The 211,707-nt window shown below is 71.0% G+C and carries 191 protein-coding genes, 1 tRNA gene, 11 pseudogenes and 1 riboswitch (1 of these 204 cut by a window edge); of the genes and pseudogenes, 127 read left to right on the forward strand and 76 right to left on the reverse strand.

The features are described from left to right. The 3 genes in view from ACFYPS_RS02630 to ACFYPS_RS02640 are tightly spaced (at most 30 nt apart) and all read left to right on the forward strand, a layout consistent with a single transcriptional unit that may run on beyond the window. Nucleotides 1–1,031: the 3' portion of a histidine kinase gene (locus ACFYPS_RS02630; protein ID WP_354962207.1), read on the forward strand. The gene continues 124 nt to the left of window position 1, outside the view; only the last 1,031 of its 1,155 coding nucleotides appear in the window; its start codon lies off the left edge, out of view; it ends in the stop codon at nucleotides 1,029–1,031. Beyond that, nucleotides 1,028–1,633 carry a response regulator transcription factor gene (locus ACFYPS_RS02635; RefSeq protein ID WP_354962206.1) on the forward strand — a complete coding sequence of 202 codons (606 nt, stop codon included), beginning with the start codon at nucleotides 1,028–1,030 and terminating at the stop codon, nucleotides 1,631–1,633. The genes ACFYPS_RS02630 and ACFYPS_RS02635 overlap by 4 nt, the downstream gene beginning before the upstream one ends. A gap of 30 nt (nucleotides 1,634–1,663) precedes the next feature. Further along, nucleotides 1,664–2,185, forward strand: coding sequence for a 2'-5' RNA ligase family protein (locus ACFYPS_RS02640; protein WP_354962205.1), 522 nt, complete (start codon nucleotides 1,664–1,666; stop codon nucleotides 2,183–2,185). Nucleotides 2,186–2,288: 103 nt separating this feature from the next. On the opposite strand, the gene ACFYPS_RS02645 is transcribed toward ACFYPS_RS02640, so the two are convergent. Next, nucleotides 2,289–4,514, reverse strand: a complete 2,226-nt coding sequence (locus ACFYPS_RS02645; RefSeq protein WP_387322361.1) for a family 43 glycosylhydrolase — start codon at nucleotides 4,512–4,514, stop codon at nucleotides 2,289–2,291. A gap of 146 nt (nucleotides 4,515–4,660) precedes the next feature. On the opposite strand from ACFYPS_RS02645, the gene ACFYPS_RS02650 reads away from it, so the two are divergent. The 6 genes from ACFYPS_RS02650 to ACFYPS_RS02675 all read left to right on the forward strand — a co-directional run bounded on the left by ACFYPS_RS02650 (nucleotide 4,661) and on the right by ACFYPS_RS02675 (nucleotide 10,784). After that, nucleotides 4,661–5,404, forward strand: a complete 744-nt coding sequence (locus tag ACFYPS_RS02650; RefSeq protein ID WP_354962203.1) for a winged helix-turn-helix domain-containing protein — start codon at nucleotides 4,661–4,663, stop codon at nucleotides 5,402–5,404. A 182-nt stretch (nucleotides 5,405–5,586) separates the two neighbouring features. Beyond that, entirely contained in the window at nucleotides 5,587–6,660 is a 1,074-nt protein-coding gene (locus tag ACFYPS_RS02655) for a cytochrome P450 (RefSeq protein WP_354962202.1), read from the forward strand. Beyond that, on the forward strand, nucleotides 6,657–7,454 hold the full coding sequence (locus tag ACFYPS_RS02660; protein ID WP_354962201.1) for an isocitrate lyase/phosphoenolpyruvate mutase family protein: 798 nt from the start codon (nucleotides 6,657–6,659) through the stop codon (nucleotides 7,452–7,454). Before ACFYPS_RS02655 ends, ACFYPS_RS02660 begins: the two co-directional genes overlap by 4 nt. Nucleotides 7,455–7,628: 174 nt before the next feature. After that, the gene (locus ACFYPS_RS02665; protein ID WP_354962200.1) at nucleotides 7,629–8,597 is read left to right on the forward strand and encodes a DUF5715 family protein; all 969 of its coding nucleotides are present in this window, start codon (nucleotides 7,629–7,631) and stop codon (nucleotides 8,595–8,597) included. Between the two features lie 4 nt (nucleotides 8,598–8,601). Then, nucleotides 8,602–10,203, forward strand: coding sequence for an asparagine synthase-related protein (locus ACFYPS_RS02670; protein ID WP_354962199.1), 1,602 nt, complete (start codon nucleotides 8,602–8,604; stop codon nucleotides 10,201–10,203). 104 nt (nucleotides 10,204–10,307) lie between these two features. Beyond that, nucleotides 10,308–10,784 carry a DUF1203 domain-containing protein gene (locus tag ACFYPS_RS02675; RefSeq protein ID WP_387322364.1) on the forward strand — a complete coding sequence of 159 codons (477 nt, stop codon included), beginning with the start codon at nucleotides 10,308–10,310 and terminating at the stop codon, nucleotides 10,782–10,784. Nucleotides 10,785–10,828: 44 nt separating this feature from the next. On the opposite strand, the gene ACFYPS_RS02680 is transcribed toward ACFYPS_RS02675, so the two are convergent. Further along, nucleotides 10,829–12,049, reverse strand: coding sequence for an SLC13 family permease (locus tag ACFYPS_RS02680; protein WP_387322366.1), 1,221 nt, complete (start codon nucleotides 12,047–12,049; stop codon nucleotides 10,829–10,831). 191 nt (nucleotides 12,050–12,240) lie between these two features. On the opposite strand from ACFYPS_RS02680, the gene ACFYPS_RS02685 reads away from it, so the two are divergent. Beyond that, a complete protein-coding gene (locus tag ACFYPS_RS02685) occupies nucleotides 12,241–13,248 on the forward strand; it encodes a linear amide C-N hydrolase (RefSeq protein ID WP_354962196.1) in 1,008 nt (335 codons plus the stop codon). Nucleotides 13,249–13,354: 106 nt separating this feature from the next. Here the strand turns inward: ACFYPS_RS02685 and ACFYPS_RS02690 are convergent, their stop codons facing one another. Then, the gene (locus tag ACFYPS_RS02690; RefSeq protein ID WP_354962195.1) at nucleotides 13,355–14,800 is read right to left on the reverse strand and encodes a hypothetical protein; all 1,446 of its coding nucleotides are present in this window, start codon (nucleotides 14,798–14,800) and stop codon (nucleotides 13,355–13,357) included. 138 nt (nucleotides 14,801–14,938) lie between these two features. Between ACFYPS_RS02690 and ACFYPS_RS02695 the strand changes: the two genes are divergently transcribed. The 5 genes from ACFYPS_RS02695 (at nucleotide 14,939) to ACFYPS_RS02715 (ending at nucleotide 21,026) form a co-directional block, all read left to right on the forward strand. Further along, on the forward strand, nucleotides 14,939–15,640 hold the full coding sequence (locus ACFYPS_RS02695; protein WP_354962194.1) for a DUF305 domain-containing protein: 702 nt from the start codon (nucleotides 14,939–14,941) through the stop codon (nucleotides 15,638–15,640). A 94-nt stretch (nucleotides 15,641–15,734) separates the two neighbouring features. Continuing rightward, nucleotides 15,735–16,955, forward strand: coding sequence for a histidine kinase (locus tag ACFYPS_RS02700; RefSeq protein WP_354962193.1), 1,221 nt, complete (start codon nucleotides 15,735–15,737; stop codon nucleotides 16,953–16,955). Further along, nucleotides 16,952–17,617: a response regulator transcription factor gene (locus ACFYPS_RS02705; RefSeq protein ID WP_354962192.1), complete on the forward strand. Its 666-nt coding sequence runs from the start codon at nucleotides 16,952–16,954 to the stop codon at nucleotides 17,615–17,617. Before ACFYPS_RS02700 ends, ACFYPS_RS02705 begins: the two co-directional genes overlap by 4 nt. Nucleotides 17,618–17,763: 146 nt before the next feature. Further along, complete coding sequence (locus ACFYPS_RS02710) at nucleotides 17,764–18,555, forward strand: ABC transporter ATP-binding protein (RefSeq protein ID WP_354962191.1); 792 nt, start codon at nucleotides 17,764–17,766, stop codon at nucleotides 18,553–18,555. Then, nucleotides 18,552–21,026 (forward strand): ABC transporter permease, encoded by a 2,475-nt coding sequence (locus tag ACFYPS_RS02715; RefSeq protein ID WP_354962190.1) that lies wholly within the window; start codon nucleotides 18,552–18,554, stop codon nucleotides 21,024–21,026. Before ACFYPS_RS02710 ends, ACFYPS_RS02715 begins: the two co-directional genes overlap by 4 nt. A 79-nt stretch (nucleotides 21,027–21,105) precedes the next feature. On the opposite strand, the pseudogene ACFYPS_RS02720 reads toward ACFYPS_RS02715, so the two are convergent. Together ACFYPS_RS02720 and ACFYPS_RS02725 are read right to left on the reverse strand one after the other, a co-directional pair. After that, nucleotides 21,106–22,318 (reverse strand): annotated as a pseudogene (locus ACFYPS_RS02720) (nucleotide sugar dehydrogenase). Between the two features lie 124 nt (nucleotides 22,319–22,442). Beyond that, nucleotides 22,443–23,801 carry a protein kinase gene (locus tag ACFYPS_RS02725; protein ID WP_354962189.1) on the reverse strand — a complete coding sequence of 453 codons (1,359 nt, stop codon included), beginning with the start codon at nucleotides 23,799–23,801 and terminating at the stop codon, nucleotides 22,443–22,445. 535 nt (nucleotides 23,802–24,336) lie between these two features. Between ACFYPS_RS02725 and ACFYPS_RS02730 the strand changes: the two genes are divergently transcribed. From ACFYPS_RS02730 to ACFYPS_RS02775, 10 genes are all read left to right on the forward strand, one after another. Next, nucleotides 24,337–25,074: an RNA polymerase sigma factor gene (locus ACFYPS_RS02730; protein WP_387322370.1), complete on the forward strand. Its 738-nt coding sequence runs from the start codon at nucleotides 24,337–24,339 to the stop codon at nucleotides 25,072–25,074. A 16-nt stretch (nucleotides 25,075–25,090) separates the two neighbouring features. Continuing rightward, complete coding sequence (locus ACFYPS_RS02735; RefSeq protein ID WP_354962188.1) at nucleotides 25,091–25,909, forward strand: hypothetical protein; 819 nt, start codon at nucleotides 25,091–25,093, stop codon at nucleotides 25,907–25,909. Nucleotides 25,910–26,066: 157 nt separating this feature from the next. Further along, a complete protein-coding gene (gene egtA / locus ACFYPS_RS02740; protein ID WP_354962187.1) occupies nucleotides 26,067–27,302 on the forward strand; it encodes an ergothioneine biosynthesis glutamate--cysteine ligase EgtA in 1,236 nt (411 codons plus the stop codon). Nucleotides 27,303–27,382: 80 nt separating this feature from the next. Next, the gene (egtB, locus tag ACFYPS_RS02745) at nucleotides 27,383–28,723 is read left to right on the forward strand and encodes an ergothioneine biosynthesis protein EgtB (protein ID WP_354962186.1); all 1,341 of its coding nucleotides are present in this window, start codon (nucleotides 27,383–27,385) and stop codon (nucleotides 28,721–28,723) included. A 40-nt stretch (nucleotides 28,724–28,763) separates the two neighbouring features. Further along, on the forward strand, nucleotides 28,764–29,510 hold the full coding sequence (egtC, locus tag ACFYPS_RS02750; protein WP_354962185.1) for an ergothioneine biosynthesis protein EgtC: 747 nt from the start codon (nucleotides 28,764–28,766) through the stop codon (nucleotides 29,508–29,510). A 51-nt stretch (nucleotides 29,511–29,561) separates the two neighbouring features. Continuing rightward, nucleotides 29,562–30,527, forward strand: a complete 966-nt coding sequence (gene egtD / locus ACFYPS_RS02755) for an L-histidine N(alpha)-methyltransferase (RefSeq protein ID WP_354962184.1) — start codon at nucleotides 29,562–29,564, stop codon at nucleotides 30,525–30,527. Between the two features lie 215 nt (nucleotides 30,528–30,742). Then, on the forward strand, nucleotides 30,743–31,330 hold the full coding sequence (locus tag ACFYPS_RS02760) for a TMEM165/GDT1 family protein (RefSeq protein WP_354962183.1): 588 nt from the start codon (nucleotides 30,743–30,745) through the stop codon (nucleotides 31,328–31,330). A 39-nt stretch (nucleotides 31,331–31,369) separates the two neighbouring features. Beyond that, the gene (locus ACFYPS_RS02765; protein ID WP_354962182.1) at nucleotides 31,370–31,732 is read left to right on the forward strand and encodes a DUF1622 domain-containing protein; all 363 of its coding nucleotides are present in this window, start codon (nucleotides 31,370–31,372) and stop codon (nucleotides 31,730–31,732) included. Further along, complete coding sequence (locus ACFYPS_RS02770) at nucleotides 31,729–32,061, forward strand: hypothetical protein (RefSeq protein ID WP_387322374.1); 333 nt, start codon at nucleotides 31,729–31,731, stop codon at nucleotides 32,059–32,061. Before ACFYPS_RS02765 ends, ACFYPS_RS02770 begins: the two co-directional genes overlap by 4 nt. Beyond that, entirely contained in the window at nucleotides 32,058–32,255 is a 198-nt protein-coding gene (locus ACFYPS_RS02775) for a hypothetical protein (RefSeq protein ID WP_354962179.1), read from the forward strand. Before ACFYPS_RS02770 ends, ACFYPS_RS02775 begins: the two co-directional genes overlap by 4 nt. Nucleotides 32,256–32,334: 79 nt before the next feature. Here ACFYPS_RS02775 and nhaA read toward each other — a convergent pair whose 3' ends face one another. Next, on the reverse strand, nucleotides 32,335–33,705 hold the full coding sequence (gene nhaA, locus ACFYPS_RS02780; protein WP_354962178.1) for a Na+/H+ antiporter NhaA: 1,371 nt from the start codon (nucleotides 33,703–33,705) through the stop codon (nucleotides 32,335–32,337). A 337-nt stretch (nucleotides 33,706–34,042) separates the two neighbouring features. Here nhaA and ACFYPS_RS02785 point away from each other — a divergent pair, with 337 nt between their 5' ends. Continuing rightward, on the forward strand, nucleotides 34,043–35,503 hold the full coding sequence (locus ACFYPS_RS02785; protein WP_354962177.1) for a polysaccharide biosynthesis tyrosine autokinase: 1,461 nt from the start codon (nucleotides 34,043–34,045) through the stop codon (nucleotides 35,501–35,503). Here ACFYPS_RS02785 and ACFYPS_RS02790 read toward each other — a convergent pair. Beyond that, nucleotides 35,484–36,038: a low molecular weight phosphatase family protein gene (locus ACFYPS_RS02790; RefSeq protein WP_354962176.1), complete on the reverse strand. Its 555-nt coding sequence runs from the start codon at nucleotides 36,036–36,038 to the stop codon at nucleotides 35,484–35,486. The genes ACFYPS_RS02785 and ACFYPS_RS02790 overlap by 20 nt on opposite strands. 168 nt (nucleotides 36,039–36,206) lie before the next feature. Here ACFYPS_RS02790 and ACFYPS_RS02795 point away from each other — a divergent pair, with 168 nt between their 5' ends. The 4 genes from ACFYPS_RS02795 to ACFYPS_RS02810 all read left to right on the forward strand — a co-directional run bounded on the left by ACFYPS_RS02795 (nucleotide 36,207) and on the right by ACFYPS_RS02810 (nucleotide 41,935). After that, nucleotides 36,207–37,451: a glycosyltransferase family 4 protein gene (locus tag ACFYPS_RS02795; RefSeq protein ID WP_354962175.1), complete on the forward strand. Its 1,245-nt coding sequence runs from the start codon at nucleotides 36,207–36,209 to the stop codon at nucleotides 37,449–37,451. Between the two features lie 193 nt (nucleotides 37,452–37,644). Beyond that, nucleotides 37,645–39,339 (forward strand): DUF4012 domain-containing protein, encoded by a 1,695-nt coding sequence (locus ACFYPS_RS02800; protein ID WP_354962174.1) that lies wholly within the window; start codon nucleotides 37,645–37,647, stop codon nucleotides 39,337–39,339. A gap of 13 nt (nucleotides 39,340–39,352) precedes the next feature. Further along, on the forward strand, nucleotides 39,353–39,982 hold the full coding sequence (locus ACFYPS_RS02805; protein ID WP_354962173.1) for a hypothetical protein: 630 nt from the start codon (nucleotides 39,353–39,355) through the stop codon (nucleotides 39,980–39,982). 1,395 nt (nucleotides 39,983–41,377) lie between these two features. After that, the gene (locus ACFYPS_RS02810; RefSeq protein WP_387322377.1) at nucleotides 41,378–41,935 is read left to right on the forward strand and encodes a hypothetical protein; all 558 of its coding nucleotides are present in this window, start codon (nucleotides 41,378–41,380) and stop codon (nucleotides 41,933–41,935) included. 104 nt (nucleotides 41,936–42,039) lie between these two features. On the opposite strand, the gene ACFYPS_RS02815 is transcribed toward ACFYPS_RS02810, so the two are convergent. Together ACFYPS_RS02815 and ACFYPS_RS02820 are read right to left on the reverse strand one after the other, a co-directional pair. Continuing rightward, nucleotides 42,040–43,482 carry an MFS transporter gene (locus ACFYPS_RS02815; protein WP_354968793.1) on the reverse strand — a complete coding sequence of 481 codons (1,443 nt, stop codon included), beginning with the start codon at nucleotides 43,480–43,482 and terminating at the stop codon, nucleotides 42,040–42,042. Between the two features lie 84 nt (nucleotides 43,483–43,566). Continuing rightward, complete coding sequence (locus tag ACFYPS_RS02820) at nucleotides 43,567–43,803, reverse strand: hypothetical protein (protein ID WP_354968794.1); 237 nt, start codon at nucleotides 43,801–43,803, stop codon at nucleotides 43,567–43,569. 156 nt (nucleotides 43,804–43,959) lie between these two features. Here ACFYPS_RS02820 and ACFYPS_RS02825 point away from each other — a divergent pair, with 156 nt between their 5' ends. Both ACFYPS_RS02825 and ACFYPS_RS02830 read left to right on the forward strand, forming a co-directional pair. Further along, complete coding sequence (locus ACFYPS_RS02825) at nucleotides 43,960–45,117, forward strand: geranylgeranyl reductase family protein (protein ID WP_354968795.1); 1,158 nt, start codon at nucleotides 43,960–43,962, stop codon at nucleotides 45,115–45,117. 117 nt (nucleotides 45,118–45,234) lie between these two features. Further along, nucleotides 45,235–45,408 carry a hypothetical protein gene (locus ACFYPS_RS02830; RefSeq protein ID WP_354968796.1) on the forward strand — a complete coding sequence of 58 codons (174 nt, stop codon included), beginning with the start codon at nucleotides 45,235–45,237 and terminating at the stop codon, nucleotides 45,406–45,408. A 79-nt stretch (nucleotides 45,409–45,487) separates the two neighbouring features. Here ACFYPS_RS02830 and ACFYPS_RS02835 read toward each other — a convergent pair whose 3' ends face one another. The 3 genes from ACFYPS_RS02835 to ACFYPS_RS02845 form a co-directional block, all read right to left on the reverse strand. Beyond that, on the reverse strand, nucleotides 45,488–47,278 hold the full coding sequence (locus ACFYPS_RS02835) for a 5'-nucleotidase C-terminal domain-containing protein (RefSeq protein ID WP_354968797.1): 1,791 nt from the start codon (nucleotides 47,276–47,278) through the stop codon (nucleotides 45,488–45,490). Between the two features lie 139 nt (nucleotides 47,279–47,417). Continuing rightward, nucleotides 47,418–48,077, reverse strand: coding sequence for a nucleotidyl transferase AbiEii/AbiGii toxin family protein (locus ACFYPS_RS02840; protein WP_354968798.1), 660 nt, complete (start codon nucleotides 48,075–48,077; stop codon nucleotides 47,418–47,420). Further along, nucleotides 48,074–48,415 (reverse strand): hypothetical protein, encoded by a 342-nt coding sequence (locus ACFYPS_RS02845; RefSeq protein ID WP_354968799.1) that lies wholly within the window; start codon nucleotides 48,413–48,415, stop codon nucleotides 48,074–48,076. The genes ACFYPS_RS02840 and ACFYPS_RS02845 overlap by 4 nt, the downstream gene beginning before the upstream one ends. A 1,201-nt stretch (nucleotides 48,416–49,616) precedes the next feature. Between ACFYPS_RS02845 and ACFYPS_RS02850 the strand changes: the two genes are divergently transcribed. The 10 genes from ACFYPS_RS02850 (at nucleotide 49,617) to ACFYPS_RS02895 (ending at nucleotide 61,449) form a co-directional block, all read left to right on the forward strand. Continuing rightward, on the forward strand, nucleotides 49,617–50,174 hold the full coding sequence (locus ACFYPS_RS02850; RefSeq protein ID WP_387322381.1) for a hypothetical protein: 558 nt from the start codon (nucleotides 49,617–49,619) through the stop codon (nucleotides 50,172–50,174). Nucleotides 50,175–50,602: 428 nt separating this feature from the next. Beyond that, nucleotides 50,603–53,875, forward strand: coding sequence for a formate dehydrogenase (gene fdh / locus ACFYPS_RS02855; protein ID WP_354968273.1), 3,273 nt, complete (start codon nucleotides 50,603–50,605; stop codon nucleotides 53,873–53,875). Then, nucleotides 53,868–54,827 (forward strand): 4Fe-4S dicluster domain-containing protein, encoded by a 960-nt coding sequence (locus ACFYPS_RS02860; protein ID WP_354968311.1) that lies wholly within the window; start codon nucleotides 53,868–53,870, stop codon nucleotides 54,825–54,827. The genes fdh and ACFYPS_RS02860 overlap by 8 nt, the downstream gene beginning before the upstream one ends. Continuing rightward, nucleotides 54,824–55,957 carry an NrfD/PsrC family molybdoenzyme membrane anchor subunit gene (gene nrfD, locus ACFYPS_RS02865; RefSeq protein WP_354968274.1) on the forward strand — a complete coding sequence of 378 codons (1,134 nt, stop codon included), beginning with the start codon at nucleotides 54,824–54,826 and terminating at the stop codon, nucleotides 55,955–55,957. Before ACFYPS_RS02860 ends, nrfD begins: the two co-directional genes overlap by 4 nt. 38 nt (nucleotides 55,958–55,995) lie before the next feature. Beyond that, nucleotides 55,996–56,091 (forward strand) — tRNA-Sec (locus tag ACFYPS_RS02870). Nucleotides 56,092–56,113: 22 nt separating this feature from the next. Next, the gene (gene selA, locus ACFYPS_RS02875) at nucleotides 56,114–57,418 is read left to right on the forward strand and encodes an L-seryl-tRNA(Sec) selenium transferase (RefSeq protein ID WP_354968275.1); all 1,305 of its coding nucleotides are present in this window, start codon (nucleotides 56,114–56,116) and stop codon (nucleotides 57,416–57,418) included. Between the two features lie 2 nt (nucleotides 57,419–57,420). Then, the gene (gene selB, locus ACFYPS_RS02880) at nucleotides 57,421–59,175 is read left to right on the forward strand and encodes a selenocysteine-specific translation elongation factor (protein WP_354968276.1); all 1,755 of its coding nucleotides are present in this window, start codon (nucleotides 57,421–57,423) and stop codon (nucleotides 59,173–59,175) included. Between the two features lie 437 nt (nucleotides 59,176–59,612). Then, nucleotides 59,613–59,810 carry a hypothetical protein gene (locus ACFYPS_RS02885; protein WP_354968277.1) on the forward strand — a complete coding sequence of 66 codons (198 nt, stop codon included), beginning with the start codon at nucleotides 59,613–59,615 and terminating at the stop codon, nucleotides 59,808–59,810. Nucleotides 59,811–59,893: 83 nt separating this feature from the next. Further along, the gene (locus tag ACFYPS_RS02890; RefSeq protein WP_354968278.1) at nucleotides 59,894–61,171 is read left to right on the forward strand and encodes a hemolysin family protein; all 1,278 of its coding nucleotides are present in this window, start codon (nucleotides 59,894–59,896) and stop codon (nucleotides 61,169–61,171) included. Between the two features lie 92 nt (nucleotides 61,172–61,263). Further along, nucleotides 61,264–61,449 carry a hypothetical protein gene (locus ACFYPS_RS02895; protein ID WP_089022156.1) on the forward strand — a complete coding sequence of 62 codons (186 nt, stop codon included), beginning with the start codon at nucleotides 61,264–61,266 and terminating at the stop codon, nucleotides 61,447–61,449. Between the two features lie 3 nt (nucleotides 61,450–61,452). On the opposite strand, the gene ACFYPS_RS02900 is transcribed toward ACFYPS_RS02895, so the two are convergent. Further along, nucleotides 61,453–62,103, reverse strand: coding sequence for a hypothetical protein (locus ACFYPS_RS02900; RefSeq protein WP_354968279.1), 651 nt, complete (start codon nucleotides 62,101–62,103; stop codon nucleotides 61,453–61,455). Between the two features lie 133 nt (nucleotides 62,104–62,236). Here ACFYPS_RS02900 and ACFYPS_RS02905 point away from each other — a divergent pair, with 133 nt between their 5' ends. After that, nucleotides 62,237–62,443, forward strand: coding sequence for a hypothetical protein (locus ACFYPS_RS02905; protein WP_354968280.1), 207 nt, complete (start codon nucleotides 62,237–62,239; stop codon nucleotides 62,441–62,443). Here the strand turns inward: ACFYPS_RS02905 and ACFYPS_RS02910 are convergent. The 3 genes from ACFYPS_RS02910 to ACFYPS_RS02920 form a co-directional block, all read right to left on the reverse strand. Next, nucleotides 62,440–62,916 carry a hypothetical protein gene (locus tag ACFYPS_RS02910; RefSeq protein WP_354968281.1) on the reverse strand — a complete coding sequence of 159 codons (477 nt, stop codon included), beginning with the start codon at nucleotides 62,914–62,916 and terminating at the stop codon, nucleotides 62,440–62,442. The genes ACFYPS_RS02905 and ACFYPS_RS02910 overlap by 4 nt on opposite strands. After that, nucleotides 62,913–63,125 (reverse strand): hypothetical protein, encoded by a 213-nt coding sequence (locus ACFYPS_RS02915; protein WP_007460364.1) that lies wholly within the window; start codon nucleotides 63,123–63,125, stop codon nucleotides 62,913–62,915. Before ACFYPS_RS02915 ends, ACFYPS_RS02910 begins: the two co-directional genes overlap by 4 nt. A gap of 71 nt (nucleotides 63,126–63,196) precedes the next feature. Continuing rightward, complete coding sequence (locus tag ACFYPS_RS02920) at nucleotides 63,197–64,078, reverse strand: universal stress protein (protein WP_354968283.1); 882 nt, start codon at nucleotides 64,076–64,078, stop codon at nucleotides 63,197–63,199. 114 nt (nucleotides 64,079–64,192) lie between these two features. Here ACFYPS_RS02920 and ACFYPS_RS02925 point away from each other — a divergent pair, with 114 nt between their 5' ends. The 15 genes from ACFYPS_RS02925 (at nucleotide 64,193) to ACFYPS_RS02995 (ending at nucleotide 75,855) form a co-directional block, all read left to right on the forward strand. Beyond that, entirely contained in the window at nucleotides 64,193–64,939 is a 747-nt protein-coding gene (locus ACFYPS_RS02925) for an SAM-dependent methyltransferase (RefSeq protein WP_354968284.1), read from the forward strand. Nucleotides 64,940–65,020: 81 nt separating this feature from the next. Beyond that, a complete protein-coding gene (locus ACFYPS_RS02930; protein ID WP_354968285.1) occupies nucleotides 65,021–66,199 on the forward strand; it encodes a PP2C family protein-serine/threonine phosphatase in 1,179 nt (392 codons plus the stop codon). Between the two features lie 56 nt (nucleotides 66,200–66,255). Then, nucleotides 66,256–66,720 (forward strand): MarR family transcriptional regulator, encoded by a 465-nt coding sequence (locus ACFYPS_RS02935; RefSeq protein WP_354968286.1) that lies wholly within the window; start codon nucleotides 66,256–66,258, stop codon nucleotides 66,718–66,720. A 296-nt stretch (nucleotides 66,721–67,016) separates the two neighbouring features. Further along, nucleotides 67,017–67,649: a CDP-alcohol phosphatidyltransferase family protein gene (locus ACFYPS_RS02940; RefSeq protein ID WP_354968287.1), complete on the forward strand. Its 633-nt coding sequence runs from the start codon at nucleotides 67,017–67,019 to the stop codon at nucleotides 67,647–67,649. Next, nucleotides 67,646–68,587 (forward strand): DUF881 domain-containing protein, encoded by a 942-nt coding sequence (locus tag ACFYPS_RS02945; RefSeq protein ID WP_354968288.1) that lies wholly within the window; start codon nucleotides 67,646–67,648, stop codon nucleotides 68,585–68,587. The genes ACFYPS_RS02940 and ACFYPS_RS02945 overlap by 4 nt, the downstream gene beginning before the upstream one ends. Further along, the gene (locus tag ACFYPS_RS02950) at nucleotides 68,584–68,916 is read left to right on the forward strand and encodes a small basic family protein (protein WP_007460356.1); all 333 of its coding nucleotides are present in this window, start codon (nucleotides 68,584–68,586) and stop codon (nucleotides 68,914–68,916) included. The genes ACFYPS_RS02945 and ACFYPS_RS02950 overlap by 4 nt, the downstream gene beginning before the upstream one ends. Before the next feature lie 8 nt (nucleotides 68,917–68,924). Then, nucleotides 68,925–69,932, forward strand: coding sequence for a DUF881 domain-containing protein (locus tag ACFYPS_RS02955; protein ID WP_354968289.1), 1,008 nt, complete (start codon nucleotides 68,925–68,927; stop codon nucleotides 69,930–69,932). A 60-nt stretch (nucleotides 69,933–69,992) separates the two neighbouring features. Further along, nucleotides 69,993–70,373 carry a glycine cleavage system protein GcvH gene (gene gcvH, locus ACFYPS_RS02960; protein WP_089020879.1) on the forward strand — a complete coding sequence of 127 codons (381 nt, stop codon included), beginning with the start codon at nucleotides 69,993–69,995 and terminating at the stop codon, nucleotides 70,371–70,373. Nucleotides 70,374–70,590: 217 nt separating this feature from the next. Beyond that, the gene (locus tag ACFYPS_RS02965) at nucleotides 70,591–71,043 is read left to right on the forward strand and encodes an FHA domain-containing protein (protein WP_007071101.1); all 453 of its coding nucleotides are present in this window, start codon (nucleotides 70,591–70,593) and stop codon (nucleotides 71,041–71,043) included. A 50-nt stretch (nucleotides 71,044–71,093) separates the two neighbouring features. Next, a complete protein-coding gene (locus ACFYPS_RS02970; protein ID WP_354968312.1) occupies nucleotides 71,094–71,795 on the forward strand; it encodes a MerR family transcriptional regulator in 702 nt (233 codons plus the stop codon). 185 nt (nucleotides 71,796–71,980) lie between these two features. After that, nucleotides 71,981–72,445: a bifunctional nuclease family protein gene (locus ACFYPS_RS02975; protein WP_007460347.1), complete on the forward strand. Its 465-nt coding sequence runs from the start codon at nucleotides 71,981–71,983 to the stop codon at nucleotides 72,443–72,445. 195 nt (nucleotides 72,446–72,640) lie between these two features. Continuing rightward, nucleotides 72,641–73,222 carry a MerR family transcriptional regulator gene (locus tag ACFYPS_RS02980; RefSeq protein WP_354968290.1) on the forward strand — a complete coding sequence of 194 codons (582 nt, stop codon included), beginning with the start codon at nucleotides 72,641–72,643 and terminating at the stop codon, nucleotides 73,220–73,222. A gap of 355 nt (nucleotides 73,223–73,577) precedes the next feature. Then, nucleotides 73,578–73,976 carry a group 1 truncated hemoglobin gene (locus ACFYPS_RS02985; RefSeq protein WP_354968291.1) on the forward strand — a complete coding sequence of 133 codons (399 nt, stop codon included), beginning with the start codon at nucleotides 73,578–73,580 and terminating at the stop codon, nucleotides 73,974–73,976. Between the two features lie 2 nt (nucleotides 73,977–73,978). Next, nucleotides 73,979–75,160, forward strand: coding sequence for a globin domain-containing protein (locus ACFYPS_RS02990; protein ID WP_354968292.1), 1,182 nt, complete (start codon nucleotides 73,979–73,981; stop codon nucleotides 75,158–75,160). Next, nucleotides 75,157–75,855: a DivIVA domain-containing protein gene (locus tag ACFYPS_RS02995; RefSeq protein WP_354968293.1), complete on the forward strand. Its 699-nt coding sequence runs from the start codon at nucleotides 75,157–75,159 to the stop codon at nucleotides 75,853–75,855. The genes ACFYPS_RS02990 and ACFYPS_RS02995 overlap by 4 nt, the downstream gene beginning before the upstream one ends. 57 nt (nucleotides 75,856–75,912) lie before the next feature. Here the strand turns inward: ACFYPS_RS02995 and ACFYPS_RS03000 are convergent, their stop codons facing one another. After that, the gene (locus ACFYPS_RS03000; RefSeq protein WP_354968294.1) at nucleotides 75,913–76,839 is read right to left on the reverse strand and encodes a LysR family transcriptional regulator; all 927 of its coding nucleotides are present in this window, start codon (nucleotides 76,837–76,839) and stop codon (nucleotides 75,913–75,915) included. Between the two features lie 73 nt (nucleotides 76,840–76,912). Here ACFYPS_RS03000 and ACFYPS_RS03005 point away from each other — a divergent pair, with 73 nt between their 5' ends. Next, nucleotides 76,913–77,908: a DMT family transporter gene (locus ACFYPS_RS03005; RefSeq protein ID WP_387322387.1), complete on the forward strand. Its 996-nt coding sequence runs from the start codon at nucleotides 76,913–76,915 to the stop codon at nucleotides 77,906–77,908. Here the strand turns inward: ACFYPS_RS03005 and ACFYPS_RS03010 are convergent. Together ACFYPS_RS03010 and ACFYPS_RS03015 are read right to left on the reverse strand one after the other, a co-directional pair. Further along, nucleotides 77,901–78,179: a DUF1905 domain-containing protein gene (locus ACFYPS_RS03010; RefSeq protein WP_354968296.1), complete on the reverse strand. Its 279-nt coding sequence runs from the start codon at nucleotides 78,177–78,179 to the stop codon at nucleotides 77,901–77,903. The two genes, ACFYPS_RS03005 and ACFYPS_RS03010, sit on opposite strands and share 8 nt — an antisense overlap. A gap of 8 nt (nucleotides 78,180–78,187) precedes the next feature. Then, on the reverse strand, nucleotides 78,188–78,853 hold the full coding sequence (locus ACFYPS_RS03015) for an SDR family oxidoreductase (RefSeq protein ID WP_354968297.1): 666 nt from the start codon (nucleotides 78,851–78,853) through the stop codon (nucleotides 78,188–78,190). Nucleotides 78,854–78,965: 112 nt separating this feature from the next. Between ACFYPS_RS03015 and ACFYPS_RS03020 the strand changes: the two genes are divergently transcribed. The 3 genes from ACFYPS_RS03020 (at nucleotide 78,966) to gcvP (ending at nucleotide 84,008) form a co-directional block, all read left to right on the forward strand. After that, a complete protein-coding gene (locus ACFYPS_RS03020) occupies nucleotides 78,966–80,033 on the forward strand; it encodes a MerR family transcriptional regulator (protein ID WP_354968298.1) in 1,068 nt (355 codons plus the stop codon). 63 nt (nucleotides 80,034–80,096) lie between these two features. Next, a complete protein-coding gene (locus ACFYPS_RS03025; protein WP_354968299.1) occupies nucleotides 80,097–80,951 on the forward strand; it encodes an NAD-dependent protein deacetylase in 855 nt (284 codons plus the stop codon). Nucleotides 80,952–81,015: 64 nt separating this feature from the next. Then, nucleotides 81,016–81,114, forward strand: a riboswitch (glycine riboswitch). A 71-nt stretch (nucleotides 81,115–81,185) separates the two neighbouring features. Continuing rightward, nucleotides 81,186–84,008: an aminomethyl-transferring glycine dehydrogenase gene (gene gcvP, locus ACFYPS_RS03030; protein WP_387322388.1), complete on the forward strand. Its 2,823-nt coding sequence runs from the start codon at nucleotides 81,186–81,188 to the stop codon at nucleotides 84,006–84,008. 122 nt (nucleotides 84,009–84,130) lie between these two features. Here gcvP and ACFYPS_RS03035 read toward each other — a convergent pair whose 3' ends face one another. Beyond that, a complete protein-coding gene (locus tag ACFYPS_RS03035; protein ID WP_074310192.1) occupies nucleotides 84,131–84,331 on the reverse strand; it encodes a DUF5999 family protein in 201 nt (66 codons plus the stop codon). A 123-nt stretch (nucleotides 84,332–84,454) separates the two neighbouring features. On the opposite strand from ACFYPS_RS03035, the gene ACFYPS_RS03040 reads away from it, so the two are divergent. Together ACFYPS_RS03040 and def are read left to right on the forward strand one after the other, a co-directional pair. Continuing rightward, the gene (locus ACFYPS_RS03040) at nucleotides 84,455–85,648 is read left to right on the forward strand and encodes a chorismate-binding protein (RefSeq protein ID WP_387322390.1); all 1,194 of its coding nucleotides are present in this window, start codon (nucleotides 84,455–84,457) and stop codon (nucleotides 85,646–85,648) included. Between the two features lie 31 nt (nucleotides 85,649–85,679). Further along, nucleotides 85,680–86,189, forward strand: coding sequence for a peptide deformylase (gene def, locus ACFYPS_RS03045; protein WP_354968301.1), 510 nt, complete (start codon nucleotides 85,680–85,682; stop codon nucleotides 86,187–86,189). Here the strand turns inward: def and ACFYPS_RS03050 are convergent. Both ACFYPS_RS03050 and ACFYPS_RS03055 read right to left on the reverse strand, forming a co-directional pair. Next, nucleotides 86,186–86,956 carry a GNAT family N-acetyltransferase gene (locus tag ACFYPS_RS03050; protein ID WP_354968302.1) on the reverse strand — a complete coding sequence of 257 codons (771 nt, stop codon included), beginning with the start codon at nucleotides 86,954–86,956 and terminating at the stop codon, nucleotides 86,186–86,188. The genes def and ACFYPS_RS03050 overlap by 4 nt on opposite strands. A gap of 10 nt (nucleotides 86,957–86,966) precedes the next feature. Next, a complete protein-coding gene (locus tag ACFYPS_RS03055; protein ID WP_354968303.1) occupies nucleotides 86,967–87,740 on the reverse strand; it encodes a TSUP family transporter in 774 nt (257 codons plus the stop codon). Nucleotides 87,741–87,935: 195 nt separating this feature from the next. Between ACFYPS_RS03055 and ACFYPS_RS03060 the strand changes: the two genes are divergently transcribed. From ACFYPS_RS03060 to ACFYPS_RS03080, 5 genes are all read left to right on the forward strand, one after another. Further along, entirely contained in the window at nucleotides 87,936–88,715 is a 780-nt protein-coding gene (locus ACFYPS_RS03060; RefSeq protein ID WP_354968304.1) for an endonuclease/exonuclease/phosphatase family protein, read from the forward strand. Between the two features lie 98 nt (nucleotides 88,716–88,813). Then, nucleotides 88,814–89,614 (forward strand): alpha/beta hydrolase, encoded by an 801-nt coding sequence (locus tag ACFYPS_RS03065; protein WP_354968305.1) that lies wholly within the window; start codon nucleotides 88,814–88,816, stop codon nucleotides 89,612–89,614. Then, nucleotides 89,611–90,408 (forward strand): MBL fold metallo-hydrolase, encoded by a 798-nt coding sequence (locus ACFYPS_RS03070; RefSeq protein ID WP_387322393.1) that lies wholly within the window; start codon nucleotides 89,611–89,613, stop codon nucleotides 90,406–90,408. The genes ACFYPS_RS03065 and ACFYPS_RS03070 overlap by 4 nt, the downstream gene beginning before the upstream one ends. Before the next feature lie 117 nt (nucleotides 90,409–90,525). Continuing rightward, nucleotides 90,526–92,634, forward strand: a complete 2,109-nt coding sequence (locus tag ACFYPS_RS03075) for a M14 family zinc carboxypeptidase (RefSeq protein ID WP_387322395.1) — start codon at nucleotides 90,526–90,528, stop codon at nucleotides 92,632–92,634. Between the two features lie 97 nt (nucleotides 92,635–92,731). Then, entirely contained in the window at nucleotides 92,732–93,367 is a 636-nt protein-coding gene (locus tag ACFYPS_RS03080) for a fasciclin domain-containing protein (RefSeq protein ID WP_387322397.1), read from the forward strand. Nucleotides 93,368–93,373: 6 nt separating this feature from the next. Here the strand turns inward: ACFYPS_RS03080 and ACFYPS_RS03085 are convergent, their stop codons facing one another. Further along, complete coding sequence (locus ACFYPS_RS03085; RefSeq protein WP_387322399.1) at nucleotides 93,374–94,378, reverse strand: tyrosine-type recombinase/integrase; 1,005 nt, start codon at nucleotides 94,376–94,378, stop codon at nucleotides 93,374–93,376. Between the two features lie 53 nt (nucleotides 94,379–94,431). Here ACFYPS_RS03085 and ACFYPS_RS03090 point away from each other — a divergent pair, with 53 nt between their 5' ends. Together ACFYPS_RS03090 and ACFYPS_RS03095 are read left to right on the forward strand one after the other, a co-directional pair. Beyond that, complete coding sequence (locus ACFYPS_RS03090) at nucleotides 94,432–94,977, forward strand: AAA family ATPase (protein WP_387322401.1); 546 nt, start codon at nucleotides 94,432–94,434, stop codon at nucleotides 94,975–94,977. A gap of 203 nt (nucleotides 94,978–95,180) precedes the next feature. Further along, nucleotides 95,181–95,735 carry a hypothetical protein gene (locus tag ACFYPS_RS03095; RefSeq protein ID WP_387322403.1) on the forward strand — a complete coding sequence of 185 codons (555 nt, stop codon included), beginning with the start codon at nucleotides 95,181–95,183 and terminating at the stop codon, nucleotides 95,733–95,735. Between the two features lie 416 nt (nucleotides 95,736–96,151). Here ACFYPS_RS03095 and ACFYPS_RS03100 read toward each other — a convergent pair whose 3' ends face one another. The 3 genes from ACFYPS_RS03100 to ACFYPS_RS03110 form a co-directional block, all read right to left on the reverse strand. Beyond that, nucleotides 96,152–96,313, reverse strand: coding sequence for a hypothetical protein (locus ACFYPS_RS03100; RefSeq protein WP_387322405.1), 162 nt, complete (start codon nucleotides 96,311–96,313; stop codon nucleotides 96,152–96,154). Between the two features lie 201 nt (nucleotides 96,314–96,514). Further along, entirely contained in the window at nucleotides 96,515–97,543 is a 1,029-nt protein-coding gene (locus tag ACFYPS_RS03105) for a site-specific integrase (RefSeq protein WP_387322407.1), read from the reverse strand. Beyond that, nucleotides 97,536–97,778, reverse strand: a complete 243-nt coding sequence (locus tag ACFYPS_RS03110) for a hypothetical protein (RefSeq protein WP_387322409.1) — start codon at nucleotides 97,776–97,778, stop codon at nucleotides 97,536–97,538. The genes ACFYPS_RS03105 and ACFYPS_RS03110 overlap by 8 nt, the downstream gene beginning before the upstream one ends. Before the next feature lie 124 nt (nucleotides 97,779–97,902). Between ACFYPS_RS03110 and ACFYPS_RS03115 the strand changes: the two genes are divergently transcribed. Continuing rightward, a complete protein-coding gene (locus ACFYPS_RS03115) occupies nucleotides 97,903–98,970 on the forward strand; it encodes an ATP-dependent DNA ligase (protein ID WP_387322411.1) in 1,068 nt (355 codons plus the stop codon). A 70-nt stretch (nucleotides 98,971–99,040) separates the two neighbouring features. Then, complete coding sequence (locus ACFYPS_RS03120; protein WP_387322413.1) at nucleotides 99,041–99,619, forward strand: hypothetical protein; 579 nt, start codon at nucleotides 99,041–99,043, stop codon at nucleotides 99,617–99,619. 336 nt (nucleotides 99,620–99,955) lie between these two features. Here the strand turns inward: ACFYPS_RS03120 and ACFYPS_RS03125 are convergent, their stop codons facing one another. After that, on the reverse strand, nucleotides 99,956–101,449 hold the full coding sequence (locus tag ACFYPS_RS03125; RefSeq protein ID WP_387322415.1) for a DUF4041 domain-containing protein: 1,494 nt from the start codon (nucleotides 101,447–101,449) through the stop codon (nucleotides 99,956–99,958). 543 nt (nucleotides 101,450–101,992) lie between these two features. Here ACFYPS_RS03125 and dcd point away from each other — a divergent pair. The 5 genes and pseudogenes from dcd to ACFYPS_RS03150 form a co-directional block, all read left to right on the forward strand. Beyond that, a pseudogene (gene dcd / locus ACFYPS_RS03130) lies at nucleotides 101,993–102,508 on the forward strand (dCTP deaminase); the annotation flags it as partial. A gap of 207 nt (nucleotides 102,509–102,715) precedes the next feature. Further along, nucleotides 102,716–103,570, forward strand: a pseudogene (locus tag ACFYPS_RS03135) (DUF6042 family protein). A 379-nt stretch (nucleotides 103,571–103,949) separates the two neighbouring features. Further along, nucleotides 103,950–104,198, forward strand: a complete 249-nt coding sequence (locus ACFYPS_RS03140; RefSeq protein ID WP_387322417.1) for a hypothetical protein — start codon at nucleotides 103,950–103,952, stop codon at nucleotides 104,196–104,198. 34 nt (nucleotides 104,199–104,232) lie between these two features. Further along, a complete protein-coding gene (locus ACFYPS_RS03145) occupies nucleotides 104,233–104,925 on the forward strand; it encodes a hypothetical protein (protein ID WP_387322419.1) in 693 nt (230 codons plus the stop codon). Nucleotides 104,926–105,348: 423 nt separating this feature from the next. Beyond that, nucleotides 105,349–108,381: pseudogene (locus ACFYPS_RS03150) on the forward strand (Tn3 family transposase). 4 nt (nucleotides 108,382–108,385) lie between these two features. Here the strand turns inward: ACFYPS_RS03150 and ACFYPS_RS03155 are convergent. The 3 genes and pseudogenes from ACFYPS_RS03155 to ACFYPS_RS03165 all read right to left on the reverse strand — a co-directional run bounded on the left by ACFYPS_RS03155 (nucleotide 108,386) and on the right by ACFYPS_RS03165 (nucleotide 111,637). Continuing rightward, nucleotides 108,386–109,951: an MFS transporter gene (locus ACFYPS_RS03155; RefSeq protein WP_387322421.1), complete on the reverse strand. Its 1,566-nt coding sequence runs from the start codon at nucleotides 109,949–109,951 to the stop codon at nucleotides 108,386–108,388. A 95-nt stretch (nucleotides 109,952–110,046) separates the two neighbouring features. Further along, nucleotides 110,047–110,682, reverse strand: a complete 636-nt coding sequence (locus tag ACFYPS_RS03160) for a class I SAM-dependent methyltransferase (RefSeq protein ID WP_387322423.1) — start codon at nucleotides 110,680–110,682, stop codon at nucleotides 110,047–110,049. Then, a pseudogene (locus tag ACFYPS_RS03165) lies at nucleotides 110,679–111,637 on the reverse strand (NAD(P)/FAD-dependent oxidoreductase). The gene ACFYPS_RS03160 and the pseudogene ACFYPS_RS03165 overlap by 4 nt, the downstream one beginning before the upstream one ends. Before the next feature lie 97 nt (nucleotides 111,638–111,734). Here ACFYPS_RS03165 and ACFYPS_RS03170 point away from each other — a divergent pair. From ACFYPS_RS03170 to ACFYPS_RS03180, 3 genes are all read left to right on the forward strand, one after another. After that, nucleotides 111,735–112,331, forward strand: coding sequence for a helix-turn-helix domain-containing protein (locus tag ACFYPS_RS03170; RefSeq protein ID WP_387322425.1), 597 nt, complete (start codon nucleotides 111,735–111,737; stop codon nucleotides 112,329–112,331). Nucleotides 112,332–112,609: 278 nt separating this feature from the next. Further along, nucleotides 112,610–113,227, forward strand: a complete 618-nt coding sequence (locus tag ACFYPS_RS03175) for a recombinase family protein (RefSeq protein WP_387322427.1) — start codon at nucleotides 112,610–112,612, stop codon at nucleotides 113,225–113,227. After that, nucleotides 113,224–113,424, forward strand: a complete 201-nt coding sequence (locus ACFYPS_RS03180) for a hypothetical protein (protein WP_387322429.1) — start codon at nucleotides 113,224–113,226, stop codon at nucleotides 113,422–113,424. The genes ACFYPS_RS03175 and ACFYPS_RS03180 overlap by 4 nt, the downstream gene beginning before the upstream one ends. 163 nt (nucleotides 113,425–113,587) lie before the next feature. Here the strand turns inward: ACFYPS_RS03180 and ACFYPS_RS03185 are convergent, their stop codons facing one another. Next, on the reverse strand, nucleotides 113,588–114,901 hold the full coding sequence (locus ACFYPS_RS03185; protein WP_387322431.1) for a zinc-ribbon domain-containing protein: 1,314 nt from the start codon (nucleotides 114,899–114,901) through the stop codon (nucleotides 113,588–113,590). A gap of 227 nt (nucleotides 114,902–115,128) precedes the next feature. Between ACFYPS_RS03185 and ACFYPS_RS03190 the strand changes: the two genes are divergently transcribed. Continuing rightward, nucleotides 115,129–115,395, forward strand: coding sequence for a DUF3800 domain-containing protein (locus ACFYPS_RS03190; protein WP_387322433.1), 267 nt, complete (start codon nucleotides 115,129–115,131; stop codon nucleotides 115,393–115,395). Between the two features lie 527 nt (nucleotides 115,396–115,922). Next, the gene (locus ACFYPS_RS03195; RefSeq protein WP_387322435.1) at nucleotides 115,923–116,483 is read left to right on the forward strand and encodes a hypothetical protein; all 561 of its coding nucleotides are present in this window, start codon (nucleotides 115,923–115,925) and stop codon (nucleotides 116,481–116,483) included. A gap of 398 nt (nucleotides 116,484–116,881) precedes the next feature. Here ACFYPS_RS03195 and ACFYPS_RS03200 read toward each other — a convergent pair whose 3' ends face one another. Then, nucleotides 116,882–117,877, reverse strand: coding sequence for an AAA family ATPase (locus ACFYPS_RS03200; protein ID WP_387322437.1), 996 nt, complete (start codon nucleotides 117,875–117,877; stop codon nucleotides 116,882–116,884). Nucleotides 117,878–118,488: 611 nt separating this feature from the next. Between ACFYPS_RS03200 and lexA the strand changes: the two genes are divergently transcribed. Continuing rightward, nucleotides 118,489–119,139, forward strand: a complete 651-nt coding sequence (lexA, locus tag ACFYPS_RS03205; protein WP_387322439.1) for a transcriptional repressor LexA — start codon at nucleotides 118,489–118,491, stop codon at nucleotides 119,137–119,139. Nucleotides 119,140–119,197: 58 nt separating this feature from the next. On the opposite strand, the gene ACFYPS_RS03210 is transcribed toward lexA, so the two are convergent. Then, nucleotides 119,198–119,446, reverse strand: coding sequence for a helix-turn-helix domain-containing protein (locus ACFYPS_RS03210; RefSeq protein ID WP_387322441.1), 249 nt, complete (start codon nucleotides 119,444–119,446; stop codon nucleotides 119,198–119,200). Between the two features lie 186 nt (nucleotides 119,447–119,632). Between ACFYPS_RS03210 and ACFYPS_RS03215 the strand changes: the two genes are divergently transcribed. Together ACFYPS_RS03215 and ACFYPS_RS03220 are read left to right on the forward strand one after the other, a co-directional pair. Continuing rightward, nucleotides 119,633–120,295 carry a hypothetical protein gene (locus tag ACFYPS_RS03215; RefSeq protein WP_387322443.1) on the forward strand — a complete coding sequence of 221 codons (663 nt, stop codon included), beginning with the start codon at nucleotides 119,633–119,635 and terminating at the stop codon, nucleotides 120,293–120,295. A 44-nt stretch (nucleotides 120,296–120,339) separates the two neighbouring features. Next, nucleotides 120,340–120,558, forward strand: coding sequence for a hypothetical protein (locus ACFYPS_RS03220; RefSeq protein WP_387322445.1), 219 nt, complete (start codon nucleotides 120,340–120,342; stop codon nucleotides 120,556–120,558). Nucleotides 120,559–120,712: 154 nt separating this feature from the next. On the opposite strand, the gene ACFYPS_RS03225 is transcribed toward ACFYPS_RS03220, so the two are convergent. From ACFYPS_RS03225 to ACFYPS_RS03245, 5 genes are all read right to left on the reverse strand, one after another. Further along, complete coding sequence (locus tag ACFYPS_RS03225) at nucleotides 120,713–121,015, reverse strand: hypothetical protein (RefSeq protein WP_387322447.1); 303 nt, start codon at nucleotides 121,013–121,015, stop codon at nucleotides 120,713–120,715. 505 nt (nucleotides 121,016–121,520) lie between these two features. Beyond that, entirely contained in the window at nucleotides 121,521–122,447 is a 927-nt protein-coding gene (locus ACFYPS_RS03230) for a hypothetical protein (RefSeq protein WP_387322449.1), read from the reverse strand. Then, the gene (locus tag ACFYPS_RS03235) at nucleotides 122,438–122,650 is read right to left on the reverse strand and encodes a hypothetical protein (protein ID WP_387322451.1); all 213 of its coding nucleotides are present in this window, start codon (nucleotides 122,648–122,650) and stop codon (nucleotides 122,438–122,440) included. Before ACFYPS_RS03235 ends, ACFYPS_RS03230 begins: the two co-directional genes overlap by 10 nt. Before the next feature lie 959 nt (nucleotides 122,651–123,609). Further along, a complete protein-coding gene (locus ACFYPS_RS03240) occupies nucleotides 123,610–124,893 on the reverse strand; it encodes an N-6 DNA methylase (protein ID WP_387322453.1) in 1,284 nt (427 codons plus the stop codon). Between the two features lie 281 nt (nucleotides 124,894–125,174). After that, nucleotides 125,175–126,680, reverse strand: coding sequence for a hypothetical protein (locus tag ACFYPS_RS03245; RefSeq protein WP_387322455.1), 1,506 nt, complete (start codon nucleotides 126,678–126,680; stop codon nucleotides 125,175–125,177). Between the two features lie 429 nt (nucleotides 126,681–127,109). Between ACFYPS_RS03245 and ACFYPS_RS03250 the strand changes: the two genes are divergently transcribed. After that, nucleotides 127,110–127,877 carry a hypothetical protein gene (locus ACFYPS_RS03250; RefSeq protein WP_387322457.1) on the forward strand — a complete coding sequence of 256 codons (768 nt, stop codon included), beginning with the start codon at nucleotides 127,110–127,112 and terminating at the stop codon, nucleotides 127,875–127,877. A 140-nt stretch (nucleotides 127,878–128,017) separates the two neighbouring features. Here the strand turns inward: ACFYPS_RS03250 and ACFYPS_RS03255 are convergent, their stop codons facing one another. The 8 genes from ACFYPS_RS03255 to ACFYPS_RS03290 all read right to left on the reverse strand — a co-directional run bounded on the left by ACFYPS_RS03255 (nucleotide 128,018) and on the right by ACFYPS_RS03290 (nucleotide 138,287). Then, complete coding sequence (locus ACFYPS_RS03255; protein WP_387322459.1) at nucleotides 128,018–129,337, reverse strand: hypothetical protein; 1,320 nt, start codon at nucleotides 129,335–129,337, stop codon at nucleotides 128,018–128,020. A 452-nt stretch (nucleotides 129,338–129,789) separates the two neighbouring features. Further along, entirely contained in the window at nucleotides 129,790–130,305 is a 516-nt protein-coding gene (locus ACFYPS_RS03260) for a trypco2 family protein (RefSeq protein WP_387322461.1), read from the reverse strand. 11 nt (nucleotides 130,306–130,316) lie between these two features. Next, complete coding sequence (locus ACFYPS_RS03265) at nucleotides 130,317–132,962, reverse strand: CHAT domain-containing protein (RefSeq protein ID WP_387322463.1); 2,646 nt, start codon at nucleotides 132,960–132,962, stop codon at nucleotides 130,317–130,319. 619 nt (nucleotides 132,963–133,581) lie between these two features. After that, nucleotides 133,582–134,448, reverse strand: coding sequence for a PIN domain-containing protein (locus ACFYPS_RS03270; protein WP_387322465.1), 867 nt, complete (start codon nucleotides 134,446–134,448; stop codon nucleotides 133,582–133,584). 76 nt (nucleotides 134,449–134,524) lie between these two features. Next, nucleotides 134,525–135,880 carry an RNA polymerase sigma factor gene (locus ACFYPS_RS03275; RefSeq protein ID WP_387322467.1) on the reverse strand — a complete coding sequence of 452 codons (1,356 nt, stop codon included), beginning with the start codon at nucleotides 135,878–135,880 and terminating at the stop codon, nucleotides 134,525–134,527. Between the two features lie 54 nt (nucleotides 135,881–135,934). Continuing rightward, on the reverse strand, nucleotides 135,935–136,174 hold the full coding sequence (locus ACFYPS_RS03280; RefSeq protein ID WP_146231164.1) for a hypothetical protein: 240 nt from the start codon (nucleotides 136,172–136,174) through the stop codon (nucleotides 135,935–135,937). A gap of 217 nt (nucleotides 136,175–136,391) precedes the next feature. Next, nucleotides 136,392–136,712 carry a hypothetical protein gene (locus ACFYPS_RS03285; RefSeq protein ID WP_387322470.1) on the reverse strand — a complete coding sequence of 107 codons (321 nt, stop codon included), beginning with the start codon at nucleotides 136,710–136,712 and terminating at the stop codon, nucleotides 136,392–136,394. 132 nt (nucleotides 136,713–136,844) lie between these two features. Then, nucleotides 136,845–138,287: a hypothetical protein gene (locus ACFYPS_RS03290; RefSeq protein ID WP_387322472.1), complete on the reverse strand. Its 1,443-nt coding sequence runs from the start codon at nucleotides 138,285–138,287 to the stop codon at nucleotides 136,845–136,847. Nucleotides 138,288–138,553: 266 nt separating this feature from the next. On the opposite strand from ACFYPS_RS03290, the gene ACFYPS_RS03295 reads away from it, so the two are divergent. Continuing rightward, nucleotides 138,554–138,832, forward strand: a complete 279-nt coding sequence (locus tag ACFYPS_RS03295) for a hypothetical protein (RefSeq protein ID WP_387322474.1) — start codon at nucleotides 138,554–138,556, stop codon at nucleotides 138,830–138,832. Nucleotides 138,833–139,005: 173 nt separating this feature from the next. Here the strand turns inward: ACFYPS_RS03295 and ACFYPS_RS03300 are convergent, their stop codons facing one another. Together ACFYPS_RS03300 and ACFYPS_RS03305 are read right to left on the reverse strand one after the other, a co-directional pair. Further along, nucleotides 139,006–140,289 carry a hypothetical protein gene (locus tag ACFYPS_RS03300; protein ID WP_387322476.1) on the reverse strand — a complete coding sequence of 428 codons (1,284 nt, stop codon included), beginning with the start codon at nucleotides 140,287–140,289 and terminating at the stop codon, nucleotides 139,006–139,008. A 71-nt stretch (nucleotides 140,290–140,360) separates the two neighbouring features. Further along, nucleotides 140,361–141,494, reverse strand: coding sequence for a hypothetical protein (locus tag ACFYPS_RS03305; RefSeq protein ID WP_387322478.1), 1,134 nt, complete (start codon nucleotides 141,492–141,494; stop codon nucleotides 140,361–140,363). Between the two features lie 257 nt (nucleotides 141,495–141,751). On the opposite strand from ACFYPS_RS03305, the gene ACFYPS_RS03310 reads away from it, so the two are divergent. Beyond that, nucleotides 141,752–142,588 (forward strand): abortive infection family protein, encoded by an 837-nt coding sequence (locus ACFYPS_RS03310; RefSeq protein WP_387322480.1) that lies wholly within the window; start codon nucleotides 141,752–141,754, stop codon nucleotides 142,586–142,588. Nucleotides 142,589–142,876: 288 nt separating this feature from the next. Here ACFYPS_RS03310 and ACFYPS_RS03315 read toward each other — a convergent pair whose 3' ends face one another. Then, nucleotides 142,877–143,905, reverse strand: coding sequence for a hypothetical protein (locus ACFYPS_RS03315; protein WP_387322482.1), 1,029 nt, complete (start codon nucleotides 143,903–143,905; stop codon nucleotides 142,877–142,879). A gap of 339 nt (nucleotides 143,906–144,244) precedes the next feature. On the opposite strand from ACFYPS_RS03315, the gene ACFYPS_RS03320 reads away from it, so the two are divergent. Then, nucleotides 144,245–144,454, forward strand: a complete 210-nt coding sequence (locus tag ACFYPS_RS03320) for a hypothetical protein (RefSeq protein WP_109804744.1) — start codon at nucleotides 144,245–144,247, stop codon at nucleotides 144,452–144,454. Nucleotides 144,455–144,737: 283 nt separating this feature from the next. Beyond that, nucleotides 144,738–144,899 carry a hypothetical protein gene (locus ACFYPS_RS03325; protein WP_387322485.1) on the forward strand — a complete coding sequence of 54 codons (162 nt, stop codon included), beginning with the start codon at nucleotides 144,738–144,740 and terminating at the stop codon, nucleotides 144,897–144,899. Between the two features lie 86 nt (nucleotides 144,900–144,985). On the opposite strand, the gene ACFYPS_RS03330 is transcribed toward ACFYPS_RS03325, so the two are convergent. Together ACFYPS_RS03330 and ACFYPS_RS03335 are read right to left on the reverse strand one after the other, a co-directional pair. Then, on the reverse strand, nucleotides 144,986–145,594 hold the full coding sequence (locus ACFYPS_RS03330) for a GNAT family N-acetyltransferase (protein WP_161557979.1): 609 nt from the start codon (nucleotides 145,592–145,594) through the stop codon (nucleotides 144,986–144,988). Between the two features lie 113 nt (nucleotides 145,595–145,707). Then, nucleotides 145,708–146,613, reverse strand: coding sequence for a hypothetical protein (locus tag ACFYPS_RS03335; RefSeq protein ID WP_109804742.1), 906 nt, complete (start codon nucleotides 146,611–146,613; stop codon nucleotides 145,708–145,710). A 132-nt stretch (nucleotides 146,614–146,745) separates the two neighbouring features. On the opposite strand from ACFYPS_RS03335, the gene ACFYPS_RS03340 reads away from it, so the two are divergent. From ACFYPS_RS03340 to cas6e, 3 genes and pseudogenes are all read left to right on the forward strand, one after another. Continuing rightward, the gene (locus ACFYPS_RS03340) at nucleotides 146,746–147,015 is read left to right on the forward strand and encodes a hypothetical protein (RefSeq protein WP_109804741.1); all 270 of its coding nucleotides are present in this window, start codon (nucleotides 146,746–146,748) and stop codon (nucleotides 147,013–147,015) included. Between the two features lie 90 nt (nucleotides 147,016–147,105). After that, nucleotides 147,106–147,303: a PIN domain-containing protein gene (locus tag ACFYPS_RS03345; protein ID WP_387322488.1), complete on the forward strand. Its 198-nt coding sequence runs from the start codon at nucleotides 147,106–147,108 to the stop codon at nucleotides 147,301–147,303. Between the two features lie 97 nt (nucleotides 147,304–147,400). Further along, nucleotides 147,401–147,901: pseudogene (gene cas6e, locus ACFYPS_RS03350) on the forward strand (type I-E CRISPR-associated protein Cas6/Cse3/CasE); the annotation flags it as partial. A gap of 105 nt (nucleotides 147,902–148,006) precedes the next feature. On the opposite strand, the gene ACFYPS_RS03355 reads toward cas6e, so the two are convergent. Genes ACFYPS_RS03355 through ACFYPS_RS03385 form a run of 7 tightly spaced genes read right to left on the reverse strand, consistent with a single transcriptional unit; the run spans nucleotide 148,007 to nucleotide 154,790 of the window. Next, nucleotides 148,007–149,041, reverse strand: a complete 1,035-nt coding sequence (locus ACFYPS_RS03355; RefSeq protein WP_387322490.1) for a phosphotransferase family protein — start codon at nucleotides 149,039–149,041, stop codon at nucleotides 148,007–148,009. Next, nucleotides 149,038–150,201, reverse strand: coding sequence for an acyl-CoA dehydrogenase family protein (locus ACFYPS_RS03360; RefSeq protein WP_387322492.1), 1,164 nt, complete (start codon nucleotides 150,199–150,201; stop codon nucleotides 149,038–149,040). The genes ACFYPS_RS03355 and ACFYPS_RS03360 overlap by 4 nt, the downstream gene beginning before the upstream one ends. 40 nt (nucleotides 150,202–150,241) lie before the next feature. Beyond that, nucleotides 150,242–150,916: an SDR family oxidoreductase gene (locus tag ACFYPS_RS03365; RefSeq protein ID WP_387322494.1), complete on the reverse strand. Its 675-nt coding sequence runs from the start codon at nucleotides 150,914–150,916 to the stop codon at nucleotides 150,242–150,244. 12 nt (nucleotides 150,917–150,928) lie between these two features. Continuing rightward, complete coding sequence (locus tag ACFYPS_RS03370) at nucleotides 150,929–151,729, reverse strand: enoyl-CoA hydratase/isomerase family protein (protein ID WP_387322496.1); 801 nt, start codon at nucleotides 151,727–151,729, stop codon at nucleotides 150,929–150,931. Next, nucleotides 151,726–153,312, reverse strand: coding sequence for an AMP-binding protein (locus ACFYPS_RS03375; RefSeq protein ID WP_387322498.1), 1,587 nt, complete (start codon nucleotides 153,310–153,312; stop codon nucleotides 151,726–151,728). The genes ACFYPS_RS03370 and ACFYPS_RS03375 overlap by 4 nt, the downstream gene beginning before the upstream one ends. Before the next feature lie 9 nt (nucleotides 153,313–153,321). Next, the gene (locus ACFYPS_RS03380; RefSeq protein WP_387322500.1) at nucleotides 153,322–154,068 is read right to left on the reverse strand and encodes an SDR family NAD(P)-dependent oxidoreductase; all 747 of its coding nucleotides are present in this window, start codon (nucleotides 154,066–154,068) and stop codon (nucleotides 153,322–153,324) included. 8 nt (nucleotides 154,069–154,076) lie between these two features. Next, nucleotides 154,077–154,790 (reverse strand): TetR family transcriptional regulator, encoded by a 714-nt coding sequence (locus ACFYPS_RS03385; protein WP_387322502.1) that lies wholly within the window; start codon nucleotides 154,788–154,790, stop codon nucleotides 154,077–154,079. A gap of 309 nt (nucleotides 154,791–155,099) precedes the next feature. On the opposite strand from ACFYPS_RS03385, the gene ACFYPS_RS03390 reads away from it, so the two are divergent. The 15 genes and pseudogenes from ACFYPS_RS03390 to ACFYPS_RS03460 all read left to right on the forward strand — a co-directional run. Continuing rightward, complete coding sequence (locus ACFYPS_RS03390; RefSeq protein WP_387322504.1) at nucleotides 155,100–156,317, forward strand: ABC transporter substrate-binding protein; 1,218 nt, start codon at nucleotides 155,100–155,102, stop codon at nucleotides 156,315–156,317. A gap of 54 nt (nucleotides 156,318–156,371) precedes the next feature. After that, nucleotides 156,372–157,238 (forward strand): branched-chain amino acid ABC transporter permease, encoded by an 867-nt coding sequence (locus tag ACFYPS_RS03395; RefSeq protein WP_387322506.1) that lies wholly within the window; start codon nucleotides 156,372–156,374, stop codon nucleotides 157,236–157,238. Continuing rightward, complete coding sequence (locus tag ACFYPS_RS03400) at nucleotides 157,238–159,049, forward strand: ATP-binding cassette domain-containing protein (protein ID WP_387322508.1); 1,812 nt, start codon at nucleotides 157,238–157,240, stop codon at nucleotides 159,047–159,049. The genes ACFYPS_RS03395 and ACFYPS_RS03400 overlap by 1 nt, the downstream gene beginning before the upstream one ends. Next, nucleotides 159,046–159,792 (forward strand): ABC transporter ATP-binding protein, encoded by a 747-nt coding sequence (locus ACFYPS_RS03405; RefSeq protein ID WP_387322510.1) that lies wholly within the window; start codon nucleotides 159,046–159,048, stop codon nucleotides 159,790–159,792. Before ACFYPS_RS03400 ends, ACFYPS_RS03405 begins: the two co-directional genes overlap by 4 nt. Further along, nucleotides 159,789–160,517, forward strand: a complete 729-nt coding sequence (locus ACFYPS_RS03410; protein ID WP_387322512.1) for an SDR family NAD(P)-dependent oxidoreductase — start codon at nucleotides 159,789–159,791, stop codon at nucleotides 160,515–160,517. The genes ACFYPS_RS03405 and ACFYPS_RS03410 overlap by 4 nt, the downstream gene beginning before the upstream one ends. An 11-nt stretch (nucleotides 160,518–160,528) precedes the next feature. Continuing rightward, complete coding sequence (locus ACFYPS_RS03415; RefSeq protein WP_387322514.1) at nucleotides 160,529–161,674, forward strand: acyl-CoA dehydrogenase family protein; 1,146 nt, start codon at nucleotides 160,529–160,531, stop codon at nucleotides 161,672–161,674. Between the two features lie 4 nt (nucleotides 161,675–161,678). Continuing rightward, nucleotides 161,679–162,743 carry an acyl-CoA dehydrogenase family protein gene (locus tag ACFYPS_RS03420; RefSeq protein ID WP_387322516.1) on the forward strand — a complete coding sequence of 355 codons (1,065 nt, stop codon included), beginning with the start codon at nucleotides 161,679–161,681 and terminating at the stop codon, nucleotides 162,741–162,743. Beyond that, nucleotides 162,740–163,507 (forward strand): enoyl-CoA hydratase/isomerase family protein, encoded by a 768-nt coding sequence (locus tag ACFYPS_RS03425; RefSeq protein WP_387322518.1) that lies wholly within the window; start codon nucleotides 162,740–162,742, stop codon nucleotides 163,505–163,507. Before ACFYPS_RS03420 ends, ACFYPS_RS03425 begins: the two co-directional genes overlap by 4 nt. 13 nt (nucleotides 163,508–163,520) lie before the next feature. Further along, nucleotides 163,521–164,696: an iron-containing alcohol dehydrogenase family protein gene (locus ACFYPS_RS03430; RefSeq protein ID WP_387322520.1), complete on the forward strand. Its 1,176-nt coding sequence runs from the start codon at nucleotides 163,521–163,523 to the stop codon at nucleotides 164,694–164,696. Nucleotides 164,697–164,706: 10 nt separating this feature from the next. Beyond that, entirely contained in the window at nucleotides 164,707–166,164 is a 1,458-nt protein-coding gene (locus ACFYPS_RS03435) for an aldehyde dehydrogenase family protein (RefSeq protein WP_387322522.1), read from the forward strand. Beyond that, nucleotides 166,143–166,883: an SDR family NAD(P)-dependent oxidoreductase gene (locus ACFYPS_RS03440; protein WP_387322524.1), complete on the forward strand. Its 741-nt coding sequence runs from the start codon at nucleotides 166,143–166,145 to the stop codon at nucleotides 166,881–166,883. Before ACFYPS_RS03435 ends, ACFYPS_RS03440 begins: the two co-directional genes overlap by 22 nt. Further along, a complete protein-coding gene (gene lhgO / locus ACFYPS_RS03445; protein WP_387322526.1) occupies nucleotides 166,880–168,070 on the forward strand; it encodes an L-2-hydroxyglutarate oxidase in 1,191 nt (396 codons plus the stop codon). The genes ACFYPS_RS03440 and lhgO overlap by 4 nt, the downstream gene beginning before the upstream one ends. After that, complete coding sequence (locus ACFYPS_RS03450) at nucleotides 168,067–168,483, forward strand: acyl-CoA thioesterase (RefSeq protein WP_387322528.1); 417 nt, start codon at nucleotides 168,067–168,069, stop codon at nucleotides 168,481–168,483. The genes lhgO and ACFYPS_RS03450 overlap by 4 nt, the downstream gene beginning before the upstream one ends. After that, complete coding sequence (locus ACFYPS_RS03455; protein ID WP_387322530.1) at nucleotides 168,480–170,027, forward strand: AMP-binding protein; 1,548 nt, start codon at nucleotides 168,480–168,482, stop codon at nucleotides 170,025–170,027. The genes ACFYPS_RS03450 and ACFYPS_RS03455 overlap by 4 nt, the downstream gene beginning before the upstream one ends. Before the next feature lie 23 nt (nucleotides 170,028–170,050). Then, nucleotides 170,051–170,410, forward strand: a pseudogene (locus ACFYPS_RS03460) (transposase); the annotation flags it as partial. A gap of 189 nt (nucleotides 170,411–170,599) precedes the next feature. On the opposite strand, the pseudogene ACFYPS_RS03465 reads toward ACFYPS_RS03460, so the two are convergent. The 5 genes and pseudogenes from ACFYPS_RS03465 to ACFYPS_RS03485 form a co-directional block, all read right to left on the reverse strand. Then, nucleotides 170,600–172,780: pseudogene (locus tag ACFYPS_RS03465) on the reverse strand (RelA/SpoT family protein); the annotation flags it as partial. Between the two features lie 2,319 nt (nucleotides 172,781–175,099). Next, nucleotides 175,100–175,648 (reverse strand): annotated as a pseudogene (locus tag ACFYPS_RS03470) (serine protease); the annotation flags it as partial. Beyond that, nucleotides 175,627–175,962, reverse strand: coding sequence for a CU044_2847 family protein (locus ACFYPS_RS03475; protein WP_387322532.1), 336 nt, complete (start codon nucleotides 175,960–175,962; stop codon nucleotides 175,627–175,629). The gene ACFYPS_RS03475 and the pseudogene ACFYPS_RS03470, both read right to left, overlap by 22 nt. Nucleotides 175,963–176,153: 191 nt before the next feature. After that, nucleotides 176,154–176,354: pseudogene (locus ACFYPS_RS03480) on the reverse strand (transposase); the annotation flags it as partial. A gap of 177 nt (nucleotides 176,355–176,531) precedes the next feature. After that, the gene (locus ACFYPS_RS03485) at nucleotides 176,532–176,741 is read right to left on the reverse strand and encodes a hypothetical protein (protein WP_387322534.1); all 210 of its coding nucleotides are present in this window, start codon (nucleotides 176,739–176,741) and stop codon (nucleotides 176,532–176,534) included. A 97-nt stretch (nucleotides 176,742–176,838) separates the two neighbouring features. Between ACFYPS_RS03485 and ACFYPS_RS03490 the strand changes: the two genes are divergently transcribed. The 6 genes from ACFYPS_RS03490 (at nucleotide 176,839) to ACFYPS_RS03515 (ending at nucleotide 183,494) form a co-directional block, all read left to right on the forward strand. Next, a complete protein-coding gene (locus tag ACFYPS_RS03490; RefSeq protein WP_387322535.1) occupies nucleotides 176,839–177,270 on the forward strand; it encodes a hypothetical protein in 432 nt (143 codons plus the stop codon). A 285-nt stretch (nucleotides 177,271–177,555) separates the two neighbouring features. Further along, nucleotides 177,556–178,269 carry a TnsA-like heteromeric transposase endonuclease subunit gene (locus ACFYPS_RS03495; protein WP_387322537.1) on the forward strand — a complete coding sequence of 238 codons (714 nt, stop codon included), beginning with the start codon at nucleotides 177,556–177,558 and terminating at the stop codon, nucleotides 178,267–178,269. 80 nt (nucleotides 178,270–178,349) lie between these two features. Beyond that, complete coding sequence (locus ACFYPS_RS03500; RefSeq protein WP_387322539.1) at nucleotides 178,350–180,356, forward strand: Mu transposase C-terminal domain-containing protein; 2,007 nt, start codon at nucleotides 178,350–178,352, stop codon at nucleotides 180,354–180,356. Next, on the forward strand, nucleotides 180,344–181,366 hold the full coding sequence (locus ACFYPS_RS03505) for a TniB family NTP-binding protein (RefSeq protein ID WP_387322541.1): 1,023 nt from the start codon (nucleotides 180,344–180,346) through the stop codon (nucleotides 181,364–181,366). Before ACFYPS_RS03500 ends, ACFYPS_RS03505 begins: the two co-directional genes overlap by 13 nt. After that, complete coding sequence (locus ACFYPS_RS03510) at nucleotides 181,363–182,355, forward strand: TniQ family protein (protein ID WP_387322543.1); 993 nt, start codon at nucleotides 181,363–181,365, stop codon at nucleotides 182,353–182,355. The genes ACFYPS_RS03505 and ACFYPS_RS03510 overlap by 4 nt, the downstream gene beginning before the upstream one ends. Beyond that, nucleotides 182,352–183,494, forward strand: coding sequence for a tyrosine-type recombinase/integrase (locus ACFYPS_RS03515; protein WP_387322545.1), 1,143 nt, complete (start codon nucleotides 182,352–182,354; stop codon nucleotides 183,492–183,494). Before ACFYPS_RS03510 ends, ACFYPS_RS03515 begins: the two co-directional genes overlap by 4 nt. A gap of 374 nt (nucleotides 183,495–183,868) precedes the next feature. Here the strand turns inward: ACFYPS_RS03515 and ACFYPS_RS03520 are convergent, their stop codons facing one another. Continuing rightward, nucleotides 183,869–187,192, reverse strand: coding sequence for a S8 family serine peptidase (locus tag ACFYPS_RS03520; protein ID WP_387322547.1), 3,324 nt, complete (start codon nucleotides 187,190–187,192; stop codon nucleotides 183,869–183,871). 188 nt (nucleotides 187,193–187,380) lie between these two features. Beyond that, complete coding sequence (locus tag ACFYPS_RS03525; protein ID WP_387322549.1) at nucleotides 187,381–190,422, reverse strand: S8 family serine peptidase; 3,042 nt, start codon at nucleotides 190,420–190,422, stop codon at nucleotides 187,381–187,383. Between the two features lie 509 nt (nucleotides 190,423–190,931). On the opposite strand from ACFYPS_RS03525, the gene ACFYPS_RS03530 reads away from it, so the two are divergent. From ACFYPS_RS03530 to ACFYPS_RS03540, 3 genes and pseudogenes are all read left to right on the forward strand, one after another. Continuing rightward, nucleotides 190,932–191,906: a helix-turn-helix domain-containing protein gene (locus ACFYPS_RS03530; protein WP_354965146.1), complete on the forward strand. Its 975-nt coding sequence runs from the start codon at nucleotides 190,932–190,934 to the stop codon at nucleotides 191,904–191,906. A gap of 83 nt (nucleotides 191,907–191,989) precedes the next feature. Beyond that, on the forward strand, nucleotides 191,990–192,349 hold the full coding sequence (locus tag ACFYPS_RS03535) for a YciI family protein (RefSeq protein WP_354965147.1): 360 nt from the start codon (nucleotides 191,990–191,992) through the stop codon (nucleotides 192,347–192,349). Continuing rightward, a pseudogene (locus ACFYPS_RS03540) lies at nucleotides 192,346–193,513 on the forward strand (RNA polymerase sigma factor). The gene ACFYPS_RS03535 and the pseudogene ACFYPS_RS03540 overlap by 4 nt, the downstream one beginning before the upstream one ends. A gap of 138 nt (nucleotides 193,514–193,651) precedes the next feature. On the opposite strand, the gene ACFYPS_RS03545 reads toward ACFYPS_RS03540, so the two are convergent. The 3 genes from ACFYPS_RS03545 to ACFYPS_RS03555 are packed head-to-tail and all read right to left on the reverse strand — an operon-like array spanning nucleotide 193,652 to nucleotide 196,080. After that, nucleotides 193,652–194,443 (reverse strand): ABC transporter permease, encoded by a 792-nt coding sequence (locus ACFYPS_RS03545; RefSeq protein WP_354965148.1) that lies wholly within the window; start codon nucleotides 194,441–194,443, stop codon nucleotides 193,652–193,654. Continuing rightward, complete coding sequence (locus ACFYPS_RS03550) at nucleotides 194,440–195,402, reverse strand: ATP-binding cassette domain-containing protein (RefSeq protein ID WP_354965149.1); 963 nt, start codon at nucleotides 195,400–195,402, stop codon at nucleotides 194,440–194,442. Before ACFYPS_RS03550 ends, ACFYPS_RS03545 begins: the two co-directional genes overlap by 4 nt. 12 nt (nucleotides 195,403–195,414) lie before the next feature. Further along, nucleotides 195,415–196,080 carry a DUF4097 family beta strand repeat-containing protein gene (locus ACFYPS_RS03555; protein WP_387322552.1) on the reverse strand — a complete coding sequence of 222 codons (666 nt, stop codon included), beginning with the start codon at nucleotides 196,078–196,080 and terminating at the stop codon, nucleotides 195,415–195,417. A 223-nt stretch (nucleotides 196,081–196,303) separates the two neighbouring features. On the opposite strand from ACFYPS_RS03555, the gene ACFYPS_RS03560 reads away from it, so the two are divergent. Further along, nucleotides 196,304–197,059 carry a helix-turn-helix domain-containing protein gene (locus ACFYPS_RS03560; protein WP_387322554.1) on the forward strand — a complete coding sequence of 252 codons (756 nt, stop codon included), beginning with the start codon at nucleotides 196,304–196,306 and terminating at the stop codon, nucleotides 197,057–197,059. 55 nt (nucleotides 197,060–197,114) lie between these two features. Here ACFYPS_RS03560 and ACFYPS_RS03565 read toward each other — a convergent pair whose 3' ends face one another. The 5 genes from ACFYPS_RS03565 to ACFYPS_RS03585 all read right to left on the reverse strand — a co-directional run bounded on the left by ACFYPS_RS03565 (nucleotide 197,115) and on the right by ACFYPS_RS03585 (nucleotide 202,727). Beyond that, a complete protein-coding gene (locus ACFYPS_RS03565) occupies nucleotides 197,115–199,508 on the reverse strand; it encodes an excinuclease ABC subunit UvrA (RefSeq protein WP_354965152.1) in 2,394 nt (797 codons plus the stop codon). Between the two features lie 125 nt (nucleotides 199,509–199,633). Continuing rightward, the gene (locus ACFYPS_RS03570; protein ID WP_387322556.1) at nucleotides 199,634–200,137 is read right to left on the reverse strand and encodes a pyridoxamine 5'-phosphate oxidase family protein; all 504 of its coding nucleotides are present in this window, start codon (nucleotides 200,135–200,137) and stop codon (nucleotides 199,634–199,636) included. A gap of 3 nt (nucleotides 200,138–200,140) precedes the next feature. Further along, entirely contained in the window at nucleotides 200,141–200,551 is a 411-nt protein-coding gene (locus tag ACFYPS_RS03575) for a VOC family protein (RefSeq protein ID WP_387322558.1), read from the reverse strand. A gap of 6 nt (nucleotides 200,552–200,557) precedes the next feature. Then, on the reverse strand, nucleotides 200,558–201,007 hold the full coding sequence (locus tag ACFYPS_RS03580) for a helix-turn-helix transcriptional regulator (RefSeq protein ID WP_354965155.1): 450 nt from the start codon (nucleotides 201,005–201,007) through the stop codon (nucleotides 200,558–200,560). A gap of 88 nt (nucleotides 201,008–201,095) precedes the next feature. Next, nucleotides 201,096–202,727 carry a beta-N-acetylhexosaminidase gene (locus ACFYPS_RS03585; RefSeq protein WP_387322560.1) on the reverse strand — a complete coding sequence of 544 codons (1,632 nt, stop codon included), beginning with the start codon at nucleotides 202,725–202,727 and terminating at the stop codon, nucleotides 201,096–201,098. A 189-nt stretch (nucleotides 202,728–202,916) separates the two neighbouring features. Between ACFYPS_RS03585 and zwf the strand changes: the two genes are divergently transcribed. Together zwf and ACFYPS_RS03595 are read left to right on the forward strand one after the other, a co-directional pair. Continuing rightward, nucleotides 202,917–204,296 (forward strand): glucose-6-phosphate dehydrogenase, encoded by a 1,380-nt coding sequence (zwf, locus tag ACFYPS_RS03590; protein WP_354965157.1) that lies wholly within the window; start codon nucleotides 202,917–202,919, stop codon nucleotides 204,294–204,296. Then, entirely contained in the window at nucleotides 204,296–204,496 is a 201-nt protein-coding gene (locus tag ACFYPS_RS03595) for a hypothetical protein (protein ID WP_354965158.1), read from the forward strand. Before zwf ends, ACFYPS_RS03595 begins: the two co-directional genes overlap by 1 nt. A gap of 27 nt (nucleotides 204,497–204,523) precedes the next feature. Here ACFYPS_RS03595 and ACFYPS_RS03600 read toward each other — a convergent pair whose 3' ends face one another. Beyond that, on the reverse strand, nucleotides 204,524–205,243 hold the full coding sequence (locus tag ACFYPS_RS03600; RefSeq protein ID WP_387322563.1) for a VOC family protein: 720 nt from the start codon (nucleotides 205,241–205,243) through the stop codon (nucleotides 204,524–204,526). Nucleotides 205,244–205,559: 316 nt separating this feature from the next. On the opposite strand from ACFYPS_RS03600, the gene ACFYPS_RS03605 reads away from it, so the two are divergent. Together ACFYPS_RS03605 and ACFYPS_RS03610 are read left to right on the forward strand one after the other, a co-directional pair. After that, nucleotides 205,560–206,981 (forward strand): OFA family MFS transporter, encoded by a 1,422-nt coding sequence (locus ACFYPS_RS03605; protein WP_354965160.1) that lies wholly within the window; start codon nucleotides 205,560–205,562, stop codon nucleotides 206,979–206,981. Then, nucleotides 206,978–207,103 (forward strand): hypothetical protein, encoded by a 126-nt coding sequence (locus ACFYPS_RS03610; RefSeq protein ID WP_269458402.1) that lies wholly within the window; start codon nucleotides 206,978–206,980, stop codon nucleotides 207,101–207,103. The genes ACFYPS_RS03605 and ACFYPS_RS03610 overlap by 4 nt, the downstream gene beginning before the upstream one ends. 44 nt (nucleotides 207,104–207,147) lie before the next feature. Here ACFYPS_RS03610 and ACFYPS_RS03615 read toward each other — a convergent pair whose 3' ends face one another. Then, the gene (locus ACFYPS_RS03615; protein WP_354965161.1) at nucleotides 207,148–207,876 is read right to left on the reverse strand and encodes an SDR family oxidoreductase; all 729 of its coding nucleotides are present in this window, start codon (nucleotides 207,874–207,876) and stop codon (nucleotides 207,148–207,150) included. An 86-nt stretch (nucleotides 207,877–207,962) separates the two neighbouring features. Here ACFYPS_RS03615 and ACFYPS_RS03620 point away from each other — a divergent pair, with 86 nt between their 5' ends. The 4 genes from ACFYPS_RS03620 to ACFYPS_RS03635 all read left to right on the forward strand — a co-directional run bounded on the left by ACFYPS_RS03620 (nucleotide 207,963) and on the right by ACFYPS_RS03635 (nucleotide 210,361). Then, complete coding sequence (locus ACFYPS_RS03620) at nucleotides 207,963–208,796, forward strand: patatin-like phospholipase family protein (protein ID WP_387322565.1); 834 nt, start codon at nucleotides 207,963–207,965, stop codon at nucleotides 208,794–208,796. Nucleotides 208,797–208,841: 45 nt separating this feature from the next. Further along, nucleotides 208,842–209,303: a peroxiredoxin gene (locus ACFYPS_RS03625; RefSeq protein ID WP_354965163.1), complete on the forward strand. Its 462-nt coding sequence runs from the start codon at nucleotides 208,842–208,844 to the stop codon at nucleotides 209,301–209,303. A gap of 83 nt (nucleotides 209,304–209,386) precedes the next feature. Beyond that, entirely contained in the window at nucleotides 209,387–210,076 is a 690-nt protein-coding gene (locus ACFYPS_RS03630; RefSeq protein ID WP_354965164.1) for a hypothetical protein, read from the forward strand. An 87-nt stretch (nucleotides 210,077–210,163) separates the two neighbouring features. Then, nucleotides 210,164–210,361, forward strand: a complete 198-nt coding sequence (locus ACFYPS_RS03635) for a hypothetical protein (RefSeq protein WP_354965165.1) — start codon at nucleotides 210,164–210,166, stop codon at nucleotides 210,359–210,361. Here the strand turns inward: ACFYPS_RS03635 and eis are convergent. Then, nucleotides 210,352–211,542 carry an enhanced intracellular survival protein Eis gene (eis, locus tag ACFYPS_RS03640; RefSeq protein WP_387322568.1) on the reverse strand — a complete coding sequence of 397 codons (1,191 nt, stop codon included), beginning with the start codon at nucleotides 211,540–211,542 and terminating at the stop codon, nucleotides 210,352–210,354. The genes ACFYPS_RS03635 and eis overlap by 10 nt on opposite strands. Nucleotides 211,543–211,707: the final 165 nt, after the last annotated feature.

Raw genomic sequence — 211,707 nt, forward strand, 5'->3', positions numbered from 1 at the left:
GCGATCCCGATCCCGGCCGCGTCTCCTTCGGCGCGGCCGGCATCCTCGCCTTCGCGGCCGCTCAGACCGCCGTGCTGTACGCCGCCGTGACGCCGTGGCTCGACCACCGCTGGCGGCGTCGGGCACAGCTCAGCCTGGCCGGGGTGGCGGTGCTGACCGTCCCGCTGGTGGGGCCGGTGGCGGCCGGTGCCTGGCCGACCTGGGCCTGGCTCGGCGCGTCCCTGATCGGCATGGCCCCGCTGCTGGTCCGGCTCCCGGCCGCGGTGGCGGTGGCGGTCGGCGCCCTGCTGGCGTCGGCGGGAGTGGCCTGGTGGACCGACGGCTCCGTCGGGCGCCACCTGGCTGTCACCGGCGGGATCGGGCTGTCCGTCGCCGCGGTCAACTGGTTCCAGGTCTGGTTCTGGGACCTGCTCGTGGAGGCTCGACAGGGGCAGGCCGCCCGCGCCCGGCTGGCCGCCGCCGAGGAGCGTCTGCGCTTCGCCCGCGACGTGCACGACGTGCTGGGCCACAACCTCACCGTGATCGCGTTGAAGGCCGAACTCGCCGCCCGGCTGGCCCCGATCGACCCCGAACGGGCCGGCCAGGAGGCCACCGACGTCCAGCGGCTCGCGGCATCCGCGCTGACCAAGGTACGGGAGACCGTGCACGGCTACCGGACCGTCGACCTCGGCGAACAGCTGGCCGCCGTGGCGGGCGTCCTGCGCTCCTGTGGGGTGCGCTGCACGGTGCCTCAGCCACCGGCCAACCTGCCGCAGGCCGCCGCCACCGAGCTGGCCGCCGTGCTGCGCGAGGCGGGGACGAACGTGCTGCGGCACAGTCGCGCCGGCTGGTGCCGGATCAGCATCGACCGGGAGGACGACGTGGCCAGGATGACGGTGGCCAACGACGGCGCCGACGACCGTGGTCCGGACGCGCACAGCCACGGCCTGCGAGGGCTCGCCGAACGGCTCGCGGCCGCCGGAGGGGAGCTGCGGGTGCGCCGCGAGGACGCGGTGTTCACCCTGGAAGCCACCCTGCCGGTGGTCCCGTGATCCGCGTCCTGCTCGCCGACGACGAGGAGCTGATGCGGGTGGCCGTCGCCGCGCTGCTCGGGCTGGAACCGGACATCGAGGTCGTGGCCCAGGCCGCCGAGGGCCGGGCCGCGGTCGACGCAGCGCTCGCGCATCGTCCCGACGTGGCCGTGGTGGACCTGGAGATGCCCGGCCTGAACGGCATCGAGGTGGCCGCCGAGCTGACCCGGGCACTGCCGGCCTGCGCGGTGGTGGTGTTGACGGGGCACGGCCGGCCGGGGCACCTGCGGCAGGCGTTGACGGCGGGCGCGCGGGGATTCCTGCCCAAGGGCTCGCCGGGCGGGGCGCTCGCCGACGTGATCCGCCGGGTGCACGGCGGCGGCCGGTACGTCGACCCGTCGCTCGCCGCCGACGCGCTGACCCTGCCCACCTGCCCGCTGACCCCCCGCGAGCTGGAGACCCTGCGGCTGGCCGAGTTCGGCGCCCCGGTGGCGGTGATCGCCCGCCGGGTGCACCTGTCCACCGGCACGGTGCGCAACCACCTCTCCGCCGCCGTGCAGAAGCTCGGGGCGGCCGACCGGTCGGAGGCGGTGCGCACCGCCCGGGACAACGGCTGGCTCTGACCGCGTCGCCGGCACGGTTACGGTGGCCTGGTGCGTACGGTGGAACTGGTCTGCTCGGCCGGGTTGGACGCGGCGGTCCGGTCCGCCTGGGACCGGTTGGCCGCGGCCGGGCTGCCCAGCCTGGCCCGCAACACCCACCCGACCAACCGGCCGCACCTGACCCTCGCCGCGGTGGACGAGTTCCCGCCCGGGGCCGAGCACCGCCTGACCGACCTGTTCGACGCCGCGCTGCCGGTGCCGGTCACGCTCGACCGCATCGTCGTTCTCGACGGCAGTGCGCCGTTGGTCTGGCTCGTGCGACCCACGCCGGCGCTGACCGCACTGCACGCCGCCGTCTGGGACGTGCTCGCCGACGCCGCCGGACATCGTCCGTGGCACGCGCCGGGTGGGTGGGTGCCGCACCTGAGCGTGGCGCTGCGGTTCCGCAACGCGGACCTGCGGCTGGCCCGCGCCGTCGCCGGCGGTCAGCGGCCGACGGGCGCGTTCGTCGGGGCCCGTAGCTACGACGGCACCGACCGGTCGGTGGCACCGCTGACGCGCCGGCAGATCTGATCCCGCGCGACCGTCCTGTTCGGATGTGTCCACCGCGCCGCCATCTTCGTCGGCACCGGCCTCGGGGGGCCTCCGTCCTCGGGACGGAGGCCCCCCGACTGCGTCAGCGATAGAAGCGCAGGTAGTCGAACTCGGCGGTGACCGGCGGCACGGCGCCGCCATGCGCGACCAGCCCGATGCGCGGGGTGGTGTCGGCCGGGAAGGTCCACACCGCACCCCAGGTCCAGCTCCGCCCGTCCCGGCTGGAGCCGGCCCGGAACTCGTGCTCTCCGGTGGCCGGGTCGACGTGGTGCGCCAGCCGCAGCCAGGTGGTGGTGGCCGGGGTGCCGACGATGCTGCCGCCGTACACCGGCTGGCCGGCGAAGGGCAACTCGTAGCCGTACTCGACCTGCCGGGTGTTCCAGATCGCCACCTGGGCCAGCCGGGCGAACCGGTCGTCGTCCACGTACGCGACCAGCCCGGCCTGCTGGTAGTTGCGGACCGTCTCCTCGCCCAGGTCCAGCGTCACCTTCGTCTCCGCCACGTAGTCGCCGCGCGGCGCGTCACGCAGCAGCACCCCTGCGGTGTTGCCGGTGCCGGTCAGGTCGGCGTTCTGCACCGGCCAGCGCAGCGCGCCGCCGGCGACGGTGGCCGCCGAGTCCTCGCGCACCCACCGCCAGCCGCCGTCCAGCCCGTCGCCGAACTCGTCGGAGTACGCCCGCAGCGGCGCGCCGACCCGGGGCTCCGGCACCGCCCGCTTCGCCGGCTGGTACAGCCGGGCCACGCTGACGTTGTCGAACACGGCCGTGCCGCCCGTGGCGGCCAGTCCGGGGCGACCGGCGACCGGACGGTCCAGTCGCAGCGACACCACGGCGAGCTGATCACCGAGGCGGGCCGGGCTCAGCTCGGCGACCAGCTGCTGGCCGCGTACCTCGATGGCCAGGTTGTGCCGGGCGGCCAGGTCGAGCCCGGCGGGCAGCGGCGCGGTAGCACGCCGGTCGCCGTCGCTGGCCACCAGCCGGCCGCCGGCCGCGTCCACCCGGACCTCGACCCGGCCGCCGAGGGTGATCCCGGCGGTGGCCGCGCCGGTCAACCGCAGGTCGGCCTCCGCCCGCACGTCGCCGCCGACAGTGGTACGGCTGGACAGCGCGCCGCTGCCGGTGAGCTGACCGTCGGTGACCCGCCACTCGCCGGCGCCACGTCGCCAGCCGGACAGCCCGGCGGCGTCGAACCGGTCGTCGACCCGGCCGGTGGTCACCGGTGCGGGTCGGTTGCCCTCGGACGGGCCGGCGCCGGCGTTCACCGTCGGCCAGCCGTCGATCCAGTCGAGCCGGTCCAGCAGCATCGGGCGTTCGTTGATGCCGAACGGCTCGTCCAGGTACGGGTCGGCGCGGTCGATCGCGTGGTAGACGATCCAGTCCTGTCCGGACAGGTCCGTGAGGAACCCGTTGTGCCCGGTGCCGATCCACCGGTTGCCGTTCTGGGTGAGCACCGGCGTGCCGCCGGCCCGGGACGCGGTCAGCGCGACCCCGTCGCGGTCGGTGAACGGGCCGCGCGGGCTGCGCGCGCGTCCGACCTGGACGGAGTAGCCGGTGGCGGGGCCGGCGCAGCAGTTCGCGGTGGAGGCGAACAGGTAGTACCAGCCGTCGTGGCGCAGCACGTAGCTGCCCTCGAACTTGTTGTCGATGGCCACCAGGGTCGGTGTGCCGACCGCGGTGAGCCCGTCCGGGCTGAGCTCGGTGACCGAGATGCCGCCGTAGTAGCTGCCGTGGTAGAGGTAGCTGCGGCCGTCGACGTCGGTGAACTGGCTGGGGTCGATGGTCCACAGGTAGCCGCCACCACCACCGGGATGCGGGGCGACGACGGGTTCGGCGGCGAAGGTCCACGGCCCGGTCGGGGTGGGCGCGGTCGCCGCACCGATGGCGTAGTCGCTGCCCTCGGTGGAGACGGTGGTGTCGGTGACTGTCACGTACATGACCCACCGGTCGCCGAGGCGGCGCACGTCCGGCGCCCAGAATGCCGCGCCGGGCGCCGCGTACGGCGGGCGCTGGTCGGGGCCGAACGCGTCGCCGACGTACGTCCAGTCGACCAGGTCGGCCGAGCGGGCGGTGGGCACCCGGTGGAACTCGCGCTCGCCCTCGCGGAGCGGGTCGGTGGTGCCGTAGGCGTACCAGAAGCCGTCGTCGCCGCGGACGATGACCGGGTCGGCGAAGGTGTCGCCGACGGCGGTCGAGATCGGGTTGCGGTAGCGGGACGGGCCGTCGGAGCCGGCGGCGGGAGCGGGTGCGGTCGCGGTCAGGATCAGACCGAGCGCGGCGGCGAGCGCGCCGCCACGGCGGAGATGTCGCATGTGGACCTGCCTCGGGGGGAGGTTGGCGGTGCATCGACAGGAGCGGTGTGTCCACCGTTTCTATAACGATGGATACAACGTTGTAAAGACCGCCGATGCCGGACCCTGCTGGCTGGTACGCCCCTGGGCAGGACCATGATGGGGAGATGAGCGCTGTCACCGAGGGCCGGGGGATGGCCGATCTGGCCGCCCTGCTGGCCGACGGCACCCGGGCCGGCATCTGCCTCGCGCTGCTCGACGGCCGCGCGTGGACCGCCGGGGAGCTGGCCCGCCGGACCGGGGTCGCGCCGTCGACCGCCAGCGACCACCTCACCCGGCTGGTCCGGGGTGGGCTGCTGGTCGAGGAGCGGCAGGGCCGGCACCGCTACCTGCGGCTGGCCGGGCCGTCGGTGGCCCAGCTGATCGAGGGCCTGGCCGGGCACGCCCCGACCCCACCCGCGCCGACCGGTTCGCTGCGGGCGTCCACCGCTGGTGCCGCGATGGCGTACGCCCGCACCTGCTACGACCACCTCGCCGGGCGGCTGGGCGTGTTGATGTACGACGCGCTGCTGGCCGACGGGCGGCTGGACCGGGCCAGCGGGCTGACGCTGACGCCCGACGGGTGGGCGTGGGCGGCCGGGCTGGGCGTACCCGTGGACGTGCTGCGCACCGCGCGGCGCCCGGTGGTGCGCGACTGCCTGGACTGGACCGAGCGCCGGCCGCACCTGGCAGGGGCGCTCGGCGCGGCGCTCTGCCGTCGCTTTGGCGAGCGGGGCTGGACGACCCGGGGCGCCGGCCGTGCTGTCCGCCTCACCCCGACCGGCCGATCGGCCCTGGCCGCGACCCTGAACATCCCCGAACACGCCCTCAGCCCCACGCCGCCTGCGCCAACCACCAGCGGCCGCGCCTGAACCCCGGGGACGCCGTGGCAGAGGGAGCCGCAGACGCAACATCCTGGATCGAGTGGCTTCCCCAGGCCCGCAGGCCACTCGATCCACGATCAAGCACGATCTTGGTGGGCGGCGCGGCGCGGCGGTGCGGGCGACGGGATTGTTCGGTGAGGGGCGAACGGTTCGGGTCCTACGGTCGGGCGGTGACTGATGACTGGCCCGTTGTTCCGCCCGCTGCCGAGACGCCGGCGTGCGGACCGCCCACGTTCGAGACCGGCGGCGGTTGGTGGGTGACCCGGCACGCCGACGTTCGGACCGCGCTGACCGATCCCGCCTTCCAGGTACCGCCCGTGGACACCGGGCCGCCCGGCACCCTCGCCTGGCTACGCGGCGCGGTCAGCCGGTTCAGCCCGCCCGAGTGGCACGCCGAGCGTCGCGCGATCGGGACGTCCGCACTGTCCGCGCTGGACCCGGACGAGCTACGGCAGGAGGCGGCCCGACGGACCACCGCCGCCCTGGACGATGCCGGTGCGCACCTCGACGTGATGCGCGAACTGGCCAGGCCGGTTCCGCTACGGGTGCTGGCCGGCCGGCTCGGCCTGACCGATCCGGCCGCCGCCGGGACGGCGGTCGCGGCCGTCGCCGCCGCGTACCACCCCGGGGTCGACCCGGCGCTGGTCCGGCGGGCCGACCGGGCGGTCGCCACGCTGCTGGAGCTCTGCCCACCGGCACGGCCGGAGGTGCGGGCGAACCTGATCGGCCTGCTGGTCCAGGCCTGCGACGCGACCGCCGGCCTGATCGGCGCCGCCGCCCACCACCTGCTCCCCACGCCCGCCCGCCGCGCGTCCGCCGGCCCGTCGGCCCCGGAGCGGGCGATGGATCCGCTGGCCGGCGTGGCGACGGCGGACCTGCTGGCCGAGGTGCTGCGGCTCGACCCGCCGGTGCGGGCCACCCGACGGGTCACCGTCGCCGCGGTACGGCTGGGCGGCCAGGACCTGCCGCCGAACAGCCCCGTGCTGCTCCGGTTCGACGCCGCCAACCGTGACCCGGAGGCGTTCGCCGAGCCGGCCGCGTTCCGGCCCGGCCGGCCCAGGGCCGGGCGGCTCACGTTCGGCGCGGGGGAGCGCGGCTGCCCCGGCGACCGGCACGCGCTGGCCCTCGCCACCGGGGTGCTCGACGTGCTGCGCGAGCGCTGCCTACGCACCGACGTCGTGCTGCGCCACGAGCCACACCCGACCCTGCGCGTTCCGACGATCCTGGAGGTGACGGTCCGATGACCGACCGCCGTGCGGCGTTCCACGCCCTGCACCACACCGACCGCCCGCTGCTGCTGCCGAACGCCTGGGACCACGCCTCGGCGGCGGCACTGGCCGCGGGCGGCCATCCGGCCATCGGCACCACCAGCCTCGGGGTCGCCGCGGCCGCCGGCCGCCCCGACGGCGTGGCGGCCACCGGCGCGGAGACCCTGGCCCTGACCCGCCGGCTCGCCCGGCTGCCGGTCCTGCTCACCGTCGACGTGGAGGCCGGTTTCTCCGACGATCCGGCGGCGGTTGCCGGGTACGTGGCCGAGCTGGCCGGGCTCGGCGCGGTCGGGATCAACCTGGAGGACGGGCGCGCCGACGGCACCCTGGCCGATCCGGAGTGCACCGCCGACAAGATCGCGGCGGTGAAGGCGGCGGTGCCCGATCTGTTCGTCAACGCCCGCACCGACACCTGGTGGCTCGGGGTGGCCGATCCGCTGCCGCAGACCCTGGCCCGCGCTCGGGCCTACCGCGCCGCCGGCGCCGACGGGATCTTCGTCCCCGGCGCCGTCGACTTGGCGACGCTGCGGATGCTGACCGAACGGATCGACGCGCCGCTGAACGCGCTGTACCAACCGGGCGGCCCCGGGCTCGACGAGCTGAGGCGGGCCGGGGTCGCCCGGGTCAGCACCGGCTCGCTGCTGTTCCGGGCCGCGCTGGCCACCGTCGTCGCCACCGCCGACGCGATTGCTGCCGGTGGGTTCACGGCGTCGCCGGGGCTGCCGTCGTACGCGACGGTGCAGGGCCTGGTGCCCGCGGACGGCGACTGATTTCCCCGCCGGCTCCGGCGGTGGTTCGTCACCGCCGGAGCCGCATGCCGCGCGTCAGCCCCGCCGCTCCCTTCGGGGCAGATAGGAGGATTGTTCGCCCCATTCCGGTCCCGCTTGATTACGGTGTGTTCAGGGCGATCCACCCAGAGTCGTGACCGGAGAAGGGACCCCGTCATGCGCGTGCCCAGCCGTAGCCCAGGACAGCAGCCCGGTCCGCCCGTGTCCCCCACCGCCCCGGCTCGCCGCCGACCCTCCGGCACCGCCCCCCGCCGCCTCCCCGCCACCGCGCCGGACCTCGCCGCCTATCGGGCGGCCGTCGCGGACCTGCTGGTCGAGGTGGGTGCCCTGGCCGACGCGACCAGCACACGCGCCCGTCAGGTGCTCATCGACGAACGGCTGCGCGAACCGGCGCTCGCCGCGGTGCTCGACGCCACCCCGCAGGGGCTGATCGGCGCGCGCGAGACGTTGCTGCTGGAGATGGCGCGCTACCAGCCGAACGAGCGCACCTCGGCTGGTGACCTCACCGCGCTGGTCCGGATCTACCTGCTCTCCCGCATCGACGTGCTGTGGTGGCAGGACGCCCCCACCTTCGTCACCGACGATCAGGTCAACGGCAGTGCCGACCTGGTCGACCTGGAGTGGCTGCGCCGGCGGGACCTGCTGCGCTTCCGCTACCAGGAGCAGCCCGCCACAATGCTGGGCCGGGCCACGCGGGGGCTGCGTCGCCGACTGCGGCCGGACGCCACCCCGCGCACCGCCGGGCTCCTCTTCCGGCGGGCCCGGCGGGAGGTGGTCGCGTTGCTCAACGACATCGGGCGGGAGTTCGCCGCGGCGGCGCCGCCGGCCACCCCGCCACTGTGGGTGACCAGTCTGGTCCGCAGCGCCGAGCACCAGTACCGCCTGCGCCGCATGGGCTACGCCGCGATGCTGCCCAGCGGGCACTGCCTCGGCTACTCGATGGACGTCGAGCTGGCCTGGTACGAGCGCTTCGGCGCGCGGGAGGCGCTCGGCGAGCTGCTGCTGGCCCGGCAGGAGGCCGGCGAGCTCAACGTGATCGACGAGGGACAGGCCTGGCATCTCTGCCTGGCGCCCACCGCCCGGCGTCGGCTGCGTCGGGCGTACGAGACCGAGATGGGGGTCTGAGCCGATGTGCGGTATCGCGTTGAGCATCGGCCCTGAGGCCGACCCGACGACCTTCCGGAGGATGCTCGCCGTCCTGGCCGCTCGCGGCGAGGTCACCGAGACCCGTTCGGAGAGCGGGCTGCTCGCCGGCACCCGCCGGCTGCGGGTGGTGAACCGGGACCGGGCCGTACAGCCGTGGACCTCGATCGACGAGCGCTGGCTGCTCTGCTTCAACGGCGAGATCTTCAACCACCGGGAGCTGCGCGCGCAGCTGACCCGGCTCGGGCACGTGTTCCGCACCGAGAGCGACACCGAGGTGCTGCTCGTCGCGTTCGAGCAGTGGGGCGAGGCGGCGGTGACCCGGCTGCGCGGCGAGTACGCCTTCGTGGTCGTCGAACGCGGCATCGGCCGGGCGTACCTTGCCCGCGACCCGCTCGGGGTGAAGCCGCTGTACTGGGCCCGGCAGCCCGGGTGCCTGCACCTCGCCTCCGAGGTCAAGGCGCTGGTCGGGCACGGCGCACCGATCGCCGAGGTGCCGCCGGGACACCACGGCTGGGCGGACCCGGACGGCCACGTGCGGCTGCGACCGTACGTTGACCTGCTCACCCTCGGTGACGGTCTGCCGGTCGTCGACGACCCGGACGAGGCCGCCCTGCTAGTCCGTGCCGCGCTGACCGACGCGATCCGGATGCGGGTCGAGACCGACCTCACCGTCGGGGTGGTGCTCTCCGGCGGGCTGGACAGCTCGCTGACCCTGCGGCAGGTGCGGGACGTGCACCCGGACTGCGTGGCGGTGACGGTCGGCGTGCCGGACAGCCCGGACGTGGCGTACGCGCGGCGGTTCGCCGCCGACCTCGGTGTGCCGCACGAGGTCATCGAGCTGCGCCCGCGGGACATCCGGCTGACCGACGTACGCGAGGCCATCCGGATCTCCGAGCTGACCGAGTACGGCGACATCATCAACGCGGTGGTCTCGGTGCCGATCTTCCGGCGGCTGCGCGCCCTGGGCGTCAAGGTGGTGCTGACCGGCGACGGCTCCGACGAGCTGTTCGGTGGGTACCCGATGTACCACCAGGTCGAGGCTGCCGCGTCCCGTCGGCTGTTCCTGCACCGGATCCGCAACCTGTGCCGCACCGAGTTGCAGCGGGTCGACCGGGCGGCCATGGGGCACGGTGTCGAGGCGCGGCTGCCGTTCCTCGACCTGAGCGTGGTGGAGCTGGCGATGCGCCTGCCGCTGGGGCTGAAGCTGCGCGACGGGCAGGAGAAGTGGATCGTCCGGCGGGCGTTCGCCGACGTGCTGCCCGACTACGTCCGCCAGCGACCCAAGAACCCGATGTCCTACTCCACCGGCCTGCACGAGCGGGTCCGGCTGTACAAGCCGCTGTTCGCCCGGCTGCACCGCTCGTTCGGCTACGACCTGCTCGAGCCGGTGCGCCGCGACTTCGACACCGTGCTGAGCCGGTGCGGCAACGACCTGGACCGGGCCATCGCCGACGGGTTGACCCGACCCGACTACACCGTGCTGGAGCACGCCCGCGACCTCGTCGGGGCGGCGAAGTGGAACGCCGCGCCGATCGTCCGTCGGCTGGTCGGCCCCCGGCCGCCCCGCCGGTCGCCGGTCGGCTGACCGTTTGCCCGAGGCGTGACCGCGCACCGGACTGACCGGTTGGCGCCCAGCGCCAGGTCCGATCACCGCCAGCACCCGCGTCGTCGCCGGGCCAGGCTGGACGCATGACGACCAGCACCGCCTTCCTGATCCGCGCCCTGCCGGCCGGGACGCTCGACACCGTCCGCTGTACCCGCCGGGACGCCGCCGACCGACCCGTCGAGGTACTCCCGGCGGGCGGCGGGGAACCGCTGCGCTGCTGCCTGCGCGACGCCGAGGCGGGGGAGGCGCTGCTGCTCTTCGGCTATGCGCCGCCGGTCGCCGCCGGCCCGTACCGGGAGGTCGGCCCGGTCTTCGCGCACGCCGTCGCCTGTCCGGGACCGGAGCCGGCGGGCGGCCACCCGCCGGACTGGCGGGGGCGACCCCAGGTCCTGCGGGCGTACGACCGGCAGGGCCGGATCCACGGCGGTCGCCTGCACGACGGCACCGACCCGGAGGCGGTGATCGCGGAGTTGTTCGCCGACCCGGCCGTGTACGAGCTGCACAGTCGCAACGTGGTGTACGGCTGCTTCATGTTCGCCGTGGAGCGGGCCGCCGCGTGACGCCGGCCCGCTCCCCGGCGGTGGCGTGACCGGCGCTCAGCTCGTCAACAGCAGCGCGCCGACCGCGGCGAGCGTGCCGGTGACCGCCAGCAGGGGGCGCTGGTCACCACGAACCAGGTCACCGGCACCGCCACCCCGGCCGCCCGGCACCGCTCGAACCACAGCAGGGTGGCCAGCGACGCCCAGGGTGCGGCCAGCGGCCCGATGTTGGTGCCGATCAGCAGCGCCAGCAGCCGGGTCCCGTCACCGGTGTGCAGCACCGACTCGCCGGCCAGGTAGGCCGGCAGGTTGTTCACCGCGTTGGCCAGCAACGCCCCGGTGCCACCGGCGCGGAGCGCGCCGAGCGCTCCGCCGTCGGCGCCGAGGAGCCCGGCGACCAGGTCGTCCAGTCCGAACCGGCCGAGGGTCTGCACCACCAGGAACAGGCCGGTGACGAAGAGCAGCAGCCGCAGCGGCACCAGCCCCGGGCGCAGCGTCGCGGGGGAGCGGACCACGAACCCGAGCAGCACCACCGCGACGGCGACCGTCGAGGCGAGGGCGATCTCCACGCCGGCGAGGATGCCGGCGACGAAGAGCAGGCAGCCGGCGAGCGCGGTGCGGTGCAGCACCGGATCCGACGGCACGTGGCGGGCGGGTGGAACGAAGCGGCCACCGGCCGGCCGGTCCCGCCACCACCACGCCCACCAGAGCAGCGCCATGGTGACCGCGACCGCGGTGAGCTGCGGCAGCGCCATCCGGGCCGCGTAGGCCAGCGGCGCCAGCCCGATCCGGTCGGCGGCCAGCAGGTTGGTCAGGTTGGACACCGGCAGCAGCAGGCTCGCGGTGTTGGCCAACCAGACCGTGGTGACCGCGAGCGGGGCGGCCGGGACGCGCAGGCCGCGGGCCAGCGCGAGCAGCACCGGCGTGAGCAGCACGGCGGTGGTGTCCAGGTTGAGCACGAGTGTGGTCAGCGTGGCGAGGCCGCCGCAGAGCAGGAACAGCGCCGCCCAGCTGCCCCGCGCGGCGCGGGCCAGTCGACTGGCCAGCACGTCGAAGACGCCCGCCACGGCGGTCAGCTCGGCCAGCACGATCACGGAGCCGAGGAAGAGCAGCAGCGGCAGGATCCGGTGCAGGGTGGCGGTGGTCTCGGCGCGGGGCAGCAGCCGGCCCAGCGCGCAGGCCGCGCCGGCCACCGCGAGGAACACCGCCACCAGGTCGAGCGGCTGGGGACGCCGGCGTGTGGTCGGCTCGGGTGGGGCGGGCGGCGCGCCGACGGCAAGTTTCACGTCGAATCACGCTGGCACAATGTCCCGTCGGCCGCCTCCGCTGCGACCGCCTTGGTGACCGGTCCCATAGGCACCGGTGCGGTCCACGGGTCGCCGGGCATGGACCGGCCGGATCACCGCGGCGACGGAATCCGACAGACCGCACCGGCGCGGTGGACAACCGTCGATCGGTCCCATAGCGTCCAACGGATATGCGCAGGACCCTGCCGGCCGTCACGACGGCCCTGCTGCTCGCCCTCACCTCCTGCACCACACCCAGGTCCGGAGGCCCGCTGCTCACCGCGCCGCCGGTGCCCCCGGCCACGCCGACCGCCTCCCGGCAGGACGCGGCCCAGGCCGCGCAGACCCTGGCCAGCCTGCGCCGGGTGGACGACCTGCCGCTGTACGAGATGACCTACGTCGGGGCGTACGACCCGACGGTGGGCACCGACGCCACCCCGCCCAGCCCGTTCGGCTGCTCGCTGTTCGTCGCCGCGGGCGACCCCGCCCGGCCGGTGTTCGCCCGCAACTTCGACTGGGACGCCAACCCGGCGCTGGTGCTGCGGACCGATCCGCCCCACGGGTACGCGGCCGTCTCGCTGGTCGACATCTCCTACCTCGGGGTCGGCGCGGACCCGGCCGGTGACCGGCGGCTGCTCAACGCGCCGCTGCTGCCCTTCGACGGGATGAACGAGCGGGGCCTCGCGGTGGGGCTGGCCGCCGACGACGCCGCGACGGCCCGCCCCGACCCGGGCAAGCCCACCGTCGGCTCGGTACGAATCCTGCGGCTGGTGCTGGACCGGGCCGCCACGGTCGACGAGGCGATCGCCGTGTTCACCCGGCACAACCTCGACTTCGACGGCGGGCCGCCACTGCACTACCTGCTGGCCGACGCGACCGGAGCCTCGGCGGTGATCGAGTTCGTCGATGGTGAGCTGCGGGTGGAGCGGGGCACGGGCGGCTGGCAGGCGCTGACCAACGTGCCGGTCGCCGGGGTGCCCGAGCAGCGTCGCCGCGAGGACCGCCGGTACGGGCAGATCGCCACCGCCCTGACCCGGGCCGGTGGGGTGGTGGACGCCGCCGCGGCGCACCGGGTGCTGGCGTCGGTCCGCCAGGGGCACACCCGCTGGTCCGTCACGTACGGCCTGCGCAGCGGCGAGGTCCGGCTGGTCACCGCGACCGGTGGCGGCGAGCGGCGCTACCAGCTGCCGATGAGCTGACTCCCCGGCGTACGCACCCGCTCGTGACGTGGCCGGGCCCGGCCCCCGGGATTCGGGGACCGGGCCCGGCGTCGTGCTCGGTGCCTACCGGTTCAGTGCTCGGTGCCTACCGGCTCAGGTAGCTGGGCTGGGTCTGCACGTTGAGCTCCTTGTACTTGACCAGCTTCGCCGTCCAGGTGCGCCAGTCGTTCAGCTCCAGGACGTCCAGGCCCTTCACCATGTCGTTGGAGTAGATGTGTCCGTTGTAGTAGTACGCGGACCAGGTGCCACCGCCGACGAACGTGTCGGCCGAGAGCGGCCCGCGCTCCCAGAAGGCGATCTCCTTCGGGTTGGCCGAGTCGGTGAAGTCCCAGACCGAGATGCCGCCCTGGTACCACGCCTGGACCATGATGTCCCGCCCGAGCACCGGGATCAGCGAGCCGTTGTGGGCCACGCAGTTCTCGGTGTCCGCGTTGTTGCGGGGAATCTTGTAGTAGCTGCGGAAGTGCATCGTCCGGGCGTCGCCGCGACCGGTGATGTCGTAGATGGCGTCCGCGCCCCGGTTCGGTCCGATGGCCTCGTTGCAGGTCGCCGCGCCGCCGCCACCCAGCTCGTCGGTGAAGATCACCTTGGTGCCGGCGTTGTTGAACGTGGCCGAGTGCCAGAACGCGAAGTTGACCGTGTCCCGCACGCGGTTGATGACCCGGGGGACCTCCCGGTTGCGGATGTCGAGCAGGATGCCGTCACCCATGCACGCGCCGGCGGCCAGGTCCCTGGCCGGGTAGACGGTGATGTCGTGGCAGCCGGTCGTCGCCGACCCGGTGCCGCTGCCCGGGAATCCGCCGTCCGGGAAGAGGTTTGGCGCGGCGATCACCGAGGCGTCGGTGGGCTTCTTCACCGGCACCTTGATGATGGAGATCGAGTCGTGCGGCGGCTGGCAGTCCGGGAATTCGGCCCGCGGGCTGTACGACGAGACGTACAGGTAGACCGTCTTGCTGCTCTTGCCCGGCACCAGGGTGTGAGTGTGCGAGCCGCAGGCGGTCTCCACGGACTTGACGTACCGCGGGTTGGCCTTGTTCTTGATGTCGAAGATCTTGATGCCCTCCCAGGACTCCTTCACGTCCGCCCCCTGCGCGGTGCTGTTGCAGGAGTCGTCGCTGCGGGACGAGTCGGTGGAGAGGAAGAGCAGGTCACCGTGGACGGAGATGTCATTCTGCGACCCCGGGCAGAGCACCCGGGACACGACCTTCGGCGCGCTGGGCCGCGAGATGTCGTAGATGACGAAGCCGTTGTAGTTGCCGGCGAACGCGTACTTGCCCTGGAAGGCGATGTCGCTGTTCGTCGCGTCCAGGGGAGCGACCTTGGGCAGGTTGGCGATCTGGCGCAGGTTGGGGCTGCTCACGATCTCATCGACGCCGGGGATGGTGTTCGTGGCGGCGGCCGCCGGTGCCGCTTGCGGCACGACCTGGGCGTTGCTTGCCGGGGCGACGAGGACGCTGGCGACGAGGAGACCGGTCGCGGCGAGGCCGACGATCCGGAGTTGTCGTAACCGTGGCATGTGGAGTCTGATCATCGGCGAGGCCCTTCGCAAGGGGGAGACGATGGTCGACACCTTACCGCCGGATGACGAGCATCGATGTGATCTGGGTCACATCACATCGTTCTCCTCAATGGATAACATCGCGATGACCTCGACCCCAGGGAGTGGCCCATGACCAGTCGGCGCGCACGGACACTGGCGGTCGTCACACTGGCGATCGTGCTGGCGCTGGTGGCCTTCGTCCTGGTCCGCGCGGGCGGAGACCCCGGGACAAGCGCCGCGCAGCCGGTCTCCGCGCCCGCCACCTCGACACCGGCGGCCAGCCCCGTTCCCACCGACCTGACCGTCATCGTGCCGGGCCGTCCGGGCGAGTCGGCGGCCACCCGCCCGGCCCACGAGGTCCGCGACGCGGGCCCGGCCCCGCACAACGCGTTGGACGCCATGTTCGTACGGATGATGATTCCGCACCACGCGCAGGCCCTGGAGATGGCGGAACTCGCCCCAGACCGGGCCGCCGACCCCGGCATCCGCGCCCTCGCCGACCGGATCCGGGCCAGCCAGGGGCCGGAGATGGGCATGATGCGCGGCTGGCTGCAGACCCGCGGTCTCTCGCCCGAGGCCCCGGGGCACGATCACGGCACCATGCGCGGCATGCAGTCACCGGAGGCGATGCGTCAGTTGGCCGCCGCCCGCGGCGCCGACTTCGACCGCCTCTTCGTCCGGATGATGACCGAACACCACCAGGGCGCCATCGAGATGGCCACCGACCTGCTCACGGTCGGTTCCGACCTGACGCTCAGCGAGTTCGCCAACTCGGTCGCCACCGAGCAGACCGTCGAGATCGACCGCATGCGCGAGGTCCTCGGTCGCTGAGCCGGCCCGCCCGGCCCCGTCCGCACCGCGCCCCGGAGCTGGGGCAGCCCGACCGGGACGGCGGAGGGGATCCGACACCCGGCACGTACGCTGGGTGACCGTGAGACGCACGATGTTCGGTCGCCCGCTGCGCGGCGTCGCCTTCGACGTGGCCGTCTCCGGCCTGGTGGTCCTCTTCGGCCTGGCCGGGGCGGCGAACCAGCCGGGCGGCTGGGCCGCCACCCTGGTCGGCGTGGGGATGGCGGTGGCCCTGCTGTTCCGCCGCTCGCACCCGGGCGCGGTGACCGTGGCCGTCGCGGTGCTCGCCCTGGTCCAGGTGATCGCCCAGTGGGGTCCGCTCGCCTTCGACGTCGCCGTCCTGATCGCCCTCTACAGCGTGGTGAAGTACGGCGAGCGGCTGCGCGACGGCGTGCTCGCGGGCGCCGTCGCCGCCGTGGGCGTGCTGCTCGCCGCCGCGCAGACCCGGGGCGTCATGAGCTGGTGGACGACCGCGCTGTGGTACGCGCTGGTCACCGGCGCCGTCTGGCTGGCCGCGCTGAACGTGCGGACCCGCCGCCTCTACGTGCTCAGTCTTGAGGAGCGGGCCAGCACCCTGGAACGCGGGCGGGAAGCCGAGTCCCGGGCGGCCGTCGCCGAGGAGCGCACCCGGATCGCCCGCGAGCTGCACGACGTGGTGGCGCACAGCATGGCGGTGATGATCGTCCAGGCGGACGGCGCGCGGTTCATGCTGGACCGCGACCCGGAGCAGGCGCGTACCGCCGTCAAGGTCGTCGCCGACACCGGCCGGCAGGCGCTGGAGGAGATGCGCCGGCTGGTCGGCGTCCTGCGGGACGCCGGCCCGACCGGCGCGGGTGGCCCGGACGGGCCCGTGGTGGCCGCCGACCCGGAACACCGCCGCCTGGCCCTGGCCGAGCTGCCCGACCTGCTGGCCCGGTTCCGCGACGCCGGGCTGCGCATCCGGCACACCGTCGACGGCGAGCCGCCGCCGCTCCCACCCGGGTTGGAGTTGACCATCTACCGCGTGGTGCAGGAGGCGCTGACCAACGCGCTCAAGCACGCCGGCGTCGGCGCCGGCGTGGAGCTGACCCTCGCGTACAGCGCCGACGCCGTCGTGGTCCGGGTGGTCGACGACGGTCGGGGCCGGCCGGTGGTCAGCCCGGCGCCGTCCGGCGGTCACGGCCTGCTCGGCATGCGCGAGCGGGTGACGGTGTACGACGGCACCCTCACCGCCGGCGCCCGGCTGGCCGGGGGCTGGCAGCTCGAGGTCCGGCTGCCGCTACCGTCGGAACCCGCAACGGAGGTGATCGCGGCATGACGGTCCGGGTGGTGATCGTGGACGACCAGGCGCTGGTGCGCGCCGGGTTCCGGATGGTGCTGGACTCCCAGCCCGACCTGGAGGTGGTGGGCGAGGCCATCGACGGCGCGGACGCGCTTCGGGTGCTCGCCCGCACCGAGGCCGACGTGGTGGTGATGGACGTCCGGATGCCGACCATGGACGGGGTGGAGGCGACCCGGCGACTCTGCGCGGACCGGCCCGCCGGCCCTCCCCGGGTGCTGGTGCTGACCACCTTCGACACCGAGGCGGACGCGTTCGCCGCGTTGCAGGCCGGGGCGAGCGGCTTCCTGCTCAAGAACGTCCCGCCGGAGGAACTGCTGGCCGCGATCCGGGTGGTCGCCGAGGGCGACTCGGTGGTCGCGCCGTCGATCACCCGGCGGCTGCTGGACCGGTTCGCCGGGCAGCTCGGCGCCGGCCCCACGGCCGACCCCCGGCTGGCGCAACTCACCGAGCGGGAGCGGGAGGTGCTGCTGCTGGTCGCGCAGGGGCTGTCCAACGCGGAGATCGCCGCCCAGGTGCACGTGGCCGAAGCGACGGTGAAGACCCACGTCGGGCGGATCCTGGCCAAGCTCCAGCTGCGCGACCGGGTCCAGGCGGTGGTGCTGGCGTACGAGAGCGGGCTGGTCACGCCCGGCGGATGACCCGGCGTACGACCTGGGTCGTACGCGACGGCGGGCGCACCGCGACCCGGGACGCACACAGGTCGAGCGCGCAGGTGGAGATCGACTGACTCGCGCCGGCCATAGCGTCGGAGGGGTCCGATCCGCACCCTGACCGGGGAGCCCCCATGTCCCTCGCACCTCCCACCCACGCCGGCAACGGCGTCGCGGTCACCGCCCGTGGCCTGGAAAAACGCTACGGCAGTGGCCCCGCCGCGGTCGTCGCGCTCGACGGGGTCGACCTCGATGTCGCCGCCGGCCGGTTCACCGCCATCATGGGTCCGTCCGGCTCCGGCAAGTCGACGCTGATGCACTGCCTGGCGGGGCTGGACCGGCCGAGCGCCGGCACGGTCGGCATCGGTGCGGCCGACCTCGGCCGGCTCGACGACCGGCGGCTCACCCTGCTGCGCCGTGACCGGGTCGGCTTCGTCTTCCAGAAGTTCAACCTGCTGCCGGCGCTGACCGCCGAGGAGAACATCGTGCTGCCGCTGGCCATCGCCGGCCGGCGGCCCGACCCGGCCTGGCTGCGCCAGGTGGTGGCGGCGGTGGGGCTGGCCGACCGTCTGCGGCACCGACCCGCGGAACTCTCCGGTGGCCAGCAGCAGCGGGTCGCGGTGGCTCGGGCCCTGATCACCAAGCCGTGGGTGATCTTCGCCGACGAGCCGACCGGGAACCTGGACTCCCGCTCCGGGGCGGAGGTACTGCGGCTGCTGCGGGAGGCCGTCGACACCCTGGGCCAGACCGTGATCATGGTGACCCACGACCCGGTGGCCGCCGGGCACGCCGACCGGGCGGTCTTCCTGGCCGACGGGCGGCTGGTCGGCGACCTCGCCACGCCCACCGCCGAGCAGGTGCTGGACACCCTCGCCGGTCTCGACCCGGCCCGTCCCCACGCCGGCACGGGGGCGGTGCCGCGATGATCCGCCTGACCCTGCGTTCACTGCGCGCCGAGGCCCTGCGGATGCTGCTCTCCGCGCTGGCCGTCGTGCTCGGTGTCGCGTTCATCGCCGGCACCCTGATCCTCGTCGACGGGATGCGTGCCGGCGCGTACGACCGGGCCGGCACCTTCGACCGGCACACCGACCTGGGCGTCTACCCGGCCGGCGACCGGCCGCTGCCCGCCGGCCTGGTCGACCGGGTCCGGACGGTGGACGGGGTGGCCGCCGCCGCCGGCGAACTGATCGGCACCGGCGGGGTCGTCGGCACCGACGGCCGGCCGGTACTCGGCTACGCCGTGCTCGCCGCCATCCCCACCGAGGACGCCCTGCGCTCGTACGACGTGGTCGCCGGCCGGCTGCCCGACCGCGCCGGGGAGGTGGTGCTCGACGCGCCGACGGTCGCCGAGGAGCGCTTCACCCTCGGCGCCCCGGTCCGGATCGGCGGCACCGGGGGCGCGGCCCGCCCGTACACCCTCGTCGGCACCGTCGACGTGGCCGACACCGCACGCGACATCGGTGGGCCGTTCATCGGCCTGGTCGGCCCGGACGCGCTCGCGGTCACCGGCGAGCGTGGGTACGGCCGGATCATGGTGGCGGCCCGGCCGGGAACCTCCGCCACGGCGGTGGCCGACCGGGTGCGCGCCATCGTGGGCGCGGACACCAGCGTGAAGAGCAGAACGCAGATCCTCGACGAGGCCGTCGACGACGCGGTCCGCGACCTGGACCAGTTCACCATGTTGCTGATGATCTTCGTGGGCGTCGCCGTGGTGGTGGCCGGCTTCGTGATCGCCAACACCTTCGCGATCGTGCTGGCGCAACGCACCCGGCGGACCGCGCTGCTCCGGCTGGTCGGCGCCACCCGGGGGCAGGTCTTCCGGTCCACCCTGCTGGAGTCGGCGGTGGTCGGGATGGTGGCCTCCGCGCTCGGGGTGCTGCTCGGGTTGGCCCTCGCTGGCGGGATGCGACTGCTGATGTCCCGGCTGGACGTGCCCGTCTCCGGCGGCTTCACCGTGGCCGGTTCGACCGTGCTGACCAGCCTGCTGCTCGGCACCGTGCTCACCGTCGGCGCCGCGATGCTGCCGGCCTGGCGCGGCACCCGGGTCGCCCCGGTGGCGGCGCTCACCGACGCCGCGGTGCAGCCCAGCCGGGGCGCCGGTCGGCTCCGGCTGACCCTCGGCGCGGTGGTGCTGGCCACCGGGGTCGCCGCACTCGCCGGCGCCGCCAGCGCCGGTCAGCTGCTGCTGGTGGCCGTCGGCGGCGTACTGGCCTTCTTCGGGATCGTGCTGTTCGGGCCGGTGCTCGTCCCGGCGCTGGTCCGAACCTTCGGCTGGCCGGCCCGCCGCCTGGCCGGGGCGACCGCCGGGCTGGCGGTGGCCAACGCGGTCCGCAACCCGCGCAGGGTCGCCGCGACCGCCACCGCCCTGGTGATCGGGATCGGACTGGTGTCGGCGTTCGTGGTCGGTGCGCGCAGCACCAAGGACGGCATCGAGCGCAGCGTCGACGCGCAGATCGGAACTGACTTCGTGGTCAGTGGCATCGGCCAGGAACTGCCCGCTCCGCTCGCCGGTGAGCTGGCGGCCCGCCCCGAGCTGGGCGTCGTGCACGAGCAGCTCAGCACGGTCACCGCCGGCGTCGAGTTCCGCGCCGCCCACCCGGCCCTGGTCGGCCGGACGTTGACCGGTGTGCTCGCCGGTGACGTCGGTCGGCTCGGACCGGGGCAGGTGCTGGTGCGTCGCGAGCTGGCGCAGGCGCGCGGCTGGCGGGTCGGCTCCCCGGTCACCGTCCGGGGACGACCGTTCCGGGTGGCCGCGGTGGTCACCGACGACGCGCCCGCCAGCGGCGTGCCCGCCGGTCACGTCATCGACATGGCCGACGCGGACTTCGCCGTGCTCTTTCCCGACAAGCGGGGTTTCCTCGCCGAGATCGATCCCGCCGCCGGGGTGGACCTCGAGCAGGCCCGGGACGCGATCGAGGCGGTGCTGGGCCGCTACCCGACGGTGAACCTGTTGGACCAGGGCGCGTACAAGAAGATGCTCACCGGCACAGTGGACATGGTGCTGGCCTTCGTCACCGCGATGCTCGGCCTGGCCGTGGTGATCGCCCTGGTCGGTGTGGCGAACACGCTGAGTCTGTCGGTGGTGGAGCGCACCCGGGAGAACGCCGTGCTGCGGGCGGTCGGGCTCACCCGGGGGCGCATGCGGGCCATGCTCGCCCTGGAGGCGGTGCTGACGGCGCTGGTCGGCGCGGTGCTCGGGGTCGGGCTGGGCACCGGGGTCAGCGCCGCCGCGATGGCCCTGCTGGCCCGCCTCGGCGGGGAGTTCCACGTGGTGCTGCCGCTCGGTCAGCTCGGGCTGATCCTCGGCGTCGCGGTGCTGGCCGCCCTGCTCGCCTCGGTGTTGCCGGCTCGCCGGGCGTTGTCCCGGCCGGTCGTCGAGGCGCTCGGCGACCAGTGACCGGCGGCGACGCGGACGGACATCCGCCGGCCGGCCCCGCCGTCTTCCCCGGCGGCGGGACCGGCCAGCGGTGCCGGGTCTACAGGCGCTCGACCACCGGGCCGGCGCACCGGTTGCGGGTGTCGAAGACGTAGCGGGCGTGCTGGACCACCAGGTCGTAGTCGAAGCAATCGTGGTCGGTGACCACCACCACCCCGTCGGCCGCCCGCACCTCACGCTCGGTCAGCCCGACCACGGTCACCCCGGCCGGGATGTGGTGCGCCTCGGCGTACGGCTCGACCGCGTGGACCTCCGCGCCGAGGGCCTGCAACCGCCGGGCCACGTCGACCGCGGGGGAGTCCCGCGTGTCGCCGGTGTTCTTCTTGTACGCCAGCCCGAGCAGCAGCAGCCGGGCGCCGCTGACCGCGCGGCCACTCCGGTTCAGCCCCGCCATGATCCGCTGCGCGACGTGCTCGGGCATCTCGTGGTTGACGTCGTTGGCCAGCTCGATGAACCGGAACTGTCGACCGAGGCGACGCTTGACCTGCCAGGACAGGTAGCACGGGTCGATCGGCAGGCAGTGCCCGCCGACGCCGGGGCCGGGCCGGAACGGCAGGAAGCCGAACGGCTTGGTCTCTGCCGCGTCGATGGCCTGCCAGACGTCGATGTCCAGGTGGTGCGAGAGCATCGTCAGCTCGTTGATCAGCGCGATGTTGACCTGGCGGAAGGTGTTCTCGATCAGCTTGGTCAGCTCGGCGACCCGGGTGGAGTCCACCGGCACGGTGTGCTCCACGAGGCGCCGGTAGAAGCCGTCCACCCGGTCCAGCGACGCCTGGTCCACGCCGGAGACCACCTTCGGGGTGTTCTCCAGTCGCCAGGTCGGGTTGCCCGGGTCGATCCGCTCGGGGCTGTAGCCGAGGTGGAAGTCGCCGGGGCTGTGCAGGCCGCTGGCCGGCCGAGTCCAGCAGGGGTCGCAGCAGCTCCTCGGTGGTGCCCGGATAGGTGGTGGACTCCAGGATCACGGTGCTGCCCGGCCGCACGTACGGGCCGATTGCGATGCCGGCCTGCTCGACGAAGCTCAGGTCGGGGGTGCCGTCCCGCAGCGGGGTGGGCACGGTGATGACGCAGATGTCGAAGCCCTCGGCGTCGGTGTACTCGGTGCTCGGGTGGTAGCGGCCGCTGCCCAGCGCCCGGCCCAGCCGGTCGGCGTCGACGTCGAGCCCGACCACGTCCAGCCCCGCCTCGACGGCTCACATGGCCAACGGCAGTCCCACGTACCCCTGGCCGATCACAACCAACTTCTCAGCGCTCACCCCGGCTCCCGCGGCAGATGGTGGAAATGACCTGCTGAGAGCCTAGAGGAGTCTTCGGCGACGTAAGTCCGTTTTGGGGATATCGGTGCTGGTGAGGTTCGCCGAGCCCTCCGCGCCGGCCGGCTCAGCCGGTCGGATCCTCCGGGTTGGCCGGCGGCGGGCTCGTGGTGGTGGACGGCTCGGCCGAGGGTGACGGTGGATCGCTGGTCGGGGTGGTCGCCGGATCGGTCGGTGACGCGGTGGTGGCGCTCGGGGTCGGCGCCGGTGGGCTGGCCGACCCGCTGGGCTGGGCGTTCGGCGTCGCGGTCACGGAGGCCGACGGCCTGTTGGCGGGGACGTTCGGCCTGTTCGGCCGGACCGGACCCACGGTGACCTCGTCGTTCGCCACCGGCAGATCGACCTGCTCGGTCGGCACCACCGCAGGCGCGGTCGTCGGCACGGTGATCGCCGGGTCTTCGCCGGCGTTTCGCGCCGCGCCCAGGGCGGCGCCCAGGCCGACAAGCGCGACCAGAGCGGCCGCGGCCGCGCCGACCAGCGGACCACGGCGGTGCCGACGACCGGCCACCGCCGCGCCGAGCGGCACGTCGGTGCGGGTGCCCGGTCCGGCGACGCGCAGCGGGGTAGCCGCCGTCACCATCGCGGTGGGTGGCTCGCCGCCGGTCACCGCCAACCGGGCCGCCTCGGCCATCGCCGCGCCGCTGCTGAACCGATCGAGCGGATCCTTGGCCAGTGCCTGGGACACCAGCGCGCGGACCGACTCTGGAATGTCGTGCGGCAGCTCCGGCGGCTCGTCGTCCAGGTGCCGGACGGCGACCTGGAGCGGGTTGTCGCCGGTGAACGGCGGCCCGCCGGTGAGGCAGCAGTAAGCGACCGCGCCCAGGGCGTAGATGTCGGTGGCGCCGCTGACCGGCCGGCCGGCGGCCTGCTCGGGTGCCATGTAGAGAGCCGTGCCTGGCACCGCGTTGGTGCTGGTGATGCTGGTGACGTTGGTGGAACGGGCCACGCCGAAGTCGACCAGGACGACCGTGCCGTCGTCGTGCACCAGCAGGTTGCTGGGCTTGACGTCGCGGTGCACGATGCCGCCGCGGTGTGCCGCGTTCAGCGCCTGGGCCGCCTGGGCCACGATCGACATGGTCTCGGCCACGTCGAGCCGGCCAGCCGCCTCGATCCGCCTGGACAACGGCTCGCCGTCGACGAACTCCATGACCAGGTAGTCGGCTCGGCCGCCGTCGGGCAGGTCGTCCTCGCCGCAGTCGTAGACCTGCACGATGCCCGGGTGCCGCAGCGCCGCCATGATCCGCGCCTCGGCCCGGAACCGGGCGATGAAATCGGGGTCGGAGACCAGCGCTGGCAGCAGGACCTTGACCGCGACCTGCCGACCGAGGACCAGGTCAGAGGCGCGCCAAACGTCGCCCATGCCGCCAGTGGCGACACGTTCGTCCAGGCGGTAGCGACCGCTGAGCACGACCTCCGATGACAACACGGCATTACCGTACCCAGAGAGGCGCGGAACGTCGCGCCGCGGCTGGTCGGCCGGGTGGCCGTACTCACCGGTCCATCCGGTCTGACCTGTGTGGACCCGGCCCGGTCTGTGACGCTTCGACGACACCCTGTGACGAAATCCGACACACGGCGGCGTACGCTTGCCCGGCGGCGGCGCGGAGACGCCTCCTGGCGTGCGGAGCGTCCGTTGGTCGCCGGGCGTTACGACGACGCGCCGTGCGACGGGACTAGATAATTGTCACTCTTCCGTGACGTGGTGCTGACTTGTCGCCCCCTTCGGTTCCCTCCTAGCGTTAGCCCGGCTCGGGCCGGCCGGGGGGGCAGTGCGTCGAGAAGAGACCGCCGTGGCGCTGGTCCAGACCTCCCGCCCCCGACCAACGAGGGCGCGGGCGCGATCACGTTCGGCGGAGGGGCGGTGCGGTGCGGGAGCTGGTCTGGCCGACGGTCCACGCCGCCCGGAATGCTCCGGTGCGGTGGATCAGGCCGGGGCGTCCCGGACGATCCGTGGCCCGCGGATGACCGGCGAGCTGTCGGAGGCGGTCACCGCAGCGCAGGACGGGGACGAGGACGCCTTCCGCTTTCTCTACCGCAGCCTCCAACCCGGCCTGCTGCGCTATCTGACCGCCCTGGTGGGCGCGGACGCCGAGGACGTCGCCTCGGAGACCTGGCTGCAGATATCCCGCGACCTGCCCAGCTTCACCGGCGGCGAGTTCCGCGCCTGGACCGTCACCATCGCCCGCAACCGGGCGATGGACCACCTGCGCCGCCTGCGGCGCCGACCGTCGCTGCCCGTTCCGGTGCAGGCGCTCGCCGACCTGGCCAGCGACGCGGACACCGCCGAGCGGGCGGGCGAGACGATCGGCACCGAGGCTGCGCTGGCCCTGATCGCCACCCTGCCGCCCCGCGAGGCCGAGGCGGTCCTGTTGCGGGCCGTGATCGGCTTGGACGCCGAGTCCGCCGGCCGTGTGCTGGGCCGCCGGGCCGGCGCCGTCCGGACCGCCGCCCACCGAGGCCTACGGCGGCTCGCCGCCCTGATGGAACGGCAGGAGCCGGCCACACCGCCGGACGCCGCCGGCATCACGCCGTCCCTGGCCGCCGACGGCATTGCGCCGTCCGTGGGCACCGAGGGCGTCGCGCCGTCCGTGGGCACCGAGGGCGTCGCGCCGTCCGTGGACACCGAGGGCGTGCCACCGCCCCGTCCGCGCACCGGCCGGTCCCCGCGGACGTCGCACGCTGAACCGGCGGACGGCTGACGTGAGGGGATTCCGGATGAACCCGAACCGGCCGAACCGGCGGGCCGAGCTCGCCGAGACCGAACGGCTGCTCGACGCGACCCGCGCCGGCGCTCCGGCCACCCCCGAAGCCGCGCCGGACGGGGACCATGCCTCCAGCCCCGCCGCCCCGGACGCCGCGGCGGCCCAGATCCGCGCGTCCACCCCCGCCAATCCCGACGTGCACGCGGCGGACCCGCTGGCTCGGCTGCTCGCCGCGGCCGCCGCCCCGCCCCGCCCCCGCGAGCTGGCCGGTGAGGATGCCGCACTGGCCGCGTTCCGGGCCGCTCGGGCCAACCCGGCCCCGACCGTCCGCCGGCCGCACCGCCGCCGGCTGACCACCAGCGCGGTGGCCTGGATGGGCGCGCTGGCCGCCACCGCCACCGCCGGCGCCGCGTTCGCGGCGGTCACCCTGGACCGGGCGCCGGACCCGGTGCCGTGGCCACCCAGCAGCAGCCCGTCACCGACCTCCGGCGACGTCGACACGACCCCGTCCGTCGAGCGGACCGCCGCGCCCAGCCGGTCGACGTCTCCCACGCCGTCCGCCACCAGCGCGCCGTCCGCCATCGGCACACCCTCCGCAGGGGCGGCGCCCGCCGGGCAGTTGCGCGGACTGTGCCAGGCCTGGCAGGCCAAGGAGCCCGAGCAGCGGGACAAGGCGCTGCGGACGCCGGCCTTCCAGATGCTGGTGGCCGCCGCCGGCGGCGCCGGCGAGGTCGAGGCGTACTGCCAGCGGCTGGTGCCCGAAGCGAAGCCGTCCACATCGGCGAAGGTCAAGCCGTCACACCCGGCGACCGGCCGGCCAGCCCCGGAGTGAGCGAGCGACGGCCGGGGCCGCTCGTTCCGCCCTGCACCGGGAAATTCGTCTGTTAGACAGAGGTTGGTGGCGCCGTGGACGGCCCCCGACGGTGTCGGTGGCTGGGTTTACGGTGGCACGATGTCCCGGCGCCGACGCAGGGAGAGGAGCCCGACCGGTGGTGACGTCGCCCGAGCTGGACCGCAGCGCGATCCTGCGCGAGTCCGGTGCCGCAGGCCGGCACCTCGCCCGGATCTGCTTCAAGACCGGCCCACCCACCCACACCGGCGTCGAACTGGAATGGACCGTGCACGACGCCGCCGACCCCGCCCGTCCCGTCGATCCGGTGCGGCTGCGGGCGGCGCTGGGGCCGCACAGCCCCGTCACACTGGACGCCACCAGCCCCGCCGAGCCGCTGCGGCACGGCGGCACGGTGACCGTTGAGCCGGGCGGTCAGCTGGAGATCTCCACCCCGCCGCGCTCCTCGATCGCCGCGTTGATCCAGGCCACTGAGGCCGACATCGCCCAGGTCACCGACCTGCTGGCCGCCGCCGGGCTGATCCTCGGCCGCAGCGGCATCGACCCGCACCGCCGGCCCCGCCCGGTGCTCGAAACTCCCCGCTACCGCGCCATGCGTGGCGCCTTCGACCGGCGCGGTCCGGCCGGCCGGACAATGATGTACAGCACCGCCGGCCTGCAGGTCTGCCTCGACGCCGGCGAACCGGACCAGGTCGCCGCGCGGTGGTCCGCAGCCCACGCGGTCGGCCCGCCGCTGCTCGCGGCGTTCGCCTCCGCCAGTCGGCACGCCGGGCGGCGCACCGGCTGGGCCTCCGCCCGGATGGCCGCGTGGCTGGCCATCGACCCGGCCCGCACCCGCCCGGTCTGGGCGCCGGGCCGCGCCGGCGAGGACCCGACCGCCACCTGGATCCGGTACGTGCTCGCCGCGCCGTTGCTCTGCCTGCGCCGGCACGGCCCGGACTGGACCCCGCCACCCGGTGTGACCTTCGCCGACTGGCTCGACGGCGCGCTGCCCCACCCACCCACCACCGACGACCTCGACTACCACGTCAGCACCCTCTTTCCGCCGGTGCGTCCACGCGGCTACCTGGAGCTGCGTTACCTGGACGCCCAGCCCGGCCGGGACTGGCGGCTCCCGACGGCGGTGCTGACCGCCCTGTTCGCCGACCCGGGCACCGTGCGCGCGGCGTACGCGATCGGCACGCCGGTGGCGCACCGTTGGTCGGCCGCCGCCCGGCACGGCCTGGCCGACCCCGCCCTGGCCGCCGCGTCGGCGGCGCTTCTCGACCTGGCCCTGACCACGCTGCCCCGGCTCGACCTGCCGGCCGGCGCCCACGACGAGATCCAGCGTGACGTACGGCGGCGGCTGTCCGCCGCAGAAAGGGGAGACCGGTGAGCGCGAGGAGTGAGCCGGGGTTGCGCGCCCCTCAGTCGGGAACGAACGGCGACGCGGTGAGCGCGAGGAGTGAGCCGGGGTTGCGAGCCCCGCAGTCGGGAGCGAGCGGCGACGGGGAGCAGTTGCGCGTCCGGATCGCGGCGGAGCTGGCGCGGGCCCGGACCCGGACCACGCTGCTGACCGAGGTGGTCGACGACGCCGACCTGATGCGCCAGCACTCGCCGCTGATGTCGCCGCTGGTGTGGGACCTGGCACACGTCGGCAACCAGGAGGAGCTCTGGCTGGTCCGCGACGTCGGGGGCCACGAGCCGGTCCGGTGCGACATCGACGAGCTGTACGACGCGTTCAAGCAGCCCCGCCGGGACCGTCCGGCGCTGCCCCTGCTGCCACCCGCCGAGGCGCGCGCCTACCTGGGCACGGTCCGGGACAAGGTGCACGACCTGCTCGACGCGGTCACCTTCACGGAGCGGCCGCTGGTCGCCGACGGGTTCGCCTTCGGCATGATCGTCCAGCACGAGCAGCAGCACGACGAGACGATGCTCGCCACCCACCAGCTGCGCTCGGGGCCGGCGGTGCTGCACGCCCCGCCGCCGCCGGAGCCGCCCGCCGGGGTCGCTGGGGAGGTGTTGGTCCCGGCCGGCCCGTTCACCATGGGCACCGACACCGACCCGTGGGCCCTGGACAACGAGCGCCCCGCGCACCGCGTCGACCTGCCCGCGTACGTCATCGACGCCGCCCCCGTCACCAACGGCCAGTACGAGGCCTTCATCGCCGACGGTGGCTACACCGATCCGCGCTGGTGGAGCCCGGCGGGTTGGGCCCACCGGCTCCGGGAGGAGCTCAGCGCGCCGATGCACTGGCGCCGCGACGGCGACAACTGGTCCTACCAGCGCTTCGGCCGGTGGGACCGGGTCCGCGCCGACGAGCCGGTGGTGCACGTGTGCTGGTACGAGGCCCAGGCGTACGCGGCGTGGGCCGGCAGGCGGCTGCCGACCGAGGCGGAGTGGGAGAAGGCGGCCCGTTGGGACCCGGCGACCGGGCGGTCCCGCCGCTACCCGTGGGGCGACGGCGACCCGACCGACGCCCACGCGAACCTCGGCCAACGTCACCTGCGGCCGGCGCCGGTGGGCGCGTACCCGGCTGGCGTCTCACCGTTGGGTGTGCACCAGCTCATCGGTGACGTCTGGGAGTGGACCTCGACCGAATTCCGGGGGCATCCCGGCTTCACCGCGTTCCCGTACCGCGAATACTCGGAGGCCTTCTTCGGCGACGACTACCGGGTGCTGCGCGGCGGCTCGTTCGGCACCGACCGGTCCGCCTGCCGGGGCACCTTCCGCAACTGGGACTATCCGATCCGGCGGCAGATCTTCAGCGGCTTCCGCTGCGCCCGCGACGCGCATCCGGACGAGTCGCACCGGTGATTCACCGCGCGATCGGCACGCCGGCCGGCCGGGGGCGCTGATGTGTCGCCACCTGGCCTACCTGGGGCCACCGGTCACCCTGGCCGAGTTGCTGTTCGATCCTCCGTACTCGTTGGTGCGGCAGTCGTGGGCGCCCCGCGACATGCGCGGCGGCGGCACGATCAACGCCGACGGGTTCGGCGTCGGCTGGTACCCGGGTGACGGCGACCCGGTGCGCTACCGGCGTGCCCAGCCGATCTGGAGCGACCCGACCATCGCCCAGCTCGCGGCGGTGACCCGCGCCGGTGCGGTGCTCGCCGCGGTCCGCTCGGCCACCGTCGGTATGGCGGTGCTCGACGGCGCCGCCGCGCCGTTCGCCGAGGGGCGGTGGCTGTTCAGCCACAACGGGGTGGTGCGCGGCTGGCCCGACGCCGTGGTGCCGCTCGCCGCCGGCCTGCCGGTGCGCGACCTGCTCACGCTGGACGCCGCCACCGACTCGGCGCTGCTTTGGGCGCTGGTCCGGCAGCGGCTGCGCGCCGGCGCCGATCCGGTGGAGGCGGTCGGTCGGACGGTGGCCGACGTCGCCGCGGCGGCGCCGGGGTCACGGCTCAACCTGCTGCTCACCGACGGGCGCCGGGCGGTGGCCAGCGTGGCCGGGCACGCGCTGTCGGTACGCGCGGGGGCCGGCTCGGTGCTGCTCGTCTCCGAGCCGCACGACGACGACCCCGGCTGGCGGCCGGTGCCGGAGGGGCACCTGGTGACCGCCACTGCGAGCGAGGTGCGGGTGAGCCCACTGCCGACCCGGTGAGCCGCACCGGCGGGGCACGCAACGGTTGACCGATCCGAGAGAGGCGATATGATGACGGCGGAACCGCTGGAGATCTACCTCGAACAGCAGGACCTGGAGCGGGGGCTGCGCCAGGACGTCCGCGCCGGGCTGAGCGCCGAGCAGAAGTGGCTGCCGCCGAAGTGGTTCTACGACGCCCGGGGCAGCGAGCTGTTCGAGGAGATCACCCGCTTGCCCGAGTACTACCCGACCCGGGCCGAGCGGGCGGTGCTGGCCGAGCGGGCTCCCGACATCGCGGCGCTGACCGGGGCCAAGACACTGATCGAGCTGGGCTCCGGCTCGTCCGAGAAGACCCGGCTGCTGCTGGACGCCTTCACCCGCCAGGGCGGTCTGGGCACGTTCGTCCCGCTCGACGTGTCGGTCAGCGCGCTGCGCGGGTCCACCGCCGAGATCGCCGCCGACTATCCGGGGCTGCGGGTCCGCGGCATCGTCGGGGACTTCACCCGGCAGTTGGACCGGATGCCCACCGGCGGCCGGCGGTTGGTGGTGTTCCTCGGCGGCACCATCGGCAACCTCCTGCCGGCCGAGCGGGCGGAGTTCCTGGCCGCGATGCGCGCCGCGCTGGAGGTCGGCGACTGGCTGCTGCTCGGCACCGACCTGGTGAAGGACCCGTCGGTGATCGTGCAAGCGTACGACGACGCGGCCGGGGTGACGGCCGAGTTCAACCGGAACGTGCTGCACGTGATCAACCGGGAACTGGGCGCCGACTTCGATCCGGAGGCGTTCGAGCACGTCGCCCGCTGGGATCCGGACCATGAGTGGATCGAGATGCGGCTGCGGGCGACCCGGCCGATGCGGGTCCGGGTGCTGGACCTGACCGTGGAGTTCGCCGCGGGGGAGGAGCTGCGCACGGAGGTCTCGGCGAAGTTCCACCCGGCGGGGGTCGCCGCCGAGCTGGCCGCGGCGGGTTTTGTCGCGGCGGAGTTCTGGACCGACCCGGATGGGCTTTTCGGGGTGACCCTGGCCCGGGCGCGGTGAGCTGGTTCACCCGCCCCCGCCGGTCCGAATGGTGATCGGCTAGGCTGGTCGCGCGAAGGGGAGTAGCCCCCAATGTCGTGGTCGACATACTGGTGCGTTCCGCATCCGGCCACGCGGCCCCGGTCTCCGGGGCGGGCGAGACCTTCGACTCAGGCTTTTGGAGCCGGGTCGAGGGCGCCCCTGCACCTCCTCCCGGCGTGAACGGGAAGGGTGTCATGGAGGGATTCTTCGCCGCGCTGGTCATCAGCTTCGGCGTCATCTTCGTCGCCGAGCTGGGGGACAAGTCCCAGTTGATGGCGCTGACCTTCGCCACGCGGTTCCGGCCGGTTCCGGTGCTGATCGGCATCACCGTCGCCACGGCCGTGGTGCACCTGGCGTCGGTCGCCATCGGCTCGGGTCTCGGCTCCGTGCTGCCCACCGAGTGGATCACCCTGGTGGCGGGTGTGGCGTTCCTCGCCTTCGGCGCGTGGACCCTGCGCGGGGACAGCCTGACCGACGAGGAGAAGCGCAAGGCCGAGAAGACCAGCAAGTCCGCGATCGTCGCGGTGTCGGTGGCGTTCTTCCTGGCCGAACTGGGCGACAAGACGATGCTCGCCACGATCACGCTGGCCACCAAGTACGGCTGGTTCGGCACCTGGTTGGGCTCCACCATCGGCATGGTGGCCGCGGACGCGCTGGCCATCCTGGTCGGCCGCATGCTCGGCCGCCGCCTGCCGGAGAAGGCCATCAAGTACGGCGCCGCGGTGCTCTTCGCCATCTGCGGCCTTTGGCTGATCCTGGAGGCGGTGAGCCAGCTGACCTGAGCGCCGACTACCCGCCCCTGCGGCGGGTAACGGCCCGGGGTGGATGCGGGGGAGCTACTGCGCCAGGGTGACGCGGTGCTGGTCGCCGTGGTGGAGGTCGCGGGCGCTCTGGTGATCTTCGTCGGCGCGGTCTGGGCGGCGGTGCGGTTCGTGGTCGAGGGACTGCGACACCGCACGGCCGCTGTCTTCACGCCGATCCGGCTCACCCTGGGCCGGTTTTTGACCCTCGGCCTGGAGTTCCAGCTGGCGGCCGACGTGTTGCGCACCGCGGTGTCGCCGTCGTTCACCCAGATCGGCCAGCTCGCTGCGATCGCCACGATCCGGACGGCGCTGAACTACTTCCTGGGCCGGGAGATCCGTCAGGAGCAGCGGCAGGTGACCGAGGGGGAGCGCTCCACGTGATGGGCGCGCTGGTCACCGCGGTGACCGCGCTGGCCCTGGTCGCCGGTGTGGTCACCCTGCTCAGCACCGGGGCCGTCCGGACCGCCGTCCGGGTGCTGTTGGACCTGCTGACCGCGGCCGGTCTGCTCCGGCTGGCCGGCGATCCGAGCTGGGCTTCCCTGGTCGGCTCGGCGGCGATCGTCGCGCTGCGCCAGTTGCTCGGGGTGGCGCTGGGCGCCTTCCCGCCGCGGTCGCGTCGACAATTCCGGCGGCCCTGCGCCGCGGACGGTCACCACCTACCGTTGGCGGTACGAGGCGAAACCGGCGCACGTGGAAGGACGACCACATGAGCAGGCACGACGAACCGAACGAGTACGGCTTCGCCGGCGATGCCACCGCTCCCGAGCCGCCGCCCGGCGGGAAGCCGGACGAACAGGACCTCGCCGAGGAGGTGGCGGTGCCCGGCGACGACCTGACCGAGCCGGCGGCCGAGGCGCTGTCGGAGGAGACCGAGGAGCGCCGGCCCGCCGAACGCGGCCGCTGACCGGACGGCGGCGGCGGGCCCCGGTCGACGGCGGCCGCCGGGAAAGCGCTGTGGTCGGCCGCCGGGCTGGGCGTCCCGGTCAGCGGTCGCCGTTGCGCTGATAGACGTCGGGCACGCCGTCGCCGTCGGCGTCCAGCCGCTCCCGCTCCGCCACCCGCCGGTACACGGCGTTGCGACGTACCAGCACGATGGCGGCCAACCCGGCGGAGATCAACGATCCGGTCAGCACGGCCGCCTTGACCCGGTCGTCGGCCGTGCTGCCGGCGCCGAACGCCAGGTCGCCGATGAGCAGCGACACGGTGAACCCGACGCCGGCCAGCATCGCGATCCCGAGCAGGTCGGACCAGGTGATGTCCTCGTCCAGTTCGGCGCGGGTGAACCGAGCCAGCAGGTAGGTCGCCCCGAAGATTCCGATGCTCTTGCCGAATACCAGGCCGGCGACGATGGCGATCACCACCGGGTCGGTCACCAGGGCGCCCAGGTCGGTGCCGCGCAGCGTCACGCCGGCGGCGAACAGGGCGAAGACCGGCACCGCGAAGCCGGCCGACACCGGTCGCCAGCGGTGTTCCAGGTGCGCGGCGAGCCCGCCGGCATCCCCGCTCGCACCGACCGCCGGCCGGTCGGCGGCCTGCGCGCCGCCCGCCCGGCTGCGGGTGGCCAGCACCGGCACGGTGAATCCGAGCAGGACACCGGCCACCGTGGCGTGCACCCCGGAGGCGTGCACCAGGGCCCAGGTGGCCACCGCGAGCGGGATCAGCGCCCACCACCAGGTGCGCCCGCGCCGCACCAGCAGGGCGAAGAGCGCGATCGGCGCCAGCGCGGCGAGCAGCGGTGCCGGATGGAAGTCGGCGGTGTAGAAGATCGCGATGATGGTGATCGCGAACAGGTCGTCGACCACCGCGAGGGTGAGCAGGAAGGCGCGGAGGCCCTGGGGCAGGTGTGAGCTGACCACGGCGAGCACGGCCAGCGCGAAGGCGATGTCGGTGGCGGTCGGGATCGCCCAGCCGCGCAGCCCCTCCCCGCCCGCGGTCAGGACGACCGCCAGGTAGATCAGCGCGGGCAGCAGCATTCCGCCGAGCGCGGCCACCACCGGCAGCGCGGCGCGGCGTGGGTCGCGCAGTTCACCGGCGACGAACTCCCGCTTGAGCTCCAGGCCCACCACGAAGAAGAAGATGGCCAGCAGGCCGTCCGCGGCCCAGGTGGCCAGGTCCAGGTCGAGGTGCCAGCGTGCGCCGCCGGGCCAGGGCGCCCAGTGGCTCAGCCGCGCGTACGAGTCGGCCCACGGGGAGTTCGCCCAGAGCAGCGCGAGCACGGCGCCGAGCAGCAGCAGCGCGCCGCCGACGGTCTCGGTGCGCAGCACGTCGGCCAGGTGCCGGGACTCGGGCCAGGACGATCGGGAGAACAGCCGCGTCGGCCGGGACCGGTCGGACGGTGGGGTGCGGTCGGTCATCGGCGGCGCTCACCTCGGGATGTCGGGACGGCAGGAATCCATTCGCCGACCAGGCTTCCCGGCACACCGCTGTCGACCCTATCCGGGCTCGTCCGTGCCGGCGACCACAGGGGCGATCCGGTGCCGGCCGATCGGCTGTCGACTTTTCCCCGATGTCACCGCTGCCGAATGGACGTTTCTCGGGTTGGGCATGCGGGCGCACTTGTCACCGCTGAAAACGCATAACCCCGGACATAAGGCGTATGAGCGGCTTTAATGGTTTCACGAGTTTACAAACGACCTTGGGGGTTTTCGTGAAGTTCTTTGGCGTAACCGGACCGGCACGGAGGCGCGCCTGATGGACCTGCTCCGCCAACTGCGCCACGTGCGTCGGCACTGGTGGGTCGTGCTGGTCACCGTCATGGTGGCCTTGGGCGTCTCGGCGTTCGTGACCGTACGGGCCCAACCCCGGTACGTCGCCTCGGTGACGTTCTTCGTCACCACCCCCAACCAGGGCGTCGCCGAGGCCTATCAGGGTGGGCTCTTCCTTCAGCAGCGCGTCAAGTCGTACGCCGACCTGCTCAGCAGCGACCGACTCGCGCAGAGCGTGGTGGCCGAGAACCCGGTCGGGCTCACCGCGGACGAGGTGCAGCGCCGGGTGAGCACCTCCACCGAGGCCGGCACCGTCCTGCTGCGCGCGTCGATCACCGACACCGACCAGAGTCGGGCACTGCGGGTGACAGAGACCCTCGCCGCGAAGTTCGTCGAGCTCGTGCAGCGGGTCGAGACGCCACCCGAGGGCAAGGCGCCGATCAAGATCGAGGTGGTCAACGGTCCCCGGGTCAGCGCCAGCCCCGTCTCGCCGCAGCCGGTACGGAACATGACTCTCGGCGGGCTGGCCGGTCTGCTGCTCGGCGTCGGCCTGGCGATCCTGCGCGGCGTGGCCGACGTGCGGCTGCGCGACGCCGCCGGTCTGCAACGTGCCACCGGCAGCCCGCTGCTCGGTAAGATCCCGTTCGAGAGCGGCGCCCGCTCCGCACCGCTGATCGTCGGCGACGCCGCGACCTCGGCGCGGGCCGAGGCGGTCCGCAAGCTGCGTACCAACCTGCGCTTCGTGGACGTGCACGAGCCGGCCCGGGTCATCGCCGTGACCAGCGCTCTGCAGGGCGAGGGCAAGACCACGCTCTCCTGCAACCTGGCCATCGCGTTGGCCGAGGCGGGCTGGCGGGTGCTGCTGGTCGACGCGGACCTGCGCCGCCCCAAGGTAGATGAGTACCTGGGCCTGGACGCCGGGGTCGGCCTCACCGACGTACTGGTCGGTGACGTCCAGGTCGGCGACGTGGTGCAGCGCTGGGGCGACAAGTCCCTGCTCGTGCTGCCCAGCGGTTCCGCCCCGCCGAACCCGAGTGAGCTGCTCGGCTCCAAGGCGATGGCGGACCTGCTGCTGGCACTGCGCGAGTCGGCGGACATCGTGATCATCGACACCGCGCCGCTGCTCGCGGTGACCGACGGCGTGGTGGTGGCCGTGCAGGCCGACGGCGCGCTGCTGGTGACCCAGCAGGGTCGGACCTCCCGGACCCAGGTGGCCGCGGCGGCCCGCTCCCTGCACTCGGTCTCGGTCCGGCTGCTCGGCTGCGTGCTGAACATGGCCAAGGTGACCAAGGCCGAGGCGTACCAGTACGAGGCCTACCGGGTGGTCGCCTCCACGGCCACGCCGTCGGTCCCGACCGACCGGGCGACGTCCGCCCGGCACAGCGAGAGCACCGGGGTCAACGGCGTCAGCGACCGCACCCAGGAACTCACCCGGCTGCCCCGATGAGCGCGGCGAGGGGTCGTAGCGATCGTTCGATCTCCTCGGCGCAGCGTCGGAAGTCGGCGGCGGTGCCGCCGATCGGGTCCCGTAGGTCGTCCGCGTCGGGGGCGGCGGGTTGCAGCCGCCCCCTGGCGTGGGCGGCGGCGGCGATCGCGGCCCGCAGCGAGTCGTCGGCCGACTCGGCCTGCGGCTCGGCCGCCGCGGCCAACCGGCCGAACTGGCGCAGGGTGAACGTCCGGTGCAGCGCGGTCGGCGCCAGCGCGGTGCAGACCGACCGCTGGCGCCGGGTCGCGGTCAGCACCAGCGTCGCGTCCGCCAGATGCTCGGCGCGCAGCGCCCGGCTGCGGAACGGCGCCGGGTCCGCGCCGGCCTCGGCGGCGATCTCCATGGCGTACGGGTGCATGGCGAGTCCGTCCATCGCGTCGGTGCCGGCGCTGGCCACGGTGACCGGCCGGTCGGCGAGCAGTCGGCGGGCCAGGTACTCGGCCATCGGCGACCGGCACAGGTTGGCGTGGCAGACGAACAGCACGCGGTCGACCATTGGTGCCCCTTTCATCGGTACGGACGCGGGCGGACGCACCGCTGGCGCGGTGTGTCGACGCCGGTGGCCGCGCGGGGAGGGGTTGTCGGCATCGTACGCGGACCGGGCCCCCGCCGGTCGCGGTGCCGCGCCGGCCGAGGCGGATCCATCGTGGACGGCGGTGGCCCGATGAAGATCGGCATCCTGTCGTACCACTTTCCGCCCGAGCCGGCGTTCATCCCCGGCAGCCTCGCCGAGGAATTGGCCGCACGGGGGCACGAGGTTCGGGTGCTCACCGGGTTCCCGGACTACCCGGGTGGGCACGTCTACCCGGGCTGGCGCCAGCACTGGCACCACGAGACGCACAGCGAGCGGCTGTCCGTGCGTCGAGTGCCCCGGTACTCCGGTGGCGGCGCGTCCACCGGCGGCAGGATGGCCAGCTATCTCTCCTTCGCCGGCAGCGCGACGCTGACCGCACGCCGGTTCCTCGGCGGCGTGGACGCGCTCTACGTCTTTCAGCTGCCGGCCACCACATTCGCCGCCGCCGGAGTGCTCCGGCTGCTCGGCCGGGTGCCGGCGGTGGTGCACGTGCAGGACGTCTGGGCGCGCGACGGCGGTGACGAGGCCGGCGACGGACGCTGGGCGGCACGGATGGGCGCCGCGATGGCCCGCGTCTACCGGGCCGCCGCGCGGGTCGCCGTGGCCGCGCCGTCGATGCGGGACCTGGTGGTCGCCGCCGGCGCGGACCCGGCCCGGGTCCGGCTGGTGCTGAACTGGACCGACGAGCGGATCTTCCACCCGGCGACGCCCGGGCCGGCGGCCCGCCAGCTGGTCGGGCGCGACGGTCGGTGCGTGGTGATGCACGCCGGGACCATCGGTGCCCGGCAGGGGCTGGAGACCGCGGTACGGGCCGCCGCGGCGCTGGACCGCACGATGGAGCTGGTCCTGGTCGGCTCGGGCAGCGACGAGCGGCGGGTGCGGGGGCTCGCCGCCGACCTGGGCGCGGAGAACGTCCGCTTCGTGGAGCGACGCTCCCCGGTGGACATGCCCGAGCTGTACGCCGCCGCCGACTACCAGCTCGTCATGCTGCGCGACCTGCCGGAGCTGCGGGGCATGGTGCCCGGCAAGCTGCAGGCCGCGCTCTCCTGCGCCGCGCCGGTGGTCGCGTCGGCCGGCGGGGACACCGCCGACCTGGTGGAACGCGTCCGGGCCGGGTTGTCCTGCCCGCCGGAGGACTGGGCCGCGCTGGCCGACCGGTTCTGGCTTGCCGCCACCATCCCCCCGTCCGCGCGCGCGGAGATGGGCCGCCGGGGCCGGGAGGCGTACCTGCGGGAGATGTCGTTGCCGGCCGGAGTGGACCGGATCGAGCGGCTGCTGCACGAGGCGGCCGGCCGGGTCACCGAGCGCGTCGACCCGCGAGGGAACCTCGCGTAAAGGACGAGAATCGCTAAAACGGTACGTAGTCCCTCGACGCATGCTAAGAACGTCAGGGATATCGGACCTTCTGTCCGATTCCACCAAATGGGAGTGTGGTGTGACGGAGGAGAGCGAACGACCGAGCCGGCGGCGAAGCCGGTCCAGGCGTCGCCGGCGTGCCCGACTGCGACGGGCCCTCCTGGGTGCCCTGGTGGTCGGCTCGTTGCTGCTCGCGACCGGCGGGTGGATCGGCTTCCGCGGCTGGCAGGCCCGGGCCCACCTGCTCAACGCCGCTGGCTTGGCCCGCGAGCTGAGCGCCCAGGTGGTCGGTGGGGACACCGATCGTGCCCTGCGGACCCTCGCCGCCCTCCAGGAGCAGTCCGGCGCGGCCCGGGCCGCGACCGCCGACCCTGCCTGGAAGCTCGGTCGACGTACCCCGATCGCCGGTGATGATCTCGGCGCGGTCCGACAGATCGCCGTGGCCATCGACGAACTGGCCCGGCAGGCGTTCCCGACGCTGCTCCGGATGGACCTGACCAGCCTGGTGCCGACCGAGGGTCGGCTGGATCTGGCACGGCTCAGCGGGGCGTCCGCCGAGCTGTCCCGGGTGGACGGCGCGGTGCAGCGCACCCGTCGCGACCTGGCCGCGGTGCCCGCCGACCGGCTGGTCAGCCAGATCCGGCAGGCGTTGACCGACCTGCGCGGCGAGATCGACCGGCTGGCCGGCCTCACCACGGCCGCCGACCAGGGCGCACGACTGCTGCCGCCGCTACTCGGCGCGAACGGCCCGCGTCGGTACCTGCTGGTCTCGCAGAACCTGGCCGAGTTGCGCGCCACCGGCGGCATGTTCGGCGCGTACGCGATGATCGAGGCCGAGAACGGCCAGGTCAAGATGGGCCAGCAGGGCAGCAGCGCCTCCCTCGGCCGGTTCAGCCCCGCACTGAAGCTGCCCGCCGAGGTCAAGGCGGTCTGGACCGATCTGCCCGGCATCTATCCCGCCGACGTCAATCTGACCCCGCACTTCCCGACCGCCGCCGCGCTGTACCGGGAGATGATCCGCCGCAAGACCGGCACCACGGTCGACGGCGTGCTCGCCGTCGACCCGGTGGTGCTGTCCTACCTGCTCAAGGCGACCGGCCCGGTCCTGGTGCCCGGCGGCGTCCCGCTGGCCAGCGAAAAGGTCGTGCAGACCCTGCTCAGCGACACCTACCAGCGGTTGGACATCAAGGAGCAGGACGCGTTCTTCACGGCGTCCGCCGCAGCGGTGTTCGACGCCTTTTTTAAGAAGAATGTCAACCCTCGGGTGTCGTTGTCCGCTTTCGACCGTGCTATCACCGAACGCCGGATATTGTTCTGGAGTGCCCGACCGGAGGAACAGCGGACGTTCGGCGACAGCCGGATGGCCGGGACGCTTCCGGAACAGGACACCGTGCCGACGGTCGGCGTGTTCCTCAACGACGGCAGCGGCGCGAAGCTCGGCTACTACCTGCGGCCGACGGCGAACCTCACGGTCGGTGAATGCCGGCCCGACGGCCGCCGTGAGCTCCGGCTGCGGGTGACCCTGCGCTCGACGGCGCCGAAGTCCGGACTCAGTGAGTCGGTCCTCGGCCTCGGCATGGCAGGGGACCCGTACACCATCCGCACGCTGGTGTCGATCTTCAGTCCGGCGGGCGGAAGTGTGCTCGACGCGCGCCTCGACGGCACGGAGATCGCCATGGGCAGCGGCACCGAACGACGCCGGCAGGTCGCCACGGCCAACGTCGAGGCGAGCCCCGGCGCCGAACGGGTCTTAGAGGTCACCGTGTTGACCGCGAAGACCGGCGTCGGACAGGCCGAACTGTGGCTGACCCCCACCGCCAGCCCGTGGACCACCCAAGTTCATCCCGCACCAAGCTGTGACCAGTAGGAGGGAACCAATCATGCGGCTATCCCGCATCGTCATGGCGCTCACGGTCGGCCTGGCCGTGGTGGCCGTGCCGACCGCGGCGGGGGCGGCACAGCCGCAGCCGCAGCCGTCGCCGTCGATCACGGACACGCCACAGCCACCGCCGTACGTGCCCGCACCCCCATTGCTGACCGTCAACCGGCCGACGATCTACCTCGGCGAGACGGTCGTGCTGACCGGCACCGGCTTCGGTCGGAACGAGACCGTCAACATCGTCGTGTCGGTCACGCCGCTGGCGGCCCCGGCCGCCGGTCAGGCGCCGGCCCGACGCAGCGACGGCAGCACCGTGGCGATGGCCCCGGTGGCGTACCAGGCGAGCGCGCCGCTGAACTTCACGGCGCGTACCAACTACCAGGGCCGGTTCACCAAGAGCTACCGGCCGTCGGTGACGGGTCTGCTGACCTTCACCGCCGGTCGGGAGTCCGACCGGAGCGCCAGCACGGAGCTTCGGGTGCTGCACAAGAAGCAGCCGCTGCCCGTCACTGGTAGCAGCCTCAGCACGCCCATGAAGCTCGGCGGCGGCCTGGTCGGCGCCGGCGCGGTCATGCTGCTGCTGACCCTCGCGTGGCGTCGTCGCCAGCGCTTTGGTGGGGCCGCGCACTGATCGGCACCGCGAACCCGGGCAGGGCCCGGTAGCACCTCAGGCTGGCGTCCGTCGGAGTATCCGACGGGCGCCAGCCTGCCTGTGCCTTGACGCCGGTGCGCCTTCCGCGGCGTGCCTCTCTGCTGGGCCTGCCGTTCTGCGGGGTCGGTTGGCCGGTGTGCCGGGTTGGTGCGGGGTGGGGCCCGCCGTGCCCGGCTCCGGGCGGTCAGGCTTGATCCCTGCGCCGGGCACGGCGGGCCCCACCCCGTCGGTGGTAGCCGTCCGTTCCGACCCGTGCGCGGAATCGGGCAGGCCCCGTCCCCGGCGGGATGGTCGGTTCGTTCCGGTCTCTGCGCCGGGTTGGGCAAGCCGTGATCCGGGCAGTCATCGCCGTCCCGATTCCTGCGGCGCTTGCGGCGAGTCCTATCCGTGGGCGATGGTCGTCGTTCCGCCTTGCACGTGCGGGGTTTGGCGCGCTTTCGATCCGGCGGCGATCGCCGTCCGCCCGATTCCTGTGCCACGTCCGGCGGCCCATCCCGGCGGGGTCGCCACTCGTGCTGATGCCTGGGCTGGCGGGGCCCAGTGGTGTTCGCCGGTTCGTTCGGTCCTGCCGTGGACGCGGCCCCGCCGCCCTCTCGGGGCGGTCGCTGTTGTGAGCGATATACCTGTGAGGCATAAATATGCCTCTGAGGTATACCGCTCGTTGACCACCTCGCCCTCGAGGTTCGCCTCATCCTCCGTTCGCGGTGGTCGACGACTCGATGTCAGCGATGTCGGCATGTCGGGGTGTCCCGGGTGGCCGGATGGCCCGGTATCGGTGATACCGAGTCGATCAACCCCAGCCGGCCGAGTTTGGCGCGCGAGGACGAGCCCATCCCCGCGTCGAATGTCCCGTATCGGGTGACCCTTGCCTGTGACCGGGTGCACCCGTGGGGTGGAATCGTGGCGGGCCGGGGGTCGTTACACACCCTGACGATCGCAGTACCACCGGCCCGGCACCCCGCCCCCGCAGGGTTGGGATGGCAGCCAGCGCCGGGTTGGAATGCCCGCGAGGCCGCGGTCGTTGCAGCCCCCTGACGATCGCAGCACCACGGCCCCGGCACCCCGCCCCCGCAGGGTTGGGATGGCGGCCGGGCCCGGGTTGGAATGCCCGCGGGTGGCCGGTCGTTGCAGACCCGCGAACGACCGCACCAGCACCCCGTTCACGCAGGGTGCCGATGGATGGGCCACCCCCTGGAATGGGTCGGGCCCGGCGGTCGTTACACAGAGTCCCGGCGCCACGAGCCCCCGCCCGTAGGCCGCCGAACTCCAAGACTTTTCCCCTGTGTTGTTGAAAGCGCCGGACGAGGTGCTCGCACCCTTGCGCCGTTCCCCTCGGGCGTGTGGGTGTCTACCCCCTGAAGGAGCTGATCTCTCATGAACACGATCATTCGTAAGAGCATGCTGTCTGTTGCTGGTCTCGCGTTCGCCGGTGGCGTCTTCGCCGGTCCGATCGCCGCGCACGCCGCCTCCCCCGTCGAGGGCAAGCCGGTCGCGGTCGCGGTGCAGACGGTCAAGGTGCAGGGCGCGCAGTCGCACATCGACCTGAACGACGAGCAGACCGCCAACGTCAAGGCGATCATCGCGGCGACGAAGAAGGCTGGTCTGCCTGAGCGGGCCGCGGTGATCTCGATTGCCACGAGTCTGCAGGAGTCGAAGCTGGAGAACCTGGGTCACCTCGGCGACGCCAATGACCATGACTCGCTGGGTCTGTTCCAGCAGCGCCCGACCTCGGGTTGGGGTACGCCGGAGCAGATCACCAATCCCGAGTACTCCACCACCGCGTTCCTCAAGGGTTTGAAGCAGGTCGACGGGTGGCAGGACATGGCGTTGACCGACGCCGCGCAGACCGTGCAGGTCTCGGCCTACCCGGATGCCTACGCCCAGTGGGAGCAGCAGGCCACCGACCTGGTCGCCCAGCACTGGAACAGCTGACCCACCGCACCACCGCACGACATCGACCGCTGGCCGGCACCCCACCCGGGTGCCGGCCAGCGGCATACCCACGACCGGCCGCTGGTGGCGTACCCCTCGGGTTGTCAGTCCCTGGTGTGGTTGCGCGTGCGCAGGATGTCGATCAGCGCGGCAATCAGCGCGAGCGCGATGATCCCGGTGGCCAGTGTGAGCGAGTATTCGAAGGCCTTGGTCCAGTTGCCGTGGTTGTCGGCCAGCGACGAGAAGAACATCGAGCCGACGGCGGCGATGCCGGCGGCGGCGCCGATCCGCTGACCGGTCTGGAGCATGCCGGCGCCGCTGCCCGCCTGGGGTACCGGTACCTGGGCGAGCGTCAGGGTCTGGTTGGGTGCGATCACCAGGCCGCTGCCGACGCCGGCGACGAGCAGCGGAGCGGCGGTGACCCAGGGCGCCGGGGCGTCCGGAGCGAGGCGCAGCGCGACCACCGTCGCGGCCAGCCCGATCACCACGCCGAGCAGGCCGATGGCGACGAGCGGTCGGCCGAAGCGGTTGACGATGCGTCCGCCCAGCGCGGACGCCGCGGCCGAACCGAGGGCGAACGGCGTGATGGCGAGGCCGGCGACGAGCGCGCTGTAGCCCAGGCCGTTCTGCAGGAAGAGGGTGAAGATGAAGAAGATCGCGGTGAAGCCACCGAAGTAGACCAGAGCGATGAGCGACCCCAGGGTGTACGACTGGAAGCTGAACAACCGCAGGTCGAACAACGGTTCGCGGTGCCGCGCGTACCACCGCTCCCAGAGCCCGAAGGCAACCAGCACCACCAGGCCGGCCGGGATGAGCGCCCACTTCCACGGGGTCCGCCACTGCTGCTCCTGCACCAGCGGCAGCAGGATCAGCACCACGCCCACGCCGAGCAGCAGGACGCCCACCGGGTCGAGTCGGCGCCGGTCCGGCTGGCCCTCGGGCCGGCCGGGCAGCAGGCGCCAGCCGAGGATCGCCGCGACGATGCCGACCGGCACGTTGACGAAGAAGACCCACCGCCACCCGTGTTCCTCGCCGCCGATCGCGATGAGCAGACCGCCGAGCAGCGGCCCGACCGCGGTGGAGATACCGATGGTGGCGCCGAGCACCCCGAACGGGCGGGCCCGTTCGGGCCCCCGGAACAGTTGCTGGATCAGCCCGATCACCTGGGGGTTCACCACGCCTGCGGCGGCACCCTGAAGCAGACGGGCGATGACCAGCCATGCCGGGGAGGTGGCCAGACCGGCCAGGGCGCTGGTCACGGTGAACAGCACGATGCCGAAGACGAACGCGTTGCGCCGGCCACGGGCATCACCGAAGCGGCCGGCGGGCACCAGCACCAGGCCGAAGGTGAGCGCGTACCCGGAGAGGACCCACTGCAGGTCGCTCGGGGACGCGTGCAGCGCACGGTCGATGGACGGCACGGCAACGTTGACGATGCTCACGTCGAGCAGCGTCATGAACGCGGCGACCAGCCCGACGCCGACGGCCTGCCAGCGTCGTCGGTTCTCCGCCGGGTCGACCGGCTGCGGCGAGCGCGCCGCTGTCATCGTGCCCCCCGTTGACCGTCGATCATCACTTCTGACCGCTACCCCGGTCACCGGGGGGCGAATCGTCGAGGGCCGTACCGCGGGTCACGCCATCTGGCGCGCGCAGAACCGGGGCCCGAAGTCGAGGCCCGCCATCGGTGAGTCCTCGCGGTGCAGCAGGCCCTTCTCGGTGAGCAGGTGCAGCGGTGCGTCCAACTGCTCCTGGGCCAGCCCGGACTCTTCGGCGATCAGGTCCGGGTATGGTACCTGGCCGCGCGCTTCGAGCGTGGTGACCGCCTGGTACACCCGTTGCTCGACCTCAGACAGTTGCACCTGCTGCATGACATCCTCCTTGGCTCGTCCGCCCCTGCGCAGACGGTTGCGCTGCGCCGGTTACCCCCTGCGTGACCGAAGATGCCCACCCGATCGGGCGGTCGGCGCCGCCCGCGGGATGCGCCGCGGCCGGGCCGGATGGCGGACGTGCCCTAGGCTGCACCCGTGATCGTCTGGGATCTCGTCGTCATCGGCGCCGGCCCCGCCGGCCTCTCCGCAGCCCATGCCGCCGCCCGCGCCGGCGTCCGCACCCTGGTTGTCGAGCGGGCCGAGCACCCGCGTTACAAGACCTGCGGCGGTGGCCTGATCGGCACCTCACTGGCCGCCGTGCGGGACCGGATCGAGGTGCCCGCGCACGACCGGGTGACCCGGGTGACGTTCACCCGCGACGGCCGCCGTGAGTTCACCCGCCGGCACGGCAGTCCGGTGGTGACCATGGTGCGCCGCGAGGAGTTCGACGACCGGCTGCGCGCGGCCGCGGTCGCCGCCGGCGCGCAGATGCGGGAGCGGGTGGCGGTTCGCGCGATCGAACAGGACCCCGAGGTGGTACGCCTGCGACTGGCCGACGGCACGTCGATCACGGCCCACGCGGTGATCGGCGCGGACGGCTCCTCCGGGGTGACCGCCCGGCACGTGGGGGTCCGCTACCGGCAGGTGGACCTGGGGCTGGAGCTGGAGGTGCCGGTGCCGCCAGCGGAGCAGGAGCGGTGGCGGGGGCGGCTGCTGCTGGACTGGGGCGCGATGCCGGGCTCGTACGCGTGGGTCTTTCCCAAGGGCGATCGACTGACCGTCGGTGTGATCGCGGGCCGGGGCGCGGGGGAGGGGACGCGGGACTACCTGCGGCGGTTCGTCGACCGGTTGGGGCTGAGCGGGCTGCCGGCGGAGCACGACTCAGGTCACCTGACTCGCTGCCGTACCGAGGATTCGCCGTTGCGGCACCGCCGGGTGCTGGTCGTGGGGGACGCGGCCGGGCTGCTGGAGCCGTGGAGCCGGGAGGGCATCAGCTTCGCGCTGCGCTCGGGCGAGCTGGCCGGGGCGGCGGTCGCCGACGGCGACCTGGCGGGGTACGAGCGGGCGGTGGCCGAGCGTCTGGTGCCGTCGATGCGGGCGGGGTACCGCCTGCTGGAGCTGTTCACCCGCCGCCCGGAGGCGTTCCACGCTCTGTTGGCGACCCCGCCGGGGTGGCGGATGTTCGTTCAGTTCTGTCAGGGCCGGGCGAGCTTCGATGAGATGCTGGCGCGCCGGTCGGTCCGGGCGGCGCTCGCGGTGCTGGATCGACTACCCGTCGCTCGCCGGCAACGCCCCGGTCACCCAGTATCCTAGGACGCCCTACGGGTGGTGACGGCCCGCACCCGAACGGCAGGGAAATCGCACCGACCGGACTGCTGGTGCGGGTCGCTCCGACCGCCACACAATGACGGGGGAGCAGGGGGTGCGCCGATGACCGAGCAGCCGTTCACCGATGATGAGTACGCGTTCCTGCGCCACGTCCGGTTCGGGGAGCTGCCGCCCGCCGTCCGCCCCGAGGAGCGGGTTGAGCTGACCGAGACCGATCCGGGACGTGACCGCCCGGAGAAGGCCGAGGACCCCATCCGCTGGAACGTGCAGGGCTGAGAACGCGGAACGGGCCGCAGGTGTCGCCACCCACGGCCCGTTCGCGGTACGTACCGGTTCGCCGACCGGCCCGCCTGGGTCAGAAGACCGGCACGCCCTCGCGCACCAGCCGCCAGTTGGGCTGGAAGAAGTCGGCCGGGTCGATCGTCCCCCTGGCCTGCGCCCAGTCGATGAGCAGCTGACGGATCTCCTGCTGCGCGTTGTAGACCTGGGTCTTGACGATGCCGGGGAAGTTGCCGCCGCCGCTGCGCCGGTAGTTGTTCACCGCCACCACGAACTGCGCGTTGTCCGCCACCGGAGTGTCGGTGCCGGGCAGCACCAGCCGCGTGATCCGCTGCCCGACCGGCTTGGAGATGTCGATGTCGTAGTCCACGCCGGAGAAGACGTCGTAGTTGTAGTCCGGCACCGCCGGATCGCTGATCTGCTCCGTGTCGACCGGGGCGCCCGGCGCGAGGGTGCGGAAGTACCGCGCCGAGTACTCCAGGTAGGCACGCACCTCGGCGCCGCTGAGCACGACCGCCTCGAGGGTGTTGTCGTACACGTACAGCCCGGCAACGTCGCGAATCTTGACGTCGCCGGCGGGGAAGACCGCGGTCCGGCTGAAGGGCGCCGCGATCGACAGCACCGGCAGGTCCGCGTACGCGGTGCCGGTCAGCGCCGCGCCGACCACCTCGGTCTGCACGTGGTTGATGAAGTCCAGGATCGGGGTGTCCTTGTACCGCGACTCCGCGGCGGACAGCTCCACCGTGGACTGCGCGACGACCTGGTTGACGTACGCCACGGTCTTCTGGTGCTGCGCCCGTACGACGGCTAGCACCTTCGGGTCCTCCACCACCGTGTTGGTGTTCAGCATGGTGGCGGACTTCCCGGTGATGGTCCACCGGCCGCGCTCGCGAGCGAGGGTGAAGTCCATCCGGGTGAGCCGCTGGCCCCACTTCGACGGCTCGGAGAGCAGCACCTGGGCGCCGGTCCGCTCGTTGGTGACGAACCGCTCGACCACCTCGTTGTGGGCGTGGCCGAAGAGGATCGCGTCGATCCCCGGCACCTGCTGGGCGATCAGCGCGACCGGGTTCTCGTTCGGCAGCTCCGGGCCGTAGCTGGAGGTGCCGCTGTCACCGCCGTGCGCGGAGATCAGCACGAGGTCGGCGCCGCGGGCCCGCATGATCGGCACCCATTTCGCCGCGGTCGCGACCATGTCGTCGAAGCGCAGCTTGCCCTCGACGTTGCCCTTGTCCCAGATCGCCACACCGGGGTTGGTCAGGCCGAGGATGCCGACCCGCAGGGTCGGCGCGGCGAAACCGAGAGAGACCTTCTTGATGACGTACGGCAGGAAGGCCGGCTTGCCGGTCTTCGCGTTGACCGCGTTCGCGGCGAGCGCCGGGAAACCGAGCTGGCGGATCCACAGGTCCAGCAGCGGCAGCCCGTAGTTGAACTCGTGGTTGCCCAGCGTCACCGCGTCGTAGTCGATGACGTTCATCGCGCGGGCCATCGGGTGCTTCTCCCCGGTGGCGGTGATCGGCTCCTGCTTGGCGTAGTACGTGGCCAGAGGCGTGCCCTGGATGGTGTCGCCGGCGTCGAGCACCAGCGTCGCCTTGCCGCGCCGCTCGGCGCGGATCTGGTTGATCAGGGTAGCCAGCTTCGCGACGCCGATGTCGTTGTGCTTGCTGTCGTCGTACTCGGCGTCCCGGTAGTAGTCCCAGTTGTAGACGTTGCCGTGGGTGTCCGACGTGCCCAGGAGGGTGAGGTCCCAGGTGCGTGACCGGGCCGCGCCGGCCGCCTGCGCGGGGGCGGCGGCGATCAGCGGTGCGGTCGCCGCCGCGGCCGCGGCGGCGAGCACCTGGCGACGCGACGGGCCGGAGGGAGAGGTCATGAGGTGCCTTTCCATGGGGTGGACGCGCCTCGTGGGCGCCTCGCGCACCATAACCAGCAAGGGTCACTTTTGCCACGCCAGCCCCATCGTTCCCGCCGATTCCCCCGCAATGGTCGGTCGGCGCGGTCAGCGAACAGGGTCAGCGTGGCCAGGTTGCCAGGCGCTGCCGGACCCGGGCCACGTCCGCGGGGCCCAGGCCGTAGCGGCCGAAGCGCTGGTCGGGCAGCCGGTCCAGGTACCGTCCGGCGGCCCGCACGTCCGCCGGATCCAGTGCGGGGTCGACCTGCCGGGCCAGCTCCAGCAGTTCGGTCACGTCGTAGTGCTCCAGCGCCGCCGCCACGTCGATGAAGTCACGAACCTCCCGCCGGTTGACCAACGCCGCGACCTTGTTCGCGACCAGGTCGCGGACGTCCATCACCGGGCCGAGGTCCATCACCACCGGGCTCTGCTGCCGGTCGAGCCGGGCCAGGCTGAGCCGGATCTGCCGCCCGTCGCGGCTCACCACGAAGTCCTTCATGTCCCGCCCGTACCCGTCGAACAGGTCGGCGAGGTCGCTGTCCGGGTCGGCGTCGCTGACCGTGAACCCGGCCAATTCCAGCGCCACGCGTACCCCGGCGGAGGCCGCCGCCGCGGCGCCCTCCACGTCGGCGAAGAGGTCCACGTCCTCGGTGGGGCGGGCGACCAGCCCGTGCGCGGCCCAGGCCACCCCGCCGCCCAACACGAAGCGGTGCGGGCCGGCTGCGGCGAGCGCCACCCGCGCCACCTCGCGGTAGAACTCGTGCAGGTGTGGTGCGATCACGCCGCGCGCAGGCCCCTGTGCCGGCTCTCCCACGCCTGGCGTACGCCCCGGGGCAGGTTCAACAGCCGCCACACCCGGCGCAACGTCCGCCCGTTGATCAGGACGCGCAGATCTTCGGCGCGGGTGGTCTCCCGAAGCACGTTCTCGTACATCCAGAGCAACTGGTCGGGGTCGCCGAGGTCAAAGGTGCGCTCGGCGTTCCACATCAGCCGTACCGGTAGCTCCACCACGCCCCGGGTGGGACCGCCCAGCTCGACGAGCGTCCGCGCCACCACGGCGGGGCGACCCGGGCGGGCCAGGAAGGCCACGCCGGTCGTGGTGGGGGAGACGGCCTGCATGGTGTCAGGGTAACGCTCGCCGGTGCTGGTGTCGCTCACGGCGTTCTCTCCGCTGCTGTCGGCGTGGCTGTTTCGGGTGCGTTGGGTGTCCGGGCGGTTGGGTGTCCGGGCGGTTGGGTGTCCGGGCGGCTGGGTGTCCGGGCGGCTGGGTGTCCGGGCGTTGGCAATATCAGGCTTGGCGCGCGGCGGTTGCGCCGGTCGTGGCGGGGTCGCGCTGGTGTGCCGGGTTTGTGCGCGGTCGTGGCTGAGGTCTTGGTGCTGTGCCGGGTTGGTGCGGGGTGGGGCCCGCCGTGCCCGGCTCCGGGCGGTCAGGCTTGATCCCTGCGCCGGGCACGGCGGGCCCCACCCCGTCGGTGGTCGCCGTCCGTTCGGACCCGTGCGCGGCTTCGGGCAAGCCCCGTCCGGCGGGATTTCGGTCTTGCCGTGGACGCGGCCCCGCCGCTCTCGCGGGGGTGGTCGTTGTTGTGGGCGGTATACCTGTGAGGCATAAATATGCCTCTGAGGTATATCGCTCGTTGACCACCTCGCCCCCGGGGTTCGCTTGATCCTCGTTCGCGGTGGTCGACTCGATGTCAGCGTGTCAGCGATGTCAGCGTTGTCGGCGATTTCGAGGACGTCGGCGATTTCGGGGATGCCGCGGTGTCCCGGGCGGCCGGATGGCCCGATATCGGTGATACCGAGTCGATCAACCCCAGCCGGGTCGAGTTGAGCCCGCGACAGCCGGCAATCTCCGCGTCGAATGTCCGGTATCGGGTGACTCCGGCCTGTGACCGGCTGCACTCGTGGGGTGGAATCGTGGCGGGCCGGGGGTCGTTACACACCCTGACGGTCACAGCACCACGGCCCGGCACCCCGCCCCCGCAGGGTTGGGATGGCGGCCGGGCCCGGGTTGGAATGCCCGCAGGTGGCCGGTCGTTGCAGACCCCTGACCGACCGCACCAGCACCCCCTCACCCGGGGGCCGCTGGAACGGAGCCCCCGCTCACCGGGTGCCGATGGATGGGCCACCCCCCGGAATGCCCCCGGCCCGGCGGTCGTTACACACAGACCCGGCGCCACGAGCCCCCGCCCGTAGGCCGCCGACGTTGAAGACTTTCCCCCCTTGCAGTTGAAGCGCCGGACGAGGTGCTCGCACCCTGCGCGCCGCCGTTCCCCCGGAGCGGGCGTGTGGGTGTCTACCCCCCTGAAGGAGCTGACCTCTCATGAACACGATCATTCGTAAGAGCATGCTGTCTGTTGCTGGTCTCGCGTTCGCCGGTGGTGTGTTCGCCGGTCCGATCGCCGCGCACGCCGCCACCCCCGTGGATGGCAAGCCGGTCGCGGTGGCCGTGCAGACGGTCAAGGTGCAGGGCGCGCAGTCGCACATCGACCTGAACGACGAGCAGACCGCGAATGTGAAGGCGATCATCGCGGCGACGAAGAAGGCTGGCCTGCCTGAGCGGGCCGCGGTGATCTCGATCGCCACGAGTCTGCAGGAGTCGAAGCTGGAGAACCTGGGTCACCTCGGCGACGCCAACGACCATGACTCGCTGGGCCTGTTCCAGCAGCGCCCGACCTCCGGTTGGGGCACGCCGGAGCAGATCACCAACCCCGAGTACTCCACCACCGCGTTCCTCAAGGGTTTGAAGCAGGTCGACGGGTGGCAGGACATGGCGTTGACCGACGCCGCGCAGACCGTGCAGGTCTCGGCCTACCCCGACGCCTACGCCCAGTGGGAGCAGCAGGCCACCGACCTGGTCGCCAAGCACTGGAACAGCTGACCCCACCGCACCACCGCACGACACTGACCGCTGGCCGGCACCCCCACCCGGGGTGCCGGCCAGCGGCATACCCACGACCAGATCTTGGACAGTTCCCGTCACCCGCGAACGGAAACTGTCCAAGATTCGCAGGTCACGGCGGGGGCGCCGGGTGGGGGAACAAGGTCGGGCCGCGGCTGGTTGTGGACAGTGTCGGTGTGATCCAGTGTCCCCGGGCCTCACCTAATATCGCCCTCGCGGAATACCGTTCGGCTGGAACCGCGTCGCGCCACTCGCCGAGAGGCGACCTGCACACCGACACCAACGCCGCCCCCAGCCCACCGGCCAGGGGCGGCGTTGTGTGCGTCAGTTGCCGGTTCCTCGGTTCGCGAACATGCCTCGGTTGACCTATGTTCATGGGGTCGCTCGCGTGGGAGGGGGTGTCGGGGATGGGTCTGCGGACCTTCATCGAGGGTTGGCCGGTCTACCGGCAGCTCACCGGCACGGACCCGCTGGGTCGGGGCGCCGCGGCGCAGTCTGCCCGCTCGGCGGAGTTGACCCCCCGCACCGAGGACGCCGACAGCGTGGCCCGCTCGGTCTGCCCGTACTGCGCGGTGGGTTGCGGTCAGCGGGTGTTCGTGAAGGACGGGCAGGTCACCCAGATCGAGGGCGACCCGGACAGCCCGATCTCGCGGGGCCGGCTCTGTCCGAAGGGTTCGGCCAGCAAGAGCCTGGTGACCAGCCCGTTGCGGCAGACGAAGGTTCGCTACCGCCGGCCGTACTCCACGCAGTGGGAGGATCTGGAGCTCGACACCGCGCTCGACATGATCGCCGACCGGTTGCTTGCCGCCCGCGAGCAGACCTGGGAGGACGTCGACGGCGAGGGCCGGCCGCTCAACCGGACGCTGGGCATCTCCAGCCTGGGTGGGGCGACGCTGGACAACGAGGAGAACTACCTCATCAAGAAGTTGTTCACCGCGATGGGGGCGCTGCAGATCGAGAACCAGGCCCGTATTTGACACTCCGCCACCGTCCCCGGTCTGGGGGCCAGCTTCGGTCGTGGCGGTGCGACGGATTTTCAGCAGGACATCGCCAACGCTGACGTCATCGTCATTCAGGGTTCGAACATGGCCGAGGCGCATCCGGTGGGCTTCCAGTGGGTGATGGAGGCGAAGCGTCGGGGCGCGAAGGTCTTCCACGTGGACCCGCGGTTCACCCGGACCAGCGCGGTGGCGGACGCCTACCTGCCGATCCGGGCGGGCACCGACATCGCCCTGCTGGGCGGGGTGGTGCGGTACATCCTGGACAACGAGCTGGATTTCCGGGAGTACGTGCTGTCGTACACCAACGCGGCGACGATCGTCAGCGAGCAGTTCACCGACACCGAGGAAGGCGACGGGTTCTTCTCCGGCTTCGACCCGGCGACCGGCAGCTACGTGCAGGACAGCTGGCAGTACGAGGGGCACGAGAACTCGTCTGGCAGCGGCCACACCGCGAAGGAACGGGACACCGCCGCCGGCCTGCGCCATGAGTCGCACGGCGCGGAGGTGGGCGGGCAGACCCGCCGCGACGAGACGTTGCAGCACCCACGCTGCGTTTACCAGATCCTCAAGCGGCACTTCGCCCGCTACACGCCGGAGATGGTCGAGCGGGTCTGCGGCATCTCCCAGGAGAAGTTCCTGGAGCTGGCCGAGGCCTGGACGCGGAACTCCGGCCGGGAACGCACCGGCATGCTCATCTACTCGGTGGGCTGGACGCAGCACAGCGTGGGCGTGCAGTACATCCGCACGGGCGCGATCATCCAGCTGCTGCTGGGCAACATGGGTCGCCCAGGCGGCGGAGTGATGGCGCTGCGCGGGCACGCCAGCATCCAGGGCTCCACGGACATCCCGACGCTGTTCAACCTCCTGCCCGGTTACCTGCCGATGCCACACCACGCCGACCACCCGACGTTCGACGAGTGGGTGGACAGCATCCGCCACCCGGGGCAGAAGGGCTTCTGGGGCAACGCCCGCTCGTTCGCGGCGAGCCTGCTCAAGGCGTACTGGGGGGACGCGGCCACCGCCGAGAACGACTTCTGTTACGGCTACCTGCCCCGGATGACTGGCGACCACGGCACCTACCAGCAGGTGCTGAACATGATCGACGGGAAGATCAAGGGATACTTCCTGCTCGGGCAGAACCCGGCGGTCGGTTCGGCGCACGGGCGGGCGCAGCGCCTCGGCATGGCGAACCTGGACTGGCTGGTCGTCCGCGACCTGTTCATGATTGAGAGTGCGACGTTCTGGCAGAACGGCCCCGAGGTGGCCACCGGCGAGATCGTGCCGGAAGAGTGCCGTACCGAAGTGTTCTTCCTGCCCGCGGCCTCGCATGTGGAGAAGGAGGGCAGCTTCACGCAGACGCAGCGGCTGTTGCAGTGGCGGGAGAAGGCCGTCGAACCGCCCGGCGACGCCCGTTCCGAGCTGTGGTTCTTCTACCACCTCGGCCGAAAGCTGCGGGAGAAGCTGGCCGGGTCGGAGCTGCCACGCGACCGGGCGCTGCTCGACCTCACCTGGGACTACCCCACGCACGGCCCGCACGCCGAGCCGAGCGGCGAATCGGTGCTGCGCGAAATCAACGGGTACGACGTGTCGACCGGCCGCCCACTGTCCTCGTTCGGCGAGGCCCGCGCGGACGGCTCCACCGCAATCGGCTGCTGGATCTACACCGGTGTCTACGCGGACGGGGTGAACCAGGCGGCCCGGCGCAAGTCTCGCCACGAGCAGGACTGGGTGGCCGCCGAGTGGGGCTGGGCGTGGCCGGCGAACCGTCGCATCCTCTACAACCGGGCCTCGGCCGACCCGGACGGCAACCCGTGGAGCGAGCGCAAACGCTACGTCTGGTGGGATCCGGACAAGGGCGAGTGGACCGGCTACGACGTGCCGGACTTCGAGAAGACCAAACCACCGTCGTACCGGCCGCCCCCGGGTACGTCCGGCACCGAGGGCATCGCCGGCGACGACCCGTTCGTCATGCAGGGCGACGGCAAGGGCTGGCTGTACGCGCCCAGCGGGGTCCTGGACGGGCCGTTGCCCACGCACTACGAGCCGGTCGAGTCGCCGGTACGTAACCCGCTCTACCGGCAGCAGGCCAACCCGACCCGCAAGATGTACGCCCATCCGGCCAACTCGGTGAACCCGAGCCCGCCGCAGGAGCACAGTCAGGTCTTCCCGTACGTGTTCACGGTCAGCCGGCTCACCGAACACCACACGGCCGGCGGCATGAGTCGGACGGTCCGTCCGCTGGCCGAGCTGCAGCCGGAGATGTTCGTCGAGGTGTCGCCGGAGTTGGCCGCCGAGGTCGGGTTGACGCACCTGGGCTGGGCCCACCTGATCAGCGGCCGCGCCGCCATCGAGGCGAAGGTGCTGGTGACGGACCGGTTGACGCCGTTGCGGGTGGACGGGCGGATCATCCACCAGGTGTGGTTGCCGTACCACTTCGGTTTCGAGGGCCTGGTGACCGGCGACTCGGCCAACGACCTGTTCGGGATCAGCCTCGACCCCAACGTCCTGATCCAGGAGAGCAAGGTCGGCACCTGCGACGTCCGGGCCGGCCGCCGGCCCACCGGCCCGGAGCTGCTCGACCTGGTGGCCGAGTATCAGCGGCGGGCGGGAATCACGCCGGGCCGCAACGCCCCGGTGATCACCACCGACAGCGACGGGGAGGGGCGCGGTGATTCCTGACCCGAACAGCCTGTACGGGCCGCTGGATCCGGCACCGGACGCCGGTTGGTCGACCGCGCCGCCGCGGATGGGGTTCTTCACCGACACCAGCGTCTGCATCGGCTGCAAGGCCTGCGAGGTGGCCTGCAAGGAGTGGAACGGGGTGCCCGGCTCCGGCCTGGACCTGCTCGGCATGTCGTACGACAACACGGGCGCGCTGACCGCGAACTCGTGGCGGCATGTCGCGTTCATCGAGCAGCCCCGCCCCGACGTGCTCGGCACTCCCATCGCCCCGGGTGGCCCTCGCGGTGACAGTGGCACCCGCGGCGACGGCCGGGGGCCGGAGTTCCTCGGGATGCCGGGTGCGCAGCCGCCGGGTCGGGGCACCGGCGCGGAGCAACGCACCGATTTCCGCTGGCTGATGATGTCCGACGTGTGCAAGCACTGCACCCACGCCGCGTGCCTGGACGTGTGCCCGACCGGCTCGCTCTTCCGCACCGAGTTCGGCACCGTCGTGGTGCAGGAGGACATCTGCAACGGCTGTGGCTACTGCATCTCCGCCTGCCCGTACGGCGTGATCGACCAGCGCAAGGACGACGGTCGGGCCTGGAAGTGCACGCTCTGCTACGACCGGCTCGGCGCGGGCATGACCCCGGCGTGTGCGCAGGCGTGCCCGACCGAGTCGATCCAGTACGGGCCCCTCGACGAGCTGCGGGAGCGGGCCGCCACACGGGTCGCGACGCTGCACGAGCGCGGAGTACCCGAGGCACGGCTGTACGGGCATGACCCGAACGACGGGGTGGGTGGTGATGGGGCGTTCTTCCTGTTGTTGGATGAGCCGGAGGTGTACGGGCTGCCGCCGGACCCGATCGTGACCACCCGCGATCTGCCGGCCATGTGGAAACGCGCCGGGCTCGCCGCACTGGCCATGGCGGCGGCCACCGTCGCCGCGTTCGTCGGAGGTTCCTCGTGAGTCCGCACCACCCGGAGGTGGGCGACCTGTTCCGCCGCTTCCGCGACCGGCTGGACCGGCCGGAGACGAGCATCCAGGGCCGGCCGGGCGGCGCCGACGCGGACGTGACCCCGCAGCCGCAGCGCAACGCCGAACACAAGGGCCGGCGTGGTGGTCGTCGCGGCGGTGGCGAGGAACTGCGGGTGCCGGAGGCCGAGTTCACCTCGTACTATGGCCGGCCGGTCCTGAAGGCGCCGGTCTGGAAGTGGGACATCGCCGCGTACCTGTTCACCGGCGGGCTGGCCGCCGGCTCGTCGCTGCTCGCCGCGGGCGGGCAGCTCACCGGCCGACCGGTGCTGCGCCGGGCCGGCCGGGTCACCGCGCTGGCCGCCGTCAGCGCCAGCGCCGTCTTCCTGGTCCGGGACCTGGGCAGGCCGGCCCGGTTCCACCACATGCTCCGGATCGCCAAGCCCACCTCGCCGATGTCGATGGGCACCTGGATCCTCACCGCCTTCGGGCCGGCGGCCGGGGTCGCCGCGATCGCCGAGGCCTCCGGCTGGCTGCCCCGGCGCGGGCTGCTCGGGCTGGTCCGCCGGGCGCTGCCGCCGGTCGGGCACGCGGCCGGGCTGCTCGCCGCCGGCACCGCGCCCGCGCTGGCCACGTACACCGGCGTGCTGCTCGCCGACACGGCCGTGCCGTCGTGGCACGAGGCGTACCCGGAGCTGCCGGTCATCTTCGCGGGCAGCGCCCTGGCCAGCGGCGCCGGCGTGGGTCTGCTCGCCGCGCCGCCGGCCGAGGCTGGGCCGGCCCGCCGGATGGCGGTGGCCGGCGCGGCCATGGAACTGTACGGCGCGCACCGGGTGGAAACCCGCCTCGGCCTGCTCAGCGAGCCGTACCGGCGGGGCCGGCCTGGTCGGTTGCTGCGCGCCGGTCGGCTGCTGACCGCGGCCGGGGTGGCCGGCGCTCTGGTCGGCCGGCGCAGCCGGGTGGTCGGCGCGTTCTCCGGTGCCGCTCTGCTGGCCGCTTCCGTCGCGACCCGGTTCGGCATCTTCTACGGCGGCGTCGCGTCCGCCCGTGACCCCCGCTACACGGTGGTGCCGCAGCGCGAGCGGCTCGAAGCCCGCCGGACCGAGGGCGGATCTGTCACCTGACCGGGCGGTCCCGCCCGCGCTGTGATCGAATGTCCGATGGAGGCGTTCAGGCGGCTGGTGCCCCTCCCGGTCTTCAAAACCGGTGTGGTCCGGGACCCGGGCCAGGCGGGTTCGATTCCCGTCCGCTTCCGCCAACAGGCGGCAGGAGATGACGCGATGGGCGACGGCCCGGTGGACCCGCGGCGCCGGGTGCCCGGCACCGACACGCTGCTCGCCGACCCGCGGCTGGCCGCGGCCACCGCGACGCTCGGCCGGGACCGGGTGAAGGCGGTCGTCGGCCGGGCGCAGGAGCGGGCCCGCCGCGGCGAGATCGGCCCCGACGAGGTGCGTGACGCGGCCGTCGCCGCGCTGCCCGCACCCGGCCCCCGCGCGGTGCTCAACGCCACCGGCGTCGTGCTGCACACCAATCTGGGTCGGGCGCCGCTGTCGCCCACCGCGGTCGCCGCGATCGTGGCCGCCGCCGGGCACACCGACGTGGAGCTGGACCTGAGCACCGGGCGGCGGGCCCGCCGCGGCCGCGACGCGCTCGACGCGCTGGCCGCTGCCGTACCGGACGCGGGCGCCGTGCACGTGGTCAACAACGGCGCCGCCGCCCTGGTGCTGGCCGCCACCGCGTTGGCCGCCGGCCGGGAGATCGTGGTCAGCCGGGGCGAGCTGGTCGAGATCGGCGACGGTTTCCGCCTGCCCGACCTGCTGGAGAGCACCGGCGCCCGGCTGCGGGAGGTGGGCACCACCAACCGCACCACCCTCGCCGACTACGCGGCCGCGCTCGGCCCGAGGACCGGCTTCGTGCTCAAGGTGCACCCGTCGAACTTCCAGGTCACCGGTTTCACCTCGGCCACCCCGGTACGGCAGCTGGCCACCCTGGGTGTGCCGGTGGTCGTCGACATCGGTTCGGGGCTGCTCGTCCCGGATCCACTGCTGCCCGACGAGCCCGACGCGGCCGGCACGCTGCGCGCCGGCGCCACGCTGGTCACCGCCAGCGGCGACAAGCTGCTCGGCGGCCCGCAGGCGGGGCTGCTGCTCGGCGACGCCGAGCTGGTCGACCGGCTGCGCCGCCATCCGCTGGCGCGGGCGTTGCGCGTGGACAAACTCACCCTGGCCGCGCTGGCCGCCACTCTGCAGAGCCCGGACACGCCGACCCGGCTCGCGCTGCACGCCGACCCGGGGGTCCTGCGTGAGCGGGTGGAGCGGCTGCGCGACCGTCTCGGCGTGGACGGCCGCAAGGCGGAGGTGGTGCCGGCCGTCGCCGTGGTCGGCGGTGGCGGCGCTCCCGGGGTGGAGCTGGACTCCTGGGCGCTGAGCCTGCCCGAGCGGTACGCCGCTCCGCTGCGCACCGGCGAGCAGCCGGTGCTCGGCCGGGTGGTGCGTGGCCGGCTCCTGCTCGACCTGCGCTGCGTACCCGCCACGGATGACGAGACGGTCCGGGCGGCCGTGCTGCGCGTACCCGGGGACGACTGACCGTGTTCGTCGTCGCCACCGCGGGGCACGTCGACCATGGCAAGTCGACCCTGGTCCGCGCGTTGACCGGGATGGAGCCCGACCGGTGGGCCGAGGAACGCCGCCGGGGGATGACCATCGATTTGGGTTTCGCCTGGACGACTCTGCCGTCCGGCGGCACGGTCGCGTTCGTCGACGTACCCGGTCACGAGCGATTCGTGCCGAACATGCTCGCCGGGGTCGGCCCGGTGCCGGCGGCGCTGATCGTGGTTGCCGCCGACGAGGGGTGGATGCCGCAGTCCGCCGAGCACCTGGCGGCGCTGGACGCGCTCGGCGTCGCGTACGGCCTGCTGGCGGTGACCCGCGCGGACCTGGCCGATCCGGGGCCCGCGACGGCCCGGGCCCGGGCCGAGATCGCGGCGACGAGTCTCGGCGCGGTGGAGACGGTGGCGGTCAGCGGGCTGACCGGCGCCGGCCTGCCGGAGCTGCGCGCCGCCCTGGACCGGCTCGCCGCCGGGCTGCCGGCCCCTACGGTGGATGACCCGGTCCGGCTCTGGGTCGACCGCAGCTTCACCGTGCGGGGCAGCGGCACCGTGGTCACCGGCACGCTCGGCGCCGGCCGCTTGCGGGTTGGTGACGAGTTGGAGTTGGCCGGCAGTGACGAACCGGTCCGGGTACGCGGCCTGCACTCGCTCGGCCAGGCCCGTCCCGAGGTGGCGGCGGTGGCGCGGGTGGCGGTCAACCTGCGCGGTACGCCCCGCGACCGGCTCGCCCGCGGCGACGCGCTGCTCGCCCCGGGTCGGTTCCACCGCAGTGACCTCGTCGACGTCCGGCTCACCGGCGACCCGGCGGCCGACCTGCCGGCCACCCTCACCCTGCACGTGGGGTCGGCGGCGGTGCCGGTGCGGGTCCGCCCGCTCGGCCCGGACACCGTGCGGCTCCGGTTGGCCCGCCCGCTGCCCCTGCTGGTCGGTGACCGGGCGCTGCTGCGCGATCCGGGGCGGCACCAGGTGGCCGGTGGGGTGCGGGTGCTGGACGTGGCCCCGCCGCCGCTGGTCCGCCGGGGCGCCGCCGCCGCCCGCGCGCAGGTCCTCGCCGACCTGGACGGCCGACCCGACCTGGCCGGCGAACTGCGCCGCCGCCGACTGGTCCGGTCCGGCACGCTGGTCCGGATGGGCGTGCCGGTGCACGCCGCGCCGGTGGCTGGCGACTGGCTGGCCGATCCCGGGCACTGGCGGCGACTCGGTGACCAGTTGGCCGAGGAGGTTGCCCGCTACGCCCGGGAGCACCCGCTGGAGCCGGGGGTGCCGGTGGACGCCCTGTGTCAGCGTCTCGCACTGCCCGACCGGGTGCTGGTCGAGGCTCTGGTCCGGCCGCCGCTGCGGATCCACGCTGGCCGGGTCGGCGAGGCGAGCGCCGGCGCGCTGCCTGAGCCGGTGGCGCGGGCCGTGCGGCGGGTCCGCGCCGAGTACGCCGACCGGCCGTTCCGCGCCCCGGAAGCCGATCGCCTCGTGGACCTGGGCCTGGGCCCCCGGGAGATCGGGGCCGCGGTGCGCGCCGGCGCGTTGCTGCGGCTGGCCGACACTGTGGTGCTGCTCCCCGACGCGCTCGACGACGCGGTGCGGGTGCTGGCCGGGCTGCCCCAGCCGTTCACCCTCTCCGCGGCCCGGCAGGCGTTGGACACCACCCGCCGGGTGGCGGTGCCGTTGCTGGAGCTGCTCGACCGGCGGGGTGCGACCCGCCGGCTGCCCGACGACGCCCGGGTCGTCGTCACCTGAGCGGCTCGTTCGGCCCACGAGCCGCGTGCTCTGCTCACGATGGGCGCAACGCCGCAAGCCCGTTGGTGACGCGGTGTGCGGCGGTGGCGGTGCCGCGCCCGCCTGGTCGCGTCCCTTTGCTCTGCTTCAACCGGCGCAACAGTTACGTTCCGTCATGCGACGCGATGTCGCCTCGGTTGCGTTGATTCGGTCTTCCTGCACTTCGGACCTGGTGTTGCGTCCTGTTAAGCAGAGCAAAGGATGCGGAGTAGGCCCGGCGGTGAAACTCGAGACTGACATAGCGTTACGGCGACGTGGCCGACGCCGCAGATCGCGCCGCGTGACCTGCCGCGCGTGATTGAGGGCTGATCGGATTGCGGCGGGCTGCCAGGGTGTGGGGATGGCCGAGCCGTCCCCAACCGGCCACCACATCTCCGAACGTCACCTACGGTGACGCCATGGACCCTTCGGCGGTCTGGCGGGATCGGCAGCACCGGTGGCGGATCGAGGCGTACCGCGCCCCGGACCTGCGGTTCGCCATCTACGCCACCAACGGCCCCACCGAGTCCGCCCCGCTCTGGTTGTTCGGCATGTCGGCGCTGGCGCGGTGGCTGATGACCCACGCCATCTCCCTGGACGACCTGGACACCGACTGAGCGGGCGCCGGCCGGCAGGAAACCGGACCCACAACCGGCCCCGCTGCGGTTGAGTGGCCTGAGGCGGGGGACGGGGGTACGCGATGGGCGCTCAGCTGGGGCAGTTGGTGCTGGTGGCCGTGCTGGTGCTGATCAACGCCGCGCTCTCCGGTAGCGAGATGGCGCTGGTGACGCTGCGCGAGGGGCAGCTGCGGCGGTTGGGCCGGCGGACCCGCGCCGGCGACCGGCTGGTGCGGCTCTCCCGCGACCCGAACCGCTACCTGGCCACCATCCAGCTCGGCATCACCCTGGCCGGGTTCCTCGCCTCGGCGGCCGCCGCGGTGTCGCTGGCCGAGCCGCTGGTCGCCCCGCTCGGCTTCCTCGGCGCGGCGGCCCGCCCCGCCGCGGTGGTGCTGGTGACGGTGGCGCTGACGTTCGTCACCCTGGTGATCGGTGAGCTGGCCCCGAAGCGGTTGGCGATGCAGCGGGCGGAACGCTGGGCGCTGCTCAGCGCCGGCCCGCTGGACCTGCTCGCACGGCTGTCCCGGCCGGCGGTGTGGCTGCTCAGCCGGACCACCGACGCCGTGGTCCGGTTGGCTGGTGGCAATCCGAAGGCCAGCCGGGAGGAGACCAGCGAGGAGGAGTTGCGCGAGATGCTGGTCAGTCAGCGTGGCCTGTCGGCCCAGCAGCGGGAGATCCTGACCGGAGCGTTCGACATCGCCGGGCGGACGCTGCGGGAGATCCTGGTGGCCCGGCGGGAGGTGACCGCGCTGCCGGCCACCCTGGCCGCCGGCGAGGGAGTACGACGGCTCGCCGTCGCCGGGCGGTCCCGCGCGCCGGTCATCGGTCCCGGCGGCCTGGACGAGGTGATCGGTGTGGTGCACATCCGCGACCTGGTGCGGGCCGGCGACGGCACGGTGGGGGAGCTGGCCCGCCCGCCGCTGTTGCTGCCGGTCACGCTGCCGGTCGCCGACGCGCTGCGCCAGCTTCGTCTGGAGCACCAGCAGCTGGCCCTGGTGGTTGACGAGCACGGCGGCATCGACGGCATGGTCACCCTGGAGGACCTGCTGGCGGAGGTGGTCGGCGAGTTGTACGACGAGACCGACCGGGACGTGCACGAAGTCGTTCGCGAGCCGGACGGGTCGCTGCTGGTGCCCGGTGACTTTCCGCTGCACGACCTGCCCGACCTGGGGGTGCGGTTGAGCTTCCCGCTGTCGCGGGAGTACACGACGGTGGCCGGGTTGGTGCTGGCCCGGCTCCGTCACCTGCCCGGCGAGCCGGGGGAGACCGTCCGGCTGCCCGGGCTGACGCTGGAGGTGGTGGAGGTCGCCGACCGGGCGGTCCGCCGCGTGCGGCTGCGCGGGTTCACCGAGGAGCGTTGACTGGCCGGCCGGCCTTTCGGGGCGCCACCCGGACGGGGGACAACCCCGTCGAATCCGCCCACGGCGGATGTCTCCCGCATACGGTGCGATACGTGAAGGACCGAGGGTTTCGTACGTTCGTCACGGTGCTGGCCGGCCTCGCGGTGATCTATTTCGGCACCGCCGGCCGCAGCCCCGAGGAGGGCCGGGGCATCTCCGGCGGGCTGGTGGTGCTGGCGCTGCTCGCCGCGCTGCTGGTGTGGCACCTGACCCGGCCGGGCGACAAGACCGTCAAGTGAGCCTCAGCCGGTGGCGGCGCGGGTGACCTCACCGGCGGACTCCTCGCCGAGCGCCACCCGTACCAGCGCCGAGGCGAGCCGGCCGAAGTCTCGCTCGGCGACCAGCCCGGCCAGCCCGTCCGGTGAGCCCGGCAGGCCCAGCCGCTTCGCCCCCGCCAACGCCCGGCGGTCGACGTACGGGCGCAGGTCGGACCAGACCGTCTGCGCCTCGCGCAGGTAGATGTCCGCGCCGGTGGGCCCGATGCCGGGGAACTCGGTGAGCCGGCGACGCAGGCCGGCCGGGTCACCGCGGGCCTCCGCGTGCAGCCGCCGCAGGTCGCCGTGCCAGCGGTCCAGGCACAGGCGGGCGCCGGTGCCGAGCATGGTGGCCGTCCGCTCGTCGTAACGGCGGTAGTGGCCCCGGCCCAGCGCGTCGACCCGTTGCTGCCAACTGGCCGCCTCCATCGCCTGCGGTGTGCGGTAGCCGGCCGCGAACAGCTCCCGCGCGGCGTCCACCGCCACGCAGGCACGGATCCGGGTGCTCAGCAGGGTGGTCAGCACCAGCAACTGGTACAGCGGCCCGGGTCGGTCGGCGAGCCGGATGCCGGCGTCCTCCGCGTAGGTGTGGCTCCTGCGGTCCAGCAGGACCTGCGCCACGGTTCGGTCGTTGCCCACGTCCGACGGGTACCCGCCCCGTGGACGGCTAGCCTTCCCGCCGGTGACCGGGTCCGGAATGCCGACGGGTCGGGCGGGTATGCGTTCGGTGGAGGCGGTCGATGCCGCCTGCCATACCCGGAGGGAGACACCCGTGGTCAACCCGCAGCAGGAGGAGCTCCGGCGCAACGCCAAGGGAGCCACCAGTCAGGACAGCAAGGGGCCCAACCCGACCGGACACCCGCTGAACCGCGGCTCGTCTCGTGGAGACGCGGGTCGGCCGGTGCCCAAGGGCCAGGTGTCGCCGTACGGCCCGACCGGTGAGCCGATCGCCGACGACGACAGCGACAACCGGATCTAACGACCGCCACGTGACGGCCGCCGCAACCTGTTCCAGGTGGCGGCGGTCGTCAGCCCGTACGCCAGGTGCGGCACGATGTCGGCGATCCAGTCGGAGCGCCGCCAGGTGCGCGGGTTGGTGATGCCCAGCGCGGTGATCGACCCGTCGGTCATCGTCATCACGCCGGCGCCGAGCACGCCGGTGGCCACCGGCAGCGGCTGTCGCCGGCCACGGGCGTAGAGCGCGAACGCGACGCCGGCGGCGACGCCCAGCCCGTAGCCGACCAGGGCCCCGAGGCCGGAGCGACGGTTCGTCGCCGGGGCCCCGGATCCCAGCTGTACGTGCGCGATCCTCGCCAGCCGGTCGACGGTCTGCTCCGGGGTGCTGCTCGCCGGTCGCGCCCGCAGGGCAATGTCCAGGTAGCTGACCACGTTGAGCGCGGTGCTGCCGACGGCGCCCGCGATGGCGCCGTCGGCCAGGTCGGCCCTCCTCACTTCGGGTCGCCTGGTTCGCGCTCACTCTTGGGGCCGTACGTGCGCTCGCCGCGCACCACGCCCCGTTGACCGCGATCCTCCTGCAGGATCCGGTTGGCGACCTGGTTGGCCTTGCCGTCGGGCACCCGCCGTCCGGAGTCGTCGATCGCGTTGCGCATCCGCGCCCGCTGCTTGTCGTAGGCGTTGCTGCCCGGCCGTGGTCCTGGCATCTGCTGCCTCCTTCGTCGCCGTTGGCGTACCGCGGCCGTCTACCCGTCTGGCCGCGGGCCAACCCCGGGTGTCAGCGGGGACCGCGCACCACGGCGACGGGGCACCGCGCGTGGTGCAGCACCGACTGGCTCACCGACCCCAGCAGCAACCCGGTCACCTCGCCGCGCCCCTGCCCGCCGACGACCACCAGTTGGGCCGAGCCGGACGCCTCGGCGAGCACGGTGCCGGCCCGGCCGTGCACCGCCCGCCAGGTCAGCCGCAGCCCGAGACAGCGCTCGGTCAGCCCGGCCAGCGACTCGGTGAGCACCCGCTCCTCCTCGCCGTGCAGCCGCGCCTCGTCGTACACCAGGGGTTGCATGTCACCGGGGCCGGTGCTGGGCGGATGCCGGTAGGCGTGCACCGCCAACAGCGGCACGTCGCGCGCCACGGCGGCCTCGGCGGCGAACTCGGCGGCGAGCCGGGACGCCGCCGAACCGTCCATCCCGACCAGCACCGGCTCGTCGGGACGTTCCGCGCCGCGGGCCACCAACACCGGGCAGTCGGCGTACGCGGCGACCTGCACCGCCACCGACCCGACCACCAGCGAGGCGAATCCGCCCAGCCCGCGGTCGCCGAGCACGATGAGCGCGGCGGTGGGGGATTCGCCCACCAGCACCGCGGAGGCCTCGCCGTCGATGATCTCGCCGGAGATCGACAGCCCGGGTGCGGTGGCTTCGGCCTCGGCCACGGCGGCGGCGACGAGTTCCTCAGCCTGGTGGCGCAGCCCGCCGCCGGGGGGAGCGTCCGGGGCGGGGGAGTCCGGCACGCGCAGCAGTGGCCAGATGAACCCGTGCACCACGCGCAGCGGCCGGTGTCGGCGGGCGGCCTCCGCGGCGGCGAGGCGGACCGCGCGCAGGGACGGCTCCGAGCCGTCCACGCCGACCACCACGGCCGCGCTGTGCGCCGAGTTCACCGGGCCACCTCCCCCGGGACCAGTATCGCGGCGGGGACGGTCCGACGGAGCGATACTGCCCAGAGCGTCCGGGTCGGTACGCTGGCGACGACCAGCCGGGAGGGAGCGTCGTCGATGGGTGAGCCGGACCAGCCGAGCACGGCCCGCATGATCGACTTCTGGCTCGGTGGGGATCACCACTTCCCCGTCGACGTGGCCGCCGCGACCGCGTTCGAGCAGGCGTACGGGCCGTGCGCGCCGGTGTTCCGGGAGTTGCGGGCCTTTCTCGGTCGGGCGGTGCGGGCCATCGCCGGGCAGGGCGTCGACGGGTTCCTCGTCTTCGGCGCGGGAGTGCCCACGATGGGCAACGTGCACGAGGTGGCCGCCGAGGCCACCGTGCTCTACACCGACGTCGACCCGGTCACCATCCGGCTGGGGCAGCGCATCCTCGCCGGCAGCGACCGGGCCGGCTACGGATTCGGGGACGCCACCGACATCGGCACCGTCGACCCGGCGCAGCTGCACCGCTTCGTCCCGGGCTGGGGCCGCCGGCCGGTCGGGGTGATCTTCCTCGGGCTGGCGGCGTTCCTCGACGACGACACGCTGGCCCGCACCCTCGACGAGCTGTACGCCGCCGCGGCGCCGGGCAGCATGCTCGCCGTGGACTTCGACACCGAGGAGCTGGCTGATCATCCGGAGGCGCTGGCGATGATGGGACCGACCTTCCGGATGCGCGCGCCGTCCGCGTTCGCGCCGCTGCTGGGTCGGTGGGCGCCGACGGCGGACGGCATCGTCCCGGTCAACCGGTGGCGGCCGGACGGCCCGCCCGCACCGGTGCCCGACGCGTTCCACGGCGTGCTGGCCACCCGCGGCGGCGACTGACCTCCGGCGACCGCGCCGACGGGCGGTCCGTGGGCGTCCGTATGATGCTTGCCCTGTAGCAAGCTTCTGGAGAGGACGACCATGGTGGACGCCCCGGACGTGGTGTCGCGTGCGCTGCGCGAGGCCCCGCCCGACCAGCTGGCCGAGGCCGCGGACCGGGCGATCCGCTCGGCGCTCAAGGCGGTGCGCACCGACGTGTTCGTCGCCGACTACCGGATCAGCGGGCTCTGGCCGGTGCTGGATCCGGACCTGCCGGCGGCCGGGTTCCTGGCCTGCCACACCATGGCGCAGCGCTGTTTCAGCAGCCAGCAACCGGTACGCGACGCCGCCGAGGAGGGCCCGTGCCGGCTCTACCTGCCGCTGACGGTGTGGGGGGAGCGGCTGGGCGTGCTGCTGATCGAGCTGCCGGCCGTACCGGGCCCGGCCGTCACCGGCGTCGGCACCGACATCGCCGGTGCCCTGGCGATGGCGATGCGGGCCGCGGACCGGGGGACCGACCGGTACCGCCGGGCCCGACGCCGCGAGCGGCTGACCATGGCCGCCGAGATGCAGTGGGACCGGTTGCCCGGGCGCAGCGTGGCGCATCCCGCATTCCATCTGGCTGGCCAGCTCGAACCGGCGTACACCGTCGGCGGGGACCACTTCGACTGGTCACTGGACAGTGACCGGCTCACCGTGACGGTGCTCAACGGCGAGGGCAGCGGCCTGGCCGCGTCGCTGCTGACCGCGGTCACCGTGAACGCGATGCGCAACGCGCGCCGCTCCGGCGGTGGCCTCGTGGAGCAGGCGGAACTGGCCTCGGACACGGTCTTCTACCAGCACCGGGGTCGCCGACACGTGGCCACCCTGCTGCTGGAGCTGGACACCGGCACCGGGCGGGTACGGGCGGTCGACGCCGGGTCGCCGCGGATGTTCCGGCTGCGGGGCGCGGTCGTGGAGCCGCTGAAGCTGGAGCAGCAGCTGCCGCTCGGCATGTTCGCCGAGACTCGCTATGAGCTGCAGGAGTTCCAGCTCGCACCGGGTGACCGCGTCTTCGTGGTCAGCGACGGGGTGTGGGCCGCCGAGCCGGCGGGCCGGGAGCCGTACGGGCAGCGGGTGATGACCCGTTCCCTGCGCGCCACGCGGTTGCAGCCCGCGACCGAGGCGGTTGGTACGGTGATGCGCGAACTGCATGCCTACCACGTGGACTCCGATCCGCGCGACGACGCCGTCGTGGTCTGCCTGGACTGGCACGGTCCGCGCGATCGGGACGGCGGGTGAAAGTCGCCGCCGCTCCATCGGGCGGGCACCAGCGCGACGACGGCAGGGGACATCGGGTGGAGCGACCTGCGGATCTCGCCTCGGCGATCGACACGGCGGCCGAGACGCTGATCGCCGTGCTCGAGTCGGCGGCGTCGCGACACCAGGTGCCGCCGACCCAGTTGCGGGTCCTGACGCTGATCAGCAGCCGGGCCGAGACCAACGTCAACCGGTTGGCGGAGCTGCTGGACGTGGTGCCCTCGTCCGCCAGCCGCCTCTGCGACCGCCTGGAGGCGACCGGGCTGCTGCGCCGGGTGGCCGATCCACGGGACCGGCGCGAGGTGCGGTTGGTGCTGACCGCCGCCGCGCAGACCCTGCTGCGGGAGTTGGCCGAACGGCGGCAGCACGCCGTGCAGGTCGTACTGGACCGGATGTCGCCGCGGGTGCAGCACGACCTGCTGCTGGCGTTGCTGGCGTTCGGTCGGGCGGCGACCCAGGCGGTGCCGGAGCAGCAGACCGACTCCGCGGTACGCACCGCCTGACTCCGCGCCACGCCCTTCCACTAGTATCCTAGGACGCTCTACACGTGGTGATCCACGCCACAGTGCGGCAGAGCCGCACCGAACGGCGGGCCGCGGCACCCGGGGCAGGGGCGAGAGCCCGATATAGTGGCAGCGCACTCACCCGGCCCGTGATCATCGAGATCGCGGGTCGTGTCAGGGAAGAGGTCCCGTCCGGGGCCGCAGGGGGAGCCGGCGGTGGCCGGCCCGACAGCGCGTACGACCTCCGCCGCGCCCGACGTCGGCCGGGCGTCGGAGCGTGCCGCGGAGGAGGTTCGGTGTCGCGTCGGCCGGCTCGGGCAGAGCATCCGCGAGACACCGGTGACCAGACTCCCGGTGACCAGGTGCTCACCCTGCCCAACCTGATCAGCTTCGGGCGACTGCTGGGCGTGCCGCTCTTCCTCTACCTGTTCCTGGTCGCCCGTGCCGACGTGGCGGCGCTCGTCGTGCTGGCCATCGGTGGCACCACCGACTGGGTGGACGGCTGGATCGCCCGCCGGCTGCGCCAGGTGAGCAGACTCGGGGAGTTGCTCGACCCGCTCGCCGACCGGCTCTACATCCTCGCCACGCTGCTCGCCTTCACCGCCCGGGAGGTGGTGCCGTGGGAGTTCACCGCGGCGCTGCTGGCCCGGGAGTTGCTGCTGCTCGGCTCGCTGGGGGTGCTGCGCCGCTACGGGTACGGGCCGCCGCCGGTGCACTACGTGGGCAAGACCGCCACCTTCCTGCTGCTCGCCGCGTTCCCGGTGCTGCTGCTGGCCACCGCGTCGACCGGTGTGGCGACCGCGGCCGCCGCGATCGGCTGGGGGCTGGCCTGGTGGGGGCTGGTGCTCTACTGGGTGGCCGGCGGAATGTACGTGGTGCAGGCGGCCCGGCTGGTGCGCGCGGCACGCGACCCGGGAGCGGCAGCGTGAGCGCGCCGCGGTCCGGGGGCAACCGGCCGGAGCGGGTGTACGCGCCGGACTTCCTCACCGAGCTGTTCCGCAACCCGCTCGACCCGGGGTACGCCGACGCGGCGGCCGCCAGGCGGTCGCCTCCGCCCGAGGCGCCGCAGGGGTGGCGGGCCTGGCCGGCGCGTTCGGTCAGCCTGGTCGTGGTGGTGGTGCTGGGCTTCCTCTTCGCGGTGGCGTACCGGCAGACGATGGCGGACGAGCCGGGGCGCAGCAAGGCACGCTCCGGGCTGGTGGCGCAGATCAAGGAGCGGGTGAGCGAGACCGACCGGCTCTCGGCACGCGCCGACGAGCTGCGCGAGGAGGTCAGTCGGCAGCGGGACGCGGCGTTGAGCGGTTCGGCCGCGGCGCGGTTGCGCAACCTGGAGGCGAGCACCGGGCTGGGTCGGGTGCGCGGAGACGGCGTGGTGGTGCGGCTGGCTGACGCGCCGGGTAACCAGGATGTGGTGACCGGCGCGGGCGCGGGGCCGCCCCGGGTGCTCTACAGCGACCTGCAGGGGGTGGCGAACGCGTTGTGGAGCGCGGGCGCGGAGGCGATCGCCATCAACGGGCAGCGGTTGACCTCGACGTCGACGATCCGGTTGGCGGGTGAGGCGATCCTGGTGGATTTCCGGCCGGTGACCGGGCCGTACGAGGTGTCGGCGATCGGCCCGGGCTCGTTGCAGCGGCGGTTCGAGGACAGTCGGAGCGCGGACCTGATGCGGGAGGTCGCGCAGAAGACCGGTCTGTCGTTCGGTGTGCGGGAGGCGGAGGACCTCACCCTGCCGGCGGCGCCGGAGCCGCAGCTACGCTACGCCAAGCCGTCGGTCAGTCCGAGCCCTTCCGCGTCGGGTGTCCGGTCCGGCAGTCCTGGGTCGTCCGGTTCGGGGACGACCGCTAGCCCCTCCGGAGGTGGCCGATGATCGCGGTGCTGGCGTTGCTCGCCGGTGTGGTGCTCGGCGTGTGGCTCGATCCCACGGTGCCGGCGGCGTTGCAGCCGTACCTGCCGATCGCGGTGGTGGCCGCGTTGGACGCGGTGTTCGGTGGGGTGCGGGCGAAGCTGGATCGGATCTTCGACGACAAGCAGTTCGTGGTGTCGTTCATCTCGAATGTGCTGGTCGCTGGTCTGATCGTGTATCTGGGTGACCAGTTGGGCGTGGGCGGACAGTTGTCCACCGGTGTGGTGGTCGTGCTCGGGGTGCGCATCTTCGGCAACGTGGCGGCGATCCGTCGGCACCTGTTCCGGGCGTAGGTTTGTCAGTGATGAGCGATGAGCAGACCGACACGGGTACCGGGTGGCCGCAGCCCGCGGGTCCGGTGCGCCCGGGTGGGCCGGCGGGTGAGCCGGATCCGCGACCGGACGCGCCGGATCCGGACGAGTTGAGCCCGTTGGCGCCGCAGGGGCCGGCGGAGCGGGAGCCGGAGCAGGAGCAGCTGGCCGAGGCGTCCAGGGGGGCGCCGGTCGACGAGGGCGCGACGGTGGACCTGAGCGGTGTGTCGCGGTCGGACGGGTCGACGGGGTCGGCTGAGGAGCCGGTGGCGCCGGCGAGGTCGCTGGCGTGGGGTCGGTTCCGGTGGAGCACGGCCGGGGTGATGATCGTGGCGCTGTTGGCGTTGCTGGGCTTCACGCTGGTGGTGCAGTTCAAGACCACGTCGACGGATCCGACGCTGGGGGCGACGCGGCAGGAGGACCTGGTGCGGATCCTGTCGGACCTGGATGCCCGGGAGAACCGGTTGCAGCAGGACATCCGGGCGTTGGAGGACAGCCAGCGGCAGTTGCGTTCGGGTGAGCAGGGTCGGCAGGCGGCGTTGGACGAGGCGACGCGGCGGGCGGACGAGTTGGGCATCCTGGCGGGCACGTTGCCGGCGACGGGGCCGGGGTTGACCGTGCGGTTCGACGCTGGCGGCGGTAAGCCGATCTCGGCGAACCAGGTGCTGGACGCGGTGCAGGAACTGCGGGGCGCCGGTGCGGAGGCGATGCAGATTTCCGGGAGTGATCGGGCGACGGTGCGGATCATCGCGTCGACGTACTTCCTGGATGGGGAGAGCGGGTCGTTGGTGGTGGAGGGGCGTCGGTTGGCGGCGCCGTTCACGATCACGGTGATCGGTGACCCGGCGACGATGCGTACGGCGTTGAACATTCCTGGTGGGGTGGTCGCGTCGGTCCAGGGTGTCGGCGGTAACGTGACCGTTGAGGAGCGTGGGGTTGTCGAGGTTTCGGCGCTGCACGCGCCGATCAAGCTGGATCACGCCCGTCCGGTCTCCTGACCGGCGCGGCCGCGCCGGGCCCGGGTGGTCCGGGGCACCGATGGATGAAGGACGCGTCTGGTGATTCCCGAGGATCTGCGATACACCGCTGAGCACGAGTGGGTGGCGGGTGACGGCACCGGTTCTGTTCGGGTCGGCATCACGCACTTCGCGCAGGACGCGTTGGGTGACATCGTGTACGTGCAGTTGCCCGAGGCGGGTGCGGTGGTTGCGGCCGGTGACTCGTTGGGTGAGATCGAGTCGACCAAGAGCGTGTCGGAGATCTACGCGCCGGTGGCCGGTACGGTGGCGGCGCGTAACGAGGCGCTGGGTGACACGCCTGAGCTGATCAACACGGAGCCGTACGGTGCGGGTTGGTTGGTGGAGATCACCCCGAATGATCCGACAGCGGTGGACGGGTTGCTCACGGCGGGCGCGTACCGCAAGATCACCGAAGGCTGAGTGTGCTTGATCCGGTGCGTGGGATGTCTGCGCGCGTCCGGTTGCCCTGCATTTCGGCGCTGGCTAGGCTCGCCCAGTCGACCGAGAAGAACCCAAGTGTTGAGCGTTGCGGAATTGCCTTCCCGGGCACGGGGAGCCAGCCGCCGGGTGTTCGAGTGCCCGGCGGCCAGACCCGCCATTACCCGACGCCAACCGAACAGATCCGTGAGGTGGTCCCATGACGCGCCCAGACGACGAGTTCCCCCCGCTCGACGTCACTTCGACGCTCAATCTCGGTTCGCTCGACGAAGTGCTGGAGGGGCCGGACACCGATGTGGTGCCGAGCCGGATGTCCGGTTCGTTGCCGCCGGGTATGGCGCTGCTGGTGGTTCGTCGCGGCCCGAATGCGGGTGCCCGGTTCCTGTTGGACCACGATGTGACGACGAGTGGCCGGCACCCGGACAGTGACATCTTCCTGGACGACGTGACGGTGTCGCGGCGGCACGCTGAGTTCCACCGGGACGGTGGCACGTTCACGGTGCGGGACGTCGGCAGCCTGAACGGCACGTACGTGAATCGTGAGCGGGTCGAGGCGGCCACGCTGAGCAATGGTGACGAGGTTCAGATCGGTAAGTTCCGGGTGGTGTTCATCGCCGGTCCGCGCCCGGAGGAGGAGGCCGGCCGGGGGTGAACGAGCCTGCGGCCTCCACGCCACCCGGGGCGGCCCGGTCCCAGCCGCTGATGAGCATCGGTGAGGTGCTGGGGCAGTTGCGGGTGGACTTCCCGGACACGACGATTTCGAAGCTGCGGTTCCTCGAGGCCGAGGGGCTGGTCGAGCCGCAGCGGACTGCGGCGGGTTACCGGAAGTACAGCTGGGACGATGTGGCGCGGTTGCGGTTCGTGTTGACCGCGCAGCGGGACAAGTACCTGCCGTTGCGGGTGATCCGTGAGCAGTTGGCCGAGTGGGACTCGTCCGGTGAGCAGCCGGGGCGGTCGCGGCCGGCGTTGGTCGCGGTGGGGCCCGATGGCGCTGTGCCGGGTCGGGAGTCGGCGGAGCCGGCCGAGTCGTCGCAGGTGCGGCTCGGCCGGGCTGATCTGGTCGCGCGCAGTGGGATCGACGAGTCGACGTTGGTCGAGCTGGAGCGTCTGGGTGTGCTGGTGTCGGATCCGCCGGGGTGGTATGACGGCGACGCGTTGATCATCGCGTCGGCGGTGGCGGGTTTGGCGGCGTACGGGTTGGAGCCGCGGCATCTGCGGGGTTATCGGACCGCGGCGGACCGTGAGGTCGGGTTGTTCGCGCAGTTGGTGGCGCCGTTGGCGCGGCAGAGTGATCCGGCGGCGCGGGCGCGGGCGGCGGAGACGGCGCGGGAGTTGGTGGCGTTGTCGGAGCAGTTGCACGCCGCGTTGGTGCGGGTGGGGTTGCGTTCGACGTTGGGCCGGTGAAGGGGCCCGGCGGGTGGCGGCTGAGCGGAAAGATCTCTTCCGGGAAGCGTGCCGTAGGCTCGCCGGGGTAACCCCTTTCTGGCGCGGGCGTGGTGCCGTAGCGCATGGGACGGCCGTGTCGCGGTCCGTGTACCGTGCAGGGAAGGGCGCGGTGCGGCGTAGGTGACAACGACACGGAGGCGGCGGTGCGCGAGCTGAGCGTGGTCGGAGTTCGGGTGGAGCTGCCCAGCAACCAGCCGATCGTCCTGCTCAGGGAGGTCGAGGGGGACCGCTATCTGCCGATCTGGATCGGCGCGGTCGAGGCCACGGCTATCGCTTATGAGCAGCAGGGGGTCAAGCCGGCCCGACCGTTGACGCATGATCTTCTGCGGGACGTGTTGGCGGCGTTGCAGGCGCCTCTGCAGGCGGTGGAGATCACCGAGCTCAAGGAGAACGTCTTCTACGCGGATCTGTTGATCGGCGACGGGGTGCGGGTGTCGGCGCGGCCGAGCGATTCGATCGCGTTGGCGTTGCGGGTCGGTGCGCCGATTCGTTGTGCCGAGCAGGTCCTCAGCGAAGCGGGGATCGTCATCCCGGATGAGCAGGAGGACGAGGTGGAGAAGTTCCGCGAGTTCCTGGAGCAGGTGCGTCCGGAGGACTTCGCGGGCTGAGCCGGTCTTCCCGGCCCTTCACGAGGCGTCACTGTGGGTGATCCTTGGCGCTTCTGGTGATCTTTCTCGGTGGCTGCGCGGCGTGTCGCGTCGGTTCCTCTGTGGTAACCCCTGACGGTGGCGATAGGGTTGCCGTGTCGAGGGGTGCGCGTCCGGGAAACGACGCGTCGCCGCACTGACGGGGAGGTTGTCCGGATGCACGAGCCGCAGGATCCTGATCCGGGTACGGAGTTGGACGAGCCGGGTGTGGCCACTGAGGGTGACGGTTCGGTGGGCTACCGGGGTGTGACGGCATGTCACGCGGTGGGCATCAGTTACCGGCAGTTGGATTACTGGGCGCGGACGGCGCTGGTGGTGCCGAGCGTGCGTGACGCCTCGGGTTCGGGGACGCAGCGGTTGTACTCGTTCCGCGACCTGGTGGTGTTGAAGGTCGTGAAGCGGTTGTTGGACGCGGGGGTGTCCCTGCAGAACATCCGCAAGGCGATCGAGGCGCTGCGGTCGCGTGGGGTGGGGGACCTGGCCGACATCACGCTGATCTCCGATGGGACGACGGTGTACGAGTGCCGGTCCCCGGAGGAGGTGGTCGACCTGTTGCAGGGTGGTCAGGGCGTGTTCGGGATCGCGATCGGTGGGGCGTTCAAGGAGATCCAGGGTTCGTTGTCGCATCTGCCGGCGGAGCCGGCGACGAGCGGCCCGGTGGAGCCGGTGGCGGCGTCCGGGTCGGATCCGGTGGGCGACGAGTTGGCGGCGCGGCGAGCCCGGCGACGGGCCGGCTGAGCGCTGCTTGGGTCGCCGGGGCTGTCGACGCGCCCGGTTTTCACGTTTAGTTTTTCCGCTGCCGATCGGTGACTGCGCGTCAGGTCGGCGGTTCCTCGCTGCCCGGTGGACACCTTGATGATCCACAGTGTGTGTCGGGTCGGTTGCCGAGTGTGGACGGCGGCGTCGGTCGTGATGACGGTCTGTGTCGGATTGTTGTCGGGCATCCGATAGGGGGGCGCTCGCCGGGCCACGTCGACACGCTATGGTCGCCCACGGTCCCCGGTGTGGCGCCGTGGCATGACGATGTCGCTCCGGTGGTCCACTGCCCCTCCGCGCCGACCCAGCGCGACTCTCCACCCCGGAAGGAACGACCGTGACGGTTACCGAAGAAGCCGCTCCCGCCTCGCACTACGACCGCATCGGCGGTGCCAGTTCGGTCAAGGCGGCCGTCGAGCTGTTCTACGACAAGGTGCTCGCCGACCCGGACCTGGCGGGCTACTTCGCCGATGTGAACATGCCGGGTCAGCGGCGGCACCTGACGTTGATGTTGACCGCGGTGCTGGGCGGTCCGAACGAGTACGCCGGCCGCGGGTTGGCCGAGGCGCACCAGCCGCTGAACATCCCGGTGGAGCACTACGTCAAGGTGGGTGAGCACCTGATCGTGACGCTGACCGAGCTGGGTGTGCCGGCGGACATCCTGGCCGACGTGCAGACGGTGCTGGAGCAGGTGCAGAACCAGGTGGTGGCCGCCGGGAACCGTCCGGGCGTCTGATCGTGGACGCGGCTCGACTCAAGCAGAGTTGGTCCCTGGTCGCCGGGCACGGCGACCAGGTGCCGCTCTATTTCTATTCGACGTTGTTCCTGTCCCATCCCGAGACACGGCAGATGTTCCCGACGAACATGGCCGGGCAGCGGGACCGGCTGGTGACCGCGCTCGGGCACATCGTGTCCAACGTGGACCAGGTGGATCATCTGGTGGGTTTCCTGCGGGACCTCGGCGCGGACCACCGCAAGTTCGCGGTCCGCGCGGAGCACTACCCGGCGGTCGGTGAGGCGCTGCTGGCGACGTTGCAGCACTTCCTGGCCGAGCAGTGGACCGAGGAGTTGGCGCAGGACTGGGCGGCGGCGTACGGGCTGGTCGCGCAGGTGATGTCGGAGGCCGCGCAGGCCGCGGAGACGGTGAATCCGCCGTGGTGGGTGGCGGAGATCGTCGCGCACGAGCGGCGGGCGTTCGACGTGGCGGTGCTCACGGTGCGCCCGCAGTACCTGCTGCCGTTCACTCCGGGTCAGTCGATCGGGGTGTCGCATCCGGCGGTGCGCTCGTGGCGGTACTACTCGCCGGCGAACGCGCCCCGCGCGGACGGCACCCTGGAGCTGCACGTGCGGGCCGCGCCGGGTGGCGCGGTGTCCTCGCGGCTGGTGTACGGCTCGGCGGTGGGTGACCGCATCCACCTGGCGGCGCCGGTGGGGGATCGGCTGTCGTTGTGGGCGGCGGGTTCCAGCGATCTGGTGCTGCTGGCGGCGGGCACCGGCTGGGCGCCGGTGAAGGCGCTGGTGGAGCAGGTCGCCGCGGAGGGTTCCCGACGGCGGGTGGACCTGTACGTGGGGGCTCGTTCCCGCAGCGAGTTCTACGACAGCGACGCGATCGACAAGCTGGCGTCGTCGTACCCGTGGTTGACGGTGACCTACGTGGTGGGCGCCGACCTGAACCGGTCGGGGGAGTTCGTGCACGCCGTGGACCGGGCGCTGGCCGATGGTGACTGGCGCTCCCGGCACGTGTACGTGTGCGGGTCGGACGAGATGGTTTCGCACGCGGTGCAGACGTTGGTCCGGGCGGGTTACCACTCGGATCAGGTGCACCACGAGGGCCTGGGCAAGCACTGGTACGGCCCGGCCTGGCGTACGGCGGTGGAGCAGTCGACCGCTGGTGACAACTCCGGAGGTGTTGTTCGGTGAGCGCGACCCCGATCAGCCGGTACGACGGCGTGCAGGTCGTCGGCGGTGTGCAGGTGCGGATGACCGCGGACCGGGTCCGGCGGTGGGAGTTCGGCACGGCGTCGTTCGGTCGGCGTGGTTACGACAACGCCGATGTGGACCGGTTCCGGGTGCAGGTCGCCGATGAGCTGGACCTGTTGGCGACGCAGGTCGCGAACCTGCGCGCGGAGAACGAGCGGCTCAACGACCGGGTGGAGCTGCACCGGCACGGCGTGATCCCGAGTACGGGCGCGGCGGCGAAGGTGCCGGCCGCCAAGGAGGTGAATCTGCTTTCCGCGGCGCAGCGGGAGGCGGAGCAGATCATCGCGCAGGCGCACGACTACGCGCGGCGGGTCGCCGAGTACGCCCGGGTGCAGTACGAGAGCTACATGCAGGCGGCGGCGGAGGAGGCGAAGCAGGAGGCCGAGCGGGCGGTGGCGGATTACCGCAGCTCGGCCGGGTCGAGCTTCGACGACACGGTGGCCACCCGGGAGGCGTTGCGGATCTTCGGCGAGATGATGGTGTCGCACATGCAGGCGGCGGCGCGGCATCTCGACGACGGCAGCGAGCAGTTGGCCCGCACGATGGACCGGATCGCGAAGGAGACGCCGGGGGCGCCGTTCGCGGTCGGCGCGGCGGGGCAGACGGCGCTGCCGCGTCACCAGCAGCAGCGGTGATGCTCGGGTGGGGTCCGCCTGGCGGACCCCACCCGGCTGCCGAGGCGGTCGCGGTGGCTATCGAGGGCCGGGGCTGAGCGTGTGTACCTGGTTCGTTACGGCCGTCAGAAGGGCGGTCAGCGCGGGAGCCGGGGGGCTGTCCCGGGTCACGGCGACCAGGCGGCGTTTGAGAGTGGCTTCGGCGATGTCGCGAATGGCGAGAGCGGGGTCGTCCGTGGGCAGGGTCAGGGCCGGCATCAGGGCGACGGCTGCCGCGGCGCGGACGAGTTCGAGTTGCACGTCGGCGTCGCTGCAGCGATGCCGCAGGTCGGGCTCGTAGCCGCCGAGGGATCGGCAGGTCCCGACGACCATGGCGTGGTGGCCGGTGCCCTCGGCGGACGTGGTCCAGATGTCGGGTCGCAGTTCGGCGACCGCGACGGGGCGTTTGGGCCGGGCGAGTGGGTGCGCTGCCGGTAGCACGATCTTCAGTGGCTCCTCGAGCAGGAGCGTGAAGCGCAGCCCGGCCGGGCGGGGGCGGGGGTGGCCGTCGTACTCGTCGCCGATGACCAGGTCGACGGCGCCGAGGCGCAGGCTTGGCAGGGACTGTTCGAGTTCCAGCTCGAAGATCTCCACGCGCACCTGCGGGTGGTCGACGTTCATGCGGGCAAGGGCCGGAACCAGGAGGCGACGGGTCGCCGATTGCAGGCCACCGGCGCGTACGGTGCCCCGGATCTCACCGCTCAACGCGGCCAGGGCGGCTTCTGCCGCTTCGGCCGCTGACAGCAGCAGGCGCGCATGCAGGGCAAGCAGGTGTCCGGCGTCGGTGAGTCGTACGCCCCGCCCGGCCTTGTCGAACAGCCGGGCGCCGATTTCCTTCTCCAGGATGGCCAGTTGCTGGGAGACCGTCGACGGGCTGTAACCCAGGGCTGCGGCGACCGCGGCCAGGGTGCCCCGCTCCTCGAACTCGCGAAGGAAGCGCAGCCGCCGCAGATCCAAGGCAATCATGCGGGAATTCTAACGAGTCACCTGCATGAATCATCGCTGGACCTGGCGAGTCTGGTCGCTGATCCTTGTCGGCATGGGTCCCGCACTGTGCCTTTGGTCCGCGGCGTGCTTCGGCGCTATGGCGATCTTCGGCAAACTCGCCTACGACGCCGGCGTCTCGCCCGGGGCGCTGCTGCTGGTGCGCTTCACCCTGGCCGCCGTGCTGCTGGGGTTGGTCCTGCTCGTGCGGCCGGGCCTGCGCCGAACGGAGCCGGGTCCGTACCGGGGCGAACCGGGCAACCGGCCGTCGGCGACGCGCGGCCGGGTGCTGACCACCGCCATCGGGCTGGGTGCCATCGGGTACGCCACACAGGCGAGTCTGTTCTTCTCGGCTCTGCAACTGATGGACGCCTCGCTGCTGTCCCTGATCCTCTACACCTACCCCGTCCTGGTCACCGTGGCGGCGGTACTGCTCGGCCGCGACCGGCTCACCCCGGGACGCGGCGCCGCGCTGGTGGCCGCGTCGGGCGGAACGCTGCTGGTCCTGATCGGCGCCGGTGGCGTGAGCTTCCACCCGCTCGGGGCGCTGCTCGCCTTCGCCTCGGCGCTCACCTACACCGGCTACATCCTCGTCGCCGACACCGTCGTGCACCGGCTGCCGCCCGTGCTGCTGGCCGCACTGGTGATGGCCGGCGCCGCCGGCACCCTCGGCGCGCGCGCCCTGTTCACCGGAGGGGTCGACCTCGACTTCGAGGCGCCGGGATGGTTCTGGCTGGCCTGCATCGCCGTGGTCTCCACCGTTGTGGCGATGCTGACCTTCTTCGCCGGCCTGAAACGGACCGGCCCATCGACCGCCGCGATCCTGTCCACCTTCGAACCCGTGGTCACCACCGCGCTGGCCGCGCTCATCCTCGGCGAATCCCTGACCCCGGTGCAGCTCGCCGGCGGCGCCCTGGTGCTGTCCTCCGTCGCCGTCCTCCAGCTCCGACCGACCCGCACCCGCCGCCGAGACCATGCCCCGCCCCCGGCAGCCGACCCCGAGGCCCAGGGTGCGCAGGATGGGGCAGGACATCCTGCCGCGGTCAGCTGAGCCGTTGGTCGAGGTGGAAGGTGACCTCGGCGCCAGCCTCGCTCTTGCCGATGAGCTTGCACAGGGCGGCCCGGATGGGCAGCCAGTGCGGGCCGGTGCCCGAGGGCATGAGGGTGGCGCTGAACGGGTGACCGTCGATCGTGCCGGTGACCTTGACGGCGCGGCGGGTGCCGAGCAGTTCGGCGGAGTCAGGCACGGTCACATAGGTGGCGAAGGCGCCGTCCTTCTCGATCGGCGCGGTGAAGCGGTGGTCCAGTGGCTGCGCGGCCATTGCGCTCCTCACGTCGGTTCGGCGGTGCTGGCGCGGACGGCGTCGGCGACCGGCGTCGGCCCGTTGACGAGTTCCAGGGTCTCGCCGGCGGTGCGTGGTTCGTCGAGCAGCGCCACGAGAACCAGGGCGACGTCGGCGCGGGTCACCGCGCCCCGCCCGGCGTGCGCGGAGAGGGTGACGTGTCCGGTGGGTTCGTCGTCGGTGAGCCGGCCGGGTCGCAGCACCGTCCAGTCCAGGTCGCGGGCGCGCAGGTCGTCCTCGGCGGCGCGTTTGGCGCGCAGGTACGCCGCCCACACGTCGTCGGCGCCGGCGGCGGGTGGGTTGTCCACGCCCATGGAGGAGACCAGCAGGTAGCGGCGGACACCGGCGTGGGTGGCGGCGTCGGCGAGCAGCGCGGCGGCGGCCCGGTCGACGGTGTCCTTGCGGGCGGCGCCGCTGCCGGGGCCGGCGCCCGCGGCGAAGACCACCGCGTCGGCGCCGTCGAGGTGCGCGGCGAGGTCGGTGCGGTCGGTGTGTTCCAGGTCGCAGACGACCGGGGTGGCGCCGGCGGCGCGCAGCGCGTCGGCCTGGTCGGGGTTGCGGATCAGGCCGACGGCGGTGTCGCCGCGCGCGGCGAGGTGACGCTCCAGCAGCAGGGCGATCTTGCCGTGGCCTCCGGCGATGAGAACACGCATGCGCCCAACCTACCGGCGGTGCAGCGGGTCGGGTCCTCTTGACTTTGCCCTTCGGGCAACCCCCAGCCTGGGGTGTGCCGGTCGCCGTGACCGGCACGAGGAGGATGTCGACGTGGGGCTGCTGACCATCGGGGCGTTCGCCCAGGCGGCGAGACTGACGCCGAAGGCGTTGCGCCTGTACGACCAGGTGGGGATTCTGCCGCCGGCCGCGGTCGATCCCGAGTCCGGGTACCGGCTCTACGACCCGGCTCAGCTGCCTCTGGCTCGGCTGATCGCCCAGCTCCGTCGCATCGGCATGCCACTGGCGCAGATCCGCGTCGTTTGTGCCCTGGAGCCCGCGGCGGCGGCTGAGGCGGTCACCGCGTACTGGCAGGGGGTGTCCGCCGACACCGCGGCTCGCGCCCGGCTCGCCACCATCCTCGTGGACCACCTGTCCGAAGGGGGCGCCACCATGTCTCAACCCAATCCCACCGTCGCCGTCCGCTACGCCACCGGTTGTGACACCGGGATCGTGCGTGACAGCAACGAGGACGCCGCGTACGCCAGCGAGCGGTTGCTCGCCGTCGCTGACGGCATGCGAGGACCCGGCGGCGCTGCCGCCAGCGCCGCCGCCATCGACGCCCTCAAACCGTTGGAGCTCACCGACGCGCCGGCTGCTGACCTGCTGACGATGCTCGCCGGTGCGGTCACCGACGCCGACCGCACCGTGCGCGCGCTGGCGACCGGTGACCATCAGCCGGTCACCACGCTGACCGCGTTGCTGCGCAGCGGCTCCCAGCTGGCCCTGGTGCACATCGGTGACACACGGGTCTACCTGCTGCGCGACGGTGAGCTGTCCCTGCTGACCCAGGACCACACCTGGGTGCAGGCGCAGGTGGATCAGGGCAGGCTCGACCGCGACCAGGCCGCCGCGCATCCTCAGCGCGCTGTGCTGGTGCGTGCCCTCGGCGCCGGCCCGCAGGTCGAGGCTGATCTCGCGCTACGCATCGCCCTGCCCGGTGATCGGTACCTGCTGTGCTCCGACGGGCTGTCCGCTGTCGTCGACCGCGCCGATCTGCGGTCGACGCTCAGTGCGGCTACCGATCCCGAGCACACGGTGCGGGAACTGATCGAGCTGGCTCAGGCGGCCGGAGCGCCGGACAACATCGCCTGCGTCATCGCCGACATCGTCGCGGTGTAGGCACCACCACAGGTCGGCGGGGGTTCGGCGGCGGCGGGTGCGTTGAGGCAGCATGGAGGGGTGATGGAGAGCCTGGACGCGTTGACCTCGCTGGTGGCCGGTGGTCAGGTGGTGGTGCTCAGCGGGGCCGGCCTGTCCACCGAGTCGGGTATTCCGGACTACCGGGGGCCCAGCGGGGTGGCCCGCCGCCACACGCCGATGACCTTCCAGGCGTTCACCGGCGATCCTGTCGCGCGGCGGCGCTACTGGGCGCGCAGCCACCTGGGATGGCGGTTGATCGCCCGGGCGGCGCCGAACGCCGGGCATCGGGCGGTGGCGCGGCTGCAGCACGCCGGTCTGGTCGACGCGGTGATCACCCAGAACGTCGACGGGTTGCACGGCGCGGCGGGCAGCGGGTCGGTGGTCGAGCTGCACGGCCGCCTGGACGAGGTGACCTGCCTGGACTGCGGCAACCTGACCTCCCGGGAGGAGGTGGACCGCCGGCTGCGCGAGGCCAACCCGGATTTCGTGGCCCGGGTCGCCGCGGTGAACCCGGACGGTGACGTGGATCTCCCCGATGAGCAGGTGGCCGCGTTCCGGCCGGTGGACTGCGGGATCTGCGGCACGGGGATGTTGAAACCGGACGTGGTGTTCTTCGGTGAGACGGTGCCGCCGCAGCGGGTGGCGCGCTGCTTCGCGCTGGTGGAGCAGGCTCGGGCGGTGCTGGTGCTCGGGTCGTCGTTGACGGTGATGTCGGGCCGCCGGTTCGTGATTCGGGCGGCGAAACGGGGCATTGCCGTGGCGATCGTCAACCAGGGTGCGACCCGGGGTGACGGGTACGCCACGGTGTGCGTCGACGCGCCGTTGGGGGCGCTGCTACCGGCGCTGGCCGAACGGGTCACCGGCGGCGCGGCGGTGGTCACTCCAGCCGGGGTGTGACGGCGGGTCCGGGGGTAGGACATCTGCCGGAAACACCGGCGCTGGTAGCGTTGACCATGCCGGTACCACCCACGTGGGAGAGACCGCCCGACAGCACCCGGGGCGGCGCCGAAGGGGCAAATCCTCCCCGGAACCTCTCAGGCAAAAGGACCTCGTGGGCAGGCACTGTGGAGCGCTGTGCGGGCGCGACAGAGGGGGAGGCCGATCCGTCGACCTCGTCCCGGGAGTGCCCCCATGACCGTTGAGCAGTTCGCCACCCGTCACATCGGTCCCGGCCCGGACGATGAGCGCCGGATGTTGGAGGTCGTCGGGCACGGCTCGATCGACGAGCTGATGGACGCCGCGATCCCCGAGGTGATCCGCTGGCACAGCACCCTGGACCTGCCGGACCCGGCCACGGAGGCCGAGACGATCGCCGAGCTGCGGGCCCTGGCGGCGCGCAACACCGTCGCCGTGTCGATGATCGGACTGGGCTACCACGGCACGCACACCCCGGCAGTGATCCGCCGCAACGTGCTGGAGGACCCGGCCTGGTACACGGCGTACACGCCGTACCAGCCGGAGATCAGCCAGGGCCGGCTCGAAGCGCTGCTGAACTTCCAGACCATGGTGACCGACCTGACCGGGTTGGCGACGGCTAACGCGTCGATGCTCGACGAGGGCACCGCCGCGGCGGAGGCGATGACCCTGGCCCGCCGCGCGTCGAAGAGCAAGAGCGCGGTGTACGTGGTCGACGCCGACGCGCTGCCGCAGACCATCGCGGTGATCAGCAGCCGGGCCGAGCCGCTCGGCATCGAGGTGCGGGTCCTCGACGTCGAGCGCGACGAGCTGCCCGGGGAGTTCTTCGGCCTACACCTGCAGTACCCGGGGGCGTCCGGCGCGGTACGCGATCACGTGGCGCTGGTCGAGGCCGCGCACGCCGCCGGCGCCCTGGTCACCGTCGCGGCGGACCTGCTGGCGTTGACGCTGCTGCGCGCGCCGGGGGAGATCGGCGCGGACATCGCCGCCGGCACCACCCAGCGTTTCGGCGTACCCATGGGCTTCGGTGGGCCGCACGCCGGTTACCTGGCGGTGCGCTCGGGCCTGGAGCGGATGCTGCCGGGCCGGCTGGTCGGGGTGTCCCGCGACGCGGACGGCAACCCCGCCTACCGGCTGGCGTTGCAGACCCGCGAGCAGCACATCCGGCGGGAGAAGGCGACCAGCAACATCTGCACCGCGCAGGTGCTGCTCGCGGTGATGGCCGGCATGTACGCCGTCTACCACGGCCCGGACGGGCTGCGGGACATCGCGACGCGTACCCATGACATGGCGGCGCGGTTGGCGGCCGGGCTGCGCGCCGGTGGCGTGGACGTCGCGGACGTCGCGTTCTTCGACACCGTCACCGCGACCGTGCCCGGGCGGGCCGGCGAGGTGGTGGCGGCCGCCGCCGAGCGTGGCGTCAACCTGCGGCTGGTCGACGCCGACCGGGTGGGTGTGTCGTGCGACGAGACGACCACCGTGGCGCACCTGGCGGCGGTGTGGGCGGCGTTCGGTGTGCCCACCTTCGACGGCGATGGCGTGGCGGCCCTGCCGGTCGAGTTTCACCGCACCAGCGACTTCCTCACCCACCCGGTGTTCCGCAGCCACCACTCGGAGACGGCGATGCTGCGCTACCTGCGCCGGCTGTCGGACTTCGACTACGCCCTGGACCGGGGCATGATCCCGCTCGGCTCGTGCACGATGAAGCTGAACGCGACCACCGAGATGGAGCCGGTCAGCTGGGCGGAGTTCGCGCACATCCACCCGTTCGCCCCGGACGCGCAGACCGCCGGGTACCGGGAGATGATCGGTCAGCTGGAGTCGTGGCTGGCCGAGGTGACCGGCTACGACGCGGTCAGCGTGCAACCCAACGCCGGCTCCCAGGGGGAGCTGGCCGGGCTGCTGGCCATCCGGGCGTTCCACCACAGCCGCGGCGAGGCGCACCGCGACGTGTGCCTGATCCCGTCGTCGGCGCACGGCACGAACGCGGCGTCGGCGGTGATGGCCGGCATGCGGGTGGTCGTGGTGGCCTGCGACGACGACGGCAACGTCGACCTGGTCGACCTGGACGCGAAGATCGACAAGCACCGGGAGGCGGTCGCCGCGATCATGGTGACGTACCCGTCGACGCACGGTGTGTACGAGACGGGCATCGCGTCGCTGTGCGCGAAGGTCCACGACGCCGGCGGGCAGGTGTACGTCGACGGGGCGAACCTCAACGCGCTCGTCGGGTTCGCCAAGCCGGGCAAGTTCGGCGCGGACGTGTCGCACCTGAACCTGCACAAGACGTTCTGCATCCCGCACGGCGGCGGCGGCCCGGGGGTGGGTCCGGTGGCGGTGCGGGCGCATCTGGCGCCGTTCCTGCCCGGTGACCCGCTGGGGGCGCACGCGGACGCGACGCCGGCGATCTCGGCGGCGAGGTACGGGTCGGCGGGGATCCTGCCGATCCCGTGGGCGTACCTGCGGATGATGGGCGCGGCCGGGCTGACCCGGGCGACCGGCGTCGCGGTCCTCGCGGCGAACTACGTGGCGGCGCGGCTGCGCGGGCACTTCCCGGTGCTGTACGCCGGCAACAAGGGCCTGGTGGCGCACGAGTGCATCCTGGACCTGCGGCCGCTGACGAAGGCGACCGGGGTGAGCGTGGACGACGTGGCGAAGCGGCTGATCGACTACGGGTTCCACGCGCCGACGATGTCGTTCCCGGTGGCCGGGACGCTGATGGTGGAGCCGACCGAGAGCGAGGACCTGGCCGAGTTGGACCGGTTCTGCGACGCGATGATCGCGATCCGGGCGGAGATCGAGCAGGTCGGGTCGGGGCAGTGGCCGGCGGGGGACAACCCCCTGGCGAACGCGCCGCACACCGCGGCGATGGTCAGCGGTGACGAGTGGGCGCACCCGTACCCACGGTCGGTGGGCGCGTACCCGGCCGGGGTGGACCGGGCCGGGAAGTACTGGCCGCCGGTGCGGCGCATCGACGGCGCGTACGGCGACCGGAACCTGGTCTGCTCGTGCCCGTCGCCGGAGGCCTTCGAGGACTGACGACGGGGTGCCGGGGCGGGCGGTGTGGCCGCCCCGGCAGCCGCGCCGACCTGGGCGGGGACGTCCCGTACCGGGGACTAGCCTGGGTCGACGGCGGCGATTCGGTGACGCTGAGTGGTCAATCAGGCCACGAGGGCGTGTCGGGCGGGGCCGCGGTGCGGGGCGATGCTGCTGCCGTCGGGGAGCAGCTCGCCGGTGTCCTCGAACACGATGACACCGTTGCAAAGCAGGCTCCAGCCCTGCTCAGGGAAGCAGGCGAGGACGCGGGCGGCTTCCCGGTCGATGGCTTCGGCGGAGGGGCAGGTCGGTTGGTGCTGGCACATCGGGTTCTCCGGACTGTGGGGGCACTGTGTCATGGTTCACATGACCAGTGACGCACAGTACCAAGCGAAAGTGTCCAGCATCGAGCAGGTGCCGGCCTGGTGCACGGGAAATCCACTGAACGGATGAGGAAGGTTGGGCCATACGGCGTGGAAACGCTCCCACAGGTGGTGGTCGATGCACCCGCGGCGCCACCCGGATGCCGGGGCGCGCTCGTCGAGCGCGCCCGCCTGCAATGGCGCCGCACCGACGGCGGCGACCCCGCCGCGCTCGCCGAGGAGTTCCTCGCCGCGCACGGCCTGGCGCTGCACGACCTGACCCGGCCCGCCCCCGCGCACCCGGCCACCGGCCCCTGCGGCGCCGCGCTCTACCTGTCCGCCGCCGCCGGAGCGCTGCTGGCCGGCGCCCCGGCCGAAGCGCCCGACCCCGCGCCCGCCCTGCCCGACCTCGCCGTGGTCGTCTACGACCACGGCGCCGCCCGGCCCACACCGCCCGGCCCGCCCGCGCCCTGGTGGCTCGACGAGTGGACCGAGAGCTGGACCCCACGCCAGCACGCCGACGCCGTCGACGCGGTCCGCGCCGCCATCGGCCGCGGCGACGTCTACCAGACCAACCTCGTCGGCCACGCCGCCGCCCGCTACACCGGCGACCCGCTGCCCGCCCTGAGCCGCCTCGGCGCGCTGCCCGGCGCCCGCTACGGCGGCGTGCTCACCGGCGACGGCTGGGCCATCGGCTGCGCCTCCCCGGAAACCCTCGTCGAGGTCACCGGCGGGCAGCTGACCACCAGACCCATCAAAGGCACCCGCCCCGCCACCGCCGCCGGCCGCGCCGAACTGCTCGCCAGCGCGAAGGAACGCGCCGAACACATCATGATCGTCGACCTGGAACGCAACGACCTGGCCCGCATCGCCCGCACCGGCAGCGTCCGCGTCGACGACCTGTTCGCCGTACGCCGCTGGTGCGACCTGTGGCAGGCCGAGTCCACCGTCCGCGCCACCCTCGCCGACGGCCTCGGCCTGGCCGACCTGCTGCGCGCCACCTGCCCCGGCGGCTCGGTCACCGGCGCGCCGAAACTCGCCGCCCTGACCCAGATCGACGCCCTCGAACCCGTCGGCCGGGGCGCCAGCATGGGCGCGCTCGGCTGGGTCGCCCCCGGCCGCGTCGACCTCGGCCTGACCATCCGCACCGCCGCCGCCGACGGCGAGCGGCTGCACACCTGGGCCGGCGGCGGCATCACCTGGGACAGCGACCCCACCGCCGAGGTCGCCGAGGCCGCCGCGAAGACCGCCCCGATCCGCGCCACCCTGGCCGGGCGCTGAACCCGCCGCGACCGGCGATACGCTGACCCGCATGACCATGCGGCCCATCCGGATCATCGGCGACCCCGTGCTGCGCACCCCGTGCGAGCCGGTCACCACCTTCGACGCCGACCTACGCGCCCTGGTCACCGACCTGATGGACACCCTGCTCGGCGCGCCCGGGCGGGCCGGCGTCGCCGCCCCGCAGATCGGGGTCAGCGCCCAGGTGTTCGTCTACGACGCCGACGGGCACCGCGGCCACCTGATCAACCCCACCCTGGAGCTGTCCGAGGAACCCCAGGACGACGAGGAGGGCTGCCTGTCCATCCCCGGCCTGTACTTCCCGACCCAGCGGGCCATGCACGCCACCGCCCACGGCGTCGACCAGCACGGCGAACCGCTGACCATCGCCGGCAGCGGCTTCCTCGCCCGCGCCCTGCAACACGAGGCCGACCACCTGCGCGGCACGCTCTACGTCGACACCCTGCGCGGAGACATCCGCCGCCGCGCCCTGCGCGAGATCCGCGCCGGCCGGTTCGACTCACCCAGCCGCCGCCGCTAACGGGCGGTCAACGTCCACTCGTCGTAGTCGGCGACCCAGCTGAACCCCACCCGCTCGTACAGCCGCACCGCGGCCACGTTGTCCGCCTTCACGTTCAGCGTCACGTGCTCGACGCTCTCGCGCAGCCGGGCGCACAGCGCCGCCACCACCGCCGCGCCCACACCCCGCCCCCGCCAGCGCGGATCGGTCGTGACGTTGCCCAACGCCGCCACCCGATAGGCCGGCGACCACACGTGCACCCCGGCCACCGCCCGCAGCTCACCGCCGTCGCGCACCCCCACGTACTGCCCGGTGTCCAGCATCCGCGGGTCAAACCAGTTCTCCGGGTACGCCCGCGCGTACAACCGGCGCAGCGGCGGCAGGTCCGCCGCGCCGAGCACCACGCCCGCCGGGCGCACCCGCACGAGACGGTCCGGGTCGGTCAACGCCATCCGGTGATGCCGGCCACCGGAATCGAGCCGGAAAGACCCGGCCAGCGCGTCGGCCAGCCCGGGGGACAGGTGCGCGTACAGCCGGGCCGGCAGCACCGGCGCCACCTCGGCCAGCAACGCCGCCAGCGCCCAGGTGTCCGCCGGCGCCGCGAACGCCAGCAGCGTCGGCGGGTCCACCCCGTGATACAGCAACACGACCTGCTCACCCCGGCGGAACCACGAGGTGTACGGCCAGAAGAAGTCGTCCAGGTCACCCAACTGGTAGGCGTGCAGCACCGGATCACGCCCCAGCAGCTCCGCCAGGACGGCCCGGTCGTGCTCCGCGCGAACCGGCATCAGCGCCGACTCACCGGGCCAGCCACTGGTCGTAACCGAGCTTGGCGACCAACGCCACCACCACCACCAGCAGCACCACCCGCACGAACCCCGACCCGCGGCGCAACGCCATCCGCGCCCCCAGCACCGCGCCGGCGATGTTGCACACCGCCATCCCCGCGCCCAGCAGCCACCACACGTGCCCTGTCACCCCGAACACCACCAGCGCACCCAGGTTCGTGCCCGCGTTGACGACCTTCGCCATCGCCGAGCCGTGCACGAAGTCCGCGCCCACCAACGCGGTGAACGCCAGCACCAGGAACGTGCCGGTGCCCGGACCGATCAACCCGTCGTACAGAGCGATCCCCACCCCGGCCACCGCGATCACCACCGCCACCCGCACCGGGGTCCGCCGCTGCGGTACCGCCACCACCCCCAGCCGGGGCCGCAGCAGCACGAACACCGCCACCGCCACCAGCACCACCAGCACCACCGGCCGGTACGCCGACGCCGGCACCGCACCGGCCAACGCCGCGCCCACCCCGGCGGTGAGCACCGCCAGCGCCGCCGCCGGCCCCGCCACCCGCCAGTCGACCTTCGTGCGTCGGGCGTACGTCGTCGCCGCGGTGGCCGTGCCGAAGATCGCGGCCAGCTTGTTGGTGCCCAGCGCGGTGGCCACCGGCAGCCCGGGCGCGGCCACCAGCAACGCCGGCAACAGCAGCAGGCCACCACCGCCGACCACGGCGTCGACCCAGCCGGCCAGGGCCGCGGCGGCCAGAAGGGTGCTCAGCGATACGGCGTCCACGGGCGGCAATTCTTCCCACCCCGACCCGCCCGGCCCGTACCGAAGTGGCCAGCCTCACTCGCGCCCCCGCACGTCACCGACCCCGCGCCCGCCGCAACCACACCCCCAACGCGCCCACCGCCACGAACACCAGCACCGAACACAGCAGCAGTTTCACCACCCGGCAACCCTGCCACGGGGACGTAGGGTGCAGGGGTGCGCCTGGCCACCTTCAACGTGCTGCACGGACGATCCCTGACCGACGGGCTCGTCGACCCGGACCGACTCGCCGCCGCCGTGCGCGCCCTCGACGCCGACGTGCTGGCCCTGCAGGAGGTCGACCGCGACCAGAGCCGCAGCGGCAACCTCGACCTCACCGCCATCGCCGCCCGCGCCCTCGACGCACCCCACCACCGCTTCGCCGCCGCCGTCGTCGGCACCCCCGGCGAACAGTTCCGGCCCCTGCGCCACGACGACGACGGCCACGGCGAACCCTGCTACGGCATCGGCCTGATCAGCCGCCACCCCGTCCGCAGCTGGCAGGTCACCCGACTCAAGCCCGCACCCGTACGCTCCCCGGTCTACGTGCCCGGCCCCGGTGGCGGCCTCGTCCTGCTGCACGACGAACCCCGCGTCGTGCTCGCCGCCGTCCTGGACACCCCGCACGGGCCGCTCACCGTCGCCGCGACCCACCTGTCCTTCGTCCCCGGCTGGAACGCCCGCCAACTCCGGCAGACCATCCGCGCCCTGCGGGCGCTGCCCTCGCCCCGCGTCCTGCTCGGCGATCTCAACCTGCCCGCCGGCGCGGCCCGGCTCCTCTCCGGCTGGCGCCCCCTGGGTCGCCGCCCCACCTACCCCGCCGGGCAACCCCGCGTCCAACTCGACCACATCCTCGCCGACCGGCACGCCCTCGAGCAGCTCCCACCGGTACGCGCGGTCACCACTCCGCTGTCCGCCATCTCCGACCACCGACCCCTGCTGGTCGACCTCGGCTGAGAATCGACTGCCATCGTGGGTCACGAATGTCTAGGGTGGGCTCACCGACAGCACCGCCGTTCCGCCAACTCCGCCCCCGACGTCCATCGGAGCTGACCATGAGCGACACGCCGGACACCATCGTGCTCATCCACGGATTCTGGGTCACCCCGCGCAGCTGGGAAAACTGGGTCACCCACTACCAGGACAAGGGCTTCCGGGTGCTCACCCCGGCATACCCCGGCCTGGAAGCCGAGGTCGAGGCCCTCAACGCCGACCCGAGCCCACTGGAGACGCTGACCGCGCCGCAGATCATCGAGCACCTGTCCACGGTCGTCGAGGCGCTGCCCAGACCACCCATCATCATGGGCCACTCGGCCGGCGGCGCGTTCACCCAGGTGCTGCTCAGCCGGGGGTACGGCACCTCGGCGGTCACGCTCAACTCGGCGCCCACCGAAGGCGTCAAGGTGATCCCGTTCTCGCAGCTACGCTCCACCTTCCCGGTGCTGAGGAACCCGGCGAACCGACACCGGGCCGTCGGGTTCACCTTCGAGCAGTGGCACTACGCGTTCACCAACACCTTCGACGAGCACGAGTCGCGGGCGCTGTACGAGCGCTACGCCATCCCCGCCTCCGGCGGCATCCTCTGGGACAGCGTGCTGGCCAACCTGCTGCCCGGCCCGCAGGACATCGCCGTCGACTACCACAACGACCAGCGCGCGCCACTGCTGTTCATCTCCGGCTCAAAGGACCACATCATGCCGCCGAGCGTGCAGCGCTCCAACGCCGCGCACTACCAGGGCGACACGGTCACCGAGGTCAAGCTCTACGACGGGTACGCGCACCTGCTCCCCGCCCAGCAGGGCTGGCAGGACATCGCCGACCACGCCCTCGACTGGGCGCTGCGGCACGCCCGGTGAACACCGAGCCGCTGCGGATCACCCACATCGGCGGCCCCACCACGCTGATCGAGGTCGGCGGCTGGCGGCTGCTCACCGACCCGACCTTCGACCCACCCGGACGGCGCTACACCTTCGGCTGGGGCACCTCCTCCCGCAAGACCACCGGCCCGGCCATCCCCGCCGCCGACCTCGGCCCGATCGACGCGGTGCTGCTCACCCACGACCACCACGGCGACAACCTCGACGACGCCGGCCGCGCACTGCTGACCGACGTGGACACCGTGCTCACCACCACATCCGGGGCGCGCCGGCTCGGCCACGACGCCCACGGCCTGCGCGCCTGGGAAACGACCCGGCTCGAACACCCCGGACGCCCGACGATCGAGGTGACCGCGACGCCGTGCCGGCACGGCCCACCGCTGAGCACCCCGATCGTCGGCGACGTCGTCGGCTTCGCCCTGCGCTGGGCGGGGCAACAGCACGGCGCGCTGTGGATCACCGGCGACACGGTGCTGCACCGCGGCGTACGCCACGTCGTCACCCGCATCCCTGTCGGCACCGTGCTGCTGCACCTAGGCGGGGTGCGGTTCCCCAGCACCGGTCCGCTGCGCTACTCGATGACAGCCCGACGCGCGGCGCAGCTGTGCGCCGCACTCCGACCGCAGACCGCAATCCCGGTGCACTACGAGGGCTGGCAGCACTTCCAGGAGCCACGCGACGTGATCGAGCGGGCGTTCGCCGCCGCCCCGCCCGCCGTCCGCGACAGCATCCGCTGGCTGCCACTCGGGCAGCCCACCACCATCAGCGCGTAGCAACGGCCGCCGGGGGAGAGGGAGCCCTGTCGCAAGATTCCCTCAAGATCATTGCATCGACGACCTCCGACGATCATGCTGGTCGAATCGCGCCACGATCAACTAGTCGGAGGCCACATGAGACGCCAGCGACCCACCGTCCTCGCCATCTCCACACTCCTCGCCATCACCCTCACCGCCGCACCCACCCCCGCCAACGCCCAGAGCGCGGCAGAACCCAACCAGGTCGCCAACCTCACCGTCCGCCAGGCCGACGGGTACGCCACCCTCGCCTGGCAACCCGTCGACGGCGCCACCGACTACCAGATCGAACGCACCGCCGTCGACGCCAACGGCACCCCCACCGGCGCACCCACCATCGTCGGCATCTGGCGCCCCAACCGCCAGATCAACCAACAGGCACCCACCTTCGCCGACGCCGGCTTCAACCCCGGCGACACGTTCCAATGGCGGGTACGCGCTCGCGCCGGCACCACCGAACAGCCCTACTCCGACCCGATCGTCGCCACCACCACCGCACCCTGGGGCAACCTCGGCACTCCGGGCGAGCAACTGCGCACCCAGTGGGAGACCGCCCACGCCGCGCAGTACACCAGCGACACCGACGAGTACGCCTACACGGCCGCCATCGACGCCCTCAGCGACCGCGTCCGCGTCGTCGAGCTCGGCCGCACCGTCCAGAACCGACCGATCAACATGCTGGTCATCGGTTCCCCCACCCCGGCCGCCACCCCGGAGGCCGTCGCCGCCACCGCACCCGTGGCCATCAACTGCAACGTGCACGGCAACGAACCGGGCGACCGCGAAGCCTGCCTCATCATGGCCCGGCAACTCGCGTTCAGCACCGACCCCCGCATCACGGACCTGCTCAGCCACACCACCGTCCTGATCGTCCCCACCATCAACGGCGACGGCCGGGCCGCCAACACCCGCGGCAACTCCACCGGCCAGGACCTCAACCGTGACTACTCTCTGATCCGCCAGCCGGAGACCGCCGCGTACATCAAGATGGTCCGCGACTACCGACCCGTCGCCGGCTACGACGGCCACGAGTTCGGCAACTCCCGCGCAGGCGACCTGCCGATGCTGCCGCCCCGACACCAGAACGTCGCCCAACCCGTCTTCGACCAGTCCCAGGACATGATCGAAGGACACATGTACGCCAAGGGCGCCGAAGCCGGCTGGTGGGCCTGCCCCTACGGCTGCGAAGGCGGCGGCAACGTCGGCCTCAGCGAGGAAACCATCCTGCGCAACACCCTCGGCCTCAAGAACGTCGCCAACTCCCTGCTGGAACTGCGCAGCTCCGGCGGACAGACCCGACCCGACGAGGGCAACACCGCCAACAACCGGCGCCGCAAGACCTACTCGGCCCTGTGGACCTTCCACCAGTTCCTGGACTACCACCGCGCCGACCGAGGCGACATCCTCACCTCCCGCGCCGAGTCCATCGAAATCCAGGCCGCCAACACCGGCCGCCTCGTCTTCCGCGGCTCCCGACCGATCCCCGCCCACCCCGCCCCGCACCCCGGCGACAGCCCCCCGCCGCTGGACGCACCCCGCGCCGACCTCATCCTCGACAACGCCCCGTGCGCCTACAAGCTCACCGACGAGCAGTACAACGGCGCACGCACCGACGGACCAGGCGGTGTGGGCACCACCGTCGCGCAGCGCATCGCCGCACACGGGTGGAAGGTCATCAAGACCAGTGACGGCTACTACGTACCTCTCAACCAGCCCGAACGCGGCCTCATCCCGCTGCTGCTCGACACCAAGGGCGTGGAGAAGCTGACCGACGGCGAACGCGTCTACCCCACCCTCACCGGCCGACGCAACGGACCACTGGTCGTCTCCGGCTTCACCTGCGCCGCCGACGCCACCATCAGCGGCCCGGTCACCGTCCGGGCGGGCGCCGCACTCGTCGCGACCGGAACCACCATCAGTGGGCCGGTCAGCGCCACCCGCGCCGCCGGCGTCCTCCTCGCCGACAGCACCATCAACGGCCCGGTCCAGATCACGAACACCACCGACGCGATCTCCATCATCGACGTCACGATCGCCGGCCCGGTCAGCCTGTCCGGCAACACCACCGGCACCGACGCACCCCTGCTGGCCGGCAACACCATCCGCGGCCCGCTCAGCTGCACCGCGAACAGTCCCGCCCCGACCAACCTCGGCGTGACCAACACCGTGCACGGTCCGCGCACCACCCAGTGCGCGGCACTGTGACCGGCAGCTAGTCGAGCCGGCGCGCCGGCGGTGCGGGCACCACGCCCGTACCGCCGGCGCACCCCACCCACCGACCCCCCGACCCGTGGAGCCCGCCGTGTCGAACCCGTCCCGCGCTCTCCGCCTCCTCGTACCGGCCCTGCTGCTGGCCACCGCCGCCTGCACCGCCACCTCCACAACGGACGCGCGACCACCGAGCAACACCAGCGCACCCCAGGTCACCGGACCACTCTGCGCCGCCCTGCCCACCGGCACCGACCCCGGAAACCCGACCTTCCTCGCCGGCCAACCCGTCGACCAGGCACTCCGGTGGATCCCCACCCTCACCACGTTCGAGGCGGCCCTGCGCACCAGCGGCGCCCTCACCGACCTGCCCACCGGCACCGGCGTCACCATCCTGGCGCCCTCCGACGACGCCTTCGCCGCCAAGTTCTCCGAGGAAAACTGGGACGACCTGATGACCCGCCACACCGACCAACTGCGTACCCTGCTCAAGGCACACCTGATCGCCGGAACCCACCCCATCGAGGAGCTGGTGACCGCCGGCACCGCCACCACCCTCGACGGCGCCACCGTCACCCTCACCCGCACCGCAACCACCGCCCGCCTCGACGACCGGGCCGACGCCGTGTGCGCCGACTACCAGGCCACCAACGCGCGCATCCACATCATCAACGCGGTACTCGGCCCACTGCCCACCACCGCCGACGACACCGACCAGCGGGCCCACTGACCCCGCTCACCGCGCCCGGTCCGCCGGCCCCAGGGCGGCCAGCGCCCGGTTGGTGCGGTTGGCCCGCACCGCGTCGCGCTGCTGATCGGCCGTCACCTCGATGTACGTCTGCGACGACGCCAACGACGCGTGCCCCAGCAACCGCATGATCTCCGCCGCGCTCGCCCCGTCCTCGGCCAGCCGCGTCGCGAACGTGTGCCGCAACGCGTGCAACCGCGCACCACGCGGCACCCGGTCACCGATGCCCGCCCGCCGGTAACACGACTCCACCAGATACTGGAGTCCACCACGACGCAGCGGCTCGCCCCGCCGGTCCACCAGCAACGCCGAGTCCGGGCGTACCGACCGCGACCCGAAGCGCCGCGCCCGACTGTCCAGGTAGTCCACCAGCACCCGGTCCAGATCCGCCTCGATCGGCACCACCCGGGGCCGCCCACCCTTGCCGACCACCTCGACCCGCCGTTCACCAGGCCGACCCGCCAGCGAGCCGACCCGCAGCGCCAGCAGCTCCGACAGCCGCAGCCCCGCGCAGAGCGCCACCGCCAGCACCGCCACGTCCCGCTCCGGCCACGGGTCACGCTGCCGGCCGTCGTCACGCGCGGCCGAGGCGAGCAGCAGCTCGGGGGTGTCCGCCCCGCGCAGCGGCTTGGGCTGGGGGAGCAGGGCCCGCGGCCGGCCGACCGCCGGCATCGGATTGCCCGCCACCACCCCGTCCGCCACGAGGAACGTGAAGAAACTGTTCCAGGTGGACCAGGCCCGGTGCACCGACGCGGGCGCCCGGGGCGCGGCGAAACGGGCGAACGCCGCCCGCATCACCCGGGGGGAGAGATCGGTGATCGACAGCGAATCACGGGGGAGGGGAGTGGTGACGTCCTCGCCGATCAGGGCGGCCACCGCGTGCAGGTCCCGCCGGTACGCCGCGAGGGTGTGGGGGGAGGGCTTGCGGGTCGCGCGGGCGGTCAGGAACTCCTCGATCAGCACATCAAGCGATTCGTCCTGTTTGTCATGCATAAGAGATATTATGCAGCTTTTTCGCGTTCACCGGCAAGGGAGAGGGGGAGTAGATGCCAGAACCCCGGCGGTACGTCCTGACCGGAGCACCCGGCGCCGGCAAGACCACCCTGATCGAGGCGCTACGCCACAGGGGACACGTCACCGTACGAGAGGCCGCCACCGACGTCATCACCCAGCGGCAGGCGCAGGGGCACGCTGAGCCGTGGCGCGAGCCCAGCTTCGTCGACGCCGTCGCCCAACTCCAGCGCCACCGGCAAACCAGCTCACACGGCCCGGTGCAGCTCTACGACCGATCACCGTTGTGCACGCTGGCGCTGGCCCGACACCTGGGGCGACCCATCGGCCCGGCGCTCGCCAGCGAGTTGAACCGGATCGTTCGCGAGCGGACCTACCAGCGGCCGGTGTTCCTGATCGGCCCGCTGGGCTTCATCCGAAACACGCCCGCGCGCCGGATCAGCTACGCCGAGGCGCTGGCCTTCGCCCACCTGCACCAGGAGGTGTACGAGGAGCACGGGCACCGGGTGGTTGACGTGCCGGCCGGACCGGTGCGAGAACGGTTGGCGCTGATCGAGGAGCACGTATCGTTCGCGGCATGACGTTGCCGGTCGCCACCTGCCCAGACTGTGGTCGACCCGGCATGCCGATCGTGTACAAGGAGCCTGACGGTCCAACAGACTGGGTCTGCCCCGAGGGACACGAGTGGCGGGTGACCGACCGACCCGGGTGGGCTCCATGGGCATCACCAACCGCTGTAGCCGCAAGCCGCGATGCGGGTGACGCACCGTCCTGGACGGACCCCATGGGCGTCAAGGACCGGCGGAGCTGGCGGATCGGCACGGCCAGCGACGTCGCCTGGCTCGCCGGCCACACCACACCCGGCGGCCTGTCTGTCACCACCGCGATCCCACCGGTGTTCGACGCGTACGCCACCTTCCACCCGCCCGCGAACGTCAGTCTCGACGCCCACGAGCACGCCGTCGTCAACGAGCTGGCGGCGTGCACCCCGGACCAGCCCTGGTGGCTGGGCTTTCTCGACACCGGCGCCCACGACATCGTCTTCCCGGGCGCTCCGAAGGTGTCCATCTACTGGGGGTGGTCCTACGTGCTGGTCGAAGCCGGACCCGAACAGGCCCTTACTTGGCGGACCGGCCACATGCGCGGCGACGGGCCGCTGCCCGACCTGTTCTTCCCGGCGGATCACTCCTGGCTCGTCTCCGCCCTCTGGGACGACACCTGGACCGACATCGGCGGCAGTGCCGTTGTGCTTGCGGGCCTGCAGCGCAATCCGTTGGTCAACGCCCGCCTCGTGCGACCCGACGAGGACGCGCTTCCGCCAGGACTGACGCGCGACTGACCTACGGCAGGGGGTCGCCAGATCGCACTACTTTACATAATGTGCATTATCGAATCTGCGACTGGCGCGTGGTCAGCGGCGGTATCAGCTCTCGTCCTGAGCCAGCTGTCGTTTCTCACTTGACCTGGGCCATTCTCAATAACTTGGGCCATCTCTCGAGTCTTCTCATTAAGTTGGGCCACCGAAGCTGCATCCGGCCCTGCCCCCTGCACCTTCCGTGGCGGCGTGACGATTCGGCTGCACGCGCGGTGCGGGGTGTGCTCCGCGCTGTCGTCGACCGGAATCGTGTCTAGCGTGCCGACGACGCGCGGCTTACGCGCGGGATGCGGGTCACCCGTGCCGACGCCTCGGGGTTGTTGATGGTCCCCCACCGCCGGTCGGCCTTGTACATCGTCTCCTGCACGGCATCCTTGGCGTCAGCCTCCGACGCCTAGCCGTTGAGTTCCTTGCGCGCCCAGTCGCGGCGCCTCGGAACCGGTCTCGGCGCCGAGGAGAAGGCACTTACGCAGCAGCCCGGCAAGCGGCTCGGATTCGTCGAGCATGCGCTCGCGGAGCGAGCGCAGCAGGGTATCGGTCATGGATCGGGCCCCAGAGCAGGGCCCCGACAACCGGCGGGATCGAGTGTGTGACGTGCCGTGTCTAGCGCCGGACTTGACCGTGGTGATGAGCGGGCAGTAGTGCTGGTGCCTGTGGGAGCTGCTGTCTTTGGCTCTGCTGGTTGTTCCCGCAGTTCGTGTCGTCGGCGGTGCGCCAGGTCGAGACCAGTGCGGTGCGACGGGTCAGAGGCCGACGTCGGTGAGGGCGTTGTCTTGCCACTGGTCGGCGTCTTCGATGTAGCCAGCGAGGGTGGCGGAGCCGTCTTTCCATCCGCCGTGGCGGGCGATGCGCAGGGGGTTCTTGCCGCTGCGGTGGGTTTCGGTGGCGAATCCGCGGCGCAGGGAGTGGCCGGTAAAGGCGCTGGCGGTGTCGAGGCCGGCGCGTAGTGCGGTGCGGCGCACGATGATGGCGACGGCTTGGCCGGTGATGCGGCCGGTGGTGTCGCCGCGGCCGTGGGGGGTGCGCCCGAGGGTGCCGTGGCGGTCGATGCGCCGGAACACCGGTCCGGATGTTTGGTCGTGGGCGGCGAGGGCGTCGAGCCATGCCTGCATGGTGCGTACGGGGCAGGTGGCTGGTCGGGAGGTGTAGGGCAGGGCGGTGCTGCGGCCCACGGACTCCTTGTCGGTCTTGGAGCGGCGGATGGTGACGTGCAGGCCCTCGCTGGTGAAGGTGAGGTCGGCGATGTTCAGTGCGGCGAGTTCGCTGCGGCGGGCGCCGAGCGCGAAGCCGACGACGATCAGGGCCCGGTCGCGCACTCCGGCAAGGGTGGTCCTATCGAGGGTGTCGACCATCGCCCGCAGCGCGGTGACGGTGACCGCTTTGGCCTTGCGCACGCCTCGGCCGGACTCTGCGAGTTCGGTGCGGTGCCGGCGCAGCACCGCGCGCGCCGGCCGGGTGTGGGGCGGCGGGAGGTCGGCGGCGGCGTGGGCGACGGTGATGGCCGCCATTGCGCGCTCGATCGTGGACGCGGCCTTGCCTTCGTCTGCGAGGTGCGAGACGTACTCGGCCAGGGTCGCCGCGGTGGCCGGCAGGTGTGATCGTTGGTGGTCGTCGCACCAGTGGGTGAAGCGGCGCCAGTCCCCGGCGTAGGCCCGCCGCGTCGACGCGGGCACCGACTCGCGGATGCGCCGCCGCGCCGCTTCCGACAGTTGCTCGTTCGGATCGATGAAGGTGGTTGGTTCGGCGCTCCCCCGGGCCTCAATCTCATTCACGAGAAGGAACGTTATCGTGAATGAACGACGGAGCGGGGTCAGGTGGAGGGCGGCGTGTCGCGTCGTCGGCGGCGAGCGTCAGGCGATACACCGCGTACCGGATTTCGTCAAGATGCGGTCCGCCGCCGTACCGCAGCTGCGCACCGACCCGTCTGGCGGTGGCCGCCTCGAAGACGATCACGCCCGGCGGCCCGGCCGGCTCGCGCTCGGTCTCCAACGCCTCCGGGTCGTCCACACCCCGATCCTTGCACCGGTCCGCCCGGTTCCCGGCCGCATTCGTTGTCGCGGATCTTCGCCCCGACCGGGCGACCTCTCCCCCACGATGCGAAGGTGAGGAGTGTTCACGGCCGGCGCGGGCGGTGAGCCCGGCCCGGCGCCGGGCCAGCGCGGCCGCGGACCCGGTGCTGCGTCGGCCGGTCGCGCCGATGCTCGCCACGCCGGTCGACGCGGTGCCCGAGGGCCCCGACCTGATCCATGAGCCGAAATGGGACGGCTGGAGGTGCATCGCCTTCCGCGAGGCCGACGGGGTGTACCTGCAGTCGCGGGCCGGCCGGAACCTCACCACCTACTTTCCCGACATCACCCGGGCGGTCCGGACGCTCCCGGCCGGGGTGGTGCTGGACGGCGAGTTGATCGTGTGGCAGCGCGGCCGGACGAACTTCGCGCTGCTCCAGCGGAGGATCACCGCCGGCCGCGGTCTGCTGCGCCTGGCCCACGACTGCCCCGCCCACTACGTGCTGTTCGATCTGCTCGCCGACGCCGGCGGCGAGGTCATCCTGGGCCTGCCGCTGTCGCAGCGGCGGGCCCGGCTGGAGCAGCTGCTCGTCGACGCGCCGACGCAGCTCACCCTGACCCCGCAGACGACCGACATGGAGCAGGTCTCGGACTGGCTGGTGAACTGGACCGTCGCGGCCGGCATCGAGGGTGTGGTCACCAAGCGGCTGGGCTCCAGGTACGAGCTGGGCCGGCGCGGCTGGTGGAAGTTCCGGACGAGGCTCGTGACCGAGGCGATCGTCGGCGGGGTGACCGGCAGCATCAGCAGCCCCGTCACCGTGTTGCTCGCGCGGTTCGATCGGAGGGGCCGGCTGCGGTACACCGGGCGGACCCACCCGCTGACCTCCGCCCAGCGGGAGCAGCTCGCCGGGATGCTGTCTTCGCTGCACCCTCTGCAGCACCGCCGCGCCGCCGTGGTGCACCCGTGGCCGGAGCCGCTGCCGGCGTCGTGGTCGGGGCAGTTGGAGCGGCCGGAGCCGCTGCGGTACGTGCAGGTGGAGCCGACGGTGGTGGCGGAGATCGACGCTGACGTCGCGTTCGAGCACCAGCGATGGCGCCACAGGGTCCACTACGCCCGGGCCAGGCCGGACATGTCGGTGTACGACGTGCCGCTGCTGCTCGGCGAGGAGGAGGGCTACTTCGGCGAGACCTAACGGTCCCCTGGTATGTGCTGAATAGCCGAATAGCCCACCTCGGGGGTTTTCGACTGGTACGGTCCCCGCCATGACTCGCGCCTACCACTTCGCCGCGGCGGTCGCCCTGGTCACCGTGCTCGCCGGGTGCGACGGTGGGGCGGAGGACCCCGTTACGACCAGCGCCACGCTCGGCCCCACGTCCGCGGCCCCGGCCTCATCGACGCCGACCGCATCGCCGTCGGCCAGCCCGAGTCAGGACGACATGCTCGCCGTCGGCAAGACCTTCACCTTCAAGAACAACACCATGACCACCACGGTGCTGCGGTACAAGCAGCCGCTCAGCGAAGACGGCTCTGACGACATGAGGAAGAAGGGTGAGGCGTTCGGTGGGCTCGAGGTGAATACCTGCAACCTGGCCAGCGCGACCGAGCCGCAGCAGGTGGGCGTCGGCGCCTGGTCGCTGGAATGGTCGGACGGTACGACCACCAACCACAAGTGGTCCAACGTCGTCTCTGCGGAGTACCCGTTCAACTCCAAGACCCTCAAGCCGGGCCGGTGCGTGAAGGGGTGGATCGTCTTCACGGTGCCTCTGAAGAGCAAGCCGTCCGTCGCGGTGTACGAGGGAGGGGCCAACCAGGGTCAACCGGCTGAGTGGAAGCTGAGCTAGGGCACGACGAAGCCCGCCCACTTCTCGGTGGGCGGGCTTCTTCCGTTGCTGGTTGCCGTGCCTGCCAGCTTTCTGCGGCTACTGGAGGCGGGCGTTGGCCTGTGCGGCGGCGGTCGACACCTTGAACACGACGACGCCCGGTCCCTCGCCGACGGCGAGGGTGACGGCTCCTCCGCCTGTCCCCCGCCAGGCGTCTCCCTGATCACTCTGCAGCGGGTTGGCCCTCGGCCGCCAGGGTCTTGTCCGCTGGCGGCGCGGCGAGCAGGTGCTTTCGGTGCTGGTTGCCGCTGATCGGTCATCTACCGCGCCGGCCCGGGCCTGGCGGAAGCTGGCCGGTCAGGCGTTGGGGCCGTCGCCAGGTGTCGCGCTGCTGGTGCCGCTTAGCGGCTCCACCCGCGCGCTGGCGAGGCTCTGCCGGTACTCCAGGGCCTCAGGCACCTCGTCGTACTGCAGGAGGTTCCCCGTCAATGCGAGCAGGTGCGTCTTGGTCTCCTGAGGGGTGACGTGGAAGAACTCGCGACGCTGGTTGACGAGGTTCACGCGACGGTCCGCCAAGCGGGTGTGCATCTGGGTCTCGATGCCGACGGCGTCCTCGGAGAAGAACAGGGCATGCACGTCGAAGTTAAACGGGACCGAGGCGTCGCTGAGCTCCCGCACCCGGTCGAGCGGGTCGAGCCGCCGGGTCATGCCGATCTTCACCATGTCCTCGCCGAACGCCCCGATGTTGGAGATCACGTAGACGTACCCGGCGCGAACGTTCGCGGCCCGATAGTCCACGGCCTCCGCCGCCGCCTCGACCTCGGTGAGGCGTTCCTCCATTTGGGCCACGCCCTCGGCGTCACCCTTGGCCCGAAGGGCGGCGAGCGCATTGACGTAGTGCTGCCTCTCCTTCTCCAGGCGGGCGCGCTCGCGCTCGATCTCCTGCTGGACCTTCCGCTCCTCGCGCAGGCGCGCCTTCTCCTCCCGCTCCCGCTCCTTCTCCTCGGCAACCTTCGCCAGGTAGTCCGCGGTGAGCTCGAGCTCCTTCCTGCGCAGACGGTGGTAGTCGTTGGAGATCCGGATGTCCATCGACTTGCCCAGACGCGCGATCGTTTCCGCCACCTTGTTCAAGCGCTCGATGGCCGAGTCCAGCTTGTAGGGCTTGAGGCCGCGGACCAAGTTGTCGGCCTCGGCGTTGTAGGCGCGCAGGATGAGCTTCGAGTAGTCCCGGACCATGGCCCGTCCCTTGGCCTCTGAGCCGGAGACGGTTACGCGGGTGTCCGCCTGGACGGCGCCGCCATCCTTCATGGCCATAGCCTTGATCCGGTCCTGGACGGTCGCGAGCTTGCCCTGGTAGGCGACGGCGTCGGTCAGCGGGTGCCGGTACTCGTACACCCCGGCTTCCTGCAGCAGGACGGTCTCCTCGGTGACGACCACCTGCTGGCTCAGCGCGCCCACTCGCTGTTCGAGCTCGGCTGTCTGCTGCGTCAGCCGGTCGCGGTACTGCTCCAGCTCGAACGCCGCCATCTGTCCCAGGCGCCGCATCTCGGACTGCAGACGGTCGTGCTCGCCTCGCAGCTGGGTGAGCTCACCCTGACGCCCGTCCAATTCGCCCTGCAGCTTGGTGGCTTCGGCATGCCACGCGGTCAGCTTCTTCTGCAGCTCACCGTTCTCGGCGGCCAACTCTCGCGCCTTGCCGCGGGCGCCGAACAGGGGGATCTCCTCGTCGACCCAGAGCTGCCACTGCGGCGGCGGAGGGCCCCATGCCGGGTCCGGCTTCCAGCCGGCCGGGGGCGTCCACCCGGCCGGGGGCGGGGGCCAGTTCGGCGGTGGGTTGTATCGCGTCGTCATGGGGGGTCGTGTGTCCTCTCCGGCTGCCGCATACCAGTCAGCCACCGCGCCGGCCCGTGGGGGGGCCGGACGGAAGCGAACTGATCAAGCGTGGAGGTCTTCGATGAACTGGTCAATCGGCCGCAGGTGCTTGGGTGTCAGTCCGACGTGCCGCGGCGGGCAGGCCGTTAGCACCGTCCCCAGCGAGCGCAGTGGCGCGTCGCGGCCGCGCCACTCCACCAGCCAGCGCAGGGCGGGTGTCCCCGCTGCTCGGTACGTTGGGGCGGCGCGGGTGAGCGAGGCGACGTAAGCGCCCCCGCTGGGGAGGATCCGGCTCATCATGAAGTCCCGTCCCGCCGCCGCGTCCGCGGCGCAGCTGTGCGTCAACTGTCTGGTCCTGGTCGGCCGGCACGGTGACACGTGGCGGCACACCGCGATTCTGGACCGCAGCCGGTACGAGGTGTGCGAAAGCCCCTCCCCGGCCGAGCGGCGAAGGTGTGCGAGGTGGAACGCGGGCACGGGCAGCCGGTCGGGGGGTCGGGGGGTCGGGGGGTCGGGGTGAGTCTGCTGTCGGATCGGGGCCTGTTCGCGGAGATCACCGCTGGCGGACTGGCCCTGGACCCGTTCGAGCCGGAGCTCATCCAGCCCAGCTCGGTCGACGTGCGCCTGGACAACCGGTTCCGGGTCTTCAACACCCACCTCTACAAGCGCATCGACCCGTCGGTGCAGCAGGACGACCTGACCAGCGAGGTGGTGGTGCCGGAGGGGCAGCCTTTCGTGCTGCACCCGGGCGAGTTCGTGCTGGGGTCGACGCTCGATGTGGTGTCGCTGAGTGACCGGCTCGCGGGCCGGCTCGAGGGCAAGAGCTCGCCGGGCCGACTGGGGCTGATGACGCACTCGACCGAGGGATGGATCGACCCGGGCTTATCGGGGCACGTGACGCTGGAGCTGTCCAACGTGGCGAACCTGCCGATCGTCCTGCGGCCGGGGATCAAGATCGGGCAGCTGTGCGTGTTCCGGCTGTCGTCGCCAGCGGCGTATCCGTACGGGTCGGCGGTGTACGGGTCGCGGTACCAGGGGCTGCTGATCGAGTGGCCCGCCGCCCGCCGGTTGGACGCCGCAGACCGTCATCGCCGCCGACGAGACCTACTCCGCCACCGGCGTGTTCGCCCTGACGCCCGGCCCGGACGGCGCGCTGCTGCCCGGAGTTGGTCCGCCGCACGCCCGCCATCGCCAGCCAGCCGCGCCGTGACGGGCAGCGGGTGATGGGATGGGTACGATCCGGCGATGACCGATTCGGATGGACACGAGCCAATCCGTGTTCCCGCGCTTTTTCGGTTGGGCTGGTACCGCTGGCTGCCGCTGTCCGCGATGGACTTCGAGCACCTCCTGCACCGCTTCCCCGACCTAAGCCGGCGCGAGGCCGTGCAGGCGCAACGCGTATGGGATGCCCGCCGTGCCGGCGTCGATCTCGACAACAACCTGGCACCCGATGTGCTGGCGGACAGCCTGCCCGCAGCGCCGGCGTGGCCGGCAGCGGCTCGGCCGACCGGCGAATCCGGTGATGAGCAGGCGTATGAGGAAGAGCTGGCCGACCAGCAGCGACGCATCGGCGAGTACGACGAGGTGACCACCAGCCTCGGAATCCACCCGGTACGTACGGCCGAGCACGTGCTGGACCTGATGATCACGCTCGGCCTCATCGAGGTCGAGGCGGCTGACGAGGGCGAGGCACTGCGGCTGGCCGCGAACCCGCCGCTGCCTACCGAGGTCCTGCCGTTGAGCCCGGAGCAGCGAGCGGAGGAGGACAGGCTGCGGTGGCGGTCGCGATACGGGGCGCTGTCGCAGCGGGTGCTGCGGCTGTTCATCCATGATGCGAGCGGCGGCCTCAGCCGGGTCACGCTGCCGACTTAGCTCGATCGGCTCGCCACCGCGATTGGCTCGGACGCGGAGGACGTACGTCATGCGGTCCAGGTTTTGATCGACGAGGGGGATTTCTCCGCCCAGCGGCAGGGTGCCCCGGTCGACGCCGAGCGGCTGGTCCCTCATCAGCGGTTCGACCTCGTCGTCGATCCGAGCCGGTTCTACGCCGACCGGATCTCCGTACAGCTCAACAGGCCAGTCGAACGCCCCGACGCCTGAGCCGCCCGCTTCGCCGGCCGTTGCGAAAGGCCGGTCGCCAGCGCAGCTCGCCACCGTGCTCGATGACATAGTCACCGCGCAAACTTCGGCGCTGGATTTCGCTGCGGACATGGACCTGGCAGCGGGTGCTCCCGCGCGAGTGTTCGCCGGTCCGCACGGATGGCCGCCGCTCGGCGGCCTACGACAGGGTTGGTCGATGCGCCGAGACCCGGCGAGGACGTAGGATGGGCGGCGGCAGAAGCGCCTGCCCGTTCCGAGCATCGGTGGCCCACGTCCACTGCCGCGCCGAGGACAAGGTTCTCCGAATCGCGCAGCTTGGTCTCGTCGGTCTTTTCCAGCGGCGAGGCGGACGTGGGGCGTCTCGCGACAGGGAGTGCCGATGACCAGGAACCGTCGCCGCAAGATGGAGATCAGGGCGCAGCAGGCCAGCACCGGCGTGCCGTACCTGGAAGCGATGCGGCAGACCCTTTCCCCCACCACCGCCGCCACGCCGGCGCCGGTGAGCCCGCAGGTCGAGCTGCGTCCTCCGCTGGCCGCCTGGCGGCGTCCGGTCTACTGCCGCTACTGGGCCGACCGACCTCATCGCCCGGCACGGCGAACTGATCGCGCTGACCATCAGCGACGGTGACGGCTGGTGGGGCCTCGACGACCTGGCGCGTGGCGTGGCGGGCGCGCTGCAGGAGCGGCCGGCTGGTGCGCGGGGAGTGTGGATCGGCATCGGCGGCGGCTACAAGGCGACCAAGCGCGAGCACCTGGCCGGCATCGCCGCGGCGCTCGACGGGGCCGGTGCCCTGCGTCGGCTGACCGTCCGCGTCCTGCCGGACCCGGCGGTCTGCGAACACCCGAGCTGCCGCCGCCGACGGGGTGAGCCGCCGATCGAGAAGACCGGCGCCGGGGACCCGCCAGCCCGGCCGGCGGCCCCGCGAGGGGTGATGACCCTGGGTCCGTCGCTGAGCCTCGCCGAGGTGATGGAGGCTCACCCGACGCTGGGCTACGCCGGCTTCCGGGTGTTCGACAGCCGACTGAGCCGGGAGGAGCGGGACCAGCAGTTGCACTTCAACCGGGAGCATTTGCGTGACGCTGAGCGCCAGGTCCAGGAGGTGCTGGGGTGGCTGCGGGCGAACATCACCCCGATCAAGACCCCCACGACCGGCAGCTACGGGATGAAGCACGTGGTGGAGGACCTGCTGGGCCGTTACGTCAGCAACGGCGAGCTGGTCGCCGCGGCGCTGATGGCCGGGTACCCGTGTAAGGGCCCGTTCGGGCCCAACGCGACGTTCGGGATGCGCAAGAAGGACGTCGACCGGGTGCAGGCGGCCAGGCAGGAGCAGGCCCGGTCAGCGGCCGGCCGGTGATGGAGTGCGCTGGACGTGCATGGTGGCCACGGGCCGGTCGCAGGTGACGCACACCAGCCGGTAGTGGTCCGTCGCGAGCTTGCCGACCCGTACCGCCGCAAGCGTGCTGCGGGACGCAGCTGAGGAGTTCGGGGATCTGCAGCGGCGGCTGGAGTCAGCGCGCTGCCGGTGGTGCCGTTGTCGCGGGAGATGACCCTGCTGCACGGACCGAATCGTGAAAAGGCCGATGCGGTGACCGGCTACGCCTACCCAGACCCGGCCGAGCACAGGCGCAAAGGGCTGAACGGGGACGGGGCACCCGGATAGGGCCGCCCGTAGTTTCCCGCGTAAAAACAACGCTAAGCATCTGAGCGTTGATCTGGGTCTGTCGGACCCGTAGCGTGCCGTCCGTTTGGTGATGGTCGATGCGTGGGTGGTGGGTTCGTGGCGACTCGGGACGTGTTCTCTGAGGATGAGCAGGCGCAGCTTCGGGCGTTCCCGGAGATCGGCCGGGTGGAGCTGATCCGGCACTTCACGTTGACGGATGCTGACGCGGCGTTCTTGCGCCGGTTCCGGACGGGCCGCAACGTGCTGGGGGCGGCGGTGCAGCTGTGTGCGTTGCCGTGGCTGGGGTATGTGCCGGACGATGTCGCGGCGGCACCGGTCGCCGCGGTGGGCCGGTTATCGCAGCGCCTGGGCGTGCCGATGGGTGAGTTGCGGGAGTACGGCAGCCGGAGCCAGACCCGCACTGATCATCTGCGGGAGGTCGCCGCGTACAGCGGGTGGCGGCAGATGGACGCCGTCGGGTGGAAGGATCTCGACGAGTTCCTGTTCGCTCGGGCGATGGAGCATGACAGCCCGAAGCTGCTGTTTAGGCTGGCGTGCGAGTACCTGCTGTCGTCGCGGGTGGCGCGCCCTGGCGTCGTGAACGTCCTGGAGCATGTGGCCACGGCCCGCACCCGGGCGCGGGAGGAGACGTGGACGCGGGTGGCGCACCTGCTCAGCGAGCGGCGCCGCGCGGAGCTCGACTTGTTGCTGGTGCCGGACGCGCTGCTGGGCCGCACGCCGTTGGCCTGGTTAGGCGTGGGGCCGACGTCGTCGAGCCCGGCTGCGGTGAAGGCCGAGTTGGAAAAGCTGGCGTACCTGCGCCGCCTCGACGCGCACACCTTGGACCTGTCGATGCTGCCAGCGGAACGGCGCCGGTTCCTCGCCGGCGTCGGCCGCCGCCTGACCGGGCAGGCCCTTGCTCGCCGGGATCCGGAACGCAAGTACCCGATCCTGTTGACGCTGCTGGCGCAGTCCGCGGTCGACGTCCTGGACGAGACGCTGCTGCTGTTCGACCAGGCCGTGTCCGGGCGCGAGTCAGCGGCGAAGGCGAAGCTGACCGAGGCCTTGGCCGAGCGGGCCCGGGGTGGGGAGAACCGGCAGCAGCTGCTCGACGAGATCCTCGCGATCGTGCTTGATCCGGTCGTCGGTGACGAGCAGGTCGGTGGGCTGATCCGTTCGCGGGTGGGGATGGAGCGGTTGCGGGCGGCGTGGGCGGTCAAGCAGGAACGTCTTCCGCGCGACCACGGGCACCTGGCGATGATGGACGCCTCGATGAACTACCTGCGCCAGTTCACCCCGGCGGTGCTGGCGGCGGTGCAGTTCGCTGGCGGGCCGGGCACCGAGCAGCTGCTGCAGGCGGTGTCCATGCTCGCAGGCCTGTACGCGATGGGCACCCGCAAGGTACCGCCGACTGCACCGGTCGGGTTCGTGCCGACGAAGTGGGCCGGTTACCTCGCCGCCGCGGCCGAGTCCGGTGACGTGACGGCGTACCGGCATTACTGGGAGCTGTGCGTGCTGGTCGGGCTGCGTGACGCGTTGCGCTCCGGGGATGTATTCGTGCCGGGCTCGCGCCGGTACGCCGATCCGGCTTCGTTCCTGCTCACGCCTGAGTTGTGGGCGCCGCAACGGATCGAGTTCTGCACCCTGGTGGGTAAGCCCGCCGAGGCCGTCGACGCACTGGCGGCGGCCGACGACGAGCTGCACACCGCTCTGGCGGATTTAGAGGCGTTGCTCGCGAAGGGCGCGGCCGGGGAGGTCCGGCTCACCCACGACGGTGAGCTGATCATCCCGCCGCTGACCGCGGAGGACGTCCCTGCCGAGGCTGACGCGCTGCGTACGGAACTGGCGACGATGCTGCCCCGCGTACCCCTGGCGTCGGTGCTGGTCGAGGTCGACGCCCGGACCGGGTTCACCGATCACCTGGTGCACGCCGGCGGGAAGGTTAACCGGCCGGCGGAGCTCAAGCGCAATCTGATGTACGTGATCATCGCCGAGGCCACCAACATGGGTCTCGGCGCCATGTCGGAGTCCTGCGGGGTGCCGTACGACGTGCTGGCCTGGACGGCCGAGTGGTACTTCCGCCCGGAGACCTTGGAGGCGGCGAACGCCGCCGTGGTGAACTACCATCACCGGCTCCCGCTGACGCAGGCGTTCGGCTCCGGCACGCTGTCGTCTTCGGACGGGCAGCGGTTCCCGGTCAAGGGCAAGTCCATCACCGCCCGGCACCTGTCGCGGTACTTCGCCCGCGGGCAGGGCATCTCCACCTACACCCACGTGTCGGACCAGCACTCCACCTACGACACGAAGGTCATCGTCGCGACCGCGCCCGAGAGCTACTAACTGCTCGACGGGATTCTCGGCAACGAGACGGACCTGCCGATCGCCGAGCACGCGACCGATACCCACGGCGCGACCCTGGCCAATTTCGCACTGTTCGACCTGGTTGGCAAGCAACTCTCGCCGCGGATCCGCGACCTCGGCAAGATCACTCTGTATCGGACCGGGCCGAAGGTCGACTTCGAGGACCGCTATCCGCGGGTCGGGCCGCTGCTGACCCGCCGGCTCAACACCGACCTGATCACGGGCATGTGGGACGACCTGCTGCGCGTCGCCGCGAGCGTGAAGGGCGGCCACGCCACCGCCGCCCTGGTGGTCGGGAAGTTGTGCTCGTCCAAGCGGCAGCAGAACGCGCTGACCAGCGCGATCAAGGAGTACGGGGCGCTGCGTCGCACCCTGTACGCCGCCCGATACCTCGCCGACGAAACGTACCGGCGGCGCATCGCCCGTCAGCTCAACAAGGGCGAGAACCTGCACGCGCTGCGCCGCATCCTCGCCTACGCCGGCGAAGGCGCGCTCCGGCGCCGGCACCACGAGCAGCAGTCCGAGCAGATGTGGTGCCTGACCCTAGCCACCAACGCGATCGTCTGCTGGTCCACCGAATACCACGGCCTGGCCGTGGGCGCGCTACGCCGCGACGGCCGCGACGTCGACGACGAACTGCTGGCCCACATCTGGCCGACGCACCACGAGAACGTGCACTTCTACGGCACCCACTCCGTCGACATCGACGGCGAACTCGCCCAGCTTGACGCCGACGGCTACCGACCGCTGCGCCCCACAGCGTCCGTCCTGCCGCAATATCTCAGGTAGGACGTTATCGGGCGATGGCGTCGCTCGTCGGACTTGCTTCGGTCGTCGGTGTGGTGGGTGGGATGCGTTGGGGGCCTCGCGCGAGAACGTAGACGAGCAGGATCGTCATGACGGCGACTCCTGCCCACATGGCCTGTTGCCAGCCGTTGACGAAGGACTCCTGGGCCGCCCGAATCAGTGCCTGCGCCTGGGTGCCGGCGCCGTCTGCGGCGGCGATGGCGTTGGCGATGCCTTGGCGGGCGGTGCCGGCCGCATCGTCTGGAACCCCGTCGAGGCGGGAGTCGATGGCGTTGCGGTAGCCAGCGGTCAGGACGGCTCCGAGCAGCGCGACGCCGAGGGCGGTGCCGAATTCCCTGGTGACGTCGTTGAGTGCGGACGCGACACCTTGGCGCTCACGCGGCAGGGCGGAGGTGATGGCCTCGGTTGAGGGGGTCTGCGTCAGGCCCATGCCGAGTCCCATGGCGAGCATGCCGGGCAGGATCGCCATGTAGCCGCCGTCGACGGAGACGAAGGAGGCCATGAGGGCCAGTCCCGCGCCGCCGAGGAGGATTCCTGAGGCCATCGTCGCCCGGGCTCCGACGCGTGCGGCCAATCGGGGGGCGAGGCCGGAGGCGAGCATCATCATCGCTGCCATGGGCATGAGCGCCAGGGTGGAGCGCAGGCCTGACCAGCCGAGCACTGCCTGGAAGTACGGGAAGAGGACGACGAAGATTCCCGCCTGGACGCCGAACAGTGCCAGCAGTGCCAGCGAGCCGCTGGCGAGACGTCGGTCGCGGAAGAGGCGCACGTCGAGCAGTGGAGCCGGCCGCCGCAGTTCCCACACCACGAAACCGATGGCCCCGACGACGCCGACAAGCAGGCTCAGCAGGGTCACGGGTGCGGTCCAGCCCTGAATCGGGCCCTCGTGGAGGACGAAGATGAGCCCGACCACGGCGACCACGGACGCCAGCGAACCGACGACGTCGAATCCGTGCTGCGACTCCTCGCGCGAGTTCGGGACGGATCGCAGTGCCGTGGCGGCGGCCGCGACGACGAGCGCGACCGGCAGAACGAACAGCCACCGCCAGCTCGCCCAGTCGACCAGCACCGCTGACAGGTACATTCCCAGGATGCCGCCGCCGCCGGCGACGGCGGTCCAGACGCCGATCGCCTTGGAGCGTTCCTCGTCGGGGAACGTCGAGGTGATGACGGCCAGGGTGACCGGCATGATCATCGCGGCGCCCACGCCGCTGAGCAGACGCGCTGCGATCATGACCTCGGATGACGTGGCAAGGCCGGCCACCGCACTCGCCACGCCGAAGATAATCAGGCCGGCGAGCAGCACAGGTTTGCGGCCCCACCGGTCACCGAGGGCGCCGAGCGGCAGGAGCAGCGCGGCCAGACTAAGGGTGTAGGTGTTGATCATCCACAGGACGGTGCTCTGCGACGCGTCGAAGGCGACAGCGATCTCCTGCTGGGCGACGTTGAGCCCAGAGACAGAAGCGATGACCGCCATCAGGGCGATACACACCGCGATCAGGATGGCCCGGCGGCGGCGCGGGTCATGGATCGCCGCGTCGGCGGCGCTCATATCTGGGGAGTGCATGCGCGGATTCCTTTCCAAGGGCGCAGGGAGGTACAGCGCCGGGGTGAGCGAGTCAGTCCCGGCGCTGAGGAAGTGGTGGATTAGGGGCGCCGTGTGGCGCGTACGACGACGTCATGCAGAGGGATCGCGTGTCCTGCGGGGCCGGTGACCGTGCGCGAGTGCTCTTCGACGGTGACGATCTCCCACTCGGCGTTGTCCAGGCCCGCGGTGATGTCCGCGAGGGTGACCGATGCCTCGGCGGGATGGTGGTGCTCGTGCCCGGTGGCTCCCGAGGTGTGCAGGTGCCCGACGATGAGCAGGGTGCCGCCGGGCGCCACCCATGCGGAAATGCGCTCGTAGAAGGCCAACTGCGGCATCGCCGGGTGCGCGTAGTGCGTGGTGACCAGGTCGAACCGCATGCCCGGATCCCAGACGGTCAGGTCCGCCTCGACCCACCGCACGGGCTCGGGCAGACCGGTGGTCGTTGCGCGGGCGGCGGCGCGGGCGAGGGCTTCTGGGGCGATGTCGGCTGCGGTGACCTGCCAGCCGTGGGAGGCGAGCCAGATCGCCTCGGCGCCGGCGCCGCATCCGGCGTCCAGCGCCGTGCCCGGCGCCAGGCCGCCGGTCTCGCGGGCGAGATACGGGTTCGGCGGATTGCCGGCCATGGAGCCGGGCCGGTCGCCGTGCGCCTGGTGCCAGTGCTGTTGCCAGTAGTCCTTGTCGAATCCGTGCGTCATCGGACTGCCTCCGCGTTCGAGAGCCGGGCGACCGCCCGGTCGGTGTCCTCGGCGACGAGGTCGGCGTTGATGTGCGCCGCGGCGCGAGCGCCGTCCGCGGCGGCCGCGCCGACCTGGGCGGACATATCGGTGGAGTTGCCCGCGACCCACACCCCAGGCACCGAGGTCCGCCCGGCCGGGTCGGCGGCAATGAAGGAGCCCACCGGGTGCGCGGTCGCCTTGATGCCGATACCCGCGAACACCTCGGCGCGGGCGACCATCCGCGACGCCACCGCCAGCGCTTCGACCTTGACGATCCGATCGTCGTTCAGACGGACGCCGGTCAGGCGGTCCCCGTCGATCTCCAGCCGCGAGACGCCACCGGTGATCACCGGGATGCCGAGCGCGTCGAGCTTCGCCCGGTCCTGGTCGCCGAGATCGTGGTCGTTGCAGAAGAAGTGCACGTCGTCGCTCAGCTGCCGAAACAGCAGCGCCTGGTGCACGGACATCACCCCGGTGGCAAGCACGCCAATCCGGCGGTCGCGGACCTCCCACCCGTGGCAGTACGGGCAGTGCAGCACGTCGCGCCCCCACCGCTCCCGCAATCCCGAGATCTCCGGCAGCTCGTCGACCAACCCGGTGGCGATCAGCAGCCGGCGCGCGTGCACCACGCCACCGTCGCGCATCACCACCGCGAAGCCCAGCGACGTACACGACACGTCGCTCACCTCGGCCGAGAGGATCTCGCCGCCGTAGCCGGTGACCTCATCGCGGCCACGCGCCAGCAGCTCCAGCGGGCCCACCCCGTCGAGCGCCAGCAGGCCGTGCACGCCTTCTGGGGCGCGTTCCTCGGAGCGCCGGCGTCCACGACCGTCACCTGGCGACGCGAGCGCGCTAGCATCAGCGCCGCGCTCAATCCCGCCGCGCCGCCACCGACGACGACCACGTCCCTCATGATCTCTGCCTGCTCGGCCATGTCGACCCTCCCGTTCACCGTCTTCGCGGCTCGCCAAGAATCGTGACCGCCACGAAGCAGATGGGCAAAGATCTTTGCCGAATGGCAAAATGGGGGCATGGATCAGGAACTTGACCGCATGCTCGACGCCGTCGGGCCGAGGCTGAAGCAGCTCCGACTTCGACGCAACATCACGCTCACCGACCTCGCGGAGGAAACCGGGATCTCCGTCAGCACGCTGTCCCGGCTCGAAGCGGGCCTGCGGCGCCCGACGCTCGAGCAGCTCCTCCCACTCGCTCGCGCCCACAGCGTCACCATCGACGAGCTCGTCGATGCGCCTCTGACCGGAGATCCCCGCATCAACCTGCGCCCGGTCGCCGCCAGCGACGGATCGACCATCCTGCCCCTGACCCGTCGGCCCGGAGGCATCCAGGCCTACAAGTTCGTCCTCCCAGCCGGAGCCGACGACCGGGAACCCGACCTGCGCACCCACGAGGGCTACGACTGGGTCTACGTCCTCAACGGCACGCTGCGCCTAGTCCTCGGCGAGCACAATCTCATCCTTGAAGCCGGGGAAGCTGCGGAATTCGACACCCGCACCCCGCACTGGTTCGGGGCCACCAGCTCCGGTCCCGTCGAGTTCCTCAGCCTCGTCGGCAGGCAAGGCGAACGCGTGCACGTCCGCGCCGCACCAAGACCAAACCCGTCCGAGTGAGGGGCACTGCTGCGGAGCAAGGCGTTGTCACCCAGGCTGGTGCCCCGACAGCGCGACATCCTTGATCGGGCCACGCCAGCACTTTGCGTTCATCGCAATACCTTGTTCCTGTCGCAGTCGTGCGGCCGGAAGCCGACTGTTCTACATCCAAGGAAGTGGAACGGCTATCCGGCAGCCTGGTCGCGGGACCGAAACCGGCCTCCGCGCGTTCCGCAACTCGTTCCACAACATGTGTTCCAAAACGGTAGTACGGTTCTGAATTCCGGTACGGTATCCGGGTGACTGACGGACCAGCGCACCCGCCAGCAGGGCTCGACCTCGGCTACGCACGGGTCTCGACGACCAAACAGAGCCTCGAACGCCAACTCGACGCCCTGGGCGCGGCTGGCATCAGCGATGAGCGGATCTTCACCGACAAGAAGAGTGGCGCCACCGTCGACCGTGACGGCCTGACCGCGCTGCTGAAATACGCCCGTCCCGGGGACACGATCATCGTGCACACCCTCGACCGGCTCGGCCGCAACCTGCGCGAGGTCCTCAACCTCGTGCACGAGCTCGCCGAACGCCGCGTCGGCGTGCGGTCGCTGGCGGACCCGCTGCCGATCAACACCGCCGACGAAGGCATGGGCCGCATCGCGTTCCTCCTACTGGCACTGTTCGCCGAGATGGAACGCACCTTCACCGCCGAACGCGCCGCCAACGCCCGCGCCGTCGCCGAGGCCAATGGCCGGCACGTCGGCCGCCCCGTGGCCCACCCCGCCGACAAGATCGAGTACGCCCGACTGCTCAAGGCCCAAGGCGCCAGCCTCGGTAAGATCGCCACCAAGACCGGCATCCCCAAGACCTCGCTGCACCGCTACCTCGCCGACACCGACGCTGCGGCCGGCCCGCGATGAGCAGCCCGGTCGAGCTCATCGAGCAGCTTCAGCAGCCCGCTGACACCACGATGACCTGCACCGGACACCCGTTCCGGCGCTTCGGCCTCAAACGCCCACGGCGGATCTGCGAACAGACCTTCGCCGTCCCAGCCGCCGCCAACCCGGTCATCTGTCCCTGGTACGTCACCACCCGGCAGCCTGGCCCCGCCGCTTAGCGTTGTTTTTGCGCTGAAAACTACGGGCAGCCCGGATACCGGCCGGCGGCATCGCTCGCTTCGTGGAGTCCAGGCTGGTGCCGGTATCGGCTACCACCGCCGGTGCGTGAGCGGATGAACTGCGGGCGTTCCGGGCTCGTACGCATCCGGCGTCCCTTCAGGGTCAGGAGTCCCACCACTGCGCGATTCGGGCCCCAAGAGGCGCCACGGCGTCGAATCGGGGCCGGTGGCGGAGCTGCAGCAACCTGTCGTGTCTGATCGGGAGGTCAGGGAGGTCGTTCTCGCGGATCCGTACGACGTGGTGGCCGGAGGCGAGGAGATCCAGGGTCTTCATCTCGTCGAGGGTGGTCTTGTCCGCGTGCCAGTACTGGCCGTCGTACTCCACGACGAGATGGCGCCCGCCGGCGGAGACGAGGGCATCCACACGCCATGCTGGCCCGTTGACGGTGCGCGGCACCGATGCACCCTGCCGGGTCTGCGTCCAGTGTGCCCGCAGAGCCTCCACCAGCATGGTCTCCGGGATGGAGGTGCCGGCGGTGGAGCAATGCGGACAGCCGGTTCCCGCCGAGCGGGTTCCGACGGACGCCTCCCACTCGTGACTGGCGTCTGCAGGGCACACCCAGCGCACGACGTGCGACGAGTACGGCTTCACGTGAAAGGGGGTCAGCGCGTTGGCCCGATGCCACTGTCGGGCCAGGTCCGGGTCACGTTCCCCCAGGCTGTCCAGTATCGACTCGCAGACCGGGCAGCGGTGACGCGGCTCCGTCAGCCGTTGCTGAGGCGACGCCTGCCACTCGCAACCGCAGCAGGCGGAGAGCCACCAGATTTTCCGGACGGAGAACTCTCCGATGTCGTCGGCGGTCCGCCTGTTGCGCGTGGGGTGCCACTGCGCGGCAAGCTCGGGATGCGCCTCCGCCACGGTCGGAGCCCTGACTACGCTGCAGTGCGGACACCCCGAGGTGTAGTACCGAAACGGCGAGACGCGCGGACGGTGACCGTTCGGGCAGTGCAGCTTGCGCATTGCGTGGTCGCCGAGGAGGAGATCACCAATCGGCTCGTCGTCGCACCAGGCGGCCACGAGTTCGGGCAGGGAATCGATCCGGACGGTGACGAGAGCTGCCGTCTCGGCCTCGTCCTCGGCGCGACATTCATCGCACGCGCGGGTCGAGATCGTCCCATCCGTGCAGGCGACCGCACCCACCTTCGCCTGGAACGCATGGCCTGCTGAACAGAACCACCATGCAAGCAGGTGCGACTTGGCCGTCACCGTCAAGGGCGTTGCCGGTAGATTCGCCTCGATGTCCCAGAACATGCCCACCTCGGGGTGGGTATCGGCCAGCGGACGACGCTGACGACGGTCGGCATCGGTTCTCACCACCGCGACAGTCTGCACCATGCCCGGTTGCCGCGCGGGGACGGCATTGAGCTGCCGAGCATCGCCGGGATGCGGGTACAAGACCGGCTCATCGCCCGGCACGATGGCCTTCCGCGACGACCAACGCATCAAGGCCGCGCGGACCCCGCAGATCCTTCCCGTCCATCAGCCGCAACAGGTCAGCGAACTCCAGAGTCTTTTCCACCGCGGGCTTTGTACCACCCCGCTCCGACAACCGACAGCGGATTTCCCCACCCCCGGCGGCGGGGCCACGCGGAAATCCGTTGCCCGGCGGCCCACGGGTTGACCATGCTGACGCGCATGGATCAGTGGCTGACCTGGACCGGTATCGAGTGGCGGGCACCGGCGGCTACCGGTCGCGGAAGCTGACCCGGATCGTCGACACGCTGCACTTCGCGCCGTCCCACGCGAGCCGCCTGGTGCAGGCGGTGGACTTGGTGACATTCCTGTTTCAGCGGCTGGAGATCCCCGGCACCGACCCGCGTGCCGCCGCAGTGAACGATCAGCTATGGGCACTCGTCGAGCCTCGGCGCTATCACTCGCACCGCTGGAATCCGATGGCCCACCCGCACTGATCCGGATGCACGAGAGGCCCGCATCAGCGGGCCTCAAGGCGGGCGCGGGAGCCCGGAAGGGCGTCCTGCGGTCTTTAGGCTAGCAGGACTTTGTGCGTCGCGGGCAAAGTCCTGCAGGGGAGGCCGCCACTCGAGGGGACATCAGCGGCCCGAGTGGACAGGGTCGCCTGCGTTACGAAGAGCCGCCCCGCCGCCCACGTACCGAGATGTTGCGCGACGACCCGGCCGCAGCTCGACGGGACAGCCATCCCTAGCAGTACGTCCTGCGCGGCGGCGAGCACCGGCGAGCGTGGACGGGCAGTGCCGGTATCGGCCTCGGGCACGGGCGGGGCCGGGTGGGCAGAGCGGCAGTTGCGAGCGGCCGGACGAGCTGTTCGCCATGTAAGCGAGAACGTTGTGTCATGCCGGCGACAATGGGAGATGCGGTCCCGCGTCGTCGTGCTCGACGAACTTAATGGCAGCGGGTCCGGGGCCGCGCAAGCCTCGCCTGTGGCCGTCCTGCAAGTAGGGGCAGCCATACTGCTGGCATGCGTGACGGCCTGCATGGACCGAACGTCATCATCGCTGGGGAGCAGGTTCTGCTTCTCGTGGCGGTCAGCGGTGGTGAGGCCGTGCACCTCGCGCGCCGGCGCCGGCCGTCGGAGCCGGGCCGCGACGCTGTACCCGAGCACTACCTCACGGGCGGGGATCGCGAGCGGGAGGCAGTCCAGCGGCGGTATGACGTTGAGGCGCTGCGGGAGCCGGTCTGGGAGCACACGACGATGTGCGGCCGGGAGTGGGCGCTGATGGTCGGGGGTGAAGGGGGCACGCTGAGCAGGTACCGGGAGCCGGCGTTCGCGCCGACCTGCCGGCGGTGTCTGACGGCGATGGACCGCCTGTTCCCCGCGCCTGCGGTCGACCGCAGGGTCCCGGTCGTTGCCGAGGTGGTCTGCGGCGTGGTGCGTGAGCACGGGTACGCGGAGGTCCGGGAGGTGGCCGGTGACCAGCTTGCCGTCCTCCGGAAGGAGATTCGGTCACTGATCAAGGCAGCAGACGGGCCACCCCGCCCAGACACTCGTTCACGGCGATCTCCTGCTGGTGGTATGTGATCCGCTGCGGGACCCGGAGGCAGAGATGCGCGCGGCGGCCGAAGCGGTAGGAGCAGTGGTGTTCGGGGATCAGCCGCTTCCGGCCACGCGACCCGAGCGGCCTTGGATTGTCACGTGGACCGCGTGGACCTGGGCTAGATGCCGGATCGGCCCTTCCGCGTGCTCGCCACTCGCGGCTGCTTGAGCTGGATCTGCAGCGCGGCTCCTGGACGCGGTCAGATGGGCGGGGTTGCGGTGCTCGCCGCTGTCGGTCCGGCCCTCCCCTACGGCCCACATGCCGACCGCGGCGAGGACGCACGCGGTGGTGAGTGCGGAGGTGGTAGCCGTGCGGACTAGGCGGCCAAAGCCGTGTTTCCGCAGCTCAACCCCAAGATTCGTGTACTAGCGGACCAGTGCATTCAGTGGAGCCCAGGGAGTCGGATGACCTCTAGAAGCTGGCGTGTGACGGCTTCGCTGCCGTCGTCGATCGCGGCCAATGCCCCCGCTTGGATCAGGTGGGACAGGTTGCCGATCATCCCGTGCGTTCGTTCGTGTAGGTACCGGTCTAGGCGGATAAGGGTGCCATCCTCGTGGCGGTGCAGCCGCAGTCCGGCCTCCAGGTTGGCCACCAGGCCCTCCCACTCGGGCCCATAGGGAATCGCCCCCGCTTTGACGAGCGTTATCTGGCGAGCGGTTTGCGTGGCGTGCCCCCTGGTGAACAGCCCGGATTGTTCGAGGTTGATCCCTGCGTAGACGAACATCGCCGGCAGGCGCTCGGTCAAGTATTTGAGCTGATCGGAAGGGTACTCACCGGCGGCGGTAGGCAGGTCCAGGTTGTGGATCTCGTCAACCAGCACCAGGTCACATCGGGCTTCAGTGAGCGCTTGGCCGACCCCGTCGACGAAGTTGGTGAAGCCGGCCCGCGGGTTGATCGGTGACCGGCCGAGAAACCGGGCGACCTCCGCAACAAGGTTGCGGAGAGAGCATTGCGGCGGGGTGGTCACGTAGACCACGGAGATGCGGTCTTGGCTGGGATAGCGCTGGCGAATCCACAGCTCGTAGGCGCGCCCGAGCTGCGTGAGGCCGGTGCTCTTGCCCGTGAACGGGGGTCCCGACACGACCAGGCCACGGCGGGCGATGGAGTCGTGATGGTTGAGCTGGGTCAGCCCAACCTGCTCTTCGATCTCCTGAATAGTGGGGGTCGCCAAGACGACCCTTCCGCAGTGGTAGTCGAACCGGGCCTTGTTGTAGGCCGGGCGTGCGGCCTCGGACAGCGCGGCCCACTCGGCCTCGGGGAGCAACTCGAAGTGGGGCGGGACTGCCTCCACAAAACGGCGCCAGCCGCGCAAGGTTGTGATCGGGTCGGGCCGCTCATTCGGCAGGCCGTCGCCGTGCGCCTCGGCGTTTACTGCCATTGCGTGGCCTCCTCGTTTGCATCGAAGACGGCGAGTGGAAGGCCTTGCCAGCTGCATCTCGTCTGGTTCCGGCTTGGCCGGTCGCCACGAATCGGTGCCGTCGGTAGTCGCGGTTGGGCGGGCAGAGGCGGATGCCGCGGCGCAGATAGGTGCCACCACCCGCCCCGCGGCCGCTGGTGGCTCCGCCATCGCACCGCCCTCTCAGATTGATCGACGATGATGGTAGCGGTCGCATGGCCGAAGGCGGAAGACATTCAGCGGGCCACGCCGGGGTCCGACATGACTTCAACCGAACATCGATCGGCCGTACGACGACCGGAAGGAGATTCAGCCAGCTGCCGGTGGCGGTTAGCTTCGAGCCTCCATCTCCCGAACGAGGCCAGATCGGATGTGCAGCGGCGGTTGTTCGTGGAGACGAACCTGCCACAGCCGGGCACGCGGCCGTGGCAGACGGCGATCGGCGACAACGTCGACTACACCCACGTCTGCCTCAAAACGCACGTCCGGATGCGGCTTCGCCGTTTCCCCGGGGAGCCCGAGGAGTTCGGATACCCGAACCCGCACCGAGTGCGTTAGTACGCGCGTTCTAAAATCTGTTGTATTGTCCATGGATGACAACCTCCGATGGGGCCGAGGCCGAGCCGCCCCACGTCAGCGCCAAGCAGCAGCGCGTCCTGACGGTGATTCACGATTGGATCCAGCAGCACGGCTACCCACCCACGGTGCGCGAGATCGGCGCAGCGGTCGGGCTTGGCTCTCCCTCGTCCGTGGCGTACCACTTGAACATTCTGGAACGGCGCGGCCTCCTGCGTCGTGAGGCAAACGCGTCCAGGGCGGTCGACATCCGCAGGGCGCGGGTTGGTACGGCATCGAACGGAGCAGACGAGCCAAGTGTCAAAGTTCCGGTGCTTGGCACTATCGCTGCCGGTGCCCCGATCCTCGCCGAGGAACACGTGGAGGACGAGCTGACGCTGCCTCGCGCCCTAGTAGGGCACGGCACGTTGTTCGCTCTGATAGTTAAGGGCGATTCCATGATCGAGGCGGCGATCTGCGAGGGAGATGTCGTCGTCGTGCGCCAGCAGGCGGTCGCCGAGAACGGCGACATCGTCGCCGCGATGATCGAGGGCGAGGCGACGGTCAAGGCCTACCGGAGCCGCGACGGTCGCGTCGAGCTCGTCCCGCGAAATCCGCTCTACGAGGTGATCTCCGCCGAACATGCGGTCATCTTGGGCAAGGTCGTCTGTGTGCTTCGGCGGGTCTAGCGTCAAGCCGACGTCTCCTCGCGGCGTCGGTGGCGTCCTTGGTCTGCTGCGATGCCAACTAGTTGGTCCGGCTGTCTGTGCAGGCCGTTTGGGCTAGGTCGCCCAATGGCACGCCGACGGCATGCGCGATGCCGTGCAGGACGCCGATCGTGCAGTTGATGCGGCCCCCTTCGACCTCAACCAGCATCCGCCGCGAGACGCCGCTGCGCTCGGCGAGGCCGTCGAGGGTGAGATTGGCCGCGCGTCTGGCCTTCGCGACCGCATGGCCGAGCGCCGCAAGGTCCACGGGCGGCGGCGGCTCGATCACAAGAATTCAGGAAAGTCGCCGCCAGAACTCTTGTCAGTGCAGGATAATGCCCTAAATTGGTGAGCATGCGGCCGTCGCCCGTCGCCTCACTGCAGCTCCTTCCGGCGACCAAGCCCGGATCGCAGGGTCGGGGTGGTCGCGAACGAGTTAGGCCACTGGCGCCCCTGCCTGCAGGACGGCAACGCGATGATCGACCGTGAGCGGGCCTACCGAGTCTTCGACGACCGCCATCCGTCGGCCCCGTGGGTCAGCGTGCACACCATCGCTGGCAAGGTGGCGAGCCTCCGTCGCGCGGTTTGGCGGGCACTCGTCGACGGCGCCGACGAGGCAATGCACGTAGCACTGTCACCGACCCAGCTCGCAGCGGCGATCGCAACAGCATCTGGACGACGTCCGGCGAACAGGGCCAACATTCAGGCCGCGTTGAGATGGCTACAGGAGGCTGGACTGCTGAAGATCGTCGACCACGGCAACGGCCAGCGCTGCAACACCTACCAACTCTGCATCCCAAAGCCAAGGGGATCGACCCGACCGCAGCGACCCGCGCAAGATCACCGGCTCCAAGCCTTCGACATCCGCGCCAAAGCATGGAGCCCGCAAAAACGCCGCACCTGGCGGGCAGTGTGGCAGGCGATCCTCGCGGCGGCCGACTCAGAGGGCCAACTCGTCGGCGACGTAGCAGAGCTCGCTGACGCGGCAAGCGACAGGCTCGGCATCGACATCGCCGACGAGACAGTTGCAAAGATCCTGCGCTGGAGTGTCGCCACCCAGCTTACTGATCAAGCCCGTGGTGGACGCATTCCCCTATATCGAATTAGGACGCAACCTACAGTGAACTCCGGCTGTTGAATTTCGTCTCAAACACGCAGATGGACAGGAGGGGGACGTCGATGATGCGGGACGAGGTTGCGCAGCAGGCAGGCGAGCCCATCGACTGGAGTGCCGCCCAGGTGGACACCACGGACCGGCGGATACGGATGGCCTACACGCTGAGCTTCGACTCCGACGACAAGCTGGTCCAGTGGCTGGAGGCCGAAGCGGGCCGGCGGGGAATGAACCCGATCGAGCTGATGCGAGACCTCCTGGGCGAGGCGTACCGGCGCGCCGCCTGACGGCATGCCGCCCAGCGCGGTGACTGCCTATAGTCCGCCGGAGCAGCCGCCCGGCCAGGTCGAGGCGCTCGGGAGGTCCACCCACCTGGCTCGTGCCGGTTCTCAGGCGAAGCGGCCGCTTCTCAGGTGTCCTGGCCGTGAGTCTGTCAGCTTCTCAGTGGACGGCCTGGGTGGCGTGGGCGATCGCCCGGCGAAGCGCGGACAGCGACACGGGCCGATCATCCTCTAGTTCGGTCAGGCCGAGTTCGATCCACTCGCGGATGAGGGTGGATGCCTTGACGCCGGCGTTGTCCGCTGCGGCGCGTACCCGCTGATCCAGGTCAACGGGCAGGCGTACCCCGCGCATCACCATCGGCTCGGTGTCCGCCTCCGGCGGCAGGTCTACCTGGGCGGTCTCGTCGTACTCCACCTCACTGCGGGCGAACGCCTCAGCCGCCCGGACCACGTCCTCGCTCATCACCCGCTAGCCTCCTGCGCTTCGTAGCGTTTCAACTCAGCCGGGGTCATCTCCCGGGCCCCGATGATCTGCTGGTCGAAGTCGCAGACTGTACGACGGCAACGACCAAGGACCGCCCGGCCTGGGTGCGTCCCATCACCTCGGTGAACCGACACGCCGCCGCTGTTGGCCGCGAGCGGCGTACCCCGCCGCGACGGCAGCACCTGCGCGACCTCGTACGGCTCGACACCCACCAGGGTAGTTCCACGGCTCGAACACGGACCCTTCCATGTCGCCCACCGGTATGTCCCAGGACCATTCGCTGTACACGTAGCTGTCCGCACGGCAACGACACCCACCACCCCGATCGATCAAGGTCGTGGTTCCGAAGCGATCCCCCAGCTCACCGCCGCCGGGAGGGGCCGTGATCAACGAGACCTAAGAGCTCGCATCATGCCGCCGGTCGATCTGATCGAAGAGCAGTTGCTGCGATGCTGGGCCGAGTGCGCACAGCTGAGTTGGACTTCTACGCGACGAACCCCTCGAACCAGCTGAGCTCGTCCTCGATTGCGGAGGCCAGGCCGGCTCGCCCAAGGTCGCTGTCCGGGTCGGCGAGCACGGTGCGGATGCTGTTTGCAACGAAATGCGTGGAGCCTACTAGGGCCATTCTTAGATGCTCGCGCCCGTTGTTAATCGCTCCGACGTCTGTGAAGCAGGGATCGCCGTCCCGGCCGGTCAGGTGCGTCAGGGCATTGCGGGTCTTTCTGAAGTCCTCCCAGGTGCCCGAAAGCTCGCGCCACATCGGCGCCGGAATGTAGGTGCGAACCAGCGCCATGAGCTGGTTCAGGCTTGACGCGAGGTTCGGGTTCGCCTGCGGCGCCAACCCCTCGGCGATGCCGGCGCATCTCCAGAGAACCGAGGTAGTGACGACCTCCGGCCACGGCTCATCCCGCTCGCCAAGGTCGATGAGGTGGTGTACGAGCCCTTCGTATGCCAGGCGCACGTTGAGGTCGGGCGGGTCTTCCGCGAACACGACCGGCAGCTCTCGGTCGTACTTGCCGTAGACGGCACCGAGCGTCCAGGCTACAACTGCCGGTTGCCCCTCCGGTCCGTCGGGCAGAGATCCATCCTCCGGCGCCTTGCGCAGCTCCTCGCGAGCGCGACGTCGAAGCACGCGGGAGAACTCTGCGGCGTCCCCACGCAGGACGCTGAGCAGCCATGTAGCGAGGTCCGCATGGTGAGATGGCAGGCCTTCGTAGATCTCCTCCGCGTTGTCGAGGGTAAGCCGGTACTGCCAGAGGCGTCGGTACGACTGTGCCATTTCGGCAAGCCAGGATGCGTCGCGGTCGATGAGGTTGAGGCGTGGCTCCAGCTCCGCGGCCCTGTCACATTCGGCGAGCATCGCGTACAGCTCGACATAGACGGGAGGCGCGAGAGCACAGGTCAGCTCCACAGCAGCTGCTCCAGCCGTTGGGCCAGCGGCAGGGGCGTCACCGGCCTCGGCTGTGCCATCGCCACGGAGCTGAGCACGTTCTCGGGCACTGGGAACTGCTGCAGCAGCGCGGGGGTGAGACGTGGGATCAGCCCTTGGACGAGGGACGCGCGTAGCTCCTGCGCGGACTCCGAGCTGAGGTACGAGGCGAGCGCCGGAGCCAAGGCCGGTCTGTTGGGTCGAATGACGAGGACACCCTGGCCGGCGAGGCACTCCTCTTCGCTGACGGAAACGCGCCCGCGAAGGCCCACTTCGACGACGACGATGTCACCTGGATGTATCCGAGGAGCAGCGTCGACAGTGGCCCACATGCGCACATTGCGGCCATCGACAGAGAGTCCTTGGCGGACGGGGAGGGTGTCGGGCCGAGGCGTCGAGAAGTATGAACTTGGTCGGCGCCCGGACGCGACCTGAGCAAGGTCACCAAGTCGTATCCCCTCTTCTAACAGGGAGGGGTTTCGGAGGGATAGTTGGGCATGCCAATCGCCTGTCGCGGCTAGGGTGGCCACCCGCCACCAACTCGAGGCGACATTGGCATTCTCCTCGATGGCAGGAACGTCGTCGGACACGGACCGCAATGCAGGAAGAGCCCCGGCCAAGTCGGCTGGTAGCGGCACAGGAGTCGCCAGTAGGGTTGCCGGCGTCAGGCGCTTCAGGGCTCGTCCGGTTGTCGCCCCCTCGCGTACCTGAACGCCGGTGGCCGACGACAGGCATGCCCATAGCCAAGTTCCGGTCCACGGCTGCAAGGGGCGAAGGGCGATAAAGGCGTCGCTGAAGGCGAGACCCTCGTGGTCTCTCTTGAGCAGCAGCGCAGGGGCTCGGCCGGTGACCGGTACGAGTAGATCTCCTACCTTTAATGCGTCGGCAGCTTCGCCAAGAAGCCGAACGGAACCGGTGTAGTCACGCCGTGTTTGTCGGACGGCGCCGCTGAGCGGGTTGATCCCTCCAGGGGTAACTACCGGCTGGCTCGGCTGCGCAGGAACCGCGCCGCCGACGACGGATACCAAATCTCCGAGTGCCGCAAGCGGACCCAAGCCGCGCCAAACTTCCTCTGCGGATGGGCGCAGCAGGGCTCCCGGATCCCAGGATCCATCAGCTGGCAGGCGCAGTATGGCGGACGTCATCATGCCGGCTCCGCGTCGTGGTACTGATCGCCGAGGTGAGCCAGGAGAGCGCGGAAGACCGCCCCGTCAGGAGCAAGTTGCTCCCTCCAGTCCTGCTCCAGCTGGGCAACGAAGGTATCTCCCGGCTCTTCCGCCGCTAAGACAACGAGCGTGCTGGGCACTTTCGTCCCGAGAAGCGAGCCGCTAGGTAGCCCGATGAGCGCGGCGACGTGTGCGCGCGTCGCGAGGTGCTGTCGGTACCGCAACGAGGCGCCGCTGCGGAAGGTCCAACCGCGCGTGAGCTGCAGGACGGCTCGGCCCCGCGGTTGGAGGGCGCGCAGGCAGACGTCGATGCTGCTCAGCTCGCCGTCGGTGGTGGTGGCGCCGTTGCTGAGTTCGAACGGCTTCTGAAGGCGCAGGCCCACGGGCGGCTGACTGAGGACGCGGTCGCACATTGGCAGCGCTGCGGCGAATGAGTCGCTCTGCTCAACGGCCATAGGCACGGGCGACAGTCGCGCCATCGCCCGGGCTGTGGTGAGGACGCCGGGGTTGATGTCCCGGCCAAGTAGGTGTGCCTGGCGGCCGACGTCGCGTAGCAAATCGGCGACGTGCCACAGCAGAGATCCGCTGCCGCAAAACGGGTCCAGATAGGCGCTCCCCTCGCTGCCAGCGATTCGGGCCATAGCCGAAGCGACGGACTGTGCAGTGAGCAGCTCGGATCCACCTGCTTGTTGACCGAGAACACGAACCGTGAGGTGTTGCAGCACTGCCCACAGAACGTCTGGGTCAACGGAGACGTTGTCTCGCCCGAGCGTCAGGCGGCCCTCCTCGGAGAGCGACAGCAGGAAGTCGTCGAGAGACTCCTTCGCCCGGAGCTGGCGCTGCCCTCGCTCCCGGTCCGCCCAGGCCCAGAAAGCAGACGAAAGTAGGCGCTCGGCCACGTCTCGGTCGTTGAGCCGGCCCACGGCATGGTGCTCAACGGGCTCAGGACCGTCGGTCGGCGTAAGCCTCCTCAGGCCTGAATCGGCCGCGAACCAGGAGGTGCCGGTAAAGACGTAATGCCGACGGGTGGCAAGCTCCGATCGCGCCTGCGCAAGGATCTCAAGCGCATCGTCGGCGAGGCCCACGTCGAACGGCCTCTTCGCCTCTACAACAGCATCGGCCTTCAGTCGGCCAGATTCGTCCACGGCGTACCCGACGACGTCAAAGCGGCCGGCATCAGTCGTCACCAGCGGGTAGCCAGCCGTTCGAAGCGCCTCCTCGGCGGCCCGTGTCAGCGACTGATCGGGGCGAGGCTTGGTCACGTCATGACTCCTCAACTGCATGAGCAAAGCCGAATAGGATGACGTACTTTTCGTCCCGAGTCAAGTCCCTCGGTGAAGACCTAGAAGGCGGTCGCTGGTTGCGCCCCGGCGAGTGGTGCAAAGGCTGACCGATCTCGGCGTGCCGTCGGGATAGAGGCAGGTTGTTGCCATACGGATCAACGTGCCCGACCATGTAAAGCCTGCCGTGCACGGGGTCCATCCGATGTTCAACGATTGATCTCGGAGGCCTGGCGGCCACGCCGTGGGCGTCCCTCATCAGACTAGCTACGTGCCAGGCTCGTGATCTTCCGCTCAATTCTGTTCCAGTAGAGTCCCCGATACTGCAAAAGTTGAAGGATGATCCTCTCGACGTACCACAATGACAAGGTCCGCGCCTCTTCGATCTCATCATCCGACAAGTCCTCATAACCGCTACGCGGATGAACGACCGAGTTTCGGGCCCTAGTGACCGCAGACGGTCCTGTCAGAGGCCGTCCACGATGGGCGACAAACGATGAGGGTACTTTGATGTCGATGCCCAAAACCGACAGAGTTACCTTCAACTGGTCCGAAAATTCTAGTTTCTGCTGACTCTTTTCGGACAGGTGCAGTTTGCTTTGAAGGCAATAGTTCGACAAGACCTCAAGGCTCGCCTGAGCGAGAACAATACACTGGTTCTTGCTCGGAGCTTCGAGGCTTGCCGTATACCATTCTACCGCTCGCGTTATCATTTTCTTGAAGTCGGATTTTTCATCCTCGCTACTGTTCATCCAATATGCAAACATGGAGGATAGCTGGCTGTTCAGTTCTTGCGCTGCGCTAGTACGCGCTCCCTCGGTCTCATCACCGGCTAGCGGAAGCCAACTCCGAGCCCTTCGTTGGCCGCCCGACCGAGGGAGGTCCGGACTGGACGGCAGAGATTTCCATGAAGTCTGGCCCTTAGGGCCAAAGCCATATACGCAGATGGGCTGCCCTGGGCCGCCGAATGCGAATCTCAAGAAGACTTCTAAACGGCCGAGTGCGCTTAAGGCCTGCTTCCGGTTGAAAAGCGATCCTTTGGCCCGCTCCATGCGTATGGCATGAGTGATGAACGTGCCACCAATCGTCGACGCGTCTCCCAGCGCATTAAGGATGTCCAACGCGTCGTCGAACTCATCCTCATCCTCATCTTCATCTTCATTCCAGAATCCACGATCCCTGATGGCCCAGCAGTGGAGGTAGTCGACAGTCACTCTCCAGCCGTCCGACAGGAGCTCCAGCCGTCCGCGGTTGAAAAACCTCCCTCGCCCATTCGGCCGGGCGGCACCGATCTTCATGCCGAGGTACGGAGGTACGTTGAGGAGGTGGGCAATCACCTTCTTAATCCCTCTATCCTCGCTTGCCAATTCAAGTTCGAACGAAGTGACTCTGTACTGAAATTCCAGCCTTTCCTCTTCGGGGAAGAGCGACGGCTGGAAGAGGGATACGTCAGCTCTTCGCTCGATTTTGGCGTTGATCTTTGCGGTGGACAGATTCGCCTCTGTGACGCTGAGGGTCGTCGATCGGAAGTCGTCGCCGAGGTGTATTTGTCCGATCGGAACGTCCGCTTCGAAACTGCCTACAAGGCCCCGGCCATCCCAGTAAAGTTTCAACTTTCCACAGCCAACAACCTCAGTAGGATCTCCCTCAATGTGGAGGACTACGGGCCCCTGGGAGAGTTCAATGGCCTCTCCAATCTTTGTCATGACGACTGCAGGTGTTACCAAGTCCCGCGTTTCCTCAAAGTCAAAGATCTCGTCCACGTCCACCCTATTGCCATTCTTGGCGCCACTTGCGCCGTTCGCTTTAACGCATCACTTTATGGCCTGGAGCGCGAAGGTCATGGAACGTTACAGTCAACCCACGCCGAGGACCTTCTTCACATATCGTCATCCTCTCATCGGCATTATGCGGCTGGCTCGAGAGCATTGGCCAGGGCAACATGCTGTCGCATGTCGACGTACGGGTCAACGTGCACAGCCAGGTACAGCTGCTGAACGTGCACAGCGTTGTGCAGATGGACGATGAAACGAGCACGGCGGCGTGGCACTGTGTGTGGGGGCCGCTCGCGTACCGCAGTTCATCTGGAGACTGGCAGATCCGCCTGAGAGAGCAAAGACGACGAGTAGCCTGCCTCGGCCCCGTCGCCTGACGGCAGTGGGCACGCGGCGCTGACGTGGATCGGTACGGTGCCTGGCATGGTCCGCACCCGCCACCTACTCGCAGCCACCGCCCTGCTGCTGCTGGCTCTGCCTGGCTGCGCCAGCGACCCGCAGCCGACGAAGCCCGAGAACGTCGCCCAGCCGCAGTACGCGCCCCCGCTCGGCAGCGCCGCACCCGCACCGGGCATCTGGGATTGGATCACGCCAAGCATGATCATCGCCTTGGCTGCGTTGGCGTTCACCATCGGGTCCTTCTGGTGGATGAACGTTCGCCGAGGTCGGCTGAGCACCCATCCGCCGCACACGTTCGCCGCCGCTGTCGCGCCCGACAAGGTGCTGGTCAACTTGCCGTTGGTGTTCCACAACGACGGGGCCGCACCGATCGTCGTCCAGAACCTCCGGCTACGCCTAGAGCGCCCCGCCGGGCAGACGGCCAAACGTATCGGCCACAACGCCGGCCGGCGATGGGAGGGCGAGCCCGAGGTGCCGGAGCCGCTGCCGGTCACGATGTGGTGGCGCGGGACCAGGCCGGAGGTGCAGCCCCGCGAAGGACACCGGCCACTGCCCGCCGCCTTTCCGGTCCCCGGTAGGACCGCCGTCGCGACGTTCATGGAATTCGGGCGCGAGCGCGAGCCGGAGGGGCTGCCGCTGGACTGGCTCGGCGGTCCCTGTACGGCCACCGTTGAGGTCAAGATGGCGCATCGTCAGCGTTGGGTGGACCTGCTGACGTGCAACCTACAAACCGAACGAGTCGACGTAGGTAACTACATCGCGTGGCCGAACGACCCGAGCTGGCAGCCCTGAGCCGCTCCAGACTGGGCTGTACGACTCGCGCGGTGGTCACCTCATGTCGATATCCAAACTGCCACTGCAGTGCCATGCGGGACACGCCCGGTGACGGGCGAGGGTGCCGCCAGGGGCCGATATCACCTTCGCCGCGACGATCATCGAGGGCTGGGGTAGCTCTGCGTGGGCAGGTACAGGCGGCCGCCGAGGTACTGCCGCCCGGCCGTCGGTGCCTGGCGCACCGGCCAGGTCGTCAGTGCCGCAACGCCGCCGGGAACGCCGAGGCGAGCCAACGCGCGATCGAGCCAGGCCGGTTCCTCGGCGCACATCTCGGTGATCAAGGCGTACTGCCCGGGCACGCACAGCCGGCGGTGCACGACAATGCTTTCTCGAACCAGGGAGCCAGGCATCGTCCGGCGGAAGGCCGCGCCGCGGTGGTGGGTCTCGGTGGCGTCGTCGAGCGACCCGTCGAAGCGCATCTCGCCAGAGGTCAGCACGACACCGAGCACATGTGGATGGGCGTCGAATAGCGGATCGAGGGCCTGCTGGAGCACCTTGACCTTCTGGGAGAGTGGATCACGGGCAAAAGCGGTCAGCGGCCACAGCGCCCCCGCGTCTTCAAGCCACAACCAGGCCGCCCCAGCGGACTGGGTCTTGATGGCCTTATTCATGAGCGCTTGCAGCAGACGATGACCTTCGTCGGCCTCCCACAGCGGCCCAATGATCTGCGTGCCGGTCGGCGCCGGGCCAGGTCGGGCGGTCAACGTCGCACCATCAACGACGACCTCGATCGGAACGCCGTTCGCCGACACCTCTGCGGCTGCCGCGTCCACGGCCTCCTTCCACTGAAGGTCGGGTTCTGTAGGCAGTTCGCCATCCCAGTGCACGTCGTGGCGGACTTCCAGCACCCGGAGATGCATCATGGCATCGTCGACCCACCGGCTGTGGGCACGGAAGCCCTGGCCCGGGCCCAGCGCCCGGACCTCGACAAACACGTCACTGCCGGCGCGCACCGCCCGCAAATCCCCAGGCCCGCCCTGCGGCTTTACCGGCTCAAGCGTTAGCCGCGCACCGGCTTGGCTAGCGAGGACCGCCAGCCGGGCCAAGGCGATGTGATGGCGGAACTCCTCGGCCGCCGGGTTGACGCACAGGTTCTTCCGTACCTGGCCGATGCCCTGGACCCGGGCCTCGACCAGAACCTGCAGGCGAGCCCACAAGCCGATCGCCGCGACGAACGCCGGCGCGCCCATCAGCGAGGCGAAGTAGGGCACCACCATCGGTCCGGTCGTACCTGGCCCGGGATAAGTGGCCCGGTGCAGCCAACCAGGTCCGAAGAATGCATCCAAGTCTGTGATCGCTCGGCTCGCAACTTGGTGGCCGAGCGGCGTCAGGTACTCCGCCTCGGCGGGATCGCCGATGGCGACCGCCCAGTCCAATTGTTGGCGGCCTGCCTCGACATCACGCCACGCATCGTTCACGTCCCTGGCTTCCTCTGCCTCACCATCACTTTTCCCGACACCGCACCCTCAGCGGCTGCGGGCCGAGCCCGCGCTCCTCCACCAGGCGCTCCCCGGGCTCACGAGGCTGTCACGCCTCTCTACTCGGGCGTGAGCGTAGGCGACCGTCATCTGTATCGGGCGGGCCATGGCCGCCGGCGTGACTCGTGCAGCTCCTGCGGGTAGTGCAGGTAGACGTTGGTGTCGAGCACGGCTGGGACGCCGGCGCGGCGGAGCTGGTCCACGCGCTCCTTGAGGCTGCGGATGGCCTGCTCGAAGACGGCGACCCGCTCGGTGAGCTCGGTGAAGACCAGGCCGTTGATAACCCGCTCTCCTCGCGGTCTCCGAACGGGACCGTGGCCGCGAGGATGGTCTCGTAGGTGCCATGTCCGATCAGATGCTCCAGCTTGTGGCGCGGATGTCTCTTCTTCTTCCTAGCCCGCTTTGCCACCTACGAGTTCGATGCGGAGGGTGTTGGTTACCTCTTCGGTCAGCTCGCCCTCCGCGCCGACCGAGATCGTGCCCTGGTCGGTGACCCCGAAGACGAGCTCGACCGTCGCGGTCTCCAGGACGAGGGGGTCGTCGCCTCCGGCACCGGCGGCGACCGCGGCCCGGACTGTGGTGATCGCCTCGACGAGAGTCTCCTCGACGGCGTTGTCGCGCAGCTCGTACCGGTCCTGCAGATCTTCCGGAACGAGCGTGAGGTTGATCGTGTGGGCCCGCTGCCGGGATCGGCTGCCACCAACCTTGACCTTCCAGCCGATCACCGGGACCCGGAAGTCCAGGCCGCCGCCGAGCTTCGTGGTGACGACCATGTTCAGGGTCAGCTGGACCGAGCTGATCCGTAGGTCCCGTCCCGCGTCGGTGGTCGAGATGCTGGCCTGCTTGACCGCGTCCTTCACCGCCGCGACCAGCTCTTCGACAGGCACGCTGTAGTCGATCACGTCCATGAGGGAGCCTTTCAGGCAGCGGTGGCGAACGGGTCGCCGTAGACGGTGTACGCCAGCCAGGTCGGGTCGAGCGGGTCCTCTTGCTGCTCGGTCCGTGCGACGAGGGCCGCGGTACCGAGGGTGGCGCCGTCTGCCAGGGAGCGGTAGAACGCGGTCGCGAAGCGGGCCGAGCTTTCGGTACGAACGGCCCACAGCGTGCCGACGAACGCGCCGGCGCCGGACGACATGAACTGCTGGGCCCAGCCGAGCATCTTCGTGTACGTCGGCGCCGCGCCGGCGCTGCGGCAGGCGTTGATGAAGACCAGAGGGCCGATCTGCTCCAGGGTCTTGCGGATGGCGGCCTCGGCGAGCAGGGCCGGCTTGAACCGGCCGCCGTCCATGTCGATGAAGGAGCCGTCCGCGGAGAACGTGTTGTGGCAGGCGAAGTGGGTGGCGCCCATCTCCCCCGAGTTGATCAGGGCGAGCAGGTCGTCCGCCTTGGTGATCGGGTCGCCGTGGGCCGTGCCCAGGATCGCGCTGACCGCCGCGACCTCGTCGTACACGCCGGTGGGCGCCCTGGTCGGCACGACGAAACGTGGATTTCCGAGCCCCACCGTCGGGGTGCGGCGCTGACCGTAGGTGCGGCGTACCACCGGGACCTGCTCGACCAGGAAGCCGGCGTCGTTGCCCGTGTTGAGCGGGTAGAGCAGCTCCCACGGGACCAGGTCGTAGTCGGTGGCGATGGTGAAGGCGCTCATGTCCGCGCCGACCTGCCAGAACTGGTCGCGGATGTCGGCCGGCACCATATCCGACCACAGCTGGATGCCGGCCGACCGGATCACCTCGCGGGTCATCGTGGCGCTGTATCGGGAGCTGCCGCCGGCCAGCTGCTGCAGCTCCTTGATGGCGTTCTCCACGGCGGCGTTCGGCGTGTTCGCGACCGACTCGACAACCGGGGCGAACAGCGCCGCGTCCGAGCGCAGCTGAAAGATGTACTGGCTGCCGTTGAACCGCACCTCCATGGTGACCTCTCCGGGCCGCGCGCTCGCCGCGCCCAGCGACGCAGCCTTCGGCTGCCCATCGCGGAACGCCCCGCCGACGTCCGCGGAGACCTCGACGGAGACCTCGGCCAGGAAGGTGCCGCCGGCCCACGCCGTCACATCAATGCGATGCAACCCGGGGATCCGCGCACCGAACCCGAACCGGATTGGCGGCGGGTCCTCCGCCGGCTTGAGTAGCACGGTTTGCTGCAGCGGCCCCTCCGCGTGCAGCCCCACCGGCACGTGGACCGTCACGGTGACCGGCGCGCCATCATCGGTCACGACGAGGCTGGCCATCCGGGACATCACAGCGTCGGCTGGAACCGAGCGCCCCGCGCTGACGATCCGGACATCGACAGTCAGATCCTGACCCACCGGCACCTGAGTGGGCGCCCGAGCCACCAGCAGCCGCTCCGGCTGCCGCCCGGTCCCGGGGACGGACCCGATCGGCGGAAGGTCCGAGGGCTTGATGATGTCGCGCTCGAGCAACTCCGCCAGCACCCGACGCGCGCGGTCGTCGAGGCTGCCGCCGCGCTCGGCGAGCCGCTTCAGCACCTCGGCGGCATCGTCCGGGTGCTGGATCAGATGCTCCTGCAACATCTCGCTGGGGTTCGCCCTCAGGGCGTCGCCGAGAGACGCATGCCGTAGCTCCTGGCGTAGATCCGCCAGATGTTGTCTGGCCCTGTCGTCGAGCGTCAGCCGGGAGTGCACCGAGTGGATCGTGATTCCACCCCGGATGAGGGTGTTCCGATCGACCCCTCGGTCTATGGCCAACTCGGCCTCTCCGGCCTGCTCGGGCGCGAACTGCCGGGTGATCGACCGGCACGTGTCCAGCAGATGGTCACGGACCGGGACCAGGGCGTCCCTGATCGACTCCCGGACTACCTGTTCGGGTTCGGTGACCTGGAAGGTCACCTCGAGAGACGCCATGAAGTCGTAGACGCCGTCGCGGCTGGGCATCCTCGCCGCAAGGACGGCCTGGTGCTTCCGGACGTCCACCTCGTAGCGCGTCGAGTACCTGCCGCCCCTCAGATCGGACAGTCGCATCGGCCGGCCGCTGTCGAAGACCTTCAGGTCACCGGCACGGGTCGCGTAGACGATCGCTGTCGACGGTCGATATGTCGGCGCCATGCGGCTGGACACGGGCACGGGCGCTTCGCCGAGAATCAACGGGATGGTGGCGAGACTTTCGACCAGCTGGCGGAGGTCCTCCTCGGCAGTGCGAGTGTCGAGGCGCCAGAACTGCCGGCTGCTCAACGGCCGTATGGACGCCGGCAGCTCGCTGTCCGGTGGCTGTTCCGCTCCGCCGACCAGCACGGGCACGACCCTGATCCCGCGCTCCAGTGCGAATTCGATCTCGCTCCGGACGAAGTCCGAAGGATCATCCAGCCGTCGGCGAGACGTGTCGCTGAGCCAACCCTGCCCGATTACGACGATGAGCGCCCTCGCCCCTGCCAGCCGTTGCCACAGCTCGGCCCACAAGTTCGCACCGAGCGGAACCGGTCGGCTGTCCCGGAAGACGCTGTCGCCGCCGAACCGGTCGGTCAGAGCATCGTCGATCAGCCGCGCCGCGAACTCCTCGTCGCCGGCGCGATAGCTCAAGAAGAAGCTGACCATCATCGGCAACGTATCGAACATCCCAGCGGGAGTCACCGTACGCCCGGTGCGTCGCGCGCGACTGTCGGCCGGGCAGCGTACGCCGCTCGGCCCCTGCTACCTCCGACCGGGCGACCTTGCGGATCAGCCCGGCGAACATCGTGTTCCTCACCAGGACAGCGGTGAACGCGCGGTGCCCGCGACTCGGCATCGACAAGCTGGCTGGCGATGACGTCGACGGCATCTGCTTGCATACACCCGGCGGCCTGGAGGTCCTGTTCCGCACCCGCCGCCGTCGGGCCACGGCCCCCGTGCAGCTGCTCAGTCGACGAGAAGCGGGCGGACGTCAAGGCTGAGGTTCGCCTGCCGGAGACACTAGTCAGCCGGAGTCGCGAGGTGGACGACACGGATGCCGCGAGGGTGCTCAGGGCCGCCCACCGCTAGGAGCCTCTACCGCCTGAGTAGCGCGGGCCCCTGCAGAGCCGCACCGCGTACCGGACTTCATCGAGCCGCACCCCGTCGTTGTAGCGCAGCTGCCCGCCGACCCTCCTCGCGCGGTAGCCACCTCAGAGACGATGAAGCTCGGCGGACCGTCGGAGTTGGGTTTGGGGCTCGCCCTCTCCCCCACCGGCGCGACAGGTCGCGATACATCGGCGCCCAGCTACTTCCCGTCGTCGGCCCTGGAGTGCTGGAGCTTGTGCACGTCCAAGCCGGCATTACGCCCTCGCAGCGCCATGCCCGTGTCGTAGGTGAGCAGGCGGACGCGGCGGCCGGCCAAGGCCTGCGTGGTGGCGGTGCGGTCGACGATCTCGTCGTCGGTGATCGGCAGCCGGGTGTGTCCCGGCGGGTCGAGGATGATGTCCAGGGTGATCCGGCCACGCGGGATGCCGCCGCTCTTGATCGGGGAGTAGTCCTGGTCGCGCAGCTGGCCACCGTCCCGTATCACCTGGTCGATCCTGGAGGTGACCATCCGGGCTCGACGCCGGACGTCCTTGTTCTGGTGCTGCTTCTTGCCGTCCAGCTCGTCGACCACGGCCATCGGCACCAGGATATGGATCGGCTCCTCACGCAGTCCGAGGTCCTGCCGCAAGTCGATCTCGTGCAGCTCCTGGGGGTAGTGCAGGTAGACGTTGGTGTCGAGCACGACCAGGACGCCGGCGCGGTGGAGCTGGTCGACGCGCTCCTTGAGGCCGCGGATGGCCTGCTCGAGAACAGCGACCCGCTCGGTGAGCTCGGTGGAGATCAGGCCGTTGAGGACCCGCTCCCCTCCCGGTTTCCCGAACGGGACGGTGGCGGCGAGGATGGTCTCGTAGGCGCGGAGCCCGATTAGCTGCTCCAACTCGGTGAGGCGGATCAGGTTGTGGAGCCGCCGGCGGACCTCGTGCACCCATTCGATGTAGGTGAACGCCCGCTCGACGGCCGCTGTCCCGCCGCCGCCCCCGATGATGTTGTGCAGCTTGTTGAGCAGGTCGCCGAGGGCGGAGTCGAGCACCGTGCGCTCGGTGCCGGGTAGCGGGTTGACGAGCATCCCGCCATTCAACACGGCCCCGGCCTCACCATGACGCCGGGCGGGCGGGAGGACGTCTGCCTCCCGCCCGCCCGGGTCACCGAAGCGCGTCGACCATGTCGTCTGACGGCTCGAACAGACGCCTGATCGGCCGCTCAAGGTTGTTGACGTCGACGGCGAGGTCCAGCACTCGCGGCGCAAGCGGATGGCCGTTGACCTTTTTCCCCGGATTCCGGACCATGCTGAATTCGTCGTAGACCTCCATCAGCGCGAGGGCGGCGCCGCGCACGACCCTAAGGGCTTGCCTCAGGCCGACAGCCCCGAGCTCCAGCTCGTCCGCCAGGTGGTTCAGCTCGGCGGCACGGCCGAGGGCATCGATGTAAGCCCTCGCGAGCTTCACCTTGCGCCCCGGTTGCGGCTCCGCGCGGACCGTGTCGCGGAGCTCCCCCAGCGTCTCCAGCATCGATTGGGCCAGTAGCCGAACGCGATCGAAGGTGTTCGGCTGTGCCGGCGCCTCGCAATCGCTTTGGGCGGCGGTGAGGACGGTGAGGTAGACGTGCAAGCGCTGGGTGTCCACCTCCACGGGCTCTGGGTCCGGGCGCTGCCCATCGCGGGCGAGCACGTCTGCAAGGCCGGCCTCGACGTCGAGCACGCCGGACTGCTCGCCGATGAACCGCTGGTAGTGCTCCTCCACAAGGATCTCCCGCAGGCCCGCCTCGATGTCCCACGTCGCTTCGAGCCGACTCTGAATGGTGTCCAGCTCCGCCCTGGCGGCCGCACCCAGCCGGTCGGGCGTGTCCATGTTTCGGTCGTTCACGCTCGCCCCCTCGTTCTGGTCGCCCTCGTCCCGGACCTGCAACAGCTCTTCGAGTCTCTTGCGCGCCTTGTAGAGGCTGCTGCGGACGGCCTCCGGAGTCATCCGCAACTGCGCGGCGATCTCGGCCGGGGTGTATCCCTCGAACGACCAGGCGAGCATCTGCCGCTGCCGCGCCGGCATCTGTTGCAGTGCCATCCGGATGTCCTGCTTGGCGTCCGCCGCGGTCAACTCGCACCCTGCGGCCGTCTCGGGGGTGTGCTCGGCGATGTCGTCAACAGGCGTCGCGTCGACCTTGCCCAGCCGCTCGGCGTACGCCCGGGAGGCCGTTACCCGTGCCCATGCCTCGGGGGTGTCGATGGTGGCCCACCGCTGGTAGGCCTTGTGCATCGTCTCCTGCACGACGTCCTTGGCGTCCGCTTCCGACGCGCCCTGCCAGATGAGCCAGCCGGCCAGTCTGGCGGCGAAGCCGCGGTAGAAGGCGCTGAACTCCTCGACGATGCGCCCCCGGTTCGCCTCCGTGAAGAAGTTCGCCGTCAGGCGCTCCTTGACCTCCACCTGCAGGCGCTGGCTGCCGAGCTGGAGAATCCCGTCGGCATCTACCGACAACGCCTCAGCAGCGGTGGAGTCGGTCGGCACCACGCACGAGCGAATCCCATCCACCGCTCCGGTGTCGGCTCTTGGGTGGTCTGGTCATCCACGACGGTCTCCAGAGTGGCCGTTGGTAGGCACGCTCAGTGTGATGCACGACCCGTCGGACCGCTGGTCACGGAGCCGGCCACCGCCGGGCAGGGCCTCGGCGATGGCGATGAGCGAGTCACCGCGGGCCTTCTCCGCCTGGGCGCGCCAGCGCGCCCGGATCCAGAGTGCCGCCAGCGCGGTGAGGTTGCCGACGACCACGGCGGCCACCCACCCCCAACTGATGTTGTCCACTGCACCTCGCTCTACTCCGGGCGAGCGCCGGTGGCGCCCGTCTGGAAGGTAAGAGGGCGCCACCGGGCGGAGCGTGAACCGGCGTCCTCAAGAATTCTGCCCTGAGGCCTACGGCAGCCGGTGCGAGCTGACGACGGCGAGGCGGGCGCCGGTCCGCAGCGCGTCGAGCACCGGGGAGCTCCACCCGGGCGCGACGGTCCCGCGCGTCAGGAGGCGCCTACGGCTGTGCGGGCGTGTGACCCGCCGCCCCGCGGCTGGTCAGCGTCTTGAGGTCGTGCTGGGCCCATTCGATGACCTGGGGCCACGGCAGACGCAGCGGCCCTTGGTGCGTGAGGATGAAGTTCCACAGGGGGCTGCCCTCCGGCTGTCGCCAGGCTTTGGTCAGGGCGAACAGCCAGTTGCCCTGGTCGAGGTCGGCGGTCCAGTCCCGCAGCGCACAGCGCACCAGGGCCCTGTACAGAGCGCGGGGGCCGCTGCCGGAGTAGCCCCAGGTGTACCCGGGCTCGCTGCCGGGGTTGGGCAATGGGTCGACCTGCATGCGGCCGTCAGGGCGGGGTCAGGGCACCCGGCGGCACGCCATGATGGGTCACCGGAGCCCCCCGTCCGCGACGCGCCGGACGCACGACCGTCGACGCGCGGACGGCGGCGCCGACCATGGCCCCCGGGGCTTCTAGTTCGGGAATCGCTGGAGCTGGAGCTTGATTCCAGCGTCCTTCGCCAGATGGAAGGGCTCGCCGGCGAAGGCCTGAACGGCGTCGAACAGCTCGCGCTCGTTCCGGCCGGTGAGCTTGTGCCCGATGATCTGAAGGAGCTGGGCCCACTTCTGCCCGGAGAGCGGACGGTGCAGCTTGGCGACGACGTCGGGGTCCGTGAACGACCTGAGCGCCAGTGACGCCTGCTCGGGGGTGAACTTCTCGATCAGCTCCTGATAGATCGGGTCGGCGCTGACCGCAACGCCGCTGCCGTTGGTCAGGAAGACCTCGACGAGGTCGAGGACGTACTTCCGGTTCAGACTGGCCGGAATGGCGCTGTTCTGGCCGACGACCTCACGGAGCCGACGGGCGACCGGCGGCTCGTTGTAGAAGTTGTTCCAGCCGTAGTGCGCGTCGCGAAGCTCGTCGAGGGTGCTGTCGATCTCCCAGGATCGTTCCTCAACCGTCAGGTAGGCGGCGCCGTCGACGAGGTCGATCAGCTGCCTGGCGAGGGTCGCCTCGGCCTGGTCACCGTTGGCGCGGAACCGGCCGAGCCGGAACCCGAAGTTGTAGCGGATCTCGTCGGAGGTCCGGTTCCAGAGCGCGGGCCAGAGCCGCAGGATGTTATCCAGGGTGTCCTGTGTGGTGGTCAGATCGGTGTAACGGCCGAAGAGACCTGAGGCGAGCGGGTCGGCCTGGGCGGCCGGGAGGTTCACGAAGAAGGCGGTGATCTCCCTGATCGTGCTCTCGTCTAGCCGCTGCTCCTTGACCTTGACCAGAAGCTTTTTCACCTGGGCGGTGATGTGGTCGTAGGGCAGCGTGATGACGTGCTTGATGCAGACGCTCAGCCAGCTGGCCAGCTGGAGGCCGTTCAACTCGGCCTGGTTGGGGTGGGCCGCGCTGGCCCAGTTCCGCATGTAGCGGATGAGCTCCAACTCCTGGAAGCCGATCTCGCTGATCAGACCGATCTCACGGCAACCGGCGAGGAGTTTCTGGTCGTCGAGCTTAGGTAGGTCGTCCTCGGTCTTGAGCTCCTGTCGCCTCTTGTCGGACTTCTCGGCGACCTCGTAGAAGTACTGCACGTCGAAGTTCACGACGCGCTTGCGAAGCTCCAGGACGGTCTCGTCCCAGAGGTAGTTCAGAGCCGCGTCGAACAGGCCGACGGACCCAGCAATGATCATCTTGGAGATGTAGCTGGACTGGATCAGCTTCTCGGGAGTCAGGTCGGTGAGCGCGAATGGGGCGGTCCGCATCAACACGTCCCGCTGGCCGAGATCGACCAGGATGCCTTGGGTCGGAAGGCCGGCCGCGGCGAGACGGTCGAGGATCATGACCTCGAACGACTGCAGCCCTGCAAGGGCAGTCTCGGGCGATCCAGTCGCGACAGTGCCGGCCGGGCGGGGCTCCAGTGATCCGCTCATGACGGCGAGGGTAGTCCCCTCGACCGGGCCCGGGCGGAGCTGGCCATCGGACGCCGTGGTGGGTCGGGTCCTGGCCCCGGTAACCGCCGATCGGGGGGCCGGAGCCGTCATCTGCGCCGGTTCAGGCTGGAAACTACGGGCGGGCCAGTAGCATCGTCGCTGCAGAGGCGGCTCTGGTGCTCCCGCTGGGAAGAGCGCCAGTGACCCCCACTAGGTCTCCGTCGCCCGCCCATGTGTCTTGCGGACCTGCGATAGCGTGCCCTCTCGTGCATCCGACGATGGAGCCGCTGTATCCCGACTCGGCCCGTACGCGCACTTGGTCGAGCCTGGTCGCGTTGCTCGGCACCTTCGGCCTGCTAGGGCTGGTCCTGGTGTCCTTCATCGTTGGTGGCGCCTTCGCGATGGGCAGCGATAACTGCTTCCCCGAGATGGGTGACGACGCGCTGATTTGGCCCTGCCGTAGTTTTCAGCCTGGAATCAACGGTAGCGCTGGTCAACTGGTCGTCGGCACGAGCGGCCCCGCCATCCTGCGGGACCGGCTCTGACCAGCGTTACCGTTGGTTTCTCGCTGATTACTACCGGGAGGCCGGTCGCCATCCGTGTCCGGTCAGGGTTACGTCCCGGCGTGCTCGCGTTGGCGCAGCCGTGGTGCCGGGTCGTCATTCGGTGGTTGCTGCCCGAGCTGGCGGTGTGCTATCCCGGCCGCCGGCCAGCGATGTCACGCCGCGGATTCAGGCAGGTAGCCGTGTGCAATGAACAACCGTGTGAAGTAGCGGCGCAGCATCGGCAGAGACTGTTCCTGCGACTGGAACTCCGCGCCGCCGAAGCGCACGACCTCGTAGCCGGCCAGGTGGAGTTCCCGATCTGCGACGACCATCTCGGCGTAGCGACGAGGGCTTGCCCGCCCGTCGTCCTCGGCGTAGTGCTGCTTGCCGTCGCACTCGATGACGAGCCGCCAACGGCCGCGCATCAGCAGCAGGAAGTCCATCCGCTGACGCGGTAGCGGTCCCGGCTCACGCCGCTGGGCCCGGGTGTAGGGGTCGTAGTGCAGGTAGACCTGTGGAATCAGCGCCGGCAGGTCAAAGCCGTGTTCGCTGAGCAGCTCGCCGTATGCGCGGAACACCTGCCGCTCCGGGCCGGGTGGGTCCGAGGGCTTGCGGTCGCGGTCCAGCGAGCGCCGGAGACGCAGGTACAACTGCCGACCAGCTTCCTGTTCGCTGGTCCCGGGCTCAGCGTGGATTTCGGTCCACCAGGTGACCAGTTGCCGCCAGCTCAACCCGCTGGGGTCCAAGCCGCGGTCGTAGACTAGGCAGAACTCGCCGTTCTTGCTGATCTCGATGGTGTTGCTCACCGCGTCAGTCAGCACCAATTCCGGTTTGGGACCGTCCGCGGCGAAGATGAGATTCTTGAACGGCGAGTCGACTCCGGTACGCCGGCCGGCGTGCACCTGTAGCAGCCCCCACAGGCGCGGTCGGTAATGCTGCTCGACGACACGTGAGCCGAGTTGGCACAGCTGGTCCAGGGTGTAGTCGCTGGTTCGGCTGCGCACGTACGCGCGCTTGCTGGCCATCGCGTCGTCGACGTCGCCATCTTCGAGCCCGAACGCCCGGCAGACGTCTGGGAGCTTGGTGGCACTGACCTGCCACAACGTCTCGGCGATCTCGTCGCGCAGCTGCATGGCATCCGTGCCGCTGCCCAGGTCGTTGCGGGCGAAGGGGTCGGCGAGCACGGGTGCGACGCTCACTTGGTGATTGCCGCTTTCCCCCCACTTCCGGACACGATCAAACCGCGCTGCGACCACCTGCAGATCCGCCGGCCGAAACAGGCCGACGAACGCGGGATGTACGCGCAGCACCACGGGAACGGACGCGCGCTCCCACGGCAGCGATTCTCCGATCTCTACCTGCTCGGCCAGTGACAGCAGCCGCGCCGCGTGCTGGTACCCGGCTTGGACCAGCATCTGCGACACGGTGGCGAGTTCCTTGCTCGTCTGGCTATCCACCGTGGCGTCCCTCGGGCACGGGTGTCACTGTAGGCGAAGACACCGACACGGGACTGGTGCCTCCGTCCCGGTCATGAGTGGTACCGCTGGTGCAGGCGGTCGAAGAACGCGCTGAGCAGGTGCTGTGCGGCATCGTCGTCGACGAGCTCGGCGCCGCCGAAGCGGTACACCTCGTACCCCTTCAGGCGAAGGTCGCGATCTGCGCGCATCATGTCGGCGTACTGGCGCGGGTTGGCGCGGCCGTCGTCGTCGGCGTAGTGCTGCTTGCCGTCACATTCGATGACGACGCGGGCCCGGTGAGGCAGGAGCAGCAGGAAGTCCATGCGTTGACGTGGGAGCGGGCCGGGTGCCCGTCGCTCGGTCGCGGTGTATGGGTCGTAGTGCAGGTAGACCTGCGGAATCAGGGCCGGGATGTCGGGACCGAGCCGGACGTAGCGCCCGGCGTAGGTGCGCAGGATGCGCCGCTCGGCGTCGTTGTCGCCGAGCGACTGGTCCAGCCTGCGATAGAGACTGCGTGAGATGTCCCGGTCCGGCTCGCCGGTCATCCCTTGTCGATCGGCCCACCAGTCGGTCAGCTCGGCCCAGGTCAGGCCGTGAGCGCCCAGCGGCCGGTCGTACATCAGGCAGTTCTCGGCGTTGCGGACAAAGTGCAGGTCGTTGTTGACGGCGTCGTCGAGCACGATCTCCGGCTTGGGTCCGAGCGCGGCGAAGATGAGGTTCTTCATGGAGCCGCGCACGCCGGAGCCGATGAGGCGGTAGTCGAAGATCGGGGCACCGCTGATGGCATCGACCTGGACGATCTCGTAGCCGTCGTGGATCAGCACCTTGTTGAGGAAGTCCCGAAGCTGTTCGACCTCGGCCAGGTTGGTGCGGACCTCGGGGTGGAGCATCTCGACGAGGAAGGCCAGCAGTGCTTCGTCGTTGTCCGCCAGCCCGAACCGCTCATCCCTGAAGATCCAGTCGTCGGGCCAGTCGCATGGGTTGAGCAGACGGTGCTGAAAAATGTCGCGACCGGCGGTGTCGTAGCGCGGGTCGTTGCTCGGCATCTTCTCCAGCGGGTAGAGCCGGGCCAGGAAGTCTGGCTCGTCGAGGTCGCCGCTCCATTGTGCCGTGGGCATAGCCGCGAACCCCTCGACCAGGCGGCGGCGGGTGACGTGGGTGATCCGGCCCGTCGCGGTCGCGCGCTGTATCGGCGAGGACATCATCGGGCCCCGAGTGTACTGATAGCCCCCGACGAGCCGCCCTTAGCGCCAGTTTCGCAAGGTCGTTAGTCACCGGCCAACCCGAGGCCGTAGGAGGTGTTCAAGCCCGTCCGTAATTTCCAACCCAAAACCAACGGCAGTGCTGGTCAGGTCCGCCCGCAAGGGGATGCCGCCGTTACAGGCCGACGCCGGTCAGGGGGTTAGCCTGCCAGCGGTCGACGGTTTCGATGTAGCCGTCCGCGCTGGCATGCTGAGCAGCTGTGCCTGAACTGCTGTCGGAGACGACTCGCCACGCCATCTCGAAGATCAGCCCGAAGTCGGTCAAGGAGACCTGCGCGATCCTGAAGTGGGCAGGTTTCGACCCGATTCCGGACAAGGGTGGGGCGATCCACTCGGAGGGCGCGACGTTCATTCGGAGTGCGCACGCGAGCGTGACCGTCAGAAAGACCTTTGCCGCGTGCGACTTCAGTGACCCGGACGTCGTCGCCCGAGCGTTGAAGTTCGCGGCCCGAGCGGCCCGCCTCTACGCCACCACGAAGGACGCCGACCAATCCTGGCTGGTGCGTCTCGACCATGCGCTCACCGACGACGGATACGGTCTGGACGCCCCCGGCGACCCGCTCGCTGCCGTAACCCACTTCGCTGCTTTGGCGGACTCCGCTCTCCCGGACGCCGCCGCCATTCGCCAGGAACTGGCCCGTTTGGAGCGAGCGCTGCCCGACGACACCGGCGCGCAGATCGGCCGGGCGAAGAACCTGATCGAGGCGACCGCGAAGGCCGTACTCACCCTCACGGGCGAGACCGTCAACGACAACGACGACGTGCCCGTGCTGGTGGCCAAGGCGAGCCAGGCTCTCGGTGTGCACGTCACCCAGGCGGCCGGCCCGCAGCTGGCGCAGGTCAAGCGTGTCCTAGGGCGGCTGCATCCGCTCACTCACGACGTCGCCGAGTTGCGTAACCGAGCCGGCGACGGGCACGGCATGACCGGTGTCGCGGCTGTCGACGCGGCCGTGGGCCGGCTCGCCGTACGGTCGGCGATCGCCTGGTGCGCGTTCATGCTGGAGGTGGCGATGAGCGGGAAGCCCGCCGGACGCTGAGGGCGAGCCGGCACCGGCAGCCGATCGTCTCCTACGCCGGTCCGTCCGGGCCACGCGGGTACCGCAGCAGAGCCGTCCCGACCTAGCTAGGCGGAGTCGTGTGGTGGCTACGCGCTCCCGTGTAGGCGCCGCCACCACCTGGCCTTCCCGGTGCCTGGCTCAGCGAGGGCCTGCGGCGGTATCGCCGGGGCCGAGGCCTACGTCGAGGGACTTTGACTCGATGCGACCGCGGATTGGGGACGCAGATGGCGCGGTATCGATGGTCGTAGCGCGAGTGGCTGGAGAACGTCAGCGGCAAAAGAAGCTGTCGAGCTTGTCGGCGACGGTGCTGTAGCCATCCCGCTTCAGCCCTTCAGGAAGCAGTTGCACAAGGTCGGGCAGCGCGCGGCGACCGCCTTCGGTTCCGACACTGGCCACCCGTCCGTTCGCCGCTCGACCGGCCTGCCGCGTCACGCGCACCAGGCCAAACGTCTCTAGCAGCCGGTGCGCCTCGTAGGTCTCCGGGCCGATGCCCATCAACTGCAGCCGGGCCTTGGCCGGCACGGCGACGCCTTCCTCCTCATCCGGGCGGTACATCAGCATGGTCATCAGCAGGAACGCCAGCTCCGCGTCGGACAGCACGCTGATCCAGCCGTTCGTGAACAGCGCGGTCGGCACCACGAACGAGTCATCGCTGTTTTTCGGCACAGAGTAGGGCGGCTTTGGCGTGGGGGCCGCCGTTTCCTCCAGGAGCATGAACTCGCGGTGGATGTTGCGGGGCTCCCCGCGATGCGGCAGTGCCACGAGGCATGCACGTTCGAGTGCCTCAAGGCCGTTGCCGAGATGGCGGCGTTGTTTATCTTGCCGCGTGATCATCGTGCGGCTGTTACCGGCGTCGTCGGCGTCGGTGGCCAACAGGTCTGTCCAAGCGACACCGTCGCGTCCGGCGTGGGACAGCGGCCGCGGATTGCCCGCCGGACGCTCGCCCGGCTCAGTCCTGGTCTGCGCCTCGAACAGCGCGGTCAGCATGAGTCGCAGCGCGACCCCCTTGCGCCCCATGAGCCGGGTGGATGGCGGCCGAGCGTGCGGTGGCGGGACGCCGCGGTCGGACCCGTTGGTCATGGGCTCCCGAAGGCAGACGAACTCTTTGCGCACACGCACGCCGTCGTTGAGTCTGATCGTCATTGTCGAGGCATTGCGCAGCAGGTCGCGTAGGTGCAGCCCCGTATCGCTGACTGACTGATCGACCCGTTTCAGTTCAAGGCGTTCCAGCCGTGAGATCAGCCGAGAGGTATCGCGACTGGTCGGCATCCAGGGCACCGGGCCGGGAAGGGTCACCGGCTAAATCTAGCGCTGCCGAACGAACGCTTTTGCCCGACCTCTGCGCAGAACCTGCATCGCCCAGGTCGTGCAAAAGCGTTCTGAGCATACAACAAGATCGACTTTAAGGCGGCGTCGGCGGACGCATCATGGGATCCGCAGGTGCATCCGCCTCGGATAGGGGCCAGCCAGGTCAACGAGCCGCGTCGGTATGCCCTGCACCGAACTTGCGTTGGCGCGTCGCCGGCATGAGCGCGTGGCCGGGACGCCCGAGGAAATGCGGGCGGCCCCCGGGTTCCATCCGGAGGCCGCGCACGGCACACCCAACCACCTGGCAAGCAGTAGAGGAGAAACCGCATGGCGAGCGTACGTCGCCGCGACCGCTCGAGTACATCGCAGCGCGAGGAGCAACTGTCGGGCCAGCCGTCCCGGTTGCCTCTGCGCTGGGCGGTGATCGGCATTTTGGCCCTCACCGCAGGCATCATTGGCTTCGTGGCCGGCGGCCCGGTCGCGGCCATCACTACCGCCGTGGCGGTTGCACTCGGCGCGCACCAGATGATCGCGTAATACCGCCGGGACCGCGCCGACCGGCACGGATCGAGACAGTGGGGGGCCGCCGGGCATCGGCGACCGGCGGCTCCCGCACGATCGATTTGATCAACGGTAACCAGCGGCAACGCTGGCCAGCCGGCCTCCCGGTAGAAAGCAATGGTAACGCTGGTCAGAGCCGGTCCCGCAGGATGGCGGGGCCGCTCGTGCCGACGACCAGTTGACCAGCGCTACCGTTGATTCCGGGCTGAAAACTACGGCTGGGTCGATTTGCACGCCGCGAGGCCAGGGCCTCGTCTTCATGCTGCCGTTCATCGGCTCGGTGACCGGCCTGACGGTGGCCGCTTTCGGCTGCTGGATTTGGCCCCGCCGGCACCGGGCGGTATGGCTGCTGCTCGGGTACGCAGTGACCCTGGGCACCCTCTGCGCCGGGTACACCATCGCCACCGGCAACTCCCCGTGATCCCCTCGCCGGGCTGGCCGTGACCCTTGATCTGGTCACGGCTCGGCCGTCCGGCCCGACGTCGGGATGGCGCGAGCGAGTTTCTGCTAGGCCGGGGTTCCGGCCGGTCGCCACCGGGTGAACAGTCGCTCCTCCGGCCCGTGGCGGATGACCACTGGCACGCTGATCCGGTCCAGGTCGATACCCTCGCCTGCGGGCAGCACGGTGAAGCCCTGCCTCGTGTAGTAGTCCTCCAGGCCGGATCCGGCCGAGAACTGGCCGTAGGCCAGTAGCCAGCCCAGTTGGAAGTAGGTCCGCACCGCGCGGCGCAGCAGGGTCTCACCTAGGCCCTGGCCGCGGGCGTGTTCAGCGACGGCCAGTCCTTGGATCTTCGCGGTCTTCGTTGCGGCTACCAGGGCGAGGGGCAGCGGTACGCCGGCGGCGTGAGCCTCGGACAACACGTTGCCCGGCGGGACAGCCTGCAGCACGCCCTGCAACCGCCCGTCGTTCCCTTCGGCGACCAACACCATCACCAGCCCGGACATGGCCTCGTCGGGCCGACCGGCGGCTGCGGCCTCGGCGATCGGACGCAGCATCTCCGAGGTGCCCTGCCTCATGCCTGTCAGCAGCGTCGAGGCGACCGTGCCGGCGTTGATGCCCTGCTCGACGGCCGGGTCGAGGCCCATGCCGTCGGCCAGCAGAAGCAGCTCCGCCACGCCGGTCGAATCGCCGGGCGCTGCTAACCGGATGCGGGTCCCGCCTGGTCCGGACCAACCGCGCAGTAGGCGATCGGCGGTCACCGGCGGCACCCGCGCTGATTTCTTTCTCGTCATCCGGCCTCGGCAGCCTCGCCACGCACAACGCTGTCCCTCTGGTCGGTTCGAGCACGGTTCGCCGCCTCGCCCACGAGGCGTACCCACGATGGAGGCGGGTCGGCAGGCAGCGGCGGCAGCTGCTCGTCACCGGTGAGCAGAGCGCCCAGCGAGGGGTAGCGGGGCGTCAGTGCGCGGAGGTCGCGTAACTCCCTAGCCGCGGTGATGAGGTTCAGCGTGGTGTGAGCGAGGCCGAGAGCGCCGTAGTCCAGGGCCTCGCGGAACTCGCCGAACCAGGGGTCGAACGCCGCGGTGTGTTGCGGCTGGGCCAGGTACGTGATGAAGAACGGATCCCGGACCACCCCGACGCCGCCCTGCAGGAGCTGCTTCCGGCCGCCGTCAAGATGGATGACCAGCGGGGCGCTGCCTTTCTGCTGGTCTTGGTGGGCCAAGCGCAGCAGCTCGGGGTGCTGGACCACCGTGGGGTCGACCAGCCGGTTGAACGGCGCCGCCCACAACACGCTGTGCCCGTTGGTCGTCCAGTCCGGACGGACGACGGCGGGACCTCGTACCCCGAGGTTGGCGTGGCGGATGCCGCCCCGTGTCACCTCCGCGTACGCGGCCATCACCTCGATGTCGAACCCGAGGTGGCCGAGGCCAGCGGCGATTTGATAGCAGACCGGCAGGCAACTGTTGGGCCTGGCGCCGCTCATCTCCTGATGTACGACCGCGAGCGCGGCGAACAGCGGCACCACCTCGGCCGGGCACCTGATCAGGGCCGCCGCCATGCCGCTCTCGAAGTGGGGCAGACGCGGGTCGTCCAGGTCCGGCGTTTCTCGCCGCGGCGGGGCGGTCAGCCGCCCCAGTGGGATCGGATGCCGGACGGGCTCGCGCCGTTGCTGTCTGCTGCTGCGACCGGCCATGTGGCACGTCCTCCCCAGGCGGTACCTACGACTCGTCACCGTATCGTCGCAGTGCGATGGAAGGAAGGCGCCAGGCGCCGACGTGCGGCCATCGATACGGACCAGCGGCTCCAACGAGATGTGGCTACAGCGGTGGCGGCGTTCCAAGAATCCGCGTTCGCCAATCTGCGCAGGGCGGTGGGCAACGTCCCTCTGATCTTCGGTGCTGTGTCGGCGTACCTTCTCATGTCCGGAGAAGTGGATCCACCTCAGCTTGCACCGCACGCCGTGTGCGTGCTGGCCGGATTGCTCGCGGTCGGCGACCTCGTGTTTGATCAGCGGCGGCGTTGGGGCATCGCGCCGCTGGTCATCGCGTGGTCAGCGCTCGTCATCGGGCTGGTCGGGCTGGTCCTGACTCGCTAGTTGTGCTGGCTCGGTGGTCGAGCTGGCCAGCCGCCGGCGGCAGCTGTCGTCCGACGCCCACCGGGTGACCGATCGTGGGGTCGCCGAAGTGTGCGAGGCTTCGGTGCCGAGTACGTCCACCTCGTGGTGCTCGACACGAACGTCTACCTGCACCACGAGCGCAAGCTGGAGGACCTGAACCTTGCCGACGAGTTGGGACTGGGAATCGGCACCATCCGCCTCGTTGTGCCAATGGTGATCGTCAACGAGCTGGTCAAGGCGAAACTCGCCGGCGGCGACAAGAGCTGAGTCGGGGTGTCGGATCCGGATCGAGGGCAGCGACCTGCCGTGGCGGCGCGCCGGTGCTGAGGCCGATGCGCTGCGGCTCGGCAACGTGCAGGTGGGAGTGCAGCCTGATCGAACAAGCCGGCTGGCCATCGGCCGACGAACCGCAGGCCCTCACCAAACCTACGAGCCTCACCTCGCCCAACTTCAGCGCGGCCGGCTGTTCGCCTTCTGGTTAAGGGCCAACCCCACCAGCGACACGAAGAAGCCGATCGTCCCATCCGAAGCGCAGACCCGCCATCTCGCCGCTGATCGACCGCGGGGTGTGCGGGTGGCTCACCGGAAGCTGCCCGACCAGATTAACTGGCTCACCGACAAACTCTCCCGATCTGGCTGCATCGTTCCCACCGAGTCGGTCGATGGGAATGAGGTCCCCGCGGTGCGGGCCAGCGGCCGGCACCGGCTCCGATTCCACAAGACCGGAGGACAGACCGGTCGTCCGCCCGTCATCCTGGAGAGCGTCACGTTCGACGGGCTGCTGCGCGTCGACGACCTGGACCTTGCACGTCAGGCGCTCCTCCAAGGAGTCGGCTCCGGCAAGGCCTACGGCTCCGGTTTGCTCACCCTCGCCCCACCGACCCCTGCCGCGAACCGAAATGTGGAGGTTCGCCGACCCGCAAGATCTCCGGCGGGCGGCCTAGGGCCGACGGCTTCGGACGATTGCTCTTCAGAGAGGCGACCGTTTGCTCGCCAGCGCCTCCCGGCCTCCGTCCAGCAGGCCGCTGACCAGACCTCCGATGTGCTCGAAGCCGTCGCCCACAGTGTGGCCCTGGCAAAATCGGTAGGCGATGCCCTCGAGAACCACCGCCAGCTTCAGGTACGCCAGGCCGAGGTAGAAGCCCAGATCGGGCAGGTCGCAGCCACTTGCCGTGGCGTACCGCTCGCAGATCTCGACGGGCGTGAACGCTCCGGGAGCGGCAGCAGCGTCGCCGATCGCTCGCCGGGTGTCGAGGTCGGCGAGCCGCCGGTACGCGAGCAGCAGTGCGAGGTCGGTGAACGGATCGCCCAGCGTGGCCATCTCCCAGTCCACCACGGCGGCTATCTCTCCCGCGTCGTCGACGAGCAGGTTGTCGAGGCGATAGTCGCCGTGCACCGCGGTGTGCGCCGCCTCGGCGGGCAACCGCGCCACGAGTTGTGTGTGCAGCGCGCGGACGGGCTCCGGGTCGCTGCTCGGCGTCGCGTCCGATTGCCGCCGCCAGGTCCGCAACTGCCGTGCGAGATAGCCGTCCGGCCGCCCGAGATCCGCCAGGCCCACAGCCGCCGGGTCGACGGCGTGCAGCGCGGCGAGCGTATCGACCATGCGCCCGTTGATGTGGCGGGTGCGGTCCGGTCCGAGGCGGGCCAGGTCAGCCGCGTCCCGGTACGCGGTCCCGGCTACCTTGGCCATCACGTAGAACGGCGCGCCCAGCACCGACTCGTCGCCGCAGAACAGCTCGGTCCGCGGCACCGGCACTGCGGTCGGGCCGAGCGCGGTCAGCACACGGTACTCCCGGCCCATGTCGTGCGCGGTGGCCAGGACGTGCCCGAGCGGCGGCCGGCGCACGATGAAGGCTTGCCCGCCGCTGGTCACCTCGTAGGTGATGTTGGACTTGCCACCGGCGATGACAGTGGCCCGGAGCGGACCGGCGAGCAGTCCCGGTGCGTGCCGCCGCAGGTGTTCGGCAAGCCGGTCCAGGTCGAGCCCGGGCGGCCCGGCGGTCACGTGCGGCCGCCGACCCGGCGCACCGCGCGGCGGGCGATCGCCCAGCGGTGGGTTTCGCTCGGCCCGTCGTAGATCCGGAACGGGCGAACCTCGCGCAGATAGCGGGACAGCAGCAGGTCGTGGGACACGCCGGCGGCGCCGCAGAGCTGCACCGCTCGGTCCACGATTCGCCCCACCGCCTCGGCGACGAAGGTCTTCGCGATCGCGGTGGCCTGCGCGGCCGGCTCGCCTTGGTCCAGCTCCCAGCACGCCCGGGTGATCAGGCCGTCGGCGGCGGCCAGGTCGATCTCGTTGTCGGCGATCATCTGCTGCGCCATGCCCAGCTCGGCCAGCCGGGCGCCGAAGAGCCGCCGATCCGCCGCCCGGGTCACCGCGATGTCGTGCGCGCGGCGAGCCAGGCCGAGCCAGCGCATGCAGTGTGTCATCCGGGCCGGGCCGAGGCGGACCTGCGCGTACCGGAAGCCATCGTCGACCTCGCCGAGGACGGCGTCGCCGGGCACCTCGCAGTCGGCGAAGATGACCTCGCAGTGGCCGCCGGGGGTGCCCTCGTCGATGGTCGGGATGTGTCGGAGCACGGTCATTCCCGGGTTGCCGGCGTCGACCAGGAACATCGTCGCGCCGCCACGATCACCGGGTGCCCCTGTGGTGCGGGCCATGCAGATCGCGTACGCGGCGCCGTCGGCGCCGGTGATGAACCATTTCCGGCCGGTGATCCGCCAACCGCCGGCGATCCGCTCGGCCCGGGTGGTGAGCGCGGCCGGGTCCGAGCCCGCACCCGGCGACGGCTCGGTCATGGCGAAGCACGACCGGACCTCGCCGGACGCGAGCGGAGCAAGGTACTTCTCCTTCTGCGCCGGCGTCGCCACGAGATCGAGCAGGTGCGCATTGCCCTCGTCGGGCGCCGCGGCGTTCACGGCGAGCGGGCCGAAGAGCGAGTATCCGGCCGCCTGGAAGACTGGTGCGCGATCGCTCATGCCGAGGCCGTGCCCGCCGTACTCGACCGGCAGGTGTGGCCCGAAGACGCCGGCCTCGCGGGCGGCCCGCTGTAGCTCGGCCCGCAACGGCTCGCTTTGACTCGGCACCACGCCGCCATGTTCCTCCTCGACCGGGATCACGACGTCGCGCACGAAGCGGGTGGTGCGCTCGACGAGGTCCGTCACCGCCGGTTCCGTTTGCAGCTCGACGGCCACAGCACTCCCCTCAGTACGCGGCACGCCCGCCGCTGATGTCGTAGACGGCGCCGGTGGAGAACGAGCAGCGGTCCGAGGTCAGCCACGCGACCAGCTCGGCGACCTCCTCCGGCCGACCGAGGCGGGCCATCGGGATGCGCTCGGTCAGGTACTTGACCACGCTGGCGTCGGTCGCCTGCGCCATCGGCGTGGCGACCACCGTCGGGGTGATCGTGTTAACCAGCACGCCGGTGGTGGCGAGCTCCTTGCCCAGCGACTTGGTCAGGCCGATCACACCGGCCTTGCTGGCGGAGTACGCGGCCAGTTGCGGACTGCCCTCCTTGCCCGAGGTGCTGGCGATGGTGACGATCCGGCCCCAGCCGTTGGCGATCATGCCGGGGATCACCGCGCGGCAGACCGCGAAGGTGCCGTTGAGGTTGATCGCGATCGTACGCTCCCACTCCTCGTCGGTGACCTCCCACATCGGCTTGTTCGGCCCGATCACTGCGGCGCAGTGAACCAGCACGTCGACCGGGCCGATCCGATCGAGGGCGGCACGGGTGGCCGCCAGATCGGCGATGTCCACCACCACGTCGGCGTCGTCGTGCACATCGGCGGTGATGACCTTGTGCCCGTCGGCGGCGAGGCGGGCGGCGCAGGCGGCGCCGATCCCGCTCACCCCGCCGGTAATCAGTGCGGTGCGCATGTCGAGGTCCTTTCAGCGTCCTTCGAAGACGGGGGGGCGCTTCTCGGCGAACGCGGCGATGCCTTCGTGGGCGTCGGCGCTGCCGTTGACGGCGAGCACGGACAACTCGGTCTCGCCGAGCGCCTGGTCGAGGTTCTGCTCCAAGCCACGGGCGGCGAGCCGCTTGGCCAGCCGGACGGCGACCGGGGACCGGCCGGCGATGCGGCCGGCCAGCTCCAGCGCGGCGTCCATCAGGGACTCGGCGGGCACCACGTCGCTGACCAGGCCGAGCTCCAGTGCGGTCCGTGCGTCGACGACCTCGCTGAGCCAAATCATGCGCAGCGCGCGGTCCAGCCCGATGATCCGGGGTAGCAGCCAGGCGCCACCCTCGTCCGGCAGGAGGGCGAAGTTGCCGCTGGTGTCGCCGAGCTTCGCAGTGTCCGCGGCGATCCGCAGGTCACAGAAGAGGGCTAGGGCGAGACCGCCGGCCACTGCCGGCCCGTTGATCGCCGCGATGGTCGGCTTGTCGAGGCGGTGCAACGCGAGGCCGAGCCGGTGATTGCCCTCCCGCATGACGACGCCGTGGCCCAGCCGGCGGTGCTTCGCCATCTCGTACCCCTCGAGCTTCTTGATGTCGCCGCCGCTGCAGAAACCGCGACCCGCGCCGGTGAGGATCAGGCAGCGCGCATCGTCGTCGGCGCCATAGGCCGCGATCGCGTCGATCAGCTCGTGGCACATCGTGGGGGTGTAGCCGTTGAGCGCCTCCGGCCGGTTGAGGGTGATCCGGCGGACGTGAATTCGCGGGGTGTCGACGAGGATGGTCGTGTAGCTCATGCCGCGCCGCCGATGAGCGCCTTGACCTGCTCGCGCAGCAGGAACTTCTGGATCTTCCCGCTCGGTGTGCGGGGCAGCTCGGCCACCGTCTCGACGCGTTCCGGGCATTTCTGGATGGCGACGCCCCGGCCGGTGAGAAAGGCGACGAGGTCCGGTGGGGCCACTGGATCGGCCCCGGCGGCGGCCACCACGAACGCGCATGCCTTCTCGCCGAGCTTCTCGTCCGGCATGGCCACCACGGCCACGTCCGCGATGGCGGGGTGCTCGAGCAGGTGTTGCTCGACCTGGGCGGCGCTGATGTTCTCGCCGCCGCGGATGATGATGTCCTTGCTGCGGCCCTGGATCGCGACCGCACCCTCGGGCGAGATGGTGGCTAGGTCCCCGGTGCGGAAGAAGCCGTCCGGGGTGAACGCCTCGGCGTTGAGCGCGGGATCGAGGTAGCCGAGGAACAGCTCCGGGCCGCGGGCCACCAGCTCCCCGACGCCGTCGGTCACGTTGATGAGATAGCCGTCGTCGGGCGGAATGGGAAGCCCGTCGGTCTCCGCGGCGATGTCCGGGCTGATCGCCGGTCCGCTGGTGCAGTAGACGGGCAGTTCACTGGAGCCGTAGCTGCGGCTTACCGTGGCGTCGAGCTGTCTGCGGGCCTGGCGGATCAGGGCCGGCGGCACGTCGGCGCCGCCGCAGAGGAAGGTGGTCAGCGCCGACGGGGTGCCGCGCCGGGCGTACTCGTCGACCAGGCCGCGCAGGAACGGCGTCGCGCCGAGGCTGAATGTGCAACGGTCCCCCTCGATGATGTCGACCGCGCGGCCCGGTTCCCAGACGTCGAGCAGGGATGTGCTCTGCCGCAGCAGGGTTGGAAGCCAGACGCCGTAGACGATCCCGGTCAGGTGCCCGACCGGCGAGCCCATGAAGGTGCGGTCGTCCTCGGTGAGCGCCATCCAGTCGATGATGGACTGCATCTCGAAGACGATCGTCTGGTGGTTGTGCAGTACGCCCTTGGCCTCGGAGGTGGTGCCGGAGGTGTAGAGGAGCAGGCAGATGTCGTCTGGATCGCCCACCGGCTCGGGCCGGTCCGCGCCGGTGAGCAGGTCGTCGAAGGCGACGAAATCCTCCGGCAGCGGGCCCTGCGGGCGCACCACGACGACTGTCGGGCGGTGGTCCAGGCGTGGCAGGATCTCGCGCATCATCTCGACGTAGTCGAAGCCGCGGAACACGTGCGGCACCACCACGACGGCCGATCGCGCCTGACGAAGGATGAAGGTGAGCTCGTCCTGGCGGTAGATCGGCACCACCGGATTGGTCACGCAGCCCGCCCAGGCCAGCGCGTGGAAGGTGAGCGCGGCTTCCCACCAGTTTGGCAGCTCGACGGTCACCACATCGTGCTGGTGCACGCCGATGCCGGCCAGGGCGCCGGCCAGCCGGCCGGTCAGATCGGTGAGCTCGCCATATGTAAAGCGCCGCCCCCCCTCGGTCAGCGCGAGCCGGTCCGCGGGCGCCGTCACCAGGTACGAGGTCAGCGTGCGATCCGCCCAGTACCCCTGCTCGCGGTAGGCTCTCGGGGCTGGTCGGGTGGGCTTGAGCATGGGTGTCTCCTAGAGGACGAGCAGCGAGCCGCCGTCGACCGGCAGCAGGACGCCGTTGATGTACTCGGCCGCGGGCGACAGCAGGAACAGCGCGGCGTGCGCGACGTCGGCCGGTCGTCCGACGCGGCCCATCGGGTTGCGGGCAACGATTTCCTTGCCGTAATCGCTGTCGAGCAAGCCCTGGGTGCGCGGGGTGTCGATGACGCCTGGTGCCACCGCGTTGGCCCGGATCCCGTTCGGGCGGTTGAGCGCGAGGTACCGGGTCAGCCCGGCGATGCCCGCCTTGGCCGAGGAGTACCAGTTGTTGGCGCCGGCGCCGGTGATGGCGCCGGCCACCGAAGAAACGTTCACCAGGCTGCCGTCCCGCGACTCGGGCCCGTCCAGCCAGGCCTGGGTGACCGTGTACACGCTACCCAGCGCGGTGGCCACGGCGGCGTTGAAGTCGAGCTTCGTGAAGCTCGGCGGCCCGGCGTTGTTGAACAGGTACCGCGCCGGCGGCAAATCGCCCCGAGTACGCCGCAGCGCCTCCGCGACTGCCGCCGGATCGGTGACGTCGGCCGTCACCGCGAGGGCCCGGTGACCATCGGCGGTCAGCTTGCCGGTGACCGCGGTCGCGGCCTCGGTATTGAGGTCCCACGCGGCAACGGCCAGGCCCGCACGCGCGGCAACCGCGGCGAACTGCGCGCCGATGCCGCTGCCCGCGCCGGTCACGATGACGGTGGCCTCACTCGGGAAGCCGAGAAACGAGTCGGACATGCTTCTCCTCAGACGGTTGGTGGCACGGCCGGAGCCGGACGACGCGCGGCGGATCCCTCGGCGAGCAGGCCCCGTGCGGCGTAGTCCCAGAATTTCTCTGCAACCGTCTTGGCGTCCATCAGACCGCCCGGCCGGAACCACTGGTACGCCCAGTTGCACATGCCGAAGATCTCGAAGGCGGCCAGGTCGGGGTCGACATCGCGGAACGTCCCGTCCTCGATGCCAGCCCGGATGATCCCGGCAACGGTGGCGAACATGAAGTCGCGCTTCGGCGTCGCGGCGGCCTGCTCCTCAGCGGTGAGCTCGCGGAAGTGCTCGAAGAAGACGCGGACGTGACCGGGGTGCGTCTCGTTCAGGCGCAGGATGTCGGTCATCGTCTCGAGTAGCCGCTGGGCCGGGGTGAGCCCGCGGTCCGCGTGCGACTGGAGCCCGTCCAGCAGCACGCCCATGAACTCGTCGTGGATAAAGAAGAGGATCTGGCCCTTGCTCGGGAAGTAGTGGTACAGCGTCGCTTTGGCCACGCCGGCCGCCGCAGCGATCTGCGCCATCGACGTCTGGTGGTAACCGTCGCGATTGAACAGCTCCGCCGATCGGTCGGCAATCAGCTTGCGCCGCTCGCGGCCGTTGTCGCGCGCCGCGTCCGCCCGGGATCGCCGTGGTGGCGGGGCTGTGGCGCGCTCGCCGGCATCCGGCTGAGCGGTGGCCGTGGGCGGCTGGGACATCCGGTGGCCTCCTGGGGTCGAGTTGCGAAGCATCATCCGCTCGACCGAGCGGTCGGGTCAATACCCCTAACCGTAGTGTCCGGTTGGGACATGGTTTAGCAGCTCTTATCCAGGGATGAAGTCGCAGCGCAACAGCCTCTTGACACATCGTTGATCCCGGATTTAGATACCGGAAAGCGGTTCGACCGAACGGACGGTCGAGCTAAATCGGCTCGGCAGTGACCCATTGTGGACGGCCGTACCGCAGCCCCCGCCCCAGAGGCGCCGCTCGGCGCACCACTCGATCGACCAGTCAAGGAGCGTGCAGCGATGAGGTTGCGCATGAGAAGCGGGATGGGCCGGGCGCTGTGCGTGGCGACGGCCGGCGTACTCGCCCTGTCAGGCTGCGGCGTCGACGAGGGTGGCACCTCGTCCGATGCGAAAGGCCCGTACCAGGTGTTAATGGTCCTGGGTCTCACCGGCCCGGTCGCCGGCAACGCCCAGGCCGAGGTCAATGCCATGAAGGCCGGCGCCGACGTGCTGAACAGAGCCGGCGGCATCGGCGGCCGTCAGGTGCAGGTGAAGGTCGTGGACACTCAGACCGACCCCACCAAGGCGGTCAGCCTCTTGCAGAACGAGCTGGCCGGCGACACGCTGCCGGACCTGGTGTGGGCTGGGGTGACCAGTGACGAGACGCTGGCCATGCTGCCGGTGTTGAGTCAGCGCAAGGTGCTGTCGGTGGCCCAGACCGCGGCCGACGCAAGCAACGACCCGGCGAAGTACCCGTACCACTTCGGCATGCAACCGGCCGCGAAGGTCGCCGCCGAGGCGGCCGCGGCGCAGCTCAAGGAGAGCGGCGCGGCCAGGGTCGGCCTGATCGCCGCGGACAGCGCCTTCGGCCAGTCGACGGAGGAGGCCAGCGAGAAGGCGTTCACTGCCGCGGGCTTGCAGGTGGTGCGGGAGCGGTACTCGTCCACCGCGGTCGATCTGACCGCCCCGATCCAGCGTCTGGCCGCCGCCAAGCCGGACGCCGTGTACTTCCAGGCGTACGGGGCACCGTCGACCTACGTGCTGAACGCCCGCGCCAAGCTCGGCCTCACCGGCACACCGTTCGTGGGCTCGCTGAGCGTCTCCGCGACGAACACGACCGAGGTGACTCCGGCGGCCGCTCTCAGCGGAGTGAGCCTGCAGATCTACCAGGTCCAGGAATTCAAGGACGAGGCGCAGCGCTCCCCCGCGATGAAGGAGATGATCGCCGCGATCGGCAAGTACGGGAAGCTCGACCAGGCGATGAACCTGTACAGCAACACGTACGACAGCCTGATGCTCGCCGCCGCCGCCACCGAGCAGGCCGGAGCGTCCGGCGAGCCGGCCGCCAAGGCGATGGAGGCGCTCAAGCCGCCGTCCACGGTCCGCTGGGTGACCTTCGACAGCTACGGCTTCACCCCGCAGAGCCACTTCGCGGTGCCGAACCAGTCCGGCAAAGGCTACACATTCGTCGAGGCCAAGCCTGGCCCGGCGATCGACGGAATGATCAAAATCTCCTGAGTGGACGGCGGGCTGGGCGGACATCTGCCGTCCGGCCCGCGGAAGGGAACACCGTTGCTCACCACCCTGTTGGCCGGCCTGTCGGTCGGTGCGGTGTACGCCCTAGTGGCGATCGGCTACAACATCGTATTCATCCCGAGCGGCGTGGTGAACTTCGCGCACGCCGCGCTGATCATGGTCGGCACCTTCGTCAGCTATTGGGGCCTGGCCACCCAGGGCTGGCCGATCTGGGCGGTCGTCCCGGTTGTCGCGCTCGTCGTCGGCGCGATCGCCCTGGTCGAGGAGCGGGTCGCGGTGCGGCCCATCTTCGGTAGCGGCGTGCACGGCGAGCTGGTCACCACGCTCGGGGCGGCGCTGTTGTTGGAAGGCATCGCGGTGGTGGTCTGGGGCGACCAGCCGCTGACGGTTCCGGTGCCCGGTGTGGACACCCCGGTCAGCGTCTTCGGCGGCCGTGCGATCGTCGCCGACCTGCTCCTCGTGCTGATCGCCGTCGCCCTGGCGCTGGGCCTGCACGAGTGGACCCGCCGGTCGATCCACGGTCTGGCCGGGCTGGCCGCGTCCGAGGACCGCGTGGCGGCCATGCTGCGCGGTGTCAACGTCCGCCGGATGACCATGATCGCGTTCGTGATCAGCGGCCTGCTGGCCGGTGCGCTCGCGCCGCTGATGGCCGCGAAGACCCTCGCCATCACCACGCTGGGCTCGGCGCTCGCGGTCAAGGGCTTCGTGGCCTTCGCGGTCGGCGGGTTCGGCAACATCCGCGGCGCCCTGGTCGGCGGCCTCCTGATCGGCGTCGTCGAGGCTACCGGCCAGCGCTACCTGGGCAGCCAGTACGCGGGTTTGCTCCTGTTCGCGCTGCTCCTGGTGCTGCTGTTGGTCCGCCCGGGCGGGCTTTTCGTCTCGCACAAGGAACGGGTGGTTTGATGGCTGCGCTGCTTACCCGCGCCCGGCCCTGGGCGCTGCCCGCGGTGGCGGTGTTCGTCGCCCTGCTCCCGTGGATGGGCACCAACTTCTCTGTGCTGCGCCAGATCGCGCTGATCGCGATCTTCAGCCTGGTGGTGAGCGGGCTCAACCTCAGCTTCGGGTACGCGGGCGAGCTGGCTCTCGGCCAGGGCGCGATCTTCGCGGCCGGCGCCTACGTGACCGGTTACGTGTCGGTGGCGCACGGCGTGCCGTTCCTACTCGCCCTCGTGGCCGCCGCGCTCGCCGCGCTGGTGGTCGGCGTGGCATCCGGCGCGGCCGGGCTGCGGCTCGGTGGCTGGGCGTTGGCGATCACGTCGTTCTTCCTGGTGCTGCTGGTGCCCGACATCCTCACCGTGTTCGCCGACGAGACCGGTGGCTTCTCCGGTTTGCCGGGCATCCGGCCGCCCGACCTGTTCGGCGCGGACCTGGCCTTCTACCAGTTCTACCCGGTGGTGATAGTGATCGCCGCGGTGTGGTTCCTGCTGTTCCGCAACGTGGTGACCTCGGCGCACGGCGCAGCGCTCAAAGCCATGCGGGACAGCCCAGTGCTGGCCACGTCGCTGGGCATCTCCGTGTACCGGATGAAGCTGGTGGCGTACGCGATCGGCGCGGTGCCGGCCGGCATCGCCGGCTGCCTGTTCGCCTACCTGGACCAGTTCATCTCGCCGAGCTCCTTCACCTTTATCGTCGCCGTCGGCTTCTTCGCGGCGTCCATCATCGGCGGCGCGGCCAGCATCTACGGGGCCATCGTCGGCGCCGCGCTGCTCCAGCTCGGCCCGCTGCAGTCCACCTCGTTCCAGCACTACTCGCTGGCCGTCTACGGGCTCTTCCTGCTGATCGCCGGCGTGGCCCTGTCCGGCGGCGTGAGCGGCCTGGTCGGCTCGCTGGTACGCCGGCTCCGCCCCAAGCGCAGCGCCACCGCGGTGGAACGCGACACCGGCGAACGACCGCCGCTGCCCGCGCTCCCCGGCGCGGTGCTGGCCACCGAGAACGTCAGCCGCTCGTTCGGCGGCAACAAGGCGGTGGTGGACGTCTCGCTGACCGCGCAGCCCGGCCGGGTCACCGCACTGATCGGGCCGAACGGGTCCGGCAAGACCACGCTGCTCAACCTCGTCTCCGGGTACTACCAGCCCGACGCGGGGGCGGTGCGGCTGGGCGACACCGTGCTCACCGGGCGCAAACCGTACGCGGTGGCCCGGGCCGGCGTGGCGCGGACGTTCCAGACGCCGCAGGTGCCGAGCGGGTTGTCCACCCGGCAGGTGGTGGAGACTGGCTGCTACGCCGACACCGACCTGGGCTGGCTGGGTGCGGCGCTGCGGACCCCGCACTTCCGGCGGGTGCAGCGGGCGACCCGGGAACGGGCGGACACCATCCTGCGCTCGCTCGGCCTGCTGCACGTGGCCGACGCCGAGGCGAGCACCCTCCCGCTGGGTACCCGCCGGATGCTCGAACTCGCTCGTGCCATCGCCACCGGACCGCGTGTGCTGCTGCTCGACGAGGTGGCGTCCGGATTGGACGAACGCGAGCTGGACCAGCTCTCCGCGGTTATCCGGGAGCTGCGCGATGGCGGTGCCACGGTGCTGCTGGTCGAGCACAACTTCCCGCTGGTGCTGCGGCTGGCCGACGAGGTGCACGTGCTGGCGCAGGGCTCCGAGGTGGTCGCCGGCCCGCCGCAGGCGATCGCCACCGACGCCGACGTGCTGGCCCTCTACCTGGGCGGCTCGGCCGCCGGCCAGCCTGTGGCCGCCCTCACCGAGGAGAACGTGTCATGACCGACCAGCTGCTGTCCGTGCGCAACGTGTCCGCCGGGTACGGAGACGTCACCGCCCTGTGGGGCGTCTCGCTGGAGCTGGCCGCGGGCGAGCTGCTCGGCGTGGTCGGCGCGAACGGGGCCGGCAAGACCACCCTGCTGAGCACGATCGTCGGGCTCAACCCGGTGTTCCGCGGCACCATCACGTTCGCCGGACGCGACCTCGGCCGGGTGCCCCCGCACGCTCGCGTGCAGCAGGGCCTTGCCCTGGTGCAGGAGGGCAAGCGAATCTTCCGGCGGCTCACCGTCGAGGACAACCTGCTGCTCGGCGGGTATTCGGTGACCCGGCGCCGGGGCAAGCTGACGCCGCTGCTCGACGCCGTCTACGCCCGCTTCCCGGCGCTGGCCGACCGCCGGCACCAGTTGGCCGGCGCGCTCAGCGGCGGACAGCAGCAGATGCTGGCGATCGGCCAGGCGGTGCTGCCCCGGCCGCGGCTGCTGATGCTGGACGAGCCGTCGGCCGGCCTGGCGCCGTCGATCGTCGCCGACGTGCTGGCAGCGGTCAACGCCCTGCGCGCCGACGGGATGACCGTGGTGCTGGTCGAGCAGGCCGTCGAGTCGGTGATGGCGATCGCCGACCGGCTGGTGGTGCTGGACCTGGGCCGGGTGGTACTGGACCGGGCGGTCCGCGAGATCGACGACGTCTCGGTGGTCCGGCAGGCGTACTTCGGCGCTGGCTCGACGATCACGGCGGCCCGTCCGTGACCGGCCGGACCGCGCTCATCACCGGCGCGACCGGAGACATCGGCGGCGCGATCGCCCGGGCCATGTCCGCAGCCGGGTACGCCCTGACGGTCACCGGCCGCCGCGCTGAAGTGCTCGGGCGTACTGTGGCCACCCTGCCCGCCGGCGCCGACGCGGACACGGTGGTGGCCGACCTGCGCGACGACGACGCCCGGACCGGACTGGTGACCCGGCACGCGAGCCGGTACGGCCGGATGGACGCGCTCGTGGTGTGCGCCGGCGCCGGCTGGTCACGGCCGCTCGCCGACAGCCGGGCGCAGCATTTCGACGATGCGTTCGCGGTGAACGCCCGTGCGTCGTTCGCGCTGGTTGCGGACAGCATCGGGCTGCTGCGCAAGGCGGCAGAGGAGACTGGCGCGGCCCGGGTGGTGGTGGTCTCCTCGCTCACCGCGCACTACCCGGAGGCCGGGCTGGCGGCGTACTCGGCGTCGAAGGCGGCGCTGGGGTCACTGTGCCGGTCGGTCAACATCGAGCACGCGGCGGACGGGATCCTGGCCAGCGCGATCTGCCCCGGCTACGTCGACACCCGCATGTCGGACTGGAAGAAGGACGTCATCGCCGCGGACCGGATGGTCACCACGGCGGACGTCACCGCGGCGGTGATGTTCGTGCTCGGGCTGTCACCCGCCGCCGTGGTGCCCGAGATCCAGCTGATCCGGGCGTCGTCCCGGCTGTACGAGGCTTAGGAGGACAGCGCATGGCCACACCGTCCGTATCCGACCTCCGCGACCAGGTCCGCACCTGGCTCGGCCGGACCGAAGTGCCGCGGTTGTCCGGCGAGGCCGGCGAGCGGTTCGCGCAGCAGCGGGAGTGGCAGCGCCGGCTGTACGACGCCGGCCTGCTCGGGGCGGCCTGGCCGGTCGAGTTCGGCGGCCGGGGCCTCACCGCGCTGCACCAGGTCGCGGTGACCACCGAGCTGGTCCGGCACCACGCGCCACCGCCGGTTGGCGAGATCGGACTGGAGATCGTGGGGCCGACCATCCTGACGTTCGGCTCCGACGAGCAGCGCGCCGAGCTGCTGCCTCGGATCCTGTCCGGCGAGGACATCTGGTGTCAGGGCTTCTCGGAGCCCGAGGCCGGATCCGACCTGGCCTCGCTGCGGACCACCGCGGTGGAGAGCGGTGAGGTGTTCATCGTGAACGGCCAGAAGACGTGGAGCAGCTACGCCAAGCACGCCACCAAGTGCGCGTTGCTGGCGCGTACCGATCCGGCCGCCAGTCCGCAGCATCGCGGTATCAGCTACCTGCTCATCGATCTGCACCTGGACGGGATCGAGGTACGTCCCATCGTGCAGCTGACCGGGGCGGACGAGTTCGCAGAGATCTTCTTCACCGACGTCGCGGTGCCGATCAGCGCACTGCTCGGGGAACGGAACCGTGGCTGGCACTACACCATGCATACGATGTCCCACGAGCGCGGCCCGTACGTGCTCAAGCGGCAGGCCGAGCTTGCGCTTATGTTCGACGCGGTGGTCACCGCCTTGGCCGGGCAGCCGGGCGCGGACCGCTGGGCGGCCGAGATCGGGCGGCAGCGGGTGGTGCTCGACGCGCTGTCCGCCCAGAGCGATCGGACCGCCGACCGGCTGGCCCGCGGGGTCGGCCCGGCCGCTGAGGACTCCGTCGACAAGCTGGCGCTGACCGCCGCCGATCAGTCCCTCACCGGCGCGTTCGCGACGCTCGCGGCCGGCTCGCGGACGGTGCCGTCGGGCCGCCCGCACGGTCTGGACGCCGGTCGGCTGACCGAGGACTACTACTTCGGCCGGGCGTCGTCGATCTACGGCGGCACCGGGCAGATCCAGCGCAACATCGTCGCCGAGCGGCTGCTCGGCCTCCCGAAGGGATGACGGCGTGACAGCGGTCACCGATATCAGGGAACCCGGCTTCGCCGAAGAGCTCGGTGCGGCGGCCGCGGACTTCCTGCGTGGCGAGGGTTTTCCGGACCGATTGCGGGACGACGCCCCGGACATTTGCGGGTTGCACCGGCAGGTCGCCGACCTGGGCCTGCTCGGTGTGCTGGTGCCGGAGGAGGGCGGCGGGATCGGTGGTGGCGCGGCCGAGCTGGTCGCGGTGTTCCGCGCGGTCGGCCGCGGCCTGCTGCCGCTGCCGCTGGCGGAGTCGGTCGCGGCAGCGTCCGTGCTGGCCGATGACGGGTACGCCGACGGCACCACGATGCTGGCCCTGGCCGGAGTGATGACCGGCGACCCGTGGGCCGGGTCCACCCTGGACGGCGATCGGATCACCGGCCGGGCCGGTCTGGTGAACGGTGCCGGCGTCGCCGACCGGCTGCTCGTGCCTGCGTGGGACACGTCCGGCGCGCGTGTGCTCGCGCTCGTCGCCGCCGGCCAGGCACGGTTCACGCCGGTGGCGGCCACCGATCGCACCTACCGTCCCGCCGAGGCCGAGTTCACCGGCGCCCCGGCCACGACGGTCGCACGCGGCGCCGAGGCCGAGCGGGCCTGGCGGCAGGTGCTGACCGTGGGGCGGATCGCGGCGGCGGCCGAACTGACCGGCATCGCCAACCGGCTCGTCGAGCTGGCCGTCGCGTACGTGGGCGAGCGCAAGCAGTTCGGCCGTCCGGTGGGCTCGTTCCAGGCGGTGAAGCACCTGGCAGCGGACGCGGCGACCACCGCGTACGCGATGGACTCGCTCTGCCGCCGGCTGGCCGGCGGCGAACTGACCGGCCTGGACGCCGAGCATTGGGCGGACAGCGCCAAGGCATTCTGCTCGCGGGCCGCCCTCCAGGTCGCCGAGACGGCCCTGCAGATGTTCGGCGGCATCGGCTTCACCGCCGAGCACGACCTGGCGTTGTACTTCCCGCGCATCCTCACCCTCGGCGACCGCTGGGGCGACCCGGCCGCGCTGGAGGCCGCGCTTGGCGCGCGGGCACTGGCCGACGCGCGGGGGCGGTCATGAACGACGAGATCGAGATACGTGCCGACGGCGCCGTCCGGGTGGTCACGCTGTCCCGGCCGGACGCCTACAACGCGGTGAACGAAAACATGCACTACGGCCTGTCCACGCTCTGGGCGCGGCTCGCCGACGACCCCGGGGCGCGGTCGATCGTCCTCACCGGTGCCGGGCGCGCGTTCTGCGCCGGCGGCGACCAGGGCTGGATGACCGTGCTGCGGGAGGACGCGAACCGGCGCCGCGAGATCATGGCCGAGGCGGCGGCCATCGTCACCGGCATGGTGCGCTGCCCGCTGCCGATCGTGGCCGCGGTCAACGGCCCCGCCGTCGGGCTGGGCTGCACTCTCGCCGTGCTCAGCGATCTGGTCGTCATGTCGGAACGGGCGTACCTGTCCGACCCGCACGTGAGCATCGGCCTGGTGGCCGGCGACGGCGGGGCGGTGGTGTGGCCGCTCGCCGTCGGTCCGCACCGTGCCCGGGAGCTGCTCTACCTCGGTGACCGGGTGGACGCGGCCACCGCGCACCGGCTCGGCGTGGCGAACCGGGTGGTGCCCGCCGAAGCCCTGCTCGGCGAGGCAATGGGTCTGGCCCGCCGGCTGGCCGAGCAGCCAGCGCAGGCGCTGCGCGACACCAAGCGCGCGATCAATCTGCATCTCGAGGCCGCCCTGGAGACCGTGCTGCCGTTCGGCATCGAGGCGGAGACGGCATCGTTCACCACCGACGAGCACCGGGACGCGCTAGCCGCGATGGTGGCGAGCCGCCGTGGCTGAGAAAGGATCCATCATGGACGAGTTGCTGGGTGGCGCCGACTTCCTGGCGCCGCGTCAGGTGCTGACCGGAGCGGGCTGCGCTGCCGGCGTCGGCGCCGCGCTGCGGGAGTGGGGCGCCGAGCAGGGCCGCGTGCTGGTGGTGGCCGACCGCGTCGTCGCGGACGCAGGCCTGCTGGCATCGTTGACCGCCGGCCTGACCGAGGCCGGGCTCGAGCCGGTGCTGTGCGCCGAGATCGCCGGGGAACCGGACGCCGACCTGGTCCGGCGGGTGACCGAAACTGGCACGTCAGCGGACGCGAACGCAGTGGTCGGCATCGGCGGCGGCAGCGCGATGGACGTCGCGAAGCTGGTCGCCCTGCTGCTCACCAACGGTGGCGACGTGGCGGACCAGCTGGGTCTCGTGGTGCCACGGCGGCCGGTCGCGCCGCTCGCCCTGGTGCCGACCACGGTCGGCACCGGCGCCGAGGCGACCCGGATCGCGATGGTGAGCGTCGCCGGACACAAGCGGATCAGCAGCTGTCGGCAGTACGTCCCGCTGGTGGCCGCCCTGGACCCGGCCCTGGTCTCCGCGCTTCCGGCCGCGGTGGTTGCGTCGACCGGGATGGATGCGCTCGCACACGCCCTGGAGTCGATGCTCTCCAGCAACCGCAACGCGCTGACTGTCACGGTCGCAACCCGGGCCGCCGATCTGGTGCTAGCCAACATCGAACGGGCCACAGATCCAGACGGCTACGAGGCCCGAGGCCGGATGATGCTGGGGGCGTACCTGGCCGGGCTGGCGCTCAACGCCGGCGTCGTGCTCGGGCACAGCCTCGCGTATGTGATCGCCGGGCGCACGGCGCTGCCGCACGGCACCACCTGCGCGCTGGCACTGCCATACTGCCTGGCCTACAACCGATCGGCCGATCCCGCCCTGCTGTCCCGGGTGGCCGCGGCGGCGACCCGCGGTGCGAGCACCGACCTGGCCGACGCGGTCACCGCGATCGACGCACTGGCCGGGCGGCTCGGCCTGCCGCGGTCGCTGGCGGCAGTGCACATCGACGCGGCCGCCGTTCCGGCAATGGCCGCGGAATGCGTCAAGGACTATCCACGGCCGACGAATCCGGTGCCGCTCGACGAGGAGCGGCTGACCCGCCTGATCGGCGCCATGCATCGGGGCGACGCGCTGGGCGCGTATGCCGGAAGTTGAGGAGCGTGCGATGAACCTGCTACAGATGCCCAACCTGGTGGCCGGCGAATGGCGCCCGGCCGGCGCCGGCGACCGGATCGAGGTCCGCAATCCGGCCGACACCCGCGAGGTGGTGGCCGAGGTACCCGCGATGAGCGCCGCGGACATCACGGCCGTGCTCGACGGCGCGGCCGAGGGCGCGCGGGTGTGGCGGCGCACCGGCCCGCTGGCTCGCGCCACCGTGCTGCACCGCGCCGCCGCGCTGCTGCGCGAGCGCGCCGAGGCGATCGCCCGCGACCTGGTCAGCGAGATGGGCAAGACGCTGACCGAGGCGCGCGGCGAGGTGGACAAGGCGGCGGACTTCTTCGACTTCTACGCCGCGCAGGCGCGGATGCCCTCCGGATACGCGGTCGCTGATGCCCGCCCGGCCACCACCACCACGGTCCGGTACGAGCCGGTCGGCGTCGTCGTGGCCATCACCCCGTGGAACGACCCACTGCTCACCCCGGCCCGCAAGGTCGCGCCCGCGCTCTCCTGCGGCAACGCGGTGATCCTCAAGCCCGCCACGGACACCCCGCTGGTCGCCTGGCGGCTGGCGCAGGCCCTAGCCGACGCAGGAGTGCCGGCCGGCGTCTTCTCCACGGTCACCGGGCGCGGCAGCGCGATCTCCCCGGCGCTGCTCGGCGACGACCGGGTGGCGGCAGTGACCTTCACCGGCAGCACCGAGGTCGGACTGGCCCTGCAACGCGACCTCGCCGGGCGCAACGTGCGGCTGCAGACCGAGATGGGCGGCAAGAACGCCGCGGTGGTCCTGGACGACGCCGACCTGGACTTGGCCGCAGCCACGATCGCCGCGGCCGGATTCGGCCAGGCTGGCCAGCGCTGCACGGCCACCAGCCGGGTGATCGTCACCCACGGCGTGGCCGAAGCCTTGGTGGACAGGCTGCTCGCCCGCGCCGCCGAACTGCGCCTCGGGCCCGGGCTGGCGGACGGCACCACGCTCGGCCCGGTGGTCAGCGAACGGCACCGGCGGGAGGTGCTCGGCCACATCGAAAAAGCTGCCGAGGACGGCGCGACGGTACGCTGCGGCGGCCCGGCGACCACCGATCCGGCGCTGGCGCACGGCTGTTTCGTGGCGCCGACCGTGCTCACCGGCGTCACCCGGGACATGCGGATCTGGCGCGAGGAGGTATTCGGCCCGGTGATCGCGGTGCACGTGGTCGCCGATCTGGACGAGGCCATCGACGCGGTGAACGACTCCGCGTTCGGCCTGTCCGCGTCGATATTCACCACCGGCCTGGCCGCCACCGACCGGTTCCTCGACGAGGCGGACACCGGCCAGGTGGCGGTCAACCTGCCGACGTCGGGCTGGGACGTACACCATCCGTTCGGCGGCTTCCGGCTCTCCGGGTCGGCGTTCAAGGAACAGGGCGTCGAGGCGTTGCACTTCTACACCCGGGTGAAGACGTGCGCGGTCCGTACTCGCTGACCGGCCGGACGGTCGTGGTCACCGGCGCGGGGCGCGGGTTGGGCCGCGCAACGGCGATGGCGGCCGCGGCGGCCGGTGCCCGGGTGATCGGCGTGGCGCGGTCCGCGGACCAACTCGCCGAGTGTGCGACCGGCGCGGACGGCGAAGTGGTCGCGGTGCCGTGGGACCTGGCCGACCTAAACCGAATCGACGCGCTCGCCGACCGCATCGGGGGCGAGGTACACGGCGTCGTGCACGCCGCCGGGACGCAGCTGCGCAAACCGTCCGAGGCGGTCGGCCGCGCGGAGTGGCAGCGGGTGCTCGACCTGAACCTCACCGCGCCGTTCCTGCTGAGCGCCGCGCTGACCCGCACCTGCCCGGCGGCCGGCGCAAGTCACGTTTTCGTCGGCTCGCTGACGAGCAGCATCGGCATCGCGGGGCTGGCACCGTACGCGGCCGGCAAGGCCGGGCTGCTCGGCGTCGTCCGAACCATGGCGGTCGAGTGGGCGGGCCGCGGCATCCGCGCGAACGCGCTCTGCCCTGGCTATGTCCACACCGAACTCACCGACGCCGTGTTCACCGATCCGGCACGCCGCGAGTGGGTGCTGTCCCGCATCCCGATGGGCCGCACCGGCGAGCCAGCGGAGATCGCTGACGCCGCTGTCTTCCTGCTCTCGGCGGCGTCCCGATACATCACCGGACAGATCATCAACGTCGACGGGGGGTGGCTCGCCGGATGAGCGACGGGCGGATCGCCGTGGTGGGCGCTGGCATCGTCGGGCTCGCCGTGGCGCGTGCGCTGCTCGACGAACGGCCGGGCAGCACCGTGGTCGTCTTGGAGAAGGAGGACCGGGTCGGCGCGCACCAGACCGGACACAACAGCGGAGTGGTGCACGCCGGTCTCTACTATCAGCCCGGCTCGCTCAAGGCCGACCTGTGCCGGCGGGGGCGCGTGCTGTTGCGCGACTACTGCGCCGGTCGCGGCATCGACTACCGCGAGCTCGGCAAGGTCGTGGTTGCCACCTCGGCCGTCGAGCTGCCTGCGCTGGCCGGGATCGAGCAGCGGGCGCGGGCCAACGGCGTACCCCGGCTAGCTCGCCTGGATCCCGCCGGGCTCCGGGCGGTCGAGCCGTGGGTGACCGGAGTCGCGGCGCTGCACAGTCCGGAGACGGCCGTGGTCGACTTCACGGCGGTCGCTCGCGCGTTCGCGTCCGACGTGGCCGAGGCCGGCGGTGAAGTCCGGCTGGGTCACCGGGTGGACGCCCTGATACGCGTACCGGGCGGTTGGCGGATCGGCGCCGAAGTGTACGGCAACGTGATCGTCTGCGCCGGCCTCGGCACAGACGCCGTGGCCCGGCGGCTGGGCGGGGACGACCGGGTCACCACGGTGCCGTTCCGTGGCGAGTACTACCGGCTGACCACCCGGCTACGGGACCGGATCCGCGGGCTGGTCTATCCGGTCCCGGATCCGAGGTATCCGTTCCTGGGCGTACACCTGACCCGGCGCTGGGACGACGAGGTGCTGGTCGGGCCGAACGCCGTGCTCGCGCTCGCCGCCGAGGGCTACCGCCGCGGCGACGTCGACCTGCGGCACCTGCTGCGCGTGCTTCGCTGGCCCGGATTCCCGCGGCTGGTCGTCCGCAACTGGCGGGCCGGCGTACGCGAGATCGCCACTTCGATGTCCCGCCGGGCGTTCGCCGCCGCCGCCCGCCGCTACCTTCCGGAGCTGACCGCCGCCGACCTGGTCCGGGCCCCGGCCGGCGTCCGGGCACAGGCGATGGACCGGCGCGGCGCGCTGATTGACGACTTCGTCGTCGAAGGCGACAGCGGGCTGGTCCTGGTCCGCAACGCGCCCTCGCCCGCGGCGACCTCCAGCCTGGCCATCGCCGAGCACATCGTGCAGCGTGTCGTGGCGGCGCTTTCATGACCGAGCCGTACCGGTGCACAGTCCCGGTGCGCTTCGCCGACCTCGACGCGTTCGGCCACGTCAACCACACCCGGCACCTAACCTTCTGCGAGGAGCACCGCAACCGGTTCTTCGCCGCTTGGGCGGACGAGTGCGGCACCGATCCGCTCGACGACGGCCTCGTGGTGGCACGCATCGAGTGTGACTATCTGCGGCCGGTGTCCCGCCGCACCGCGTGCGTCGAGGTCGCCATGCTGGTCAACGCGGTCGGGCGGTCGTCGCTGTCGCTGTCCTACGAGATCAGCGACGGGGATTCGGTCGTCGCGCGGATCAAGTCGGTGCTGGTGATGGTCAAAGGAGATGGCATGTCCCGCCCGCTGGACGACGCCGAGCGCCGCTTCGCCACCCGCTACCAGGCCCCGGAGGACCGATGACCAGCCTGTCGTACGAACCGCTCACCCCCACCGCGCACCTGGACCGGGCCGCGGACGCGCACGGCGATCGGGTGGCCGTGTCCGACGGCGCCGACCGGTGGACCTATACCGAGCTGCACGAGCGCTGCGGGCGGCTGGCCGGCGCCCTGCGGGAGATGGCCGGGAGTAAACCCGTCGCGGTGCTCGCCACCAACAGCCACGTCATGCTCGAGGCACACTTCGCGGTGCCATGGGCCGGCGTACCGCTGATCGCACTCAACATCCGGCTCGCCGTACCCGAGCTGGTCTACATCCTCGGGCACGGCGAGGCCTCGCTGCTGCTGTACGAGCCCGAGTTCGACGAGACCGCGGCGGCGCTGGCCGCCGAGCTTCCCGGCCTGCGGCTGCTCAGGGCCGACGAGTCGTACGAGGAATTGGCCGCGTCGACCGCTCCCGTACGGCACCGGCCGGCCGACGAACGGGACCTGCTCGCGATCAACTACACCAGCGGCACCACCGGGCGGCCGAAGGGTGTCATGTACCACCACCGCGGCGCCTACCTCCAGGCACTCAGCCAGGTCGCGCACTCCGGACTAAACGTGGCGTCGGTCTTCCTGTGGACGCTGCCGATGTTTCACTGCAACGGCTGGGGCTACCCGTGGGCGGTCACCGCCGTCGGTGGCCGGCACGTCTGCCTGCGCCGCGTCGACCCGGCCGAAATCTGGCGGCTGATCGACGCCGAAGGGGTCACCCATCTCAACGGCGCGCCCACCGTGCTGACCATGATGGCGTACGCCGAGCAGGCCGCGCCGCTGCCGTCCAGGCGCCGGCTGCGGGTCGCCACCGGTGGCGCGCCGCCCACGCCGGCGCTGCTGGAGCGGATGGCCGCGCTCGGCGTCGACATCATCCACCTGTACGGGCTGACGGAGACGTTCGGGCCGTCGATCGTCTGCGAATGGCGTCCGGAGTGGAACGAGCTGTCCCCCGCGGAGCAGGCCCGAATCAAGGCCCGCCAGGGGGTACGCACCCTCACCATCGACGGGTTGCGGGTGCTTGACGCGGACGGCCGCGAGACGCCCCGGGACGGCGCCACGCCCGGGGAGGTCGCGGTGCGCGGCAACACCGTGATGCTCGGCTACCTCAAGGACGAGGCGGCCACCGAGGCGGTCGCCGGGGATGGCTGGTTCCGCACCGGGGATCTGGCCGTGCGCCACTCCGACGGCTACGTGGAATTGCGCGACCGCCGCAAGGACGTGATCATCTCCGGCGGCGAGAACATCGCCTCGGTCGAGGTGGAACAGGCCATCGCCGCCCATCCGGACGTGGTCGAGGTGGCGGTGGTAGGCGTGCCGGACGAACGATGGGGCGAGGTGCCCGCGGCGTACGTCACGCTGCGGCCCGGCGCGCGGACCACCGAGCAGGACATCGTGGCGCACGTCCGGACCCGGCTCGCGAGGTTCAAGGCCCCGCGGTACGTCGTCTTCGCCGACCTGCCTAAGACCGCGACTGGCAAGGTGCAGAAGTACGTTCTCCGCAGCCGCGCGCCTCAGGACACGGCCAACTGATCGACCAGCCTCCCATGTCGCCCGCCAGCGCCAGCGACAACACCATCGGCATCAACCTCCTCGACCAGGCCAAAGCCTCCCACCCCGCCCTGGCCAAGACCTGGGTCGACGCCGGCTTCAAGAACAGAATGATCGAGCACGGCGCCACCCTCGGCATCGACGTCGAGGTCGTCGCCAAAGACCCCCACGTCAGAGGGTTCTCGGTGGTCAAACGCCGATGGGTTGTCGAACGCACCCTGGGCTGGATCATGCTGCACCGGCGCCTGGCCCGCGACTACGAAGCCCTACCCGACAACTCCGCCAGCATGATCCAAATCGCGATGATCGACAACCTCACCAAACGAGTCAGCAACGAAACCACCCCAACCTGGCGAGACATCTGAAGATCACATAACTCGCAAAATACGTGAATCAGACGCCCTCTTAGATATCCTGCCGACTTCGATCACCGTTAACTCGTCGACTGCGAGGGTGCCGCCGCTTGCCATGAGCCTCGCCCTAAATCGGGTTCATCTACTACCAAGCTGAAGGGAGCGGCGGGGCTTGCTGGACGAGAATCCCGCAAGGTTCAGCTATGCGGTTGTCCGGTAAGCGTCGAAGACGCCGTCTATCCTGCGGACCGCGGCCAGCAGGTGACCGAGGTGCTTCGGTTCGGCGATCTCGAAGCTGAACCGGCTCACCGCCACCCGGTCGCGGGTGGTGGTGACGGTGGCGGAGAGGATGTTGAGCTGCTCGTCCGAGAGCACCCGAGCGATATCGACAAGTAGCCTGCGTCGGTCGAGGGCCTCCACCTGGATCGCCGCGACAAAAATTGAGGCGGAGGTGAGCTTCCAGCTCACCTCGACCACCCGCTCGCTCTGCGCCCGCAGGTCCTCCGCGTTGGCGCAGTCGTCGCGGTGCACGCTCACCCCGCCGGAGCGGGTGACGAACCCGAACACCGCGTCCGGCGGCACCGGCGTGCAGCACCGGGCCAGCTTGATCCGCGCCCCACTGACGCCCCGGACAACCACACCCGGGTCGTGGCTGCTTTGCCGGCTAGTCGGCGGCCGGGTGGCGACGGCGGTCTCGGCGATGTCCTCCGCCGCGCCCTCCTCGCCGCCGTACGCGGCCATCAGCTTCTGCACCACCGACTGCGCGGAGACCTGGCTGTCACCGACCGCCGCGTAGAGCGAGGCCACGTCGGCCAGGTGCAGGTCCCGGGCGATCGACATCAGCGCGTCCGAGGTGAGCATCCGCTGCAACGGCATGCCCTGCTTGCGCATCGCCTTGACGATCGCGTCCTTGCCGGCCTCGATCGCCTCCTCGCGCCGCTCCTTGTTGAAGTACTGGCGGATCTTCGTACGGGCGCGCGGGCTCTTGACGAAGCCCAGCCAGTCCTGTGTCGGGCCGGCGGTCTCGGACTTCGAGGTGAAGATCTCGATCACGTCGCCGTTGGAGAGCGTCGACTCCAGCGGCACCAACTTGCCGTTGACCCGCGCGCCGATGCACTTGTGCCCGACCTCCGTGTGCACCGCGTACGCGAAGTCCACCGGCGTCGACCCGGTCGGCAGCGGGATGACATCACCCTTCGGGGTGAAGACGTACACCTCCTGGCTGGACAGGTCGAAGCGCAGCGCGTCCAGGAACTCGCTCGGGTCGGCCGCCTCGCGCTGCCAGTCCAGCAGTTGCCGCAACCAGGTCATCTCGTCGATGTGCGCCGGCGGGCCGACGATCTGGGTGCCCTTGTGCTCCTTGTACTTCCAGTGCGCGGCGATGCCGAACTCCGCGGTGCGGTGCATCGCGTAAGTGCGGATCTGCATCTCCACCGGCTTGCCGGTGGGCCCGATGACCGTCGTGTGCAACGACTGGTACATGTTGAACTTGGGCATCGCGATGTAGTCCTTGAACCGGCCCGGCACCGGCTGCCAGTTGTAATGGATAGTCCCGAGAGCCGCGTAGCAGTCACGAACCGTGTCGACCAGGATCCGCACACCGACCAGGTCGTAGATGTCGTTGAAGTCGCGACCCCGCACGATCATCTTCTGGTAGATCGAGTAGAGATGCTTCGGCCGGCCGGTCGTTTCCGCCTTGATCTTGGCGGCCTTCAGGTCCATCCCGACCTTCTGAGTGACCTCGCGCAGCAACTTCTCCCGCTGCGGCTGATGCTCGCCGATCAGGCGGTTGATCTCCTCGTACCGCTTCGGGAAGAGCGTGCCGAAGGCCAGGTCCTCCAGCTCCCACCGGACGGTGTTTATACCCATCCGGTGGGCAAGCGGTGCCCAGATTTGGAGGGTGTTGCGCGCGACCAGCTCCTGCTCGCTGCGTGCAACGAACGTCAGCGTACGCATGTTGTGAAGCCGCTGCGCGAGCTTGATTATGAGGACGCGGGAATCCTTGGCGATGGCAACAACGACTTTCCGAACGGCTAGGGCATCGCGGTCCTCCATCGGCGCCTCGTCAAGGCGGCTGATTCCGTCTACAAGTCTGGCGACGTCGTTACCGAAATCAGTTCGCAGTTCGTCGAGGGTGTAGGCAGTGTCTCCGACGGTGCCGCTGAGCAGCGCGGCGACGAGCGTGGTCGTGTCCATCCCGAGGTTGGCCAGGATGGTGGCCACCGCCAGCGGGTGGGTGATGTACGGGTCACCGGACTTGCGGAACTGCCCCGAGTGCCACCACGCCGCAGTGTCGAACGCTTGCTGCAGCATCCTGACGTCGGCGCGCGGGTGGCTCTCCCGATGCGCCGCGATGAGCGGTTCGAGAACCTCGCTGACTTCAGGGGCGACCAGGAAAACTTTGCTAATGCCAAGTTGTTGCACCAAGCGGCGGGGAGACCATCCGCGGTGCGGTGCCTCGACAAGCGTCCGGGCAGCTAGCTGCCGCTCTGATCCACGCTCGGACTGATCGAGGGCGAGCCGGCGTAGGAGCCAGGCAGCCCGCGGGTCCTTCAAGTTGTGCAGTGCCGTTGCGGCAGCGCGTCGCTCAGAGGAGTCAAGGCCGGCGTCTTGCGCAAGGTCAGCCAGCAGATCACGGCCGTGCTTGTTGCCAGCTCGGGCGAGCGCGTCTGCAGCCCATATTCGTTGGCGTGCCGCGAAGACGCTGTCTTTGGCGACAGCGACGAGCAGAGCGTATCCGTCGATCTCTTCGAGGCGGGTCAGCTGCTGCATTATCCACTGATCACCGCCCGCGCCCATTGACGACTCCGAGCCGCTCGCGCCGTCGGGTGCGTCTTTGTCGATATCGTCGGGTTGAGGTGCGAGGTTCGCCAGCGTGCGCATTGCTGCAATGCGGAGGCCGCGGTCAAATTTCGTGCCGATGACGACGTCGCGGGCGAGGTCAAGGCCGGCACGTTGGTCTAGCCGAAGAGTGGTGCTGATGGCCAGGATCCGGTCGTCGACGGGCCTGCGGGGCTCGTTGACGGCGGAGGAGAGGGTGCGTACGGCGATGCCGATGACCCTTGTATCGACCTCGCAGCCGTCGTCTACCAGAGCGGCGATGAACAATGCCGCCTTGAGACCGCCGTTGGCTGCCATGGACCGCAGTGCCGAGGCCATGGCGTCGGGCTGTGGCCAGGCGGCGACGAGGAAGCGGGCAAAGGATTGGCGCCATGATGGTGGAGCGACCGCCCGCCCCGATGCCGTGCGCTGAAACAGGTCCCAGAAGACGGCATCCGCGCGATCCTTGTCCTGAGCGATCACCTGCGCGGCTAGGTACTCCTGAATGGTTTGGTGAAGGAAGGTGAAATCCTCGCCGCGGGCCAGCATGACCCCGCTACGGCGGAGGTAGTCGGCCAGGAGGTTCCTCCAAGTGGCCAGCGGGACGGTTGCGGGGCGCAGGCTGTCGGTCCACTGTTCGAGCTTGTCCACCGCAGGCTGCGCGTCACCGGCGAGCCTGTCGGCGGCGAGACGCCCGATCAGTGTGTCCCCTTCAGCGAGCAGCTTTTCTCCCGCTTCCTCGGCGTGCTGCCCGTAGCGATTAAGGGTCCGCTGAAGCTGCGGCCGCAACCCGCCGTCTGCGTCGCTGTATTGGCGATCGCGAAGTAGGCTGACGAAGTCTTCGAAGATCTTGGCGCGCTCGGCCGGTAGACGGCGCTCAGGGTTGGCGACGAACAACTGGCACAGCATCGTCGCCATGAGCGGGTTACGAGCCAACTCGCCGAGGCCCAGCCGTCGAAGCTCCTTGGCGAACTGGGCGGCTGCCTCAGCAGGACTGTCCACTTCCAGGCGCGTGAACCAGCCTTCGCTGAATTGTCGACGTTGCTCCTCATCGAAGGGAAGCAGTTCGAAATGCAGAGGTCTCCAACCCTCGGGCAACGCTTCCTGAAGGTCAGCAGCAGGCCGGGTAGCGATGACGAACCGGTGGGTGCCGTCAGCTCCCGAGCGGGAGGTACTGATGATCGCGAGGAGTTCCTGGCGCTTGCGGGGGTCCATGATTTCGTCGAGGCCGTCGACCAGGACCAGCCACGTGCCTCCCGGTACGGGCCGGCCCTCGAAGAAGGTTGCGGGCCACGACACTTTTTGGCGAATCAGACCGAAGTCAGCGCGCACGCTGCGGGCGAGCGCCTCTCCCAGGCTGTCCGAGGTGAGGAGGTCGGTGGCCTGCACGCGGACGGGGATGTCGGCTACCTCTGCGTTCTTCTGGCGTCGCGCCAGTTCACCAAGGGTGAACTGAAAGAGACTGGACTTGCCCGCCCCCGCTCCACCGACAAGGAACGCGTCCGTGCCACCCTCGAAGACCACCTCAGCCGGTCTCACCTGCGCCGGCACCGCGACGGCGTTGGACTGATCCTGGATCCGCGTTGCCTGTCGCACGTAGACAGCAGACAAGGGTGGCATCTGCGTTCCGGGAGACAACCTGTATGGATGACGGGCGCCGGCGCGCTCTGCCATGGCCACATAAGCCCGTAGTTGCGGGCCGGGGAACCGCCACTGCCCCGCTGTGAGCTGCTCATCGGAGAGGACCGCGAGCCATCGGCGATGCATAACCGGCGCGGTGACGAGCGCCAACCGTGCCGGTTCGCACCGAGAAAGGATCTCCGAGATGGGCAGCATGTGTGAGCTGCCCGAGGGGCTGGAGGTGCAGACCATCCCGCATACCGCTCCGGTACGGCGGTTCACCACCGGGCTGCCACTGAATCCACCGGTGACAGGAGTCCCCCGTAGCCGCATGAGCCGAAGTGGGTCCTGCTCGCCGCGCCGGGACTGTCCTTCATAGACGAAGCTTGCGGGTTGACCTGCTCTGAACATGTTGTCCGGATGCCCATAGGTCCACAACGAGTCGCCCACATCGACCACCGGACTGGGCAGGACCGGTGGCGGTTCGACCACGGCGGTGATCTCTTCCACCGTTAGAAGGGCAAGATCCAACCCCGCTGGCGTGCGGAAGAACGAATCCGCAGACGCACGTAGGACCATTTGGGCCGTGGCGGCGACCGCGCGCCCTTTCACCAGTTCAGGCAGGGGCTGCCCATTGTCGGCCAAGACATGAGCGCAGGTCGCAATGAGGCCTGGAGCAATGAAAAAGCCGGTGCCGCGTCGCGGCGCCGCTCCCGTGGCTGATGGCACTTCGATAGCCACCGTGGCGGCTTGAAGGCACTCTTCCCAGCTGGCGTCGGCGCCGGCGGCTAGGGGTTTGACCTGTCCCACTCAAGGCCTACCTTGACGCCGGACTTCGCCGACGCCTTACCGACAATTGCGATGAACTTGCCCGAATCGATGGCGAACTCGCAGCTGACCTCAACCGTCAGCCGCGTCACGCCTGCATCGCGCAAGCCCTCCCCGACCCTTGCGGCGAACGCTGATAGCCCAGCCAACGCATCGTCCAGGCTGGCTGGGCGAGAGGCCACCTCCATCTCGTCGCTGCTGGTGCCTGACGATATGGAACTGGCCAGGTAGATGACATGCCCGTCGAGATGCAGAGGTACTAAGGATTCGCCTGCGGATTCGACTTCCTCGATCACTTCACTCCCCCATCATGATCTCGTAGTGCAACCCCTGCGAACAGTAATCACCCCTCGCAACCTGCTGGTGGCCCACATTCCTCAAGCCGCATGATCGACGAGTCGATGCTGATCGTCCACTGCACCGGTGTCCCGTTGTGGACCTGCGCCGCAGCCAGCATCCGATCCCACGTGCCGTCCGCCGCCGTTTAGCGACGCAGGCGTACGTGGCAGGTCTTCCACGGCCCGAAGCGTTCGGGCAGGTCACGCCAGGGCGCGCCGGTGCGTAACTTCCACAGAATTCCCGTGATGACCTGCCGGTGATCCCGCCACCGCCCCCGAGCACCGCCCGGCTCCGGCAGCAGCGGCGCGATCGCCGCCCACGCTTCATCAGTCAACGCGCCACGACGCACCACCAGCACATCGTCAACGATGAACCACTACAAGACGAGGTGCCGGGCCCAGGTTGATCGCGTCCCGCGCCGGCCCGGGGACCGCGCCCATGACGACGATCGCGACCAGGAGCGGATGAGGAAGAGCAGTTCGCGCGGACGGTTCACGGCCAGCAAGGCAAAACAGGTTTCGACATGTCAGCGCCGGCCACCGCGGTGCCCCAGGTCAACGACCTTGGGTTCTCTGGCGACAAGCGCCTCGTCACGTTGCCGGCGCAACTCTTCAATGGCCGCTGCATAGGTGTCGACGAGTTCCTCCAACTCCTGGGCCCTGAGTCGGAGCCGGTCGTACTTCTGCTGGAGACTGTCGTATCTGGCCGTGTTTGCGGTCACCTCCTCGGTTGTCATTCCCCACTGCGCCCCGTCGGGAAGCAGCCATCGATGAGCGGCGTCACGACATCATCGACGCGCTCACCGCAGAGTTCGGGCGCTACGCAGCATCGGCGTGCCCAGCATCAAAACCGGGCACATCCACCCCACCAACTACCTGCCCATCCTCAACGGCCAGACCTACACCAAAGTGAGCCGCGGCGGCGGCATCATCACCGCCGTGCAAATCGCCTACTGGACATCAATCCTGCACGTCGTGGTCAGCCCCGGCGACACCTACTACCCGTCGTTCCTGCTCATCGACAGCCCTCGCATGGCGCTGAACTCCGCCACCGGCATCTCCGCCGCTCTCTACAGCCGGCTGCGGGACCTCGCCGCAGCCAGGCCCGGCAAGCCGCAGATGATCGTCGCAGACAACGAACTCCCCGAGGCGGTAGAGCGCGACTTCGCCGAGCCGGATTTCGACTACCCGCGTCCCACCGTGGCCACCATCGCCCACCCTGGACCCAACGCCGTGCAGACGCTCGGCGACCGCTCGGATGAATAGGCCTGTTCGCCAGTACGGAGCCGCACCGGTGATGACAGCAAGCCTGAGCGGCGGTTACGCTGAGTTCCTCGACGGTGGGAGGTGGAGCCGTGCACGTTCGATTGATCGACGACGATGATGGCGCCGCCGGATCTCCAGGCGGCCCGGCCGCCGCGCTTCGAGCGGCCGTAGCAGCCTTGTCACGGACGTGCGCTGGGCCGTATCAATGTCACGGGTCGCCGCGCGGGTCACGGTAGGACCGAGGGCATGTCACGCTCACACGCTGCCGCCTCGGGGCAGGGGCGTGTGGCGGCGGGGCAGGTCGACGTCAGCTTTGTCGGCGATGACGGGCAGGACCGCAGGGAGCCGCTGGACCAGTGCTGGATGCGGCCGTTCGAGGCCGCCCGCCCGATACACACGACCCGGTCGAAGCGGGGAGCAAAGGGTTTCGCGGGGTTGTGGTGGTTCGCCACGACCGCGGATCACGTCGGCTACGAATCGTGGCTGCAGCGGGATCATGTCATGGCATGGGACTTCGACCCGACGGTCATGTCGCTGACGCCACGGCCGTTGCGCCTGAACTGGCAGCGCGACGGCAAGACCGTCACCCATACACCGGACTTCTTCGCACGCCTGCGCGACGGCACGGCGGTGGTGATCGAGGTGCGGTCGCAGCGTCGCCGCGGACGCGACGCGCAGCCGATGGGTGAACCGATCGCGTACGCGTGTCAGGAGGTCGGTTGGACGGTGTGGCGCGTCGACGTCATGGATCCGGTACGGACGGCGAACCTGCGCTGGCTGTCGGGCTATCGGCATCCCCGCTGCCACGACGCCCGGCGGGCGGCTAGCCTGCAACGCGTGTTCGCCGACGGCGCGGCGCTGATGGACGGCGCGCGTCAGGTCGGGGATCCCATCGCCGTGCTGCCCACGCTGTTTCATCTGCTCTGGCGACAGGTACTGCACACCGACCTGGACGAGGCACCTCTCGGCGCGGGGTCGCTGGTGCGCGGCGGCGCCTGATGGCAGGGGTGTCGCGACCGCGGATGTTGCGGGCCGGTGATGAGGTCCGGTTACGGGGCGCGCGGTACACGGTGGCGTCGGTGACGGGCAGCGGAGTGCGGCTGGAGGACGTCGTCGGCGCGCAGACGACCCTGCCGCTGGGCGAGGTGCTCACCGGCCGTGATTTGGAATGGGTGTCCACGCCGCGCGGGGCCGCTCCCCTGCCCCCGGCTGGGATGCTCGAGGTCGTGCCCGAGCCGGTGGTGGCGCGTGCGCGGTGGTGGGAACGGCACCTGATCGAGCTGCTGACCGGTGTGGCGCCGGATGCGGCACCCGATTCGACGCCACAGTCTGGGTACGATCCGCGCCGGCACACGCTGCGCCAGCGTGAGCTGGCCAAGCTGACCGAGCTGCGGGCGGCGGGTCACTCTGTCAGCTTCACCACGCTCAAACGGCTGCGGTCGGCGTATGAGCAGCAAGGGCTGTGGGGCTTGGTCGACCAGCGCTATGCGGGAGTGTCTGGCCCCACCGGCCGAGTTGACCAACGGGTTGTCGCCGCGACAGTGCAAGCAATCGACGAGGAGACCAACCGTTCGACGGGAACGGTGGGCAGGCTTGCGCGACGGGTCACGCAGATCCTGGCCGCCGAGCACGGCAGCGCCGCTCCGGCGCTCCCGTCGCCGGCGACGTTCTACCGCCTGGTCGGCAGGCTGTCGCAGGGACGGCATACGTTCGGCTCTGCCAAGACCCGCCGGTCGCTGGCCAAGACCCCGAAGGGCCCGTTCGGGTCGGTGTCGGCGCTGCGGCCCGGGCAGTGGGTACAGATCGACTCCACCACGATCGATGTGCGGGTGGTGCTGGACAACGGTGTGATCGACCGAGCGGAGCTGACGTGGATGGACGACGCTGCCACGCGCGGCATCCCGGCGGCAGTGTTGCGTCCTACGACCAAAGCCGCCGACGCGGCGGTGCTGCTGGCACGGTCGCTGACACCGGAGCCGATGCGCCCGGGCTGGGTCGACGCGGTTCGCATGTCGCGGTCGGTGCTGCCGCACCGTCGCCTAGCCGCCCTGGACGACCAGCTGGCGTACGCCGCCGCCCGGCCGGTGATCGTTCCGGAAAACATCGTCTGCGACAACGGCAACGTATACGTGTCGCAGACCTTCCGCACGGCGTGCCGGGCGATGGGCATCAACTTCCAGCCCACCCACCTGGGCTCGCCTTGGGAGAACAACGTCGTCGAGCGCAGCTTCAACTCCGTGGGCACCCTGTTCGCCCAGTACGTCGCCGGCTACGTCGGGCGCAGCGTTGAACACCGCGGCAGGAATGCCGAGAAGAAGGCGGTGTGGTCGATCGTCGAGCTGCAGGCGCTGTTGGACGAGTGGATCGTCACGGTCTGGCAGAACAGGCCGCATGACGGGCTGCGCAACCCGCTGACCCCGGACACGGCCCTGACACCCAACGAGCAGTACGCCGCGTTGGTCGAGGTTGCCGGCTACGTGCCCGTCGCGTTAGGCGCCGAGGACTACATCGAATTGCTTCCGGTGTCCTGGAGGACCATTGGCCGCTCCGGGATCAAACTCAACCGGCGCACCTACGACGACAAGGCGCTCAACGACCTGCGTGGCGAGCCCTCCGGGGTCCTAGCGAAACAGGACCGATGGGAGGTGCACTTCGACCCGTACGACATCACCCGCATCTGGGTCCGCAACCACCGTCACGGCGGCTGGATCACCGTCAGCTGGAGACACCTGCGCAGCGCCCCGATGCCGTTCGGCGAGTTGGCGTGGCAGCACGCCCGCAGCATCCTGCGGCGCCGCGGCGAGGACATGGCCACCGAGGCGGAGATCGCCTCGGCCGCCGCGCAGCTGCTTGACCGGGCTGAACAAGGCCCCGCGCCAAAGGCCGCCAAGCCCCGGGATCGACGCGTCGCCGGCCGCACCCGCTCCACGAACACACCCTCGGGTCCCCGCCCGGACCCAGCCGACGAGCAGGACGCGGCGCCGGGCGTTGCCGCCGCGCGTGAAGGCAACCCAGAACCGCTAGCGGAGGTGATCCCCCTGCCGCTGTTCGACGCCCGCGAGGAGGCCCGCAAGTGGAGTTTCTGAACGACGTCAGCCAACTGGAAGACCATCTGCAACCCACCACCACCGTGGAGGGCTGGCAGCGGTTCGTCGAAGCCGATCCCGCCGACGTCGCGCTGCTGTCCGAGGGCGACTGGTCGACACTGACCGCGCAGCAGCGTCTGATCTATGACGAGGCGCGAATCGCCTACCACGCCGAACTGGTCGTGGTCACCACGTCCGCGATCCGCGAGATCACCAACCAGGGTCGGCTGCTGACGCTGCTCAACCAACGGGAAAAGGGCGCCCGCCGCGGGCTGATCGTCTCCGGTGCGGCGGCGACCGGCAAGACCACCGCCATCAAACAGCTCGGCCGGCTCCACGAACTGCGCACCAGAGCCCGGCATCCCGACACCGAACGCATCCCCGTGGTCTACGTGACGGCACCCCCGAAAGGCTCGCCGCGGAAGCTGGCAATGGAATTCGCACGGTTCCTCGGCCTGCCCAGAGTCGCGTCCCGGGCCAACGCCACCGACATCGCCGACGCCGTTTGCCGGATCCTCATCGACGTGCGATGCGAAATCGTCATCGTCGATGAGCTCCACAACATCAACATGGCGACCACCGTGGGCGAGGACCACTCCGACCATATGAAGTACCTCACCGAGCACCTGCCCGCGACGTTCATCTACGCCGGCATCGACATCGAACGGTCCGGGATGTTCACCGGCGTACGCGGCCGGCAGCTCGCCGGACGCTGCGTCCTGGTCAACACCGGCCCGTTTCCCTACCACGACGAGTGGAAACAGCTCGTCGCCAGCATGGAGAGCGCGCTGCGACTGCACCACCACAAGCCCGGCACGCTGACCTCGTTGGCGAAGTACTTGCACCAGCGCACCAGCGGCATGATCGGCAGCCTGTCGCACCTCATCCGCGCCGCGGCGATACGCGCGATCCTTGACGGCACCGAGACCATCTCGCGGGCCGCGATGGACGCGGTGCGCATTGACCACGCTGCCGAGTCCTCCGCCCGCCGCGCCGGTTCGCGACAATGATCCCGGCGACCGCCGGCTGGGGGCAGCCGCGGCTTCGGCGGCTGCCCAGACGCATCGCCCCGATACACGACGAGACCCTCGAGTCGTACATCGGCCGGCTCGCGGCGAGAAACTACCTGTCCCGCGCTGACCTCGCCGCCCACCTGAGACCGCGGCGCCAGGGCAGCCGCCGCGAGGCCATCGCGTCGGAGTCTCTCGCGGCGGTCACCGGATTCGCCGAGCCGCGGCTGGCCTACGCCTTGCCGGAGATCCGCCAGCGCGTCCCGTACCGCTACGCACCGCCGATGATCGGACAGGTCGTCGGCAGCTACCCCAACCGGCGACATCCGTCATGCCGAAGATGCGCGGGCGCCACCGGCCCCGTGACGATCTGGGCACGATGCGACTACAACGTCTGCGTCCGTCACCAGCTATGGGTCGGCGACGGTGTCTCGCAGCCACGCGACCAAGTCGACGTGGCCGACATGCCCGAGATTGTCCAGGCGCAGACTCGGCTGCGGCGGCTCATCCGCCGCCGCGGTTACCCCCGCGTGCGCTTCTACTTCTCCGACGCCTGCGCGATCGAACACTGGAGCTCGCGCAACCCGTTCGCCCTGACCCCACGCAACGAGCGCATGCGGCATCTGCACGCCCGCGAGCACGCGGAGTTCCTGCCCCTGCCCTACGGCTACGCGGCGCAGTACCCCGAAGTCGTCACGATCTTGTCCGTGATCTCCTCACCGTTCTGGCGTCGCATGGCCACGTCCACCGACATCGTCGACCGCCGCCGCTTCTACGACGAGGTTCTGAAGGGACAACCGCCGCACCCCTCCAGGTACAGCCACGGTGGACTCGCCTCGTGGATCAACCATGAGCGACACCCGACCGGACCGGCTGACCCCGACGGCGAGCGGACCCTGCGCCGGCTGTACCTCGGCACCGCCGGAGTGCTGCGACTGTACGACCCGACAGTCGATGCACCTCACCACCCACGACGAGCGCAAACATGACTATCAAGACCGTCCCCGCTGCCTCACCCGGACCGGTCCCTGCTCCGGAAGCTGATCTGACCGGCATCCAACAGGTCATCGCGTGGGCCGCCGGTCTGCCGGGCCTGCCCGCCGACGACGGCCGCTTCAGCATCCGTCGCCTCACCGCCGCCTGGAACCTCGAAGCATTGGCCCGCTCCCGGCACACCGCAGTCAGCTACCGCAGGGATCTGACCACCTACCTCAACTGGTGCGTCCGCGAGCGACTAGACCCGCTCACCGCCCGGCCGAGCGACCTGACTCGGTTTCGAATATGGCGCGAGCTGCACGGCCACACAGACCGGGCCGCCAAACCAGCCACCGTCGCCCGCGCGCTGTCATCATTGTCGAGCTGGTACCGCCACCTGGTGGCCAACACCGACGGCACGGTCGCCCGCAACCCCACCGCCAGTGTGAAGCGACCTCAGCTCCCCCACGCCGCAACAACCGCCGGGCTCACCCCCGACGAAGTAGACCAGCTACTCGCCCAAGCCGACACCCAGTCCGCCGCTCGAGCTGCAGTCGCTGCCGCTCGCCCGAGCCCCAGCCACCGCGCTCGCCACCTGGCAGCGCTCCGCGACCGGGCATTGCTACGACTACTCGCCGACCTCGGTTTGCGCATCGGCGAGGCCCTCGACTGCCAGGTGACCGACCTGAGACACAACCCCGGGCACCGCACGCTGCGCACCGTCGCCAAGGGACGTGATCAACGCGAGCGTGCTCTACCAGCGCAGACCACCGAAGCGCTCGACGCCTACCTCGCCGTTCGGGCCGCCGGCGTCGGGAACCTCACCGGCCCGCTGTTCGCTACCTCCGGCGTCGACGGCAGGCCCGGCCGCCTCGCCGAGCCCAACGTCTTCCTCATGATCCGCCGACTCGCCACCGCAGCCGGCATTCCGTCAGCGGCAAGGCTGTCACCGCACTCGCTGCGCCGCGCCTTCGCCACCACCGCCCGCGAGGCCGGAGTTCCGCTCGAAGACGTCCAGGACGCCATGGGCCACGCCGATCCCCGCACCACCCGACGCTACGACCGCGACCGGCACAACCTCGACCGCGACCCCGCGCACAACCTTGCCGCGCGCCGCGCGTCGCGACAGACGGCAACAGACACACCTCACTGAGACCACCGGCGAGGTCCGACCATCAACCAGAACCGAACGTCCACCACGCTGTGAATCCGATCAGAGCACGACGGCGAGCCAAGCACGTTGGCCCAGGCGCCGCTCGCCCCTACGTTGGAAGACCTCTTCAGTGCGAGGCTCTAGACCCGACGCTCGTACTCGGCCCAAGATAATGAGAAAACCTACACATGGCCCAAGATACTGAGAGGCATGACTCTCTCAAGGATTCTCACTAACTTGGGCCACTGCAGCTCAGGAGCCATCCGTGTGGCTCAGGTCAACTGAGAAATGACACCAGCCGCCTGAAACGCGCCGAGGCGCGACCCGGTCGGCACCGGGCCGCGCCTCGGTGGAGGTACGGCGGATCGGGACGGTCAGCCGGCGCGGTACGCCCGGATGATCGTCTGCTCGATGCCGCTGCCGCCGTCGGCGGTGGCCTTCACCCGCAACGAGACCGCCTGCCCGCCCGTCACGGTCGGCAGCGCGGCGTGGTAGCCGTCCCGGTCCCGGTCGACCGTGGTCGGCTGCCAGATCACGCCGTCGTCGGTCGAGGTCCAGACCTGGAACGTCGTCACCCGCTGGGCCGGCGCCCCCTGGGCCTGCCGGACCGTGAACGTGGCCGGGCCGCCGGTGGGGTGGTTCGCCGGGTCCAGTGGCAGGGCGTAGTCGACCGACAGGAGCGGCAGGGCGCTGCGCGCCGTGCCGGCCGAGCCGGCCGACCGGAAGGTCCACGCGGTGTTGACGTGGGTCGAGAACGGCAGAATCCGGCTGGTGTCGACGTCGAAGGTGAGCCGGTAGTCCGCCGCCTTCGCCGGCACGCTGAAGTCGGTCCGGGCGGTGTTGCGCTCGTCGACGAGCTGGCCGTCCCGGTACAGCGCCAGCGTTCGCGTGATGCCGACCGCGCCGGGCTGCAGGCAGTCGGCCCGCTGGTGCTGGTCGACGAGCATGGCTAGGTCGACGTGCAGGTTGCCGCTGGTCCGCCACGGCGCGCCGGCGCAGCTGTACTCCCCACCGGCCGGGTCGTCGAACCAGTCGGAGCGCAGCGGCTGCCGCGCCCAGATCTTGGTCTGCCGGCTACCCGGGGCGTAGTCCCGGGGCGCCTCCTGGGCCGGGAGCCCGCCGTAGGTCCCGGTGTCCTGCCAGAGGAACCCCGGCGAGACGTAGTCGGTACGCGTCGCCGGCAGGTCGTAGGTGGGGTTCTGAGTCAGGTAGAACCCGTCGAGGGTGAAGCCGGCGCGGCGCATCGAGGTCACCATCCCGGCCAGGTCCAGCTGGTTGAACCGCTGGTCGATCCGGGCGAGCCGGGCCTGCTCGGCGGCGGTGACCCGGTAGGTGGGGTCGGCCGGCACTCCCTCGGTGTACTCGTGAGCCAGGTCGTAGTGGTACGGCGCGGCCGTGCCCGCCGGCGAGTCCAGCCCCCAGCCGCCGTACATCCGCAGCGACCCGACGCTGGGTAGCGTCACCGGGCCGACCGCGACGGTGGCCGAGTCACCCCACGCGGCGATGGCCTGCCACCAGGAGAGACCGTTTACGGCCGTCTGCACGTACAGGAAGTCGCTCGCGAGGGCCTGGGTGGGCTTCCCGGGCACGGTCGCGGTCATCGGCTTGACCTGCGTCGGGTCGAGGACGACCGTACGGGTGCCGTCGACGGCGAGGTCGCTGTCCCCGACGAACGCGCCCGTCTGCGCCCCGGTCTCGTCGTCGTACGTGCTGAACCCGGCGGTGACCTGGTAGCGGCCGGCCGGGACCCGCAGCGTGGCCGACTTGCCGGGGGTGAAGAACGCCCCGCCGGCGTAGAGCAGCGGGTCGGCGAGGTTGGTCACCTCCACCCCGACGGCGCTGTACCCGTTCACCGGGGCGCCCGGCACGGGACGGGTCTGGATCGTCAGGTCGTAGCTGCGCGGCTCCACGTAGAAGGCGACCGGCGTGGTCGCCACCAGCGCGTGGTTTGGCGTGCGGGCGGTGACCGTTGCGAGGTAGTACCCGGGCGAGCCGGCCAGCGCCGCGCGGTCGAGCCGCAGCGTCGCCGTGCCGGGCACGCCGCGCTTGAGCGTCACCCGGGTGGCCGACAGCTTCGCGGCCCGGCGGGGCGCGATGGTCCCGTCGTGGTTGACGACCGTGACCGCGAGGTCGAGCGGGACGGCCGCCGGGGTCCGGTCGGCGGTCCAGCTCAGCCGCACCTCGTGGGTGCCGGACTGCGGGTAGCTGAAGGTGCCGAGGTTGACCACCGGCTGGTCGCTCACCGGACCGGTGAGCGCCCGCACCGCGTTGAGCCGGCCGGCGCCGACGGTGTACGGCTCGGCGTCGGGCAGCGGGTCGGCGGCGCCGACGAGCCCGGCCTTGAGCCGGTCCGCGGTCCAGTCGGGGTGGCGCTGGGCGAGCAGCGCGGCGGCCCCCGCGGCGTGCGGGGCGGCCATGGAGGTGCCGGAGAGCGTGGTGTGGTACTCGTCGAACGGCGTGCCGAGCGTCGTCCCGGCGGCGCGGCCGGCGACGATGTCGACACCCGGGGCGACCAGCTCCGGCTTCGCCGCCCAGGTGTTGATCAGCGGTCCCCGGCTGGAGAAGCCGGCCCGCTCGTCGTCGGAGTCGACCGCGCCGACGGTCAGCGCGCGCCCGGCCGAGCCGGGGGACGCGATCGCGCCGCCGCTGTTGCCGGCGGCGATGACGAAGAGGGCACCGGTCTGCTCCGTCAGGTTGTCGACGGCGACCGCCATCGGGTCGGTGCCGTCGTCCGGCATGGCGCCGCCCAGGCTCATGTTGATCACGTCGGCCCGGGCCGCGGCCCACTCCATGCCGGTGATGATGTCGGAGTCGAACCCGGAGCCGAAGTCGTCGAGGACCTTCCCGATGACCAGGCGCGCATCGGGCGCGATGCCGCGACGCTGGCCGTGCGAGGCGGCCCCGGTGCCGGCGATGGTGGTCGCGACGTGGGTGCCGTGCCCGTTGTGGTCGACCGCGTCGCCGCCCGGGGTGACGAAGTCGGCGCGCTCGACGACCTGGCCGGCCAGGTCGGGGTGGCTGAAGTCGGCGCCGGTGTCGAGCACGGCGACCCGGGCGCCCTTGCCGGTGTAGCCGGCCTGCCAGGCCTGTGGCGCGGAGACCTGGCTGATGTTGTGGTCGAGTTGACCGGTGGAGCCGCCGGGCTTCTCGCCGCCGTGGTTGCCGGCGACGATCCCGGTCGCGTGCACCTTCCGGTCGAGCCAGACCTTGCGCGCACCGGTGAGCAGGGAGACGGTGGCCGCCCTGGCGGTGGCCGCGGTCTGCTTCGGCAGGGCCCCGGCGACCGCACCGATGCTCGACAGTGGCCGGACGTCGGCGAGCGCCGTCGTCCGCTGGTTCTCGGCGGGCTGCACGATCACCGGCAGCTCGCTGGTGCTCACGTCGTCGTAGCCATCCGCGATCAGCGTGGTCACGTCGAACAGGTCCGGGTCGAGCACGGTGCCGACCTGAGCCGCCACCTTCGCCGGGATGACCTTCAGGTGCCCGTCGGCACCGCAGCTGCGCCGAATCACACCGGCCGGGTCGACGGGCTGCACGCGGACCCGGGGGCAGCCGGACCCGGTGGCCTCGACGGTCACCACGTCGCCGGTGAGCAGCGTGACGATGTGCGTCTCACCGCTGCCGGCCGGGGCCGCGGTGGCGGGGTTCGGGGTGGTGAGGTCTGGGGTCGGGTCGGCCAGCGCCGGGGTTCCCGGCACCGCTTGCAGCGTCGCAACCACTGTGATGGTCGCCAACAGCCACCGAATTCGTCTGGGCATTTCGCTCCCGGGGTTGAGGGGCGGCCGCGCCTGCCGAAGACAAGACCAGTGCAGCCGTCCATTTTGGAAGGGTCGGAAAGAAGGCCGGGCCCGAGCGGCTGCAGCCGCTCGGGCCCGGCCTCGCTCGGTTACCGGGGCCGCACCTCGTAGGGGCGGTGGACGGTCTGCGTGACCTGGTTGCCGTCCCGGTCGGTCAGCGTGACGCGCAGCGCGACGTGGCCCGCCGCGGGCGGGTTGGGGACCATCACCTTGCCCAGCGTCCCGTCCGGCCCAGCGGTGACCTTCAGCGACTTCCAGGTGCCGCCCTCGTCGAAGGACGCCTCCACCCGGGTGACCCGGGTGGCCGGGACGCCGCCGGCGGGCTGGCCGCTGACGCCGATCAGCACCTTGGTGGGTGCCTTGCCGGCGGCCCGGTTGTACTCGTCGAGGCCGACGGCTGCCAGGCGGGGCACCATGAGCGGATTGGCCAGCCACTCCGTGGTGCCTGCCGTAGTGAACCGCCACTCGGCGTCGATCCGGCTGGACAGGGTGGCGAACGGCACCGACCGGGTGACGCTCGCCTGCAGGGTGTACGTGGCCTTCTCCACGGGCAGCCCGTAGGCGTAGCCCCACTGGCCGGCCTGCCACTGCGCGACCTGCTCCCCCTCCCGCTTCAGCGTCAGGGTGCCGGACGCGGGGGTGTACGCGAAGTCGTGCGTCTCGGCGTCGACGAACCACGGGATGTCGGGGATCGACATGAAGCCGTCTCCGTTCAGCCCGGTGGTGCTGTCCAGCGTCGGCCCGAGGAGCGCGTTGTTCCAGGTCTCCCGGCCGGGTTCAGCCAGGCTGACGGTTCGGGCCGGTGCCGTGATCCAGTTGTCGCCGATGCGGATCTCGCTCTCGTACCGCCCCGGCGCCCGGTAGTCGATCACCTTCGACGGGAAGTCGGCCGGCCCTTCGACAGTGAGCGTGGGAAGGCTGTCGTCGGTGATCATGCCGACGGCGGCGGATCCGCTGGAGGCGACGCCGGGAGCCTTGAAGTCCATGACGACCCGGGCGAGGTCCTCCCTGGCCACGGTGCGTACCGGGTCGCTGGGGATGCCGGCGCGGGTGTCGGCGATCCGGTAGTGGTAGGGGCTCGGCGACTGCTCGCTCGAACCCTTCTTGTCGAAGACCGCCCGGGCGCCATAGGTGACGGCCGGATCCTCGACCGGGAGCACGTAGCTCGCACCCTGCACGCCGAAGGAGCCGCCGTGCGCCATCCGGGTGCCGGCCACGTCGAGGGTCAGGTCCACGGACGTGACGACATGCTCGGCCGAGCGGTCGGAGACCTCGAGCCGGACCTGCCTGCCGCGGCGGGCGTCGACCCGTACCGGCAGGACGGCCGTATCGTCGGTGACCGTGACCGGCACGATCCCGTAGGTGAAGGCGATGTCCTCCGGCCCGCCCGGGAACACCGTGGTCAGCAGGTAGTGCCGGCCGGTGGGAAGCATCCCCCGTGCCATGCCCCCATTGACCGTCAAGTACGTCACCGCGCCGGTGTCGCCGTTCACCGCAGCCACACTGCCCTCGGCGGGCGCGCCGAGCCGGTTGACCAGCTCCACCGACACGTCGTACCGCGCGTCCTGGTGGTAGGTCAGCGCGGTCCGGGCCACCGGGGCGCCGTCGACGGTGGCGGTGAGGGCGCCGAGGTGGTACGCCTCTGCCTCGCCCTCGCTGCCGACGGTGAGCGTCACCGAGGCGCTGCCTCCGGCGGGCACCGTCAACCGCTGGGTGCTCAGCGTGACCAGCGCGGCCGGGATCGACGAGACGGCCAGATCGAGGACGACCGGCTCAGTCCCGACGTTGCGATAGCTGACCGTGCGGGTGACGCCCGCTGTGGGACGCGGCCAGGGCTGGTTGATGTTCAGACCACCGACGCTCGGCGTGACCTGAGCGGCGACCGCCCGCGCCACGTCGACACGGCCGGACCCGTACCGGGGCGATGGCATGCTCTCCCAGCGGGGCTCGGAGGCGCTGCTCATCAGGCCGGCCTTCAGCTGCTCTCCGGTCCAGTCGGGATGCTGTTGGGCCAGGATCGCCGCCGCGCCGGTGACGTGCGGGGCGGCCATCGACGTACCGCTGAAGGACCCGTAGCCCCCGCCGGGGACGGCCGCGACGATGCCCACTCCTGGCGCACTGATCTCCGGCTTCAGCGCGTCGTCGAGCATGCGTGGACCGCAGCTGGAGAAGTCGGCGATGAAGTCGGTCCGGTCGACCGCGGCCACGCTCAGCGCCGCGTCAGCGGTGCTGGGCGAGCCGACCGGGCGGGCGCCATACCTGCAGCCGTTGTTGCCCGCCGAAATGACGAAGAGGGCTCCGGTCTGGGCCGACAGGTCGTTCACCGCGGCCTCGAGTGGGTCGATACCAGCGGAGTCGAGCCCGCCGAGGCTCATGTTGATGACCTTCGCATGCACCTCGTTGGCCGCCCAGTGCATCCCGGCGAGGATCGCCGACCAGGGGCAGCCTTCTTCGGAGCAAACTTTGCCCTCGGCCAGCTTCGCGCCGGGCGCCACGCCCTTGCGCAGCCCGTTCGAGGCCACTCCGCTGCCCGCGATGGTCGAGGACACGTGGGTGCCGTGCCCGACGTGGTCGTCTACCGTGCCCTCGCCGACGAAGTCGGCGGACGCGACGACCACGTCCTTGAGGTCGGGGTGGTCGATGTCGTAGCCAGTGTCAAGAACGGCCACGGTGACACCGGTCCCGGTGAGCCCCGCCTGCCAGGCAGTCGGGGCGCCGATCTGGGGCACACTGCGCTCCAGCGAGACCTTCATCCTGCGGTCCAGCCAGAGCTTGCCGAGGCCACCGCGCAGACGCTGGGCAGCTTTCTCTCCACCGGTGACTGCACGCCACATGCGTCCGGTGTTGTTCGGGGGGACGCGCAACGCGTTCAGCCCGAGCCGGGGCAGGGCGAGAGTGGTCCGGGCACCGTCGGCGAGCACGCCCCGCACCCGGTTGGAGGGCCCGGCCGTGGTCGCCTTGGCGTACTGCGCGATCAGCGGCAGTTCGCCACCGTCGTCGGGCGCGCTGTCGATCAGCGCGCCCAGGTCGAACAGTTGGGGGTCCAGTTGGTTGGCGGAGAGCAGGTTCAGCGCGTCGGAGGGGATTACCGAGGCGGCGCCGTCGCTGGCCGATCGGGTCAGGAACGTCACGTCCTGGCGGCCAGGGCCCGGGGTGACGCTGTACGAAATGATGCCCTTCGGTCCACGAGTGACGGCCACTGTATCGCCGGTGACAAGCGTGATCGTGTGGTGTTCGGCACGCTGCTGCGCGGGGCCAGGCTCGGTGGCAGGTTGCGGCGAGGCGAGCGCCGGTGGCGGAGGCACGGCCGCCAGAGCCGCGAGCCCCACCATGAGGGCACCGGATACCGCCGTCAGGGCAGTACGCCGGTGTGGCCGGGAAGGATGCACAGACATGGACCCCTTCTTCAAATGGCCGCTCTTGACCCTGTAGCGACCTCACGACAGGGCCCTCCTCCCGACCGCGGTCTCCCGGATGATCGTGGAATCGAGCTCGGCCGAGTGTCACACTTGGCACCACCCGGGGCTAGATCACTCAGGGGCGCAGATGAGTCGTGACTCAGGTGCGCCACGCCGATCACACAACCGCCGGCCTCGCCACCGGTCCCGTCCCACACCGCCGCTCGATGGGAGGCCCACGCATGCTCGAGCCCGCCGGACTCACCACCGCCGAGGAGTCGGCCTACCTTGGGCTGCTGCGGCAGGGCAGCGCCACCGTGGATCAGCTGGCCAGACGCACCGGACGGCCCACCACGCAGATCAGCCGGGCGGTGGCCGGCCTGCACCGCAAAGGAATGGTGCACCGCACGCCACCGCCGCACGGCCTGGTCGTGCCGGTTCCGCCAGACGAGGCGATCGAGCAGTTGATCCAGCGCCAGCACGCCGAGCTGGACCGGGTCCGCGAGGCGGCGCACGCGCTGGCGGCCCAGACCCGCGACCGTACCGCCGGACGGCGTACCGGTGAACTCATCGAGATCGTCCAAGGGCAAGCAAGCGTGCAGCGTGCCTTCGACCGGGTACAGCGTGTCGCGAAGGCAACGATGCGGATGCTGGTCGCGCCGCCGTACGCCGCGGCCGAGCAGGTCAACCGCGTACAGATGGAGCGCGGGCGGGAAATCACCTACCGCGTCGTCTACACCATCGACGCGCTCGCCGATCCGGCCACCCTGGCGGCGGCCGGGGAGCACGTCCGCAATGGCGAGATAGCGCGCCTCGCGCCCAGCGTGCCGACAAAGCTCGCCGTCGCAGATCGCACGCTGGCCCTGCTCCCTCTGGTATTGACGGATGCGGCGCAGGATGCGGCGGTGCTCGTCCACCCGTGCGCGCTGCTCGACGCGCTCGTCGCACTCTTCGAGGGCGTGTGGTCGACAGCGAGTCCCCTGGGCCTGTCGGGCGCCGGTGAGGTTACCGCGCGGGGCGAGATCTCGGATGAGGACCGCAAGTTGCTGTCGCTGCTGGTTGCCGGGATGACCGACGAGACGGCGGGTGCGCGCCTCGGGATGAGCCGGCGCACCGTCGTTCGCCGGGTGCAGCACCTGATGGAGACGGCGGGGGCTCAGTCGCGCCTGCAGTTGGGCTGGCGTGCCCGGGAGCGTGGCTGGCTGCCCGAGGCGTGAGTGTCGTGCGGTGACTCCACCGTCCGGCTGTTGGACTCCAGTAGCCGGCGCTCAAGCACTACCGGGGTGGCCCGGCTCCCGCCATGGAGTCGGCGCCGATGGATCAGTGGACCCCGGACGAGGTCGACGCGCACGTGCAGTTCATGCGCGACTTCGCGGCTCGGCTGGAGGAGACGGGCGAGTTCGTCGACACCCAGGCGTTGGCGTCCGGCGGCGCGTTCGTGCGATACGGCGGCGAGGGGCGGCCACCGGTGACCGACGGGCCGTTCGTCGAGACCAAGGACCTGATCGCCGGGTGGTACATCATCGACGTGGAGTCGTGGGACCGGGCGGTTCAGCTGGCGGGAGAGCTGTCGGCGGCTCCCGGGCCCGGTGGTAAGCCGATCTACGAATGGTTGGAGGTTCGGCCGTTTCTGGGCGGGTCGCCCACGGTCACCGAGTGAACGCGGCGCTGCTGCGGGACCTCGTACCGGCGGTGATCGGTGTCCTCGTCCGGCGGGGAGCCGACTTCGCGTCGGCTGAGGATGCCGTGCAGGATGCCCTGGTCGAAGCCGTGCGTGTGTGGCCGGATGATCCGCCGCGGGACCTCAGGGGCTGGTTGGTCACTGTGGCCTGGCGCAAGTTCCTCGATGCGGCCCGTGCCGATGCCTCCCGGCGGCGGCGTGAGGTACGCGTCGAGGTCGAGCCGATGCCCGGACCGGTCGAGGCGGTGGACGACACGCTCCGGCTGTATTTTCTGTGCGCGCACCCCTCCTTGACACCGGCGTCGGCCGTCGCGCTCACGCTGCGTGCGGTTGGCGGTCTGACCACGCGGCAGATCGCGCAGGCGTACCTTGTGCCGGAGGCGACCATGGCCCAGCGGATCAGCAGGGCCAAGCGGACCGTCTCCGGTGTTCGGTTCGACCAGCCCGGTGACGTCGCCACGGTGCTGCGGGTGCTCTACCTGGTCTTCAACGAGGGCTACTCCGGCGATGTCGACCTCGCCGGAGAGGCGATCCGGCTCGCCCGTCAACTGGCGGCCAGGACCAGCCATGAGGAGGTCGCGGGCCTGTTGGCGCTCATGCTGCTCCACCACGCGCGGCGCTCGGCGCGGATCCGTACGGACGGCCGTCTCGTGCCCCTCGGCGAGCAGGACCGCAGCCTGTGGGACACCCGCCTGATCGCCGAGGGCGTCGAGGTGCTTCAGGCGGCCCTCGGCCGTGACCGGTTGGGCGAGTTTCAGGCGCAGGCCGCCATCGCCGCGCTGCACGCCGACGCACGCACGGCTGAGGAGATCGACTGGGTGCAGATCGTCGAGTGGTACGACGAGCTGCTGCGGTTCACCGACAATCCGGTGGCTCGGCTCAATCGCGCCGTCGCGGTCGGTGAGGCCGACGGGGCGCGGGCCGGACTGGCCGCCCTGGCGGAGCTTGATTCCTCCCTCCCCCGGCTATGCCGCCGCCGCGGCGTACCTGCACGAGCGGGACGGTGACGCGGTCACCGCGGCGCGGCTCTACGCCGAAGCTGCCCGGTCAGCGCCCAATCTCGCCGAACGGGACCACCTCACGCGGCAGGCCGCACGGCTCAACGCGCGGTTGCGCAGTCGGGCGGCGGGCGGGAGTGAGTGAGGATCTGGCTTGCGGGCCGCGAAGCGGATCCGGCCAGGGGCCGGGAACGCCGACGGGGCGGCGTACGCCGACATGGTGTCGGGGTACGCCGCCCGTGGGCGGGACGAGCTGCGGGACGCGGCCCGCGCTGTCGCGGGGTTACTTCGGGTCGCGGTTGAACGTGGAGGTCGACCAGAAGTAGCCGAGTACTGCCAGAGCCAGGCACCAGGCGACCGCGAGCCACCCGTTGTGGCCGATCTCGCTGCCGAGCAGCAGGCCGCGCAGGGTCTCGATGGAGGGCGTGAACGGCTGGTACTCGGCGATCGGCCGGAGCCAGCCGGGCATGGCGTCGACCGGGACGAAGGCGCTGGACAGGAGCGGCAGCAGGATCAGCGGCATCGCGTTGTTGCTGGCGGCCTCGGCGTTGGGGCTGACCAGACCCATGCCGACCGCGATCCAGGTGAGGGCCGTGGCGAAGAGCGCGAGCAGCCCGAGTGCCGCGAGCCATTCCAGGACGCTGGCGTCCGTGGAGCGGAAGCCGATGGCCACGGCGACGGCGCCGACGAGGACCACGCTCATGACCGACTGCAGCACGCTGCCGACGACGTGCCCGACGAGCACCGAACCGCGGTGGATCGCCATGGTGCGGAAGCGGGCGATGATGCCTTCGGTCATGTCGTTGGAGACGGACACCGCGGTGCCGATCACGGTGCTGCCGATGGTCATCAGCAGGAGGCCCGGGACGATGTACGCGATGTAGTCGGAGCGGTCCGCGCCGCCGCCGTTGATGCCTGAGCCCATCGTGTCGCCGAAGACGTAGACGAAGAGCAACAGCAGCATGATCGGGGTGAGCAGCAGGTTGAGGGTGAGGGACGGGTAGCGCCGGGCGTGCAGGATGTTGCGGCGCAGCATCGTGGACGAGTCGCGTACGGCGAGGGTGAGGGTGCTCATCGGACGGTCTCCTTGGGCTGGTGGGGGATGTTGGTGCCGCCGGTCAGGGCGAAGAACACGTCGTCGAGGTCGGGGGTGTGCACGGTCAACTCGTCGGTCTCGATGGCGGCCGAGTCCAGCCGGTCGAGGATGGAGCGGAGTTCGCGCTGGCTGCCGTCGCTGGGGATCTGCAGCGCGAGGGACTCGTCGTCGCGGGTGGCGTCGTGCAGCGCGAGGGCGGCGGACTGGTACGAGGCCGGGTCGGTGAAGCGGAGCCGGACGTGCCCGCCGGGGATGAGCCGTTTGAGCTCCTTGGCGGTGCCCTCGGCGGCGATCTTTCCGTCGTTGAGCACGGCGATGCGGTCGGCGAGTTCGTCGGCCTCTTCCAGGTACTGGGTGGTGAGGAAGACGGTGACGCCGTCGGAGACGAGTTCGCGGATGATCTGCCACATGTTGTGGCGACTGCGGGGGTCGAGGCCGGTGGTGGGCTCGTCGAGGAAGATGATCCGTGGGTTGCCGACCAGGGTCATGGCGAGGTCGAGGCGGCGCTTCATGCCGCCGGAGTAGGTGGAGGCGGGCTTCTTCGCGGCGTCGGTGAGGTCGAAGCGTTCCAACAGCTCTGCGGCGGCGCGGTGGCCTTCGCGCTTGGGCAGGTGGTGCAGGTCGCTCATGAGGAGCATGTTCTCCTCGCCGGTGATCAGATTGTCGACGGCGGAGAACTGGCCGGTGACGCCGATCGCGGCGCGGACCGCCTGGGGGTCGGTGGCGCGATCGTGGCCGCCGACGCGGATGGCGCCGGAGGCCGGGTCGGGGGAAATGAGGGTGGAGAGGATCTTGACGGCGGTGGTCTTGCCGGCGCCGTTCGGGCCGAGCAGGGAGAAGATCGTTCCTTCGGGGACGGTCAGGTCGACGCCGTCGAGGACGACCTTGTCGCCGTAGGACTTGCGTAGGCCGTGCGCCGCGATCGCCAGGTTGGTCATGGTGGGTGCTCCTCAGAGGCTGCGGGCGACGATGTCGCCGTGGGTGGTGGTCGCGTGGATGGTCAGGTCGGCGGTGCCCTCGGTGTTCCGGAGGGAGTTGTGGATCCGGCCGAGGGTGGTGCCGGCGTCGAGGGAGGCGGAAACGCCGTGGGCGGCGTCGACCGACAGGTTGCCGGCCTGGGTACGCAGCACGACGGTGCCGCGTACGGCCTCGGTGATCCGGATGTCGCCCTTGACGGTGCTGATCTCCCCCGGCCCGGTGAGGCGGCCGACCGAGACGTCACCGGCGGCGGTGGTGAGGCGGACGCTGGCGGCCTCGTCGATCTTGATCGCGGCGTGCGCGCCGTCGAAGGCGACGTCACCGAACCGTCCGACGGCCCGGAATTCCGCGCTGGCCGCCTTCGCCGTGACCCGGGAGTCGGCGGGCAGTTGGACCGTCACCTCGATGGATCCGGAGTGGCCGAGGATCTGGTTCTTCGCCGAGGCGGTGATCCGCAGGACGCCGTCGCTGTATTCGACCTTGGTCTGCTCCGCCACCTTGACGTCGCGGCTCTTCGAGGCGTCCGCGGGCAGGACCTCGACCGTGGTGTCGGCCCGGTCGGCGGCGATGAACTGGACGCGCCCCGCGGGGATGTCGAGGACGGTGGCGATCGGGGTGGGGGTGTCGAACTTCTGCATCGTGCTCTCCTCCTGCGCTTGTTTCTGACACCGGAAACGCTACGTTGCGTTCAAGGATCAGGCAACATGATCGTTGCGCGCAATCGGCGTATGAGCAGGTGGCAGCCCCATTTTCGTTGCAACAGTTCTGAATCTAACGCAACGTTGCTCGCCCTCAGCGTTGCATTGAAGTGGGAGTGAACGCTATGCTGGCGGTGTCAGGGAAGCGTGAAGGGAGATCGCGATGCCGGGAGGCAGGCTCAGCCAGCACGAACGTCAGCAGATCGCGTTGGGGCTGGCCGACGGGCTCGCGTACGCCGAGATCGCCCGGCGTCTGGACCGTCCCACCTCGACGATCACGCGGGAGGTGATGCGCAACGGCGGCCCCACCGCGTACCGCGCCGATCTGGCCCACCGCGCCACCGAACGCCGCGCGCACCGGCGCAGGCAGGCCGCTCCCCCAGGGCCGCAGGCACCCTCGCAGGCGCACGGACGCGACGCCGAGGCCGTACGCGAGTACGAGGAGATGTTCACCACCCTGCTCATGCAGCAGGGCCTGCCCAAGATGATGTCCCGGGTGTTGACCTGCCTCTACACCGCCGACGCGGGCAGCCTCACCGCGTCCGAACTCGTCCAGCGCGTCCAGGTCAGCCCGGCGTCGATCTCCAAGGCGATCACGTTCCTCGAGAGTCAGGGCCTCATCCGCCGGGAACGCGATGACCGCCGCCGGGAGCGTTACGTCGTCGACGACGACGTCTTCTACCAGGGCACGATCGCCGGCGCCCGAGCCAACGCCCAGCTCGCCGAGGTCGCACGGCAGGGCGTCAGCGTCCTCGGCCCCGACACCCCGGCCGCCGCGCGCCTGGAGAGCATCGCCCGCTTCGTCGACTTCATCGCCGAGAGCATCAGCCGCGCCGCGGAGCAGGCCCGGGAGATCCTCTACACGAAACCCCCGGCGGCCTCGGGCGACACCGCCGCGCCGGGTTCAGGTCGCGAATAGACAGCCGCGCCGGTCCGGGGTACTCCCCCGGGCCGGCGCGGATGAGACAGCTTGGTCAGGCGCCGACGTAGGCCGCGAGGTGCTGGCCGGTGAGGGTGGAGCGGGCGGCGACGAGGTCGGCGGGGGTGCCCTCGAAGACGATCCGGCCGCCGTCGTGGCCGGCACCGGGGCCAAGGTCGATGATCCAGTCGGCGTGCGCCATGACCGCCTGGTGGTGCTCGACGACGATGACCGACTTGCCGGAGTCGACGAGCCGGTCGAGCAGGCCGAGCAGGTGCTCGACGTCGGCGAGGTGCAGGCCGGTGGTCGGCTCGTCCAGGACGTAGACGCCGCCCTTCTCGGCCATGTGGGTGGCCAGCTTGAGCCGCTGCCGCTCGCCGCCGGACAGGGTGGTGAGCGGCTGGCCGAGGCTGAGATAGCCGAGGCCGACGTCGGCGAGGCGTTCGAGGATGGCGTGCGCGGCGGGGGTGCGCGCCTCGCTGGAGCCGAAGAACAACTCGGCCTCGGTCACCGACATGGCGAGCACCTCGCTGATGTCGCGGCCGCCGAGGTGGTATTCCAGTACCGAGGCCTGGAACCGCTTGCCTTCGCACTCTTCGCAGGTGGTGGCGACGCCGGCCATCATCGCCAGGTCGGTGTAGATGACGCCGGCGCCGTTGCAGGTGGGGCAGGCGCCCTCGGAGTTGGCGCTGAACAGCGCGGGTTTCACGCCGTTGGCCTTCGCGAAGGCCTTGCGGATCGGGTCCAGCAGTCCGGTGTACGTCGCCGGGTTGCTCCGCCGCGAGCCGCGGATCGCGCCCTGGTCGACCGAGACGACGCCCTCGCCGGCGGGGATCGAGCCGTGCACGAGGGAGCTCTTGCCGGAGCCCGCCACGCCGGTGACCACGCAGAGCACCCCGAGTGGAATGTCGACGTCGACGTCGCGCAGGTTGTGGGCGGTCGCGCCGCGGATCTCCAGCGTGCCGGTGGGCTTTCGTACGGTGTCCTTGAGGGCGACCCGGTCGTCGAGGTGGCGGCCGGTGACGGTGTCGCTGGCGCGCAGTCCGTCGATGGTGCCCTCGAAGCAGATGGTGCCGCCCGCCGTGCCGGCGCCGGGGCCGAGGTCGACGACGTGGTCGGCGATCGCGATCGCCTCCGGCTTGTGTTCCACGACCAGGACCGTGTTGCCCTTGTCGCGCAACCGCAGCAGCAGGTCGTTCATCCGCTGGATGTCGTGGGGGTGCAGGCCGATGGTGGGCTCGTCGAAGACGTAGGTGACGTCGGTCAGTGAGGAGCCGAGGTGGCGGATCATCTTGGTGCGCTGCGCCTCGCCACCGGACAGGGTGCCCGACGGCCGGTCGAGCGAGAGGTAGCCCAGCCCGATCTCGACGAACGAGTCGAGGGTGTGGCGCAGCGCGGCGAGCAGCGGCGCCACCGACGGTTCGTTGAGGCTGCTGACCCAGTCGGCGAGGTCGCTGATCTGCATCGCGCAGGCGTCGGCGATGTTGATTCCGTCGATCGTCGAGGAGCGCGCCGCCGCACTGAGGCGGGTGCCGTCGCACTCGGGGCAGGTGGTGAAGGTGACGGCCCGCTCGACGAACGCCCGGATGTGTGGCTGCAGCGCTTCCTTGTCCTTGGACAGGAACGACTTCTGAATCTTGGGGATCAGTCCTTCGTAGGTGAGGTTGACGCCGTCGACCTTCACCTTCACCGGGTCCTTGTGGAGGAAGTCGTGGAGTTCCTTGCTGGTGTAGTCGCGGATCGGCTTGTTCGGGTCGACGAAACCCGACTCGGCGTAGACCCGGACGGTCCAGAAGCTGTCCGACTTCCAGCCGGGGATGGTGAAGGCGCCCTCGGCGAGGGACTTGGAGTCGTCGTAGAGCTGGGTGAGGTCGATGTCGGAGACCGAGCCGCGCCCTTCGCAGCGCGGACACATGCCGCCGGTGATGGTGAAGGTGCGGCGTTCCTTCACGGTCCGCCCGGCGCGTTCCATGCTGACCGCGCCCGCCCCGCTGATGGAGGCGACATTGAAGGAGAAGGCCTGCGGTGAGCCGATGTGCGGCTTGCCGAGCCGGCTGAACAGGATGCGCAGCATCGCGTTGGCGTCGGTGGCGGTGCCGACGGTGGAGCGGACGTCGCCTCCCATCCGCTGCTGGTCGACGATGATGGCGGTCGTCAGACCGTCGAGCACGTCGACCTCGGGCCGCGCCAGCGTCGGCATGAAGCCCTGCAAAAAGGCGCTGTAGGTTTCGTTGATCATCCGCTGCGACTCGGCGGCGATCGTGCTGAACACCAGGGAGCTCTTGCCGGAGCCGGAGACGCCGGTGAACACCGTCAGCCTGCGCTTCGGGATCTCGATGCTGACGTCCTTGAGGTTGTTCACGCGCGCGCCGTGCACCCGGATCAGGTCGTGGCTGTCGGCGATGTGCGGCGCGGACGACCGCGTGTCCGTCCTCGTGGCCTTGCTCATCGTGTCTCCATCTGTCGGGGCGGGGCCTGCTGGGGGTCTCCGTCGGCGTCGCCGCGGGAACCACGGTATCCATGCGGCCCGTGCTGGCCCTGTGGTCCCGGCCACCCGGCGCGTCGTCGCGGGGGTCAGACCAACCAGCGGCCGTCACGCATCAGCTCACGGCCGGGCATCTCGTTCACCTCGCGCCACGCCTGGATGCGGCGTGGCGAGATCCGGAACCAGCGGTACGACGTGGTCAGCGCGCACGGGTCGAAACCGGTGTGCGCGGCGAACCGGTCAGCTCGCTCCCGCGGCAGCGTGTCGATCTCGAGGACCTCGACGTCGCCCTCGATCATCGACACGTCGCGGGTGTCGCCCAGGGCCAGCCGGGCACTCCGGGTGGCCGCCAGGTTCCGGCCGGTCGGGCTGTCGGCCGCCGTGGCCAGGAGCAGGGTCTCGCCGTCCCAGTGGAAGGACAGCGGCACCAGGTGGGGCGCGCCGTCGGCCGAGGCGCTGGCCACCCAGACGTCGATGTCGTGGCTGAGCCGGTGTTCGGTGTCGCGATGACGCTGGGCGCGAGGGCGGGGGTCAGCGCTTCGGGGCGGCTCGACGGCGGTGCCGTCGGTGTGGGTGATGGCTGGGGTGACCACGGCTCAGCGCAACTCCTGGATGCGGATCATGTTGCCCGCCGGGTCGCGCAAGGCGCAGTCGCGGACGCCGTACGGCTGCTCGGTCGGCTCCTGGACGACCTCGGCGCCGCTGCCCTCCAGCTTGGCGAAGGTGCCGTCGAGGTCGGTGGTGGCCAGGTTGACGCCGAAGAAGCTGCCCTTGGCCATCATCTCGAGGATGGTGCGGCGCTCGTCGTCGGTGAGGCCGGGGCTGGCGGTCGGCGGGTGCAGGACGATGGAGGTGTCGGGCTGCCCGGCGGGGCCGACCGTGATCCAGCGCATGCCCTGGTATCCGACGTCGTTGCGGATCTCGAACCCGAGGATGTCGCGGTAGAAGGCCAGGGAGGCGTCCGGGTCGGTGTGCGGAAGGAAGCTCGAGTGAATGGTGATGTCCATGGCGGATCACGCTAGTTGCGGCTGGGTGGCCCGCGCTTCTCGATTCCTGATCGGTCTGGTCACCTGTTTGGCCACGCACGCGGGCATCCCGGCCGTCGCGGCCGCCGCCTCGTCCCGGTAGACGCTGGGCGGCACGCCGACGAGTTCGGTGAAGCGGGTGCTGAAGGTGCCCAGCGACGAGCAGCCGACCGTGAAACAGACATCCGTGACAGTGAGGTCGCCGCGGCGCAGAAGCGCCATGGCGCGTTCGATGCGCCGGGTCATCAGATAGGCGTACGGCGACTCGCCGTACGCGAGCCGGAACTGGCGGCTGAGGTGCCCGGAGGACATGTTCACGCCGCGGGCGAGCGCCTCGACGTCCAGCGGCTGGGCGTACTCCCGGTCGATCCGGTCGCGGACGCGGCGCAGGCGTGCGAGGTCGCGCAGGTGCTGCGTCTCATCAGGTCTGCTGGTCACGTACGTGATCGTGCCACGTCGTGCCGACATCGCCCAGCAGGACGGCGGGGTCCGGGCCGCCTCGGACCCGGACCCCCGTGTCATCCGGTCAGAGCCATGGCACCTGCGGCGATGGGTAGAAGTCGACCTCCTGCAGGCGCCACCGGGGTGCCTGTTCCCCCAGCCGGGTCCGGAACGACTCCCAGTCGTGGCTGGCCGCCGTCGACCAGCCCAGTTCGGCGATCGCGGGCAGGCGCGGGAAGGCCATGTACTCGATGTCGTCCAGGCTGCGCAGCGTCTCGGACCACAGCGGCGCCTCGACGCCGAGGACCGCGTTCTCGCCGACGCCGGTCACCCGGGTGGCCGGGTCCCAGCCGTACGCGTCGGACACCTCGATGAGGCCGGCCCACCGCAGCCCCAGGCGGGTGTTGGCGTCGTACTTCATGTCCAGGTATGCCTTGTTGGCCGGTGACATGATCACCTTGTTGCCCCGGGCGGCGGCCTCGACCAGGTCGGCGTTGGTGGTGCCGGTGCCCCAGAACTGCGCCACGACGTCGGTGGGCGGGTCGACCTGCACGACCTCGTTCCAACCCGAGGCGCGCTTGCCGTACTTCGACACCAGCGGCAGGACCCGTTGCATGAACGTGCGGTAGTCCTCGTCCGTGGTGGCGTGCGCCTCGTCGCCGCCGATGTGCAGGTAGGGCCCGGGGGTGATCGCGGCGAGTTCGCGGATGACGTCCTCGACGAACCGGTAGGTCAGGTCGTCACCGATGCACAGCGAGCTGTAGCCGACGGCCGTGTCGGTGCGCGGGGCCGGTGCGACGCCGTCGCAGTTGAGCTCGGGGTAGGTCGACTGGGCGGCGTTGGTGTGCCCGGGCATGTCGATCTCGGGAACGATGGTGATGTGTCGGGCGGCGGCGTAGGCGACGACGGCCTTGTAGTCGGCCTTGGTGAGGAACCCGGGCCCGACGCCGTCGACTCCGGTGCCGGGGCCGCCGCCGACGGTGGTGAGCCGGGGCCAGGAGTCGATCTGGATCCGCCAGCCCTGGTCGTCGGTCAGGTGCAGGTGCAGGTAGTTGATTTTGTACTGACTGAGCAGGTCCACGTACTCGGTGATCTCGTCGACGGTGTGGAAGTGCCGAGCCAGGTCGAGCATCGCCCCGCGGTACGCGAAGCGCGGGTAGTCCACGATTCGTCCGCCGGGCACGGTCCAGGTGACCCGTTGCCGGTTGGACGCCTCGATCTCGGCGGGTAGCAGTTGGCGCAGGGTCTGCGTGCCGGCGTACAGCCCGGCCGGGGTGTTGGCCCGGATCGTCACGCCGTGGCGGGTGACGTCGAGCTGGTAGCCCTCCTGGCCGACGCGCCCGTCCGCTCCCCCGATGACCAGGGCGATCTCGGGCAGCGGCGTCGAGCGCACGGGCAGCACCGGCAGGGGGTAGCCGGTCGCGGGGCGCAGCGTGTCGGCGAGTTGCCGCCCCACCTGCCAGGCGGCGGCCGAGCCGGGTGAGGTGCGGATGACCGTCAGGGGGCTCAGGCGGAATGTGCCCCGGGCGTCGGGGTGGGTCTCGACGGGCGCGGGGACCACGTCGTCCAGGTGGCGGGCCGGGGCGGTCGGCGCGGCGACGGCCGGGGCTCCGGGCAGGATGAACGGCAGTCCGAGTGCGGCTATGACCAGCAGCCGCGTCATGGTGGGTCGGCGACGCACGGATACCTCCAGGCCTTCGTCGTGATCGGCGGTCATCGATCAGACCCGCACGCTACCCGCGCCGCACCTGGACTGTAAACCTTCCTTATCGTCCGGGCCGGTCCAGCCGCAACCCGGCGCGGCCCTGTCGCTGTCCCCACCCGGGCCGTCCGGCGGGGAATTCCGAGGTGGGCCGGGAGGTTCTCCGGTGGGAAGATCAGGTTCACTCGATCGGATGGAAGTGTCATGCAGGTGCGCTCAGACGCGGTGGTGCTGTTCGGCGTCACGGGAGACCTCGTCTCGAAGAAGCTCTTCCCGGCGCTGTACGAGCTGACCCGGCGCGACCGCCTCGATGTCCCGGTGATCGGCGTGGCACGCTCCCCCTGGGATGATCAGCAACTCGTCACCACCGCCCGCAAGTCGATCGCCGAGGCCAACGACGAGATCGACGACGAGGCCTTCGACGCGCTGGCGCGGAACCTCTCGATGATCTCCGGCGACTACGCGGACCCGGTGACGTACCAACGGCTGGCCGAGCGCCTGCGGGGCGCCGAGCGTCCGATCTTCTACCTGGCGATCCCCCCGGCGGTGTTCGGCTCGGTGGTCGAAGGCCTGGCCGCGGCCGGGCTGGCCGAGCGGGGCCGGGTGATCGTGGAGAAGCCGTTCGGGCGTGACCTGGCGTCCTCGCACGAGTTGGACCGCACGCTGCGCGCGGCGTTCGACCCCGAGCGAGTGTTCCGCATCGACCACTACCTCGGCAAGGAAGCCGTCGAGGGCCTCTACGCCTTCCGGTTCGCCAACCGGCTGTTCGAGCCGCTGTGGAACAGCGAGCACATCGACAACATCCAGGTGACGCTCGCGGAGGGTTTCGGCACCCAGGGCCGTGCCGGCTTCTACGACACGGTGGGCGCCACCCGCGACGTGCTCCAGAACCACATCCTGCAGGTCGTCGCGCTGATCGGCATGGAACCGCCGGTCGCCGACACCACCGACGCGTTCCGCGAGGCGGAGGTCGCCGTGCTGCGGCAGATCGAGCCGCTGTCGCCGGAGTCCACCGTGCGGGGGCAGTACGCCGGCTACCGGGACGAGCCGGGCGTGCGGCCGGACTCGAACACGGAGACGTTCGTGGCGACCCGGTTGACGGTCAACTCCCGCCGCTGGGCGGGTGTGCCCATCTACCTGCGCACCGGCAAGTCGCTGCCGGGGACGGCGACCGAGGTGGTGGTCGAGTTCAAGCAGCCGCAGCGCTCCCTCGTGCGCGCCGAGGGCGGCGCCGGGGCCGCCGCGAACCTGCTGCGGTTCCGGCTCGGCCGCGGCGACGGCATCACGATGTCGATCCAGGCGAAGAGCCCCGGCGCCGAGGTGGCGAGCCGTCCGGTGGACCTGTCCGTGGACTTCGGCGCGGCCCTCGGGCACCGCCAGGAGGCGTACGAGCGGCTGCTCGACGACGCGATGGACGGGCAGCATCTGCGCTTCGCCCGCGAGGAGACGATCCAGCAGGAATGGCGCATCGTCGAGCCGATCCTGGACCTGGCGGCGCCGGTGCAGACGTACGACAAGGGCACCTGGGGTCCCGCGGACGCCGACGCCCTCGCTGGCGGCTGGCACGCCCCGCAGCTGCGGTGATGGTGGAGGACAGGGCGCGCGCACTCTTGACGGCCCGGGCGGCGGCTGCGGCGCAGGCCGGCTGCCGGTGGGTCACCGCCGAGACGGGCAAGCCAGCGCCCGGCTCGTCCAACCCGTCGCTGAACAACATGCTCCGGGTAGGCCTCACGCCCCTGTACGAGCGGCGCAACTGGATCTGGCGGGCGGACCCGGCCAGCTAGCAGCGTGCAGGGCTGCCCGACGAGGCACTAGGCCAGTGTCGCCGCGATGTCGGCACAACTCTGGAGTGCCCCCGACGCCCGCTCGGCCTCATCCGTGCTCAGCTCGACGCGGTCGATGCGGGTGAGCATCTGCGCAGCCGTCGCCGGCTCGTGCAGCACCACCGCCACTTCGGCGCGATAGGCGAGAGCCTCCACCAGCGCGACCGGGTCGTCCCCCGTTTCGAAACGGGCCAGAGCACTGTCGAGGATCCGGGCGGCTTGCGGGAAGTCACCCTTGGAATCCCCCTGCACGACAGCGTTCGCCAGAGCTTTGTCGAGCCGTCCAGTCGGCCCGGGCGCCGGTGTGGGGCTGACAGCCGCGTTCTGAACGACGCGGATCCAGTTGCCTCCCGGGTCGATGACGCTGAACCCGCTGAGCCCGTCATAGTTCTTCCGTGCCCGGGGCCTGGTCATTCGCGGTGTCCCGGAGATCAGCACCTTTCCGTACGCGGCCCGCATTCCCGCAGCGAACGCCTGATACAGCTCACCAGTGTCCGACGTCAGCACCAGGCACGAGCCGTAGGACTGCTCCGGATCGAACCCCGGCATCTCGAAAAAGTGCAGATGCAGGTCCGCACGCCGCAGCGCCACGTACGGGTTGGGCTTACGTTGCCGATGCGTGGTCCGGAAACCGAGCACCTGGTAGAACGCGACGATGTCGTCGATGGACGCGCAGGGCAGCAGCGGAACGGTCACCTCGTTGGCCATCCGTTCTTCGTAGCCGCTGCCGCGCAGCCGCCGCACATGGATTTGGCCGATCGTCGTCCGGGGTCGACCAGAAGGCGGAGGTAGCGAGGGGCGCCGGCGCCGGTGCAGACGTACGACAAGGGCAGTTGGGGTCCCGCGAACGCCGACGCCCTCGCCGGCGGCTGGCACGCCCCGGATGACGATCGGACGCCTGGCGGGCTGACTGACCGCTCAGCTCACCGTACCGACCGTCCGGCGCTGGTGAGGTTTGCTCCTGCCCTGCGGTGTGGGGAAGTGATGAGCAGGTTTCTCGCCCGCTTCGGAGAGGAAGCAGCTCATGCTTTCCGCACTCGATCGTCGGCACACCGTCGCGCCGCCCGGGTACAGCCGGTGGCTCATACCCCCCGCGGCGTTGGCCATCCACCTCTGCATCGGCCAGGTCTACGCGACCAGCGTCTACAAGAACTCGCTGATCGCCCACTTCGACACCAGCCAGACCGCGATCGGGGTGATCTTCAGCATCGCGATCGTCATGCTGGGGTTGTCCGCCGCGGTCGCCGGGACATGGGTGGAGGCGAACGGGCCGCGTAAGGCGATGTTCGTCTCCGCCTGCTTCTGGGCGGCGGGCTTCCTGGTGGGCTCACTGGGCATCGCCACGAAGCAACTGTGGCTGCTGTACCTGGGCTACGGCCTGCTCGGCGGCATCGGCCTGGGGATCGGGTACATCTCCCCCGTCTCCACGTTGATCAAGTGGTTCCCGGACCGCCCCGGGTTGGCGACCGGCCTGGCGATCATGGGCTTCGGTGGTGGGGCGATGGTGGCCTCTCCCCTGTCCCGGCAGTTGCTGTCGTTCTACGACCCGGGTTACGACCCGGCCAACGCGGGATCGACGGCGTCGGGCAGCGCCCTGGTGTGGCTGTTCGTGACGCTCGGCCTGGGCTATTTCGTGATCATGATGTTCGGGGTGGCGAACGTGCGGGTGCCGGCACCGGACTGGCGCCCGGCCGGCTTCGACCCGGCGACGGTGGCGTCCAAGCCGCTGGTCACCACGGCGAACGTGTCGGCGGCCAACTCGGTCAAGACCCGGTCGTTCTGGCTGCTGTGGGTGGCGCTGTTCTGCAACGTGACGGCGGGCATCGGAATCCTGGAACAGGCCAGCCCGATGATCCAGGACTTCTTCCGCGACAACGGCACGTCGGCGGTGTCGGTGGCGGCGGCCGGCGGGTTCGTCGGCCTGCTGTCGCTGTTCAACATGGCCGGCCGGTTCGCCTGGTCGTCCACCTCGGACGTGATCGGCCGCAAGCCGATCTACATGGTGTATTTGGGCGTCGGGATGGTGCTGTACGCGCTGCTGGCCCTGATCGGGCAGACGGCCACGGCGCTGTTCGTGCTGCTGGCCTGCGTGATCCTGTCGTTCTACGGCGGCGGGTTCTCCACGGTGCCGGCGTACCTGCGGGACCTGTTCGGCACGTACCAGGTGGGCGCGATCCACGGTCGGCTGCTGACCGCCTGGTCGGCGGCGGGGATCGCGGGCCCGCTGATCGTCAACGGGTTCCTCGACGCGCAGGGCGAGCCGGGCACCCTGACGGCGTCGGCGTACCGGCCGGCGCTGTTCACGATGGTCGGCGTGCTGGCGGTGGGCTTCGTGGCGAATCTGCTGATCCGGCCGGTGCCGGAACGGTTCCACGAGCCGCCCACCGACCGGGACGGCGCCGAGGACACGGCGCCGGTGGCGGCGGAGAGGAGTGGCACCCGATGAGCGAGAACGGACGGCCCGGGCAGCAGGCCCGGTTGTGGATCTCCTGGTTGGTGGTGGCGGCGCTGCTCGGCTACGGGGTGGCGCAGACGGTGATCACGGCGGCGAAGCTGTTCACCCACTGATCCGGGTGTGGGTGCCGCATCCGCGCGGCACCCACACCGGTCGGTCACAGACCGCCGGAGACGCGCAGCACCGTGCCGGTGGCGTACGAGGCGTCCGGACCGAGCAGCCAGGCGATGGCGGCCGCGACCTCGTCGGGCTCGCCGGCGCGGCCGAGCGGGATACGACCGACGGCGGTGTCGGCGCGGTCGGGTACGCCGGAGTCGGCGTGGATGTCGGTGCGCACGATGCCGGGGGCGACCGCGTTGACTCGGATGCCGCGCGGGGCGAGTTCCTTGGCCAGGCCGATGGTGAGGGTGTCGGTGGCGGCCTTGACGGCGGCGTAGTGCACGTACTCCCCGGGGCTGCCGAGGGTGGCGGCGGCGGACGAGACGTTGACGATGGCGCCGCCGTCGGCCAGCCGGCGGGCGGCCTGTTGGGCGCAGAGGACGTAGCCGACGAGGTTGACGTCGACGACCCGGCGCAGGTCTTCGACACGCAGCTCGGTGAAGGGCCCGATGGGGCTGGTGACGCCCGCGTTGTTGACCAGGCCGGTGAGCGGGCCGAGCTGCGCGGCGGCGTCGAACAGGGCGTCGACCTGGTCCGGGTCGGTGGTGTCGGCGCGTACCGCGGTGGCCCGCACGCCGGTGGCCCGCAGGTCGGCCAGCACGGCGTCGGCGGCGGCGTGGTCGCGGCGGTAGCACAGGGCGATGTGGTGGCCTGCCGCGGCGAGACGGCGGGCGGTGGCCGCGCCGATGCCGCGACCACCACCGGTGATGACGGTGACAGGTGCCACGGTGCCCCCCGAGTTTCTGACGGCTGCGTGCCGGCCCCGCCGACGCTACCGTGACCGCGCGGACCGGTCGTCGAGAGGAGAGTCACATGGAGCGCGCGTTGGTGCTCGGCGGTGGTGGGGTCACGGGCGTGGCCTGGGAGCTGGGGCTGCTGGCGGGGCTCGCCGAGCGGGGCGTCCCGGTGACCGAGGCGGACCTGGTGGTGGGCACATCGGCGGGCTCGGTCGTCGGGGCGCAGATGTGCTCGGGGGTGCCGCTGGAGCAACTGTACGAGGCGCAGTTGGCGCCGCCGTCGGGCGAGCTGACGGCGCGGCTGGGCTTGGCGGTGCTGGCGCGGATGGTGTGGGCGGGTGCCCGGACCCGCGACGCGGTGCGGGCGCGGGCGCGCATCGGTGCGATGGCGGTGGCGGCGCGTACCCCGTCGGAGGCGTCCCGCCGCGCCGTCATCGAGGCCCGCCTGCCGACGGCTGAGTGGCCGCAACGGCGGCTGCTGGTGACCGCGGTGGACGCGTCCTCGGGTGAGTTCGTGGTGTTCGACGGCGACAGCTCCGTGTCCCTGGTGGACGCGGTGGGTGCCAGTTGCGCGGTGCCCGGCGTGTGGCCGCCGGTGACGATCGGCGCGCGCCGCTACGTCGACGGCGGGATGCGCTCGACGGTGAACGCCGACCTGGCCGCGGATGCCCGACGGGTGCTGGTGATCGCGCCGACGTCGGGGGCGTTCGGGCCGATGCCGCGGCTGTCGGCGCAGGTGGCCGGGTTGCGGGCGGCCGGGTCGCGGGTGGTGGTGGTGACGCCGGACGCGTCGGCGCGCAAGGCCATCGGCCGCAACGTGCTGGATCCGGCGCGACGGGCGGGATCCGCGCGGGCCGGACGGGCGCAGGCCGCGGTGGTGGCGGACGAGGTGGCGGCCCTCTGGGTGTGATCGCTTACGCTCACCGCCTGTCTGGTCCGACAACGGAGGTGCGCGGTGGCGGGTGTGGGTGTCGGCGACGTCGTGGAGGACTTCGAGCTGCCCGATGAGACGGGCACGCCCCGGCGGCTGTCGGAGTTCCTGACGGCGGGGCCGGTGGTGCTGTTCTTCTACCCGGCGGCGATGACCCGGGGCTGCACGGCCGAGAGCTGCCACTTCCGGGACCTGGCGGCGGAGTTCGCGGCGGTCGGCGCCACGCGGGTGGGCATCAGCCGCGACAGCGTGGCCAGGCAGGCGGAGTTCTCCACGCTGCACGGCTTCGACTATCCCCTGCTGTCGGACGAGGACGGGACGGTGGCGCAGCGGTTCGGGGTGCGCCGGCGGCTGCCGTTGGGGCCGCTGAGCACGAAGCGGATGACGTTCGTGATCGGCGCGGACCGGCGGGTGATCGAGGTGATCCACAGCGAGGTCAGCATGAACGACCACGCCGACCGGGCGCTGCGGGCGTTGGGCGGCTGAGCGGGTGTGAGCCCCGTGCGGTGGGTGTCGCAGTCGGCTGGTATCAAGACAGCAATCAAACAGGTGTACGGAAGAGGGTTGTGATGGATGCCGGCCAGGGTTTGTCCACTGACGAGGTGCAGAGCCTGCGGGATGCGTTGGCGGCGGGCCGCCGGCCCCGGGTGGTGTTCACCGCATCGGCGGGGCAGATCGCCGGTCAGATCGGCCAGGTGGTCGAGCTGACCGATCCCGAGGTGTCCGACGAGTTCGTGGTGGTGCGTTTCGGCCGCGACGAGTTGCCGTTCTCCCCCGCGGATCTCGCGGTCGCGCCGAAGGGCGCCGGGCGTCGGGTCGCCGAGCCGAAGCCGGAGCCGCCGGCGCAGGAGCAGCCGGCCGCGGTGGTGGAGCCGGAGTTCGTGTTGGACACGCCGCGGGTGCCGACGCCGCGGCGGGAGGAGCCGAAGGTGGAGCAGGTGGAGAAGGCGCCGGCGCGGCGGGCGGTCAAGGCCGTGAAGCCGAAGGGCCCCGCGGGCCTGACGGTGACGTTGGCGTACGCCGAGGGTGAGTGGACGGTCGCCGCGCAGCAGGGCAGCAAGGCCCTGGCCAAGCCGTACGTGGTGAAGCCGGCCGAGGCGTTGAAGATGGTGGCGCTGGTCGACGTGCCGGGTGTGCAGGAGGCGGTGGAGCAGATCCTCGGCACCGAGCGGGCTGAGGCGGAGCAGCAGGCGGAGAAGCTGCGCGCCGAGCTGGCCGAGATCGAGGCGCGGCTGGCGGAGCTGCGCGAGGCCCGCTGACGGCTCCGGCGGGTCGGGGGCTCGTACGACGAGCCCCCGACCGGCCAGGTCGGCGACCGCGCGCCAGCGGGCGCCGAGGAGCCGCGGGTGTGGCTCACCGACGCCGGTCACGCCGTGCAGGGTCGCGTCTCCGACGCCGTCGCGGGCATCACCGCCCGGCTGTACGCGGACCTCCCGGCCGACGACTCCAGCGCCGCCGCCCGGGTCCTCACCCTGGTCACCCAGCGCGCGAACGCCGAACTGGCAGCGATCCCGGGCGTCGCCGCGACGGTCGGTCAGAAGTAGTCGAGCAGCTGCGCCGGGCCTCCGGCGCCCAGCAGATCCAGGGCGTCCGGGTCGGCGCCGGCGGCGTGCAGCAGGCCCGCCTCGGCGACCGACCGGGCGCGGGCGGCGCCGGCGTAGAGCAGCGCGAAGCCGCGCACGTCCAGCCGCAGGTCCGCCTCGCCACCGATCCGGGTCAGCTCACCGGCGCCGTCGGCGACGCTCAACCGCCAGGTGCCGGCGTTCCAGTCGGCGACGGCGTCGGCGAGGGTGAACTCGACGGCGCCGCGGGCGTGGGCCGGCCAACCACGCATGCGGACCGCCCGGGCCACGTCCACCGGCCGGTGCATCCACAGGTTCCGTTCGTGCTCGCGGACCAACTCCAGCGGCAGGTGGACGCTCACGGCGTCGCCGTCGAGCGGGCACAGTCGCAGGGTCGGTGCGACGCTGGCCCAGCTGCCGAGCACGCCGACGAGTTCCCGGGCGGCCTCGGCGGTGGTCGCCAGGGCCTCGTCGACGGTCAGCACCGAGTCGGCGCCGTAGCCACGGCCCCGTTCCCAGCTGGCGTAACCCACCAGGTCGCCGCCGTCCTCGACGAGGGTGAGCGCGTCGCCGGGCAGGCCGCGGTCGGCGGCGAAGAAGTCGAACAGCTCGCCCCGGCGGGTCAGCGGGCCGTTGCGGTGCCGGGTGACCCGCTCGTACAGGGCCATGACGGCGGGCAGGTCGGCGGGCGTGCCGGCCCGGACGGTCAACCGGGGATCCGGCCGGTGCCGGGGCAGCGCGGCGGTGGCCAGGTCGACGGTGCGCAGCACCCCGGCGGCCTCCCAGCCGCAGGCACGGTAGGGGGCGGCGACGGTCGGGTACAGCGCGCTGATCGCCGCGCCGCGCTCGCGGGCGCCCCGCAGCAGGGCGGTGAGCATGCCGCGGGCCACGCCCCGGCCGCGGGCCTCGGGGGCGACCGCCACGCCGCCGACGTCGGCCGCGGGCACGGCCCGCCCGGACCACCACTGGTCGTGGTGCAGGTCGACGGCCTTGCCGACGAGCCGGCCGGTGTCGTCGAACGCGCCGTAGCGGGTCAGGCCGGGCACCGTGGCGGTGGCGTGCGATGGGCGCTGCGGGTCGGACCCGAAGGCGAACCGGCCCAGCTCCCAGGCGTCGGCCAGGTCGTCGGCGGTGAGTTCGCGTACGTGCACGGTGGCGGGCATCGGAACACCCTAGCGGGATGGATCTTCGGGGGGCCGCCGAATTAACGGCCGGGGGGGGGGGGGGGGGCCCCCCCCCCCCCCCCCCCGGGCGGGGGGGGGGGGGGTGGGGCCCCCCCCCCCCCCGGCGGGCCCCCCCCCCGGGCCCCCCGGGGGGGGGCGCCCCCC

It is taken from the genome of Micromonospora sp. NPDC005087 (assembly GCF_042872965.1).
In the GTDB taxonomy this organism is placed as follows: domain Bacteria; phylum Actinomycetota; class Actinomycetes; order Mycobacteriales; family Micromonosporaceae; genus Micromonospora.

Excerpts from the sequence above, each read along its gene's own strand:
- ACFYPS_RS02645 (WP_387322361.1), bottom strand. The coding sequence starts at position 4,514 with ATGCGACATCTCCGCCGTGGCGGCGCGCTCGCCGCCGCGCTCGGTCTG.
- ACFYPS_RS02650 (WP_354962203.1), top strand. The coding sequence starts at position 4,661 with ATGAGCGCTGTCACCGAGGGCCGGGGGATGGCCGATCTGGCCGCCCTG.
- ACFYPS_RS02660 (WP_354962201.1), top strand. The coding sequence starts at position 6,657 with ATGACCGACCGCCGTGCGGCGTTCCACGCCCTGCACCACACCGACCGC.
- ACFYPS_RS02665 (WP_354962200.1), top strand. The coding sequence starts at position 7,629 with ATGCGCGTGCCCAGCCGTAGCCCAGGACAGCAGCCCGGTCCGCCCGTG.
- ACFYPS_RS02670 (WP_354962199.1), top strand. The coding sequence starts at position 8,602 with ATGTGCGGTATCGCGTTGAGCATCGGCCCTGAGGCCGACCCGACGACC.
- ACFYPS_RS02675 (WP_387322364.1), top strand. The coding sequence starts at position 10,308 with ATGACGACCAGCACCGCCTTCCTGATCCGCGCCCTGCCGGCCGGGACG.
- ACFYPS_RS02685 (WP_354962196.1), top strand. The coding sequence starts at position 12,241 with ATGCGCAGGACCCTGCCGGCCGTCACGACGGCCCTGCTGCTCGCCCTC.
- ACFYPS_RS02690 (WP_354962195.1), bottom strand. The coding sequence starts at position 14,800 with ATGATCAGACTCCACATGCCACGGTTACGACAACTCCGGATCGTCGGC.
- ACFYPS_RS02695 (WP_354962194.1), top strand. The coding sequence starts at position 14,939 with ATGACCAGTCGGCGCGCACGGACACTGGCGGTCGTCACACTGGCGATC.
- ACFYPS_RS02705 (WP_354962192.1), top strand. The coding sequence starts at position 16,952 with ATGACGGTCCGGGTGGTGATCGTGGACGACCAGGCGCTGGTGCGCGCC.
- ACFYPS_RS02710 (WP_354962191.1), top strand. The coding sequence starts at position 17,764 with ATGTCCCTCGCACCTCCCACCCACGCCGGCAACGGCGTCGCGGTCACC.
- ACFYPS_RS02715 (WP_354962190.1), top strand. The coding sequence starts at position 18,552 with ATGATCCGCCTGACCCTGCGTTCACTGCGCGCCGAGGCCCTGCGGATG.
- ACFYPS_RS02730 (WP_387322370.1), top strand. The coding sequence starts at position 24,337 with ATGACCGGCGAGCTGTCGGAGGCGGTCACCGCAGCGCAGGACGGGGAC.
- ACFYPS_RS02735 (WP_354962188.1), top strand. The coding sequence starts at position 25,091 with ATGAACCCGAACCGGCCGAACCGGCGGGCCGAGCTCGCCGAGACCGAA.
- egtC (WP_354962185.1), top strand. The coding sequence starts at position 28,764 with ATGTGTCGCCACCTGGCCTACCTGGGGCCACCGGTCACCCTGGCCGAG.
- egtD (WP_354962184.1), top strand. The coding sequence starts at position 29,562 with ATGACGGCGGAACCGCTGGAGATCTACCTCGAACAGCAGGACCTGGAG.
- ACFYPS_RS02760 (WP_354962183.1), top strand. The coding sequence starts at position 30,743 with ATGGAGGGATTCTTCGCCGCGCTGGTCATCAGCTTCGGCGTCATCTTC.
- ACFYPS_RS02775 (WP_354962179.1), top strand. The coding sequence starts at position 32,058 with ATGAGCAGGCACGACGAACCGAACGAGTACGGCTTCGCCGGCGATGCC.
- nhaA (WP_354962178.1), bottom strand. The coding sequence starts at position 33,705 with ATGACCGACCGCACCCCACCGTCCGACCGGTCCCGGCCGACGCGGCTG.
- ACFYPS_RS02785 (WP_354962177.1), top strand. The coding sequence starts at position 34,043 with ATGGACCTGCTCCGCCAACTGCGCCACGTGCGTCGGCACTGGTGGGTC.
- ACFYPS_RS02790 (WP_354962176.1), bottom strand. The coding sequence starts at position 36,038 with ATGGTCGACCGCGTGCTGTTCGTCTGCCACGCCAACCTGTGCCGGTCG.
- ACFYPS_RS02795 (WP_354962175.1), top strand. The coding sequence starts at position 36,207 with ATGAAGATCGGCATCCTGTCGTACCACTTTCCGCCCGAGCCGGCGTTC.
- ACFYPS_RS02805 (WP_354962173.1), top strand. The coding sequence starts at position 39,353 with ATGCGGCTATCCCGCATCGTCATGGCGCTCACGGTCGGCCTGGCCGTG.
- ACFYPS_RS02810 (WP_387322377.1), top strand. The coding sequence starts at position 41,378 with ATGAACACGATCATTCGTAAGAGCATGCTGTCTGTTGCTGGTCTCGCG.
- ACFYPS_RS02815 (WP_354968793.1), bottom strand. The coding sequence starts at position 43,482 with ATGACAGCGGCGCGCTCGCCGCAGCCGGTCGACCCGGCGGAGAACCGA.
- ACFYPS_RS02820 (WP_354968794.1), bottom strand. The coding sequence starts at position 43,803 with ATGCAGCAGGTGCAACTGTCTGAGGTCGAGCAACGGGTGTACCAGGCG.
- ACFYPS_RS02830 (WP_354968796.1), top strand. The coding sequence starts at position 45,235 with ATGACCGAGCAGCCGTTCACCGATGATGAGTACGCGTTCCTGCGCCAC.
- ACFYPS_RS02835 (WP_354968797.1), bottom strand. The coding sequence starts at position 47,278 with ATGACCTCTCCCTCCGGCCCGTCGCGTCGCCAGGTGCTCGCCGCCGCG.
- ACFYPS_RS02845 (WP_354968799.1), bottom strand. The coding sequence starts at position 48,415 with ATGCAGGCCGTCTCCCCCACCACGACCGGCGTGGCCTTCCTGGCCCGC.
- ACFYPS_RS02850 (WP_387322381.1), top strand. The coding sequence starts at position 49,617 with ATGAACACGATCATTCGTAAGAGCATGCTGTCTGTTGCTGGTCTCGCG.
- selA (WP_354968275.1), top strand. The coding sequence starts at position 56,114 with ATGGGCGACGGCCCGGTGGACCCGCGGCGCCGGGTGCCCGGCACCGAC.
- ACFYPS_RS02885 (WP_354968277.1), top strand. The coding sequence starts at position 59,613 with ATGGACCCTTCGGCGGTCTGGCGGGATCGGCAGCACCGGTGGCGGATC.
- ACFYPS_RS02890 (WP_354968278.1), top strand. The coding sequence starts at position 59,894 with ATGGGCGCTCAGCTGGGGCAGTTGGTGCTGGTGGCCGTGCTGGTGCTG.
- ACFYPS_RS02915 (WP_007460364.1), bottom strand. The coding sequence starts at position 63,125 with ATGCCAGGACCACGGCCGGGCAGCAACGCCTACGACAAGCAGCGGGCG.
- ACFYPS_RS02925 (WP_354968284.1), top strand. The coding sequence starts at position 64,193 with ATGGGTGAGCCGGACCAGCCGAGCACGGCCCGCATGATCGACTTCTGG.
- ACFYPS_RS02930 (WP_354968285.1), top strand. The coding sequence starts at position 65,021 with ATGGTGGACGCCCCGGACGTGGTGTCGCGTGCGCTGCGCGAGGCCCCG.
- ACFYPS_RS02950 (WP_007460356.1), top strand. The coding sequence starts at position 68,584 with ATGATCGCGGTGCTGGCGTTGCTCGCCGGTGTGGTGCTCGGCGTGTGG.
- ACFYPS_RS02965 (WP_007071101.1), top strand. The coding sequence starts at position 70,591 with ATGACGCGCCCAGACGACGAGTTCCCCCCGCTCGACGTCACTTCGACG.
- ACFYPS_RS02970 (WP_354968312.1), top strand. The coding sequence starts at position 71,094 with ATGAGCATCGGTGAGGTGCTGGGGCAGTTGCGGGTGGACTTCCCGGAC.
- ACFYPS_RS02980 (WP_354968290.1), top strand. The coding sequence starts at position 72,641 with ATGCACGAGCCGCAGGATCCTGATCCGGGTACGGAGTTGGACGAGCCG.
- ACFYPS_RS03000 (WP_354968294.1), bottom strand. The coding sequence starts at position 76,839 with ATGATTGCCTTGGATCTGCGGCGGCTGCGCTTCCTTCGCGAGTTCGAG.
- ACFYPS_RS03005 (WP_387322387.1), top strand. The coding sequence starts at position 76,913 with ATGGGTCCCGCACTGTGCCTTTGGTCCGCGGCGTGCTTCGGCGCTATG.
- ACFYPS_RS03010 (WP_354968296.1), bottom strand. The coding sequence starts at position 78,179 with ATGGCCGCGCAGCCACTGGACCACCGCTTCACCGCGCCGATCGAGAAG.
- ACFYPS_RS03015 (WP_354968297.1), bottom strand. The coding sequence starts at position 78,853 with ATGCGTGTTCTCATCGCCGGAGGCCACGGCAAGATCGCCCTGCTGCTG.
- ACFYPS_RS03025 (WP_354968299.1), top strand. The coding sequence starts at position 80,097 with ATGGAGAGCCTGGACGCGTTGACCTCGCTGGTGGCCGGTGGTCAGGTG.
- gcvP (WP_387322388.1), top strand. The coding sequence starts at position 81,186 with ATGACCGTTGAGCAGTTCGCCACCCGTCACATCGGTCCCGGCCCGGAC.
- ACFYPS_RS03035 (WP_074310192.1), bottom strand. The coding sequence starts at position 84,331 with ATGTGCCAGCACCAACCGACCTGCCCCTCCGCCGAAGCCATCGACCGG.
- ACFYPS_RS03040 (WP_387322390.1), top strand. The coding sequence starts at position 84,455 with ATGAGGAAGGTTGGGCCATACGGCGTGGAAACGCTCCCACAGGTGGTG.
- def (WP_354968301.1), top strand. The coding sequence starts at position 85,680 with ATGACCATGCGGCCCATCCGGATCATCGGCGACCCCGTGCTGCGCACC.
- ACFYPS_RS03050 (WP_354968302.1), bottom strand. The coding sequence starts at position 86,956 with ATGCCGGTTCGCGCGGAGCACGACCGGGCCGTCCTGGCGGAGCTGCTG.
- ACFYPS_RS03065 (WP_354968305.1), top strand. The coding sequence starts at position 88,814 with ATGAGCGACACGCCGGACACCATCGTGCTCATCCACGGATTCTGGGTC.
- ACFYPS_RS03075 (WP_387322395.1), top strand. The coding sequence starts at position 90,526 with ATGAGACGCCAGCGACCCACCGTCCTCGCCATCTCCACACTCCTCGCC.
- ACFYPS_RS03085 (WP_387322399.1), bottom strand. The coding sequence starts at position 94,378 with ATGCATGACAAACAGGACGAATCGCTTGATGTGCTGATCGAGGAGTTC.
- ACFYPS_RS03090 (WP_387322401.1), top strand. The coding sequence starts at position 94,432 with ATGCCAGAACCCCGGCGGTACGTCCTGACCGGAGCACCCGGCGCCGGC.
- ACFYPS_RS03095 (WP_387322403.1), top strand. The coding sequence starts at position 95,181 with ATGGGCGTCAAGGACCGGCGGAGCTGGCGGATCGGCACGGCCAGCGAC.
- ACFYPS_RS03100 (WP_387322405.1), bottom strand. The coding sequence starts at position 96,313 with ATGACCGATACCCTGCTGCGCTCGCTCCGCGAGCGCATGCTCGACGAA.
- ACFYPS_RS03120 (WP_387322413.1), top strand. The coding sequence starts at position 99,041 with ATGACTCGCGCCTACCACTTCGCCGCGGCGGTCGCCCTGGTCACCGTG.
- ACFYPS_RS03125 (WP_387322415.1), bottom strand. The coding sequence starts at position 101,449 with ATGACGACGCGATACAACCCACCGCCGAACTGGCCCCCGCCCCCGGCC.
- ACFYPS_RS03140 (WP_387322417.1), top strand. The coding sequence starts at position 103,950 with ATGACCAGGAACCGTCGCCGCAAGATGGAGATCAGGGCGCAGCAGGCC.
- ACFYPS_RS03155 (WP_387322421.1), bottom strand. The coding sequence starts at position 109,951 with ATGAGCGCCGCCGACGCGGCGATCCATGACCCGCGCCGCCGCCGGGCC.
- ACFYPS_RS03160 (WP_387322423.1), bottom strand. The coding sequence starts at position 110,682 with ATGACGCACGGATTCGACAAGGACTACTGGCAACAGCACTGGCACCAG.
- ACFYPS_RS03170 (WP_387322425.1), top strand. The coding sequence starts at position 111,735 with ATGGATCAGGAACTTGACCGCATGCTCGACGCCGTCGGGCCGAGGCTG.
- ACFYPS_RS03180 (WP_387322429.1), top strand. The coding sequence starts at position 113,224 with ATGAGCAGCCCGGTCGAGCTCATCGAGCAGCTTCAGCAGCCCGCTGAC.
- ACFYPS_RS03195 (WP_387322435.1), top strand. The coding sequence starts at position 115,923 with ATGCGTGACGGCCTGCATGGACCGAACGTCATCATCGCTGGGGAGCAG.
- ACFYPS_RS03200 (WP_387322437.1), bottom strand. The coding sequence starts at position 117,877 with ATGGCAGTAAACGCCGAGGCGCACGGCGACGGCCTGCCGAATGAGCGG.
- lexA (WP_387322439.1), top strand. The coding sequence starts at position 118,489 with ATGACAACCTCCGATGGGGCCGAGGCCGAGCCGCCCCACGTCAGCGCC.
- ACFYPS_RS03215 (WP_387322443.1), top strand. The coding sequence starts at position 119,633 with ATGATCGACCGTGAGCGGGCCTACCGAGTCTTCGACGACCGCCATCCG.
- ACFYPS_RS03220 (WP_387322445.1), top strand. The coding sequence starts at position 120,340 with ATGCGGGACGAGGTTGCGCAGCAGGCAGGCGAGCCCATCGACTGGAGT.
- ACFYPS_RS03225 (WP_387322447.1), bottom strand. The coding sequence starts at position 121,015 with ATGAGCGAGGACGTGGTCCGGGCGGCTGAGGCGTTCGCCCGCAGTGAG.
- ACFYPS_RS03250 (WP_387322457.1), top strand. The coding sequence starts at position 127,110 with ATGGTCCGCACCCGCCACCTACTCGCAGCCACCGCCCTGCTGCTGCTG.
- ACFYPS_RS03260 (WP_387322461.1), bottom strand. The coding sequence starts at position 130,305 with ATGGACGTGATCGACTACAGCGTGCCTGTCGAAGAGCTGGTCGCGGCG.
- ACFYPS_RS03265 (WP_387322463.1), bottom strand. The coding sequence starts at position 132,962 with ATGTTCGATACGTTGCCGATGATGGTCAGCTTCTTCTTGAGCTATCGC.
- ACFYPS_RS03270 (WP_387322465.1), bottom strand. The coding sequence starts at position 134,448 with ATGCTCGTCAACCCGCTACCCGGCACCGAGCGCACGGTGCTCGACTCC.
- ACFYPS_RS03285 (WP_387322470.1), bottom strand. The coding sequence starts at position 136,712 with ATGCAGGTCGACCCATTGCCCAACCCCGGCAGCGAGCCCGGGTACACC.
- ACFYPS_RS03290 (WP_387322472.1), bottom strand. The coding sequence starts at position 138,287 with ATGAGCGGATCACTGGAGCCCCGCCCGGCCGGCACTGTCGCGACTGGA.
- ACFYPS_RS03305 (WP_387322478.1), bottom strand. The coding sequence starts at position 141,494 with ATGATGTCCTCGCCGATACAGCGCGCGACCGCGACGGGCCGGATCACC.
- ACFYPS_RS03320 (WP_109804744.1), top strand. The coding sequence starts at position 144,245 with ATGGCGAGCGTACGTCGCCGCGACCGCTCGAGTACATCGCAGCGCGAG.
- ACFYPS_RS03325 (WP_387322485.1), top strand. The coding sequence starts at position 144,738 with ATGCTGCCGTTCATCGGCTCGGTGACCGGCCTGACGGTGGCCGCTTTC.
- ACFYPS_RS03335 (WP_109804742.1), bottom strand. The coding sequence starts at position 146,613 with ATGGCCGGTCGCAGCAGCAGACAGCAACGGCGCGAGCCCGTCCGGCAT.
- ACFYPS_RS03365 (WP_387322494.1), bottom strand. The coding sequence starts at position 150,916 with ATGCGCACCGCACTGATTACCGGCGGGGTGAGCGGGATCGGCGCCGCC.
- ACFYPS_RS03370 (WP_387322496.1), bottom strand. The coding sequence starts at position 151,729 with ATGAGCTACACGACCATCCTCGTCGACACCCCGCGAATTCACGTCCGC.
- ACFYPS_RS03375 (WP_387322498.1), bottom strand. The coding sequence starts at position 153,312 with ATGCTCAAGCCCACCCGACCAGCCCCGAGAGCCTACCGCGAGCAGGGG.
- ACFYPS_RS03380 (WP_387322500.1), bottom strand. The coding sequence starts at position 154,068 with ATGTCCGACTCGTTTCTCGGCTTCCCGAGTGAGGCCACCGTCATCGTG.
- ACFYPS_RS03385 (WP_387322502.1), bottom strand. The coding sequence starts at position 154,790 with ATGTCCCAGCCGCCCACGGCCACCGCTCAGCCGGATGCCGGCGAGCGC.
- ACFYPS_RS03390 (WP_387322504.1), top strand. The coding sequence starts at position 155,100 with ATGAGGTTGCGCATGAGAAGCGGGATGGGCCGGGCGCTGTGCGTGGCG.
- ACFYPS_RS03400 (WP_387322508.1), top strand. The coding sequence starts at position 157,238 with ATGGCTGCGCTGCTTACCCGCGCCCGGCCCTGGGCGCTGCCCGCGGTG.
- ACFYPS_RS03405 (WP_387322510.1), top strand. The coding sequence starts at position 159,046 with ATGACCGACCAGCTGCTGTCCGTGCGCAACGTGTCCGCCGGGTACGGA.
- ACFYPS_RS03415 (WP_387322514.1), top strand. The coding sequence starts at position 160,529 with ATGGCCACACCGTCCGTATCCGACCTCCGCGACCAGGTCCGCACCTGG.
- ACFYPS_RS03425 (WP_387322518.1), top strand. The coding sequence starts at position 162,740 with ATGAACGACGAGATCGAGATACGTGCCGACGGCGCCGTCCGGGTGGTC.
- ACFYPS_RS03430 (WP_387322520.1), top strand. The coding sequence starts at position 163,521 with ATGGACGAGTTGCTGGGTGGCGCCGACTTCCTGGCGCCGCGTCAGGTG.
- ACFYPS_RS03435 (WP_387322522.1), top strand. The coding sequence starts at position 164,707 with ATGAACCTGCTACAGATGCCCAACCTGGTGGCCGGCGAATGGCGCCCG.
- lhgO (WP_387322526.1), top strand. The coding sequence starts at position 166,880 with ATGAGCGACGGGCGGATCGCCGTGGTGGGCGCTGGCATCGTCGGGCTC.
- ACFYPS_RS03450 (WP_387322528.1), top strand. The coding sequence starts at position 168,067 with ATGACCGAGCCGTACCGGTGCACAGTCCCGGTGCGCTTCGCCGACCTC.
- ACFYPS_RS03455 (WP_387322530.1), top strand. The coding sequence starts at position 168,480 with ATGACCAGCCTGTCGTACGAACCGCTCACCCCCACCGCGCACCTGGAC.
- ACFYPS_RS03485 (WP_387322534.1), bottom strand. The coding sequence starts at position 176,741 with ATGACAACCGAGGAGGTGACCGCAAACACGGCCAGATACGACAGTCTC.
- ACFYPS_RS03510 (WP_387322543.1), top strand. The coding sequence starts at position 181,363 with ATGATCCCGGCGACCGCCGGCTGGGGGCAGCCGCGGCTTCGGCGGCTG.
- ACFYPS_RS03515 (WP_387322545.1), top strand. The coding sequence starts at position 182,352 with ATGACTATCAAGACCGTCCCCGCTGCCTCACCCGGACCGGTCCCTGCT.
- ACFYPS_RS03530 (WP_354965146.1), top strand. The coding sequence starts at position 190,932 with ATGCTCGAGCCCGCCGGACTCACCACCGCCGAGGAGTCGGCCTACCTT.
- ACFYPS_RS03535 (WP_354965147.1), top strand. The coding sequence starts at position 191,990 with ATGGAGTCGGCGCCGATGGATCAGTGGACCCCGGACGAGGTCGACGCG.
- ACFYPS_RS03545 (WP_354965148.1), bottom strand. The coding sequence starts at position 194,443 with ATGAGCACCCTCACCCTCGCCGTACGCGACTCGTCCACGATGCTGCGC.
- ACFYPS_RS03550 (WP_354965149.1), bottom strand. The coding sequence starts at position 195,402 with ATGACCAACCTGGCGATCGCGGCGCACGGCCTACGCAAGTCCTACGGC.
- ACFYPS_RS03555 (WP_387322552.1), bottom strand. The coding sequence starts at position 196,080 with ATGCAGAAGTTCGACACCCCCACCCCGATCGCCACCGTCCTCGACATC.
- ACFYPS_RS03560 (WP_387322554.1), top strand. The coding sequence starts at position 196,304 with ATGCCGGGAGGCAGGCTCAGCCAGCACGAACGTCAGCAGATCGCGTTG.
- ACFYPS_RS03565 (WP_354965152.1), bottom strand. The coding sequence starts at position 199,508 with ATGAGCAAGGCCACGAGGACGGACACGCGGTCGTCCGCGCCGCACATC.
- ACFYPS_RS03575 (WP_387322558.1), bottom strand. The coding sequence starts at position 200,551 with ATGGACATCACCATTCACTCGAGCTTCCTTCCGCACACCGACCCGGAC.
- ACFYPS_RS03585 (WP_387322560.1), bottom strand. The coding sequence starts at position 202,727 with ATGACCGCCGATCACGACGAAGGCCTGGAGGTATCCGTGCGTCGCCGA.
- zwf (WP_354965157.1), top strand. The coding sequence starts at position 202,917 with ATGCAGGTGCGCTCAGACGCGGTGGTGCTGTTCGGCGTCACGGGAGAC.
- ACFYPS_RS03595 (WP_354965158.1), top strand. The coding sequence starts at position 204,296 with ATGGTGGAGGACAGGGCGCGCGCACTCTTGACGGCCCGGGCGGCGGCT.
- ACFYPS_RS03600 (WP_387322563.1), bottom strand. The coding sequence starts at position 205,243 with ATGGCCAACGAGGTGACCGTTCCGCTGCTGCCCTGCGCGTCCATCGAC.
- ACFYPS_RS03605 (WP_354965160.1), top strand. The coding sequence starts at position 205,560 with ATGCTTTCCGCACTCGATCGTCGGCACACCGTCGCGCCGCCCGGGTAC.
- ACFYPS_RS03610 (WP_269458402.1), top strand. The coding sequence starts at position 206,978 with ATGAGCGAGAACGGACGGCCCGGGCAGCAGGCCCGGTTGTGGATCTCC.
- ACFYPS_RS03620 (WP_387322565.1), top strand. The coding sequence starts at position 207,963 with ATGGAGCGCGCGTTGGTGCTCGGCGGTGGTGGGGTCACGGGCGTGGCC.
- ACFYPS_RS03630 (WP_354965164.1), top strand. The coding sequence starts at position 209,387 with ATGGATGCCGGCCAGGGTTTGTCCACTGACGAGGTGCAGAGCCTGCGG.
- eis (WP_387322568.1), bottom strand. The coding sequence starts at position 211,542 with ATGCCCGCCACCGTGCACGTACGCGAACTCACCGCCGACGACCTGGCC.